This is a genomic window from Acinetobacter sp. WCHA55 (assembly GCF_002165305.2).
Classification (GTDB): Bacteria; Pseudomonadota; Gammaproteobacteria; order Pseudomonadales; family Moraxellaceae; genus Acinetobacter.
Genome location: NZ_CP032286.1, coordinates 3229607 through 3415345, shown reverse-complemented (window position 1 = coordinate 3415345; position 185739 = coordinate 3229607). Strand labels below are relative to the sequence as shown.

Annotated in this window: 175 protein-coding genes, 7 tRNA genes, 6 rRNA genes and 1 pseudogene (1 of these 189 running past the window's edge); 116 read left to right on the top strand and 73 right to left on the bottom strand. The window is 42.3% G+C overall.

All coding sequences use genetic code 11. The features are described 5' to 3' along the window. Positions 1-675 precede the first annotated feature (675 nt). The 5 genes from rpmH (at position 676) to mnmE (ending at position 4788) form a co-directional block, all read left to right on the top strand. A complete protein-coding gene (gene rpmH / locus CDG62_RS19250; RefSeq protein WP_000831329.1) occupies positions 676-810 on the top strand; it encodes a 50S ribosomal protein L34 in 135 nt (44 codons plus the stop codon). Between the two features lie 33 nt (positions 811-843). Beyond that, entirely contained in the window at positions 844-1233 is a 390-nt protein-coding gene (gene rnpA, locus CDG62_RS19245) for a ribonuclease P protein component (protein WP_039890852.1), read from the top strand. Between the two features lie 9 nt (positions 1234-1242). Beyond that, positions 1243-1563, top strand: coding sequence for a membrane protein insertion efficiency factor YidD (gene yidD, locus CDG62_RS19240; protein WP_004977726.1), 321 nt, complete (start codon positions 1243-1245; stop codon positions 1561-1563). A 5-nt stretch (positions 1564-1568) separates the two neighbouring features. Further along, a complete protein-coding gene (yidC, locus tag CDG62_RS19235) occupies positions 1569-3332 on the top strand; it encodes a membrane protein insertase YidC (protein ID WP_087528461.1) in 1764 nt (587 codons plus the stop codon). Between the two features lie 100 nt (positions 3333-3432). Beyond that, positions 3433-4788 carry a tRNA uridine-5-carboxymethylaminomethyl(34) synthesis GTPase MnmE gene (gene mnmE, locus CDG62_RS19230; protein ID WP_087528462.1) on the top strand — a complete coding sequence of 452 codons (1356 nt, stop codon included), beginning with the start codon at positions 3433-3435 and terminating at the stop codon, positions 4786-4788. 44 nt (positions 4789-4832) lie between these two features. On the opposite strand, the gene CDG62_RS19225 is transcribed toward mnmE, so the two are convergent. Further along, on the bottom strand, positions 4833-5978 hold the full coding sequence (locus tag CDG62_RS19225) for an MFS transporter (protein WP_087528478.1): 1146 nt from the start codon (positions 5976-5978) through the stop codon (positions 4833-4835). A gap of 166 nt (positions 5979-6144) precedes the next feature. Continuing rightward, on the bottom strand, positions 6145-6411 hold the full coding sequence (locus CDG62_RS19220; protein WP_087528480.1) for a metal/formaldehyde-sensitive transcriptional repressor: 267 nt from the start codon (positions 6409-6411) through the stop codon (positions 6145-6147). Between the two features lie 56 nt (positions 6412-6467). Here CDG62_RS19220 and dmeF point away from each other — a divergent pair, with 56 nt between their 5' ends. Together dmeF and CDG62_RS19210 are read left to right on the top strand one after the other, a co-directional pair. Next, complete coding sequence (dmeF, locus tag CDG62_RS19215) at positions 6468-7448, top strand: CDF family Co(II)/Ni(II) efflux transporter DmeF (RefSeq protein ID WP_087528463.1); 981 nt, start codon at positions 6468-6470, stop codon at positions 7446-7448. A gap of 109 nt (positions 7449-7557) precedes the next feature. Continuing rightward, positions 7558-8259, top strand: a complete 702-nt coding sequence (locus tag CDG62_RS19210) for a DsbC family protein (protein ID WP_087528464.1) — start codon at positions 7558-7560, stop codon at positions 8257-8259. Positions 8260-8308: 49 nt separating this feature from the next. On the opposite strand, the gene CDG62_RS19205 is transcribed toward CDG62_RS19210, so the two are convergent. The 3 genes from CDG62_RS19205 to guaD all read right to left on the bottom strand — a co-directional run bounded on the left by CDG62_RS19205 (position 8309) and on the right by guaD (position 10803). Then, positions 8309-8560: a GlsB/YeaQ/YmgE family stress response membrane protein gene (locus tag CDG62_RS19205; protein WP_087528465.1), complete on the bottom strand. Its 252-nt coding sequence runs from the start codon at positions 8558-8560 to the stop codon at positions 8309-8311. Positions 8561-8734: 174 nt separating this feature from the next. Continuing rightward, the gene (gene hpt, locus CDG62_RS19200; RefSeq protein ID WP_087528466.1) at positions 8735-9262 is read right to left on the bottom strand and encodes a hypoxanthine phosphoribosyltransferase; all 528 of its coding nucleotides are present in this window, start codon (positions 9260-9262) and stop codon (positions 8735-8737) included. Between the two features lie 224 nt (positions 9263-9486). Next, positions 9487-10803: a guanine deaminase gene (gene guaD / locus CDG62_RS19195; RefSeq protein WP_087528482.1), complete on the bottom strand. Its 1317-nt coding sequence runs from the start codon at positions 10801-10803 to the stop codon at positions 9487-9489. Between the two features lie 215 nt (positions 10804-11018). Here guaD and CDG62_RS19190 point away from each other — a divergent pair, with 215 nt between their 5' ends. Next, positions 11019-11492 (top strand): hypothetical protein, encoded by a 474-nt coding sequence (locus CDG62_RS19190; RefSeq protein WP_087528483.1) that lies wholly within the window; start codon positions 11019-11021, stop codon positions 11490-11492. Positions 11493-11873: 381 nt separating this feature from the next. On the opposite strand, the gene CDG62_RS19185 is transcribed toward CDG62_RS19190, so the two are convergent. The 3 genes from CDG62_RS19185 to CDG62_RS19175 all read right to left on the bottom strand — a co-directional run bounded on the left by CDG62_RS19185 (position 11874) and on the right by CDG62_RS19175 (position 14550). After that, positions 11874-13034, bottom strand: coding sequence for a glutathionylspermidine synthase family protein (locus CDG62_RS19185; protein ID WP_087528467.1), 1161 nt, complete (start codon positions 13032-13034; stop codon positions 11874-11876). Positions 13035-13037: 3 nt separating this feature from the next. Beyond that, positions 13038-13400: a hypothetical protein gene (locus CDG62_RS19180; protein WP_087528468.1), complete on the bottom strand. Its 363-nt coding sequence runs from the start codon at positions 13398-13400 to the stop codon at positions 13038-13040. A 184-nt stretch (positions 13401-13584) separates the two neighbouring features. After that, the gene (locus CDG62_RS19175; RefSeq protein ID WP_058952475.1) at positions 13585-14550 is read right to left on the bottom strand and encodes a TerC family protein; all 966 of its coding nucleotides are present in this window, start codon (positions 14548-14550) and stop codon (positions 13585-13587) included. A gap of 396 nt (positions 14551-14946) precedes the next feature. Here CDG62_RS19175 and CDG62_RS19170 point away from each other — a divergent pair, with 396 nt between their 5' ends. The 3 genes from CDG62_RS19170 to CDG62_RS19160 all read left to right on the top strand — a co-directional run bounded on the left by CDG62_RS19170 (position 14947) and on the right by CDG62_RS19160 (position 16026). Beyond that, the gene (locus tag CDG62_RS19170; protein ID WP_087528469.1) at positions 14947-15231 is read left to right on the top strand and encodes a GNAT family N-acetyltransferase; all 285 of its coding nucleotides are present in this window, start codon (positions 14947-14949) and stop codon (positions 15229-15231) included. 39 nt (positions 15232-15270) lie between these two features. Further along, positions 15271-15555, top strand: a complete 285-nt coding sequence (locus CDG62_RS19165) for a GNAT family N-acetyltransferase (protein ID WP_087528470.1) — start codon at positions 15271-15273, stop codon at positions 15553-15555. A 114-nt stretch (positions 15556-15669) separates the two neighbouring features. After that, positions 15670-16026, top strand: coding sequence for a hypothetical protein (locus tag CDG62_RS19160; protein ID WP_171327417.1), 357 nt, complete (start codon positions 15670-15672; stop codon positions 16024-16026). Between the two features lie 65 nt (positions 16027-16091). Here CDG62_RS19160 and mpl read toward each other — a convergent pair whose 3' ends face one another. After that, positions 16092-17459, bottom strand: a complete 1368-nt coding sequence (gene mpl / locus CDG62_RS19155; RefSeq protein WP_087528471.1) for a UDP-N-acetylmuramate:L-alanyl-gamma-D-glutamyl-meso-diaminopimelate ligase — start codon at positions 17457-17459, stop codon at positions 16092-16094. A gap of 255 nt (positions 17460-17714) precedes the next feature. Here mpl and CDG62_RS19150 point away from each other — a divergent pair, with 255 nt between their 5' ends. The 4 genes from CDG62_RS19150 (at position 17715) to CDG62_RS19135 (ending at position 21961) form a co-directional block, all read left to right on the top strand. Beyond that, positions 17715-18053: a DMT family protein gene (locus CDG62_RS19150; RefSeq protein ID WP_004977754.1), complete on the top strand. Its 339-nt coding sequence runs from the start codon at positions 17715-17717 to the stop codon at positions 18051-18053. 191 nt (positions 18054-18244) lie between these two features. Beyond that, positions 18245-18757 carry a 5-(carboxyamino)imidazole ribonucleotide mutase gene (gene purE, locus CDG62_RS19145; RefSeq protein ID WP_004697498.1) on the top strand — a complete coding sequence of 171 codons (513 nt, stop codon included), beginning with the start codon at positions 18245-18247 and terminating at the stop codon, positions 18755-18757. 15 nt (positions 18758-18772) lie between these two features. Then, entirely contained in the window at positions 18773-19894 is a 1122-nt protein-coding gene (locus CDG62_RS19140) for a 5-(carboxyamino)imidazole ribonucleotide synthase (protein ID WP_086210947.1), read from the top strand. A 783-nt stretch (positions 19895-20677) separates the two neighbouring features. Continuing rightward, positions 20678-21961: a lytic murein transglycosylase gene (locus CDG62_RS19135; protein WP_087528473.1), complete on the top strand. Its 1284-nt coding sequence runs from the start codon at positions 20678-20680 to the stop codon at positions 21959-21961. Positions 21962-22073: 112 nt separating this feature from the next. Here CDG62_RS19135 and CDG62_RS19130 read toward each other — a convergent pair whose 3' ends face one another. Then, the gene (locus CDG62_RS19130; protein ID WP_087528475.1) at positions 22074-23201 is read right to left on the bottom strand and encodes an anhydro-N-acetylmuramic acid kinase; all 1128 of its coding nucleotides are present in this window, start codon (positions 23199-23201) and stop codon (positions 22074-22076) included. A 63-nt stretch (positions 23202-23264) separates the two neighbouring features. On the opposite strand from CDG62_RS19130, the gene tyrS reads away from it, so the two are divergent. The 7 genes from tyrS (at position 23265) to CDG62_RS19095 (ending at position 32887) form a co-directional block, all read left to right on the top strand. Next, the gene (gene tyrS, locus CDG62_RS19125) at positions 23265-24497 is read left to right on the top strand and encodes a tyrosine--tRNA ligase (protein WP_087528476.1); all 1233 of its coding nucleotides are present in this window, start codon (positions 23265-23267) and stop codon (positions 24495-24497) included. Positions 24498-25782: 1285 nt separating this feature from the next. Beyond that, positions 25783-27320, top strand: a 16S ribosomal RNA gene (locus CDG62_RS19120). Positions 27321-27381: 61 nt separating this feature from the next. Then, positions 27382-27458: transfer RNA gene (locus tag CDG62_RS19115), tRNA-Ile, on the top strand. Between the two features lie 68 nt (positions 27459-27526). Next, a tRNA-Ala gene (locus CDG62_RS19110) sits at positions 27527-27602 on the top strand. Between the two features lie 349 nt (positions 27603-27951). After that, positions 27952-30845, top strand: a 23S ribosomal RNA gene (locus CDG62_RS19105). A gap of 200 nt (positions 30846-31045) precedes the next feature. Then, a 5S ribosomal RNA gene (rrf, locus tag CDG62_RS19100) occupies positions 31046-31160 on the top strand. The 16S, 23S and 5S rRNA genes sit together here with 2 tRNA genes alongside, the layout of an rRNA operon. Before the next feature lie 569 nt (positions 31161-31729). After that, positions 31730-32887 (top strand): PQQ-dependent sugar dehydrogenase, encoded by a 1158-nt coding sequence (locus CDG62_RS19095; protein ID WP_087527560.1) that lies wholly within the window; start codon positions 31730-31732, stop codon positions 32885-32887. 34 nt (positions 32888-32921) lie between these two features. Here CDG62_RS19095 and CDG62_RS19090 read toward each other — a convergent pair whose 3' ends face one another. Further along, positions 32922-33962: a TauD/TfdA family dioxygenase gene (locus CDG62_RS19090; RefSeq protein WP_087527561.1), complete on the bottom strand. Its 1041-nt coding sequence runs from the start codon at positions 33960-33962 to the stop codon at positions 32922-32924. 235 nt (positions 33963-34197) lie between these two features. On the opposite strand from CDG62_RS19090, the gene CDG62_RS19085 reads away from it, so the two are divergent. Next, a complete protein-coding gene (locus CDG62_RS19085) occupies positions 34198-34593 on the top strand; it encodes a tautomerase family protein (RefSeq protein ID WP_087527562.1) in 396 nt (131 codons plus the stop codon). A 235-nt stretch (positions 34594-34828) separates the two neighbouring features. Here CDG62_RS19085 and CDG62_RS19080 read toward each other — a convergent pair whose 3' ends face one another. From CDG62_RS19080 to ribF, 5 genes are all read right to left on the bottom strand, one after another. Beyond that, positions 34829-35371, bottom strand: a complete 543-nt coding sequence (locus tag CDG62_RS19080) for an NADPH-dependent FMN reductase (protein WP_087527563.1) — start codon at positions 35369-35371, stop codon at positions 34829-34831. Between the two features lie 154 nt (positions 35372-35525). Further along, positions 35526-36008 carry an FKBP-type peptidyl-prolyl cis-trans isomerase gene (locus CDG62_RS19075; RefSeq protein WP_004684162.1) on the bottom strand — a complete coding sequence of 161 codons (483 nt, stop codon included), beginning with the start codon at positions 36006-36008 and terminating at the stop codon, positions 35526-35528. Beyond that, positions 36001-36540 (bottom strand): signal peptidase II, encoded by a 540-nt coding sequence (lspA, locus tag CDG62_RS19070; RefSeq protein WP_005401585.1) that lies wholly within the window; start codon positions 36538-36540, stop codon positions 36001-36003. The genes CDG62_RS19075 and lspA overlap by 8 nt, the downstream gene beginning before the upstream one ends. Further along, a complete protein-coding gene (gene ileS, locus CDG62_RS19065) occupies positions 36533-39379 on the bottom strand; it encodes an isoleucine--tRNA ligase (protein ID WP_087527564.1) in 2847 nt (948 codons plus the stop codon). Before ileS ends, lspA begins: the two co-directional genes overlap by 8 nt. A gap of 64 nt (positions 39380-39443) precedes the next feature. Continuing rightward, on the bottom strand, positions 39444-40445 hold the full coding sequence (ribF, locus tag CDG62_RS19060) for a bifunctional riboflavin kinase/FAD synthetase (RefSeq protein WP_087527565.1): 1002 nt from the start codon (positions 40443-40445) through the stop codon (positions 39444-39446). Between the two features lie 206 nt (positions 40446-40651). On the opposite strand from ribF, the gene CDG62_RS19055 reads away from it, so the two are divergent. Both CDG62_RS19055 and CDG62_RS19050 read left to right on the top strand, forming a co-directional pair. Continuing rightward, complete coding sequence (locus CDG62_RS19055; RefSeq protein ID WP_087527566.1) at positions 40652-41788, top strand: TDT family transporter; 1137 nt, start codon at positions 40652-40654, stop codon at positions 41786-41788. A 132-nt stretch (positions 41789-41920) separates the two neighbouring features. Further along, complete coding sequence (locus CDG62_RS19050) at positions 41921-42481, top strand: 5'-nucleosidase (RefSeq protein WP_087527567.1); 561 nt, start codon at positions 41921-41923, stop codon at positions 42479-42481. A gap of 60 nt (positions 42482-42541) precedes the next feature. On the opposite strand, the gene CDG62_RS19045 is transcribed toward CDG62_RS19050, so the two are convergent. From CDG62_RS19045 to ubiG, 14 genes are all read right to left on the bottom strand, one after another. Next, entirely contained in the window at positions 42542-43180 is a 639-nt protein-coding gene (locus tag CDG62_RS19045) for a TetR/AcrR family transcriptional regulator (RefSeq protein ID WP_004684172.1), read from the bottom strand. Between the two features lie 357 nt (positions 43181-43537). After that, complete coding sequence (locus CDG62_RS19040; RefSeq protein ID WP_087527568.1) at positions 43538-44338, bottom strand: ABC transporter ATP-binding protein; 801 nt, start codon at positions 44336-44338, stop codon at positions 43538-43540. A 10-nt stretch (positions 44339-44348) separates the two neighbouring features. Further along, positions 44349-45164 carry an aliphatic sulfonate ABC transporter permease SsuC gene (gene ssuC, locus CDG62_RS19035; protein ID WP_063454421.1) on the bottom strand — a complete coding sequence of 272 codons (816 nt, stop codon included), beginning with the start codon at positions 45162-45164 and terminating at the stop codon, positions 44349-44351. After that, on the bottom strand, positions 45164-46339 hold the full coding sequence (ssuD, locus tag CDG62_RS19030) for an FMNH2-dependent alkanesulfonate monooxygenase (protein WP_087527569.1): 1176 nt from the start codon (positions 46337-46339) through the stop codon (positions 45164-45166). Before ssuD ends, ssuC begins: the two co-directional genes overlap by 1 nt. A gap of 26 nt (positions 46340-46365) precedes the next feature. Next, entirely contained in the window at positions 46366-47361 is a 996-nt protein-coding gene (locus CDG62_RS19025) for an aliphatic sulfonate ABC transporter substrate-binding protein (protein WP_087527570.1), read from the bottom strand. A gap of 17 nt (positions 47362-47378) precedes the next feature. Continuing rightward, a complete protein-coding gene (locus CDG62_RS19020) occupies positions 47379-48338 on the bottom strand; it encodes a sulfonate ABC transporter substrate-binding protein (protein WP_087527571.1) in 960 nt (319 codons plus the stop codon). A gap of 331 nt (positions 48339-48669) precedes the next feature. After that, entirely contained in the window at positions 48670-50022 is a 1353-nt protein-coding gene (gene argA, locus CDG62_RS19015; RefSeq protein ID WP_087527572.1) for an amino-acid N-acetyltransferase, read from the bottom strand. A 124-nt stretch (positions 50023-50146) separates the two neighbouring features. Then, complete coding sequence (locus CDG62_RS19010; RefSeq protein WP_087527573.1) at positions 50147-50503, bottom strand: RcnB family protein; 357 nt, start codon at positions 50501-50503, stop codon at positions 50147-50149. Between the two features lie 296 nt (positions 50504-50799). Beyond that, a complete protein-coding gene (locus CDG62_RS19005; RefSeq protein ID WP_004983820.1) occupies positions 50800-51183 on the bottom strand; it encodes an RcnB family protein in 384 nt (127 codons plus the stop codon). A gap of 246 nt (positions 51184-51429) precedes the next feature. Continuing rightward, positions 51430-51585 carry a hypothetical protein gene (locus CDG62_RS19405; RefSeq protein WP_162904051.1) on the bottom strand — a complete coding sequence of 52 codons (156 nt, stop codon included), beginning with the start codon at positions 51583-51585 and terminating at the stop codon, positions 51430-51432. A 150-nt stretch (positions 51586-51735) separates the two neighbouring features. Beyond that, positions 51736-52155: a hypothetical protein gene (locus CDG62_RS19000; protein ID WP_087527625.1), complete on the bottom strand. Its 420-nt coding sequence runs from the start codon at positions 52153-52155 to the stop codon at positions 51736-51738. A 153-nt stretch (positions 52156-52308) separates the two neighbouring features. After that, positions 52309-53055 carry a YciK family oxidoreductase gene (locus CDG62_RS18995; RefSeq protein ID WP_005401600.1) on the bottom strand — a complete coding sequence of 249 codons (747 nt, stop codon included), beginning with the start codon at positions 53053-53055 and terminating at the stop codon, positions 52309-52311. 36 nt (positions 53056-53091) lie between these two features. Then, positions 53092-53787 carry an HAD family hydrolase gene (locus tag CDG62_RS18990; RefSeq protein ID WP_087527574.1) on the bottom strand — a complete coding sequence of 232 codons (696 nt, stop codon included), beginning with the start codon at positions 53785-53787 and terminating at the stop codon, positions 53092-53094. Further along, positions 53784-54500: a bifunctional 2-polyprenyl-6-hydroxyphenol methylase/3-demethylubiquinol 3-O-methyltransferase UbiG gene (gene ubiG, locus CDG62_RS18985; protein WP_087527575.1), complete on the bottom strand. Its 717-nt coding sequence runs from the start codon at positions 54498-54500 to the stop codon at positions 53784-53786. The genes CDG62_RS18990 and ubiG overlap by 4 nt, the downstream gene beginning before the upstream one ends. Positions 54501-54680: 180 nt before the next feature. Between ubiG and CDG62_RS18980 the strand changes: the two genes are divergently transcribed. After that, positions 54681-55298, top strand: coding sequence for a thiol:disulfide interchange protein DsbA/DsbL (locus CDG62_RS18980; RefSeq protein ID WP_087527576.1), 618 nt, complete (start codon positions 54681-54683; stop codon positions 55296-55298). Positions 55299-55370: 72 nt separating this feature from the next. Here the strand turns inward: CDG62_RS18980 and CDG62_RS18975 are convergent, their stop codons facing one another. Continuing rightward, positions 55371-57005 carry an O-antigen ligase family protein gene (locus CDG62_RS18975; protein ID WP_087527577.1) on the bottom strand — a complete coding sequence of 545 codons (1635 nt, stop codon included), beginning with the start codon at positions 57003-57005 and terminating at the stop codon, positions 55371-55373. 109 nt (positions 57006-57114) lie between these two features. Next, entirely contained in the window at positions 57115-57792 is a 678-nt protein-coding gene (locus tag CDG62_RS18970; protein ID WP_087527578.1) for a TetR family transcriptional regulator, read from the bottom strand. A 161-nt stretch (positions 57793-57953) separates the two neighbouring features. Between CDG62_RS18970 and rph the strand changes: the two genes are divergently transcribed. Next, entirely contained in the window at positions 57954-58670 is a 717-nt protein-coding gene (gene rph, locus CDG62_RS18965) for a ribonuclease PH (protein WP_004684198.1), read from the top strand. Between the two features lie 73 nt (positions 58671-58743). On the opposite strand, the gene nadC is transcribed toward rph, so the two are convergent. Then, the gene (gene nadC / locus CDG62_RS18960; RefSeq protein ID WP_087527626.1) at positions 58744-59589 is read right to left on the bottom strand and encodes a carboxylating nicotinate-nucleotide diphosphorylase; all 846 of its coding nucleotides are present in this window, start codon (positions 59587-59589) and stop codon (positions 58744-58746) included. Between the two features lie 185 nt (positions 59590-59774). Between nadC and ampD the strand changes: the two genes are divergently transcribed. Together ampD and murJ are read left to right on the top strand one after the other, a co-directional pair. Continuing rightward, the gene (ampD, locus tag CDG62_RS18955) at positions 59775-60347 is read left to right on the top strand and encodes a 1,6-anhydro-N-acetylmuramyl-L-alanine amidase AmpD (protein ID WP_087527579.1); all 573 of its coding nucleotides are present in this window, start codon (positions 59775-59777) and stop codon (positions 60345-60347) included. Positions 60348-60424: 77 nt separating this feature from the next. Then, positions 60425-61981 (top strand): murein biosynthesis integral membrane protein MurJ, encoded by a 1557-nt coding sequence (murJ, locus tag CDG62_RS18950; protein WP_171405725.1) that lies wholly within the window; start codon positions 60425-60427, stop codon positions 61979-61981. A gap of 159 nt (positions 61982-62140) precedes the next feature. Here murJ and CDG62_RS18945 read toward each other — a convergent pair whose 3' ends face one another. The 5 genes from CDG62_RS18945 to CDG62_RS18925 form a co-directional block, all read right to left on the bottom strand. Beyond that, positions 62141-62833 carry an FKBP-type peptidyl-prolyl cis-trans isomerase gene (locus CDG62_RS18945; RefSeq protein ID WP_087527581.1) on the bottom strand — a complete coding sequence of 231 codons (693 nt, stop codon included), beginning with the start codon at positions 62831-62833 and terminating at the stop codon, positions 62141-62143. A gap of 54 nt (positions 62834-62887) precedes the next feature. Then, positions 62888-63592, bottom strand: a complete 705-nt coding sequence (locus tag CDG62_RS18940) for an FKBP-type peptidyl-prolyl cis-trans isomerase (protein WP_087527582.1) — start codon at positions 63590-63592, stop codon at positions 62888-62890. Between the two features lie 213 nt (positions 63593-63805). Then, a complete protein-coding gene (locus CDG62_RS18935) occupies positions 63806-65998 on the bottom strand; it encodes a polysaccharide biosynthesis tyrosine autokinase (RefSeq protein WP_087527583.1) in 2193 nt (730 codons plus the stop codon). 15 nt (positions 65999-66013) lie between these two features. Next, positions 66014-66442, bottom strand: a complete 429-nt coding sequence (locus tag CDG62_RS18930; RefSeq protein WP_087527584.1) for a low molecular weight protein-tyrosine-phosphatase — start codon at positions 66440-66442, stop codon at positions 66014-66016. Continuing rightward, positions 66442-67542, bottom strand: a complete 1101-nt coding sequence (locus CDG62_RS18925; protein WP_087527627.1) for a polysaccharide biosynthesis/export family protein — start codon at positions 67540-67542, stop codon at positions 66442-66444. The genes CDG62_RS18930 and CDG62_RS18925 overlap by 1 nt, the downstream gene beginning before the upstream one ends. Before the next feature lie 307 nt (positions 67543-67849). Between CDG62_RS18925 and tviB the strand changes: the two genes are divergently transcribed. The 16 genes from tviB to galE all read left to right on the top strand — a co-directional run bounded on the left by tviB (position 67850) and on the right by galE (position 86356). Next, positions 67850-69148, top strand: coding sequence for a Vi polysaccharide biosynthesis UDP-N-acetylglucosamine C-6 dehydrogenase TviB (gene tviB, locus CDG62_RS18920; protein ID WP_087527585.1), 1299 nt, complete (start codon positions 67850-67852; stop codon positions 69146-69148). Positions 69149-69174: 26 nt separating this feature from the next. Next, positions 69175-70122: a Gfo/Idh/MocA family protein gene (locus CDG62_RS18915; protein WP_087527586.1), complete on the top strand. Its 948-nt coding sequence runs from the start codon at positions 69175-69177 to the stop codon at positions 70120-70122. Further along, positions 70122-71021, top strand: coding sequence for a UDP-3-O-(3-hydroxymyristoyl)glucosamine N-acyltransferase (locus tag CDG62_RS18910; protein ID WP_087527587.1), 900 nt, complete (start codon positions 70122-70124; stop codon positions 71019-71021). Before CDG62_RS18915 ends, CDG62_RS18910 begins: the two co-directional genes overlap by 1 nt. After that, positions 71014-72099, top strand: coding sequence for a DegT/DnrJ/EryC1/StrS family aminotransferase (locus CDG62_RS18905; protein ID WP_087527588.1), 1086 nt, complete (start codon positions 71014-71016; stop codon positions 72097-72099). The genes CDG62_RS18910 and CDG62_RS18905 overlap by 8 nt, the downstream gene beginning before the upstream one ends. 3 nt (positions 72100-72102) lie before the next feature. Then, on the top strand, positions 72103-73389 hold the full coding sequence (locus CDG62_RS18900) for a lipopolysaccharide biosynthesis protein (RefSeq protein ID WP_087527589.1): 1287 nt from the start codon (positions 72103-72105) through the stop codon (positions 73387-73389). Continuing rightward, positions 73382-74671 carry an oligosaccharide repeat unit polymerase gene (locus tag CDG62_RS18895; RefSeq protein WP_087527590.1) on the top strand — a complete coding sequence of 430 codons (1290 nt, stop codon included), beginning with the start codon at positions 73382-73384 and terminating at the stop codon, positions 74669-74671. The genes CDG62_RS18900 and CDG62_RS18895 overlap by 8 nt, the downstream gene beginning before the upstream one ends. Beyond that, positions 74668-75780, top strand: coding sequence for a glycosyltransferase (locus tag CDG62_RS18890; protein WP_087527591.1), 1113 nt, complete (start codon positions 74668-74670; stop codon positions 75778-75780). The genes CDG62_RS18895 and CDG62_RS18890 overlap by 4 nt, the downstream gene beginning before the upstream one ends. Further along, positions 75780-77021 (top strand): glycosyltransferase family 4 protein, encoded by a 1242-nt coding sequence (locus tag CDG62_RS18885; RefSeq protein ID WP_228254416.1) that lies wholly within the window; start codon positions 75780-75782, stop codon positions 77019-77021. The genes CDG62_RS18890 and CDG62_RS18885 overlap by 1 nt, the downstream gene beginning before the upstream one ends. Then, a complete protein-coding gene (locus CDG62_RS18880; protein WP_087527593.1) occupies positions 77021-77626 on the top strand; it encodes a sugar transferase in 606 nt (201 codons plus the stop codon). The genes CDG62_RS18885 and CDG62_RS18880 overlap by 1 nt, the downstream gene beginning before the upstream one ends. Continuing rightward, entirely contained in the window at positions 77626-78279 is a 654-nt protein-coding gene (locus tag CDG62_RS18875) for an acetyltransferase (protein ID WP_087527594.1), read from the top strand. The genes CDG62_RS18880 and CDG62_RS18875 overlap by 1 nt, the downstream gene beginning before the upstream one ends. A 33-nt stretch (positions 78280-78312) precedes the next feature. After that, on the top strand, positions 78313-79482 hold the full coding sequence (locus CDG62_RS18870; protein WP_087527595.1) for a DegT/DnrJ/EryC1/StrS family aminotransferase: 1170 nt from the start codon (positions 78313-78315) through the stop codon (positions 79480-79482). Positions 79483-79611: 129 nt separating this feature from the next. Further along, positions 79612-81486, top strand: coding sequence for a polysaccharide biosynthesis protein (locus CDG62_RS18865; protein WP_087527596.1), 1875 nt, complete (start codon positions 79612-79614; stop codon positions 81484-81486). 39 nt (positions 81487-81525) lie between these two features. Continuing rightward, the gene (galU, locus tag CDG62_RS18860; protein ID WP_087527597.1) at positions 81526-82398 is read left to right on the top strand and encodes a UTP--glucose-1-phosphate uridylyltransferase GalU; all 873 of its coding nucleotides are present in this window, start codon (positions 81526-81528) and stop codon (positions 82396-82398) included. A 19-nt stretch (positions 82399-82417) separates the two neighbouring features. Further along, entirely contained in the window at positions 82418-83674 is a 1257-nt protein-coding gene (locus tag CDG62_RS18855; RefSeq protein ID WP_087527598.1) for a nucleotide sugar dehydrogenase, read from the top strand. Continuing rightward, positions 83671-85344, top strand: a complete 1674-nt coding sequence (pgi, locus tag CDG62_RS18850) for a glucose-6-phosphate isomerase (protein WP_087527599.1) — start codon at positions 83671-83673, stop codon at positions 85342-85344. The genes CDG62_RS18855 and pgi overlap by 4 nt, the downstream gene beginning before the upstream one ends. Further along, a complete protein-coding gene (gene galE / locus CDG62_RS18845; protein ID WP_087527600.1) occupies positions 85337-86356 on the top strand; it encodes a UDP-glucose 4-epimerase GalE in 1020 nt (339 codons plus the stop codon). Before pgi ends, galE begins: the two co-directional genes overlap by 8 nt. 72 nt (positions 86357-86428) lie before the next feature. Here the strand turns inward: galE and CDG62_RS18840 are convergent, their stop codons facing one another. Genes CDG62_RS18840 through ribBA form a run of 8 tightly spaced genes read right to left on the bottom strand, consistent with a single transcriptional unit; the run spans position 86429 to position 94589 of the window. Beyond that, positions 86429-87799, bottom strand: coding sequence for a phosphomannomutase (locus CDG62_RS18840; RefSeq protein WP_087527601.1), 1371 nt, complete (start codon positions 87797-87799; stop codon positions 86429-86431). 60 nt (positions 87800-87859) lie between these two features. After that, on the bottom strand, positions 87860-89698 hold the full coding sequence (gene glmS, locus CDG62_RS18835) for a glutamine--fructose-6-phosphate transaminase (isomerizing) (RefSeq protein ID WP_087527602.1): 1839 nt from the start codon (positions 89696-89698) through the stop codon (positions 87860-87862). Positions 89699-89710: 12 nt separating this feature from the next. After that, positions 89711-91075, bottom strand: coding sequence for a bifunctional UDP-N-acetylglucosamine diphosphorylase/glucosamine-1-phosphate N-acetyltransferase GlmU (glmU, locus tag CDG62_RS18830; protein WP_087527603.1), 1365 nt, complete (start codon positions 91073-91075; stop codon positions 89711-89713). Positions 91076-91095: 20 nt separating this feature from the next. Next, positions 91096-91617 (bottom strand): phosphatidylglycerophosphatase A, encoded by a 522-nt coding sequence (locus CDG62_RS18825; protein ID WP_087527604.1) that lies wholly within the window; start codon positions 91615-91617, stop codon positions 91096-91098. After that, complete coding sequence (gene thiL, locus CDG62_RS18820) at positions 91595-92512, bottom strand: thiamine-phosphate kinase (protein ID WP_087527605.1); 918 nt, start codon at positions 92510-92512, stop codon at positions 91595-91597. Before thiL ends, CDG62_RS18825 begins: the two co-directional genes overlap by 23 nt. Positions 92513-92524: 12 nt before the next feature. Then, on the bottom strand, positions 92525-92980 hold the full coding sequence (nusB, locus tag CDG62_RS18815; protein ID WP_058952409.1) for a transcription antitermination factor NusB: 456 nt from the start codon (positions 92978-92980) through the stop codon (positions 92525-92527). 4 nt (positions 92981-92984) lie between these two features. Further along, the gene (ribE, locus tag CDG62_RS18810) at positions 92985-93455 is read right to left on the bottom strand and encodes a 6,7-dimethyl-8-ribityllumazine synthase (RefSeq protein ID WP_004684294.1); all 471 of its coding nucleotides are present in this window, start codon (positions 93453-93455) and stop codon (positions 92985-92987) included. 18 nt (positions 93456-93473) lie between these two features. Beyond that, the gene (ribBA, locus tag CDG62_RS18805; protein WP_087527606.1) at positions 93474-94589 is read right to left on the bottom strand and encodes a bifunctional 3,4-dihydroxy-2-butanone-4-phosphate synthase/GTP cyclohydrolase II; all 1116 of its coding nucleotides are present in this window, start codon (positions 94587-94589) and stop codon (positions 93474-93476) included. A gap of 509 nt (positions 94590-95098) precedes the next feature. Here ribBA and CDG62_RS18800 point away from each other — a divergent pair. Beyond that, positions 95099-96493 (top strand): methylenetetrahydrofolate reductase C-terminal domain-containing protein, encoded by a 1395-nt coding sequence (locus CDG62_RS18800; RefSeq protein WP_087527607.1) that lies wholly within the window; start codon positions 95099-95101, stop codon positions 96491-96493. Between the two features lie 2 nt (positions 96494-96495). Here CDG62_RS18800 and CDG62_RS18795 read toward each other — a convergent pair whose 3' ends face one another. After that, on the bottom strand, positions 96496-97161 hold the full coding sequence (locus CDG62_RS18795; protein ID WP_087527608.1) for an epoxyqueuosine reductase QueH: 666 nt from the start codon (positions 97159-97161) through the stop codon (positions 96496-96498). Between the two features lie 375 nt (positions 97162-97536). On the opposite strand from CDG62_RS18795, the gene CDG62_RS19760 reads away from it, so the two are divergent. The 21 genes from CDG62_RS19760 (at position 97537) to CDG62_RS18695 (ending at position 116104) form a co-directional block, all read left to right on the top strand. Then, entirely contained in the window at positions 97537-97659 is a 123-nt protein-coding gene (locus CDG62_RS19760) for a hypothetical protein (protein WP_004684300.1), read from the top strand. A 683-nt stretch (positions 97660-98342) separates the two neighbouring features. After that, positions 98343-99260 carry a LysR family transcriptional regulator gene (locus CDG62_RS18790; protein WP_087527609.1) on the top strand — a complete coding sequence of 306 codons (918 nt, stop codon included), beginning with the start codon at positions 98343-98345 and terminating at the stop codon, positions 99258-99260. 144 nt (positions 99261-99404) lie between these two features. Further along, positions 99405-100025 (top strand): beta-ketoacyl synthase chain length factor, encoded by a 621-nt coding sequence (locus tag CDG62_RS18785; protein ID WP_087527628.1) that lies wholly within the window; start codon positions 99405-99407, stop codon positions 100023-100025. Then, on the top strand, positions 100019-100831 hold the full coding sequence (locus tag CDG62_RS18780; RefSeq protein ID WP_087527610.1) for a lysophospholipid acyltransferase family protein: 813 nt from the start codon (positions 100019-100021) through the stop codon (positions 100829-100831). Before CDG62_RS18785 ends, CDG62_RS18780 begins: the two co-directional genes overlap by 7 nt. Further along, positions 100815-101075, top strand: a complete 261-nt coding sequence (locus CDG62_RS18775) for a phosphopantetheine-binding protein (RefSeq protein ID WP_005012584.1) — start codon at positions 100815-100817, stop codon at positions 101073-101075. Before CDG62_RS18780 ends, CDG62_RS18775 begins: the two co-directional genes overlap by 17 nt. 9 nt (positions 101076-101084) lie before the next feature. Next, positions 101085-101333, top strand: a complete 249-nt coding sequence (locus tag CDG62_RS18770; protein ID WP_087527611.1) for an acyl carrier protein — start codon at positions 101085-101087, stop codon at positions 101331-101333. Continuing rightward, positions 101330-101884: a septation protein IspZ gene (locus CDG62_RS18765; RefSeq protein WP_087527612.1), complete on the top strand. Its 555-nt coding sequence runs from the start codon at positions 101330-101332 to the stop codon at positions 101882-101884. Before CDG62_RS18770 ends, CDG62_RS18765 begins: the two co-directional genes overlap by 4 nt. Positions 101885-101962: 78 nt before the next feature. Beyond that, entirely contained in the window at positions 101963-103624 is a 1662-nt protein-coding gene (locus tag CDG62_RS18760; protein WP_087527613.1) for an AMP-binding protein, read from the top strand. A 13-nt stretch (positions 103625-103637) separates the two neighbouring features. After that, positions 103638-104372 (top strand): glycosyltransferase family 2 protein, encoded by a 735-nt coding sequence (locus CDG62_RS18755; RefSeq protein WP_087527614.1) that lies wholly within the window; start codon positions 103638-103640, stop codon positions 104370-104372. A 17-nt stretch (positions 104373-104389) separates the two neighbouring features. Continuing rightward, positions 104390-105304, top strand: coding sequence for an acyltransferase (locus CDG62_RS18750; protein ID WP_087527615.1), 915 nt, complete (start codon positions 104390-104392; stop codon positions 105302-105304). A gap of 5 nt (positions 105305-105309) precedes the next feature. Beyond that, on the top strand, positions 105310-106842 hold the full coding sequence (locus CDG62_RS18745; protein ID WP_087527616.1) for an HAL/PAL/TAL family ammonia-lyase: 1533 nt from the start codon (positions 105310-105312) through the stop codon (positions 106840-106842). 9 nt (positions 106843-106851) lie between these two features. Then, a complete protein-coding gene (locus CDG62_RS18740) occupies positions 106852-107271 on the top strand; it encodes an acyl-CoA thioesterase (protein ID WP_004684321.1) in 420 nt (139 codons plus the stop codon). 61 nt (positions 107272-107332) lie between these two features. Beyond that, entirely contained in the window at positions 107333-107920 is a 588-nt protein-coding gene (locus tag CDG62_RS18735; RefSeq protein ID WP_228254452.1) for an outer membrane lipoprotein carrier protein LolA, read from the top strand. Next, a complete protein-coding gene (locus tag CDG62_RS18730) occupies positions 107895-110219 on the top strand; it encodes an MMPL family transporter (RefSeq protein WP_087527617.1) in 2325 nt (774 codons plus the stop codon). The genes CDG62_RS18735 and CDG62_RS18730 overlap by 26 nt, the downstream gene beginning before the upstream one ends. Positions 110220-110237: 18 nt before the next feature. After that, positions 110238-111539, top strand: a complete 1302-nt coding sequence (locus tag CDG62_RS18725) for an NAD(P)/FAD-dependent oxidoreductase (protein WP_087527618.1) — start codon at positions 110238-110240, stop codon at positions 111537-111539. Then, positions 111529-112086 (top strand): DUF3261 domain-containing protein, encoded by a 558-nt coding sequence (locus CDG62_RS18720; protein ID WP_087527619.1) that lies wholly within the window; start codon positions 111529-111531, stop codon positions 112084-112086. Before CDG62_RS18725 ends, CDG62_RS18720 begins: the two co-directional genes overlap by 11 nt. Beyond that, positions 112079-113275, top strand: a complete 1197-nt coding sequence (locus CDG62_RS18715; RefSeq protein ID WP_087527620.1) for a beta-ketoacyl-[acyl-carrier-protein] synthase family protein — start codon at positions 112079-112081, stop codon at positions 113273-113275. The genes CDG62_RS18720 and CDG62_RS18715 overlap by 8 nt, the downstream gene beginning before the upstream one ends. Continuing rightward, positions 113272-113709 (top strand): 3-hydroxylacyl-ACP dehydratase, encoded by a 438-nt coding sequence (locus CDG62_RS18710; RefSeq protein ID WP_087527621.1) that lies wholly within the window; start codon positions 113272-113274, stop codon positions 113707-113709. Before CDG62_RS18715 ends, CDG62_RS18710 begins: the two co-directional genes overlap by 4 nt. Then, a complete protein-coding gene (locus CDG62_RS18705; protein ID WP_087527622.1) occupies positions 113706-114431 on the top strand; it encodes a 3-ketoacyl-ACP reductase FabG2 in 726 nt (241 codons plus the stop codon). Before CDG62_RS18710 ends, CDG62_RS18705 begins: the two co-directional genes overlap by 4 nt. Then, on the top strand, positions 114431-115651 hold the full coding sequence (locus tag CDG62_RS18700) for a beta-ketoacyl-ACP synthase (RefSeq protein ID WP_087527623.1): 1221 nt from the start codon (positions 114431-114433) through the stop codon (positions 115649-115651). Before CDG62_RS18705 ends, CDG62_RS18700 begins: the two co-directional genes overlap by 1 nt. Positions 115652-115669: 18 nt before the next feature. Beyond that, a complete protein-coding gene (locus CDG62_RS18695; RefSeq protein ID WP_087527624.1) occupies positions 115670-116104 on the top strand; it encodes an excinuclease in 435 nt (144 codons plus the stop codon). A gap of 240 nt (positions 116105-116344) precedes the next feature. Here CDG62_RS18695 and CDG62_RS18690 read toward each other — a convergent pair. The 3 genes from CDG62_RS18690 to CDG62_RS18680 all read right to left on the bottom strand — a co-directional run bounded on the left by CDG62_RS18690 (position 116345) and on the right by CDG62_RS18680 (position 116652). Continuing rightward, a tRNA-Gly gene (locus tag CDG62_RS18690) sits at positions 116345-116420 on the bottom strand. Between the two features lie 40 nt (positions 116421-116460). Further along, a tRNA-Gly gene (locus CDG62_RS18685) sits at positions 116461-116536 on the bottom strand. 40 nt (positions 116537-116576) lie between these two features. Then, positions 116577-116652: transfer RNA gene (locus tag CDG62_RS18680), tRNA-Gly, on the bottom strand. A 221-nt stretch (positions 116653-116873) separates the two neighbouring features. Here CDG62_RS18680 and CDG62_RS18675 point away from each other — a divergent pair. From CDG62_RS18675 to CDG62_RS18655, 5 genes are all read left to right on the top strand, one after another. Beyond that, positions 116874-117182, top strand: coding sequence for a BolA family protein (locus CDG62_RS18675; RefSeq protein ID WP_005401913.1), 309 nt, complete (start codon positions 116874-116876; stop codon positions 117180-117182). 14 nt (positions 117183-117196) lie between these two features. Continuing rightward, positions 117197-117589, top strand: coding sequence for a SirB2 family protein (locus tag CDG62_RS18670; RefSeq protein WP_087528793.1), 393 nt, complete (start codon positions 117197-117199; stop codon positions 117587-117589). Positions 117590-117674: 85 nt separating this feature from the next. After that, positions 117675-118529 carry a ParA family protein gene (locus CDG62_RS18665; protein WP_087528794.1) on the top strand — a complete coding sequence of 285 codons (855 nt, stop codon included), beginning with the start codon at positions 117675-117677 and terminating at the stop codon, positions 118527-118529. Next, positions 118526-118915, top strand: coding sequence for a hypothetical protein (locus CDG62_RS18660; RefSeq protein WP_087528795.1), 390 nt, complete (start codon positions 118526-118528; stop codon positions 118913-118915). Before CDG62_RS18665 ends, CDG62_RS18660 begins: the two co-directional genes overlap by 4 nt. Positions 118916-119130: 215 nt before the next feature. Next, a complete protein-coding gene (locus CDG62_RS18655) occupies positions 119131-119724 on the top strand; it encodes a LysE family translocator (protein WP_005401909.1) in 594 nt (197 codons plus the stop codon). On the opposite strand, the gene CDG62_RS18650 is transcribed toward CDG62_RS18655, so the two are convergent. Next, positions 119721-120365, bottom strand: coding sequence for a DedA family protein (locus CDG62_RS18650; RefSeq protein ID WP_087528796.1), 645 nt, complete (start codon positions 120363-120365; stop codon positions 119721-119723). The two genes, CDG62_RS18655 and CDG62_RS18650, sit on opposite strands and share 4 nt — an antisense overlap. Positions 120366-120559: 194 nt before the next feature. Here CDG62_RS18650 and CDG62_RS18645 point away from each other — a divergent pair, with 194 nt between their 5' ends. From CDG62_RS18645 to CDG62_RS18610, 8 genes are all read left to right on the top strand, one after another. After that, positions 120560-120976: a DoxX family protein gene (locus CDG62_RS18645; RefSeq protein ID WP_087528797.1), complete on the top strand. Its 417-nt coding sequence runs from the start codon at positions 120560-120562 to the stop codon at positions 120974-120976. A gap of 121 nt (positions 120977-121097) precedes the next feature. Next, positions 121098-121463 carry a NirD/YgiW/YdeI family stress tolerance protein gene (locus CDG62_RS18640; protein WP_087528798.1) on the top strand — a complete coding sequence of 122 codons (366 nt, stop codon included), beginning with the start codon at positions 121098-121100 and terminating at the stop codon, positions 121461-121463. A 147-nt stretch (positions 121464-121610) separates the two neighbouring features. Continuing rightward, on the top strand, positions 121611-123179 hold the full coding sequence (gene guaA / locus CDG62_RS18635; RefSeq protein WP_087528799.1) for a glutamine-hydrolyzing GMP synthase: 1569 nt from the start codon (positions 121611-121613) through the stop codon (positions 123177-123179). Between the two features lie 196 nt (positions 123180-123375). Next, entirely contained in the window at positions 123376-124050 is a 675-nt protein-coding gene (locus CDG62_RS18630) for an HNH endonuclease (protein ID WP_087528800.1), read from the top strand. 261 nt (positions 124051-124311) lie between these two features. After that, positions 124312-125259: a pirin family protein gene (locus CDG62_RS18625; RefSeq protein ID WP_087528801.1), complete on the top strand. Its 948-nt coding sequence runs from the start codon at positions 124312-124314 to the stop codon at positions 125257-125259. 101 nt (positions 125260-125360) lie between these two features. Beyond that, positions 125361-125759, top strand: a complete 399-nt coding sequence (locus CDG62_RS18620) for an OsmC family protein (RefSeq protein WP_087528802.1) — start codon at positions 125361-125363, stop codon at positions 125757-125759. A 130-nt stretch (positions 125760-125889) separates the two neighbouring features. Further along, complete coding sequence (locus CDG62_RS18615) at positions 125890-126531, top strand: glutathione S-transferase family protein (protein ID WP_087528803.1); 642 nt, start codon at positions 125890-125892, stop codon at positions 126529-126531. Between the two features lie 14 nt (positions 126532-126545). Next, a complete protein-coding gene (locus CDG62_RS18610) occupies positions 126546-127148 on the top strand; it encodes an alpha/beta fold hydrolase (RefSeq protein ID WP_087528811.1) in 603 nt (200 codons plus the stop codon). A gap of 30 nt (positions 127149-127178) precedes the next feature. On the opposite strand, the gene CDG62_RS18605 is transcribed toward CDG62_RS18610, so the two are convergent. Continuing rightward, complete coding sequence (locus CDG62_RS18605) at positions 127179-127781, bottom strand: SPOR domain-containing protein (RefSeq protein WP_087528804.1); 603 nt, start codon at positions 127779-127781, stop codon at positions 127179-127181. 219 nt (positions 127782-128000) lie between these two features. Further along, positions 128001-129806 carry an arginine--tRNA ligase gene (argS, locus tag CDG62_RS18600; protein WP_087528805.1) on the bottom strand — a complete coding sequence of 602 codons (1806 nt, stop codon included), beginning with the start codon at positions 129804-129806 and terminating at the stop codon, positions 128001-128003. A 177-nt stretch (positions 129807-129983) separates the two neighbouring features. Here argS and CDG62_RS18595 point away from each other — a divergent pair, with 177 nt between their 5' ends. Next, positions 129984-130268 (top strand): DUF2798 domain-containing protein, encoded by a 285-nt coding sequence (locus CDG62_RS18595; protein ID WP_087528806.1) that lies wholly within the window; start codon positions 129984-129986, stop codon positions 130266-130268. A gap of 8 nt (positions 130269-130276) precedes the next feature. On the opposite strand, the gene CDG62_RS18590 is transcribed toward CDG62_RS18595, so the two are convergent. Beyond that, positions 130277-130879: a hypothetical protein gene (locus CDG62_RS18590; RefSeq protein WP_087528807.1), complete on the bottom strand. Its 603-nt coding sequence runs from the start codon at positions 130877-130879 to the stop codon at positions 130277-130279. 275 nt (positions 130880-131154) lie between these two features. On the opposite strand from CDG62_RS18590, the gene CDG62_RS18585 reads away from it, so the two are divergent. The 7 genes from CDG62_RS18585 to CDG62_RS18555 all read left to right on the top strand — a co-directional run bounded on the left by CDG62_RS18585 (position 131155) and on the right by CDG62_RS18555 (position 139353). After that, positions 131155-132855, top strand: a complete 1701-nt coding sequence (locus tag CDG62_RS18585) for an NAD-dependent malic enzyme (RefSeq protein WP_087528808.1) — start codon at positions 131155-131157, stop codon at positions 132853-132855. Positions 132856-133003: 148 nt separating this feature from the next. Continuing rightward, a complete protein-coding gene (locus CDG62_RS18580) occupies positions 133004-136309 on the top strand; it encodes a type VI secretion system Vgr family protein (protein WP_087528809.1) in 3306 nt (1101 codons plus the stop codon). Continuing rightward, on the top strand, positions 136299-136847 hold the full coding sequence (locus CDG62_RS18575) for a hypothetical protein (RefSeq protein WP_087528810.1): 549 nt from the start codon (positions 136299-136301) through the stop codon (positions 136845-136847). The genes CDG62_RS18580 and CDG62_RS18575 overlap by 11 nt, the downstream gene beginning before the upstream one ends. Next, positions 136847-137071 (top strand): hypothetical protein, encoded by a 225-nt coding sequence (locus CDG62_RS18570; RefSeq protein ID WP_213070685.1) that lies wholly within the window; start codon positions 136847-136849, stop codon positions 137069-137071. The genes CDG62_RS18575 and CDG62_RS18570 overlap by 1 nt, the downstream gene beginning before the upstream one ends. Continuing rightward, positions 137068-138000, top strand: a complete 933-nt coding sequence (locus CDG62_RS18565) for an IS5 family transposase (RefSeq protein ID WP_087528927.1) — start codon at positions 137068-137070, stop codon at positions 137998-138000. Before CDG62_RS18570 ends, CDG62_RS18565 begins: the two co-directional genes overlap by 4 nt. Then, positions 137990-138628, top strand: coding sequence for a hypothetical protein (locus tag CDG62_RS18560; protein WP_228254415.1), 639 nt, complete (start codon positions 137990-137992; stop codon positions 138626-138628). Before CDG62_RS18565 ends, CDG62_RS18560 begins: the two co-directional genes overlap by 11 nt. Next, positions 138625-139353, top strand: coding sequence for an SH3 domain-containing protein (locus CDG62_RS18555; protein ID WP_087528699.1), 729 nt, complete (start codon positions 138625-138627; stop codon positions 139351-139353). The genes CDG62_RS18560 and CDG62_RS18555 overlap by 4 nt, the downstream gene beginning before the upstream one ends. Positions 139354-139401: 48 nt before the next feature. Here the strand turns inward: CDG62_RS18555 and CDG62_RS18550 are convergent, their stop codons facing one another. After that, complete coding sequence (locus tag CDG62_RS18550; protein WP_087528698.1) at positions 139402-140322, bottom strand: Dyp-type peroxidase; 921 nt, start codon at positions 140320-140322, stop codon at positions 139402-139404. A gap of 161 nt (positions 140323-140483) precedes the next feature. Between CDG62_RS18550 and CDG62_RS18545 the strand changes: the two genes are divergently transcribed. Further along, the gene (locus CDG62_RS18545) at positions 140484-141104 is read left to right on the top strand and encodes a LysE family transporter (RefSeq protein WP_087528697.1); all 621 of its coding nucleotides are present in this window, start codon (positions 140484-140486) and stop codon (positions 141102-141104) included. Here the strand turns inward: CDG62_RS18545 and CDG62_RS18540 are convergent. The 4 genes and pseudogenes from CDG62_RS18540 to CDG62_RS18525 all read right to left on the bottom strand — a co-directional run bounded on the left by CDG62_RS18540 (position 141085) and on the right by CDG62_RS18525 (position 143653). Next, positions 141085-141583, bottom strand: a pseudogene (locus tag CDG62_RS18540) (DUF523 domain-containing protein). The gene CDG62_RS18545 and the pseudogene CDG62_RS18540 sit on opposite strands and share 20 nt — an antisense overlap. Positions 141584-141587: 4 nt before the next feature. After that, positions 141588-142388 carry a zinc ABC transporter permease subunit ZnuB gene (znuB, locus tag CDG62_RS18535; RefSeq protein ID WP_087528696.1) on the bottom strand — a complete coding sequence of 267 codons (801 nt, stop codon included), beginning with the start codon at positions 142386-142388 and terminating at the stop codon, positions 141588-141590. Positions 142389-142391: 3 nt separating this feature from the next. Further along, on the bottom strand, positions 142392-143174 hold the full coding sequence (gene znuC, locus CDG62_RS18530) for a zinc ABC transporter ATP-binding protein ZnuC (RefSeq protein WP_087528695.1): 783 nt from the start codon (positions 143172-143174) through the stop codon (positions 142392-142394). Beyond that, a complete protein-coding gene (locus tag CDG62_RS18525; RefSeq protein ID WP_004984035.1) occupies positions 143159-143653 on the bottom strand; it encodes a transcriptional repressor in 495 nt (164 codons plus the stop codon). Before CDG62_RS18525 ends, znuC begins: the two co-directional genes overlap by 16 nt. A gap of 141 nt (positions 143654-143794) precedes the next feature. Between CDG62_RS18525 and CDG62_RS18520 the strand changes: the two genes are divergently transcribed. The 11 genes from CDG62_RS18520 (at position 143795) to CDG62_RS18470 (ending at position 152663) form a co-directional block, all read left to right on the top strand. Continuing rightward, a complete protein-coding gene (locus tag CDG62_RS18520; RefSeq protein ID WP_087528694.1) occupies positions 143795-144634 on the top strand; it encodes a metal ABC transporter solute-binding protein, Zn/Mn family in 840 nt (279 codons plus the stop codon). A 171-nt stretch (positions 144635-144805) separates the two neighbouring features. After that, positions 144806-145204: an ATP synthase subunit I gene (locus CDG62_RS18515; protein ID WP_004684416.1), complete on the top strand. Its 399-nt coding sequence runs from the start codon at positions 144806-144808 to the stop codon at positions 145202-145204. Positions 145205-145311: 107 nt separating this feature from the next. Then, complete coding sequence (atpB, locus tag CDG62_RS18510) at positions 145312-146187, top strand: F0F1 ATP synthase subunit A (protein WP_087528693.1); 876 nt, start codon at positions 145312-145314, stop codon at positions 146185-146187. An 84-nt stretch (positions 146188-146271) separates the two neighbouring features. Then, complete coding sequence (gene atpE, locus CDG62_RS18505) at positions 146272-146517, top strand: F0F1 ATP synthase subunit C (protein ID WP_000424060.1); 246 nt, start codon at positions 146272-146274, stop codon at positions 146515-146517. 38 nt (positions 146518-146555) lie between these two features. After that, positions 146556-147026, top strand: coding sequence for a F0F1 ATP synthase subunit B (locus CDG62_RS18500; RefSeq protein ID WP_004684420.1), 471 nt, complete (start codon positions 146556-146558; stop codon positions 147024-147026). Positions 147027-147038: 12 nt separating this feature from the next. Next, entirely contained in the window at positions 147039-147575 is a 537-nt protein-coding gene (locus CDG62_RS18495) for a F0F1 ATP synthase subunit delta (RefSeq protein WP_004984037.1), read from the top strand. Positions 147576-147619: 44 nt separating this feature from the next. Next, positions 147620-149164: a F0F1 ATP synthase subunit alpha gene (gene atpA, locus CDG62_RS18490; protein WP_087528692.1), complete on the top strand. Its 1545-nt coding sequence runs from the start codon at positions 147620-147622 to the stop codon at positions 149162-149164. An 88-nt stretch (positions 149165-149252) separates the two neighbouring features. Next, positions 149253-150122: a F0F1 ATP synthase subunit gamma gene (gene atpG / locus CDG62_RS18485; RefSeq protein WP_087528691.1), complete on the top strand. Its 870-nt coding sequence runs from the start codon at positions 149253-149255 to the stop codon at positions 150120-150122. Positions 150123-150148: 26 nt separating this feature from the next. Beyond that, the gene (gene atpD / locus CDG62_RS18480; protein WP_004684425.1) at positions 150149-151543 is read left to right on the top strand and encodes a F0F1 ATP synthase subunit beta; all 1395 of its coding nucleotides are present in this window, start codon (positions 150149-150151) and stop codon (positions 151541-151543) included. Positions 151544-151569: 26 nt separating this feature from the next. Then, a complete protein-coding gene (locus CDG62_RS18475; protein ID WP_087528690.1) occupies positions 151570-151989 on the top strand; it encodes a F0F1 ATP synthase subunit epsilon in 420 nt (139 codons plus the stop codon). 353 nt (positions 151990-152342) lie between these two features. Further along, a complete protein-coding gene (locus tag CDG62_RS18470) occupies positions 152343-152663 on the top strand; it encodes a hypothetical protein (protein ID WP_087528689.1) in 321 nt (106 codons plus the stop codon). 25 nt (positions 152664-152688) lie between these two features. Here the strand turns inward: CDG62_RS18470 and CDG62_RS18465 are convergent, their stop codons facing one another. The 6 genes from CDG62_RS18465 to CDG62_RS18440 all read right to left on the bottom strand — a co-directional run bounded on the left by CDG62_RS18465 (position 152689) and on the right by CDG62_RS18440 (position 156783). After that, positions 152689-153633 carry a hypothetical protein gene (locus tag CDG62_RS18465; RefSeq protein ID WP_087528688.1) on the bottom strand — a complete coding sequence of 315 codons (945 nt, stop codon included), beginning with the start codon at positions 153631-153633 and terminating at the stop codon, positions 152689-152691. Positions 153634-153720: 87 nt separating this feature from the next. Then, positions 153721-154140, bottom strand: a complete 420-nt coding sequence (locus CDG62_RS18460) for an ATP-binding protein (RefSeq protein ID WP_228254414.1) — start codon at positions 154138-154140, stop codon at positions 153721-153723. A gap of 108 nt (positions 154141-154248) precedes the next feature. Further along, entirely contained in the window at positions 154249-154839 is a 591-nt protein-coding gene (locus tag CDG62_RS18455; RefSeq protein ID WP_087528687.1) for a hypothetical protein, read from the bottom strand. Between the two features lie 133 nt (positions 154840-154972). Beyond that, entirely contained in the window at positions 154973-155362 is a 390-nt protein-coding gene (locus CDG62_RS18450; RefSeq protein WP_087528686.1) for an RcnB family protein, read from the bottom strand. Between the two features lie 197 nt (positions 155363-155559). Further along, positions 155560-156105, bottom strand: coding sequence for a glutathione peroxidase (locus CDG62_RS18445; protein ID WP_087528685.1), 546 nt, complete (start codon positions 156103-156105; stop codon positions 155560-155562). 123 nt (positions 156106-156228) lie between these two features. Next, positions 156229-156783: a hypothetical protein gene (locus tag CDG62_RS18440; RefSeq protein WP_087528684.1), complete on the bottom strand. Its 555-nt coding sequence runs from the start codon at positions 156781-156783 to the stop codon at positions 156229-156231. A 338-nt stretch (positions 156784-157121) separates the two neighbouring features. Here CDG62_RS18440 and CDG62_RS18435 point away from each other — a divergent pair, with 338 nt between their 5' ends. Continuing rightward, complete coding sequence (locus CDG62_RS18435) at positions 157122-158042, top strand: DMT family transporter (RefSeq protein ID WP_087528683.1); 921 nt, start codon at positions 157122-157124, stop codon at positions 158040-158042. A 399-nt stretch (positions 158043-158441) separates the two neighbouring features. Here the strand turns inward: CDG62_RS18435 and CDG62_RS18430 are convergent, their stop codons facing one another. The 3 genes from CDG62_RS18430 to CDG62_RS18420 are packed head-to-tail and all read right to left on the bottom strand — an operon-like array spanning position 158442 to position 161367. Next, complete coding sequence (locus CDG62_RS18430; RefSeq protein WP_087528682.1) at positions 158442-159011, bottom strand: L-threonylcarbamoyladenylate synthase; 570 nt, start codon at positions 159009-159011, stop codon at positions 158442-158444. A 45-nt stretch (positions 159012-159056) separates the two neighbouring features. After that, positions 159057-160190 carry a DNA-processing protein DprA gene (dprA, locus tag CDG62_RS18425; RefSeq protein WP_087528681.1) on the bottom strand — a complete coding sequence of 378 codons (1134 nt, stop codon included), beginning with the start codon at positions 160188-160190 and terminating at the stop codon, positions 159057-159059. A gap of 22 nt (positions 160191-160212) precedes the next feature. Next, positions 160213-161367, bottom strand: coding sequence for a LysM peptidoglycan-binding domain-containing protein (locus CDG62_RS18420; RefSeq protein WP_087528680.1), 1155 nt, complete (start codon positions 161365-161367; stop codon positions 160213-160215). Between the two features lie 120 nt (positions 161368-161487). Here CDG62_RS18420 and def point away from each other — a divergent pair, with 120 nt between their 5' ends. From def to CDG62_RS18365, 10 genes are all read left to right on the top strand, one after another. After that, positions 161488-162018 (top strand): peptide deformylase, encoded by a 531-nt coding sequence (def, locus tag CDG62_RS18415; protein ID WP_087528679.1) that lies wholly within the window; start codon positions 161488-161490, stop codon positions 162016-162018. An 84-nt stretch (positions 162019-162102) separates the two neighbouring features. Then, positions 162103-162540 (top strand): DUF2946 family protein, encoded by a 438-nt coding sequence (locus CDG62_RS18410; protein WP_087528678.1) that lies wholly within the window; start codon positions 162103-162105, stop codon positions 162538-162540. A gap of 72 nt (positions 162541-162612) precedes the next feature. Then, complete coding sequence (locus CDG62_RS18405; protein ID WP_087528677.1) at positions 162613-164658, top strand: TonB-dependent copper receptor; 2046 nt, start codon at positions 162613-162615, stop codon at positions 164656-164658. Between the two features lie 703 nt (positions 164659-165361). Further along, positions 165362-166899, top strand: a 16S ribosomal RNA gene (locus tag CDG62_RS18395). Positions 166900-166960: 61 nt separating this feature from the next. After that, positions 166961-167037, top strand: a tRNA-Ile gene (locus CDG62_RS18390). Between the two features lie 68 nt (positions 167038-167105). Then, positions 167106-167181, top strand: a tRNA-Ala gene (locus tag CDG62_RS18385). Positions 167182-167530: 349 nt separating this feature from the next. Next, positions 167531-170424 (top strand): 23S ribosomal RNA (locus CDG62_RS18380). 200 nt (positions 170425-170624) lie between these two features. Next, positions 170625-170739 (top strand): 5S ribosomal RNA (gene rrf / locus CDG62_RS18375). A gap of 412 nt (positions 170740-171151) precedes the next feature. Further along, on the top strand, positions 171152-173557 hold the full coding sequence (locus CDG62_RS18370) for a YgiQ family radical SAM protein (RefSeq protein WP_087528394.1): 2406 nt from the start codon (positions 171152-171154) through the stop codon (positions 173555-173557). A gap of 381 nt (positions 173558-173938) precedes the next feature. After that, positions 173939-174481, top strand: coding sequence for a DUF2726 domain-containing protein (locus CDG62_RS18365; RefSeq protein ID WP_087528393.1), 543 nt, complete (start codon positions 173939-173941; stop codon positions 174479-174481). 62 nt (positions 174482-174543) lie between these two features. Here the strand turns inward: CDG62_RS18365 and CDG62_RS18360 are convergent, their stop codons facing one another. The 4 genes from CDG62_RS18360 to mdtD form a co-directional block, all read right to left on the bottom strand. Further along, positions 174544-174900 (bottom strand): RidA family protein, encoded by a 357-nt coding sequence (locus tag CDG62_RS18360; RefSeq protein ID WP_087528392.1) that lies wholly within the window; start codon positions 174898-174900, stop codon positions 174544-174546. A gap of 537 nt (positions 174901-175437) precedes the next feature. Next, entirely contained in the window at positions 175438-176499 is a 1062-nt protein-coding gene (dinB, locus tag CDG62_RS18350) for a DNA polymerase IV (protein WP_087528389.1), read from the bottom strand. Between the two features lie 134 nt (positions 176500-176633). Then, positions 176634-177419, bottom strand: coding sequence for a GH25 family lysozyme (locus CDG62_RS18345; RefSeq protein WP_416232147.1), 786 nt, complete (start codon positions 177417-177419; stop codon positions 176634-176636). A 98-nt stretch (positions 177420-177517) separates the two neighbouring features. After that, entirely contained in the window at positions 177518-178912 is a 1395-nt protein-coding gene (mdtD, locus tag CDG62_RS18340; protein WP_087528387.1) for a multidrug transporter subunit MdtD, read from the bottom strand. A 160-nt stretch (positions 178913-179072) separates the two neighbouring features. Between mdtD and CDG62_RS18335 the strand changes: the two genes are divergently transcribed. Both CDG62_RS18335 and CDG62_RS18330 read left to right on the top strand, forming a co-directional pair. After that, positions 179073-180980 (top strand): choice-of-anchor I family protein, encoded by a 1908-nt coding sequence (locus tag CDG62_RS18335; protein WP_087528386.1) that lies wholly within the window; start codon positions 179073-179075, stop codon positions 180978-180980. Positions 180981-181145: 165 nt separating this feature from the next. Then, positions 181146-182120: a hypothetical protein gene (locus tag CDG62_RS18330; RefSeq protein ID WP_087528384.1), complete on the top strand. Its 975-nt coding sequence runs from the start codon at positions 181146-181148 to the stop codon at positions 182118-182120. 71 nt (positions 182121-182191) lie between these two features. Here the strand turns inward: CDG62_RS18330 and CDG62_RS18325 are convergent, their stop codons facing one another. After that, complete coding sequence (locus tag CDG62_RS18325) at positions 182192-182812, bottom strand: TIGR00730 family Rossman fold protein (RefSeq protein WP_087528383.1); 621 nt, start codon at positions 182810-182812, stop codon at positions 182192-182194. A 335-nt stretch (positions 182813-183147) separates the two neighbouring features. Between CDG62_RS18325 and CDG62_RS18320 the strand changes: the two genes are divergently transcribed. The 3 genes from CDG62_RS18320 to CDG62_RS18310 all read left to right on the top strand — a co-directional run. After that, on the top strand, positions 183148-184728 hold the full coding sequence (locus CDG62_RS18320; protein WP_087528382.1) for a TerC family protein: 1581 nt from the start codon (positions 183148-183150) through the stop codon (positions 184726-184728). Between the two features lie 70 nt (positions 184729-184798). Continuing rightward, positions 184799-185266 carry a YchJ family protein gene (locus tag CDG62_RS18315; RefSeq protein ID WP_087528381.1) on the top strand — a complete coding sequence of 156 codons (468 nt, stop codon included), beginning with the start codon at positions 184799-184801 and terminating at the stop codon, positions 185264-185266. A gap of 59 nt (positions 185267-185325) precedes the next feature. Then, positions 185326-185739: the 5' portion of a trimeric intracellular cation channel family protein gene (locus CDG62_RS18310; protein WP_087528380.1), read on the top strand. The gene runs 231 nt beyond the window's last position; the window shows 414 of its 645 coding nt (coding positions 1-414); the start codon lies at positions 185326-185328; its stop codon lies off the right edge, out of view.

Sequence of the window (185739 nt, the reverse complement as noted above, 5' to 3'; positions counted from 1 at the left end):
GTGAAACCCCTATTCATTCCATCGATAATTTAATAAAAACACTATGTACCCACCGAAGCGGGTCGCCATTCTAACCAAGTTATCCACATCTGTCATGGAAAATTCTGCAGATATTGCTCAAAAAGCCTGCTTATGAAAATAAATTTAAATTCAAATACTGGTGTGGATAAGTTTATCCGCAAACTGTGGATAGAATATATCATAAAGTTATCCACAAACTATTAATTTTATAAAAACAATCTTATCCACACCATATTTTATTGTTTTATATTTAGAAAAGTGTCATTTCCACAGAAAAAAACAACCCTAATAGTAATAAATTTAAATTTATAAATTTGAATTTATTTATAAGAAGGCTGTTTTCTGGGGATAACTGGAGATGCGAAATGAATTTAAATTTAAAATCAGGGAAAAGGGGTGAATTTAAAAACCTGTGGATAACCATGTTGGTAATTCTGTTGGTAACTTATATCACTTTAATAAACAATAGTCTAGATTGTGTATAAGAAAAAAGTACTGTTGTTTAAAATATTGTCGAGAGAAGAGCAGGCTCAAATTGATGTTACAAATAAAAAGGGCTTAATTTCACAAGATAATCGGTTTTCCATTGACAGCTCAAGCAATGAACACTAAAATCGCGAACCTTCATTGAATGATCATTTTTGGAGTTTCGATATGAAACGTACATTCCAACCATCTGAATTAAAGCGTAAGCGCGTTCATGGTTTCCGTGCTCGTATGGCTACTAAAGCTGGTCGCCAAGTATTAGCTCGTCGTCGTGCAAAAGGTCGTCACAGCTTAACTGTTTAATTAATAGTTAACGCTTAAACGATTTTGGGTGTTATGACTACACTTTATGGCTTCAGCACAGAGGTTCGTATTCGCTGTGCTGCCGATTATAAAAGTGTCTTCGATGGTGCGCTTTTTAAAGTGCATCAGCCCCATTTCTTATTTCTAGCAAAACTGACCGAACAACCTCAAAGTCGTTTGGGTATTGTTGTTGCTAAAAAGAAAGTGCGTCGTGCACACGAAAGAAATAGAGTAAAACGTTTGGCTCGCGAAAGTTTTCGCTTGCATCAACAGCAATTAACTTTAGATATTGTGGTTATGCCTAAAATGGGGATAGAAACAGTGCCTAATGCAGAGTTGCACCAGCAATTACAATTTGCTTGGCAAAAATTACAACGTCTTGCCAAAAAGCATCAAAAAATAGCTCCCTCCCTGCAAAAGTAGAGATGGCCAATGGTACGCTTACTGCATTGGTTAATTCGATTTTATCAAATTGCGATTAGTCCTTTACTTGGGCCGCGTTGTCGTTATATCCCTACATGTTCTCAATATTCATTGGAAGCAGTCCATACACATGGTGCTGTGCGTGGTGTGTGGTTGGCTACTAAACGTATTTGCCGTTGTCATCCTTGGGGTGGATCGGGGTATGACCCTGTTCCAAACAAAAGGATTCGTTTTATCTCTTTTCAGCAAATAGATTCTCAAAAGCATCTGGTTGCTGTACCCTTTCGTGATTGTTTCTTGAACCAAAATCACTCTAACCACTTGGGGTAATCGATATGCAACAATGGGCCAGATTTGCCATTCTCGGGGCCATGTTTGTTGTCGCTTATTTGCTCATTTTGGCTTGGCAAAAAGATTATGGACATGCTGAGACTCAGCCACAGCCACAACAGGCTGCAGCAGTTTCGCATGAAGTATCTGCAGATTTGCCAAATGCTCAAACGGCTTCAGCAGCGTCTGATATGCCACAAGCAAATATCGCGACTCAGCAACCAGCTACAGAAGTAAAAACATCTGTAAATCAACAGCTTATTTCAGTACAAACTGACCTTTATCATCTTTGGATTAATCCTAAAGGTGGTGATATTGTTCGTATTGAATTGTTAAACCATGACAAGAGCAAAGACAGTAATGAAGCATTTGTCATGCTTGAAAGTGATGCAAAACGTACTTATGTGGCGCAGTCTGGTTTAATTGGTCTTAATGGTCCAGACAGTAACCGTAGTGGTCGTCCAATGTATGAGATTGAAAAATCTGCTTATACATTGAATGATGCCAAAGCGGTTCAAACTGAAGATGGAAAAAGCATCAAAGTGTTAACGGTACCGATGGTACTGAAAACAGCTGATGGTGTAGAAATCATTAAAACCTTTACCTTCAAGCAAGGTGAATATCCTGTTGTTGTGAACCATAAAGTGGTGAACCGCAGTGGTCAAAACTGGCAGGGTCAAATGTTTGGCCAACTCAAACGTGACAACTCTGACGATCCAGGCAAATCGGATCAAGGTATTTTCACGCTGGGCACTTTCTTAGGTGGTGCTTGGGGTTCGCCTGAAGAACATTATAACAAGCTTAAATTTGCTAACTTCAATGAAGAAAAATTGAATGTTGAAGCAAAAGGCGGCTGGGTTGCTATGGTTCAGCACTACTTTGTGAGTGCTTGGATTCCAGGTGACTTAAAATTGACGCAAGCCAATGGTCAACCTTATGTTGCGAAATTAGAGTCGCGTAAGTCAATGGATGATATGAATATCATTGGTTTTACTTCGCCGACGATTACTGTTCCTGCTGGTACAGTGGCTGAGATTGACGCGACCTTCTATTCAGGCCCTAAAGTTCAATCTGAGTTGAAAGAACTCGCAACTGGTTTAAACCAAACTGTTGATTATGGTTGGCTATGGCCAATTGCGAAATTATTGTTCTTGGGTCTTGAGTTCTTCCACGGTTTAGTGGGTAACTGGGGCTGGGCAATTATTTTGTTAACAGTCTTGGTGAAACTGATTCTTTGGCCATTGTCGTCTAAGAGCTATCGCTCAATGGCGAAAATGCGTGTGATTGCACCTGAAATGCAGCGTATGAAAGAAGAGTTCGGTGAAGACCGTATGCGCTTCTCTCAAGAAATGATGGCACTGTATAAACGTGAACAAGTCAATCCGCTTGCGGGTTGTTTGCCATTGTTATTACAAATGCCAATTTTCCTTGCGTTGTACTGGGTGTTGATGGAGTCTGTTGAGCTTCGTCATGCACCATGGTTACTTTGGATTCAAGATTTGTCAGCGATGGATCCGTGGTTTATTTTACCGCTGTTAATGGGCGCAACGATGTTCATTCAGCAGTCTTTAAACCCACAACCGGCTGATCCAATGCAAGCGAAAGTTTTCAAAATCATGCCGATTATTTTCACAGTCTTTATGTTGTTCTTCCCTGCGGGTCTTGTGTTGTACTGGATTGTCAACAACAGTATCACGATTATTCAGCAGACTTTGATCAACAAATCTGTTGAAAAAGACCGCTTGAATAAGGAAAGTGCGTCGAGTTAATCGAGGCAACTTTTCGCGAAAAGCTGAATAAATCCGCTTAAGATGGTAATCTTAGGCGGATTTTTCATTGTGTGACTTTTAAGATTTTTAGGTGAATGTTATGTACAACCGAACCACGATTGCTGCCATTGCAACACCACCTGGGCGTGGTGGTGTGGGAGTCATTCGCCTATCTGGTCCCAAGTCTTATGAGATTGCGCAGGCCTTGACCCAAAAAGACTTGCCGAAAGCGCGTTTTGCAGGTTTTCGCCAGTTTTATGATGCCTCTGGCGAAGTGATGGATGAGGGCTTAGCGATTTGTTTTCCGAACCCGAACTCGTTCACTGGTGAAGATGTGGTTGAGTTGCAAGGTCATGGTGGCCCTGTCATTCAAAATGCCTTACTGGGCCGTTTGTTGGAGCTCGGTGCGATTGCAGCAAAAGCCGGTGAGTTTTCCATGCGTGCTTTTGAAAATGGCAAACTGGATTTGGTTCAGGCTGAAGCGATCGCCGACTTGATAGACGCGACGTCTCAAGCGGCTGCTCGCTCTGCGGTACGTTCATTACAAGGCGCATTTTCAACTAAAGTAAATAGCGTGTTGGAGCAACTAATTCATCTACGTTTGCATGTGGAAGCTGCAATTGATTTTCCTGAAGAAGAAATTGATTTTCTCGCGGACGGGAAAATTTTAAATCTTTTAGATGGCGTTACATCTGCTGTGAACCAAGTGCAACAATCGGCTCGTCAAGGACAGTTGCTGCGTGAAGGTTTACAAGTGGTCATTGCAGGAAAACCGAATGCGGGTAAGTCATCGCTGCTCAATGCATTAGCAGGCATTGAACGCGCCATTGTGACGGATATTGCAGGTACGACGCGGGATGTCTTACATGAAAAAATTACCCTGAATGGTTTACCGATTACCTTAACCGATACCGCTGGTTTACGTGAAACAGGCGATATTGTAGAAAAAGAAGGGATCCGCCGTGCCATTAAAGAAATTGAGCAAGCTGATCTGTTACTCTTGGTCTATGACTTAAGTCAAGGCGAAGACCCACTCAAACTGGCGCAAGCATATTTTGCTGAGCATATTGAACCGAAACGTTTAATGCTGATTGGTAATAAGTGTGATTTGATGGAAACAACATCACATATCGAAGATTTTAACGGCTTCCGTCATATTATGGTTTCGGCCAAGCAAGAAACTGGCGTTCAAGCGCTCATAGAAGCGATTACAGCACATGCAGGCTTCCAGCCAGAAGAAGACACCTTTATTGCGCGTACACGCCATTTGGACGCAATGAAACGCACTCAGCTTTATCTTGCTGAAGCCCGTGAACAATTGGTGGTGTATAACGCAGGTGAGTTAGTCGCAGAGTCGCTACGTTTGGCGCAAAATGCCCTCGGTGAAATTACTGGGGACTTTAGTGCAGATGATTTACTTGGGAAAATTTTTGGATCGTTCTGTATTGGAAAGTAACGCCACTATTGATGAAAAAGCCCTCTGATCAGGGCTTTTGATTTTTAAGCCAGACGTATACTGCTCTTATGTCCAAACCACAGATAAAAACACAATAAAGCGATGGCAATGCAAAAGCTAATGACCCCGAAACTTAATCCAAAGTGATCTGCCAGATATCCGACGGCCACAATGGGCACAATCGTACCCAAATAACCAATAAAAAGATAAGTAGACATCACTGCAGCACGATTTTCTAGGGTGGTCATGGCATGAATGAGACCAAAGGAACCAATCAAGGTCAGGCCATGTCCGACACCAACGAGAAAATCACTAATAAAGAAAAATATACTCAGTTGAAATAGCATACACAGCGCCAAAAGGCCTAGGCTTGCAATCAAGGTGATTAAACCATAGTTGAGACTCTTATAAGCAGGAATGCTTCTGGCAAAATACTGCACCACGGCAGAGACAATGAGAATACTGGTAATGGCTGAACCGCTGATGAGAGGGCCGTGCCACGGCAAAATATCCCGCACAAATGAAGGGGATAAGGATGCAAATAAGCTAAACGCAGCAAAGGCACTAAATGCGGTAAATCCAACTATCAAAAACAACTGATGATATTGCACTTCTGGTCGGAGTAGCTTTGGGGCCATACTAAAGGGCTGTGCGGTAAATGTGGGAGACTCAACCCAAAATAAACCAAAGAAACACAGTACAGCGCCAAGAATAACGGGTAGATAAGGACTGACCAAAGGGTATTCTGAAAATTGAGCTATCAGGCCACCAATTAGTGGGCCTAAGCCAAAGCCTACTGCGGTAATAATTGAACTGAGTTGTGGTGCAATCTGTTGATGGCTTTTGGGCACGGTATACATCAGTCCCAGTAAGGCCGAAGTGGTCATCAAACCAGATGCAATACCAATAATAAAGCGCCCCAAAGATAAAATGAGAGCATCAGGAGCATAAGCGGAAATCACCAACCCGATGCTGATAAAAACCAACCCCACTTGTAAGGTGCGTAAATAGCCAATGCTATTACTGGTCCGACCAAGAAACAGTAAAGTTGCAAGACAACCAAACATATAAGCCACAAAAATATAGGTGATCTGACTCGGCACCAGATGCCATAAAGCTTGATACAGTGGGTAAAGTGGGCTGGCTAAGGCAGTCCCCATGGTTCCCATCATTAAGGCGAGGCTGACCATGAAAAATGGATGCCAAGAAGTGCTTGTTGTCATGCAAATGCCATGTGGCTCTCTCGTTCAAAACAATAATATTTTGATATACAGGAGAAAAAGGATAGAGCGCAACAGTGTATCGGTTTGTGGAAAAAATGGTCAACTAAAAACTTGAAAAAGAACGCAATGAAACTTAGCCATAGCGTTTCAGCAGTTTTAAGAACTCAGCCAGTTCTTCTTCATTGACCTGTTCAGCTTGTGCTAATACATGATGGCGTAAATGTGCTTCAACGAGTTCATTTATCAGTCCATTGACCGCACCTTTAATTGCAGCGACTTGTTGTAAAACATCGATACAACTTGCATCGGAATGTGTAATAGAGAGTTCAACGGCGTTGACCTGCCCTTGTAAGCGTTTCACACGGTTTAAAATTTTTTTATCTTCATGCAAATGACTCAACACATTGCTCCAAAAATAAATATACTAAGGGGGAGTATATTGATGAATGATTTAAAATGCAGAATACCCCATCACGTCAGCATACACATCATTTTGATGACGGTAATCCGCTGGCCCAAAAACGGATATTAATCGCAACTATTTTAACGGCAGTCATGATGTTATTAGAAGTGATTGGTGGATGGATTTTCCAATCAATGGCTTTACTGGCAGATGGTTGGCATATGAGTTCGCATATGCTGGCACTGGGTTTGGCGTATTTTGCCTATCGCGCTGCACGGCATTATGCCCATGATCAACGCTTTAGTTTCGGCACATGGAAAATTGAAATCCTTGCTGGTTATAGTAGTGCAATTTTGTTGATGGTGGTGGCGGGTTTTATGGCTTTTCATTCTGTTGAACGCCTATTTTCTCCTGTACAAATTCATTATAACGAAGCAATTCCAATTGCGATTTTAGGCTTATTGGTGAATTTAATCTGTGCATGGTTGCTGCACGATGGCGACCATCACCATCACCATCACCATCACCATCACCATCACCATCACGCTCATGATCATGCAGCAGAAGTACATACCCATCATCATGATTTAAATCAGAAAGCTGCATTTATGCATGTGGTGGCAGATGCTGTGACATCTATTTTTGCTATTATTGCTTTGATTTTTGGCAAGTATTTTGGTTGGGATTTTCTTGACGCTGCCCTTGGTATTGTGGGGTCAATATTGGTGGCAAAATGGGCATGGAGCTTAATGCAAGAAACCGGAAAAACCTTGTTAGATGCTGAAATGGACCATCATGTGGTGGAAGAAATTCGCGAGGTGGTGGCAGAACTACCACATACGACTTTGACCGATTTACATGTTTGGAAAGTAGGTAAAGGCAAGTTTTCATGTATTTTAGCTTTAGAAACAACATCGGATTATTGTGCAGATCAGGTGCGTGAGATGCTGTCGATTCATGAGGAAATTGTTCATGTTTCAGTCGAGATCAACTCTATTTTATTTGATGTTCCACGTGAAACTTTGGTCGGTTGATCGTTCTGTCATGTTGGGTTTCGGTAAAGCATAAGAAAAAATGATTCAATGCTTGAATAATACACTCTACACTAGCGCCGTGGTTCTCCGATTGAAAGAGCAAAAAGTGATGATAAAAAAACTGGGTTTGGCACTACTCACAAGTGCAATTGCAAGCATGAGTATGGCCAGCGTAGAAAGTGTTCAAGCCAACTTAAAAAAGAATTATCCAAATATTAATGTTCAAAATATTCAAAAAACAGAAATGTCGGGCATTTATAGCGGATCTTTAGATGGCGAAATTGTGTATTTAGGCGAAGCAGCTGAGCATGTGATTGCCGGTTCGATGGTACGCTTAAAAGATCAGAAAAATTTAAGTGCTGCCTTATATGTGCAACAAAATTCGCTCGATTGGAATAAGCTGCCGTTAAAAGACGCCATTAAAATGGTTAAAGGCAATGGGAAACGCCAATTGGCAGTTTTTTCAGACCCGAACTGTCCTTACTGTAAGCAGTTAGAGGCTGAGTTGAATAAGCTGAATGATGTGACCATCTACACTTTTATTTACCCCATCAAGGCACAATCAGTTGCACCATCGAAGCAAGTATTTTGTGAAGCAGACCCTGCCCTTGCGTGGAAAAATTTGATTGCGAAAGGAACTCAGCCGACATCGAAAAAACCGTGTGCTAATCCAATTGAACGTAACTTACAATTGGGACAAAGCTTAGGCTTACAAGGAACGCCTGTGGTTATTTTCTCAAATGGTTTTAAAGTGAATGGCGCTGTGCCTTCAACCACCATTGAAAATATGTGGCGTGAACTGGGTTTATAATAGTCCAAATATAAAAAGCACCTGAAAAGGTGCTTTTTTAATGGATGTTTTAGGCTTTTTTGGTAACTATGTTGTAGATGAATAAAATAATGATGGCCCCAATAACTGAAGCAATAAAGCCTGCTGCCGAGCCTTCACTATAGAGACCAAGTAAACGACCACCATAGGTAGCTAAGAGTGAACCTGCAATCCCCAGTAACGTGGTAACAATAAAGCCTGCTTTATCATCACCAGGATGAATGGCACGCGCGATGAGACCTGCAATAAAACCTACGACAATAGCAACAATAAGTGACCACATGAGCCAGCTCCTTTTTTTATCATGTCTTTGTTTTTACATCATGTGCAAAAATATCATTGGGCATAATGCTATTGTGCAGTAGAGCGAATATGCTAAAAACTGTATGTTTTATGTACTTGGTTAACAGTAAAAAATAAAAAAAGTGGCCTTCGGCCACTCTTTTGTCGATTGATCTTAAAGACCAATTTCACCAATAAATGGCAAATGACGGTACTTTTGGTCGTAGTCTAAGCCATAACCCACAATGAATCGATCTTCGACATTAAAGCCCAAAAACTTCACATCGAGTTCAATTTCACGGCGTGAAGGTTTGCTGACTAAAGTACATAGCTCAATTGAGTTGGGAGAGCGTGTTTCTAAAATTTCTAATACTTTGCTCAAGGTGTTGCCTGAGTCGATGATATCTTCAATCACCAAGACATCTTTACCGCGAATTTCGCCGTCTAAATCTTTTAAAATTTTTACATCACGTGAAGATACCGTACCGCCACCGTAGCTCGAAACCGTCATGAAATCGAGTTCATGCGGTTTTGCAATGGTACGACATAAGTCTGCCATGAAAATGACTGAACCACGTAATAAACCAATCAGTACGAGTTCCTTATCACTGTTTGCATAATGCGCATCGATTTGTGCACCAAGCTCTTTTACTTTCGCTTGAATCTCTTCAGTAGAAATCATTACGCTCATTTGAACGGTCATGGGTAGATACCTAAAAATTAAAAAAAATCAAAAATAAAAAAGGCGTTGACCTGCAACACCTATATATATGCATTAATTTTAATATATCTCTAAACGAGATGCACCCCTTTTGCCCGCTGAAAATGTAATCATTTCATTGCAGGTGAGGTGCAGCTTGGTTTAGAGGCGAAAATCAAAGTCGTTTCAAAACTCGATTAGCTACTTAAACTTGCGCTATTTGCTGATTAGTTTTGCACATAGGCTTTCTGACCAAAAATATAAGTCGCATGAATATTGCGGTCATCACCCATAGTCATCAGAGCAAATAAAGCATCTTCAATCCCTTTTGCACGTTGCTGACGTAATGCTTGCAATGCGGTTGCTTTGAGATCGAGCACCACAAAGTCGGCTTCTTTGCCTACATTAAAGTTACCGAGTTTATCATCCAAACTCAGTGCTTTGGCACCGCCCAGCGTAGCGTGGTAGAGCGACTCAAATGCGGACAATTTATCGCCCTGAAGTTGCTGCACTTTATAGGCTTCATTCAGTGTTTGTAGTTGGTTAAAAGAGGTTCCGGCACCAATGTCTGTACCGAGTCCAACTTTTACCTGCTTTTCCCAAGTCTTGTCCAATGGAAATAAACCGCTGCCTAAAAAGAGGTTGGAGGTCGGACAGAAAGCAATGGCTGAATCCGTCTGATGCATGCAGTCCCACTCAGCGTCCTCTAAATGCACGCAGTGGGCAAAGACTGAATGTGAACCGGTTAAGCCAAAATGATGATAAACATCGAGATAACCTTGCTGTTCTGGGAATAAGTCTTTCACCCAAGCAATTTCATTTTTATTTTCACTTAAATGCGTATGCACATATACATCTGGGTATTCAGCTTTGAGTTGACCTGCTTTAGCCAATTGCTCTGGTGTTGAGGTTGGAGCAAAACGTGGCGTAATTGCATATAGATTACGGCCCTTGCCATGCCATTTCTCAATCAGTGCTTTAGAGTCTGCATAAGCACTTTCAGGTGTGTCGCACAGACCTTCAGGTGCATGACGGTCCATCATAACTTTACCTGCAATCAGGCGCATCTGGTGCTGCCCTGCCGCTTCAAATAGTGCATCTACCGATTCGGTATGCACAGTACAGAAGACTAAGGCTGTGGTGGTGCCATTTTTCAGCAGTTCTTGCACAAAGAATTGGGCAATCTGGTCGGCATAGGCTTTATCTGAAAATTGTAATTCGGTGGGGAATGTATAGGTATTGAGCCATTCGAGTAGCTGTTCACCATAGGCCCCCACCATTTCTGTTTGCGGAAAATGAATGTGGGTGTCGATAAAACCGGGCACAATCAATTGTTCAGGATAGTGCTGAACTTCGACGCCAACAGGAAGGTGCTGTTGCCCCTCCTGCCAAGATCCAAACCATTGGATTTTGCCATTTTGGCTAATCAGTAAACCATCTTCTACGTAACGCACTTGGTCGTGAATTTCACGCGCTTGGGCAACCGTATTCTGAATATCTAGGAAGCGACCGCGAACCGCCGTCGTTGCAACTACAGAAGACATTTTAAACCTGCGTTTTGACTTTTTTTCGATTGATTGTACCGCAAACTGGATTTTTTTCACGGCTATTTACGGAAGTTTTTTTATGCTATGCATAAGCACTAGTTTTGAACTTAAATGATTCAATCTATTCGCAAAATTTTGCTGAGAAAGTCTTTATCTTTAAATGCTGAGTCAGTACAGTGTCGGCATTGATAAAATAAGAGACCATGATCGGCATGTATTTTTGGAATACCAAAGCATTAGCACATGAATTATCTAGCAATACCCTCGATAAAAAGCATTATAAAAATTATTACCTAGTCACCGCCTTACTGATTTCAGTGGTGTATTACTACGGTATGTATTCACCCTATGGTGATGTTCGTGTGATTGGTGTTGAGGGACTTTTGACTTTATTGATTATGTTTATTGGGATTCAAAGCGCTTATAAAGCCAATGGTGGCGATGATGGCGAGCATTTCTTAGGTCGAATAACAGCATTGTCTTTTCCCATTTTAGTACAAACCACTGTAGCTGGTGTTGTATTTGGTGCAGTGTTATTGGGGCTTTATTTTGCTTTTAATCTAGAAGGCACGGCGTTTGACGATTGGTATGAATGGACTATTTCGCTGTTTACCATCTTCCTGCAAATCTTGTTTTTCACGCGTTTGGTGTCTTATATGAAGCGGGTTAAAGCGCATACCATTTAAACTGGAAAAAAATATTGTCTTCGAATCTATGCCTGTCAGCTTTAGAGTTGACAGGCATTTTCTTTTTCAATTTAAACTTTATTGGATAGACGTAAATGTCATCCACAACCTGCGTAGTGTTTGGAATAGATTGTTTTTGCAACACAAATTTTTTAATTATAGAACGTGAGCAGGTTTTGCGGAGGAGAAATGCTTTCTTTACGAAATTTCGCTTCTCATTTGGCGAAACAAAAGAATAATTGAGCTCCCAATATCAAACTTGAAAAAGATAAGACTCCGCCGTGAATAACCTAAAAGTGATAGTGCTTCTACTAAAACGCCTGAAAAGACCCGCATTAATCTTTGGACATCTATTTTAAATAGCTGATTTAGAGCGCCACTTTATTCCACAAAATAATGCGCAGCAAAATGTGCATCATTGCCAATCACATCAAACACATCTTCACGCAGTGACATCCCAGCACATTCATCCCCGACCATCCAAAGTCCCAAGGTGGGAAGCATGCCTTCATGCAAAGGCGTTTTTACCCAGCGTTGCATGACATAGCCATATTTGTCGTAGTCATCGAAGTAAAAACTACCTGAAGCTGCGCCACAATCGACATTGTTTTGTAGGATATGAATATTTGCGCCTTCGCGCGCTAAGATGGGCTTACGCACCCATTTCCCTGCATAGTGAGCGTGTGCATCATAAGCATGGGTTTCTAACAACAATGGATGATTCGGAAAGCGTTTCCATAGCTCGATCAACAGGGCTTTATTGGAGAGTAGCATTTTCCAACACGGTTCAATCCATTCGGTTTCAGGTTTGAGAAACTGCGAAAAACTTTCTTCCCAAATCCATTCCCACGGATACAGCTTAAATAAATGCTGAATCTCTTGCTGATGCAAATCGACAAAGGCTGTGCCATTCCAACCGATGTTTTCCATCGACAGTTCGCTGACATTTAAGCCTGCCTGAAAAGCAGTATCCATGAGATATTCTAAATTGCCCCAATCTTCACGCCCTGCTTCTTGGCAGGCTGCAAAATGGACACGGCTACGCGCAGGATAGAGCTGTTTCCAACGCTCAATTAGCTTTTCATGAATGCTGTTGAATTGATCACGGTTTGCTATGTTTTCGACCTGTTCAATCCAATGCCACTGTGCAACAGAGGCTTCGAGTAAACCCGTTGGCGTATCGGCATTGTATTCCAGCATTTTGATGGCTTGACCATCATAGGCAAAATCGAAACGGCCATAGAGCATCGGCGCTTGGTTTTTCCATGAGTCCTCAATCAAAGGAATCGCTGCTGGTGGGATTTTAAAATATTCGGGATAATGACCGCGCTGAATCATATCCCCTGCCACTTCAAGGCACATCTGGTGTAATTCGTTCGAGGCATCTTCTAGCTGTTCAATTTGCTTGAGGCTAAACTCATAAGCCACCCCTTCTGACCAATACATTGAACCATCTCGGGATGGCAAGTTGTAGTAGTCAAAACCAATCTCTTGATGCGCCTGTTGCCAGTTTGCACGCTCAGGCAGTAGAACTCGTTTCATGTATTAACCTCCAAACGAGCCTCCGCCACGGCCGAAGCCTCCACGAATCGGCTGGGATTTGGCATGGCTAAAAACGTGAGTCGAGATTTTGGGTGCGCCTGTCGAATGTCGTCCACGTGCTTTTAAGACTTGGCCCATATAACGGACTTTACGGTTGTTTTTATAATATTGTGGGCCGATATAAACCCCAGTAGAGCCGCTATAGCTTGATTCGCCATTTTCGTTAGCAGGTTCGCACAGTTCAAAATGCCAGTCTTGGTAGCAGTTGTATTGGTTATTGTAAACATCCTGTTGTAGGGTTTTAGAACCGCTACATGCCGTGAGTAAAACGGGCACCACAACAAGAGTTAATTTTTTGGTACGCATGGATGAGCAACCTTCTGGTTGTTTTATTTTTACAGGTAAAACCAAGGGTTTTAAGCCCGCTTATCATAGGGAGCTGTTTGCATAAAGTACAGTGCATTTGCACCGAAAATCATAGGATTAAGTCTTGTGTATACTAAAATTTGGTCATAAAAAAGCCTTCACAGTGGAAGGCTTTTTTAAAACATTAGAGGGTGGTTTGATGATGTTTCTTACTGTATCGAATCGATAGGATCGCAGTGATGGTCAACACCAACACAATAAAGCCCAGTGAAATCCAAATTGGCATGTGGAACACATCGAGCATGAGCATCTTAAAGCCGATAAACACCAAGATAATACCTAAACCATACGGGAGATAATGCATCTTGGTTGCTGCACCAGACAACAAGAAGAACATCGCACGTAGACCCAAAATTGCCATTAAGTTTGCTGTTAACACAATAAATGGATCAGAGGTCACCGCGAAAATTGCAGGAATGGAATCCACCGCGAAAATTACATCCGACGCTTCAACTAAAATCAACACCAAGAACAGCGGCGTTGCCCACAACATCCCATTTTGACGGACGAAGAATTTATTGCCGTGCAATTGCGGGGTAATCCGCATATGTTTACGTAGCCATTTTAAGATCGCCATATCTTCGATATTGGTTTCTTCTTCGTTTTGTCCTTTGAAGAATTTGAAGCCCGTATACACCAAGAACGCACCGAAGATATACAGAATCCATGAGAACTCTTGCACAAACCACGCGCCAATAAAAATAAAGATGGTACGTAGAATAATCGCGCCCAAGACACCGTAAAGCAGTAATTGGCGTTGTAGTGCAGGTGGGATGGCAAAAGCAGCAAAGATCATCAGCCAGACAAAGACGTTATCAACGGCTAAAGATTTTTCAAGTAAATAACCTGCGAAGTACTCCATGACCTTGGTATTGGCCACAGTGACACCTGCAGTTTGTTGTAGATACAGCCAGAGACCTGCACCAAAGAGTGATGCGACGGAAACCCATGCAATACTCCATAACGCGGCTGTTTTGATTTTAACTTCTTGGCCTTCTTTTTGTTTAAAGCCTAAAAAGTCGATCAGTAGCATCACGGTAACAATGCCGAAAAAAGCAAGGTATAGCCATAAATTGCCGATAGATTCCATGAAATCCTCCACATCCAGCAATCGGCCACAAAAAAACCTTGACCTGCTGCCAGATGAAATAAAACATCTGTGACAACATGATCAAGGTCTTGCCTACATTTTAGCGTATGTCTTTTGTGCGCTAAAATGCTCAGATACCGACTTTTTGCAAAGTGTAATGACGATAATCTGACACGTGAAAGTGATGCATAGCATTGATTTTTCACGTTTGGAGGAGGCTACTCCCCTTGTTCAACATAAATTTGGTTTTGGATTTGATCCAAAAGTGGGCTAAGCATCGCATATTTTTATGGTTTGAGCAAATATTAAAGAAAATTGTAGATGAAATATAAATGAGACAAAATTTTGATTCAATTTATGGCAAGCTAAAAAACAGTAAACTAAAGAGGAATAATAATGAAAATTCAACATCAAGAAACAGGTAGTAAAGGCGAAGTTTTTGTTGAGCAAGAAAACGAACGTGTGGCGGAAATGACCTACAGTTGGGCTGGGGACGATAAATTTATCATTGACCACACTTGGGTCAGTGAGTTGCTCCGTGGGCAACATGTGGGTCGCCAGTTATTGGACGTTTTGGTTAACTTTGCTCGTGATAAGGGTGTGAAAATTTTACCTTTGTGTCCTTTTGCCAAATCGGTATTCGACAAAGATCCATCTATTCATGATGTTTTATTCCACTAAGATAGATAACCATAAATCAATCCATTCAACGAGTGTGCTATGCAATTTCAACATGTAGATCGTGATCAAAAAGGTGAGTTTTTTTTAAATAATGCAGACGGTCAGCGCATTGCTGAAATTAGCTATATTTGGCGAGATGACACAACCATTGATGCCAATCATACTTGGGTCGATGATTCACTGCGGGGGCAAGGCGTAGCACGTTTACTGTTAGATACTCTGGTTGATTTTTCACGTGAGAAAAACCTTAAAATTATCCCGACCTGTTCTTATGTCGATGTGATGTTTCGCCGTGAGAAAAGCTTTGAGGATGTTGCAGCTTAAGTGTTCATGGCATTCACTGCGGTTTTAAGCGTTAAGCTAAAATGAGATCAATATAGTTGCCATTGCATCTCTATTTTGTACTTTGTAGTGCTGAAGATAATGGAATTAAAGTATATGAAGACGCTTTTATCTATTGGTCTATTCAGTTTAGTTGCCCCCTTATTGCATGCTGAAGACTGTGTAAAATTTGAGGAAAAGGCCGAACAAAAAGAAGTCCAGATCATCCCACGTTGGGGTATGAAAGTGATTGTTCCAACCAGAGTGTATTTTCATTCAGCACCGAGCAATGCGTGTAAAATCAAAGATCTGTTTATGATTAAAAATGACCATATCACTGCTTATAGCACCTATGATGATGGCCAAGAACAGTGGGTTTCGATCATGTATTTCAGCAAGCGTTTGGGAGACACGGTTCAAGGTTGGGCAAAACTAAAAGACTTTGAATATACGGGCACGATGTCTGGTTTTTAATTGAATAAGCTTGTAAAAAAACCGCAGATTGAACTGCGGTTTTTTTTCGACTAAGAGAGAACAGTTTATTCTGCGTTTAAGGCGCTGATCAATTTCTGGTGTAAACCACCAAAGCCGCCATTAGACATGATCACGACCGCATCGCCCTCACCTGCATCACTGACAATGGTCTGGATAATGTCATCCAATGTACGTGCAACTACGGCCTTGTTCGGTGCAGCCGCAATGACAGGTTGTAAGTCCCAATCCAAACCTTCTGGTTGATACCAAATCACTTCATCGGCCAAACGTGCAGAGTGCGCAAGTCCATCTTTATGGCTTCCCATGCGCATGGTATTTGAACGTGGTTCAATAATCGCCCACAATTTACGCTCGCCTAAACGCTTACGTGCACCTTCTAGCGTAGTATCAATTGCGGTTGGGTGATGGGCAAAGTCATCATACACTTCAACGCCACGTACCGTGCCTAAAAGCTCCATACGGCGCTTCACACCACCAAAGTTAGACAGTGCTGTGCACGCTGTTTCAATGCTCACGCCCACATGTTCAGCCGCAGCGATAGTCGCCAATGCATTGGCCACGCTGTGCTGCCCTGTCATGTTCCATTGCACGATGCCTTTCACCACGCCGTGTTGGAGTACTTTAAAATGTGAACCATCCGCACTCAGTTGTTCGGCATACAATTCAGACTTGTCGTGAGCCTCTAAAGAGGTACGAACCACAGGTGTCCAACAGCCCTGTTCTAAAACTTCATCAATATTGCTTTCAGTAATCGGCGCAATGATACGACCTTCGCTAGGAATGGTACGAACCAAGTGATGGAATTGTTTTTGAATCGCTGCTAGATCATCAAAAATATCGGCATGGTCAAATTCAAGGTTATTTAAAATTGCTGTTTTGGGATGGTAATGCACGAACTTCGAACGTTTGTCGAAAAAGGCAGAATCATATTCATCAGCTTCGACACAGAAGTATTTGCCAGCACCTAAACGTGCACTTTCAGAGAAACCTAAAGGTACACCGCCAATGAGGAAACCTGGCTCTAAACCCGCCTGATCCAATACCCAAGCCAACATGGTGGTGGTGGTGGTTTTGCCATGCGTGCCTGCTACGCCAAGTACGTGTTTACCTTGAAGTACATGATCGGCCAAAAATTGCGGGCCTGAAATATAGGGCAAGCCTTCATTGAGCATGTATTCAACGGCATCAATCCCACGTTTCATCGCATTGCCCACGATGACCAAATCTGGATGAGGTTGTAAATGACTACGGTCATAACCTTGCATTAAGGTAATGCCTGCATTTTCGAGCTGGGTGGACATAGGAGGATAAACGTTCAGATCCGAACCTGTCACTGTATGGCCAAGATCACGTGCTAAAAGCGCTAAAGACCCCATAAAGGTGCCACAAATACCCAAAATATGCAGATGCATTCCGCCTCACTCCACTGCTTTTATAGACACATCACGTATTGTTGGTGCTGTTGTCGTGATTAATTCGATGTGAAAGCAACCATAGCAAGGCGCTTAGCGAAAAGATAGTGATTCTTGTATCTAATCGTTTAATTATTCTGCGGCTTGAACAGCGCTTATATTTTGTAAAAAAAACATCTGAAAAGTGCAATATTTGCTGAATTTTCTAGCAAAAAACGTACAATAAAATGCTCCTAAATTCGGCGATCTTGCTTCATGTCCCTGCCCTTTATTTTATTGATTATTGCCAATTGTTTTATGACACTTGCATGGTATGGACATTTAAAATTTTTACCGGGTGTGCCGCTTTGGCAAGCCATTTTATTTAGCTGGTTCATCGCGTTGGTGGAATATAGTTTTATGATTCCTGCGACCCGTATGTTGTCACAGCAAGGCTGGTCGATGGGCGAAATGAAAATTACCCAAGAAGTGGTGACGCTATTGGTTTTTGTCCCCTTTATGCTTTTCTTATTCAAACAGCCTTTTAAGCTCGATTATTTGTGGGCGGGACTGTGTTTATTCGGTTGTGTGTATTTTGTTTTTCGCAGCCAATAAGTCAAAAAATGAGCTACTGCCCTATTTTTATTTAAGTTTTATGCTACGCCATAAAAAAATAAGAAAAATCTGCATTTAGTTCTACGGTTAAATTTTGGAGAGCTGAAAAATCAGTCTATAATACGGGGCTCTTATTAAAGCTTGGCGCTAGTCGAGATTTATCTCTCTTAACTATCTCTGGAAACATTGCAATGAATGCGGCCGCTTCACAAGACACTCCTCTCGTTGGAATTATCATGGGTTCTCAATCAGATTGGGCCACTCTCGAACACACTGCCAATATGCTTAAGCAACTTGGCGTCCCATTTGAAGCGGAAGTTGTGTCTGCGCACCGTACGCCAGATCGTCTTTTTGAATATGCTGAACAAGCACGTGACCGTGGTATCCAAGTGATTATTGCAGGTGCAGGCGGTGCGGCGCATTTACCAGGAATGTGTGCGGCGAAAACTGATTTACCTGTACTTGGTGTACCAGTGAAGTCTTCGATTTTAAATGGTGTTGATTCACTGTTATCCATTGTACAAATGCCAGCAGGTATTGCAGTGGGCACCTTGGCGATTGGTCCAGCAGGCGCAACCAATGCCGCGATTATGGCAGCGCAAATTTTAGGTCTAACACGTCCTGAGATTGCAAAAAATGTAGCAGATTTCCGTGCTGCACAAACTGACAAAGTCGCAAGCAACAATATTCCAGGCCAAGCTTAATACGGGGCATTCCTCATGAATAAAACCATCGGTATTTTTGGTGGTGGGCAGCTGGGTCGCATGATGGCGCAAGCGGCTTTGCCACTAAATATTCAATGTACATTCTTTGATGTGAGTACAGACTGTCCTTCAGCGGCTTTAGGAACGGTGATTTCAAGCAAAACTGAAAACGGTTTACAAGATTTTATTGCCAGTGCAGATGTCTTTAGCCTTGAGTTTGAAAATACGCCTTTGTCTGATGTTGATGTTTTGACCAAGCAAAAAGATATGCATCCGCCACGTCAGGCTTTAGCCATTGCACAGCATCGCTTGTCTGAAAAAGCGTTATTTGATGCGCTTGAGATCCCTGTTGCACCTTATAAAGCGGTAGATTCACTAGAAAGCTTAAACGCTGCGGTTGCTGAGTTAGGTTTACCGATTGTGCTGAAGACAGCCACAGGCGGCTATGATGGCAAAGGTCAGTTCGTATTGCGTTCTGAACAGCAAATTGAACAAGCGTGGGCTGAATTGGGCCCTGCAGGCAGTTTAATTGCAGAAAGCTTTGTGACCTTCTCGCGTGAAGTCTCAATTATTGCGGTACGTGGTCAAAATGGCGATGTGAAAACGTGGCCATTGGCTGAAAACCATCACCATCATGGTATTTTGTCGCACTCGATTGTCCCTGCGCCGAATAGTGCGGACTTACAACCCGTTGCACAAGACTACATCACTCGCCTATTGAATCATTTGAATTATGTTGGTGTGTTGACCTTAGAACTGTTTGTTACAGACCAAGGTTTATATGCCAATGAGATGGCGCCACGTGTGCATAATTCAGGCCACTGGTCGATTGAAGGCGCAGTATGCTCTCAGTTTGAAAACCATATTCGTGCAGTCGCAGGCTTACCCTTGGGTTCAACTGAAGTGGTTCGCCCTACGGTCATGATCAATATTATTGGTCAGTATCCGCAGTCTGAACAAGTTTTGGCCTTAGAAGGTGTACATCTACATCTTTATAATAAGGAAGAACGTGAAGGTCGTAAGATTGGTCACCTGACTTTAATGCCGAATGACACCGCTCAACTCACGACGTTATGTCGTCAGTTGGCGAAAATTTTACCGAATCCATTGGCACTGAGCGAAGATATGACCATCTAAAGCTTCAGTTGTTGTTAAAAAAGGCGATCACAAGAGTGGTCGCTTTTTTATTTGGATTCATTCAGGCATGATTGCGCCTCTTCGAAAAAAGTGACCGTTAATCGGATCAAAATTAAAATAAATTGCGTGTTTTTTATCCGTTTAGATAAAATCAGGGCATCGAAAAATAAACGGAAAGCAAAATAAAGCGAGTTTTGTGCAGAGAAGCATGTTTAAAAAAACAGAGTCCATAATTGAATGTGACACTGATTTTCACCTAAAAAAGCTGAAACAGCAGAAATCTCAGTTAACTTGAGTCTGTGGATATCTTTTTAGGTGTGTTTTGAATTTAAAAAATAGAAGTAAAAAATTTGAATTCAAAAGTGCATTTTAAATTTAAATCGAATGTTTAAATTTAAAAGTCTAGATGCTGTTTGAATTTAAATTCAAAACAATAAATTTAAAGACTAGTGAATGAATTTGAAAGTTTGAATTTAAAAATATTGAGCTTGTTTTTTGATGGTTTATTCTTTTTATATTATTGATTATTAACATTAAAGATGGATTGTGGATAAATAAATTTAAATCAAGATGATTGAATTCAAAATACTTATTGGGTCGGAATTTGTTTTTGAATTCAAAGGTGAAGACTTGTGGTGCTGTGGATAAGTGAGTTTAAATTTAAAAGATGATTTTGAATTTAAACTAGAGTGAATATTCATTTACGTTTTGATTCAGAAAAGTGAAATTGAAAGTGTTAAGGTAAAACGCATAATTTAGAGATAAAGAATCATTAGGGATTTTATGCACCGTTTTGCTTTTCTTTTAGGTTCAATTTTTTTAGCGGTGACTCAGGCAAATGCTGAGCTCATTATTAATGGTCAAAAAGTTTCGGGCAGTTCAAATGTCGCAAGCTCCGATTATAGCCCTCAAAACTCATTTCAAAGCTGTATTGCCAACTTAAAAAGCCAAGCAATGGCGAATAGTGTGTATGCATCCACTTATGATCGCTACACGCAAAATTTAACGCCTGATTATTCTGTGATTGAAAAATTAAATTACCAACCTGAATTTTCCACGCCGATTTGGGATTATTTGTCAGGATTAGTCGATGATGAGCGTGTTGCGGTCGGTCAGCAAAAATTGGCGCAGCATCGGGAAGTGTTGAATCGTGTTGCGGCAGTGTATGGTGTACCTGCGGAGACAGTGGTTGCCGTGTGGGGTGTTGAAAGTAATTTTGGTGATATTTCAGGTAAATATCCATTATTACAAGCTCTGGGCACATTGAGCTGTGAGGGGCGCCGTCAAAGCTATTTCCGTGGTGAGTTTTTTGCCGCGATGCGTATTTTGCAGCGTGGCGATTTAACTGAGTCGCAACTGAAAGGTTCGTGGGCAGGTGCGTTTGGTCATACCCAGTTTATGCCATCGACGTATGAAGAACTGGCGGTCGATTTTGATGGTGATGGACGCCGTGATTTGGTGTCAAGTACCACAGATGCTTTGGCATCAACAGCCAATTTCCTCAAAAAACGCGGTTGGCAAACTGGGCAACCTTGGGGATTTGAAGTAAAAAATCCGCAAGCGATCTCTCTGAGTGGTGAAAGTCGTCGCAATAAGAAGTCCTTATCTTATTGGATGCAAAATGGCTTGGTGCGCGCAGATGGCTCGGCGTTAGTTCAAGGCAATTTATCCTCTAGTTCTCAAGCGGGGTTGATGGCACCCGCTGGTGAAAATGGTCCACTGTTTTTAGTCTTTAAAAACTTTGATGCAATTTATAGTTATAACGCAGCAGAAAGTTATGCATTGGCGATTGCGCATTTGTCAGACCGCTTACAAGGGCAAGGCGGTTTTGCTACAACTTGGCCAACTGATGATGCGGGCACTTCACGTTCTGAACGCCGTGAAATTCAGCAATTTTTACTAAATCGTGGCTATGATATTGGCGCGGTGGACGGTTTGATTGGCGATAAAACGCGCCAAGCGATTCGACAGGAGCAGATTCGTTTAGGCTTAAGTCCGACAGGACGGGCGGGGCAGCAAATTTTAAAAGCTTTTCGTCAGGAAAATGCCAAGTTGATGATGCGTTAACATTAAAAGTGAAAAAATTGTTGATGTAGATAAAAAGCCAGTCAAGTGAATAACTGACTGGCTTTTTTGATTTGCTCGGGTTGCGACTAAAAGGTCAGAAGCGCTTTGATGTTTAAACCGCGGTAATCGTCCCGAGAATACGATCACCCTGTGCGCCTGTGACTGCGGGTAAGTTGCCACTGCGTTGTTGAATAAAACGCATAGCCAACCAAGCAAAGGCAGTGGCTTCCACCCAAGTTGGAGCTAAGCCAATCGCGGAGGTCGTTTGTACAGACCAATTGTGCTTACGTAAGCGCCAGCGTAATTGTTCTAAAAGATGCGAGTTATAGGCACCACCACCACAGACGTAGACTTCACCAGTATCCATATCGGAGCGATAGATGGCTTTTTTAATGGCACGTGTGGTGAGCTTCATTAAGGTGGCTTGAACATTTTCAGGACTGTCTTCAAGCTCGTCATATTCAAGGTCATTGCGCCAGTCAGCAATTTGTTCATCTAACCATTCGAGGTTGAAGTCTTCACGGCCGGTACTTTTTGGCGGTTCTTTGGAAAAATATTCATGGGATTGTAGACGATCAAGCAGGCTGCGAATCGGATGGCCGTAAGCTGCCCAATTGCCATTTTCATCGTAAGGCTGCCCAGTAAAGCGTTCACACCAAGCGTCCATTAAAATGTTGGCTGGGCCTGTATCAAAACCGTAGACCTGATCAGGTTGGCCTGCGGGCAACATGCTGACATTGGCGATGCCACCTAGGTTTAAGATGACGCGATGAATGCTTTCATGTTGGAACATATCTTGGTGAAACGCAGGAACCAGCGGGGCACCTTGTCCACCTGCGGCCATATCACGACGTCGAAAGTCTGAAATCACCGGAATTTGGGTGATTTCAGTGATGATGTTTGGGTCACCAATTTGCAGGGTAAAGCCATGCTCTGGGCGGTGGCGAATGGTTTGTCCATGTGAGCCAACAGCTTTGATTTGACTACGATCTAAATGACTTTGTTCAATCAGTTGATTAATGCCTTCGCCAATCATCTTTGCTAAAGCCACATCTGCCTTACCCATACGGTCGATTTCGTTGTCACTAGGCAAAGTAAGTGCCATTAGTTCATCACGTAAATCGGAGTCGAAAGAAAGAGTGAGGGTGGCGTGAAGCTGCAATGGATCAAAAGAAGCAGCAACAATATCAACACCATCCATGCTGGTGCCAGTCATTACCCCAATATAGATCGCTGTCATGATTATTCTAAAGCCTGCAATGTGCTGAAAAAGTGTTAGTATATCGCACAAATTGAATAACTGATGTGTTTGGGTTTTGTGATGTCAAATTTCCTGCCGGCTGAAGAACAACTTGCTCTCATTCAACGAGGCACGCATGAAATTATTTCTGAAGAAGATCTTCTGAAGAAATTAAAAGAAAATCGTCCTTTAAAAATTAAAGCGGGCTTTGACCCGACTGCGCCTGACTTGCACTTGGGGCATACGGTTTTAATTAATAAACTGAAAACTTTCCAAGACTTGGGTCATGACGTGACCTTCCTGATTGGTGACTATACTGCGATGATTGGTGACCCGACGGGCAAAAGTGCAACACGACCACCATTGTCGCGTGAGCAAGTACTTGAAAATGCAAAAACGTATCAAGAACAGGTGTTTAAAATTCTTGATCCGAATAAAACCAAAGTGCGTTTTAACTCAGAATGGTTTGCAACCAAAACAGCGGCTGATTTAATTCAGTTGGCATCACAGCAAACGGTTGCGCGTATGCTTGAGCGTGATGACTTTACAAAGCGTTATAACAACCATCAACCGATTGCAATTCATGAGTTTTTGTATCCATTGGTTCAAGGCTATGACTCGATTGCCCTTGAGGCGGATGTTGAGTTAGGTGGTACAGACCAAACTTTTAACCTATTGATGGGGCGTACACTTCAGGGTCGTTATGACCAAGAGGCGCAAGTCTGCATTACGGTGCCAATCCTTGAAGGTTTAGACGGTGTGAACAAAATGTCTAAATCTTTGGGTAACTATATTGGGGTATTTGATGCACCAGGAGCGATGTATCAAAAAGTCCTTTCGATGCCAGATGCCTTAATTGAACGTTATTTCGATTTACTCAGCTTTAAATCCGTTGAAGAAATTAAAGTCCTACTAAACGAAATTGCTGAAGGGCGTAATCCACAAGAAGTGAAGAAAATTCTAGCCCTTGAGTTGGTAGAGCGTTTCCACGGTGCGGAAGCTGCGGAAAATGCACATAAAGGTGCAGGCAACCTGATTACTGAGGGTGAACTACCCGAAGGGACACCTGAAGTGATGATTTCACGTGCAGAATTCGGTGGAGAGTTATTTATTGCAACGATTCTTCGCGTAGCGGGCTTAAACCCAAATGCTGCAGCAGCAAAAGATGCTGTGGCTCGTGGTGCGGTCAAAGTCGATTGGAACGTAGTCGATATGAGTTTCTCGGTTAAAGAAAATGTCACTTTAATTATTCAGTCGGGTAAAAAAGCTATTGCAAAAGTCACTTTTACGGACTAATGCTATTCGTCTATAAATGTTAAGTTGTTGAAATAAAAGCAGGCTTCGGTCTGCTTTTTGTTTTTTTGTACGTTATAAAAAAATCAAATAACCAAATTCAAAAAAAACCTTATAAAAACAATGCTTAATTTTTTCCAAAAATCTTGCAATTTAAAATGAGTGTGTATAAGATTTTAATGTCTAGGTGGTGCTTTTAACATTGCTAGAAGGGTCACTAAGAATAACTCTCCACAGTTTTCGAGTCTCTTCCTCAAGGGACTTTTTTTAAGATAACTATAATAATGACATCTATGGATCAGATAACGATCTAACTCCGAGGAAGAGGTTTTGGGAGAGATCTCTTCCTTTTTTATTGGCAAAAATTTAGTTATTTAAAATCCTTGTCTTGCAGACAAATAACGAGCTGCCATAGAAAGTCAGGTTCAACAAGCTTTTAAGTAAAGATGGTCTTCACCCTTACATGTATATAGCGCTGTATTTTCTACTGATATCCAGATGCTTTGTATCATCAAGCTTTATCTTAGTTATTGTTTCAGCTCTGTCTTGAATTATTTTGACCTGATATAGATAGAAGAGGGCTTTGCTATTACGCGAATGAAATAAAAACAGACTAAGCATTCCATTTTTACTAAATATGTAGTGCTTTTATAGCGCTGTGAAGGTTTTTTAGCTTATACGCGTATTAACTATAAAAGAACTACCTCTTTAGAAAGATGATTTATCAAAAATACAGAGGTGAAAGAAATACAGAGTGGTTTTAAGTCTGAAAACGTGGCTAGAAGATTGGTAAGACTAGCACTAAAGAAAAAATAAATGCTCAGGTTGAAGTTTTAAGCTTAAAAAAGACTTTTAAAGATTGGAAATGAAATGCTCATGTTGAAAGAAATAAGAGAAAAAATTATAAATATGATCAAAAAATAGATGAAAAATACGGTTTTTCTTAATTTTTGTAGAAAAAAACAACGCCCGTTTCAAATAAGTGAATTTGGGGGTTGCAAAGCTTTAGAAATGGTCTAGAATGCACCCCATACCGACGAGATAGACAGAAACGAACGAAGCACGAAGTGCTGAGTTGTTGAGTATATTGAGTCCAGCTTCTATCACTGACGAGGTAATAGAAAGATCATTAAGAGATTATGAAGAACAACTTGTGTGGATTTTTACTGATTGATCGATCGAAAATATTTCATTGATTGAATGGTAGAAATTACTCGAAGTTTATTTGAGAAATTAATGTCAGAAAATTGATGAGCCAAGATTTGTAGCCATAAGCTACTAATGATTTTAACTGAAGAGTTTGATCATGGCTCAGATTGAACGCTGGCGGCAGGCTTAACACATGCAAGTCGAGCGGGGGATGTTGCTTCGGTAACTGACCTAGCGGCGGACGGGTGAGTAATGCTTAGGAATCTGCCTATTAGTGGGGGACAACATTCCGAAAGGAATGCTAATACCGCATACGCCCTACGGGGGAAAGCAGGGGATCTTCGGACCTTGCGCTAATAGATGAGCCTAAGTCAGATTAGCTAGTTGGTGGGGTAAAGGCCTACCAAGGCGACGATCTGTAGCGGGTCTGAGAGGATGATCCGCCACACTGGGACTGAGACACGGCCCAGACTCCTACGGGAGGCAGCAGTGGGGAATATTGGACAATGGGCGGAAGCCTGATCCAGCCATGCCGCGTGTGTGAAGAAGGCCTTTTGGTTGTAAAGCACTTTAAGCGAGGAGGAGGCTACTGAGACTAATACTCTTGGATAGTGGACGTTACTCGCAGAATAAGCACCGGCTAACTCTGTGCCAGCAGCCGCGGTAATACAGAGGGTGCGAGCGTTAATCGGATTTACTGGGCGTAAAGCGTGCGTAGGCGGCTTTTTAAGTCGGATGTGAAATCCCTGAGCTTAACTTAGGAATTGCATTCGATACTGGGAAGCTAGAGTATGGGAGAGGATGGTAGAATTCCAGGTGTAGCGGTGAAATGCGTAGAGATCTGGAGGAATACCGATGGCGAAGGCAGCCATCTGGCCTAATACTGACGCTGAGGTACGAAAGCATGGGGAGCAAACAGGATTAGATACCCTGGTAGTCCATGCCGTAAACGATGTCTACTAGCCGTTGGGGCCTTTGAGGCTTTAGTGGCGCAGCTAACGCGATAAGTAGACCGCCTGGGGAGTACGGTCGCAAGACTAAAACTCAAATGAATTGACGGGGGCCCGCACAAGCGGTGGAGCATGTGGTTTAATTCGATGCAACGCGAAGAACCTTACCTGGTCTTGACATAGTAAGAACTTTCCAGAGATGGATTGGTGCCTTCGGGAACTTACATACAGGTGCTGCATGGCTGTCGTCAGCTCGTGTCGTGAGATGTTGGGTTAAGTCCCGCAACGAGCGCAACCCTTTTCCTTATTTGCCATCGGGTTAAGCCGGGAACTTTAAGGATACTGCCAGTGACAAACTGGAGGAAGGCGGGGACGACGTCAAGTCATCATGGCCCTTACGACCAGGGCTACACACGTGCTACAATGGTCGGTACAAAGGGTTGCTACCTAGCGATAGGATGCTAATCTCAAAAAGCCGATCGTAGTCCGGATTGGAGTCTGCAACTCGACTCCATGAAGTCGGAATCGCTAGTAATCGCGGATCAGAATGCCGCGGTGAATACGTTCCCGGGCCTTGTACACACCGCCCGTCACACCATGGGAATTTGTTGCACCAGAAGTAGGTAGTCTAACCGCAAGGAGGACGCTTACCACGGTGTGGCCGATGACTGGGGTGAAGTCGTAACAAGGTAGCCGTAGGGGAACCTGCGGCTGGATCACCTCCTTAACGAAAGATTGACGATTGGTAAGAATCCACAACAAGTTGTTCTTCATGACGATGTATCTGAGGGTCTGTAGCTCAGTTGGTTAGAGCACACGCTTGATAAGCGTGGGGTCACAAGTTCAAGTCTTGTCAGACCCACCAAATCTGACTAACCGGTATTATTAAATGCTGAATACAGAAAAACAGAAACATTGACTTATTGATAAGCTGGGGACTTAGCTTAGTTGGTAGAGCGCCTGCTTTGCACGCAGGAGGTCAGGAGTTCGACTCTCCTAGTCTCCACCATAGATTATAGAATTTAGTAAGTTAAAGCTTATTAACTTCTGTGATTTATCACAGTTTCCTGACCTGACGAAGGCTGGAAAAATCATTAACAGAATATATTTGAGTTGAAATAATTTGTTCATACTCGTTTTAAAGATCGACATTAACAGTGATTTATTACTGATTGATGAAGGTTGGAGAAATGAGTTACTAGCGAAATTAACTGAATCAAGCGTTTTGGTATGTGAATTGAATTGAAGCTGTACAGTGTTTAAGTACACAGAGCAACAAACTGTAAGGAAGTGATGAGGAATCATCATAGACTGTCTTAATCCTACTTGTAGGGATTAACGACTGTTTGGGGTTGTATAGTCAAGTAATTAAGTGCATGTGGTGGATGCCTTGGCAGTCAGAGGCGATGAAAGACGTAATAGCCTGCGATAAGCTCCGGGGAGGCGGCAAATATCCTGTGATCCGGAGATTTCTGAATGGGGAAACCCACCTGTCATAAGGCAGGTATCGTATGATGAATACATAGTCATACGAGGCGAACGAGGGGAAGTGAAACATCTCAGTACCCTTAGGAAAAGAAATCAATTGAGATTCCCTCAGTAGCGGCGAGCGAACGGGGAAAAGCCCATTAAGTCATATAAGTTCTAGTGGAATGCTCTGGGAAGTGCAACCATAGTGGGTGATAGTCCTGTACACGAAAGGGCTTATATGATGATGTCGAGTAGGGCGGGGCACGTGAAACCTTGTCTGAATATGGGGGGACCATCCTCCAAGGCTAAATACTCCTGACTGACCGATAGTGAACCAGTACCGTGAGGGAAAGGCGAAAAGAACCCCTGTGAGGGGAGTGAAATAGATCCTGAAACCGCATGCATACAAGCAGTGGGAGCCGACTTGTTCGGTGACTGCGTACCTTTTGTATAATGGGTCAGCGACTTACATTCAGTAGCAAGGTTAACCGTATAGGGGAGCCGTAGAGAAATCGAGTCTTAATAGGGCGTTTAGTTGCTGGGTGTAGACCCGAAACCGGGTGATCTATCCATGAGCAGGTTGAAGGTTGGGTAACACTAACTGGAGGACCGAACCCACTGTCGTTGAAAAGCCAGGGGATGACTTGTGGATAGGGGTGAAAGGCTAATCAAACTCGGTGATAGCTGGTTCTCCCCGAAAGCTATTTAGGTAGCGCCTCGGACGAATACCATTGGGGGTAGAGCACTGTTTCGGCTAGGGGGTCATCCCGACTTACCAAACCGATGCAAACTCCGAATACCAATGAGTACTATCCGGGAGACAGACTGCGGGTGCTAACGTCCGTAGTCAAGAGGAAAACAATCCAGACCGCCAGCTAAGGCCCCAAAATTATAGTTAAGTGGGAAACGATGTGGGAAGGCATAGACAGCTAGGAGGTTGGCTTAGAAGCAGCCACCCTTTAAAGAAAGCGTAATAGCTCACTAGTCGAGTCGGCCTGCGCGGAAGATGTAACGGGGCTAAAACTATATGCCGAAGCTGCGGATTTGCAATTTATTGCAAGTGGTAGGGGAGCGTTCTGTAAGCCGATGAAGGTGTATTGAGAAGTATGCTGGAGGTATCAGAAGTGCGAATGCTGACGTGAGTAACGACAATGCGAGTGAAAAACTCGCACGCTGAAAGACCAAGGGTTCCAGTCCAACGTTAATCGGGGCTGGGTGAGTCGACCCCTAAGGCGAGGCCGAGAGGCGTAGTCGATGGGAAATTGGTTAATATTCCAATACTTCTATGTAATGCGATGAGAGGACGGAGAAGGTTAAGTCAGCCTGGCGTTGGTTGTCCAGGTGGAAGGTTGTAGGCATGTATCTTAGGCAAATCCGGGGTACTCTATGCTGAGAACTGATAGCAAGCTGTACTTGTACAGTGAAGTGGCTGATACCATGCTTCCAGGAAAAGTCTCTAAGCTTCAGTTACATAGGAATCGTACCCGAAACCGACACAGGTGGTCAGGTCGAGTAGACCAAAGCGCTTGAGAGAACTCTGCTGAAGGAACTAGGCAAAATGGTACCGTAACTTCGGGAGAAGGTACGCTGCCGACGGTGATAGGATTTACTCCTTGAGCTATTGGCAGCCACAGAAACCAGGCCCCTGCAACTGTTTATTAAAAACATAGCACTCTGCAAACACGAAAGTGGACGTATAGGGTGTGATGCCTGCCCGGTGCTGGAAGGTTAATTGATGGGGTTAGCGTAAGCGAAGCTCTTGATCGAAGCCCCAGTAAACGGCGGCCGTAACTATAACGGTCCTAAGGTAGCGAAATTCCTTGTCGGGTAAGTTCCGACCTGCACGAATGGCATAATGATGGGGGCGCTGTCTCCAGCAGAGACTCAGTGAAATCGAATTCGCCGTGAAGATGCGGTGTACCCGCGGCTAGACGGAAAGACCCCGTGAACCTTTACTGCAGCTTGACATTGAACTTTGATCTTACTTGTGTAGGATAGGTGGGAGGCTTTGAAACCGAGACGCTAGTTTCGGTGGAGCCAATCTTGAAATACCACCCTGGTAATATTGAGGTTCTAACTCTGTCCCGTTATCCGGGACGAGGACCATGTCTGGTGGGTAGTTTGACTGGGGCGGTCTCCTCCTAAAGAGTAACGGAGGAGTACGAAGGTGCGCTCAGCGTGGTCGGAAATCACGCGTAGAGTATAAAGGCAAAAGCGCGCTTAACTGCGAGACCCACAAGTCGAGCAGGTACGAAAGTAGGTCTTAGTGATCCGGTGGTTCTGTATGGAAGGGCCATCGCTCAACGGATAAAAGGTACTCTGGGGATAACAGGCTGATACCGCCCAAGAGTTCATATCGACGGCGGTGTTTGGCACCTCGATGTCGGCTCATCTCATCCTGGGGCTGAAGCAGGTCCCAAGGGTATGGCTGTTCGCCATTTAAAGAGGTACGCGAGCTGGGTTTAGAACGTCGTGAGACAGTTCGGTCCCTATCTACCGTGGGCGTTGGAAATTTGAGAGGATCTGCTCCTAGTACGAGAGGACCAGAGTGGACGAACCTCTGGTGTACCGGTTGTGACGCCAGTCGCATCGCCGGGTAGCTATGTTCGGAAGGGATAACCGCTGAAAGCATCTAAGCGGGAAGCCTACCTCAAGATAAGATTTCCCTAGGACTTTATGTCCTCTAAAGAGCCGTTGAAGACTACGACGTTGATAGGTTGGATGTGGAAGCATAGTGATATGTGAAGCTGACCAATACTAATTGCTCGTGAGGCTTGACTATACAACACCCAAACAGTTGGTGTTGTGGTTCAAATCACTGCAAACAACTTGATTTAGTTATAAAGCTAAGTAGAATGTGCAAATTAAATTAACTCAGATGTTCTGTTATGAACGATGTTCAAAGCACTGCTTTGAACGAGTGCAAGATTTGGTAGAAAGCGAGGCAATCATAAGACCTAGCGAGTATCCATAAACAGTTGTGCTGGCGACAATAGCAAGAGTGAACCACCTGATCCCTTCCCGAACTCAGAAGTGAAACCTCTTAGCGCTGATGGTAGTGTGGAGTTATCCATGTGAGAGTAAGTCATCGCCAGCTCATTAATTCAAAAACCCCCTCCGCTTAATGCAGAGGGGGTTTTTTTATCATGCGGTTAGCGAAATGGTGAATTTATTATCATTGATTTTTGATTGAAGACGGTTGATGAAATCGTTTAATCACACACCGTAAACGTCTAAGTACTTATAGTAAAAGAACATGAATTTGGCAGAACTTTGATCAAATTTTACATGATGCTCAGAATATAAAGTGGCATAGAATTGCCATAGAGATTATTCGGCAATATGAGAAGAAGAAATAAAATTCTTTTCCAAAAAAGAAACCCCGACATCCTGTCGAGGTTTCTTTGTATTTCAGTGCTTAGATACAACTCCTGTCATATCTCACATCCTGATGCTCAAACTAATTATTGTTGTTTTTCGTTTGGGAAACGTCCTGTCTCCTGATGTATTTAATATATGTTGTAAACTGTTTTAAGGCTAGTGGTCACTTTCTTCAGTATTTGTAAGCTTCAACTTACGCAGATTCATCTTGTTACCAAAGCAGATAACCTTGTACTGATGATTTCTCTACAATGAATGGTGATCGTGCATTTAATGGGAAAGGCAATGCTGAGAAAAAAAGCTTTTTGTTTGTTGATGACAGTGAGTGCATTTTTTGGATTAATGGCATGTCATGTACAAAGACCAGCGGAGTCGGCGGTACATGAACAACAGGACAGTTCTGCTTCTTTAGGCACATCTATGCAGCTAAAGCGTATCGCTGAATTTAATGAGCCATGGGCATTAGCGGTATTGCCCGATGGGCGATTATTAATTACAGAAAGATCGGGACAGTTGATTTTATTTAATCCTATAGATCAGAAAAAGACTTTTATTAAAAACCTACCCAAAGTGGCTTATGGTGGTCAGGGTGGATTCGGGGACATTGTTTTACATCCTAAGTTTGCACAAAACCATCAAATTTATCTCAGCTATGCAGAAGCAGGGCAAGGTGGCTATGGTGCAGTGGTGATTCGTGCAGATTTGAATTTAGATCAAGCACAGCCACAATTAGATAATATAACAACCATTTGGAAACAGGTACCTAAGGTTCGTGGGCAAGGGCATTATGCACATCGTGTACTGTTTGATGGTTCTGGAAAACTATGGATTAGCTCTGGTGAGAGACAGAAATTTGATCCTGCCCAAGACTTGACATCGAATCTTGGGAAAATCATTCGGATTAATGATGATGGCTCAGTGATAGTGGATAATACTTTTCAGTCGCAAGGTGAAGTAGCGAAACAAGTCTGGAGTTTGGGGCATCGTAATCCTTTAGGTATGGCTTCTGATGAACAAGGTCAACTTTGGGTGGTTGAAATGGGCCCGAAAGGTGGGGATGAGCTTAATTTAATTCAAAAGGCTAAAAACTATGGCTATCCAATCGTTTCGAATGGTGATCATTATAGTGGTTTGAATATCCCCGACCATGTTACGCGACCTGAGTTTGAAGCGCCAAAATTAGACTGGACACCCGTAATTTCTCCATCGAGTTTGATTTTTTATACGGGACAGATGTTTCCAAAGTGGCGGGATAAAGCCATCATTGGTGGGCTTTCATCTGAAGCATTAATTATTGTGGACATCACAGCACAGCCAGTAAAAGAAATCCAACGGATAGATATGAAAGAACGTATCCGTGGTTTACAACAAGCGAAAGATGGCAGTATTTGGGTGATTGAGGATGGGAAACATGCTGATTTAATTCAGCTGCTTTCACATTAATCACCCGAACAGAGTGTTGCTAGGGCAGGCTGTCTTAAAGTGCAGCATGTTGATTGGCATTGAAGACATTGGCTTGAATTTGAAGCAAGTGATGGTTTTCTTTCCAATCATTGATACGCCAATGTGCAATTTTAATATTATCGACTAAGGCGATATCTCCTTGTTGCCATTGAACTAAAAGTGCATCACGATAGAGTGCATCAAAGTATTGCTGTTTTTCTTGATGCGTCCACTCAATTTTTTCACCTGTGTGTGTGAAGAGTTCCCAAGATAATTGCATGTGATTCGCTGCAAAACCTGATTGAAGTGATCCGCGATGCTTACATATAGTTTGTGTCGTGTGATGTGCAAAGGTATGGGTATTATTGGCAAAGACCCATGGTTGGATCGCTAGTCTTTGAGTATCAGGATGGGTGATGACGAAGGGAGAGCGTTTTAAGGTGAGTTTGGCTCTTTTATTGGTTAGCTTGCTTAAATGAAATGGGCTGTTCTTTAATAGTAAACGGTCTAATATATTGAGTTTCCGGATTGAAATATAAGAAAAATGGCTCCACGCGCCTAAATATTTTTTTTGAATACTGGTTGGAAAGTGGTTCCAAATTTTTTCTAAGTCATTAAAACCTGTTTCAGCCAGATGAGTGGAAGTCCGTTGGCAAAACAGCGCAACATAACGTGATCGGGTTGAATGCATACTTCCTTGGATATGTAAGTTTTGAATGGCATTCTCACGAGGTTTCAATTGTACGATATTGTGATTGTGGTACAGCTTCTCATTATTTATACCGAAAAGTTTTTCACTGTGCTTACGCATAAGTGTGGCAAACCAGCCCTGCGTATTGGGAGTAATACTATTCCTTGGTTCAAGTTGTAAATGTTGTTCAATAAGTTCGTAGAATTCATAGCTGCGTTCTATCTTGAAACCGCGGAATAATAAAATCCCATGCTGATGGAGTTGTTGCATGATTTCAGTACGATGAACTCTACAATAGGCTGCTAAAGCATCTGCCTGCGTATATTCAGGGTCTGCGACATAGATTTTGCAATAATCAGTTAAATATGTAGTACTCAGTTGCATGAGGTGCTCTCTGTTCTTCTTGTTTTTAATTGATTTTATATAAAAACGTTTTGCGCAAAACTGCCCGACGTTCAGATGGGCAAAAGTATAGAACGTAGTGCGTTATATTGATGTAATATTTGGTTGCTATGCCTGATATAACGATAAACGGTCAGCTTAATCGCACTGTGGTTACGAATATCAAAAATGAAAAACTTTAATAATAATTTAATAATAAAAGAATAGAGGATGTGTGATGCCAAGTACCCAAATTCATGTTCGTAAAAACTATAGTCAGGATGAAGCGCGAGCGATAATTGAAGCAGTCCATACGGCATTATCTACTGCGTTTCAACTCCCCCAATATGATCGCAATATTCGTTTAGTTGAGCATGCACCTGAGCATTTTGCGTATCCACTTTATTTAACACAACCCGCTTCTTTTACTTGGATTGAAGTTGATTGCTTTGTTGGAAGATCGCTAGAGACTAAACGAAGACTGTATCAACTCCTAGTTCAGCATTTAGCAGAGTTAGGTATTCCACAAGACCATATTTCTATTTTAATTCGTGAGTCTAACTTAGAGAATTGGGGGATACGAGGTGGTCAAGCCGCATCTGATGTTAATTTAGGATTTGATGTGAATATTTAAAATATCAAACTAGAATTAAAAAGCCCCCAACATCCTGTCGGGGGCTTTTTAAATTCTTTCAAACGGTATAACTCCTGTCCTACCGATCAGCATCCTGCTGTATATTTTATTATTTTTGTTTTTAATTGAGACTTCCTGTCTCTGTATGGTTTAACTATAGCGTCGATACTGTTGATTGAAAAGCCGACAAATACTTAAGTTACTGTAAGCAATAGCGTACAGAAGAATCTCATGCTTATGCGCTGACATATTTAATGAGTTTATCAATTGCTGCTTTTAGATTTTTCTCATCAAAAGGATTTGGTTCAAAATCTTCGGTTTTATTGCGTGAAAAAATGTCCCGAATTTCAATCACGGCATTGGTATCGACTAGGCCGAGTTGAGTACCGACTTGGCGAATTTGGTCGATGGAGCGTGAGCCATTAGTCCCGCCATAACTGATATAGGCTGCAGGTTTGCCTTGCCATTCTTTGCCTAAGTAGTCCAATGCATTTTTGAGTGCTGGACTATAGCCATGATTGTATTCAGGACTAATAAAAATAAAGGCATCGCCTTGGACAATGTGATCGGCCCATGCTTGTTGTTTGGGTTGATCATAAATGCCCGTCATAGGGGGATTTGCACCTGAAAAAATTGGCAAATCCCACTCTTTTAAGTCGACTAGCTCGAGTTGGACCGTATTGAGCCCAAGTTGTTCAAAGCCTTTTTTCACCCATCGAGCAACTTTAATGGCAGTTCGACCTTCACGCACACTGCCTATAATGACCTGAATTTTCATGAAAATTCCTTGGGAAATAAATGTGATTACGATACGGTAGTATGAAAATTAGGCTTTGCATAGATTGAATATGTATCTGATCGACCAATGTTTGAGGCATTAAAAAAGCCCCCGAAGGAGCTTTGAATGGCATACAGACGGCTGATCTGTGGCTTTACATAATTTTGATGCCTTGTTGGCCAGCAGGCGTCACTTTGAAGATTTCCACTTCAAAGGTAATATCTTTACCTGCCAATGGATGGTTAAAGTCGACTTCAGTGATGTCATCACCTACAGTTTTCACTACGCCATACAGGCTTTGTTTGGCTTTGTCTTCAAATTCAATCATGTGCCCTTCAATAGGACGTTGTTCAAATTTGACCGTATCAAACTGTTGTACGTTTTCAGGGTTCCAAGGGCCAAAAGCATCTTCTGGTGGTAGGCTCACCGTACGGCGGTCACCAGCACGTAAACCGAACAGGGCTTTTTCAAAACCAGGGAGTAAGCTACCATCACCCATTACCAAGCTCACAGGCTCTTCGCGGCTACGTGTGTTATCAATTTCTACGCCATTTTCAATGCAAACAGAAAAATGTAACTCTACTTTTGAACCTTCGCTAACGCGAGTTTCTTCATTGGGATTAATAAAATCAGTCATGGTTTACTTCGGCACGTTGGATACGGTTTTTTTCGAGAAAAAAGGTATCGATCAACAAAAGGATTGTTCCTAGCGTAATCGCACTATCGGCAATATTAAACGCTGGGAAGTGGCTGTTTTGATAGTACACATGAATAAAATCAACCACGTAGCCTAAGGTTACACGGTCAATCAGATTCCCTATAGCACCACCTAAAATAAGAGCAATTGCGATGGGCAGCACTTTCACGGTTTTGGGCATACGCATTAACCAAAACAGGAAAATGACAGACACAATGCCTGCAAGAGAAGTAAAGAAATAACGCTGCCAGCCACCTGCATCGGACAAGAAACTAAAGGCTGCGCCATAGTTATGCAATAAAGTCCAATTTAAAAAGGGCAGGACTGGTACTGGATCTGCATAATTCAGATGGGTACTGGCAATCCATTTGGTCCATTGATCTAAGACAATAGCTAGAATCGCCAAACCTACCCACACCAAATTGTGTGGATAGAATTGGAATAAGCCCTTTTTCTGTTGAGGGTTAGGCATATTTTCTCTCTTCGCCTTGGCCTGTAGGAAGGTTGATAATACAACGTCCACATAAACCTGGATGTGTAACATGTGTATTCACATCTGGCAGCACATGCCAGCAGCGTACACATTTTTCACCATCAGCCGCTGAGACTTGTACATTCAGACCAGCTAGATCAGAGGTTTCGCCTTGAGTTGCATCGAATGCATTCACAAGTACTTGTGATGTAATCAGGACAAAGCGAAGTTCATCACCTAAACGATCTAGTACGTTTTTGAGTTCTGCATCTGCCCACAGTTCAACTTTGGCAGAGAGATTTGAACCCACGATTTTCGCGGTACGCGCAGTTTCGATGAACTTGTTCACCGCAGACTTCACTGCAATCAGCGTTTGCCAATCGGCTTCAGACAACAGGTTTGCTTTTGATGCCACAGGAATGTCATACCATTCCGTAGTGAATACGTATTTATCAGTTTGTTCTGGAATCAGTGGCCATGCTTCTTGCGCAGTAAAGCTTAAGATTGGCGACATCCAACGTACAAAAGCTTGTACCAAGTGATACAACGCAGTTTGCGCTGAATGACGGGCTTGCGAATCCGCTTTGGTGGTGTACTGACGGTCTTTGATGATGTCGAGGTAGAAACCACCTAAGTCATTAATACAGAAGTTGGTCAAGGCATTGGTGACGATATGGAAGTTCATATCTTCATAGGCTTGTTGAATGGTTTTCTGTACATCTGCTGCACGTTGCAAGATATATTGATCAAGTGCAATCAACTGGTCGACAGGCAGGGCATCAGTGGATGGTTTGAAACCATTGAGGTTCGCCAACAAGAAACGTAGCGTGTTACGAATACGACGATAGCCATCTGATGCACGGTTAAAGATTTCTTTACCTGCCGTCATTTCATAACGGTAATCTGCTGAGGCAATCCAGAAACGTAAGCCGTCGGCACCCATGTCTTTAATGATGTCTTGCGGAGTGATGATATTGCCCAAAGATTTTGACATCTTACGGCCTTTTTCATCCACAACAAAACCATGCGTCAGCAAGCCTTTATAAGGTGCGCGCTCGTTGATGGCAACAGAAGTTAATAAGGATGACTGGAACCAACCACGGTGTTGGTCCGAACCTTCAAGATATAAATCAGCAGGATCGGTGAGTTCTTCGCGTTCACGCAGCACGGCATAGTGCGTTGTGCCTGAGTCGAACCACACGTCTAAAGTGTCACGCACACAATTGTACTGTTCCGCTTCATCACCAATAAAGTCTTTAGCTTCACGGTTATACCAAGCGTCAATTCCTTCTTGTTCGATCAGTTTTGCCACTTCTTCGATCAGCTCTGCTGTGCGCGGATGTAGTTCGTTGGTATCTTTATGCACGAAGAATGGGATTGGCACACCCCAAGTACGTTGACGTGAAATACACCAGTCTGGACGACCTTCAATCATGGCTTGAATACGGTTTTTACCCCAATCTGGTACAAAACTGATCTCGTTTTCAATCGCATTTAAAGCATTGTTACGTAGACCTTTCGCATCCATGCTGATAAACCATTGTGGGGTCGCACGGAAGATGATTGGAGTTTTGTGACGCCAGCAGTGCGGGTAGCTGTGTTTGATTGGCTTGTGTGCCCACAATTTGTTCGCTTCGCTTAAAGCCGCGATGATTTGCGGATTGGCTTTGTAAATGTGTTCGCCAGCAAAAATTGGAGAGCTTGGTAAGTAGACACCGTTACCACCGACTGGGTTGTCGATGCTCAGGTTATAAGTTAGACCAACTTTATAGTCGTCTGCACCGTGTGCTGGTGCGGTATGAACGGCACCTGTACCGCTGTCTGCAGTGACGTGTTCACCTAAAATTACTGGTACTTGACGCTCAGCAATGAGTGGGTGTTGTAGGCTTAAATGTTCAAGTGTGTTACCCGTGAACTCGGCTAACACTTCAACACTGTTAAAACCATAACGTTCAGTTGCAGATTCAACTAAATTTTTCGCCAAGATAAAGTTTTGTGGCTCTTTTTCTTCGCCACGGGCTTTCACCAACTGATACTCAAGCTCGGCATGTAAGGTCACAGCTTGGTTGGCTGGTAAGGTCCAAGGCGTGGTCGTCCAGATCACGATGTCGGTGCGGTCAGCAACGGCTACGCCTAAACGAGCAGAAAGATCAGCTAAATCGACAACGCTAAAGCCAACATCGATGGCATCAGATTTTTTATCTTCATATTCCACTTCAGCTTCAGCAAGTGCTGAACCGCAGTCTAAACACCAGTTCACAGGTTTTAAACCCGGTTCGATATGTCCCGCTTTCGCAATTGCGCCTAAAGAACGTACGATGTCCGCTTCTTGTTTGAAGTTCATGGTGAGGTACGGATTGTCCCAGTCACCAAACACACCCATACGCACAAAGTCTTTCTTTTGCAGTTCGACTTGAGTGTAAGCATATTCACGACACGCTTTACGGAACGTTGAGGCATCGACTTTGACACCAACTTTACCGACTTTTTCTTCGACTTTCAGTTCAATTGGTAGACCGTGGCAGTCCCAACCTGGAACGTAAGGTGCATCAAAACCATCGAGGACACGACTTTTAATAATAATGTCTTTGAGTACTTTGTTGACGGCATGACCTAAGTGAATCTGACCGTTCGCATACGGAGGGCCATCATGCAGCACATATTTTTTCTTGCCAATACGCGATGCGCGAATCTGCTGATAAATGTTGTCGGCATACCACTCTTCTAACCATTTTGCTTCACGTACTGCCAGATTTGCTTTCATTGCAAATTCAGTACCTGGGAGGTTTAGTGTGGCTTTATAATCCACTGCATTTTCAGGAGTTTGCTTATCGCTCATGCAAGTTGTCTTCCAATTTAATCAGCTTTGAGTCTGACGCGTTTTACATTAAAAATTTTCGGGATTAAATGGGAAAAGTTGGGTTGTTGTGACGAAACTCAAGAAGTTTCTCCACATCATCATCAATTCCCGCTTTCAGTGCTTCCAGCGAAGGGTAGTTCTTTTCACCATGTAAATAGTTTAAGAAGGTGACCCGCATTAACAAGCCATACAGATTAGCAGAAACATCAGGGAAATGTACTTCTAATCGCCATTCTGGCTGTGCTTGTTTGATGGCAGGTCGCGTTCCGACATGACCCGCACCAAAAAGCGCTGAATGGTCATATCCTGCAATCCCTAATCGATCAGGGTGGTCTGCTTTCACTTTGTCGCGTAAAGATGTGGTTTCACATATCACATCTACACCAAAAATGCCGTTTAAGCAGGGTTTATGCCGGTTTAAACGTACATTAATGGTTGGAAAATCAAGAGTTCGGCCAATTTGGTCGCCATATTGTACGCGACCCGTAATGCTATAAGGGCGCCCTAATAACTGAGCAGCCAGCGCCAAGTTCCCTGCGGCCAGTGTTTGGCGAATCCGAGTTGAACTGACGCGTTCACCCTCTGAAAGGATGGTTTCTAGATTGTGGACTTGAAAACCATAATTTTCGAGAAATTCGCTGTTACCTTGGCGGTTTTTACCAAAGTGAAAGTCATCGCCTAAAACCAGACTTTGGGCATTGAGTTTTTCTTTTAAAATATCGGCAAATTGTTCTGCACTTAAACTTCGGAAGCTGTTGTCAAACTTCGCAACCGCAATATAGTCCACACCCAGCTCAGTTAAATATTCGACTTTCTCACGCAATGACGAAATACGCGGTGGAGCATCATAACCTTTAAAGAATTCAAGTGGTTGAGGCTCAAAAATCATCACTACTGTTTTTAGATTTTGTTGTTTTGCAACGGCTTTGAGCTGATGAATCATGGCTTGATGACCCAAATGCACCCCGTCAAAATTACCGATGGTGACAGCGGTTTTTTCTAATTGGGTATTTGAGGGCAAAGCATTTAGACGGAGCAGCTTCATGGGCAAATCAAGTGCTTGGAATTAAGAACGGCTTATATATTGCCATATTCTTGGGCATTCGTCTTGTGGTTGTTTTTTGACAACGCAAAATTTAGTGCAAAGTATATTTATATTAATTTTATTGATTTATTTAATATAAATTAATCAATTTTTCTTATTTATGGATTTGATTAGTATAAATGTAGATTTTAAATGAGGCCAAACTCATGCAAAAACCATTTACACAACTTGGACAATGCCACAATATCATTCGTCAATTCACCCCCAACTGGTTTACCGTCAGTATGGGAACAGGTGTCGTGGCGTTAATTGTATCAGAGTTTCCGATGTTCAAGGCACTCACATGGCAACTGGGCACAGGGCTGTGGTATTTCAATATTTTACTGTTCATCCTTTTTAGTGTGCTATATGGCTTACGTTGGGCATTTTATCCGCACGAAGCCAAACAGATTTTTCTGCATCCAAGCATGAGCCTATTTTTAGGGACGATCCCGATGGCGATGGCCACCATCCTCAATGGCTTTTTAAAGTATGGCCAGCCTATTTATGGCGACACAGCTATACAGATTGCGCAAACGCTTTGGTATGCAGATGTGGTCTTGGCGCTCTTGGTGGCGTGGGCAGTTCCTTTTGCCATGTATCGACATCAGGAGCATGCTTTACAGCAGATGACCGCGGTGTGGCTGTTACCGATCGTGGCCTGTGAAGTTGCGGCCAGCAGCGGTGGTTTATTGCTGGGGCATTTGGCAGCAGATACTCACACCGTTGCGATTTTATTGGGCAGTTATGTGTTGTGGGGTGTTTCAGTATTACCTGCCTTTGCTATTTTAACGATTTTAATGTTGCGATTGGTCTTACATAAACTGCCTGAAAAAGAGTTGGCGGTCAGCAGTTGGTTGGCTTTGGGGCCGATAGGGACTGCTGCTTTGGCGTTATTGGTTCTGGGGCATCAGGCACCAATGCTGATGGCAAGTTTAGGTTTAGCCCAACTGGGTCAGTTCTTTCAGCAGGCGGGTATTTTGACCAGTTTAATTCTGCTGGGTTTTGGGCTGTGGTGGTTGGGAATTGCGGTACTAACGACTTTGCACCATGCCAAACAGAACTTACCGTTTAATTTGGGTTGGTGGGGACTGACTTTCCCATTGGGCGTATATACGCTCGCAATCTTAAACTTAGCCCAACAACTCAATTTGGCTTTCCTGTACGCCGTTGGCTATGCTTTTGCAGCCATACTGATGTTGTTATGGAGTTTGGTTGCAACCAAGACGGCACAGGGTTTTTATCAAGGTCATTTGTTCTTTTCGCCGTGCTTAAAAACCTATTTAGAACAGCAATATAAATGAGGCCAGAAGTCGTTTCAGTTTAAAGCGCCATTTGATTTTATGTACATTGTTTGAGCAAAGACCAGAGGCGCTTTTCTTTCAGACTGATTTGTTTTCTAATGGCACGTATGAAGTCGGTTATTTGAGTATTTTATGTCGGATGTTGCACTGATCATGGCTTTGCCAAATGAGTCTAAAGGATTATTTGAGCAAGCAGGGATTGAAGTTCACTACAGCGGTATTGGAAAAGTCAACGCGGCCTATAAAGCCTTTGAAGTGATTCAAAAAACAGGCTGTAAAACCTTGATTAATTTAGGTACAGCAGGCAGTACTTATTTTGATAAGCACGAGTTAGTTGAAGTCTCCCAATTTGTACAACGCGACATGGATGTCTCCCCACTGGGTTTCGCTGTCGGTTTTACCCCATTTGACACCATGCATCCTGCAGAAATTCACTTAGAACCGTTTTTCCAACAACTCCGTACCGGCATCTGTGGAACAGGGGATAGCTTTGAAACGGGTGAATCTAAAGTGCCGTGTCATTTGGTTGATATGGAAGGATATGCACTGGCAAAAGTCTGTAAGAAATTGGGTGTTCGCCTGATTTCGGTCAAATATATTTCAGATGGTGCCAACGACACCGCGCATTTGGACTGGGAGGACAATTTGTTATTGGGAGCTCAGAAATTATTAGCATTATTTGAAAGTATCTGAGGCTTTGATTCTGTCTTTTGAAACTCGGCGACCATAGAATGCTATGGTCGTATGCCAAAATTACTCAGCTTTGAATAATTCAGACGGTGTTCGCGGGATCACGCCATACAGCATCATATGTACGGTATGTTGAATGACTCGTTGTTGCATACTGCGGTTACGTAGGGTTTTACCTGTCACCATTTCCATTTGTGTGGCAAAGTCAGCATAGTTTTGCGTCAAGGCCCAAATATTGAGGATTAATAGCTCAGGGTCAATTTCAGTTGAAATTTTACCTTGCTCTTGCCAATTGCTAATGACTTTGGCTTTACGTTTGACCAGCTTCTTTAAAGGCCCTTTAAGGATTTCCAAAATATGTGGCGCCCCTTGGATCACCTCTAAAGCAAATAAGCGAGATGCTTTCGGTTGAGTCCGAGAAACCTCAATCTTTTGCAATAAGTAGTTGGTGATCGCTTCTTCCGGCTCTAAGTCAGCTTCTAACATTTGTAGTGGGGCTAACCATTTTTGTAAAACCGTCGTTAAAACTTCAACGTACAAAGCTTCTTTATTTTCATAGTAATAGAAAATATTCGATTTGTGCATTTCAGCAATCTGTGCGATTTCATCTAAGCTTGCTCCATTAAACCCATAGAGCGAGAAGACGTCTAGTGCAGCATTCAGCAGCTGGTGGCGTTTTTGAGTACTCTTTTTCTGTTCCATTCTCTAATTTAAAAAACAATAAAAAGGGGGAAGGACAAATTGTACGGCAAATCATCAGATTTGTGCACAAAGTGGAAATTTAATTTTTTGAATAATGATCATTTATTCTGTAGATTGGCTCTTAAATTGCGATAAATTCTAAAAGTTGTCCAATAAAATATAATTATATAAAAACTATTTTGTCTAAACTATATGAAATGATTCCATGTGAAGTGGCATGTTTTGATAAAAATAACGTGAAATTTAATACATTGTTTAAAATAAAGTATGCTTAAGTCATATGACAGTCTTCTGTTTTTTTACTGAAATCCAGCATAAAAAATCCTTAGCTCCCCAAGCTAAGGATTTTTAGTCTACTTATGTGGCTAAAACTGCATTTAACACTTGTTGTTCAAGGGTATTGAACGGCATATTTTTGACGCGAGGGCGAGGCAGGTCGACTTGAAATTCTTTAGCAATATGGCCACGGTCTAGCAAAATAATCCGATCGGCCAGTTGAACAGCCTCACTGACATCATGGGTGACTAAAATGGCGGTAAAGCCTTGTTCTGTCCATAATTTTTCAATCAAATTCTGCATGTCTAAGCGGGTTAAGGCATCGAGTGCTCCCAAAGGTTCATCGAGTAATAAAATCCGCGGTTTATGTGATAAAGCCCGTGCTAAAGCGGTTCGTTGACGCTGTCCCCCAGAGAGCTGCGAAGGCCAAAGCCCCGCTTTTTCTTTGAGTCCGACTTTTTCTAGTAGACCCGAGGCAGTGGCATGTTGTTGTTTTGGCAGCCCCAATTGTACATTTTGTTCAATGGAGCGCCATGGTAGCAGTCGTGGATCTTGGAACATGACCCGTATATCGTCTGCAGTAATCCCTTCTCGGAGGTGTCGCGCGGATTTAAACTTAATTTCGCCGTAGCTTTGTTGTTCTAAGTTGGCAATCAGGCGCAGGAGAGTACTTTTACCACAACCACTGCGTCCGACAATGGCTAAAAACTCACCTGGTTGAATATGCAGGTCTAAGTCTTCAAGGACTTTAACTGAACCATAAAACTTATGCAGTTGCTCGATAATAATTTCGGCCCCAAGCACTGCTTGAGGGTTGATGTCTTGATTGCTATTTGGCTGCGATGTAATAGTGGCATGGCGACCAAGGCTTAAATCAGTCATCTCAGACTCCTTATTTTTGGTATCCTGCATGCCAACGCAGCAGGTATTTTTCTAATGTGACGGCCAGTACATCAGCCAGTTTTCCAAGTAGGGCATACAGTAAAATCCCCACCAAGACGATGTCAGTCTGTAAAAATTCACGCGCATTCATGGTCATATAACCAATGCCCGCTTGTGCCGAAATGGTTTCGGCAACGATCAGCAGAACCCAAACCAAACCCAGTGAAAAGCGCAGTCCGACTAAAATAGAGGGCATCGCACCCGGTAAAATAATTTCTTTGTACAATTGCCAACGGGTCAAACCATAGCTTTTCCCCATTTCAATTAGTTGTGGATCTACCGAACGTATGCCGTGATAGGTGTTGATGTAAATGGGAAAAAAGACCCCGACCGCAACCAAAAATAGCTTGGCGGTTTCATCAATCCCGAACCATAAGATCACCAACGGAATAAGTGCCAGTGCCGGAATATTTCGGATCATCTGTAGGGTGGTGTCGAGCAGAGTTGATGCTGTTTTTGATGAACCATTTAGCAAACCCAGAAATAGTCCTAAGCCTCCGCCCACCAATAAGCCGAGTAATGCACGACCTGCACTGACTTGCACATGCTTCCAAAGCTCTCCACTCAGTAACAGGTGCCAAAAAGCAGTAACTACCGCCGTTGGTGCAGGTAAAATCCGACTTTCTAAAAGTCCTGTGCTGGAGGCAATTTGCCAAAGCACAATCAAGCCGATAGGAAAGAGCCAAGGCAGCAATAGCTGCCCTAACTGAGTTCCACGTGAAACCTTTTCCTGCTGGAGGGTTTGCACTGAAACGATTTTGGACATTAGGCAGGCTCCTGAATCACTTTTGCTTTTTTGTTTTCATCAGGTGTGTAGTTGTTTGCCACAATCTCGCCAAAGGGGCCTGTTAAATTTGGCTGAGCCAACTTTGCTTGAGTTTCAAGCGGTAGGAGTGGAAACACCAATTCGGCAAAACGAATCGACTCTTCAAGATGTGGATAGCCTGAGAAAATAAAGGTGCTGATGCCCAAATCTGCATATTCTTGAATACGGGCTGCAACCGTTTCAGGATCGCCGACCAATGCCGTACCTGCCCCCCCACGAACCAGACCTACACCTGCCCAAAGGTTTGGGGACACTTCAAGTTTGCTACGGTCACCATTGTGTAGTTCGGCCATACGACGTTGACCGACCGAGTCCATGCTCTTAAATTTGGCCTGTGCTGCTGCAATGGTGGCATCATCGACATATTGAATGAGCTCTTCAGCCGCTTGCCAGGCTTGTTCATTGGTTTCACGTACAATCACATGCAGACGAATACCATAGTTGAGCGTACGGCCTTTGGCCTCGGCTTTGGCACGTACAGTGGCAATTTTTTCTTTAACCGCAGTAGGGGGTTCACCCCATGTGAGATATGTGTCGACCTGATCCGTCGCCAACTCGATGGCATCATCCGATGAGCCACCAAACCAAAGAGGAGGGTAGGGCTGTTGTACAGGTGGATACAGCAGTTTAGCATCATCTACGTTTAGACGTTCGCCGTGAAAGCTAAAGCTTTCACCTGTATGGGAGCGGGTTAAAATCTCACGCCAAATTTTGACGTATTCATTGGCTGTTTTATAGCGAGTGGAATGGTCTTCATAAACACCATCGCCTTGCAGTTCTTTTTCATCGCCACCTGTCACCAAGTTCAATAAAACTCGACCATTGGAGAGACGGTCAAAGGTGGCTGCCATCCGTGCAGCCAGTGCCGGAGTGGTCACGCCTGGACGTAATGCAACCAAGAATTTTAATTTTTTTGTGGCATCAATCAGACTGGCTGCGGTCAACCATGGATCTTCACATGAACGACCCGTTGGAATCAGTACACCTTCATAACCTAAATTATCCACGGCAACCGCAATCTGTTTCATATAAGCATGGTCCACTTGACGAGCACCTTTGCTGGTACCTAAGTAGCGACTGTCACCGTGAGTTGGGATAAACCAGAAAATTTTCATTTTTAAAAATCCTTAGATAGAGTCGTTTAAGGTTTGCTCGGTGCAACCCAAACGGTACTTTGAACTTGAATGTGTTTCGGAATGAGCTGGACTTGTTGGAACAAATCGGCAATCTGTTGTTGGGCTTGTACCACTTCAGGCGTCAGGGTTTGAATCGGAGACGGTTTCAGACGTTTGTCGATGACCCGTTGAGCAATAGAGGGCTGTAAACCCGTACTTTGGGTATAGACCGAAAGTGCTTGTACTTGGTTTTTCAGCACCCATTGATCGGCCTGATTCAAGCCGTGGATGAATTGAGCGGTCGCTTCAGGATAGGCCTGAATAAATTTTGGATTGCCAATATAAAAAGAATAGGTTTGTGGAAATGCTGTGCCATCAATCAAAACTTTGGCATGAGCATCTTGTTCTGCTGCACTGAGGTAGGGTTCCCAAATGGCCCATGCATCGATGGATTGTTTATCAAACGCGGCACGTGCATCCGCAGGGGGCAGCCAAATCGGTTGAATGTCCTGCCAACTGAGTCCTGCTTTTTGTAAGATTTTCGCCAACAACTCATGCGCGCTTGAACCACGCTGAACGGCAATGCGTTTGCCTTTTAAGGCTTGGATTGAACCAATGCTACTATTTTTAGGAATTAACAGGGCTTGAGAGTTAGCGGGTACTTGTTCGTAGCCGACATAACTGAGTGCTTTGTCAGCAGCTTGGGCAAAGATCGGTGGGGTATTGCCCACAGCACCAAAATCGACAGCACCAACGGATAATGCTTCTAACATTTGTGGACCAGCAGGAAATTCTTTCCATTCAATTTTGGCTTGAGGAAATTGCTGCTCAAATAACTTTTGCTCACGCGCGACCAATAGGTTCAAAGACGACTTTTGGTAGCCAATCGACAGTGTTTTAACTGGAGCTGCTGCCTGTTTTTCTGGCGTGTTCGGTACTGCTGTGTCTTGCTTTTGGCATGCCCCGAGTCCAAGACTCAAGCTGACGATGCCAATACTAGAAACTGTTTTCAGTGTTTTCATGATGATCTCGTTATTTTTTATTTAATAATGGCAGCGTCAATATTCAGCTTGTTTGGAATGAGTTTTTGTTGATAGAAAGCATCCGCAACGTACTGCTGTTTTTTTGCGACTTCCGCTGAAATGGGTTGAACGCCAAAGCCCATACGACCAATCGAGCTTTGTAAAATGTCTAAAGACAAGCCTGTCGGTTTTTCTAACAACTGGGCTGCTTGTTGTTGATTTTGTTTGACCCACTGTGTGGTGGTGTTGAGTTCATTGACGACCGTTTTTAAAACTTCTGGATGGGTTTGGGCAAATTTACGATCGGCCAAATAGAACTGATGATTACTGACTAAGTTTTCTCCCGTAGCAATCACACGTGCTGAGATTTGGTGTTCAGCGGCAGCAAAGAATGGATCCCAAATGACCCATGCATCGACTGCACCACGTTCAAATGCGGCACGTGCATCCGATGGGGGAAGATACACCGCTTCAATATCAGAAAGTTTCAGGTTATTCGCTTCTAATACTTTGAGTAGCAGGTAATGCACATTTGAACCTTTGTTGAGTGCAATCCGTTTGCCTTTTAAATCTTGAATGCTTTGAATCTTTGAGTCTTTTTGTACAATCAGTGCTTCTGCTTTAGGTGCAGCAGGTTGGTTGGCAATGTAAACCAAGTTCGAATTTGCAGCTTGTGCGAAAATTGGAGGCGCTTCCCCTGCTTCACCAAAGACCACACTGCCGACATTTAAGCCTTCGAGGAGCTGTGGACCTGCGGGAAACTCGACCCATTTCACTTGGACATTTTGTGCTTTAAGCGCCGTTTCTAAAGTGCCACGCTCTTTGACGATGGGCAAAATGCCATATTTTTGAAAGCCAATATTGAGTGTGATGGTTTCAGCTTCTTTTTTCCCACATCCAGATAACATCATGGCACCCACGACTGCTGCAGAAAGAACGCTTGTTTTGATCCAGAACTGTGCTTGAGAAGTGCTCATGTGTTTCATAACTCCAAATAAATAAGGTGAGTGAGTTGGTGAACACATACGCTAATGGGCATTTCTTTTCAGAAAAAATAAGAAATCGGGCTTTAGACATGAAAAAAAAAGATAAAAATAAAAGTGCAAAACTTATGCAAAAAACAGCAATATAAAAAACATAAAATATAAAATTTATTGATATTAACTTATTGATATTTATTATTTAAAAGGTATTTTTATTTTTGGAATAAGCTTAGTCTTTCACGCAATATAGATTTGAGCAATTTTTGCAGTATTTTCTAGATAAAGATATGAGAAATAAAGATATTCATAATTTTGCAAAAGCCACTTAAAGTGGCTTTTTAAAGACGAGCGAGTTGCGCTGATAGTTGTATAAGGCTTGGCGTGCATTCGGAAGTTCATCGACATTGGCCGTTTCAAAGCCATGTTCTAAGAACCAATGAGCAGTACGTGTGGTCAGTACAAACAACTGTTGAATGCCCATACTGCGGGCTTTACCTTCGAGATAATGCAAAATTTGGCTGCCGCGATTAGATTTTCGATAGCTAGGATCGACTGCGACACAGGCAATTTCAGCGCTACGGATTTCACCCTCTGCCGCTGGCAGTGGGTAGAGTGCGGCACAGGCCAAGATCATGCCGTCACGTTCAATCACCGCAAATTGGCCAATTTCGTTTTCGAGACGTTCACGTGAGCGATAAACCAAAATACCTTCTTCTTCAAGTGGGCGTAATAGGTTAATCAGTCCGCCGACATCTTGAATGTTGGCCATACGGACTTCTTCATAATGGGCATCGGTAATCATGGTGCCCGAACCATCGCGAGTGAAGAGCTCTTCAACCAAGGCACCATCATAAGCATAGGAAATCAGATGGACGCGATGGACGCCATGCGTGGAGGCCTTTTTGGCACCGCGTAAATGCACGGCAATGTCTGGATTCGAATCTTGGTATTTCTCAATTTGCGCATCGAGCTTGTGGGGCGAAATTTCGCGTTGCAACTGACCATGTTCATTGAGCAGACCATGTTGTTTGCCCAAGAAAATCAGTTTGTCCGCTTTAAGATGAATCGCTGTGCGGGTCGCCACTTCTTCAGCTAGCAGATTGAATACTTCGCCTGTGGTGGAATAGCCGGTTGGCCCGAGCAAAACAATATTGTGATTATCCAAATGGCGTTGGATGGCATCGGTGTCGACCGTACGGACTTCACCTGTTAACTGAAAATCGACCCCATCGCGAATGCCATAGGGCTTGGCTGTGACAAAATTCCCTGAAACCACATCAATGCGTGCGCCATACATCGGTGAGTTGGCCAGTCCCATCGACAGTAAGGCTTCAATTTGCAAACGAATCGAGCCCACCGCATTCATCACACAGCCCAACGATTCTCGGGTGGTGACGCGACAATACTGATGGAATGGCGTTTGTAGTTGACTTTGTTTTAAGTTGTGGTTGATTTGCGGTCGTGCGCCATGCACCAAGATCAGACGAATTCCGAGTGAATGCAGCAGGGCAATGTCGTGAATAATATGTTGAAAGTTATCATGCTGAACGGCTTCACCATCGAACATAATCACAAAGGTTTTATTACGGTGAGCATTGATATAAGGCGCAGAATGTCGAAACCAATGCACATACTGCAAAGTTGTACTGTGATGTGTTTCGATGGGATTCGCGTGCATGCCTGTCTCAAAATGAACTGCTTAGCATGATTTTAATCAAAAATTGCAGAAGAGGAAGTCTTAAATAGAAAAACACCTGATGCAACGTTCAGGTGTTTCATTGGTTATGCGACACAAACCAGAATTAGCCGATAATACGCAGGATACGGTTATTACGCTCATTGACTAAAACATAGTCACCATTGACCTTATACCACTGTTGGTAGCGTCCAGTGTTGGGTAGGCGACGTGCTTCTCGGTCACTGACGTGATAACGCGATGAGTCATAGCCTCGTGGTAAATATTGACCTGAGCGCCAGTCACGGCTTGGGTTGACACGTTTGTTTTGGTAGCGGTTGTCATTGTCCCAACGACGGTCATCGCGATGATCCCAGCGCGAGTCATGATCGTGCGAGCGGTCATAGTATTGTGGTGCTGCCATAGCAGATGTTGCCATGAGCGTGCCCAAAGAGAATGTGATTGCAGTCAGAATTTTTTTCATTGCCTTCATCCAGTATTAGTCTTGTTTCGATGATTCAAAATTAGCGAATAACTCTAGAGAAAGCGTGAGGGCTATTTAGGTGAATTGTGAAATGTATGAAGAGACTGAGGAGATTGTGGTTTTTCTGTAATGCTTGCAAACAAAAGTTTTGGCACATAAAAAACCTGAAACAACGCCTTACATGCTGTGCTGGACTGTGGTCTCTTGAGAGGAATACGTAGTCGCGCTAAAGCGAGTGAAAGTGTGCTGATTCAGGTTTCAATAATGTCGCTACGTTGTACAAAATGAAGCGCAGATTAAAGCCCCATAATCCGCAGAATATTGTTGCTGTCTGCGTCGACTAAGATGTAGTCATTATTGATTTTGTACCACTGCTGGTTTCGGTTTGGCTTTGGAAGATTATGGTCTTTATATTCGACTTTATAGCCATTACCACGGTAATGCTGTGGCATAACATAACCTTGTTGCCATTTATGCTGTTGTAAACGTTTGACACCGCGCTCTTCGCGCATACGTCGACGATCTTGCTGATCGTCATCATCAGAATCGCGAAAGTCACGTCCGCGTGGCTCATTGCCATAGCGTGGATGGTCGTGGTCAAACTGAGGGGCAGCAGTACTGAGACTGCTTGCCATCAAAGCACTGAAAGAGATTGCCAATACTGTCAAAATCTTTTTCATGTTGAATCCTCATTAAGGTAATTTCATTCTTTCCTATAATGTACGAAAAAAATGCAGAGAAACTGTGAAGATGAATTGGGTATTTATTAACAAATGCATAGATATTAAGAAGATTATGCCCAATTCTAAGCCTGAATTAAATCATCAATTGCGCCAAAGTCCAAAGCAAACAGCCTGTATCTTCTGATTTTTGACTCATTTTTATCGTTCTTCACTCCTTTTGTCAAAGAATGCATAGCACATGATTTAATTCCACTGCTGGGCCAGATGTTGTAATGAACGGATTGAATGAACTACTGATTCAGCTTGGCTGGCATCCTCCAAAGCACAAATCAGGCTTTCGGGTAGTTGTAAATTATGGATATGACGAATGGTGTCATGTTTACGTTGTAAATCAGCCATACTGCATCCTTATTTTCAATTCTTGATCAATCAGAATGATAAATAGGAAATTTAAATCTGAAAAACTGAATATTTTTATTAAAATGATTTAAAAATACGATTTAAAATATACAGCTAGCCAAGCTGAGTTTTCAACTTGGCTGATTCGGCTTAATAGGCGTAGTTGAGGTCGGTATAATCACTCAATGACTTCTGCACATGGGCTTGGATAAACTCACGTACATCTGCTGCGGTCATCGGTTCACCATTTTTACTGATGGCGTGCTCAATATCGGGCTGACCTTCAATTTTGATGCGATAGACAAAGCTTTTCTTGGCTTTGTATTGTTCATCATTCTTTGCAATGACGGTGACGTAGTGATAGCTATGTTCAAAGTTTAAGTCGGTATGAGCAAAAACAAACTGGTCGAAAAGTTTCAGTGTGGCGCCATTTTCCAGCGCTTGAAGTTCCTCCACAATACTGGCTTCAAACTTCATTCCATATTTCTCTGAAATCGGCTGTTGGTCAATCAATAAGCTGACCATACCATCTTCAGTGTGTTGTACAGTGATGTTGCTCAAGTCCGTCATGGCATATGCTTCAAAAATGGAGTTGGGCATCAGTATCCGCAAAAATTGAAAAAAGACAACCTCTTCTTGAATCTGAGATCATGCTGACGATGACAAAGTTCCAGTTTGATGCATAAAAAAAGGAAGCCGAAGCTTCCTTTTAAATGAATGATTTTAGTCTTGTGCATCAATGCTTTGACCATTCATATGTAAGCTGTCATCACCCATCAAGTACAAATAGGCAGGCATGATATTTTCAGGTGTTGGCAGTGTTTTTGGATCTTCATCAGGATAGGCTTTGGCACGCATTGCAGTGCGCGTCGCCCCTGGATTGATACAGTTAAAACGGATATTCGGAGAGGTATTTTCTTTGGCAAACAGTTGGCTGACCGCTTCAATTGCGATCTTAGACACGGAATATGCGCCCCAACGTTCACGCGTTTCACGCCCGACACCTGAGCTGGCAAAAACTACGGAGGCATGTTCAGATTTTTTCAGTAGGGGCATTAACTCTTGAGTCATAACGAATGGCGCACGCAAGTTGACGGCCATGACATCATCCCAGACATCGACAGGATAATTTTCCAGTTCGGTGCGCTCACCCAAAATGCCTGCATTATGTAAAATGCCATCTAGCCGCCCAAATTGGCGCTCTAAGGTGTCGACCAATAATTCATAATCACGAGGAGAGGCGCTCGATAGCTGCAAGGGTAAAATTGCAGGTTGTGGCGCACCTAAGCCTTCAATTTCATCATAAATGACTTCGAGCTTATTTAAGGTACGCCCATGCAGCACCACCGTTGCGCCGTGTAGGGCATAACTTAATGCAGCAGCACGACCAATACCATCGCCCGCACCTGTAATTAAGATGATGCGATCTTTGAGCAGATCGGGGCGAGGTTGATATTCTGAATATTTCATCATTACCTCCTCGTTATTTTGATTTTTTAATTGTGATCAAGTCAGTGAGTTGGACGGTGTAGTTTGACTCACGAGAGATTGAATAACATCGTCCAATTCAGCCACAGTCTTCACTATACAATCTGCTTGCCACGCTGTTAAGTCATCTTTGTGCGCGAATGGTAAATAACCATAAGCCGCCAAAATGGTATACATCTGTGCGTTTCGACCTGCATCGATATCACGCGGATGATCACCGACATAGATACAGTCTTCAGGCGCAATCGCAATCTGTTGGGCTGCCAAATACATTGGTTCAGGATCAGGCTTGGTTTTGCTGACATCTTCTGGACAGACCAAAACAGCGCAGCGTTCTGTCAAATCCAGTGCATCTAATAATGCTTCACTGAGCCAGCGGGGTTTGTTGGTGACAATGCCCCAAGGAATCTCTTGGGTTTCAAGTTTTTCAAGTAGCGGATACATGCCCGAAAATAGGTCGGTATCTACTGCAATATCCGCCCCATAGATGTCTAAAAAACGCTGACGATGTGCCAGAAAAATTGGGTCTTCGACTTCCAGTTCTGGATAAACCAATTTCACCATCGCCCGTGCACCTTCAGAGACTTGGCTACGGATCAGGTTTGCATCGACCACAGCAACACCTTTTTCACGGCACATGTCTTGAATAATACGAATAAAGTCGGCGGCAGTGTCGATTAGGGTGCCGTCAAGGTCGAATAAGACGGCTTTCATACAGCACCTTCTTTGACAGTGTAGACCATATAGTTGACGTCGACATTTGGTGCTAACCAATAGCGTTTGGTCAAGGGATTGTAATGTAAACCCGTCATGTCTTTCAGTTTGAGTCCAGCACCGCGAATATCATGTGCCAGTTCAGAGGGCTTAATGAATTTTTGATAATCGTGGGTGCCTTTGGCTAACATGCGCAGTACATATTCAGCACCAATAATGGCAAATAGATAGGCTTTAGGATTACGGTTGATGGTGGAGAAGAACACATGACCGCCTGGTTTCACCAGTTTATGGCAGGCTTCAATGATTGAGGCTGGATTGGGTACGTGCTCCAACATTTCCATGCAGGTCACAATATCGTATTGTCCAGCTTGTTCTTCTGCAAGCTGCTCCACTGGAATTTGGCGATATTCGATATGCTTAACACCTTCTTGTTCTGCATGTAAACGTGCCACATTCAGCGGGGCTTCGCCCATATCAATACCGAGCACATCTGCACCACGACGTGCCATACTTTCAGCTAAAATTCCGCCACCACAGCCGACATCAAGGACTTTTTTTCCGCTGAGTCCACCTGCATGTTCATCAATCCAGTTTAAGCGTAAAGGGTTGATCATGTGTAAAGGACGGAACTCCGAGTGCTGATCCCACCATATGGCAGCAAATGCTTCAAATTTGGCAATTTCTTGTGGATCAACATTCAGTTGCGACATCGTCGGCACCTCAATTTAAGTCATAATATTTAAAATGTTCAATAGAGCTTAGTGTAGCGTTTATTCTAGAAAAAGCGATAAAAGCCTGAAAAAAGTTCACAGAATGAAAACGAATTTGGCATATTTGATTTATAGTATTTGCATAAACTTATCATAATGATTTTGAGGACAATAAGTTCAATGAAAAAACTCCTTTTGAGTGGCTTAGCAACCGCAGTTTTCGCGATTTCAGGCAGTGCAATCGCTGCAAATTTTGTGGCAGGTAAAGATTATACGGTCGTACCGACCCCAGTTCAGGTGGAAGTGCCAGGAAAAATTGAAGTCCGTGAGTTCTTCTGGTATGGCTGCCCACACTGTTTCAAACTTGAACCACATATGCAGACTTGGTTGAAAAAGTTACCGAAAGATGTCCGTTTTGTGCGTACACCTGCAGCGATGAATCCGGTATGGGAACAAGGTGCGCGAGCTTATTATGTGTCTGAAGCTTTAGGCGTACGTAAGAAAACACATTTGATGTTATTGCATGCCATTCATGAGCAAAATCAACCGATTTTAGAACAACCGGCTTTCGCCAAATTCTATACTCAGTTTGGTATTCCTGAAGCGAAATTTAACAGCACTTATAAATCATTTGCGATCACTTCAAAAATCGCACAAGCACAAGATTTGGCCAAGCGTTATCAACTCAGTGGCGTACCTGCGGTGACAGTCAATGGTAAATATATTGTGCAAGGTGAAGACGAGAAAGTTGTTCAAGTGGTGGACTACTTAATTGAAAAAGAACGTGCTGCAAAATAAGCTGAATCTGTTTTAAGTCCTTGACCCATAAAAAAGCCTGCTGATGCAGGCTTTTTTATGGGTCAACGATGTTTATTGCGCAGCTGATGCTGGCTGCAATAAATCCTCATAACGCAGCTCAATTTTTCTTAAGGTTTTTAAGCGCCAAAGTTGATGACGGGCTTCAGCCTCATAACCATTGAAAGCCAAGAGTTTGGCAAACTTGGTTAAATCATAAGGAATCGGGTAGTTCAACACCATTTCCTCATAGTCATGAATTTGCTCAGGGCTGACTTTGCTATATGGATTTAACTGAATCCATTCAATGCGACGGTTAAACTCTGACAGCAGTAAAATGTGATCTTGATTGGTAAACTTTTCAGGGGTGTGCTCATAACGTGAAGCCTCATTCAGCTTTGGTACCATCAGCTCGTAGTCACGAATAATCAGTGCGGCCAAGACCACACAGACAGTAAATGTGATCGGCATGGCAAAGCTCGGTAAAGTCCACGTTTTCACTTTTTGCTGTGCTTGAATGATGCCTAGAATCAACCCGAGTGGTAGCAAGAAATAAGCGTAGAACAACGGAAATTCGAGCATACCGTGAATCAGCAAAGCGCCGACCATCAGGAGGCCAATCACAGATTCGAGCGATGTCGCATGCTTTTGCAGTTGATAGCCCCAATAGCTGAGATAAGCAAAAAATGGAATCGCAATTACCAATCCATTCCACACAATAAAGTCGAGAATGAAGTTGTGCGCACTTTTCACCCAAACTGGGCCTTGAAACTGATCACTGATGAGGGTGTAAGCCACACTGGTTTGATGCCAACCATAGCCAAACCAAGGTCGCTCAGCAATGGCATGGAGCATCTGTTGCCAAATGGCAAGACGTGACATATCACCCGTTGCCCGCGCAACTGCATCACGGGTTTGGGTCACTTCGACATTAGACAGTTGAGCCAACAGGTGATTGAGCTGTGGAATAAAGGCAGTAAATGCAATGAACAACGCAAACCATGCAAGGGCACTATACCACTTCAGTTCAACCACACCCTTGTACTGCTGATAGAGCAAATACAGCAGTACACAGATACTTGCGACCCATGATGTGCGAGACTGACTTAGGGCTACCGCAAATAACATCAATGCAGCACTTGTGCACAGTAGAATCGAGTTGAGTTTTTTCTTTTCAAATAGGTAAAGCGTGCCGAGTAAGGACAGAATGAGAAAGCTTGCCATATTGTTCGGCTGAGCAAAGTTGGCATAAGGACGATCGCCTTTTAAGGCGGTCATGCCAGGAATATACTGTTCAATATTGAGCCATTGGCAAGTGGCGATGAGCGCTGTCACCAGACCGACCGACCAAAATACACTACACAGACCACTAAATAATTGCTCACGTTCTAAGGGTTTTTGGCTCAGGTTAAACCCTAAAACGATACTCAGCCAGAATGCAAAGATATATAAGCCACACATCAGTGCTTTGCTGAAAAAGAACAGCTCGCCAAAACCGTACTGAATGAAGGGCACCAGACTCAATAGCAATAGTGGCAGACTCACTTTCGGGAGCAAGAGTTTTTCTTTTAAAAATAAGGCAGAGAGTGCAAATAAAGATAAAAATGCAAACAATTCACCTGTATAGGTGACCCAAGGTCGATAATGAATGGGCAATAGCCATGCCAAGGCAATACAGACACTCGCGACTAAAAAAAGAAAAAAACGCATAGGAGCTACAGATGAAAAAACTGGCTCTATGATAGTGAAAAAGCATCCAAGTTTGAGTAAAGCGCATTAAAAATTTTGTAATACAGCAAAAATTACGTCTGTGAGCGGCTTAATGTAAGGTCGGATTGGCGTGTTTGGTTTGAGCAGATGGTCGTTGCCAATTGGAGATTCCACGGAACATGAGTTGAATCTGCACGATGGTTTGCAGTTTAAATGCATCCTGTTGCTGTTGGAGTTTCTCGGGAGCTACATCTCGACCCAAACCAATCCAACGCATGGCCCAGTTAAAGGAGGCATCCATTAAAATATTGGCCAAAACCTTGAGGTCTTCGCTGTCATGGATATGTTGCATGCTTTCAATACGGGTTAATTCATGCGCGAAGTCATCGATTAAAAAGGCAATTTCTCGCTCAACGGCGGCACGGATCAAGGCAGAACCACCCCAACGTTCTCCAATCAAGAAAATCCACTGTTCAGGATGTTGCTCTACGGCATGAAAAAATAGGTCTAGACTATGCTCAATCGTGGCATGTGGGCCATAAACATAGCTTTGTCCCAGTTGCGTTAACATACTTTTGATGTGGAGCGCCGCTTGGTCGACCAGTTCAAGTCCCAGCTCATCCAAATCATTAAAGTGACGATAAAAAGCGGTCGGTACTAAACCCACTTGGCGAGTGACTTCACGGAGGCTAATGCGACCAAAGGAGCGTCCCGAGGTGCTGAGTTGTAATGCCGCATTCAGCAAAGCTTGGCGGCTTTGTTGTTTACGCTCTTCCCGAATAGACATAGATGATCGCCTCAGCCTCTTTTAAGCTTTAGTTTAACAAAGAATATGGACGGTTAGGGAAGCAGGCGATCAATTACAAATGCAATGCAGTCAGACAAATGCTTTGGGTCTGCTTCTGCTATACTATGCACCAACCTATTTAGTCAGATGAAGGGCGTATTATGCGTATCGACCAACGAACATTAGATCAATTACGTGATGTCACCATTACTCGTAACTACACACGTTATGCGGAAGGTTCGGTATTGGTTGAGTTTGGTCATACCAAAGTTCTTTGTACTGCAAGTATTGATAACTCAGTACCACGCTTTTTAAAAGGCAAGGGGCAGGGCTGGGTAACCGCTGAATATGGCATGCTGCCACGTTCGACGCATACTCGTAGTGACCGTGAGGCTGCACGTGGTAAGCAAAGTGGTCGTACTCAAGAAATCCAACGTTTGATTGGCCGTAGTCTACGTGCCATGGTGGATTTAAAAAAACTCGGTGAAAACACCATTACCATCGACTGTGATGTGATTCAGGCAGATGGCGGTACACGTACTGCTGCAATCACCGGTGCTGCGGTGGCTCTGATTGATGCGATGAATACGTTGCTTGAGAAAAAGAAAATTAAGCAAGATCCATTAAAAGGCTTAGTGGCTGCAATTTCAGTTGGTATTTTCCAAGACGAAGTGCTGTTAGACTTGTGCTATGAAGAAGACTCGAACTGCCAAACGGATTTAAACGTGGTCATGACTCAAGCTGGCGAATTCATTGAAATTCAAGGCACGGCAGAAGATAAACCGTTTACCCGTGTACAGTGTAATGCCATGTTAGAAATGGCTGAAAAGGGCATTCAAGAATTGGTAAAAAAACAGCAGCAAGCACTGGGCTGGTAAGTTTTAAGCCAATAAAAAACGCACTCTAGAGTGCGTTTTTTATTGCGTGTCGATTGAATACAGACTAGTGGAATTAAGCATTAAAACGCATAGAAAGGTCGACTGCTTTGACATCTTTGGTCAATACACCCATCGAAATATAATCCACGCCTGTGGTTGCGACTTCACGTAAGTTAGCAATGGTGATATTCCCTGACGCTTCTAATTTACAACGTCCTGCAACATGTTTGACCGCATCAATCATTTGTTGTTGGCTAAAGTTGTCTAACATCACGATATCGGCTTGGGCTTCTAATGCTTGCTCTAATTCAGCCCAGGTTTCGACTTCGACTTCGACAGGTTTGCCTGGGGCAATTTGATGTGCTTTGGCAATGGCTTGAGCGATGCCACCTGCCGCCATGATGTGATTTTCTTTAATTAAAAAAGCATCGAATAAACCTAAACGATGGTTTTGACCGCCACCGACCGCGACCGCATATTTCTGGGCAATACGTAGACCTGGTAGGGTTTTACGTGTATCGAGCAACTTGGTGTTTAAGCCATCTAGCTGTTTGACATATTCCGCCGTTTTGCTGGCCACAGCAGATAGCGTTTGTACAAAGTTGAGTGCAGGGCGTTCAACCGTAAGTAAGCTGCGTGCTGAACCCGCCAGTTTAAAAATGATTTCATTGGCACGAACCAGATCACCATCATTTTTTAGCCAAGTGATTTTGACACTTGGATCAAAAGCTGTAATTAATGCATTGACCCAAGGTTGACCTGCAAGAATCATGTCTTCACGGCTAATAATGGTCGCAGTCGCTTGTTCATCTTCAGGTGTTAAAAGCGCCGTAATGTCACCATCACCAATGTCTTCTTGTAATGCCTGTTGAATATTCAGTTGAATAGATTGTTCAAGCAGTTGCTGCGATATGCTCATCCGATTGTCCGTATCTTTTATAGAAGCCATGAAAATTGCGCAATATATTAGCATTTTTCCTGAAAAAGGCGTGAAAATTTCAGAATCAAACGCTGACCAATTTGAGAAATGACTGGGAAAGATTTAGCATGAGAGACATTAGAAAAGATTGCCCGAAGGGCGCAATGGGTTTAAGGAATAAAAATATGCAGGTCATTCCGCTGTTTGAAGTGCAAGCAGGACAACTGCTGGGAGCAAGACAAATTCCATCGCCTAATTTTAACGCACGTCCTGCTGCTACTGAAATTCAACTGATTGTCATCCATAATATTAGCTTGCCTCCCTCACAGTTTGGTGGCGGTTATATTGAACAGTTTTTCCAAAATCAATTGGATTGGTCCGTACATCCATATTTTAAAACCATTCAAGGCATGCAAGTCTCAGCGCATTTATTGATTTTAAGAAGTGGCGAAGTCTTACAATTTGTCAATTTTAACGACCGTGCGTGGCATGCAGGACGTTCAAGCTATTTGGCCAAGAAAGAGTGTAATGATTATTCGATTGGCATTGAGCTTGAGGGCAGTGATGACTTGCCATTTGAAGATGTCCAATATGAAACATTGGTACACGTGACGGCCTGTTTACAACAGGCCTATCCTCAAATTCAGCAGCATTTGGCAGGACATTCCGATATTGCGCCAGGACGTAAGACCGATCCAGGCGCATTTTTTGATTGGTTAGACTATCGAAATCGTTTGCAGCAGTTAAAAAGTCAATGAATTGAGAGTCGACAACAACATTAAACAATCAAATATTCGCTGAAGTTTCATTACAATAGCGGCAAATGAAAAACTAGGTGGATACGATGGCGCTGTGGCGGTCAACCGTAATTGTAAGTGCAATGACCATGCTTTCTCGGGTCTTGGGTTTGGTACGAGACATTGTCTTACTGAATGTCTTTGGTGCAGGGAAAGATTTCGATACTTTTGTAGTGGCCTTTCGTATCCCGAACTTCTTCCGTCGGCTGTTTGCTGAGGGAGCATTCTCACAGGCATTTATTCCAGTACTGACCGAATATAAAGCTGGGCGTACCCATGCGGAAGTTCAAATTCTGATTAGCCGTGTCTTTGGTTGTTTGATGACCGTTATGACGGCTTTAACCTTCCTCGCTATGGTCGCCGCCCCAGCAGTGCTATACATCTATGCACCAGGCTTCCATGCCGATCCAGAGAAGTTCGACCTCGCGGTTTCAATGTTCCGCCTCACTATTCCTTACTTATTGTTTATGTCGTTGACGGCATTTGCCAGCAGTATTTTAAACAGTTATGGTTCCTTTGCTTCGCCCGCCTTTTCACCAGTATTGCTGAATGTTGCAATGATTGCGGGGGCATGGTGGCTAACGCCGTATATGGCAGAACCGATTATGGCACTCGGTTGGGCGGTGATTGCTGCGGGCGTATTACAACTGGCGATCCAAATTCCTGAACTCTGGCAGAAAAAGTTACTGATTCCACCGAAAGTCGATTTTAAACATGAAGGTGTGGATCGCATCATGAAATTGATGCTGCCTGCGTTATTTGGTGTTTCTGTCACGCAAATCAACTTACTTTTGAACACCATTTGGGCTTCGTTTATGCAAGATGGTTCAGTGTCATGGTTATACAGTGCGGAACGTATGACTGAGTTGCCTTTGGGCTTGATTGGCGTAGCGATCGGCACGGTGATTTTACCTGCCTTGTCGACCCGTCATGCAGAGCAAGATATGTCGAAGTTCCGTGGCATGATGGATTGGGCTGCCAAGGTCATTGTTTTAGTGGGGGTACCTGCGAGTATTGCGTTGTTTATGTTATCGACTCCTATTATTCAGGCCTTGTTCCAACGTGGTCAATTCACTATTCAAGATACACAAATGACGGCTTTAGCGTTGCAATGTATGAGTGCTGGGGTGATTTCATTCATGTTGATTAAAGTCTTTGCACCTGGTTTTTATGCGCAACAAGACACCAAAACACCAGTCCGTGTGGGGTTAATGGCCGTTGCCGCAAATGCGATTTTAAACGTGGTGTTTATTGGCTTCTTTAAACTGATTGACTGGCAGGCAGAGCATATGGCGTTAGCTTTAGCCTCTTCGGGCTCTGCTCTGGTGAATGCGGGGATGCTGTATTTCTATTTACACAAGCGCGATATCTTCCGTTTTGGCGCACACTGGAAAAAACTATTTATCCAGTTTGGTATTGCTAACACCATGATGATTGCGGCATTGTGGTATGCATTGAGTTGGTATAATGGTGACCTGTCACAGTGGATTCGCGTTGTCGAAGTGGTCGGGTTGTGTGTAGTTGGCGTCGTGGCTTATGCGATAGGTTTGCTCCTTACAGGTTTTAGACCACGTCACCTCAAACATGAAGCATAAAACAAGGTAATGCTTTGTTTTATGCTGCAAGACCGACCAGCGAAGCGCGTAGCTTAAACAGCATGGCTTGGTTTGAAAATAGATTGAAATCAATAAAAAGCCTGATCACGAAGATCAGGCTTTTTATTTTGTGTGTAGTATTACTTTTGCATTGCTGCCTTATTTTGGCAACACTTCAATCAGTTCCACATCAAAAATTAAGGTACTGTTCGGTTCAATCACATCGCCTGAGCCAATTTGACCATAACCCAGTTTAGATGGAATAAAGAAACGGTATTTCGCCCCTTCTTTCATCAGTTGCAAACCTTCAGTCCAACCTTGAATCACTTGGCTGACTTGGAATTCTGCAGGTTGTTGGCGGGCAATCGAACTGTCAAAAACCGTTTGATCAATTAAACGTCCTTCATAATGGACTTTGACTCGACTGTTGGCCTTGGGTGACTTGCCTTGGCCTTGTTGTAAAACCATATATTGCAGGCCTGAAGCCGTGGTTTTCACCTCGGGTTTTTTCGCATTTTCAGCTAAAAAGGCTGCACCAATTTTGGCATTTTTATCAGCTAATTGTTTAACTTCTAATAACTGTTTTGCCTCTGCTTGGCGTTTATATTGGGTAAGTACTCGCGCCATGTCTTCATCACTTAATGAAGCAGCTTGACCTTTAGATGCTTCACGTAAGCCTTGCACAAAAGCATCGAGATCTAAATCTTGAATAGACTCGGCATTGCTCCGACCCATGAGGTATCCGAAGCTATAACCGACTTGTTGGTTGATGCTGCTTTTATTATTAATCGGTGCAGCAAAAACAGGTGTAGAAAGTAACAAGCCACAGAGTAATGTTGTTTGAATTTTCATATTGTATTCTCAATAAAAATAGGAGAGCAAAAGCTCTCCTTTGATTGACTTGTCTTATTTTACTTTGATCAGTTCAACATCAAAAATAAGCGTGCTGTTGGCTGGGATCATGCCAGGTACACCTTGTGGGCCGTAGCCTAAGTTAGAAGGGATGTAAAGTGTCGCTTTTCCACCTTCTTTCATGAGTTGTAGGCCTTCAGTCCAACCCGGAATCACTTGGTTTAAAGGAAACTCAATCGGTTCGCCACGTTCAAGCGAACTATCAAACACTTTACCATCGACTAGTTGACCTTTGTAATGTACGGTCACGACAGAGCTGGCAGAAGGTTGTTTGCCTGTGCCTTCTTGCGTAATTTTGTACTGTAAGCCTGATGCTGTGGTTTTCACCCCAGGTTTTTTCGCATTTTCAGTTAAGAAGCTGTCACTGGTTGTTTGTGCTTGCTTCGCATCATTAGCCTGCTTTTGCTGCATTTCTTGTTGGAACTGCTCATAGGCTTGTTTTAATTCTTCTTCAGTATAGGCGGGTTGGCTACGGGCATGACCTGCGCGAACACCGGTGACAAAACTGTTAATATCGAGTTCTGGTGGAGTTTGATGAGCAACTTCATAGCCCAGTGCATAGCTAATTTTTTCTACGGCAGATGCATTTTTTGAAACTTGGGCTTCGGCTGAAGCTGGGTGTTGAGATGCATAATAAACGGGAACAAGTGCAGCACCGCCTAGAATAACAGCTACAGCAATGGGTAAGGCTTTACTCATGTGAAATTTTTCCTAATTCTATTACATTCAGAAAGTTTTTTAGCATCTTAGCAGACTTCATGAATGACGTGTTTTGTACCGCCAGTACATTTTCAAATTAATATATGCCGAAGTCCTTAAAAAAACTATAAGGATTTGAATATATAAACGTTTGTCATACAAAATAAAAAGCCAGAAATCAAGTTCTGGCTTTTTATCGGTGAAAGGATGTATTTAGTCTGATTCTTTATTGGCTTTATAGGCATAAGCATAGTTATAGCCATAGCCATAGCCATAGCCTGCACTTGAACGCTGAATATCGTTTAGAATGAATCCATTGACTTTTACACCGGCTTGTTCGAAGCGATTGAGGGTCAATTCAAGCTCCTTCATCTGTGTTTTCGCATAACGGGCAATCACTAAGTTAACACCTGTGTATTGAGAAATAATGATGCCATCCGTCACAGCTAAGACTGGTGGAGTATCGATAATGACATGATCAAATTTCTCTGACATTTGCTCTAATAGATTTTTGAACTGGTTAGAGCTTAGTAGTTCAGAAGGATTCGCTGGACTTTTTCCGCGAGAAATTACACTTAAGCCTGGCACTTCTGTATGGCGAATAACCGTGTCTAAACTTTGTTGACCATTGAGTAACTCTGTTAAGCCGGGTTGTGTGTCGAGATTAAAATATTTGTGTAAATAACCACGACGTAAGTCTGCATCTATGATTAATACGCGTTTGTCACTTTGTGCCAAAATTGTGGCTAAGTTGGTTGAGATAAAGGATTTACCAACTTCAGGTGCTGGACCTGAAATCGTAATCAGATTATTTCGGGCAGAGCTTAGAGCGAAATGAATCGCTGTACGCATACTTCTTAAGCTCTCAATAGCAATATCATCACTATTTTTAACAGCCAGAATAGGAATATTCTTTTTCTTCTTTAAAATATTAATACGGCTTTCTTGCACAGGTGAACGAGGAACCGTTGCATACACGGGCAGATCCAACTCATTTTCAATTTGAGAGGAGTCTTTGATCCCTGAACGCATCATATTACGTAATAATGCCAAGAGTGTACCTAGGAAACCACCTAAGAAAATAGATAGAATTAAAATCTGTAATTTTTTCGGTGCAATTGGCTCAATCGGTTCCACAGCTGTATCGACAATACGCACATTCCCAATCTCGCCCGCTTTTGCAATTCGTAGCTGTTGATAAGAGTTAAGCAGGGCAGTATATAATTGCTGTTTGACTTCAACTTCACGGTATAGCTGTAAATAACGACGTTGTAAATCTGGCAGTTCTTTTAATGTCGCATTTAACTCACCAATTTTTTTATTAATAGCTCCTAGTTGCGCATTCATTTGCTGCATGACTGGATGTTCAGCAGTATATTTGGCACCAGCTTCAGCCACTTGTTGTTCAAGTTGTGCTTTTTGCGTCTCTAAGGTTACGCTTTGGGTTAAAAATAACTCAGATTCTTTCGTAACATCTACGGTGTTATATTGTTGGCGAAATTTATTGAATTCACGCTCAGCTACATCAAGTTGTTGTTTCAGCTCTGGTAGTTGTTCATCTAAGAATTTAAGTGTTTGCGCTGTTTCAGCTGAACGACGTTCAATGTTTTGTTGGCTATAAGAAACCAGAATAGCATTGAGTACTTGGGTAATGTGAGTTTTGTCTGTACCTTGATAATTGAGCCCAAGAATACCTGTTAACTTTCCTTTTTCTGCGACAGAATAATTTGTCAAGATATGATTGACTGCAGCAGGTAGAGATTGTTTTTGAATGAGATAAACATCATTTAGCTGGTCTTGTGTATAAATAGAAATATTCCACAAGCCATCGGCAGTTCGTAGAGTATTCGCTTGGTTCGTTTTGCCTGTTAAAATGACTTGTTCAGTTTGCGTATTCGTTAAGCTAAACTGACCATCTTTAAAGCGAAGTTCAAGACTTTTATCACGGAAGTTCGATGGAACATTAAACTGACGGATGTCAAAGGCTTCATCATCATCTTTAAACAGCACCGATTTCGGCTGGTACTCTGTTTGATAATGATGTGGAGACAAGAGGCGGTCAGTAAATGAATTTTCCGTGCCTGAAATTTTAAGATCTAAATTCAGATGTTGAATGACATTGCCTAAAACTAAACGCGATTTTAAAATTTCGATTTCTGCTTGAGCGGGTTGTTTTTGCTCAACCATGCTCGAGAGATCACCTAATAGAGCTGCGGAAGCACCTTTATTTTCTTCTACTTGTACCAAGGCATCGACCGAATAAGTATCTGGAGTTGCTCTTAAGTATAGTAGGGCGCAAATTAGACTCAAAAGGATACACAGCGCAATTAACTTCCATTGTGCGATCAATGAGAAAAATAATTCTTTTAAATCAATAGTGTCTTCTGTATTTGTAGTTTGGCTCATAATCGTACATCAAAGTTAAATATGTTTAGTCCAATCTGCTACACAGGCTTGTATAAGCAGGGAAGTTTCATCAAAAAAAGCTTGATCATGTTGATAGGGGTCAGGAATGTTTTTACCTTGCCAATGACCTAAGCGAAATGTTTTTCCTTTTGCAAATGGCCATGTTTGCTCAATATGTTTTTGTTGATTTTGGCTCATGACTAAAACCAGATCGGCTTGTTTAATGTGTTCTGCATTTAGCTTTTTAGCAATATGGGGCTGCATGTCAATGCCCACATGCTGCATACACCGTTGTGCTTTTTCATCGGCTGGATGGCCGACCACACCAGAAATACCCGCAGAATGAATATTTAATTGCGGATAATGCTGTTTGAGTAAGTACTCGGCCATTGGACTCCGGCAGATATTTCCCACACATACTATCAAAATATTTTTAAATTTCATTATTGCCCCACACGATCAATATTATAAATCACGTTTGAGAATGGAATGACTTGATTGATGACACGTTGCCAACGTGTTAAACCTGAGGCATCGATGTACACAATATCATTGCTTTGCATTTGAAATTTATTTGCCAGTCCAAAATCACCAATACTGGTTAAATCTAGGTGATAGACATCAGTGATCCCTGCATCACGATGACTACGCACCACATAAATTTTGCTTCGACTGCCTGAAAGTGGATTTAAACCGAGGCTTTCCCCAATGACATCACTTAAGCTAATACCCTGATCTCGCATCGGGATTGGTTTGTTTTGTCCTGATTCACCCATTACGTAAATTTTCTGATTTTCTTTTGAGTTTACATAAAGTGTATCGTTAGGCTGAATCAATAAATTGTGTAGTGAATAACCAGCCTTTTCAAGCGAAATGCTATTGAGATTATAAGTTCTACCTTGGCGGACAAGTGTAATAGAGGTGTTATCTCCTAACTGAGGATTGATACCGCCAGCTAAACCTAATGCAGTATAAACACTTGTGGGTTGGTCAGTTAAAGTAAACTGTCCACCTTTCATGACACTGCCTTGTACAGAGTAGCGTTGTCCTTGATACGATAGAACACGAGCAATGACGTCGGGTGTTTTTAAATAACGTGAAAGTTGGCTGCGTAATTCTTGGTTGACTTGTGTTAAAGACTTTCCTGCGGCTTTGTAGCGACCAATAATAGGAAACTGGATATAACCGCTTTGGTCAATTTGATAACCGTTCGATTTGATCGCTTCTTCATTACTGATGGTATTCGTTGGTGGGGTAATCTCAGGATAAGCCCAAAGATAAATGGAGAGAATATCTCCGGCACTGAGCTTGTAATTTTTTTGAGGAATATTGAACAAATGAGAAAAATATTCTTGATTGTATTGGGCAGGTTGGACAGCTGGTAATGATGTTTGGGTGAGTTTCACAACATTGACTTGTGTGCCTAACTCTGTCTGATACATACCTTCCGCAGGTAAATCATAAGTTTGTAGCCCAGATGTCAGAGCGCATCCAGTAGATGTCATGATAAAGGACAATAGAATTATAGATTTAAAATGTCGCACAAAAATTCCCATTTTAGATTTTTTAAAATCATTTCAATTAAACAGCATTTTACCGAACTTAGCTTTAGGGTATATAGCAAATTGTAATCAATTTTTATAGTAAGAATTTTTGTTGATTGCTATGGATACATATTTTGCGAATTTTACTATATTGAGCAAAATAGCAGGATCTATCTAGTCTCTAAGTTTAATCAAACAGGACCGAACTAAGAATTTGGTAAAAAATCATAACAGAAAGTTCATGTTTTTCTGATAGTATTTCTGCCGATTGATTCATATTCATAACAGAAATAAATAAGGCGTTAAAATGCTACAACTCTCTGATCTGAAAATAGCAGTGATTGGTTTAGGCTATGTTGGTTTGCCATTGGCAGTTGAATTTGGTAAAAAAGTGCCGGTTGTTGGGTTTGATATCCACACAACACGGATTGAAGAATTAAAAAGTGGGCAAGATCATACTTTAGAAGTATCTGCAGACGAGTTGAAAGAAGCAACTTATTTAAGTTATTCATCTGATTTGGCTGATTTACATAGTTGCAATTTTTTTATTGTGACCGTACCAACACCTGTTGATGAGGTGAATCGTCCAGATCTGACGCCTTTAAGGAAAGCGAGTGAAACATTAGGTAAGGTCATTAACAAAGGTGATATTGTTGTCTATGAGTCAACCGTCTATCCTGGTGCTACAGAAGAAGTATGTATTCCTGTGCTTGAGAAAATATCAGGCCTAAAATTCAATCAGGATTTCTTTGCTGGTTATAGTCCTGAGCGTATTAACCCTGGCGATAAGGTAAATACCTTAACCAAGATTAAGAAAATCACCAGTGGTAGCACGCCAGAAGTTGCTGATAAAGTAGATGCAGTCTATGCCAGCATTATTACTGCGGGTACCCATAAAGCTTCAAGTATCAAAGTTGCAGAAGCTGCTAAGGTAATTGAGAATACACAGCGTGACTTAAATATTGCTTTGGTGAATGAACTCTCAGTGATTTTTGATCGTTTAGGTATTGATACCATTGACGTACTTGAGGCCGCTGGCAGTAAGTGGAATTTCCTACCATTCCGCCCTGGTTTGGTTGGTGGGCATTGTATTGGTGTCGATCCTTACTACCTAACCCATAAAGCAGAAGAGGTCGGTTATCACCCACAAGTGATTTTGGCGGGCCGTCGTATTAATGACAATATGGCACGTTATGTGGCACGTAATACTATCAAGCGTATGTTACAAAATGGTATTGATGTGCCTCGCGCAAAAGTAGGGGTACTTGGCGTTACCTTTAAAGAAAACTGTCCCGATATCCGTAACAGTAAGGTTGCAGACTTAATTAAAGAGTTTGAGGCTTGGGGGGCTCAGGTGGTTGTGTTCGACCCTTGGGCAGATGCTGACGAAGTAAACCATGAGTATGGTATTGAGTTGGGGCTGATTGACGCTGAACACCCTGTCGATGCACTTGTTGTCGCTGTTGGACATAATGAATTCCGTAACTTGTCTGCTGCTGAGCTAAAAACATATGTGCGCAGCGATAAGCCTGTTCTTGCAGATGTCAAAGGTTTATTCGACCGTACAACTCTGGCTGAACAAGGTTTTACAGTATTCCGTCTCTAATTTAAAAATTGAAAAGAAGTGAAACGATGAAAAAATTTGCTCTTATTGGTGCGGCTGGATATATCGCACCACGCCATCTTAAAGCGATCAAAGAAACGGGTAATACTTTAGCTGTTGCCATGGATGTAAATGACTCTGTGGGGATTATGGACAGTCATTTTCCTGAAGCGGAATTCTTTACTGAATTTGAAGAGTTTGAAGCCTATGTAGAAGACCAGAAATTAAAAGGAGAAAAGCTGGATTACGTTGCAATCTGCTCACCGAACTATTTACATGCGCCGCACATGAAGTATGCGTTGAAAAATGGCATTGAAGTCATTTGTGAAAAACCATTGGTATTGAATTCAGAAGATTTAAACATGCTTTCTGAATATGAAAAACAATATGGTGCCAAGGTAAACTCAATTTTACAATTACGTTTACACCCATCTATTATTGCATTGCGTGATAAAGTACAAGCTGCGCCTGCAGATAAAGTATTTGATGTCGATTTAACTTATCTGACTTCACGTGGTAAATGGTATTTAAAGTCGTGGAAAGGCGTGGACAACAAATCTGGCGGTGTAGCAACTAATATTGGTGTACATTTCTACGATATGTTGCATTTTATTTTTGGAAAAATCGTTAAAAATGAAGTGCATTTCCGTGATGAAAAAACCTCTTCTGGTTATTTAGAATATGAGCGTGCACGTGTGCGTTGGTTCTTGTCAATTGACGCGAATAACCTTCCGGACAATGCGGTACAAGGTGAAAAACTGACTTATCGCAGTATTACCATTGAAAATGAAGAGCTTGAGTTTTCAGGTGGTTTTACAGATTTACATACGCAGAGTTACCAACGTATTTTGGAAGGCAAAGGCTACGGTGTGGAAGAAAACCGAGCAGCAATTGAAACAGTGGAAGTCATTCGTGTTGCTCCTATTGTAGAAAATCCTGCGAACCCTCATCCATTGTTATTTAAGGTCAAAGCATAATGAAAATTACAAATGACTTAGTTTATCAGGCAACCAATGTTGTATTGGAAAATGATTTTAACTATGACGGATTAGGCCTGTTGGTAACCTTTTCGAAAGGTAAATTACTGTCCTTTATTGAAAATCCAAAATATATTGTGCAATTAAACCAAAATTCTAGTATTCATGGTATTTTTTGTACAAAAGAACTCGCAGAGCTTAACGCATTTAGAAATGATATAGATGTAATCATTGTCGATGATCCCAAATGGTTCTTTTTTTCTTTAGTTGATTATTTAGCAAAAAATAAAAAAAGATTAGAGACGGCTATTCATGAAAGTGCTCAAATAAATTCTACAGCTTATATTAGTCCTCTTGGGGTTGTAATTGGTAAAAATTGTATTATCGAGCCTCATGTTACCATTCATTCAGATGTTACACTTGGTGATAATGTAATTGTGAGGGCTGGTACAGTATTGGGCGGTGAAGGGTTTGAGCATAAGAAAACTCTTAAAGGTATCTTGTCTGTTACTCATAATGGTGAAGTTATAATTAATAATAATGTCGAAATAGGTGTTAATTCACATGTTGCTAAGGGCTTCTCATACCGACCGACAGTTATTGGGGAAAGTACAAAATTAGATGCTTTTGTTCATTATGCTCATGGTGTGCAATGTGGAAAAGAGTGTCTAATTGTTGCACATGCAATGATTGGTGGTAATGTAGATATTGGTAACAATGTCTGGATTGGGCCTTCAGCAGTGATAACAAATCGTATCACTTTAGAGGATAATTGTTTCATTACTTTAGGGGCAGTTGTTACTAGAAGAGTGAAGAGTGGTGAAACGGTTTCTGGAAATTTTGCAATACCTCATCAAAAATTTTTAAATAACTTAAAAAGATCACTTGCTAATGATTGAATTTATTGATTTAAAAGCACAGCAAGCCCGTTTGAAAGATAAAATTAAAGCGGGTATTCAAAATGTTTTAACCCATGGTCAATATATTTTAGGCCCAGAAGTTGGAGAGTTAGAAGAAAAGCTTGCTGCTTATGTGGGTGCAAAATACTGTATTACATGTGCAAACGGTACAGATGCTTTGCAAATTGCTCAAATGGCTTTTGGTATTGGTCCGGGTGATGAAGTTATTACGCCTGGATTTACCTATATCGCAACGGCTGAAACAGTTGCAATATTAGGTGCAACGCCAGTATATGTAGATGTAAATCCAAAAACATATAATTTGGATATTGAACAATTAGAAGCAGCAATTACACCGCGTACTAGAGCAATTATTCCTGTTAGTCTATATGGTCAATGCGCAGATTTTGATGCGATTAACGCGGTTGCTGCAAAGCATGGCATTCCAGTAATAGAAGATGCAGCACAAAGCTTTGGTGCAACGTATAAAGGTCGTAAAAGTTGTAACCTGACCACTGTTGCTTGTACAAGTTTCTTCCCTAGTAAGCCTTTAGGTTGTTATGGGGACGGTGGTGCGATTTTTACCAATGATGATGAACTGGCAAAAGTGATTCGCCAAATTGCACGACATGGTCAAGACCGTCGTTATCATCATATTCGTGTAGGTATGAATAGTCGTTTGGATACATTGCAGGCTGCAATTCTTTTACCAAAATTAGAAATTCTGGATGAAGAAATGCAAGCACGTCAGCGTGTTGCAGAAACCTATACCAAACTGTTTAATGAAGCGGGTGTTGATACTACGCCATGTATTGAAGCGCATAATCAAAGTGCATGGGCGCAATATACCATTCAAGTTGAAAACCGTGATGAAGTACAAGCCAAGTTAAAAGAGCAAGGTATTCCTACAGCGGTACATTATCCAATTCCATTGAATAAGCAGCCAGCAGTAGCCAATGCGAATGTAAGCTTACCTGTTGGTGATGCAATTGCTGAGCGAGTAATGAGTTTACCAATGCATCCTTACTTGACTGTAGAAGCTCAAGAAAAGATTGTTGCGGTATTTTTGAGTAAATAAGTTGTGAAAAGCCTTCTTGAAAAAGTTAATGCAAAGTTAAATGCGCAAGGAGGCTTTTTAAAGTCTATTACGTTATTGGCTGGTGGTACAGCATTTGCTCATGCAATTACAATTTTAGCCTTACCATTTATTACAAGACTATATGCGCCGGAAGACTTTTCGCGACTCGCAATTTATACAAGTTTATTGAGTATACTTTCGGTAATAGCTTGTTTGCGATATGAAATTGCTATCCCATTACCAGAAAGTGATGCTGAAGCAGAAAGACTCCTTATAATATCCATTATAAATTGTCTTATATTCTCAATAATTTTATTTCTTTTTTTATGCTTTTATAATCAAAAGGTACAGACATGGCTTGATAGTAAATATTTTTCACAAATCACATGGTTATTACCTATAGGTGTGTTCTCTGCGAGTTTATACTCTGCATATAAGTTTTGGTGTACGCGGACTAAAAATTTTAAGGCTATAGCCAAGACCAAATTTGAGCAAGCGATCTCCTCCGTTATTTCCCAATTGAGCTTAGGGTGGCTGGGAATGACATCAATCGGTATGCTGGTGGGTCAGTTTTTTTATAATAGTGCTGGAGTGTTTAGTTTAATACGTAAAAAGAAAAAATTCTCAAGATATAGTTTAAAAGAAATAATTCAAACATATAAAAAATATAATAATTATCCTAAATACTCTGTAAGTGAAGCTCTATTTAATACAGCAAGTGTGCACTTACCTATGCTACTTATCGCTATTATAGCTGCATCGGAAGAGGCTGGATATTTATTGTTAGCTTCAAAAATTATGATAATACCAATGGTGCTAATAGGGACAGCTGTTTCACAAGTTTATTATGCTCATGCAAATGATGCAAAAAATAAAGGTGAATTAGAAGAATTCACCAAAAATTGTATGCTAAAACTACTAAAAATTGGTTTTATACCATTAATTGCTATTGGATTAATTGCACCTTGGGGATTTTCTTTAATTTTCGGTGAAGATTGGAAGCGGGCTGGCGAGTTGGTTGCATGGATGACTCCATGGTTTTTAATACAGTTTATAGTGTCGCCTGTCTCCATGGTTTTTCATGTTGCAATGAAACAGAGATTAGCCCTTATATTACAATTTATAGGTTTTTTTCTAAGGGTTGGCAGTATTTTTTTAGCACTTATTGTTTCTGAAGATTTAGTAAGTGAGTTTTATGCATTGAGTGGATTTATGTTTTATTTAATATATTTAATATTAATTCTATATATACTGAAAGATATTGATAATAAGAGATTTTTTGATGAATAAATTATTCTATTTTTTAGAAAGCAAATATGTATATTTGCTTTTCTCTATTATGTGGAAAATAATTTTAGATCTTTCTTATGTTTTGTATGTTGGAAAATATTTTGAATATGCAGGTTTTTTAAATAACTTTGACTATTCAACTTATATATTAAGTTGGATTTTATGTTTTATTGGATTGTTTTTTTCATCAAAAGTCATTAATAAACCATCAGATTTTTTCATTTGCTTTTTCTTGCATATTGCAATATTTCCTCTTTTAACATTTATATCATTTAATGCTATTTATAATTATTTAACGGTTGTTGTTGTTTTTCTTAGTTATATATTAGTTTATTTTTATTGTAATTATAAATTTTTTAAAGTAGCTAGAGTTGCTAATGTAAAAAATGGACCAATAATATTGAAATATATTTCATTTGCATTAATAGGTTATTTGATTTTTTGGTATCTTATTTCTGGTGCTGTGAATAATTTTAATTTAGATTTGAGTAAAGTGTATGAATTTAGGGAGATTAATGCTGAATTAACGAATGTTGGTTTCTTGGCATATTTAAACTCTTGGGTTTATCAAATTTTTACTGTTGCATTAATGTGTTATGCATTGCTCAAAAAAAATTATCTTTTTTTTGGTGTTTTATGTGTAATTCAAACTTTTTTCTTTGGGGTAAATGCACATAAATCTATTTTATTTGCTCCTTTAATGATTTACGTTATTTATTTTTATTTTTCAAGTACTAAGGCGCTTTCTATACTGCCTTTATTACTCTCTATAATGGTCGGTGGGATGTTGGTTTTATCTTTTTATAATCCAATTTCAATTTTACCATCTATGTTTATTCGACGTACTTTTTTTGTTCCTGCATTTTTAACATTTAATTATTTTGATTTTTTTTCAAATCATTCATTTAATTATTGGTCAAATTCAATTTTAAAAAGTTTTATTCCAGAAATATACCCCGAGGGCGTTTCAAAAGAGGTTGGTAATTATCTGGGATCAGGAACCAATGCAAATAATGGCTTTATAAGTAGTGGTTATGCTCAGTTTGGTTATGTTGGTGTTTTTATTTATGTTTTAATCTTCTCATATATTTTAAAGTTTTGTGATTATTTGTCTGCAAGAATTGGTAGTAATTGGTTTTGTATATGTTTACTTATTATACCAATTAGGAATGTTTTCTTATCATCGGATTTATTCACAACACTGTTAACTCATGGTTTATTAGTCTCTATATTTATTTTAATTTTAGTTCGCTCTCCAAATGATAATGGGTATCAGAAATGAAAAAAATTGCGCATCTTACATCCGTTCATCCAAGGTATGATGTCAGAATTTTTGTTAAAGAGTGCTCATCTTTAGCGAAAAAATATCAAGTTAATTTAATTGTTGCTGATGGTAACGGTGATGAAATAATCAATGATATTCAAATTCATGATGTTGGAAAATTCAATGGCCGTTTAAATCGTATGTTAAAAGCAACACAAGCTGTTTTTCAAAAGGCAAAATTTATTGATGCTGATATATATCACTTACATGATCCGGAGTTGATACCTATTGGCCTAAAATTAAAAAAACTTGGAAAGAAGGTCATTTTTGATGCTCATGAAGATTTACCTAACCAAATAAAGGCTAAGCACTACTTACATCCAGTTTTTAGATCTTTATTGTCAATGAGTGTTAAATATTATGAACAATATGCTTGTTCAAGATTAGATGGAATTATTGTTGCGGCTGAACCAATTATTAAAGATAAATTTTTAGCAATTAACCCTAAAACAGAAGATATTAATAATTATCCAAAGTTAGAGGAACTAGCAGATATATCTGAATCAAAAAGAATTAACAATCAAATATGTTATGTGGGTGGTATTACTCGAGTCCGTGGTATTATTGAAATGGTTAAGGCTATTCAACTAACTGAAGCTGATTGTCAATTAGTCATAGCAGGGAATTTCTCAGATAGTAGTTTAGAGGCTGAAGTAAAGTCTTTGCCAGGATGGAAGAGAGTAAAATTTTTAGGTTATGTTGACCGAGCTGGTATTAGAAACATAATGGAAACTTCATGTCTTGGCTTGGTTACGTTACACCCTACAGATAGCTACTTAAATTCTATGCCAATTAAAATGTTTGAATATATGTGCTCTGGTATGCCAGTAGTTTCATCTGACTTTCCTTTATGGCAAAAAATTATCAATGATTCTCAAAGTGGGAAATTTGTAGATCCATTAGACTCACTTCAAATTGCTAAAGCAATTGATTTCTACTTATTAGATAAGGAAGAGTCATTAAAAGCTGGTCAATTTGGTCGAGAGTTCGTTTTAAAAAAATATAATTGGGCCAATGAAGAAGAGAAATTATTTAACTTTTATGATGACATCCTCGGTAGAAAATAATGTTAGAAAGAAAAACTTTTTGGATTATTAATCAATATAGCTCTACTCCTGAAATAGCTATGGGGGGGAGACATTATTATATTGCTCAGGAATTGGCTAAGAAAGGACATAAAGTCTATGTTGTTGCTGGTTCTTATAGTCATTTACTAAGAAGCCCTAAGATATTTGATGAAGAGTTTCTCTTTGAAGAAAGAGAGCCTAATTTTACTTTTATATGGGTTAACTTGCCTAAATATTATGGTGCACACGATAAAAAAAGAATTATTAATGAATTTATTTTTTCATATAAAATTAAGAAATTAAAAAAAATTATTAAAGATAAACCAGATGTTATCTTACATTCCTCGCCTGCGCTTATTACTTATTTTGGTGCAAGTTATTTAGCTTCTTTTTTTAAAGTACCTTATATTTTTGAGGTTAGAGATCCTTGGCCACTTACATTAACGGAAATTGGTGGCTATTCCAAAAATCATCCATTTGTACTTTTTTTACAATGGATAGAAGACCGTGCATATCTAAGAGCGGATTTTGTTTTCTCTAATTTTTTTAATGCGATTGAGCATATGCAATCTAGAGGGTTGGATCGCACGAAATTTCATTGGGTTCCAAATGGAATTTCTTTACCAGAGGTTGAAAATAAGGAAGCTTTAGATATATCGGTATTAGAAAAAATACCAAAAGATAAGTTTATCATTGGCTACACCGGTACTATAGGAACTGCAAATGCAATGAATTACCTTATTGATGCAGCCGAATACCTAGTAAATAATTCTTCCATACATTTTGTTTTGGTAGGAGATGGAAAGGAAAAAGTTAATCTAGAAAAACGTGTGGTTGAAAATAATTTGACCAATGTGACTTTTATTTCATCTATACCAAAAAAACAAATTCAAAGTATGCTTGAAGTTTTTAATGCTTGTTATATAGGTTGGCTTGATCATAAGATGTACAGGTTGGGAATTGCTGCTAATAAATTACCTGAATACTTATATTCAGGAAGACCTGTCATACACTCTTATTCTGGAGCTGGTGATTTTGTTCAACAAGCAAATGCTGGGATAAGCATCGAAGCAGAAAAACCTAATTTAATTGTTGACTCTATTTTAGAATTATACAGGTTACCTATTGAAGAGAGAACAAGTATGGGTGCGCGAGGGAAACAATTTGTTATTGAGAATTTAAGTTATATGAACATAGCTGCCAAACTTGAAAGTATTGTTTTCCAAAGTGATTCCAATTAATGAAAAGATTGCTTGATATTATTATTGCCTCTATTGCGCTTATTCTCCTTTCTCCCTTATATGCATTTGTTGCTTATAAAGTGAAAAAGAATCTAGGTTCGCCGGTATTATTTCGTCAAGTGCGCCCAGGTTTAAATGGTAAGCCATTTGAAATGATTAAATTTCGCACCATGAAGGATGCGGTGGATGCTGAAGGCAATCCTCTACCAGATAGTGAGCGTTTGACGCCATTTGGTAAAATGCTGCGTTCAACGAGTTTGGATGAAATGCCTGAGCTTTGGAATGTCATAAAAGGTGATATGAGTGTGGTTGGCCCACGTCCGTTACTTATGGAATATTTACCTTTATATAATGAAGAACAGGCAAAGCGCCATAATGTGCGTCCAGGTATGACTGGTCATGCACAGGTGAATGGACGTAATGCCATTAGTTGGGAAGAAAAATTCAAATTAGACACATGGTATGTCGAAAACCAGTCAACAGTATTAGATTTTAAAATCATGTTTAAGACTGTGCAAAAAGTCATTGCAAAAGATGATATTAGTGCGGAAGGTGAGGCGACAATGACTCGCTTTACAGGATCAAACAATAAGGATGAAGAATAATGTCGGATAAATTGATCGGTGTTTACGGTGCAAGCGGATTTGGCAAAGAGGTCATGCCGCTGGTACGTGCACAATTTATTGAGTTAAGTAAAGAAAATTTTGTATTTATTGATGACGGTCAGACAAATACAGATTTAAACGGATATCAAGTACTAAGCTACACTGATTTTATTAATGATTTTAAAACCGATAAACGTGTGACAATTGCAATCGCAAATAGCCAAGTACGTGAAAAATTGGTGGCTCGTTTAAATCAGGACAATGTTCAACATTTAGAAATTCAAGCAGCGAATACAGTTATTTTAGATGAAGTAGAAATGGGTGAAGGGAGTTTACTTTGTCCATTCACTTGTTTGACTTCAAATATTAAAATTGGCAAGTTTTTCCACGCTAATATCTATAGTTACGTTGCTCATGACTGTGTGATTGGTGACTACGTGACCTTTGCTCCAGGTGTGAAATGTAATGGCAATATTCATATAGAAGATCATGCCTATATCGGTACTGGTGCTGTGATCAAACAAGGTACACCAGATAAACCATTGGTGATTGGTAAAGGTGCGATCATTGGGATGGGTGCAGTAGTAACCAAAAGTGTTCCCGCAGGTGTTACCGTCGTAGGTAATCCAGCCCGAATTTTAGAGAAAAAATAAAGATTTTTGTAAGAATTTAACTAGGAAAAAAATATGTTAAACACTGCATTTGAACCATGGCCAAGCTTTACGCAAGAAGAAGCAGATGCTGTATCTAAAGTACTGTTGTCGAATAAGGTAAACTATTGGACGGGTCAAGAATGCCGTGAATTTGAAAAAGAATTTGCAACATTTGCAGGAACACAATATGCAGTGGCTTTAGCAAATGGGACAGTAGCGCTTGATGTTGCATTAAAGGCTTTAAATATTGGTGCTGGCGATGATGTTATTGTTACTTCGCGGACTTTCCTCGCTTCAGCAAGCTCGATTGTAACGGCTGGCGCTAATCCTATATTCGCAGATGTTGAATTAGATTCACAAAATATCTCGGCTCGGACAATTGAAGCTGTACTAACGCCAAATACTAAAGCGATTATTTGTGTTCATTTGGCAGGTTGGATGTGTGATATGGATCCAATCATGCAACTTGCAGCTGAGCGTGGTTTGTATGTGATTGAAGATTGTGCGCAAGCACATGGCGCAGAATATAAGGGCAAACCTGCGGGTTCTATTGGGCATATTTCTGCCTGGTCTTTCTGCCAAGATAAAATTATGACTACTGGCGGTGAAGGCGGTATGGTCACCACCAATGATGAAGCATTGTGGAAAAAAATGTGGTCTTATAAAGATCATGGCAAAAACTTTGATAGTATTTATAACAAGCAGCATCCACCAGGTTTTCGTTGGCTACATGACTCTTTTGGTACCAACTGGCGTATGATGGAAATGCAAGCGGTCATTGGTCGTATTCAATTGAAAAAAATGGCTGAATGGACTGAAATTCGTAATCATAATATGCAGCGCATTTATTCAGCATTTGAAAAGACCCCATATATAACCGTTTTTCAGCCTTCGAATGATTATGTACATGCCGCTTATAAGTGTTATGTTCAAGTACATGTAGATCAATTACCGGAAGGGTGGTCTCGTGATCGTATTATGAATGAAATTGCTGAATTAGGTGTTCCTTGCTTTAGTGGTTCTTGTTCAGAAGTGTATTTAGAGCATGCTTTTGACAATACGCCTTGGCGTCCTGCACAACGACTTCAGAATGCACAAAAACTAGGTGAAAGTAGTTTAATGTTTTTAGTTCATCCAACTTTGAGTGAAGATAGTATTAATCGAACTATTTCTGCTATTGAACAAGTACTTACTAGAATTTAAAGGTTCTGATGTAAAGTGGATGTTTCGGTTTTGCATTCACTTTACATTTTTACATTTGTTTGTGGGTATTAAATAACTTAAAAACACATTTAGTTTACTTATATAAATAGCATAGAGAAGACTCACCCTGTGAAATCAGTCATTCTGCCTTTGGTTACATCGCCACGATATGCCAAACAATTATTTTTAATCCTTTTGGATTTTTTAGTTTTTCCTGTCTTGATTTGGTTGAGCTACGCATTACGTGAATTTAACCTAGGGGCAGAAGTTGTTCCTAATATCTCATTTGGGTCACTCTGGGTAAGTGTTTTAGCAATCACTATGTTATTGATTTGTGGAACATATCATTTTATTGTTCGTACATTCAATGAGGTGTTCTTTACACGCTTAGCGATTGCAACAGGGTTAACTGTTCTTGGGCTTTTTGGGCTAGCCTATTGTACAGAGGCTTTTATTCCGACATCAATTCCTTTGATGTTTGGCTTCTTTATGTTTTCCTGGGTTTGGTTCAGCCGTGGTGCTATTCGATTTATTGTGCGGGCATGTTTGCAAACGGATATTCCAAAAAGAAAAATCGTGATTTATGGGGCTGGATATGCAGGCCAACAAATTGCAGCAATGTTGAATCGTTCTGATGCCCATTTTCCTTTATTTTTTATTGATGATGATCATTCTTTATCAGGTCAAATTATTGGTGGTTTGAAAGTTTATAATGCTGAACATGCGCTTAAACGTCTGGAAAAAGAAACAGTTGATGAAATATTGATTGCTTTACCTTCTGTGGGGCGTATGCGCAAAAGTGAAATTGTTCAATTTCTTGAACCTGTACATATTAAAATTACAGAAATTCCGGGTTTAACCAAACTGGTTGATGGGGATATTAAAGTCTCAGATATCCGAGAAGTGGATATTATCGATTTACTTGGACGTGACCCTGTTCCGCCGATCCCAGAATTATTGGCCAAAAATATTCATCATAAAGTGGTCATGGTGACTGGTGCAGGCGGTTCGATTGGTTCAGAACTGTGTCGACAAATTATTAAGAATGATCCGCAGAAATTAGTTATTTATGAGCTTAGTGAATTTGCACTGTATAGTATTGATAAAGAGTTACGTCTTAAGTCACAAGTAGAAATTATTCCGATTTTAGGAACGGTACTGGATGAAGCTAAGTTAGAACGTGTCATTGAACAATACGGTGTTCAGACGGTATACCATGCGGCGGCTTATAAGCATGTTCCATTGGTCGAGTGTAATCCCATTGCAGGACTAAAAAATAACTCTATTGGTACGGCCTTTAGTGTGAATGCGGCGATTAAAAAAGGTGTAGAGACTTTTGTACTGATTTCAACAGATAAAGCCGTCCGTCCGACCAATGTAATGGGGGCATCTAAGCGAATGGCTGAGCTTTACTGTCAAGCGATGGCAGAAGCACAGCAGCAAACTCAAATTAGTATTGTTCGTTTTGGGAATGTATTAGGTTCTTCAGGCTCAGTGGTTCCTCTGTTCAAACAACAGATAGCAAAAGGTGGCCCAATTACGGTGACGCACCCAGAAGTGACGCGTTATTTTATGACGATTCCAGAAGCATCACAATTGGTCATTCAGGCTGGTGCTCTAGGTGCTGGTGGAGATGTTTTCTTATTGGACATGGGAGAGCCTGTTCGTATTCAAGATTTAGCACGTCAAATGATTGCACTCAGTGGCTTGAAAGTCCGTGAAGAAGGCGCAGATATTGGTGATATTGCGATTGAGTATGCTGGACTCCGCCCAGGCGAAAAGCTGTATGAAGAACTGCTGATAGATCATGAGGATACTGAGTTAACTCAGCATAGCCGAATTTTACGTTCTTTTGAAAAACATTATCCTTTAGATGAATTGTCTGTGCTTTTTGAGCGGCTTTATAGTTTAACTGCTGTTGATCAAGATATTGACTGGGCACTTACTCAGTTAGAACATTATGTTGATGGCTATCACCGAAGTCGAGAAGTTAAGGTAAACTAAGCTTTAATGGCTTAATGAGCACAAATTTTTGGATCAGTGATGACAATTAAAAAGGCAATTCTTCCTGTAGCAGGTCTAGGAACCCGCTTTCTACCTGCAAGTAAATCTATTCCAAAGGAAATGGTGACTGTTGTTGATCGCCCAGCGATTGAGTACGTTGTAAAAGAGGCTGTTGCGGCGGGTATTGAGCAGATCATTTTAGTCACACATTCATCTAAAGCATCGATTGAAAACTATTTTGATCGTAACTTTGAGCTTGAAACAACGCTTGAGCAGAAGCAAAAATTTGATTTACTCAAAGAGATTAAGGATATTCTGCCCGCACATGTCAGCGTAGTCAGTGTGCGCCAGCCGCAACCCTTAGGACTTGGGCATGCAGTTTTATGTGCAAAGTCGATTGTGGGAAATGATGATTTTGCTGTGCTGTTACCTGATGTACTAGTTAAAAATGCTGATCCAACGAATGATTTGAGTTTAATGATTCATCGTTTCAATGAAACACATGCTTCGCAAATTATGGTGGAAGCAGTGCCCGATCAGCTAGTCGATCAATATGGGATTGTTGACGTAGCTTCTGTACCTAATGAAGGTCAAAGTATAGTGATGCAAGGTATTGTTGAAAAACCAGCAGTGGGTTCAGCACCTTCTAATTTATCTGTGGTCGGACGCTATGTTTTGCCCGCTCAGATTATGCAACTTTTGGAACAAACACCGAAAGGTGCAGGCAACGAAATTCAATTAACCGATGCAATTGCCATGCTACAACAGACCAATACGGTTGAAGCCTATCGTATGAAAGGTCAAACTTTTGATTGTGGCAGTAAACTGGGTTATTTAAAAGCCGTTCTACATTATGGGGTTGATCACCCGACGTTGGGTGAGGCATTTAAAGTGCTTATCCAAGAGCTTTAATGATCGGCGGGAAACTCTTATGAAAATTGCAGTATTTGGACAAACCCTCTACTCAGGTGTTATGGCGGCATTGCTAGCTGAATGTGGACATCAGGTCTTTTGGTGCGATATCTTAAAAAGGTCGGCTTCAGAGCAAGCCTATACCCAAGATGATGCTGTGATTAATCTACTCCATAAGCAAGAAAAAAGTGGATTTCTGCAATACTGCAATTTTAATGCGATTCCTCTTGATATCGATGCTTACTTTTTTAGTCTGAGTCCGACAGAAGAATCACAAGGCATCGAAATTTTAAAAGAACTCAAACAGCGCCCTATTATTCATCCTAAATTGATGATCAATGCATCGACTTTAGGGTTACATGGCACTGAAAAATTTGAAAAAATTTTATCGGACGATGATTGGGTGTATTTGCCTGACGTCATCCAAGAAGGTAATGCTTTACAAAGCCTAGTGCAGGCAAAACAACTGACAGTGGGCTGTTCAAGTGAAACGAGTCAAATCAAAATTCGAGAGTTACTTCGTCCTTTATTTCCAAGAGAACAACAATATTTGTTTATGCCTGTTTTAGATGCCGAGTTTACTAAACTCAGTGTTTCAGGCATGTTGGCAACCCGCATCAGTTATATTAACGATTTGGCCGTGGTGGCTGAAAAGCTAGGGATCGATATTGAGCATGTACGTCAAGGCTTGGCGGCGGATAGTCGAATCGGGGCTTCATATCTTTATCCGGGAGCTGGCTTTGGCGGTGAAAACTTCTCTCATGATGTCTTAACATTGGCAAATACTGTTTCAGGGACTGGAGCGAAGAGCCAATTATTGGCACAAGTTTGGGATATCAATGAACAGCAAAAAGAAATTCTCTTCCGTAAATTATGGAATTATTATCATGGGGATTTAGCGGGTAAGGTGATTGCGATTTGGGGTGCATCATTTAAAGAAAATACGTCTCGCATTCAGCAATCTCCAATTCATGCCATGTTAAAAGCACTTTGGGCACAAAATATGGTGGTCAAATTGCATGATCCTCAGGCCTTAGCCGAAATTGAGAAACATTATGGGCATCGAGATGATTTGATTTACTGTACCGATCAATATGAGGCCGTTGAGGGAGCACATGCTTTGTGCTTATTAACCGCTTGGAAGCAGTATTGGAGCCCTAATTATCCAGAACTACTTAAAAAAATGCAGCACCCATTGATTCTAGATGGTCGCAATATTTATGATCCATGCTATGTCAAAGCCCAAGGCTTTGCCTATCAGGGAGTAGGGCGATGAAGCATCAAAATAAACCATATCCCGTTGAAGATATTAATACAGCCATTGCCCGACTGCAGGGCTTGAAAGCTCATTTTGAACAGCATCATCTGAAAGATCTTTTTGCAGATGATTCGACTCGTTTTGAGCAGCTTTCTGTCGTATTAGAGCCGATTATTTTTGATTTTAGTAAACATCGTATTGATCGAAGTGTAATTGATTCTTTAGTACAGTGGGCGCAAACACGAGATTTAAGCAATTGGATTAAAACCTTATTTTCAAGTACAGCAATTAACTATACTGAACAGCGCTCAGCTATGCATTGGGCGTTACGTTTACCAAAATGTGATCAACAGCATCAGGCTATTGCTGATCAGGTTCATGAACAACTGCAAAAAATGTATGCATTGGTCAACAAAATTCACGAGGGCCAATACCGTGGCGCGACTGGTGAAGTAATTCAAGATGTGGTCAATATTGGTGTAGGGGGGTCTGACTTAGGGCCGCTGATGGTTAGCCATGCTTTATCTGATTTTAAAAAATCGACACAAAAGCCTTTAAACCTACATTTTGTTTCAACAATAGATGGTAGTCAGCTTTCAGAACTTCTGCATAAGCTTCGTCCAGAAACCACATTATTTATTATCTCGTCAAAGTCATTTGGTACGATTGATACACTCTCCAATGCTCAAACAGTACGTCTGTGGCTTGAAAAAGCATTAGGTCAAGAGGCTCAAACCTTAAAGCACCATTTTATTGGTGTATCGACCAAGCCTGAAAAAATGACTGCTTGGGGTATCACGCCAGAGAATCAATTTTTATTGTGGGATTGGGTGGGTGGTCGTTATTCTTTATGGTCGTGTATTGGACTTCCAATTGCTTTAACTATTGGAGTGAATGGATTTAAGCAGTTTTTAGCGGGTGCTTATACCATTGACCAGCATTTTCAAAATGCACCATTTGAGCAGAATATTCCTGTCTTGATGGGGCTTTTAGGGGCTTGGAATAATAATTTCTTAGACATTCAAACCCATGCTGTTTTACCTTATGACGGTCGCCTCAAGTACTTTGCATCCTATCTACAGCAGCTTGAGATGGAATCGAATGGTAAGTCGATCCAACGCAATGGTGAAAAAGTTGAATGGGATACCTGTCCGATTGTATGGGGCGAGGTGGGACCCAATGCGCAGCATGCATTTTATCAACTGTTGCATCAAGGGACACATTCGGTGAGTTGTGACTTCATTGCACCAATACAACGTTATAACGCAAATCAGTTTACCTATGTGGATAATGCTGAGGCATTAATTGAGCAACATCATTTGGCACTTTCAAATTGTTTAGCACAGTCACGTCTATTGGCATTTGGTAATCAAGCACTAGATCAGAGTGAATTGGTCTCTTTGCCTGAATATAAAAAATATGAGGGTAACCAGCCAAGTACAACCATTTTAATGCAAGAGCTTAATCCTTATAGTTTAGGTATGCTCATCGCAATGTATGAGCATAAGGTATTTGTACAATCCGTACTATGGAATATTAATCCTTTCGATCAATGGGGCGTTGAAAAAGGCAAGGAAATTGCCAACCAGTTACTGCCCATTTTAAATGGTCAACAACAGGATCTATCTACTTTAGATGTTTCGACTCAGGGTTTATTAAAAATTTTGTTAGGAAAAATAGATGGCTAATATTTTAGTGACTGGTGGGGCGGGTTATATAGGTTCACATACCTGTGTTGAACTCCTTGAAGCTGGACATGATGTGATTGTGCTCGACAACCTTTCTAATAGTTCGGAAGAGTCGTTAAAACGCGTTCAAGAGTTAACTGGGAAAACGCTTAAGTTTATTCAGGGCGATATTCGTAATCAAAGTGATTTAGATCAAGCTTTTTCTTCCAATCACATTGATGCAGTGATTCATTTTGCAGGGTTAAAAGCAGTAGGTGAAAGCCAGCAAATACCACTGACTTATTTTGATCATAATATTTCAGGTTCAATTCAGTTAGTGCAAGCGATGGAGCGTGCACACGTTTTTAACTTGGTGTTTAGTTCATCTGCAACCGTTTATGGAGAAGAAAACTCACCGCCATATCAAGAAAATATGGTTTTGGGGATGCCAAACAACAATTACGGCTATACCAAATTGATTGTAGAGCAGTTATTAGAAAAACTGTCGAAGGCAAATGATGATTGGTCAATTGCTTTGCTACGATATTTTAATCCAGTGGGTGCACATAAAAGTGCTCAAATTGGTGAAGATCCTCAAGGAATTCCAAACAATTTAATGCCTTATTTGACACAGGTTGCAGTAGGATACAGAGAAAAACTGTCTATTTTTGGACAAGATTACCCAACTGATGATGGGACCTGTCAAAGAGACTTTATTCATGTGGTTGATTTGGCAAAGGCACATGTTTTAGCTGTTGAGAATAGACTGAAGCATAAAGGTTGTCGTGCGTGGAATATTGGGACAGGCATTCCAATTTCAGTATTAAAAATTAAAGAGACTTTTGAAAAAGTGAATGGTGTTATTGTTAATTCCGAGTTTGTGGAGCGAAGAGCTGGTGATTTAGCATGCTTCTATGCAGATGCTTCAAGGGCCAATCGTGAATTAAACTGGACAGCGGAATTGACATTAGAAGATATGTTAGCAGACAGTTGGAATTGGCAAAAGCAGAATCCAACAGGCTACAAAGCATAGTTTCTATAATATTTTTCCGCATAATAAAAATAGGCACTTAAAGTGCCTATTTTTATATTTAAAACCGAGAAATTAATTTTGAATTAATCGTGTCAGTTCATCCACATAATCTTGCATTGGCTTTGGATGTTGGTCTAAACGACTTTCAATATTTAAACGTAATAAAGGCTCTGTGTTTGAAGCACGTACGTTGAAGCGCCAAGCACCAAAATCTAAACTTACGCCATCTGTTTGGTCAATACTTGGATTCTGATCTGCAAAATGGTCAAATAGTTTTTGAATCGTGGCTTGAGTATCTGCGACTTTGAAATTGATTTCCCCTGAGCAAGGAAATTTAATGATCATTTCTTCAACCAATGAGGACAAAGATTGTCCCGTTTCAGACAGTACAGAAACAACCAACAACCATGGAATCATTCCACTATCGCAATAAGAAAAATCGCGGAAATAATGGTGTGCAGACATTTCGCCGCCATAAACGGCATTGTGCTCACGCATGGTGTCTTTAATAAAGGAATGCCCTGATTTCGACTGAATAGGGGTGCCTTGATATTTCTCTACGACATCAAAAGTATTCCAAATCAGACGCGGGTCATGGACAATTTTCTCGCCTGATTGTTTCAGTAAGAAGGCTTGTGCTAAAAGACCAACAATATAATAGCCTTCAATAAACTGTCCTTTTTCATCAAACAAGAAGCAGCGGTCGAAATCGCCATCCCATGCAATGCCCATATCTGCACGATGTTCAAGCACTGCATGACGTGTGCTATCGCGATTTTCAACTAAAATTGGGTTAGGAATGCCATTCGGGAAATGACCATTGGCTTCATGGTGAATTTTGATAAATTCAACAGGGATATTTAATGCTTTAAATTTTTCTTCGATCGCATCAATGACATGACCTGCTGCACCATTTCCTGCATTCACGACCAATTTTAATGGGCGGATTTTAGCAGGGGTAATATACCCCATGAGATGTTCAATAAATTCAGGCAGAATATTATAAGGTGTGGTTGAACCTTTTTGCGTGACTTCCGTAAATGCTCCCGATTCTGCCAAGGCTTGGATTTCCGCCAGACCGCTATCTGCGCCAATAGGGCGCGCTTGTTCACGAACCAGTTTCATCCCATTGTAATCCATGGGGTTGTGGCTCGCCGTAATCTCAATACCGCCTTGAACATCGAGATGAAATGCGCCAAAGTAAACCTCTTCGGTACCTGTCATACCAAGATCAAGGACATTCACCCCAGCATCATTTAAGCCCTGAATAGTGGCTTGTTTGAGACTTTCACTGGTCAGACGGATATCGCAACCGATAACTACAGTTTGGGGTTGATAAATTTGCCCATATGCACGGCCAATTTTATAGGCAATTTCTTCATTTAGCTCTGTCCCGAGCTTGCCACGAATATCATAGGCTTTAAAGCAGGTAAGTTGCGACATATCCAATTCTCTATTTTGATAAAGAATAAAGGCTGGATACCCAGCCTTTATTTAAATTAATTATTCTACAGTGACCGATTTAGCGAGGTTTCGAGGTTGATCGACATCCGTACCACGAAGGACTGCAACATGATAAGACAGCAGTTGTACCGGCACGCTATAAACAATAGGTGCCAGTATTGGGCTAATGCTTGGTACATAAACCACATGCTGACGGTCTTTGGCTTTAATACCGCTATTTTCATCGGCAAAGACAAAGAGTTCACCACCACGGGCTTGAACCTCTTCCATATTGGATTTGAGTTTATCGAGCATGTCATCTTTCGGTGCGAGAATCACCACAGGCATGTCATTGTCCACTAAAGCGAGCGGACCATGTTTAAGTTCACCTGCGGCATAGCCTTCAGCATGGATATATGAAATCTCTTTGAGTTTCAATGCGCCTTCAAGTGCGATTGGGAAATTTGTGCCACGACCTAAGAATAAGCAGTGCTGCTTCTCTACGAAAAGTTCAGATAAACGTAAAATTTCAGGGTCATTACGTAAGGTATCTAAAATTACTTTAGGGGTATGCCAGAGTTCAGCCGTAATCTCCGCCACATGCTGTACAGAAATGCTTTTCTTAACTGTACCGATTTTGAGTACCAATAACATCAGTGCTGCAAGCTGCGTGGTAAACGCTTTGGTCGATGCTACACCAATTTCAGGACCTGCCAGCGTAAGCAAGCTATGATTGGTTTCACGTACCATAGACGATGTTGCGACATTACAAATAGTCATGGTGGTGATGTTGGCACCTTTTACTGCAGCACGCTTTTGGGTATCACGTAGTGCGGCTAAAGTATCAGCGGTTTCACCAGATTGTGAAATGCAGACATAAAGTGTGTGATTGACAATGACAGGGCTACGATAGCGGAATTCGCTGGCAATTTCCACTTGGCATGGTAAATCAATCAGTTGTTCAAACCAATATTTGGCAATCATTCCTGCATGGTAGCTGGTCCCACAGGCAATGATTTGGATTTGATGAATTTTTTGGAAATCCACGACTGCTTTGGAAAGAAAATCTTCCCGCAGTGCATTGCCATCTAGGGCTTGAGAAATGGTTTGTTGAATCGCTTCGGGTTGCTCATAAATTTCTTTGAGCATGTAATGTTTATATTCACCTTTAGATGCATTACTGACGGCAGCATCTAATTCTTTGATTGGGCGCTCGACCCGTTGACCAGCGACAAAAACTTCAATGCTATTGCGAGTTAAACGAGCAATATCACCTTCTTCAAGGTAAATAAAACGATTGGTAATCGGTAGTAAAGCCAATTGATCTGAACTGATAAAGTTTTCACCAATGCCGACGCCAATGACTAAAGGTGAACCTTCACGCACGGTAATTAATTCATCTGGATGGTCCGTATGTACGATACCCAGTGCATAAGCTCCTTTAAGCTGAGGCACGACTTGTTGCACAGCTTCCAGTAAGCTTGGAGTAGACTTTAAGGCATCCTTCACTAAGTGAGCGACCACTTCGGTATCGGTTTGTGAGGTAAAGACATAGCCTAGAGCTTCAAGATCATCTTTGAGTTCTTGGTAGTTTTCAATAATACCGTTATGGACTACAGCAACATCGCCTGAAATGTGCGGATGTGCATTATCTTCAGTGGGTTTACCATGGGTTGCCCAACGGGTATGTGCAATACCCAGAGAACCGAGAATACCCGATTGACTAACAGCTTCTTCTAAATTTGAAACTTTACCGACACGTCTTTCACGTAAAACTTGACCTTGATTGACCAGCGCTAAACCCGCAGAGTCATAGCCACGATATTCAAGGCGCTTTAAACCTTCAATTAAAATATTGGTAATACTACGTTCTGCAACGCCACCGACAATACCGCACATAAACTAATCCTCTTATTTCTTCATCTTTTGTGGACGTTGATAGTTTTCTTTTTCAACTTGCTTAGAGCGTTCTACCGCTAAACTATTCTCTGCAACATCACGGGTAATGGTTGAACCTGCGCCGACGGTTGCCCCATTGCCAATCGTGACAGGTGCAACCAATGAGCTGTTGGAGCCAATAAATGCAGCATCACCAATGATGGTTTTAAATTTATTTGCACCATCATAATTACAGGTAATAGTCCCAGCACCAATGTTCGAGCCTGCACCAATTTCAGCATCACCTAAATAGGTAAAGTGGTTAGCTTTTGAACCGAAGCCAATGCTGGTGTTTTTGACTTCAACGAAGTTACCAATATGCACTTCAGCTGCCAGTTTTGCACCTGGTCGTAAACGAGCAAAAGGACCAATCTGCGCATCTTCACCAACCATTGCATTATCAAAAATACTATACGGCTGAACTTTTGTACCTGCTGCGATCTTGGCGTTTTTGATGATACAACCTGCACCAATTTCTACGTGGTCACCGAATTCACATTCGCCTTCAATAATCACATTGATGTCAATGCGTACGTCCTGTCCAACGGTTAAATTTCCACGAAGGTCAAAGCGACTTGGGTCAATCAGATGGACACCTTGCTGCATCAGCTTTTTGGCTTGATCTGTTTGAAATTGACGTTCTAATGCAGCGAGTTGGATACGATCATTGACCCCTTCAACTTCGAAGGCTTGTTTAGGCTCAACCGATGCCACTTGCATCCCATCAGCCAAGGCCATTGCAACGATATCCGTGAGGTAATATTCACCTTGTGCATTATTATTGCTTAAGCGTGGTAACCACTCATGTAGTTTGGCATTGCTGACACAGTAGATACCCGTATTAATTTCTTTAATCTGATGCTGCTCTGTAGTCGCATCTTTATGTTCAACAATCGCTTGAATTTGACCATTCTCACGCACAATACGGCCATAACCTGTTGCATCGGCTAAAGTTAAAGTCACTAGACCAATGCCTGTCTCGGCTGTTGCATTGAGTAATTTTTGTAGCGTATTTTGAGAGATACAAGGTACATCGCCTGATAAAATCAGTGAGCTGCCTTCCTGTGGAAGGACAGGGAGTGTCATTTGCACCGCATGGCCAGTTCCGAGTTGCTCTGCTTGTTTCACCCATTCAATCTTTTCATGAGTAAACGTTTCTTGAACTCGCGCACCGCCGTGTCCATAAATCGTAATAATATTGGCTGCATTTAATTTTTTTGCAGTGTCGATGACATGACCAAGTAAAGGACGTCCTGCAAGTGGTTGTAGTACTTTGGGTAAAGAAGAACGCATACGTGTTCCTTTACCTGCAGCAAGAATAATAACAGTCGTTGACATGTTCTAATCCTAAAAATGGCCTAGGCCACAGTGAAATAAAAATAAAGCCCAATACAAAGCGCAGCCCATAGCCCTGCAATCAGGTCATCGAGCATAATGCCAAAACCACCCTCGACTTTTTGGTCAATGACGCGAATCGGCCACGGTTTCCACACATCAAAAATACGAAATAAAATAAAACCCAGCAGTAGCCAGAGCCAATTCATTTGCCCTAAATACAGGACAGGCAAAAAGGTGATGGATTGGCCAGCAAACTCATCCCATACAATACGTCCATCATCATGTACGCCCATCACTTTGGCAGTATGCCCACAGATATAAATGCCAATCAGAGACATCAGGATGATGGCAATAATGGTGCTGGATAAGCCAATTGCAAGCCAAATCGGGACAAACAGCAACGCGAATGCAGAACCAAACGTTCCTGGTGCTTTGGGGGCTAGCCCTGAGCCAAACCCTACACCGCAAAACACGATGAAACGGTCATACCAAGACATCTGGCGAAAGAGAATCGGGGGCTTATGCAAAGTGTTGATATCCAGTAAATTGCAAGGAATGGTCTAAGCCATTTTGTTGAAAACGCAGACCACTTTCGGCATCAATTTTTCCAATGACTTTGATGCTGGTATGGTTTTGTTGTTGCAAAAGTTTTTCATAATTCTGCGGACTTATTGTAAAGCATAATTCATAGTCATCGCCACCCGCCAAAGCATATTGCCATTGTTGTTCTCGTGTTAAATCTTGTAGCGTGGAGTTGATGGGCAATTGATCAAGCTGTAGGGTCGCGCCCACATGGGATGCTTTTAAGATATGACTTAAGTCTTGTGCTAAGCCATCGGACACATCAATCATACTATGCGCCAAACCTTTGAGTGCTTGACCCAGTTCACAGCGTGGGGTGGGGTAGTCTAAACGTCGTTGCAGAGGATGGCCCAAGTGTTGCAAGGCAAAAGCAGCATCTCCTACAGTGCCACTGACACAAATCAAATCACCCACTTGAGCGGTAGCGCGAGTGACTGCTTGACCAATATCGACCCAACCCAGTGCAGTCACTGAAATGGTGAGATGTGGACTTTGGGTGGTGTCTCCACCAATTAAACTCACGCCAAATTGATCACAGCAATCATATAAACCCTGACTAAAGCCTTTGAGCCAGTCATGATCAATTTGGGGTAAGCTCAAGGCCAGTAAAATACTCTGAGGTTTCGCGCCCATTGCGGCGATATCAGATAAATTGACTGCGACAGATTTCCAGCCAATCGCATGGGGGCTGGTATTAAGAGGGAAGTGACGTCCAGCAACCAAGGTATCGGCACAAATGACCAATTGTTGCTGCGGTGGTGGGGTGAGCAAGGCTGAGTCGTCACCGACGCCTAAATCGACAGAATGAGAACTCTTACGATTAAAATAGGTATCAATGATCGAAAACTCAGCCATACAACAAATCTACTACTGTGAGTTCGCTTGTTGTTTTTCTGCTGCACGTAAAGTTGTTGCTAAACGATCTAATACACCATTGATGTATTTATGGCTGTCTGCACCGCCAAAATGTTTAGCAAGCTCGATCGCTTCGTCTAAAACCACACGATATGGAATTTCAAGATGTTCCTTGAGTTCATATGCGCCTAAACGAAGGGTCGCAAGTTCAACGCCGTCAAGCGCAGAAACGTCGCGATCAAGTACAGGGATTAAGAGCGCATCCAATGCTTCATGATTGGCAACCACTTGGGTTAACAATTCATGATAATAGCTCAGATCCACTTTGTGCATGGCATTTTCCACACGTGTACGTGCTTCAATCTCATGGACTGGATTGTGGCTCATTTGCCATTCGTAAATTCCTTGTACAGCAAAGCGACGTGCTTTACGTTTTGCTGCATAAGTTGCTTGCAATGTTTGCGACATAGCGTTAAATAGCCTTTAACAAGTTAACCATTTCAATTGCAGTAAGAGCAGCTTCACCGCCTTTATTACCTGCTTTTGTACCCGAGCGTTCAATCGCTTGTTCAATACTATCCGTAGTCAATACACCATTAATCACTGGAAGACCAGATTCTAGACCAACCACGCCTAAACCTTTGGCACATTCACCTGCAACAAAGTCGAAGTGAGGTGTGCTACCACGAATCACAGCACCCAGTGCAATGATGGCATCGAAGCGTTCAGACGCTACTAATTTCTTAGCCACGACAGGAAGTTCCCACGCGCCTGGTGCATGAACAACAGTGATATTATCCTCTGATACACCATGACGTTTCAATGTATCAATTGCACCTTCTAATAGATGTTCGACAACAAAACTATTAAAACGACCCACTAAAATCGCATAACGGCCTTCGCTAGCGAGATGTAACATACCTTCAATACGGCGAATTGCCATAGCAACCTCGATGATTTTTTAAGTTGTGTGATGTGCGGTGATATATTCCACCACTTCTAAGTTAAACCCAGAGAGTGCATTAAAGCGTAAAGGTGAGCTTAAAAGCTTCATCTTTTCTACGCCTAAATCACGTAAAATTTGTGCGCCAACCCCAATGGTTTGGTACTGCTGAGATAAAGCAGCATTGGATTTGGTTGGTTTTGGTGCTGTCAGGCTGTCTAAGGCTGGGCCTAGGTCTTGTAAGTGACGTTGACCAATCCAAACCAAAACACCCCGATCGCTACTTGCGATTTCTTGCAGCGCTTTGTCGAGATTCCATGCTGGCTCGCCGTCCTTTTTATTGAATTTAAGCAAGTCACGAACAGGGTTGAAACCATGAACACGAACGGTGGTTACTCCTTCTTTTGGTTCACCTTTCACCAAAGCCAAGTGAATATCTGGGTTGCCCAATTCGCGGTAACGATATAAGTCAAAAGTCCCATATTCGGTATCAATGCTTTGCTGATCAATCCGTTCAACCGTTTGCTCGTTGGTCATACGGTAGTGAATCAGATCCGCGATGGTGCCAATTTTTAAACCATGCTTTTCAGCAAAAATTTCAAGATCGGCACGACGCGCCATTGTGCCATCTTCATTGATGATTTCACAGATGACTGATGCAGGCTCTAAACCCGCTAGGCGAGATAAATCACAACCTGCTTCGGTATGCCCAGCACGGTGCAGTACACCGCCAGGCTGCGCCATCAATGGGAAAATATGACCCGGTTGAACGATGTCTGATGGTTTGGCATGTGCCGCTACAGCCGTTTGAATGGTATGCGCACGTTCTGCAGGTGAAATCCCTGTAGAAATACCTTCTGCCGCTTCAATTGAAAGCGTGAAGTTGGTGCCATGTTGTGCGCCATTGGCATCGACCATCAATGGAAGATTCAATTGTTTACAGCGATCACGGCTGAGCGTTAAGCACACCAAACCACGTGCGTGGGTGATCATAAAGTTGATGTCTTCTGCGCGAACATGTGTCGCTGCGATAACTAAATCACCTTCATTTTCACGATCTTCGTCATCCATCAGGATGACCATTTTACCTGCACGGATATCTGCAACTAGCTCTTCTACAGTATTGAGCGGCATCAACCTTCACCTTCATTGTTGTCGTCATGGACGACGTATCATTTGTTTTCATTGGCACATAGTTTAAGCTTTTTTCAGGCTTTTGCCTATGCGCGAATCATTTCCCTGAGTTGTCCATTGTTATACACAGTCAATCTCAGCTTGAAAAGAGACCTTTATTTTAAAAAGTCGAAAAGTGCTTAGTCTTTAAACAATTGAAAAGCATAAAAAAGAACAATCTTATCGAAAATAAGTCAATCGGCGTAGTAGATAAAGGGTCTAGACAAATGTTGTGTTATTGGTGGTGTGTCGTTGAGCGCTCAAGTCATTCTTTTTTGCATTTGAGCATCAGGTTTAATGCGAGATGGACACGGCAATTGAGTAATCAGAGCAGGGGGGTACTCATCGGGTAGAGGGTGAGTTAACGAAATATTAAATGTGCCGTAGTGAATAATCAGACGATTCGTCATCTCTTTTTGATTTGTACTATAATTCTTCTTTTTTTAATCCTCTGGATTATTTCTCCTGTGATGTCTTTACTTGCTCAATATTTTGCACAGCAACAATTTTGCGTATTGGTTGAATACTTAAGCGCACAGCAAGCCCAGTGGCCTGTCAAAACTCAATTTGCAGGTTTTCCTGTGGCTATGACGCTGGCCGATCGGGTACATGCGGATGACGATGAAGCGCCTTTAATGGTTGCCAAGCAGTATCCACAAGAGATTGAAAAAGTCATTCACTTTTCGGGGAAAGCGCGAGATATACAGGACTTTGAGCAGTTTTTGCAGGATGCAAAAACACAAGGTCAAAAGAACCTGCTGCTCTTAACGGGTGATAAATTAAAACAGCACCACTACAGCCATGACGTAGAGCCACGGACACGTTATTTGGAGTCTGTGAATGCTGTCATGGAAGCCAAACGCCAAGGCGGTTTTCATATCGGTGTGGCGTTTAACCCGTTTAAATATGCGGAAGCGGAAAAAGAGGCACAATATCTGAAACTGCATAAAAAGATGAAAGCAGGGGCGGATTATGTGATTACCCAATTGGGCTATGACATGGCTGCTTTACAGGATGCACATGTATTTTTAGCGCAACATCAGTATGCGCAGAAAATTTTAGCCTGCGTTATGCCACTGACCTTGACGCGGGCTAAGTTTATGCTGAAGCATAAAGTGGCTGGCATTGTGATAACCCCGCATATGTTGCAGGTGTTGCAACAGGAAAAAGAACAGGGTTTAAGTGATCGCGTCTATGCGCGCTGCGCATTACAAATTCTAATGTGTCGACATTTAGGCTTTGCGGGGGTGCATTTATCGGCTTGCCATCAGCCTGAAGAACAAATGTTGTTGGAAAGCTATATTGAAGAATATTGGCACTTGAGTTCTGCTGAGTGTGAACGACTTTGGAATACGCTTTGGCAGGTGCAAACAGGTACAGAATTTCATCCGAAGCTGACTTATTATTCACGGCCTGCGACCTCAAGTCAGATCATTAAATACCAACATCTGCATCTGATGCATGATGCTTTATTTGAATCTAAACTGGCCAAAGGAGTAGGGCGGTTTATTTTTAATTTTAATGTTTGGGATCGAACTAAAGCCAACAATGCATTACTGAAAACAGAACATTTGAGTAAGCATGCGGTGGTGGGCTGTGAGAGTTGTGGTCAATGCCGTTTAGGTGAGACCCTGTATATTTGTCCAGAAACCTGTCCTAAAGGCTTGGCTAATGGGCCTTGTGGTGGAACCAGCTTAGACCGCTGTGAATTTGGTGACCGTGAATGCATTCATTCCGTCAAAGCACGCTTAGCTAAAGCGGTTGGACAAACAGCGATTTTAAAAGAAAAGCTGATTCCGACCGTGTCGATTGCGGTACGTGGAACCAGCTCTTGGAAAAATTGGTATGCGGAGTCTGCAGACTAAAATCAGTTGTCCGGATCCATAGCATTGGAATAGAACTTTTCTCCGAGTTTGATGCGCTCACGGCCTTGGCTCATGCGCCAGCGGTTGCTATCCCGCAGTGAATACACGCAACCACAGTATTCTTGTTGATAAAATTCTTCACGTTTGCTGATGTCTAGCATGCGTACCGCACCGCCATGTTTGCGCCAGTTATAGTCCCAGTACTGAATGCCTGCATAATGTGAAGCAGAACGGTGTCCGCATTCATTGATCTGTTGCATATTCTTCCAACGGGAAATGCCGAGAGAGCTACTGATTAGGCTAAAGCCATGTTCTGCCGCATATAACGCCGTTCGTTCAAACCGCATATCAAAACACATGGTACAACGAATGCCTTTCTCTGGCTCATTTTCCATCCCTTTGGCACGTGCAAACCAGTTGTCTATATCGTAATCACAGTCAATAAATGGAATATGATGTTTTTCTGCAAAGCGAATATTTTCTTCTTTACGAATTAGATATTCCTTCACGGGATGAATATTGGGATTGTAAAAAAAGATGGAAAAATTGATACCTGATTCAATCAGGGTTTCCATGACTTCACCTGAACAAGGTGCGCAGCAGGAATGCAAGAGTAGTTTGTCATGGCCTGTGGGGAGACTAAGTTTTTGACGTTCGAGCTTCGACATATTGGCTAGGTTTTATATATTTAAACCTCACAGTTTAAAACGTCTAACGAGCTGATTAACGGCGATTGGATGAAGAATTCTCAGGATAAGCTGATGAATTCTCATGATTAAAATCGACTTTGGCCGATGATTAAGACCTGTATGAGCGTTGAAGATGGGTAGCGAGAGAACATTTGAGAGGCCCAAACTTGCATAATTGAGCGAGATTCGTCATCATTTACACAAAGGGTGTTTAACAGTTGTGTTAGATAGGTATTCGTTGAAGGCGGGCCACTTCAACAGCAAGAAAGAGAGTATCTAGCTGTGCTTCATTTTTTTACTACGCCTTCCAATAAGGAATTGGAGTGTCGTCATAACTTTCAGTATGAGACCGATATGCGTTTGATCCAACGCTGCAAATTCCTTGAAGATCAAGATGAGAAAAAAGCCATTCAACATCTTCTAAAAGAACGGGGTTATACCAAAGCTGAGATTTTAAAGCTCACGATTGATGGTTAAATCTTAGATTTAAAAAAGCTTCCTATTTTGGAAGCTTTTTTGTTTTACAAGTTCTGCTTTGAATCTCATCAGTTTGAGAGACAAGCGACTTTGATTCGATATTTGCTAATGCTTCACGTGGAACATAAAAAATCCCGAAGACTAGGGTGGTGAGAAGTTCTGCTGTCAGCACGTTTTGCTTTTTCAGCGCTTTAGCCTGCTCAATGTGGATAGCAGATGAGAATCATCAGTTCTCAATATTTGAGCTGAATTTAACTCAGCTACTAGAGCATGTTGCTTGCTGTCAAATGATTGCGTTGTATCAAAGTAGAGATATCACGACAATTCGAGGTGTGGTACGAGTTAAATAGGATAGTTGGTGGGCTAGATTTGATGGTTATGCATTTCAAAAAATTGAATAAATCATGCTTTAACTTAGGCATGACTAAGAGAAAGATTCACATTTACCCGCAGTTATAAAATAAACCCTTACTTCAATTGCTAATCATGCGCGGATCATGAATTTGGATGTTTAAATTTTTCATTCTCCGTGAGATGGGGCGAATATTGCTGTTGTAGCTCATAGATTTTAAGATGAGTTAAATTAATTAATTTTACATTAAAGTGAAAAATAATAATTTAATTTGGCTTTTATAGGTTAAGCTATGTTGCATTCATCAAAATTAAAAATTGGGCCGTGTCAGATGTTAGAACTTCGCCATTTAAAAACCTTAACCGCTTTAAGAGAGCATGGCTCATTGGTGGCGGCTGCAGGAGATTTATGTTTAACGCCTTCAGCTTTGTCACACCAGTTGCGTGAGTTAGACCAGTGGTTTGGCGTAGAGATAGTGAACCGTCGTAGCCGCCCTGTTAGTTTTTCTAATGTTGGACAGCGTTTATTAAAACTGGCTGATGAAGTATTGCCGCAGGTACAAATTGCACAAAGCGATATTACCCGTATTGTGCATGGTCAAACTGGACGCATTACTTTTTCCTCAGAGTGTCATAGCTGTTTCGATTGGTTAATGCCGTTGTTAAATCAATATCGCCAACAGTATCCAGATGTTGATCTGGATTTCGCTTCAGGTTTTGAGGCCAATCCGCATGAGTTATTGCAGACAGGTGAATTTGATTTATTGATTACGGCCGACCCAATTGCGTTAAAAGGGGTGGAGTATTTCCCTATTTTTGAGTATGAATCTCGTTTAGTTTTATCCAATACCCATCCTTTGGTTCGTGCCAAAGATATTACGGTGCAAGAACTTGCAGAAGAAACTTTGGTAACCTATCCAGTGGATAAGCACCGTTTAGACATTATGTCGCGTCTGTTTATTCCGGCCAATATTCTGCCGAAGCAGATCCGGACCACAGATTTAACCCAAATGTTGATTCAACTGGTGGCAAGTGGGCGTGGCATTGGGGCATTACCCGATTGGGTGGTGAACGAATATGAACAAAAGGGTTGGGTGACTTCGCGTCGTTTGGACTGCGTAGCCCCTGAAGGTTTGCGTCGTACTCTTTATGCAGGCTATCGCACTGAGGAAAAAGAGAAGGATTATTTCGAAGGTTTTTTAAAGCAACTGGATAAATTTGCCAAGAAAAGAACGCAATACTACATCTAGTCGCGCTTGTTTCAAGGAGGAGGAGCAGCGTTGCTGCATCCCCCTTTTTTGAATCTATCTGCGCTTGTTATTTTTTGTGAAAAATGTGGCTCAGTGCTATAATTGCGCGCCTGATAATTTGTCAACTTTTAAACACTGATCATGATGATGCAACTCCACGTATCCCGCTTGAATATGAGCTTGGTTGATCAAGAATTATCAGCTATAGAACACATTCCTGCCATGCAACGCCGGCGCTTATCGCGGCTAGCAAAGCTGGCTTTGAATAGTGCAAAGCAGACTTTAAATACCCACAAAGTCGATTATATTGTGTGGGTGTCGCAATATGGCGATGAATCAAAAACACTAAATATTTTAGAAGATGTGTTAAACGAGCAAACGCCTTCACCAACGCAGTTTTCAACGTCGGTCCATAATGCAATTTCCGGACTTTATTCCATTTTATGTCAGGATGCGACGCCTGCAACCAGTTTGGCGGGTTCGTGGAATGATGGATTGATTGAAGCCTATGCATGGTTAAAAACAAGGCCAGAAGCTGGTCAGGTTCTGCTGGTGTACTATGATGAAGCCCTGCCAGACATTTATATCGAGCATCAGCCATTTGCTGCTTTTGCAATGGCTGCGATGATTTCATTAGCGCCTGCAAATTTGATCTTGACACCAAAACATACAGATTCAACGCCAGCCTATCAGCAGGCTTTGGCATTTAATGCATTTTGGAATAATCCTGAGCAAACTGAATCAGAAGCGTGGACGAAATGCTGAAATTAAATCGAATCAAGCAAAAAGCCAACTATGCGTGGCGCGTAGGCGCGACAGGGTTTAGTTTTGCCAGCTTTGGCTTAGGCGGCGTGGCGATTGGCGGTTTGGTTGCGCCACTGGTCAAGCTCAGTTCAGCCGACCTTGAGCTTCGAAAGCAGCGTACTCAAAAGGTGATTAAACACAGCTTTAAAGGTTTTACCGAAATGATGGTGAAACTGGGCATTATGACCTATACGGTTGAAGGCTTAGATAAACTACAGCACAGTCAACAAGAGCTGGTGATTGCCAATCATCCGACACTAATTGACGTGGTGGTTTTAATTGGTTTAATGGAACAAGCAAACTGCGTGGTCAAGCAGGCGCTGTGGTCGAATCCATTTACCAAAGGCCCTGTGCAAAGCGCAGGCTATATTTTAAATGCAGGTTCTGAACAGTTTATTCAGGACTGTGTACACAAATTACAGCAGGATCATGCAGCGTCCTTGTTGATCTTTCCTGAGGGGACGCGAACAGCAAAAGGCGAGCAACTGAATGACTTTCAGCGTGGTGCGGCCAATATTGCCCTGCGTGCAGGTGTGCCGATTCGTCCTGTGCTGATTAGCTGCACGCCATCGACCCTGACCAAAAATGAAAAGTGGTATCACATTCCAGAACAGCCTTTTCATATCCATGTGAAAGTGCTGGATGCGATCCGAGTGGAAGACGTATTGGATGACGTAACGGTCAATCCAAAAAATGTACGTCAATTAAATCAACAATTACAGTGGTTTTTTAACCAAGAGTTATCCCTAAATGAGCAATCTTGCTGATGAATTAAAGCAAATGATTATTGATGTCCTTGCCCTTGAAGACATCCGTATTGAAGATATTGATACAGACGCACCTTTGTTTGGTGATGGTCTGGGTTTGGACTCGATTGATGCTTTAGAACTGGGTTTGGCATTGAAAAAGCGTTATGGCATTCATCTAAATGCAGAGTCTGCAGAAACCAAAGAACATTTTAAATCAATTCAAAGCTTAGTGGCTTTGGTTGAAGCACAGAAAACAGCATAAGAGGTTGCTATGCTTACACAAGAAACCGTGTTAGAAAAATTACGTGAGTGGATGGAAGAGCTGTTTGAAATTGCGCCTGAAGATGTGCAGTTAGAATCAAACTTAGCTTCAGACCTCGATGTTGACAGTATTGATGCCATTGATTTGGTGGTAAAAATTAAAGAGTTGACAGGCAAGCAAGTCAATCCTGAAGACTTTAAAAACGTGCGTACCGTACAAGATGTGGTGCTCGTGATTCAGAATATGTCGGCTGCATGAACAACATTTTAAAAGGGATAGCAGGGGTCGGATTGCTCCTCTATCCTTTTTTTGTGGCTTATGCTTTAGCGCATGGACAGTATGTCTGGGTCAGTGCAGTACTGATTGCACTGGGTATCCTGCGTTTATTGAGTAAGGGTAATACTTTGCTGTGGCCATTGACGGGTTTTGCAATTTTATGTGGCGGGTTGAGTTTGATTTTAAAAGATCATGCGTGGCTTAAACTCTATCCTGTCTTTATGAGTCTCGGTGCGCTGTTTATTTTTGCCAGCACTTTGATTCGACCGCCTTCAATGATTGAACGTTTTGCACGTTTGGCAGAGCCTAATCTGCCCGAAGAAGGAGTAGAATGGACCCGTCAAGTGACCAAAGTTTGGTGTGGTTTTTTTTGCATCAATGCGGTCATTGCCCTGATCACTGTTTTCTTTGCACCGATGAAGATTTGGGTGCTGTATAACGGTTTGATCTCTTATATCTTGATGGGTGGACTGTTACTGGGTGAGTTTGTGTTGCGTAAACGCCAGCAACGACTGCATCAGGCACAGAAATAACAGCATTTCCGTCAGGGCAACTCAAACAGTGGCCTCGAACTATAGCGATTAGAAATACGGTTTTTAAAAACAAATTTTATGTCTTGTCATTTTCAATACCATCTCCATTCATTGCGTCCCTTGTGTATTCAGGCGGACTCAGGTTTTGTGTCCTTTCACACTTTTTGGTTGGATGTAGCTGTGCAGGCTACGCAAATTCAGCAGTTGGAACAGCCGGTATGGGCGCTTTGGCAAGAAGACAGTTATGAGTTTTTGGTATTGTTGTTTGCAGCCTTGCAAGCAGGTAAGCAAGTGCTGTTGCCGCCGCATCGGGTCAGCGACTTAGAAAAAGAATTGGCTGAACAGCAGATTTATTTTTTAAAACGTTTGCCGTCGACAGCCGCGTCAACCTTTGAGCTTCAATTTGATGCTGCCTTTCTCAATCAGGCACAGCTGTATTTCTATACTTCGGGCTCAACAGGGCAGCCGAAAAAGATTCCGCGCACCTTGCAACAATTGTTCAATGAAGTCTGTGGTTTGGAAGCCAGTTTTGATTTGCCTGAGCGGGCAGTTGCGATTGCCACGGTGAGTCATCAGCATATTTATGGTTTGTTGTTTAAGCTGTTGTGGCCCTTAGCCAGTGGACGTAGTTTCTACCAAAAACAACAGGCCTTCCCTGAAGATGTGGTCGATCTTCAAAAGAAAATTTCCCATTTGCAACTGCCCAATTACCTGATTTCAAGTCCTGCATTGTTGAAGCGCTGGACCACAGATGTGGTGTTGCAAGACTGCCATCGGGTCTATTCCTCTGGTGGAAAGTTGGATGCAGGTGTGCGTCCTTTGCTGAACCGTCCCATTACTGAAGTGTTTGGTAGTTCTGAAACAGGCGGGATTGCTCACCGTCAGGCGGATGATGCACTATGGACTCCCTTTGCGAATGTCGAAATTAACTGCGCCGAGCAACAAGAGTTAGCCGTTAAAACCAATCATGCTTTTAGTACGGATTGGATTTTGACTGGAGATAAAGTGCAGGTCGTGGATGCAGATAATTCCAAAAGTCCATTCCAGTTATTGGGGCGTTTAGACCGCATTGTCAAACTTGAAGAAAAGCGGTTAAGTCTCGATACGATTGAAATAAAAATCGCTGAATTGGTCGAAATACAGCAGTGCCATGTTTTAATTCATGAAAAAGAACAGCGTCAGATGTTAGCGGTGGTGGCTGTGCTGACCGAAGAAGCTCGGGCACTGCTTATTGAACAGGGCAAAGCCGTACTCACCGCACAACTGAAAAAACGCTTACAACTGAAATTGGAAAGTATCGCAATTCCACGGCAATGGCGCTTCTTAACGCAAATGCCACAAAATGCACAATCGAAGCTAAACAAACAGTATTTAAAATCACTCTTTCAGCCGATGACCTTACCTGTAGTATTGGCACAGCAGTCTCAGGATATGCAGATCAGTTATGCTTTAGAGTTTGTGCCTGAGTTGGAATGCTTTAAAGGGCATTTTCCGAACTTCCCGATTTATCCAGGCGTAGGGCAAATTGGATTTATTCAACATTTTGCCAAACAAAACTGGGCAGATTTACTGTGGTGCAATGGTTTTGAGCAGTTAAAATTTCAAGGACTAATCCAACCCTATCAAACGGTGGAACTGCTACTCAGCCGTAAAGCGCATAAGATCAGTTTTGAGCTGAAAAATCATGACAAAATATTGGCATCAGGACGTTTGCTGTTTGCTGTCCCTGTAGACGTTTAAGCCGAGAGAAAAAATGAAACACTGCTTTGTGATTCCTGTGTATAACCATCCGCATTATTTGGCTGCGTTACTGTCACATTTAAGTGCTTTTGAGTTACCCATCATTATGGTGAATGATGGCAGTGATGCCGCTTGTACCGCAGTGTTACATCAGCTTGCGCAGGACTACCCAAGGGTCGATTTGGTTGAACATACCCACAATCAAGGGAAGGGGCAGGCGGTGATCACGGGTCTCAAGCATGCCTTTCAATGTGGCTATAGCCATGCTTTGCAACTGGATGCGGATGGACAACATGATTGGCAGGATGTGCAACGCTTTTTAGACACCTCTATCCAGCATCCCAAAGCCATGATTATTGGTCAGCCGATCTTTGATGCGACTGTTCCAAAAAAACGTCTCTATGGCCGTTATGCAACCCATATTTGGGTGTGGATTAACAGTCTGTCTTTTGACATTAAAGACAGCATGTGTGGCTTTCGTGTTTATCCTTTGGCGCAGACGGTGAACATTCTAAATACAGCCAAGTTTCAACCGCGGATGGGCTTTGACTCGGAAATTTTGGTGCGTTTGAAATGGGACAATGTGCCGTTTATCAATTTGCCCACGCATGTGATTTACCCTGAAGGTGGCATTTCACATTTTGATGTGTGGCGTGACAATTTGGGCATGGCGCGCGCGCATAGTCGCTTGTTAGGTGGCATGCTGCTGCGGTTCCCCAAACTGATTTATCAGAAAGTTAAAGGCTAAGGCGGTCAGAGAAGCATATGCAGAAATGGAGCGCCGTGAAAGAGCGGGGCGGGATGTTGCCGCTGATGCTGATGCTGGGTTTCTACCGTTTAGGTGGGCGCTGGCTGTGCCGAGTCATCTTGTACTTTGTGATTTTATGGTACTGGCTCTTTTCCAATACCGCGCGTCAGGCTTCTCTGTTGTACTTAAAAAAACTGCATCATTTTACAGGTGCACAGTCTCCGTTTCAGACTGAGCCGCAGCTGTGGCACAGCTATACGCATTTGATGCAATTTGGCGAATGTATTTTAGATAAAATTGAAGGTTGGCTTGGGCATATTCCTGAACAGAACTTAAAGCTACATGGTCATGCGCACTTTCGCTCGCACTATCAAAAAGGTGCGGTGATTGTGGTATCGCATTTTGGCAATATTGAATTGCTGCGCGCCGTCAAAGCAGAGCATCCGCAGAAAATTAATGTGTTGGTCTATCAAAAACATGCCACCAAGTTCAATGCATTTTTAAAAAAGCTGAATGAACATGCCGATGTCAATTTGGTTTCGGTGGATGAGTTGGGAATTGAAACAGCACTGATTTTACAGGATAAATTGGATCAGGGTGAATGGGTGATTGTGGCGGCAGACCGCGTACCTGTGCAGTCAGATCGGGTACAATCGATTGCGTTTTTAGGTGAGCAGGCGCTGTGGCCGCAAGGCGCTTGGATCTTGGCCAGTTTGCTGAAAGCTCCTGTGCTGGCAGTGTTCTGCTATCGAGTCGATACACATTTTGAAGTGCATATTCATCAAGTCGCGGAGCAGTTAAACTGGCCACGTAAAGAGCGTTTACAAGCCATGCAACAGACCACACGACAGTATGTGGCACTGTTGGAACAGCATTGCATACGCGCGCCCTATCAATGGTTTAATTTTTATAATTTTTGGAATAAAGGATAAGTCTTGTGTTAATTGTTGGGGAAACTCCGCTCAGTATTGAAGATGTTGTGGCTGTAGCGCGTAAGGAAAAACAGGTGGCATTGCCTGCCTCTGCTGAATGGACAGCATTGATTCAACGTGGCGCAGATTTCCTCGATCAGCTGTTGCAAGACGAAGGCGTCATTTATGGTGTGACCACGGGCTATGGCGATTCGTGCTTAGTCGAAATTCCAGCCCATCAAGTGCATGAGCTACCACTACATTTATCGCGTTTTCATGGCTGTGGCATGGGACAAAACTTAGACTTAATTACCGCACGTGCTGTCGTGGTGGTGCGTTTATGTTCTTTGGCGCGCGGCTATTCGGGTGTTTCGCATGCCTTGTTACAGCGTTTGGTCTGGATGCTGAATGAAGATGTCATTCCTGTGATTCCCTCAGAAGGTTCGGTGGGTGCCAGTGGGGACTTGACGCCTTTGTCTTATATCGCTGGGGCCTTGGTCGGTGAGCGTGATGTGTACTATCAAGACCAGATCGTACCGATTGCACAAGTGTATGCCGAAAAAGGTTTGGAGCCTTTGGTGATGCGCCCTAAAGAAGGCTTAGCCCTGATGAATGGTACAGCGGTTATGACCGCGATTGCCTGCCTGAATTATAAAAAAGCCGAACAGATTTCTTTTGCCAGTACTTTGATTACTGCCCTGAATGTCTTGGCTTTAGAAGGGAATCCAAGCCATTTTGATGAAGTCTTGTTTGCGCAGAAACCACATCCGGGACAGCAACATATTGCAGCTCAGTTACGTGACTGGTTAAACAGTGAAGTGCAGACCGAGCACCAAAGTTCGCGCCTGCAAGACCGTTATTCACTGCGCTGTGCACCGCATGTGATTGGGGTGTTTGAAGATTCTAAAGTCTGGTTGCGTCAGTTTATTGAAAATGAGCTGAATTCAAGTAACGACAACCCATTGATTGACCCAGTGAACCTGCGGGTACTGCATGGTGGACATTTCTATGGCGGACATATTGCCCAAGCCATGGACAGCCTGAAAATTATGATCGCGAATATTGCCGACTTGATGGATCGTCAGTTGGCACAGTTGGTCGACTATAAAATGAACAATGGTTTGCCGCGCAATTTAACCGGTTCAAGCCCTGAGCGTTTGCCGTTGAATCATGGCTTTAAAGCGGTGCAAATTGGGGTTTCGGCATGGACAGCAGAAGCCTTGAAACAAACCCTCGCTGCGTCGATTTTCTCACGCTCAACCGAATGTCATAATCAAGACAAAGTCAGTATGGGTACCATTGCTGCGCGTGATGCCAGTCGAGTGATTACCCTGACTGAACAAGTGATTGCGGCACTCAGCTGTGCAGCGGTTCAGGCGGTCAAACTCAAAGGGGTAGATACAGAACTCAGCCCTGTTTTAACAGCATTTCAACACTGGGTGCTTCAGAGCTTCACCTATGTAGTGGAAGATCGTCCTTTGCAACAAGAGCTTCAGGCATTGGTTCATCGCTTTGAGGATTTAGAACTGTTAGACAGCATTGCTGTTCAATATTCATAGGAAATGAGCATGCATGCTGATGTAATCATTGAAGTGCCTTTTCATGATGTCGACACCATGAATGTGGTGTGGCACGGGCATTATTTAAAATATTTTGAAATTGCGCGCTGCAAATTGCTGGATCAATTTCACTATAACTATAACCAGATGCGTGACTCGGGCTATGCATGGCCGGTGATTGAAAGTCATGTGCGCTATGTACAAGGCATCGAGTTTGAGCAAAAAATTCGTGTGCGTGCCATTTTAAAAGAATGGGAAAATCGCTTAAAAATCGAATATCTGATTTTCGATGCAGTTTCAGGCAGAAAGTTGACCAAGGGCTATACCTCACAAGTGGCGGTACACATTGAAAAACGTGAAATGTGCTTCCAGTCGCCACAGGTGTTGCTGGACTGTTTAAATGCATGGCCTGAATTTAAAGCGGAGTAATGCAAGCATGATTCGATACAATTTTTTTAAGTTGATTTTGGTTGCGTGTACAGCTAGCGTGATGACACTGCTTGCTCCTACAGTGAATGCACAAAATACTGAATTGAAGCAGGTGTTTGCTCAGCTCGGTGCAACGCCTGTGGTGCGTGCCCAATTTGAGCAACAGAAGAAACTGGCCACTTTGAATAAAACCTATGTGTCCAAAGGCACGGTACTGTTCAGCAAAAACCAAGGCGTGCTGTGGCAGATTCAAAGTCCAGTCAAAGCCGATTTGGTGGTGACACCGCGTAAGCTGGTACAAAAGACACAGCGCACGTCCAGTCAAATTGAAGTCGATAAAACCCCGTATGGCTCTGTAGCGACGATGTTTTTACAGTTGATGTCGGGCAATGAAGCGGCACTCGCTAAAAACTTTAATGTGGTGTCTGCCAATTACAGTCCGACGCAGTGGAATGTCAGCTTAACGCCGAAAAGCAGTCTATTTAAAAAGCTTTTTGTCCAAGTCGATGCGCAAGGTCAGCGTTATGTGGACCGTATTACCATTTTGGAACAAGCCAATAATCGCACCATCATTCGTTTTAGCCAGCAAACGACTCAACCTCAAACTTTAACGGCTGCGGAAAATGCGCTTTTCCAATTGGCAAAATAAATTTAGCGGCCTGTGGTTGTTGCTGTTGTGTGTCATTGCTTTGGCACTGGGTGTGGCTTGGCTGAATAAAGGCATTAAGATTGAGACCAATATTTTTGCTTTGTTGCCTGAGGCCCATCAAGATGCTCATCTGGAACAAGCACAGCAATATGTCAGTCAGCAGTTAAATGACAAAGTTTTTGTGGTGTTGGATGCCAAAACAGATCTGCAATTAGAACAGGCAACGCAAGCACTCAAAACCCAAGCCGATCACAGTCAGCTGTTTTTACCCGTTCGTCCGCAGCTTGATCCTGATCAATTTGCCCAAGCGCTGTATCTACACAAAGCGGGGTTATTATCCAAGACTGATCAGCAGATTGTGCAAGGGCAGGATCATACCGCACTGATAGAGCAGGGCTTATTGCAACTGATGAGTCCGGGCATGCCAATCACGGCTGAAATGCTCAAGCAAGATCCCTTGTTGCTATTCCCGCGTTATGCAGTGGGTTTAAGCGCTCTACAAAGTAATGCCGATGTCAATTTAGAGCAGGGCTTTGCGACCATTCGTGATGAGCAAGGTATCTCGCGCCTGATGGTACTTCAGCTCAACAACAGCCCTTATAACATTGCCTACCAAGAGCAGACTGCTGCTTTTATTCAAAATATCAATCAGCAGCTTAGCCAGTTGCAGGTTAAACCGCACTGGACAGGCACGCTGCTGTTTGCACAGTTCGGCACCAATTCTGCCAAAGAGGAAATCTCGACTATTGGCGTGGGTTCGACCATCGGAATATTACTACTGGTCTGGTTTGGCTTCCGTTCGATACGCCCGATGCTGACGGAAATGGTCGCGGTCGGTACAGGCAGTCTGGTGGCCTTTGCGGTGACGTATTGGGTTTTCGGTGAAATTCACCTGATGACACTGGTCTTTGGCGCCAGTCTGATAGGGGTTTGTGTCGATTTTTCATTTTACTTTATGGCCATGCAGTCTCAGCACCGACAGGTGGATGGATTTGCAGTTTTAAAACCATTATTGCCAAGCCTATTTGTGGGTTTGATGACTACATTGTTGGCTTATGTAGTGCTGAGTTTTACCCCATTTCCGGGTTTTAAGCAGATTGCGGTCTTTTCCATGGTTGGACTGAGCGCCGCATGGGTGACCAGTATTTTATTGTTGCCACGTTTGCCTGCGCTGAATGCGGAACCTGCGATACGTGCTTTGGGCTTTATTGGCAAAGCACGCAGTTATGTGCAGAGTCGAAATACGCTGCGTTATGGCATGATTGCACTGATTCTACTGGTGATGGGTAGTAGTCTCGCCTTGCTGAGAAGCAATGATGACATCCGTAATTTACAAAGTATGGATGCCACCTTAAAGCAGGAAGATCAATATATTCGTTCGCGTTTTATGCAACAGCAAAGCAGTGAATACTTTGTGGTACAGGGCAGAACCCCAGCAGAGTTGGAGCAGCGCGAACAGCAACTACTGGCAGAGCTTGCGCCCTTGCAACAGGCTGGCAAGTTGGATGCTGTACAAGCTTTAGGGCAGTGGATTCCATCACTTGAGCAGCAAAAACACAATATTGCAATGTTGCAGGCGATTCCCCAGCCCGCTTTGGTGGAATATGCGCAAGCGTTACAGCTCAACGCAGCCGATGTTTTAAACTGGCAAGCGCATTTAAAAGACCAGCCGTTGCTGACCGAAGCCGTCTTTAAAGATCATCCTCTGTATTTTTTGCAGATGAGTCCGACACAACGTTTGGTGATGCTGCAAAATGTGCATGATGTCAAAGCTGTACAACAGCTTGAAAATGCTGATGTACAACTGTTACGTCCCGTTCATCAACTGTCTGAATTGTTTAAACAGCACCGTGAGCAGGCACAGTGGTTATTACTCAGCGCTTTGGTGATTTTAGCCATTGGCTTAGGGGCACTATATGGCAAAAAATCAATTCTACCGTTGGTGTTGCCTGTCAGCATGGCCTTAATGACCACGTTTGCGATTCAAGCATGGCTGGGGGTCGAGATTAATTTATTCAGCATTATGGGTACCTTCCTAATCATTGGGATTGGGGTGGACTATGCGATTTTCTACCGCCACGGACATGATCATCCGCAGGTGGTGGGGATGGCTTTATTCCTGTGCATGATGTCGACGTTCTTTAGTTTTGGTTTGCTGTCCTTTAGTCATACCTATGCCATTCACAGTTTTGGCTTAACAGTGTTGCTGGGCGTTATTTTTTCATTTATTTATGCCACACTTTTTACATCCTCCGATGCAAAACATGTGGTGGTTCAACAATATCAGCCAAAGAGCTGAGTCAAAGGGTACAGTGCTATGAGCACCATGCAACAAACAGATGTTTTAATTATTGGGGCGGGACCATCAGGCAGCTCAGCCGCAGCTTTGTTGCGCCAAAAAGGTTACCAAGTCACGGTGATTGAAAAGCAATATTTTCCGCGTTTTTCCATCGGTGAGTCTTTATTGCCACAGTGTATGGTGTTTTTAGAAGAAGCGGGATTGTTGGAGACAGTGCGTGCCCATGCCGACGAATATGCTTTTCAGTTTAAAAATGGCGCGGCTTTTTTAAGAGGCACACAGCGTAGTTTTTATGATTTTACTCAAAAGTTTAGTGAAGGCCCAGGCACCACATGGCAGGTACGACGTGCCAACTTTGACCAGCTTTTGGCAGTGCAAGCCGAAAAAATGGGCGCGGATATCCGTTTTGGTCATGAAGTTTTGGCGGTCGATGTCGCAACCACACAGCCGATTTTGACGGTCAAAGATGCGCAAGGCGACAGCTACCAAATTCAAGGCAAGTTCCTCTTAGATGCCAGCGGTTTTGGCCGTATTTTGCCGAAGTTTCTCGACTTAGAAAGCCCGTCGGACTTTCCTGTGCGCCGTGCAGTCTTTACCCATATCGAAGATGGTTTGTTGGATGACCCTGAGTTTGATCGTGAGAAAATTTTAATTACCGTACATGAAAAAGATCATCGTGCGTGGTATTGGCTGATTCCCTTTGCCGATGGGCGCTCTTCATTTGGCATCGTGGCGGAGCAAGATTTCTTTGAAAAATATGGTTATGACGGCAGTGCAGATTATGACCTAGAAGCTTTGCAAAAACGTATTTTGGCCGATGATGTTAGCTTATCGCATGTATTACGCCATGCCAAACATGATACTCCTGTGCGTACTTTGGTGGGCTATTCTGCCGATGTGAAACATTTGGCATCAAACAATTATGCGCTACTGGGTAATGCGGGCGAGTTCCTCGATCCTGTCTTTTCTTCGGGGGTAACCATTGCCTTAAAATCGTCCAGTCTAGCCGTACCATTGGTCGAGCAAGTGCTGCAGGGTCAGGCAGTAGATTGGATGGAGCAATATGAAAAGCCACTACGTAAAGGCATTCAGGTATTCCGTGCCTATGTCGAGTCATGGTATTCAGGTGAATTTCAGGATGTGGTGTTCTCCACTCATCAGGATGAAAAAATCCGCCGTATGATTGCTTCCTTACTGGCAGGTTATGCGTGGGATGCAACTAACCCGATTCATCGTAATGCCAAGCAACGTCTGAGCACTTTGGCCGAATATTGCCGAGAAGAACAACCGCAAAAAGAGTCGCTGACCGATGAAACTTAAGCTACGTTTGAAAACTGTCAGTTGGCTTTTAGCCAGTGCTCTGCTCTGTAGTGCCTGCCAAAGCTGGATCCCCAAGGCGCAGGGACTCGTGACCCCGCAGTGGGCTGCGCAAAATTATCAACGTCAAGATCAAATTGAAGTGCAGTGGAAAACCCAGAGTTTCAGCTTTTTACTGTATCAGCAACAACGGGGGCAGTCACTTGATATGTTAGCGCTCAGCCTCACAGGGCAACAGTTGTTTAAGCTCAGTTTTGATGGTCAAAAGGTCGAAGTTGAACAGCGGATTGATCCAATGAAACGGTTGCCTTTTGATTATGTGGTGCGTGATATTCTGTATGCCACGTATCCAAATTTTGCTACCTTACATACTGCTCAAAATACGGTCGTGCAGAAAGACGATACCATTTATATACAGCAGCAACCCGTGTTGAAAATTCAGCAAAATGAAGGAGCAATTGAACTGAATAATTTGCAAGTGCCTTATCAAATGGTGATCAGCACGGTGAGCAATACTTTAGAAGATGATCAAGGTGACCATCATGACTAAAAATCTACAGCAGGTTTCAGCCGTGGGTATTCAGTTCAGTGTGGCGCTGTCGGCTTTGGGGCAAAATGCCACTGAGCTTCAGCATGCCTTAACCAATACTGAAAATACTTTGTCGCAACGAGAGGATTTGATCGCGGGGCGTTCGGTCTGGGTCGGTGCATCTGATCAAACCTTAGTTCAAGCTGTGCCTGAAAGCTTGAGCGGTGCAGATTCACGGAATCTACGCTTTGCCCTGACAGCTTTGGCGCACATTGAAACTGAAATTCATGCTTATACAGAACCGTTTGCTAAACAACGTCTTGCTGTGATTATCGGCACGTCAACCTCAGGCATCGCGGATAATGAGCCTGTCTTAAAAGTCCAGTTTCAACAGTCTGTACCGCAGTCTGTACAGCACCAAAAGCAAGAAATGGGCAGTTTAGCGAAAGCCTTACAACAGTATTTGGGCTGGGAAGGGCCTGCCTATACCATTTCTACCGCTTGTTCCTCAGCAGCCAAAGCGCTGGCGGCGGGGCAACGTTTGCTGAATGCCGATCTGGCCGATGCTGTCTTAGTCGGTGGAGTCGACACCCTATGCAAACTGACCTTAAATGGTTTTGATAGTTTAGAAAGCTTATCGAGCGGAATTTGTCAGCCCTGTGGTGCCAACCGTGACGGGATCAATATTGGTGAAGCCGCAGGACTGTTTTTACTTTCCAAAGCGCCCGCTCCTGTGATGTTACTGTCGAGCGGTGAGTCAATGGATGCATGGCATATTTCAGCACCGCATCCAGAAGGGCAAGGGGCTGCGGAGGCGATGCAAAAAGCTTTAGATATGGCACAGCTTGAAGCAGGCGATATTGGGTATTTGAACTTACATGGGACTTCTACACCGCAAAATGATGCGATGGAGATTAAGGCGGTACAGACTGTTTTCTCAGATGCAGCTGTGGCTTTGAGCAGTACCAAACATAAAACAGGGCATTGTCTGGGGGCAGCAGGTGCAATCGAAGCCTTTATTTGCCAGCAGGTTTTATTGGACCAATCCTGGTTGCCACTGCATCATGCAGGTGAATTGGACGATGCTTTGGCTGGGCAAAATTATGTGCTTACGCCGCATTTGAATATACCCATTCGCTATGCGATGAGTAATTCTTTTGCTTTTGGCGGCAGCAATATCAGTTTAATTTTCGGGACAGCTTTGCCATGATGGATGCAGTACAGTTTATTCCGCATGCGAAACCGATGGTTTTTGTGAGTCATTTGATTGAAGCCAATGATACGTTTGCGATTGCAGAACTTCACATCACACCTGATTTGATGTTTTGTGGGCCAGATGGCTTACCCACATGGAGCAGTATTGAGCTGATGGCGCAGACCATTAGTGCCTATGCAGGCTATAAAGGGCAAACCAAAGGATTGCCACCGAAAATTGGCTTTTTATTGGGAACGCGTAAAATGCAGTTACCCTGTGCCTATTTTAGTTTGGGTACAACCGTGCAGATTCGGGTCGAACAAAGTTATCTGCACGAAGGTTTGGGGCAGTTTAATTGTGAAATTGAATATCAAGAACATCGGTTCAGCGCTATGTTGAGCGTATTTGAGCCTGAAAATATGAATGAAATCATTGGAAAATTAGTGTGAACAGAAGAGTTTTAGTCACGGGTTCGAGTCGTGGAATAGGTAAAGCGATTGCTTTAGAGTTGGCAAAGGCAGGCTTTGATGTCACGGTCCATGCCCGCTCAAGACAGTCTGAGGCCGAAGCAGTGGCTCAGGAGATTCAAGCGCTTGGACAGGCGAGTCATGTACTGATGTTCGATGTGAATGAGCGTGAAAAGATTGCTGACATTTTGGAGCAAGATATAGCACAGCATGGTGCTTTTTACGGTGCGGTGTTGAATGCAGGACTAACCCGTGATGGTGCTTTCCCCGCATTGACCGATGAAGACTGGGATGATGTGGTCTCGACCTCTCTGAACGGTTTTTATAATGTGCTGAAACCCCTGATGATGCCGATGATTCGCTTGAAAAAGGGCGGACGTATTGTGACTTTGTCTTCAGTGTCGGGAATCATGGGCAACCGTGGTCAGGTGAACTATAGTGCTGCTAAAGCAGGCCTGATTGGTGCGACCAAAGCATTGGCACTGGAATTGGCCAAACGCAAAATTACGGTGAACTGTGTGGCTCCGGGCTTGATTGAAACCGAAATGGTCACGGAAGAAGTGAAAGAACACGCTTTGAAAATGATCCCGATGCAGCGCATGGGGCAGGTGGAAGAAGTCGCCAAAGCAGTGAAGTTTTTATGTAGTGATGATGCCAGTTATATCACCCGCCAAGTGATTTCAGTCAATGGAGGCTTAATCTAATGAAACGTGTTGTTGTGACAGGCATGTCAGGGATTACCTCTTTGGGTGAAACCGCAGAGCAAATTTTTGAGCAATTTGCACAAGGCAAAAGCGGTATTCGCTATATGTCTGACTGGGAAATTTATCCTGATTTACGCAGTAAATTGGCAGGCCCCGTAGAGTCCTTTACCGTACCCAAGCATTTTAATCGTAAAGTGACCCGTGGCATGGGGCGCGTTGCTTTGATGTCTGTGGTTTGCGCAGAAAAAGCATTGGAAGATGCGGGCTTGTTGCATGCCGATATTTTAAAAAGTGGCGATGCAGGTGTGGCCTTTGGTTCCTCTGCGGGCAGTGTGGATGCTGTACGTGAGTTTGGTGCAATGTTGATTGAGCACAATATGAGCCAACTGAATGCGACAACCTACATTCGTATGATGTCGCATACCAGTGCAGTCAATATGACGGTGTATTTTGGCTTAAAAGGTTTAACCTTACCGACTTCGAGTGCGTGTACTTCAGGTTCTATGGCGATTGGTCAAGCTTATGAAGCGATCAAATATGGTAAGCAAACCGTGATGATTGCAGGCGGGGCAGAAGAGCTCAGTGCAGCGGGTTCAGCCGTGTTCGATGTCCTATTGGCGACCAGTGTGCAAAATGACCATCCAGAGAAAACCCCACGTCCATTTGATGCAAGCCGAGATGGTTTGGTGGTGGGTGAAGGTGCAGGTTGTTTGATTTTAGAAGAGTATGAACATGCGCAAGCACGTGGGGCGACCATTTATGCCGAGATTGTGGGGTATGGCAGCAATACCGATGGTCAGCATGTGACCCGACCTGATTCTGAAATGATGGGCCGTTGTATGCAGTTGGCACTCAAAGATGCACAGCTTACAGCCGAAGATATTGATTATGTTAATGCGCATGGTACCTCGACCGATCAGGGGGATATTGCTGAATCACAAGCGACTGCGCGGATCTTAGGCAAAAAACCGATTAGCTCATTAAAAAGTTATTTTGGGCATACGCTTGGGGCGTGTGGCGCCATTGAAGCATGGCTCAGTATTGAAATGATGCGACGCAATCAGTTGGTGCCGACTTTAAATTTAGATCAGATTGACAGCGCCTGCGGTGATCTGGATTATGTGGTATCGGGCATGCGTTCAGCAGAAACGCAAACCATGATGAGCAATAATTTTGCTTTTGGAGGGATTAATACCTCCTTAATTTTTAAACGTATTTAAATAGATAAGGGTAGAGCGATGTTATTCAAAAATACTTGTGCAGTTGCTGTGTTGTCTTTCGGTGCAATCGCATCGGCTCAAGCGGCAGACAAAATGTATGATTTTAAATTTCAAGATGCAGTGAACCGTGCTGTTGCAGATGGCGTGCTAGATGGCTCGGTAAAATTTTATTTGGCGGGAACCAAATCAGGTGGCAAGGTGATTGAAAAAGGCTTAGTGACCAATAAAAAGACCAATGGTTTTGCCAAATCTGCGGAAAGTTCATGTGACCATGTACTTCGTTCAGCATTGATTCAATTCCAAAATACAGCCAAAGCCAATGGTGCAAATGCTGTGACCAATCTGGTAAGTTTCTATAAGTCGAATGAAACCCGCAGCACGACAACCTACCAATGCGCGAAAGGCACTGCGATGGCGGGTGTGGCATTGAAAGGAGATTTGGTGAAGTTTTAATGTGTTTGAATGCGTAAGATGAATTTCCAAATAAGAACAATCTAATTCCAAGTTCATTGTATAGCAGCAGTATTAGGATGGATTCTTACAACGAGGGATGCTCTATTTTTAAACATCCCTCGTTGGTTCGATGTCTTAATTCAGCATTTTTTGATTGTCAGATTTAGTATTGCTAATTTGAGTAAGGTTCAGAAATACATAAAAAAGCCCCCATCTTTCGATGAGGGCTTTTTTGAATTTTGGAGCGGGAAACGAGACTCGAACTCGCGACCCCAACCTTGGCAAGGTTGTGCTCTACCAACTGAGCTATTCCCGCATGTTGAGCAGTTTTTATAAAAACTTACACTGAAAAAATTTGGAGCGGGAAACGAGACTCGAACTCGCGACCCCAACCTTGGCAAGGTTGTGCTCTACCAACTGAGCTATTCCCGCGTATTGAGCAGTTTTTATAAAAACTTACACTGAAAAAATTTGGAGCGGGAAACGAGACTCGAACTCGCGACCCCAACCTTGGCAAGGTTGTGCTCTACCAACTGAGCTATTCCCGCATAGCGCTGTATGATACAGCATGCAAGTTCAGGGTCAATAGCTTTATGAAAAAGCTGAGTTTAATTGCATAAAATAAAGCCAGTTTTAGACTGTGCTTTGAGCTTTTTTTAACTTTTACTCGCGAAACGTTGTGCCTCATGCTAGTGAAAAGAGTTTTACGCATTCAACATCTCGAAGGAACAGGTATACTCTGAACGAATCATTATTTTTGGAGACAGGTATGAGCTTGGAGCAGCAATTGATTGAACGCTTACAACAGCTTTCCCCATCACATTTGGAAGTCGTGAATGAATCTTCTGGTCATGGCGGCTATTTTCCGGGTAAAGAGTCACATTTTAAAGTGATCGTGGTGAGTGATATTTTTGCAGGATTACGTTTAGTTCAGCGCCATCAAAAAATATATGCAGTAGCAGGAGATTTACTTAGTCCAGGTAAAATTCATGCTTTGGCTATTCATGCCTTTTTACCCGAAGAATGGCAAGGGCAAGACACTTCTAGTCCGAATTGCGCACATGCCCCGAAAAGCTAAGCAGAGATTCAGTCATGGAAACACAATTATTGATTAAGATCGTACATATGAGTGCGGTAAGCTTGGCATGTATAGTAATTTTGGCACGTGCCATGACGTTATTTAAAGGCGTCCAAGGCAATCAGCCCAATCCGGCAGGTCGAACAGCTTTTGTAGCCCTTCAGCACTTAAGTATGTTGGTGATTGTACTGACGGGGATTGCACTTTTGGTCATGAAAAACTTTGATGTGCAAACATGGTTTTATGCCAAAGTGGTTTTATTTTTAGTGATGTTGTCCTCTTTGTCGAAAGCTTATAAAAAAGAAGACAGCATTTTACTTGCGCAACGCCGAGCGGGATTATTCTTGGCCGTGGTAGCGATGATTTCCATTTTAGGTTTAGTCATGATTAAACCAAACTTTGGCTAATTGTTAGACATAATCATCGGCACAGCGATTGTTCTGCGCTACACTGCTATCTATAGCGGAAAAATAACAAGAGGGAGGGGATTTCATGCATACACGTGTGGTATTTAATCAAAAAGGTGGTGTTGGAAAGTCCAGTATTGCAGTGAATTTGGCGGCAATTAGTGCACATCAAGGCTTAAAAACCTTACTGATTGATCTCGATCCGCAAGCGAACTCGAGTCAGTATGTGCTGGGCGATGACGCAACGTACTCGGCAGACAAGCCAGCTTTAGAACCTAATATTGAAAACTATTTTGAAGAAGTTTTGGGTGCTACACAAAATAAAAGCTTGCTCGGTAATGCGATTGGTTCAATTCTCAAAGGACGTGCTAAAGGCTTAGAAAGTTATGTGCATCAATCCCCTTTTAAAAATTTGGATGTGATTCCAGCCAGCCCAAGCCTCGGGGCATTGGCTTATGCTTTAGAGTCAAAACATAAAATTTATAAACTGCGCGATGCATTACAACAGCTTGCTGGAAAATATGATCGTGTTTATATCGATACACCACCAGCCTTTAACTTCTTTACTTTGTCGGCATTGATCGCAGCCAATAAAGTCCTGATTCCGTTTGATTGTGATGTCTTTTCTAAACGCGCACTGCAAACTTTGATCGAAAATGTGCTCGAAACCCAAGATGATCATAATGATCATTTGGAAATTGAAGGCATTGTGGTGAATCAGTTCCAAGCGCAGGCCAAACTTCCGCGTGAAGTGGTGCAACAGCTGAAGGATGAAGGTCTTCCAGTACTAGAAAGTATGTTACCCCCATCGGTGTTGATGAAAGAATCGCACCACAAAAATTTACCGTTAATTCATTTGGCACACGATCATAAATTGACGCAGGCCTATCAATCATTGTTCAATGAGATTGAGAATAATAAATTGCGAGATTCAGCATGAAAAAGATCACAATTGCTTTTTTAGTGGGCAGTACGCTGTTATTGAGCGCCTGTGCTACAACTGTTAAACCGACTTATGTCTCTCCAACACAGTATCAAGCTTTGAACTGCCAACAGTTACAAGCGGAGTATAATCGGATTCAACAACATTTAGATGAAGGTGTACCTACTGCGAAACGCACTGGTATGGGAGTCGATGTAGGGCTGGGTGGTGGTTGGAGTCATGGTGGCGGTTGGGGCTTTGGTCCAAGCGTTTCACTGAATATGGGACAATCATCGAACACCAAAAGAACTGAAATTTCACGACTTTTGGGTCAGCAAGAGGCGATTGTACAGGCTGCAAAATTCAAAGGCTGTGCGATTACCGTGCAAAATAAGACGAGTTAATGCTGAATTTATTCATTCTGCTGAAGGGGTCAACCTTTCAGCAGGCATTAAAATATTAGCAAAATGTTTCTAAAATATTTTATATAAAACAAAATATTATAGTTTTATAATGCACTTTTCTACCTCATGGGTTCTGTATTTTTTTCGGCTTTGACTTGAGGAAACCGTTCTTTTTCGGCTAAATTGCGCATCTTTAATGCTGTTGTTGGATGTCTATGATTGAGAGTTGGCTGTTTGTATTGGCAATGATTGCTGTCTTGATGATTCCGGGACCAACCAATGCTTTACTTGCAAGCTCTGCACATCAGCAAGGTCTGGCGAAGACCAGTTTACTTGTACCAGCAGAACTGTTTGGGTATTTCTATGCCATCAATTTATGGGCACTCCTGATTCATCTCAGCACACCGACTTGGCCCTATCTGATAGATCTTTTACATGCACTGAGTGCAGTCTATGTGTTTTGGCTGGCTTTTCATTTATGGAAAAGCTCGCACTTAGAAAAACATAATCAACGTTTTACCTCGATTCGACCTAAGCAATTGTTTTTTTCGACTTTGAAAAATCCGAAAGCGGTCTTGTTCGCTGCAGGTATTTTTCCCTATGAAGCTTGGGATAATCCTACCAATTTCTTTTTGGTGTTTGCGGTGTTTAGTCTGGTGTTACTGCCAACGGCACTGTTCTGGATGTCTTTTGGCCGTGCCATTTTATCGGGCGAGTCGAAACAAATAAAAGCCGATCTCTTATATAAAGGATCGGCCATGTTGTTGGTGGTGTGTATGTTTCCTGTGATTCTACGTTTTTTTGCTTAAGCTTCTGTGGTTGATTTTTTCTTTAATTTTGCACGAATAAAACCAATAATCCCCGGCAAGACACTAATAATAATAATGCCGAAAATCAGATGTGTGAAATTGTCTTTGACGACAGGCACATTACCAAAAATATAGCCTAAAGTAATGAATGAACCAATCCAGCAGAATGCTCCAATCAGGTTATAAGACAGGAAAAATTTGTAGTCCATTTTTCCTGCACCTGCTACAAAAGGTGCAAAGGTACGTGCAAAAGGAATAAAACGCGCAAAAATAATAGTTTTACCACCATGTTTTTCAAAGAATTTTTGTGTATTAATCAGGTGTTTTTTATTGATGAAGCGTGACTCAATTTCAAAAACACGCGGTCCAATATAACGACCAATGTGATAATTCAGGGTATCACCCAGTACGGCTGCGACAAAAAGTAAAACACCAAGGAGCCACGGATTCATTGCACCTGTGGATGCTGCTAAGGCACCTGCAGCAAACAATAAGCTGTCGCCGGGTAGAAACGGCATGACCACCAAGCCTGTTTCCACAAAGATGATGAGAAACAAAATTGCATAAATCCAAACCCCATAGTTGGTGATAAACTCAAGCAGATGGTCATCGACATGTAATATAAAATCAATCAGTTCCATGGGGCACAAATAAGCAAAAGAGTGCGGAAATCCTAGCAGTCTCATTGTCAGAAGTCAGTATTAAAACGTAAATAAATTTAGCCATCAATGTTCTTATTTTGAAACGATGCATAATGTAAATGCATATTTATTCTAAAAATAGAGATTATTAAGATAGCTACAACTTCAAATAAAACGTATTTAAAGGTGTAAAAATGTTTAATCCAAATGTTGTGGTCAAAAATATTGTCAATCAACCTAATACCGATGCAGTTTTAGCTTTAATTGCACGCGTACTGATGGCTTATATTTTCCTTGTCGCAGGTTGGGGGAAAATTACAGCTTATAGTGCAACTGTAGGGTATATGGAGTCTATGGGTGTTCCTGGAGCGCTATTACCATTAACTATTTTGGTTGAGTTTGGAGGTGGTTTAGCGTTGCTGTTTGGACTCCAAGCGCGTTTTGCTGCGTTTGGTTTGGGTCTATTTAGTGTGATTACCGCGTTTATCTTTCATGATGGCACACAAGACAGTATTAACTTTATGAAAAACTTTGCCATGGCAGGAGGTTTGTTTTTTCTGATGCTGCATGGTGCAGGAAAAATGAGCCTAGATCATCTGATGGAAAAATAATTCAAAATGAAAAGCAGCATTCACCATGCTGCTTTTCAAATTCGAAGATTTACAAAAAAGTACGGTGTAGACTTTCATTTTTTGTTTTGATGAATAGCAATAAGACATGAGGAAAAATAATATGAAAAATCTTCTAAAAATTGCGCTTTGTGTGAGCAGTTTAAGTCTAGCCGTAGGCGCATGGGCAAATGATGACCATATCATTTTACAAGAAGCAGCAAAGAATCATGTCACTGTTGCAGCCATTGCAAAGCTCAAAGATGAAACGGCGGTCACCTTAAAAGGCACGCTGCTGAAACATCTCAATGAAGACCACTACGAGTTCAGCGATGGTACAGGGGTTATTTTGCTGGATATTGATGACGATCTATGGAAAGCATCTAATATTAAAGCAGGCGATAAAGTGCAGGTTGTAGGTGAGGTGGATACACATCGTTATAAACCGACGGATATTGAAGTCGTTAAAATAGAAAAAGTTTTGAAATAAACAACAGGCACGCGAAAGCGTGCTTTTTGATATAAAAACCATTAGGTTTTAAGCATTGTATAAAGCTTGTCCGAATTATGTGCGTTATGCGCGGAAAAATGCTAGAATACGGCGCTTATATTCGTTTGCCTTTCATAGTTGTTTGTCATGACTACCAATACTCAAATTACTGAAGATCGTATCCTTATTTTGGATTTCGGTTCTCAATATAGCCAGCTTATTGCACGCCGCGTACGTGAAGCTGGCGTATATTCTGAAATGTATGCCTATGACATGTCTGAAGAAGACATTCGTGCATTTAATCCAAACGGTATCATCTTATCAGGTGGTCCTGAGAGCGTACACGAAGAAGGCAGCCCACGTGCGCCAGAAGTTGTGTTCAACTTAGGTGTACCCGTTTTGGGTATTTGCTATGGCTTACAAACCATGTCTGCACAGCTTGGCGGTAAAGTTGAGCCGGGTACTGTGCATGAGTTTGGTTATGCCGAAGTCAACATCCAAGTCCGTGACAAGTTGATTGGTGATCTTGAAGACACCAAAGACCAACTTAAAGTTTGGATGAGCCATGGCGATAAAGTGACTGCGATTCCTGAAGGTTTCCAAATCACTGCAAGCACACCAAGCTGTCCAGTGGCGATGGTTTCTGATGAAACACGTCGTTTCTATGGTATTCAGTTCCACCCAGAAGTGACGCACACTGCAAAAGGTGCAGAGTTATTATCGAACTTTGTACATAGCATTTGTGGCTGTCGTAGCCTGTGGAACTCTGAAAACATCATCGACCTACGTGTTGAACAATTACGTGAGCAAATTGGTGATCAAAAAGTTCTTTTAGGTCTGTCTGGTGGTGTGGATTCATCCGTTGTTGCGGCGCTTTTACACCGTGCGATTGGCGATCAATTAACTTGCGTATTTGTAGACAACGGTCTGCTTCGTTTGAACGAAGGCGAGCAAGTGATGGACATGTTTGCGAAAAACATGGGTATCCGTGTGATTCGTGCCGATGCTGAAAATCGTTTCTTGACTGCACTTGCTGGTGAAGTTGATCCTGAGAAAAAACGTAAAATTATCGGTCGTGAGTTCATTGAAGTTTTTGCTGAAGAAGCGCGTAAACTGGATGGCGTAAACTTCCTTGCTCAAGGGACGATTTACCCAGACGTGATCGAATCTGCTGCAACCAAAAATGGTAAAGCGCATGTGATTAAATCTCATCACAATGTGGGCGGTTTACCAGATGACTTAGCGTTTGAATTGGTTGAGCCAATCCGTGATTTGTTTAAAGATGAAGTGCGTCGTTTAGGCACAACTTTAGGTTTACCGTTTGAAATGCTATATCGTCATCCATTCCCAGGTCCAGGTTTGGGCGTGCGTATTTTGGGTGAAGTGAAGAAAGAATATGCAGACATTTTACGTCTTGCAGATGATATCTTCATGCAAGAGCTTCGTGCCAGCGGTTGGTATGATAAAACTGCGCAAGCCTTTGCTGTATTCCAACCGGTGAAATCTGTTGGCGTCGTAGGTGATGGTCGTCGTTATGCATGGGTGATTGCGCTTCGTGCTGTTGAAACGGTTGATTTCATGACAGCGCGTTTCGCACATCTTCCTTATGATCTTGTAGATAAAATCTCTACACGCATCATGAACGAAATCAAAGATGTTTCTCGTGTTGTGTATGACGTGTCGTCTAAGCCACCAGCAACGATTGAATGGGAGTAAAATCGGGGTTTTAAAATGCGACGCATTTTACCGATTTTACGCCAAAGGCTACGCCTGCGGCAGTGAGGGCTTTCAAGAAGCGAAGCTTCTTGCCTAAATTACGCCAAGCGCTTTGCACGCGGCAGTGAATGAGAAATTACTCTTTGAAAAGGACGCTTAGGCGTCCTTTTTTATATAACGAGGTAGGGAGAGAGGGATGAATTTTTATCATTGGTTAATACAGAATAAGAATCTTTCAAAGGCTACGGCTTTAAAATATGATTTAGTTATAAAAAATAGAATTAATGAGTGGTTACCTAGTTATGAGTTACCTCAAAACAGCATTGAGTTTGAAGCATTAAAGCAGACAATTTTTACTTTAGATATCTATCAAGATAGAAACCGAGTGGGGAATAATATGTATTCTTCTGCATTGAAGCATTATGGTGACTTCTTAAAAGAAATTGATGTTAATGATGAGTCAATATTCACAGAAAAACAAATATTTACAACAGATGCTGAGCGTTTAGTTAAAGTCAGACTGATTCAAAATAAGTTCAGGAAAAAGCTTTTTGATTTTTATCCCTATTGTGCAGTCACAGGCTTTAGTCATAGTAGATTGTTAATTGCATCCCATATTAAGCCTTGGGCAAAGTGTGATGGAAATGAAAAAGTAGATGTTTATAATGGATTCTTATTGTCCCCTAATTTTGATCGTCTATTTGATCAAGGGTTTATTACTTTTCTTGACACGGGGATAATTCAACTTTCGAAAAAGCTCAATGAGTTTGATAAAGAGTTCTTTTCTATTCCAACACATTTAAAATTGCACTTGGATGTAAAACATCTTCCTTATCTACACTATCATCAGAATGAAATTTATATGGGATAGGCATGAAAATTGAGAAATCTGTATATTTCATTTATCAAAAGTGCTTACACAATAATATTTTTCTTATTTTCAGTTGGTCGTAATCTTGAAAAAAATAAAGATGTAACAACATTTTTACATCCACTCATTGCCTTGTAGTTAAGTTTTGAAAACACAAGATATTGTCCCAAGTTTAAGAATCAGCATTCTATTTTTAGGGATGTGCAGTTGGGAATCTGCTTGTTATGATCTAGGACATATGGATCTGTAATGAGTAAGCACATGACGAATAATAACTATACTGAACTTTCACATTCGGATGACTGTGAAAAATACGTAAATCAATTCATTCAAGAGTTTCCACTGAGAAGTGCGGAAATAGGCCAAGGGACGGTCATCAAGCGTGCACTACCAAGTCGCCATAAACGAATGATTGGCGCATGGTGTTTCTTAGATCACGCAGGTCCTGTAACTTTCCCACAAGGGGACGGTTTAGATGTTGGCCCACATCCACATATTGGTTTGCAAACTTTTACATGGATGATCGAAGGCACCATGATGCATACCGACAGTTTGGGCAGCAAACAACTGATTCGTCCAAAACAGGTCAACCTCATGACGGCAGGACATGGGATTTCCCATACGGAAGTCGCACCAGATACAGAAACCAAAATGCATGCGGCACAGTTGTGGATTGCATTGCCCGATGCACAAATTGCTGTTGAACCCCGTTTTGAGCATTATCCAGAGCTGCCTGTGGTGGAAAAAGATGGGGTAGCATTTACCGTTTTGGTCGGAGAGTTTTTAAATACCACCTCACCTGTGAGTGTTTATACCGAGCTGTTAGGGGTGGACTTAAGCGCAGCAGAAAGTACCAAAACCCGTTTAACACTCAATCCAAACTTTGAATATGGATTTATGGCTTTAGAAGGAACGGCTACGGTCAATGGGCACGAACTGACTGAAGACAATATGGTGGTGCTCGAGCAGGGTGTAAGCGCGATTGAAATTGAAATTCATGCGGGTAGTCGCTTGTTACTGTTAGGTGGTGAGCCGTTTGAAAGTCCAATTCTACTGTGGTGGAATTTTGTTGGACGTACTCAAGAAGAATTGAAAATTGCACGTGATCAGTGGATTGCACAAGATGAACGTTTTGGTTCAATTCCTGACTATGAAGGCCCGCGTTTAGAAGCACCAGCATTTCCAGACCAAATGCGCGCTTCAAAATAAAGGGAATACTGCGAAAAATCGTTCATCAATAAAATAGGTGGACAGTCTCATTACTTGAAACCTATTCAAAAAAGATAAATGAAAAATAGGATAATAAAAAAATGGCAATCATTGCGAATGCAGAAGTGAAAACATGCGTCGAAGCATGGTCTGGTGAAGTAGGTAGTGGGCGACATCAATTCATTACCGATAAACCAGCGTCTTTTGGCGGTCAGGACAAAGGCCCTGCACCTTATGACTTTATTTGTACAGGCTTGATTTCCTGTACCATGATTACCCTACGGATGTATGCGCAGCATAAAGGGATCGAGTGGGGCTCTTTTAGCGTCGAAGCAGACTTTAATGCCAATAAAGAAGGTCGAGAATGGATTAGTCGTCGTTTGTCGTTTGAGCAAACATTGACAGAAGAAGCACGCCAAAAAATTTTAGATATCTGTCAAAAAACACCAGTCACTAAAACTTTATTACGTTCTGTTGAGATTGAAACCTCAATCGTTTAAGTCACTGGGCTGTTTTTAGAGGCGGTAAAGGATTTTGTACGACTAGAGATTCATGTATATCTACAGGTGCAAAATCCAAATTTTCGCGTAAAGTGGGTGCTAGATTTCAATTAAAACAAAAGGCAAAACAATGATCACTCTGCACCATTTGGAACATTCACGTTCTTTACGCATTTTATGGGCTTTGGAAGAGTTAGGGTTGGAGTACGAGGTGAAGTTTTATAAACGGCTACCGACCTATGCTGCGCCACCTGAGTTAAAAGACATTCATCCCTTAGGCAAAGCCCCCGTTTTGACTGATGGTGATTTAGTGATTGCAGAATCTGCGGTGATTTTAGAATATCTGCAAGCCACTTATGATACGGCGCATAAGTTTAAACCGCAAAATCCAAAGGACTTAATGCAATATAATTACTGGATGCATTATGCCGAAGGGTCGTTGATGCCCTATTTGGTCATGACCTTGGTGATGACCAATGTACCGAAACATGTTCCCTTTCTAATTAAGCCGATTGCCAATAAAATTTGTGATGGGGTGAAAGGCGGTTTTATTAATCCACGCTTGAAAGAGCACAGTGCATATTTGGAACATTATTTATCTCAACATGAATATTTTGCAGGTGATTTTTCCTTTGCCGATATTCAAATGAGCTTTCCTGTGGTGGCGATGCAAGAGCGAGTCAAAGCCCATAATCCTCAAATGGTTGCTTATGCACAGCGTATTCAGCAACGCCCAGCCTTTAAAAAAGCCAAAGAACTTAGTGGATTCTAGTGGATGGTGATGGTTTGAACCTGATTTTTTTGCCCGGTGCATCGGGCAATACGGCATTTTGGCAACCTGTTATCCAGTGTCTTCCACAGGATGATTCAAGCATGGTCGTCGCTTATCCGAGCTTTGGTGGCTATCCTGATGATGTGAATGTGCAGAGTTTTGAGAGCTTACAAGATGATGTATTGAATCAAATCAAACAGCCTTCTGTGGTCATTGCACAATCCATGGGTGGCATTTTTGCAGTGCAAGCTGCCCTACAAAAACCTGAGCAGGTGCAGGCCTTGGTGCTTGTGGCAACCTCAGGCGGTATTGATTTAAGTCCTTTTCAGGTGGCGGATTGGAGAGAGGATTATCAACAGACCTTTACGGTTCCCGATTGGTTTGTTCAGCATCAGTCTGATTTAACGGGCAGTCTGGAGCGTATCTGTTGTCCTGTTTTGCTGATTTGGGGTGATGCAGACCCGATTAGTCCTGTTGCGGTGGGGCAGGCCTTACACCGTCAAATACCACATGCTGAATTGCACATCGTGTCACAGGGACAACATGATTTGGCTTATGTGCATGCAGAGCATGTTGCGCAATTGATTCAAAATTTTCTCGTCAAACTCAGAGTATAAAAAAGGATGCCGGGGCATCCTTTTATTTTTTTAGCGTTTGACCACAATTGAGTCAATGCCACTATGTTGTAGGGTTTGTTGTGCAATCACCGCAGCTTCTTGCGAGTCATACGGCCCTGAAATCACGCGATACCATGTTTGGCCACTTTCAACGGTTTTGACTACATCGGCAGAGAGACCATTTAAGATAATTTCTGCACGACGTGCATCGGCACTGTCTGGGTCAGGGTAGCTACGCACTTGCAAAATAAAGCTTGGTGCTTGCGGTGTTGGTGCTGCTTCGGTTAAACCCGGTTCAGCAGGGGTGCTTTCTTCGGCAGCAGGTGCTTCCACTATCACGACTGTGCTTGGATTGTCTTTAGTTTCAGGAATGGCTTGATCTGGAATCGGCGTCACTTGCTGCTGTGGCAGTAAGTCGTAGAAACGGTAGTCTTTATTGGTTTCTTCTTGATAATGTTCCGAGGTGATTTGACCTTTCGGCTTCACTGGCGCCCAAGGCTTCCACAGTAACAGTGCCACAGCAAAACAGAGCACGATTAAAATGACCACAAGTGTACCGAGCCAAGCTGGAATCAGTGGCTTTTTGGGTTTGTTCGGTCTTTCAGATACACCGCGCTGCGTTTTTCCAAACACGTGGAAACCTCTTTTCTTCTAATCAATATGAAGGACTGGCCCATTCATTTCTTTATTTTAATACTTGGCCTCAAGGGATTAAAAGAGGCGTCATCGTAAAATAAAGAATCGCTTTGCAAAATTCAAGTTTCGCAAAGCGAACAATACATCAGGGGTAATATCGCTACTTCGGGCATAGCCCTTAGTCTTGCGACGATGTGCAAAGCGTTGCTTTGCTATTTACATCGTCTCAGGTGCAGACACACCTAGTAACTCTAAACCATTACGCAAAACTTGTTGTACGTTTATTGAAAGTAATAAACGGGCTTGCGAAAGGGCAATATTCTGTTCGTCGATAATTCTTGTATTATCCAAGTTATACCAACCATGGAATAATGCTGCGAGTTCTTTCAAATAGTTGCCTACTTGGTGTGGTTCATAGCTATTTGCAGCACGAAGCACAATTTCAGGATAGGCTGCAAGTTTGGCAAGAATTTCAGTTTCAGCATCAAGCGTTAATAAGGTCGCATCGTAATCAGCTGCTTTGCTCCGATCAAAAGGAATGCCTTTTTCAGGGGCTTTCACATCGATCATGCGGTTGACACGTGCATGCGCATATTGGATGTAGTACACCGCATTGTCTTTGCTCTGTGAAACCGCAAGGTCTAAGTCAAAGTCAATGTGTTGCTCAGACTTACGCATCACGTAGTAGAAACGCGCGGCATCGTTGCCCACTTCTTTACGTAGGTCACGTAAAGTCACGAACTGACCAGAACGAGATGACATTTGTACCATTTCACCACCACGCCATAGGCTGACGAACTGAACCAATAGAACGGTGAGTTTTTTCGAGTCATAGCCCATTGCATCAATCGCGGCTTTAACCCGTGAAATATAGCCGTGGTGATCTGAACCCCAAATATCAATCAGGTCGGTATAGCCACGTTGTAATTTGTTGAGGTGATAAGCGATGTCAGAAGCAAAGTAAGTGGTTTGTCCATTACGACGCTTCACAACACGGTCTTTTTCATCGCCAAATTCAGTTGATTTGAACCAAATATTGCCGTCTTTTTCGTATAAGAAACCACGTTGTTCTAAAGTGGCTAACGCTTCATCAATTTTATCCGTGAGTGATGCTTCGCTGAACCATTGGTTAAATGTTACGCCAAACTCGCCTAAGTCATCTTTAATGTCATCTAAGATCGCGTTAAGCGCCGCTTGGTGGAATACGCGGTAAGCTTCACCGATTAAGCTTTGTGAATTATGAATTAAACCATCAATGTGCTTTTCTTTGTCGCCTGAAAGGACAACTTTATTACCTTCTGCATCGAGTTCTTCTGCATATTGCACATCTTCAGGGACATCGTTATAGACGTCGGCTACAGGGCGAACGTAGGCATCACCATCAGCATCGATAATACTTTGCGCGATTTCTTTAACATAATCGCCTTGATAGGCATTTTTTGGGAAAACCAGTTCCTGACCTGTTAATTCGAGGTAGCGTAAATAGGTGGATGTTGCAAGGATGTCCATTTGACGGCCTGCATCATTCACATAATATTCACGGTCTACCGTTGCACCTGTTGCTTCAAGCAGGGTTGCAACGGTCATTCCATACGCTGCGCCACGGCCATGACCAACGTGTAAGCTAGACGTTGGGTTGGCAGAAACGAATTCTACTTGGATTTTTTTCGCAGCATTGGCTTGAGTGCGACCAAATTGCTTGCCTTGCGCTTGAATTTGCTCAAGCACAGCAAAACGCTGGTCAGCATTTAAAAAGAAGTTAATAAAGCCAGGGCCTGCGATTTCTGCTTTGCTGATGTCTGCCACTTCAGGCAGTGCAGCAAGAATTTTTTCGGCTAAATCACGTGGCTTCATCCCTGCAGCTTTAGAGGCAATCATCGCGATATTAGACGCGAAGTCACCGTGGCTTCGGTCTTTGGTACGCGTCAAATTGCTGCTGTTGTTCCAGTCTGCTGGAAGGATGCCTTCAGCTTGAAGGTTTTGCACTGCGTGCTCGAGAGCTGCTTGGATTGCCGTGTTCATATTCAGTCGAAAATTTAATGTCGCAGAAAAACGCTAAATATAGCAAATTTCCACGTCTTTAGGTGAATCCATTTTCATAGAATAAAAAATGTTCGAAAACTGCTAACGATTGCGCTGCAATAAACATGAAAAGCGCAGTATGATGAAAATCAAAACGCATACTTTTAAGGATAAAACGTGTCTGAACAGCGACCGATGATCATTGGGAATATTCCCAAGTTACCCGCAAAATATGCCATGTTTATTTTGCCATTTTTTATCTCATTTTTTATGAGTGGTATTATCTCAATGATCAATCTTTGGCGCAATTTGGGTTGGGTAGACAATTTCCTACAGGTTTGGCTGTCCGCATGGATGATGTCTTGGGCGGTGGCTTATCCTGTAGTGCTCATTGTACTGCCGATTGTGCGCCGTTTGACTGGTGTATTTGTCGATATGTCACATTTGAACCCACCCAAATAAGCCCTATTTTAGCTATGTTCACGGCATGAGACAGGTTTGCTAAGTAGTTCTGCATTTTGGTTTTGAAAACGATACAGTTTGCCTGCATGAAAGAGCTTAATCACTTGGGCACTGGCAAGCTGTTGTTGAAAATGACTTAGGGTTTGACGTTGAAATGGATCAAAGGGATTGCCATAGTTTTTGTTGTCGAGTAAAAACTGAATCTGTCCTGCTTCTTTATCATAACCATATAAAATACGTTTGCCGTGCGCATCTTGAAGCTCAAACGCAGGCGGATGACTGCTGATTTTACAATTCAAACGCATTGAGAGCACAAAGCCTTCGGTTGATTTGTTTTGTAGCTGATAAATCCCTTGTTTTTCATTCTCCAGATAGACCCATTGGTTCAACGGTAAATTTGCACTGAGTTGCTCATATTGCTCGATTGTGGCTTTACTGATATCGACAATACCTTTGGAGTCGATTTCAGGCAGTTTTTCGTGATGACCAAATAGTCCTGTAATTTTATTACTCACGGTATTTTGAGCCTTAGAGACAGATTGGCAAGCGGTCAGTTGAGCGGTAACAACGCTTATGAGGCTCAACAAGAGCATTAATTTTTTTATTGTCATTTTTTTGTGGATAGAGAACTACGAAAGGCGCTAGCTTAGCTTGTGTAATAGTGAAGTTCAATTTTTATCCATTTTGAATTTTGCGAAAAGTCTGCTTCAGTCCGTATTTTTAGTTGTATGACTCAGTATTTTTATTTTCAGACTAAATCGCTTTGATAATTGCATCACGCTTATAAATATCAAAAGACGAGCAAATGGCGCTAAGCTAGTACCTGAATTAGATGCATAGATTCTCCCCATAGGTTCATCTAAATCTATGTATAACGAGATAGGTAATGACGACAGAATATTTAAAGACAAAACAACCCTTATACATCCCTTATGCGGGCAATACCTTACTTGAGTTGCCGTTGCTAAATAAAGGATCCGCGTTTACGGAAGAGGAGCGCACTCGCTTCAACTTGCATGGTTTAATTCCGCATGTTGAAGAAAGCATTGAAGAACAAAGTCAGCGTTCTTATCAACAGTACTGTGCTTTTAATGATGCGATTAATAAACACATTTACTTGCGTAACATTCAAGACACCAACGAAACATTGTTTTATCACCTCATTGAAAACCATTTAAGTGAGATGATGCCGATCATCTATACTCCAACGGTGGGTGAAGCTTGTCAGCGTTTCTCGGATATTTATCGTCGCCATCGTGGCACATTTATTTCTTATCCAGACCGTGCGCATATTGATGACATCTTGCATAACATCAACAAGAAAAATGTCAAAGTTATTGTGATTACTGACGGCGAGCGTATTTTAGGCTTGGGCGATCAGGGTATTGGCGGGATAGGTATTCCGATTGGAAAATTGTCGCTATATACCGCTTGTGGTGGTATTAGCCCAGCCTACACCTTACCAATTACTCTCGATGTTGGCACCAATAATCAGCAGTTACTCAATGACCCGATTTATATGGGTTGGAATCAACCACGCATCAGTGGTGATGAGTACTATGCTTTTGTCGATGAAGTGATTGCGGCGATCAAGCGCCGTTGGCCGAAAGCCTTAATTCAATTTGAAGACTTCGCGCAAAATAATGCCATGCCTTTATTGAATAAGTACCGTGATGAAATCTGTTGTTTTAATGATGATATTCAAGGTACAGCAGCCGTTTCTGTGGGCAGTTTGATTGCTGCATCACGTGCGGCAGGTAAACAGCTCAAAGATCAAACTGTTGCCTTCTTAGGTGCGGGTTCAGCAGGCTGTGGTATTGCTGAGCAAATTGTTGCGCAGATGAAAGTTGAAGGTTTAACTGATGCTGAAGCGCGTGCACGCGTATATATGGTCGATCGTTTTGGTTTAATCACTGAAAATCAGCCTAACTTACTTGATTTCCAACGTAAATTGGCACAAAAGCCAGACGTGATTGCGCAATGGGGCAATGCCGAAGAGGTGATTTCACTGCTCGATGTTGTGAAAAATGCCAAACCTACCGTGTTGATTGGGGTGTCGGGTCAGCCAGGCTTATTCACTGAAGAAGTAATTCGTACTTTGGCTTCGAACTGTGAGCGTCCGATTGTGCTGCCCCTATCGAATCCAACGTCGCGTGTCGAAGCTGTACCAGCAGATATTATTCACTGGACGGATGGCAAGGCTTTGATTGCGACAGGCAGTCCTTTTGCTCCAGTCAACTATCAAGGCAAAATTTATAATATTTCGCAGTGCAATAACTCGTATATCTTCCCAGGCATTGGGTTGGGCGTGATTGCAGCCAATGCAACTCGTGTGACTGACTCTATGCTGATTGCATCGAGTAATGCTTTGGCAGATTGCTCACCGATGTTGGTTAATCCTGAAGCAGACTTGTTGCCTGAAATTGATGAAATTCAGAAAGTCTCTCAGTTAATTGCCTTTAAAGTCGCGAAAGCAGCAATGGATGCAGGTGTAGCCCCGATTGTTAGTGATGAGCAATTGCAACATGCAATTGAAAAGAACTTCTGGAAGCCAGAGTACCGTCACTATAAACGTGTCGCCTTCTAAAGTTGAAATGAGATCGAACAAAAAGGAGCAGATTGCTCCTTTTTGTTTTGAGAGCTATGTCTTCATTAACATTATTTTACTAGATTAAAAAAAAGACATTTTGTACACTCCGCGCACAAGTATAAAAACCAATAACTTAACAATGATCATGTTCAATTCTATTTATAAAATGCTGGAATCCTTTGGATTTGGTTCGCAAAAACGTGCTGTGCATATTCATTTTTCTAATCCAGCTTTGAATACACAGGTGTTTATTCAACGCATTGAGGGTGAACATCGCATTAATCAGGGCCTAAAAGCTGAAATTCTATGTCTATCGACCAATGCTTATTTGCCTTTAAAACAGTTCATTGGTGGGCGAGTCGCGGTTGATCAGGTCACAGATGTGGGACAGCTTTCTCGTCTGACGGGCGTGATTACCAGTGCCAGTCAGGGGCAAAATGATGGCGCGCTAACTGTTTATAAACTGACGATTGAAGATGCAACTGCGCTGTGGCATAAGCGCAGAAACAGTCGTGTGTTTATGAGTAAAAGTGTTCGTGAAATCACTGAAACTCTGTTTAGCGAATGGCAAAGTCACAGTGCATTATTTGCAGCCAGCTTAAGCCTGAACTTAGACGGTTTGAGTCGTGATTATGATGTACGTCCCTTTGTCATGCAGTCCAATGAAACCGACGCTGAGTTTCTCACTCGACTATGGCGGAGTGAAGGGATTAATTGGTTGATCGATGAACAAGCTCTGGTGGTGCTCAGTTCGTCCGAGCCGATTCAGGCACAGCAACTTCGGTTGATTGATGATAATCAAGCTTTTAGAGCGCTGGGCCGCCGAAAGATTCGTTTCCACCGCAGCCATGCCACCGAGCCTTTTGATAGTATCACCAGTTTTATTGCTGAACGTTACTTACAGTCCACCACGGTACAGACGCAGCGTTGGCAAGCGCAACATTTAGCTCAAGATCAGAGTCAGCCTGTATCGAGTGCGCATCAGCACAGTGATCAACAAGACAATGAAAGTTTGGGTCTGGAACAAGTTTGGTGTGTCAGTCCGGCATGGGAAGGTGATTTACAGGGTGAGGATCAGGCCACACCTGCCAATAGCAGTCAACTAGATCGTCTCAACCAACAACTGAACCAATATCACGAGCTTCAGGCCAAATATTTCATGGCAAAAAGTAGCGTTCGAGATGCGCAAATCGGCTATTGGTTTGAAATGGTGGATCATCCTGAAATAGACCAGCATGTGTCCGCAGAGCGTGAATTTCTCATTTTAGGTAAAGTCTTTTATAACCAAAATAATTTACCCAAAGAGTTATTGCAGCAAATCAATCTGTTACTAAAAGGAAGTTGCTGGCAAGGTCTGAGTGAGGAACGACAGGCCAATGAGCTCTTTGTCGTACGCCGTGAGGTCAAAATTGTTCCTGAATATCAAGCGTGGATCCATCGTCCAGTAGCCTATCCTTTACGGGCCAAAGTCGTCGGGCCTGAAGGGGAAGAAATTTATGTGGATGCCTGGGGACGGATTAAAGTTCGCTTCATGTTTACGCGTAGTGATGACCATGCTCATGATGGTGGTGCGGGTGCAAATGATAATGACACGGACTCGGCTTGGGTCGATGTATTGACCCCATGGGCAGGCGAGGGATATGGCGCACGTTTTCATCCGCGTGTCGGAGAAATTGTGGTCATCGACTTTTTTGAGGGGGATGTCGATCGACCCTTTGTCGTAGGGCGAATTCATGAAGCCGAGCGTCACCAAACCATGTTTGATGTGAAAGGGGCATTGCCTGCGACGAAAAAGCTCAGCGGAATCCGTTCACAAGAGGTTGCAGGGCAAGGCTTTAACCAACTGCGTTTTGATGATACGACTGGACAAATTAGTGTGCAGCTCCACAGTAGTCATGGAGCGAGTCAGCTCAACCTTGGTAACCTGAGTCATCCAAAAGAAACTGAAAACAGTGATGGGCGTGGTGAGGGGTTTGAGCTAAGAACGGATCAATGGGGAGCAATGCGTGCAGGAAAGGGTCTCTTAATTAGTACCTATGCTCAGGATCAAGCGGTCGCAGATCATTTGGCTGCATCAGAAGCTCAGTCCATCTTGCAGCAAGGTCATGACAGTATGCACATGCTGAGTACTTTGGCTGTCAAACAACAGACTGATGCACTGAATGTCGTCAATCGTCTGCCTAAGTTGATTCAATCTTTAGAGTTAAAAGGAGCCAATCAAGCACTCCAAGCAACTGTTGGTTTATTTAAAACGGCAGTTAGTCAAGATCCGATTTCGGCACTAAAAAGCTGTGGTGGCTTCATTGAGGATATTCAAAAATTTGGTCAAGACACAGACAATTTGATCAATGAATTTAAAGACTTCTTTCAAGACGCGAATAACTCAATTGAAAACTTAAAAGCCTTTATTGATAATCTCGAAGAACACGGCTCAGATGCTTTGAAAAGTCAGTTGCAAAGTGTCAAAGAAAAATTGAATGCGGATCCCTTCTCCGCTTTAAAAGATGTTGGCAAAGTGATTGCTAATGTCGAGATGAATGACTTTGATTTGACCAGTGTTTGCGGAAGCTTTAATAAAGGCAGCAAACTGAATGTTAATCCCATGCAGGCATTGGGCTCCATGCAAGGCTTTATGGAGACATATGCTCAAGAGGCAGAGCAAACGCAGGATACTCAGAATCAAGCTCAAGCGAAGATTTTTCGTCAGGCTTTAATGTTGCTGGCTTCTCCCAATGGTATTGCCCTCACGACGCCTGAAGATATTGTTTTACAAGCTACTCAAGACATCGCTGAAAGCGCACAAGGCTCCATTAATTTAAGTGCTCAGAAGAATATTATTGCTCATGCACTGGATAAGGTGAGCTTATTTTCTGCACAAAAAGGGTTAAAGGCATTTGCTGCAAAAGGAAAAGTTGAATTACAGGCGCAAGATGATGCGATAGAGGCGATTGCGCGTAAGGTGATTAAGCTCATCTCAACTGAAGATAAAATAGAAATAACCAGTCCAAAAGAAATTGTGCTCACTGCTGGTGGTTCGCAGCTCAAAATCAACGGCGATGGGATTTTTACGACAACAGGTGGAAAGTTTGAAAGTAAGGCGGGTCAGCATCGTTTTGTGGGTGGGGCTACAGTAAATGCTGAATTACCTAATTTACCAAGTATGTTTTATGGAAATTTTCTTGTTAGGGATCAGCAAAATAATCCAGTAAAAGGACAAAAATATAAATTAACCTTACCATCTGGACAACAAATTTTAGGAGCGACAGACGATAATGGTATGACAGTAACTGGATATTCCTCATCAAGTGATGAAAATTTGAATTTGGAAATTATTGAAGAAGTAACCCAAGACATTTGGTTCCAACCACAAACAACGTATGAGTATGAACAGCTTAATCATATAGATTCTCCGCTAATTGATGAAGATAATGGTGAAATAAATGAAGAATAACTTTTTGGTTATTTTCTTGATATCGATAGTGGTTTATGGGTGTAACTCTTCTGATTTATCAGATGGAGGGAGTTTAAATTATAAAATATATGAATCAAAAGAAATAAAATGTGGGAAGAAAAGAGTTAAAATTCTTTCCAGTTGTTATGATTCTGAGGAGGGGCTTGTTGATAGAGGTAGTGGAGGAATCGTTAGACAATGTAGAAGTAGTAAATTGTTAATTGATGAAAAAACCGTAATTAACCTACCAATAATAGATAAAATAAATAATAAAGAAAAAATAATCTTAGAAGAAGGATATTTAAGCCCTATTAGTTTTTCATGTATAGAACATGAAAGAAATAGTTTTGTTCTACTAAATCAAGGTGTTTCAAATAACATCAATGCAATGACTGTTGAAGAGGCTAATGAATTTAGAAAGCCAGTTATTTTAAATTTAAATGGAGTTATTACTTCAAAAAAAGACGCTAAAAAAATTATAGATAATATTAAAAAAATAAAAGTTATATCTGCTAATGCGGTTTATGGGGAAGAATAATGTCTAATATATATGAGATATTGCGTCCAAAAAAAGGCTATGCTTATACAGATGAGCAAATTGTAGATTACTCTTTGATCGGTATTCCTATACCAACCAATAAAAAAATTAAAGGAAATTCTAGAATATATGGTGATATTGAAGAGGCTAACTTTAAGAATATAGTGGCTTTGTTGCACAAAGCTGTTCTTAAGGGCTTCTTCAGCAATATAATTTCCAAATGAAGAAGCCTACACACAAAATCTACCGCACAACCAATTGGCCCGCATATAACCGAGCTCTCATTAATCGTGGGAATATTGCCATTTGGTTCGATCCAAAAACACAATGGTATGCAGAACCTCAAGGCAAACAAGGTCGAAGTCAAACCTACTCCGACATAGCGATTCAATGCTGTTTGATGATCAAATCTCTATTTAGACTTACTTTACGCATGGTCACTGGCTTTGTTCAAAGCTTAATTAAACTTTGTGGATTAGATTGGACAGCACCAGATTACAGTACGCTTTGTAGAAGACAAAAGCATATTGATATTGCAATTAGTTATCAGAAAAACAGTGATGGGCTTCATCTACTCGTAGACTCTACTGGCTTAAAGTTTTTGGGCGAAGGTGAATGGAAACGTAAAAAGCATCAGTCTGAATATCGTCGCCAATGGTGTAAACTTCATATTGGTATAGATGCTAGAACCCTGCAAATACGAGCCGTTCAGCTCACGACCAACAATGTAAGTGATTCACAGGTGCTTGGGGATTTACTCAATCAGATTCCATTGGATGAGCAGATTGACTCCGTATATACCGATGGCGCTTATGACACCAAGCAATGCCGACAGGTCATTGCAGATCGGCAAGCACATGCAGTGATTCCACCTAGAAAAAATGCCAAGCCTTGGAAAGATAAAAAAGTTCATTCGCTAGAGCGAAATGAATTACTTCGCACTGTTAAACGTTTAGGCAGGACACTATGGAAAAAATGGTCGGGCTACCATCAGCGAAGTCTGGTTGAAACCAAGATGCACTGCATCAAATTATTAGGCGATAAACTCAGTGCTAGGAACTTTCAAAGCCAAGTCAACGAGGTACATGCTCGTATAGCCATTTTAAATAGATTTACAGAATTAGGCCGACCTCATACCCAAGTTGTCACTTAAATTTGAGCAACTTAGGAAAGCTCTATCTTTAAGGGCTTTATGCAACAAAGCCACTCCAGTAGCAAAAGAAGCGATTAATAATCAAAAGGTAAAAGAGCCTCCAAAAATTGATAAAAATAAAACGCAATTGAATGGGAATACAAAGGATGTGAAAGTGAAAATATCTGATGGGATGGCTGTTATTTATACATTTCAAGATATGGATTATGGCCCGTTTGAAGAGCCCAAAGATGGATATACTGTTTTCTATGATCATTTAGGTAACAAGATTTTTAGTTTCAAATCAGGAAGTAGAGTGTCTAGTAAAGCTAAAAGTAATGCTGATGGGACGTTCACTGGATTTTATACAATTATTTCTGGTGGCACTAGGACAAGTCAATTGGGGGCAGCATATGGAACTACAAAAATTCGTAGTACAGATACAAGGGCTCGTTGGGTTCATGGAGGAGGCTCTGGCTTAAAAGATCCTTATGCTGAAAAGCAGGGTTGGCGGGTTACAATGGGTTGTACTCGTGCGCAGAATAAGGATGTTGAAAATTTGGCAGAAAAAATCATAAGCTTTCAGCGTCAATATCCTAATATAAAAATTAAATACATTCGCGATAAAAAAGGAACTTACCCTAAATGAGCAAAAATAAAATGAATTATGTCTTTTTTCCTTTTTTAATGACAATTAGTAGTTGTATTTATGCTGATTTCGGATTAATTCAAGATAAGGATGGCTATGTTAATGTTCGTGAATTGGCAGATTTGAGCTCTAAGGTTATATCTAAACAGAAGAATGGAGAAATAGTTTCATGTGTAGATGATATTGTGAATAATTTTTGTTTTATTAACTCATCGTCTGGTGTGAATGGTTATATTTATAATAATAGAATTAATAGATTCGATGGTTATAACAAAATAAAATTAAAAAAATATGATGTTAGAACTGCTTTATATAGGAGTTCTTTATATACAGTTGAGATCTCATCGAAGGATGCAGATTTGAATTCAAAAAATTATTCCAAAAGTTTAAAGGGGAGGGAGTTATATAGTTTGTATAAAGGGAAGGCTTTTTATGGTACGGATGGTGACCTCCCTACTGCAAATTTTCTTCAGTTGAATAGAATAGTAGTTAAAATACAAGAGCAAAAAATTATTATTAATTCAGATCAATTGGAAAACTATTTTTTTCCAAAAGATGGGCTCAGTAGTAAGAATGAACTTGCTGATTTTCAGATTTATGAGAAAAATAATGATTTATACATAATCAACTCATTAAGTAGTGGTGGGGCTGCTCAATATAATATTGCATTACATATTAAAGATGGGAAGTTGGTGAAAAATAAAGTATGGAAGACAGAATTGTAAAAATTAGCTTAACTACAGTAGACTCTTACTGTAGTTAAGCATTAAAAATCACCCTTCCAAAACTTCTTCCAGCAACTCCTCACTCGGTGCAAAATAATAAGCACCATCAACAGGAGTCACAAAATGAAGCATGCGGTCATGAATTCCATCACCGCTGGTGCCAAACATACGCAATAACATCGCATCAATAATGCTTAAATCTTTCGTATAGGCAATAAAAAATAAGCCTTGCTCACCTTTACCATCGCCATAAGGAAGAGAGTGACGTAGGATTTCCATTTCCTCGCCCTCATCGTCTTCAACCACGACACGTGCAACGTGAGAATTTTCAGGTTTAACGTCATCATCTAGTTCAATACTTTCAAGTTTTGTCCGTCCAAAGACTTGTTCTTGAGCATCAACTTTTAGCTTTTTCCACTTTTCCAAATCATGGCAATAGCGCTGTGCAAAGATAAAAGAACCGTCTGCGAATACTCCGGAATTTTCACCTAATAATGCTGTTTCAGCACGATCATCGGGGAACTGCGGGTTTTCAGTACCATCAATAAACCCAGTCAAATCTCGACCATCAAAATTGCGGAAACAGACTCGTTCATCTAAAACATCCACTTTATCTTGGATGCCTTCAAAGAACGATTGGCTAAGGGCAAAACAAATATCGGTACGTTGAGCCGCAATATGAATTAAAACATCCGCAGGTGCGACAGGCATATTAAAAGAACCGTAAATGGGCTCTAGCTGTTTAAACCCTGCAGGCGCTGTAGGATGAAGTTGTGCCCAAAGTTCAGGGCCAAAAGCAACCGCTGTTTTAATTTGAGCATGTGGATGTTGAGTAATAAGACGATCACGGGTTGAAAATAAATCTTCTAATTTTTCTTTAAGTTCTTCAATACTTAAATCTTTTAAACGTAAAACAATAAAACGGGCATGATCTGAAGGTAATGGTAGGATTACAGATTGGGCGGTCATTCATGGCTCCTAAAAAAATTGTTATTTCTATTGGCTACACTTATTGTGCCTTATGCCGTTTCAGCTTCATAGCCTTAAGTGTTAAATTCATTGATGAATAACAAACCCTAAAAGCATGAAAGATCATATAATTGAGTGGTCATTTTCTCTCAATATCTTTTATGTCATTTCAAATTTGGCTAGGCTTTGTACTCGCATGTTGGATCATTAGTCTTTCTCCAGGGGCAGGGGCCATTGCGTCAATGTCAAGTGGCCTTAACTACGGTTTTCGGCATGGTTATTGGAATGCGCTCGGTTTACAACTCGCCTTGTTGGTACAAATCGGTATAGTGGCGGCTGGGGTAGGGGTGCTCTTCGCGACAACGCCTTGGGCATTTTGGGCCGTGAAGTGGTTTGGTGTGGCTTATTTGTTGTATTTGGCTTATTTACAATGGGTGGCACCCATCCAATCGATTGACATTCAACAAGAACAACCGACTAAGTCACGCTCCAAATTGGTGATGTATGGATTTTTAATCAATATGAGCAATCCCAAAGCAATCGTCTTTTTATTGGCAGTTTTACCGCAATTTTTGGATTTGTCTAAACCACAGTGGAGTCAATATGCGGTGATGGCCGCCACGATGGTCACGATTGATTTGATTGTGATGGCAGGATATACAGGGTTAGCAGCGAAAGTTTTAAAACTCTTAAAATCCCCGCGACAGCAAAAATATCTTAATCGTACTTTTGCCGTGTTGTTCAGTTGTGCGGCGGGATTGCTTAGTTTAGTGTATCAGTAAGTTTAGTCTGCGTCAGTTCTGCTAAAAATTGTTGCTCGGTAACCACATGTATACCGTGCTGACGAAATAGGGCGGCAGTGACTCCTTCTCCCGCAATTTTTTGCCCTGTAAATGAACCATCATAAATACCATCGCTACCACAGGATGGGCTATTGGCTTTGAGCACGGCATGAGTGACATGATTGGCTTGTGCCAATGCTAAAGCTTTGTAGGCACCTTGAATAAAGACATCGCTAATCTGATAGCCATCTTCGGAAAAAACTTGTGCGTGACCGAATAAAACATCAGCACCTGACCCGTGGCGAATTTCTGCTGCGGGACGCGGGGGTTGGAAGTCCTGCACTGACTTCAGGACATAAGCTGACATAATTTTTATCGATCAAAGCTTGAACTAACTGAGAGACTACGCAGTCTTTGCCGTCATAACGGACTTTTTGTCCGAGTAGACATGCGCTGATAAAATAACGTTTATGGCTCATTTAGTTATGTCAGTTTTTTAAACTTCTGTGCGATAAAAATCAGTGCAAATAGAATCGACATAGTTAAGACAATACTAAGCCCTGTAGAAGTATTCAGCCCCGCACTGGACCATAAACCAACCGTCACCCCAATTTGCGCAATCACAAAGGCCCAAATCACCATTTGTTTTGGAGAGTGAGCAAGCAGTCGAGCGGTAAGTGCTGGAATGACAAGCAAGGCCCCCATCAGTAAAGAACCCACTGCACGAAGCGCTAAAATAGTAAATAAAGCCAGTAGCAACATAAAAATCAAGCGTTGCCATTTCGCACTGACGCCTTCACTAACAGCCATATCAGGATCGATCGCGATTTGAATTTGAGCCTGCCAACTTTTATAAAGCACTGTCAATGCAATAACAATAACAGTGGCAAAAACGGGCAGGTCTGCCCATGTAATTGTGAGCAAATCACCAAATAAATAGCTGAGTAACTCAGGTCTTAAACTTGGAATGTGTTGAATAAACATCAGACCCGAGCAGAGTAAGGTCGCAGAACAGAGTGCGAGTAAGGCATCATTCGGTAAACGTGGATCATGTAAAACCCAAAGGATCGCCACCAACAAGCCCGCAATAAAAGCCACACCCATCCACAGGGGTAATGCCATTGCTCCTGCAATCGCGACACCCAGTAGTGTGCCATGAGCCATGGTGTCGGCAAAGAATGACATACGACGCCATAGCATCAAACAGCCCAGCGGTGCAGTCAAAAAGACCAGCAGCGTGCCCATAATCCATGCAGGTAACAGCAGTTGTAACCATTCCATCATGACTTAAGCTTCCGGTTCAGGGTGAATGTGTGGGCGAGCGTCATGTTGACAAGGCGTTGCACTATCACCATGCGCACAGTGATCATGATGATGTTGATAGAACACGCGGTTGGTACCAAAAATAGCTTGGTACTCAGGGTGTTGTTGCACGTTTTCAGGTAGGCCACTACAGCAAATGTGTTTATTCAAACACACCACTCGATGCGTCCCTTGCATGACCCACTGCAAATCATGTGAAACCATGAGTACAGCACAACCATATTTGGCGGGTAAGCTGCGCACATAGTCGTATAGCTCAGCCTCAGACTGAATGTCTAAGCCCTGCATTGGTTCATCGAGAACTAAAATATCGGGTTGACGTAATAGTGCACGCGCCAGCAAAACACGTTGTCGTTCTCCGCCTGAAAGTTGCTGCACTTTGGCGTTTTCAAGTTTGCTGATTCCAGTATCGCAGGTAATTTCTTGCTTGATTGTAGGATCACATTTTTCCAAAGCCAAGAGGTCTTTCACTCTAAGCGGTAGGCTATGTGAGGGATTAAACTTTTGTGGCACATAGGAAAATTTGAGGGACTTTGTCGTTTTAATTTTGCCAGCATTAGGATGCACAATACCCAACAGCACTTTAATAAGCGTGGATTTTCCAGCACCATTTGGGCCAATCAGAGTCACAATTTCCCGTTCATGTAAGACAAAATCGACATGCTTTAAAATGTCGCGCTCATCGATACGAACACTAATTTGGGAGAGTTCGACCAGAACAGGATCGAGGCTTATTTGTGGCGACACTGCTGACAAATTCCTGAAATTTCGATAATGCTATGTTGTGCCGTAAAACCATCGGCTGCGGAAAGTGCATCGAGTTGTTGTAATAATCCTTGAGCAGAGGCCTCTGTCACTGATTTGCAATCAGTACAAATGAGAAAGGCTGCTTGATGGCCTTCACGGGGATGGCAACACGGAATATAGGCATTAATCGAGGTGAGTCGGTGAATGAGGCCTTTTTCTAATAGAAAGTCTAAGGTACGGTACACCGTCGGTGGGGCAGCAGGGCGGTCCGCATTGCTTTTAATTTTAGCCAACAAATCATACGCACCCATCGGGCCTGTTGCATTCAGGATTAGTGCCAAGACTTCTTTTCTCAAGGGGGTTAGGCGCGCACCAGTTGTTGCGCACAAGACTTCTGCTTCAGCCAAACGCGTCTCAACGTTGTGATGACCATGCACATCATGTAAAGCATGGTGGTGTTCGTGAGAACAAGCGCTCATAACAAACCTCAAGTGCAAAATTTATAAAAGAAAAACGACATTAAATCTTAACATGAAGTGCAGAGAGTTTCGATTAGGCATAGGTATTTTTGTCGATTTGTTATATTATAACACTAATTGTATTTCTAGTGATTGCTCCCCATGTCCCGTTTCTTGGCTTTTTTTGCGTTTGCGCTGTTTAGTAGTGTTGCTTGGACGCAAGACTTGGTTGTTTCTACACAGCCGATTTACTTGATTGCACAGGAAGTGACGAAAGGCATTGAAAAACCAACCTTATTGTTGGCAGATCAATCTGGACATGATGTGAGTTTGACCCCAATGCATCGTAAAATCATTCAGGATGCAGGCCTGGTTATTTGGTTGGGGCGAGCACATGAAGCACCGCTGGATAAACTCCTGACCCCCAATGATAAAGCAGTTTCTATTTTAGGTTCAGGCATTATCAATGCCTTACCACTACGCAATACCCGTGGTGATGCCTTAAAAAACACCATTGATACTCATGTTTGGCTTGACCCAAACAATGCGGTACGCATCGGTTTCTTTATTGCAGGCTTGCGTTCACAGCAAATGCCTGAGTATAAGGAGCGCTACTGGAACAATGCCAAAATCTTTGCTCAGAAAATGTTGCAAGCCTCGGCTATATATAGTCAAAGTACCCAAGCTCGCCCATATTGGTCTTTTCATGATGCCTATCAATATCTGGAGCGACCTTTAAACTTACGCTTTGCAGGTGCTTTGACAGATGACCCGCATATTGCGCCTACGGTTGCACAAATCAAATACTTAAATGACAGCCGTCCTTATTCAAAGATGTGTCTTTTGGCCGAAGTGCATGCCAGTCAAGCACAATATCAAAAGTTGAACCCATTGGTTTTTCAAGCTGTTGACGAAAGCATGACTAGGGCAGGGGATTTTGTCAGCGCGTGGAAGCAATTGGCCGATCATGTGCATAAATGTGTGCTAAATGCGCGAAAGTAACCCAAAAATTAAACAATAATTGATTAGTTTAAAAGCAATTTAAACATAGAAAAAAACTCGACTTAGGTCGGGAAAAGATTGCATGTTCAGGGGTGTAACTCTATAATGCCTGCGATTAAAAATAATCATCAGCTAAACTTGTCAAGCATGATTGTTGTGAGTGAATAAATAATGAGCCGAACTAGTCGCTTGATTGACCGACGATTAGCGAAAGCTTTAGTCCTCTTACAAGCATGTATGATTCCTGTTTCAGCCTTGATCGGCTGGGTCGTGAAAGACTCAACCGCAGCCCTGAGTGCAGCATTAGGTGCGCTCGTGTGTTGGCTTGCGACTTGCTATTTTTCATGGCAGTCGTTTCGAGCAGCAGGAGCTCGCGCTTCTAAACAAGTTCTTGCGAACATGTATAAAGGCATGATGGGTAAGTTTGCAATTGTGATTGTTGGTTTCATTTTAATTTTAAGCAATGTCAAACCGTTGTCAGCGGTGGCGTTGTTTTGTGGTTTTATGCTCGTTCAAACCATGACGTGGGTTGCTCCATTTTGGGTGTCGCGTCAACAAAAACGAGTTTAATAAGCACTACAAAAAATTGAAAAGTTTTTTAGGAGATGAACGAGATATCAAGCAGCACGCGATGTTCGTTCTCTCTATTTGTATTTGACATTGACCAGGTGTGATTTATGGCTGCTGAAGAACATGCCCTTACTTCGACCGAGTATATCAAGCATCACTTGACCAATATGACGTATGGCAAAATGCCAGACGGTTCATGGAAGTTGGCTGAGACTGCTGAAGAAGCTCAACAGATGGGGTTCACTGCTATTCACTTGGATTCAATGGGTTGGTCTATCACTCTTGGTGTGATTTTCTGTTTGTTGTTCTGGTGCGTAGCGAAAGCTGCAAACTCTGGTGTTCCAACCAAGTTCCAGTCTGCAATTGAAATGATCATTGAGTTTGTGGACTCAAGTGTTCGCGACACTTTCCATGGCAAATCACGCTTAATTGCGCCACTTGCATTGACCATTTTCGTGTGGATTTTCCTCATGAACGCAATGGACTTAATCCCTGTTGACTGGATTCCATTCTTAGCTCAACAAATTGGTGCAAGTGTATTTGGTATGGATCCTCATCACGTTTACTTCAAGGTTGTACCTTCTACAGATCCAAACATTACCCTAGGTATGTCTTTATCTGTATTTGTATTGATCTTGTTCTACAGTATTCGCGAAAAGGGGATTGGTGGTTTCGTTGGCGAATTAGCACTTAACCCATTTAATCCAAGTAACCCAGTTGCAAAAGCGTTATTGATTCCAGTGAACTTAATTCTTGAATTAGTAACATTCCTTGCACGTCCAGTTTCATTGGCTCTGCGACTTTTCGGTAACATGTATGCAGGTGAGTTAATCTTCATCCTTATCGCATTATTACCGTTCTGGATCCAATGGGCGTTGTCTGTGCCTTGGGCGATCTTCCACATTCTTGTTATCACGCTACAAGCATTCATTTTCATGATGCTGACTATCGTATACTTGAGCATGGCAAGCGAAAAGCATTAATGGTAATGCCTAACTATCACTGGATGGTTGGGCGCACAATTTTTTAATTTAATTTGGTATAAACCTAACCTCTGAGGAATTATCATGGAACTCACTTTAGGTCTAGTTGCAATTGCATCTGCTATCTTGATCGCTTTTGGTGCTTTAGGTACTGCGATTGGTTTTGGTCTTTTAGGCGGTCGCTTCCTTGAAGCTGTTGCACGTCAACCAGAATTGGCTCCACAACTTCAAACTCGTATGTTCTTAATCGCGGGTCTTCTTGATGCTGTGCCTATGATCGGTGTTGGTATTGGCTTGTTCTTCATCTTTGCTAATCCATTTGTAGGTTAATCAGCTTAATTCCTAAATTAAACTATTGAGGAATAGCAATGAATATCAACCTCACATTGATTGGCCAAGCGATTGCATTTGCGATGTTTGTCGCATTCTGCATGAAATTTGTATGGCCACCACTAATCAATGCGATTAGTGAGCGTCAGCGTAAAATCGCTGATGGCTTAAACGCTGCTGAAAAAGCAAAAGCTGATCTTGCGGATGCGCAAGCTCAAGTGAAAGCTGAATTAGATGCAGCGAAAGCGCAAGCGGCTCAATTGATCGAACAAGCGAACCGTCGCGGTGCACAATTGGTAGAAGAAGCTCGTACTCAAGCGTCAGCTGAAGGTGAGCGTATTCGTCAACAAGCAAAAGAAGCTGTTGATACAGAAATCAATTCTGCTCGTGAAGAATTACGTCAACAAGTTGCTGATCTTGCAGTAACAGGTGCTGAGAAAATTCTTAGCCAAAAAGTTGATGCTGAAGCTCACAATGCCATGCTGACTCAGCTGGCTGCTAAACTTTAAGAGAGGCGGATTATGGCTGAACTCTTGACGTTGGCACGCCCGTACGCTAAAGCAGCATTTGCTTACGCTTCTGAGCAAAATGCAACTGACTCTTGGTCATCTGCATTGAACTTGCTCAGTGCTGCGGTGCAAGACGAAGCATTTTCAGCTTTCTTAACTCGCCCTGAGCTTACTCCTGCTGAGCAGGTAAGTCTTTTTGCAAAAGTATTAGGCGAAGACCAAACTGCAGCAGTGTCAAACTTTTTGACATTGCTTGCTGAAAACAACCGTTTGGCGCTTCTTCCTGAAATTTCTGCTGAATACGAGCAGCTCAAATCACAGAATAACAATACTGTGGATGTAGTCATTGAATCTGCATTCCCATTGACTTCTGTACAAGAACAATTACTTGCACATGCTTTAGAGAAAAAATTCGAAGCTGCGGTAAATGTTTCTGTAGAAGTTAAACCAGAGCTTATTGCTGGTGTTGTTATTCGTGCAGGCGACCAAGTGATAGATGATTCTGCGCTTAACAAGCTAGAAAAAATGCGGACTCGTCTTCTTGCTTAATTGCATATGAAGACTGAACTTTAAAAAGATTGAGGTATAGCGCAATGCAACAACTGAATCCATCCGAGATCAGTGCGCTCATTAAACAGCGTATCGGCGATCTGGACACCAGCGCGACCGCTAAAAACGAAGGAACCATTGTTATGGTTTCCGACGGTATTGTGCGTATTCACGGCCTTGCTGATGCAATGTACGGTGAAATGATCGAATTCGACGGCGGCTTATACGGTATGGCACTGAACCTAGAACAGGATTCAGTGGGCGTCGTTGTTTTAGGTAACTACTTAAGCCTTCAAGAAGGTCAAAAAGCGCGTTGCACAGGTCGTGTATTAGAAGTTCCGGTTGGTCCAGAACTTTTAGGCCGTGTCGTAGACGCTTTGGGTAACCCAATTGATGGTAAAGGCCCAATTGATGCAAAATTAACTGATGCTGTTGAAAAAGTAGCACCAGGTGTAATTTGGCGTCAATCAGTGGATCAACCTGTACAAACTGGTTATAAATCAGTAGATACAATGATCCCTGTAGGCCGTGGTCAGCGTGAGTTGATCATTGGTGACCGTCAAACTGGTAAAACAGCTATGGCGATCGATGCGATCATCGCTCAGAAAAACTCTGGCATTAAATGTGTATACGTAGCTATTGGTCAAAAACAATCGACTATTGCTAACGTTGTACGCAAGCTAGAAGAAACTGGCGCTATGGCGTATACCACTGTTGTAGCAGCAGCTGCAGCCGATCCAGCAGCAATGTTGTACTTGGCTCCATACTCTGGCTGTACAATGGGTGAATACTTCCGTGACCGCGGTGAAGATGCACTAATTATTTATGATGATTTGTCTAAGCAAGCTGTTGCTTACCGTCAAATTTCATTGTTATTACGTCGTCCACCAGGTCGTGAAGCGTATCCAGGTGACGTATTCTATCTTCACTCTCGTCTTCTTGAGCGTGCTTCGCGCGTTTCTGCTGACTATGTTGAGCAATTCACGAATGGTGAAGTTAAAGGCCAAACTGGTTCATTAACTGCATTACCAATCATTGAAACTCAAGCGGGTGACGTATCTGCATTCGTACCAACGAACGTAATTTCGATCACTGATGGTCAGATTTTCCTTGAAACATCATTATTCAACGCAGGTATTCGTCCTGCTGTGAACGCGGGTATCTCTGTATCTCGTGTTGGTGGTTCAGCGCAGACTAAGATCATCAAAAAATTGTCTGGTGGTATCCGTACTGCTTTGGCGCAATACCGTGAATTGGCAGCGTTTGCTCAGTTCGCTTCTGATCTTGATGAAGCAACTCGTAAGCAACTTGAACATGGTCAACGTGTAACTGAATTAATGAAGCAAAAACAATATGCTCCATATTCAATTGCTGACCAAGCTGTTTCAATTTATGCATCTAACGAAGGCTACATGGCTGACGTTGAAGTGAAGAAAATCGTAGACTTTGATGCTGCGTTAATCTCTTACTTCCGTTCAGAAAATGCTGCGTTAATGCAAAACATCGATGAAACTGGTGATTACAACAAAGACATCGAAGCTGCAATCAAAGCAGGTATTGAAAGCTTTAAAGCGACTCAAACTTACTAATTTCAACTTCAGTTGGATTTAGTTTTGGTTTGGTTCACGGATCAACCTTCGAGGGCTCGAAAGGGCCTTCGAATACTAGGTTAAGCGTATGGCAAATTTAAAAGAAATTCGCGCCAAAGTAGCTAGTATCAAAAGCACGCAGAAAATTACTCGCGCGATGCAGATGGTAGCAGCTTCTAAGATGCGTCGTGCGCAAGAGCGCATGGCTCAAGGCCGTCCGTATGCCGAAAATATGCACCGTGTAATTGCTCACTTGGTTCAAGCGAATCCTGAATACAAACACCGTTATATGGTTGAACGCCCTGTGAAGCGCGTTGGCTATATCATTGTGTCTTCAGATCGTGGCCTTGCTGGTGGTTTGAACATTAACTTGTTCAAAAAAGTGGTTAAACACGTACAACAGCAACAAGAGCAGTCAATTGAAGTTCAATTTGCTTTAATTGGTCAAAAAGCGGTTTCGTTTTTTAAAAACTACGGCGGTAAAGTGCTGGGTGCTACGACAAATGTCGGTGATACACCAAGCCTTGAACAGTTATCTGGTTCTGTACAGGTGATGTTAGACGCATTTGATAAAGGCGAGTTAGATCGTATTTATCTTGTGTCAAACGGCTTTGTCAATGCCATGACTCAAGATCAAAAAATCGAACAACTTGTTCCTTTAGCAACTGCTGAAGAAAACAAGACACTTAACCGTCAATACGGTTGGGATTATATCTATGAGCCTGAAGCTGAAGAGCTTTTAAATGGCTTATTGGTTCGTTATATCGAGTCTGTGGTATATCAAGGCGTGATCGAAAACATCGCGTGTGAGCAGTCAGCTCGTATGGTTGCAATGAAAGCTGCAACGGACAACGCAGGTGATTTGATCAAGAGCCTACAACTTATTTATAACAAGCTGCGTCAAGCCGCGATTACTCAGGAAATTTCTGAGATCGTTGGTGGTGCCGCTGCCGTTTAACATTATTTTGAATTGAGGAGACAGCAATGAGTAGCGGTCGTATCATTCAGATCATCGGCGCGGTTATCGACGTCGAGTTTGAACGTAACAGCGTTCCTAAGATCTATGACGCTCTCCACGTTGATGGCACTGAAACTACATTAGAAGTTCAGCAACAACTTGGTGATGGCGTAGTTCGTACTATTGCAATGGGTTCTACTGAAGGCCTTAAGCGTGGTTTGAACGTAACGAATACTAACGCTCCAATCTCTGTACCAGTGGGTACAGCGACTTTGGGTCGTATCATGGACGTTCTTGGTCGCCCAATCGACGAAGCTGGTCCAGTTGCGACTGAAGCGCGTTTGCCGATTCACCGTCAAGCACCTTCTTATGCTGAACAAGCAGCTTCTACTGACCTTTTAGAAACTGGTATTAAAGTCATCGACTTACTATGCCCGTTTGCTAAAGGTGGTAAAGTTGGTCTGTTCGGTGGTGCCGGTGTTGGTAAAACTGTAAACATGATGGAGTTGATCAACAACATCGCTAAAGCGCACTCAGGTTTATCTGTGTTTGCTGGTGTTGGTGAGCGTACTCGTGAAGGTAACGACTTCTATCACGAGATGAAAGACTCAAACGTTCTAGACAAAGTAGCAATGGTCTACGGTCAGATGAACGAGCCACCGGGTAACCGTTTACGCGTAGCGTTGACTGGTTTGACCATGGCTGAGTATTTCCGTGACGAGAAAGACGAAAACGGTAAAGGCCGTGACGTACTATTGTTCGTAGACAACATCTACCGTTATACACTAGCAGGTACTGAAGTATCAGCACTTCTAGGTCGTATGCCATCTGCAGTAGGTTACCAACCGACACTTGCAGAAGAGATGGGTGTTCTTCAAGAACGTATTACATCGACTAAGTCTGGTTCGATTACGTCAATCCAAGCGGTATACGTACCTGCCGATGACTTAACAGATCCATCGCCAGCAACTACGTTTGCTCACTTAGACGCAACTGTAGTATTGAGCCGTGACATCGCATCTTCTGGTATTTACCCAGCGATCGATCCACTTGACTCAACTTCACGTCAGTTAGATCCACTTGTAGTGGGTGCTGAGCATTACGAGATCGCTCGTTCAGTTCAAAACGTTCTTCAACGTTATAAAGAATTGAAAGACATCATCGCGATTCTTGGTATGGACGAACTTGCAGAAGAAGATAAGTTGACTGTTTACCGTGCGCGTAAAATCCAACGTTTCTTCTCTCAACCGTTCCACGTAGCTGAAGTGTTTACTGGTGCTCCTGGTAAACTAGTACCACTTAAAGAAACGATTCGTGGCTTTAAAGGTCTTTTAGCTGGTGAATACGATCACATCCCAGAACAAGCGTTCTACATGGTTGGTGGTATTGACGAAGTAATTGCTAAAGCTGAGAAACTTTAATTAGTTACCTAATTTAGGAGATTCTCATGGCGACTATGCAGTGTGATGTTGTTAGTGTTCAAGAGTCGTTGTACTCGGGCACTATAACGATGCTAATTGCTAAAGGTGCTGGTGGTGAGTTAGGTATTATGCCTGGCCACGCGCCGCTAGTAACTTTACTTCAACCGGGTGCAATCCGCGTTCTGTTGGAAAACGGTACAGAAGAGTTGATCTATGTATCTGGTGGTGTTCTAGAAGTTCAACCGCATGTTGTTACGGTACTTGCAGATACTGCAGTCCGTGCAGAAAACTTAGATGAAGCAGCAATTCTTGAAGCGCGTAAACACGCTGAACAATTGCTTGCAAATCAAAAGAGCGACTTGGACTCGGCTGCTGCTTTGGCTGCTCTTGCAGAAACTGCTGCGCAGTTGGAAACCATCCGCAAAATCAAAAACCGCGCTCAGTAAGAGACGGTTTGAGATTAAAAAAGCCACCCGAAAGGGTGGCTTTTTTATGTCTATATAAAATTGTGTCAATTGCTTGTTTCATATAGATTTAATGATTTTGGGTTGAAGTCGTTCAAATGGATTGGATCGGTCTCTTGCATAGGCACAATCTTTGTTTTGCATGATAGTGCTTCGTCTTTTAACTGTACGCTGGCTTCTAAAATATTTTGAATACTTAATTTTTGAACCTCAGCTGAACCATCGTTCCTATGCTTGATTTATTTCGTTAAGCAGGGGCACGGTTATCTAAAGTTGCATATCTTTTATTCAATAGAAGTTATATTTTGAAAGCTTCTCTGTGAGGGTAGGTGAAGATGAACCTGATTGCGCATGAATCCCACTTTTGGGAACTTTACCAAGATTTTGAGCATTATTATCTGAGTATCGCAGTCGATATGAGTTCAGTGGTGTCGTGTTGGGACTTGGTGCTAACTTCAGAAGAAATATTACAATATGAACATCGGGGTCGCGCGAGCATTCAGGAGCTGACCAAAGCCATAATTGAAGCAGCTTACAAAGGTGATTTCTCAATGATGGAAGCACGTTTAGCCAAGCCATATGAGCGTCACGCTATGCAAAAGGCTTTTAAAGATTGGTTAGCGCAGAGCAAAACTCAGGAACAGTCTTCGTATTAATGAGGTATGAACTCAAAGCATTGTTTTAAATATCTTTCAAAAAGCTTTGACGCAATTGGCTGAACATCATGCGGCTAACGGTATCGTGCTGCGTCTCAATCAGCTTTTTGATTTGTTCAACCTGAGGCTCATCTTCAGGAATCACAATCTCTGGATCGATTTCGATATCCGAATTTGACATGGTGTTGGACGGTTGTACCTGCAAATTTGAAGATGGGTGTTCGGCATGCCAAAGCTGTGTTTCAAGTGACATGATGTACTTATATTCATCAGTATTTGGGTTAAACCGTTTATAAAGTCTTAAGTCTTGCATTGCATCTTGACGGCTTCGTCGACGAGGCATATCCGTTTCGACTTCTAACCATTCAGAGATAACTGGATGGATTTCATGTTGCATCAGTTGGTAATAAAGCCAATCACTGAGTAGGCTATGATCGATGTCAGACAGATATGGGCTGTCTTGTTGCAGCAATTGTTGTAAGTGTTCGAGAACCAGAACTTCTTGCTTTTGTAAGGCATAGCGCGCTTCAGCATCAAATTGTTGGTATTCTTCAACTGGAATTTCGGTGAAATGTTGCTGTTCTACGAAAGCATCTACAATATGCGTTTGAAATAAGGTATTCCATTGCTCTAGCGCATGAATTTCGAGCTGTTGTAGCTCTTTAAACGCTTTGCTCTGATAGTGGCTGAGCTGCAGGCGCTGAATATTTTGCTGGTTGAGCTCAATTTTTTGTTTGATGTATTCAGCATAAGCGCCTTGTTGTTTTGGGCTGACAGGGCTTGTAACATCGACCAAAAGTAACTGCTGCTGTTGTTTGTATTTGAGCCAATCCTGAATACGTTGAACTTCTTTATGCTCTTTAGAAAAAAACTGGGTTAAGTGTGGCGTGGTTTTTTCAGGCATTAAAAAGTGCATCCCGCCAAAGACGATGATTGCTAAACAGGCGATCACAAGAATGACTTTTTTCATTATAAAAATGTTTTTCTGTGTTTCTTATTTGTACATGTTAGCTTAAAAATGAGAAATAGTTAATGTTTTTTCATCAAAGCTTCAAATCTATATGGATGAAATTGAAAATTCACCTTGCCCGAGAATACGAACTTTATACAGTGCATCAAAGCCTTCAGTGTAGTGTGCTGGTTCAAATTTTTGAGCGGTGGCTCTGATCTTGACTTCAGGAATGCAGGCTTTCCCTTCACGTAAGTGGTTGCGTAATAGTGCATCTTTGAGCTCAGTCTCAAAGAAATAGCCAACAACTTCAAAACCCGCAGCCTGAGTACTCGCAATATAAAGCGCCCGATCGGCTAACGTAGGGTTGGTATTATCAATCGCCATTTTGGTTTTTGAGGCTAGCCCTGCTTCAAAAATAATTTTTTCACAATGCAGTGTTCTCAGCATATCGAGGTTGATGCGCAAATGGCCATGTGCCAAATTCAACAGATAATAGCTCGATTTTCCTGAAGCTTGGATGCCCATAAAAATAATCAGCTACATGTGAGAAATCGTGCCTCAATCAAATTAGGAGAAAACGGTTGTAGTCATTTTCTCCTACTTTATCGCTGAAAACACCAATATCTAAATGTTTTAAGATTGGTCTGCGTTTGAGCTATCATTCTCAGCTTGTTGCGGAATCATCATTGAAGCCAATTTCAACATTTCAGATTGAATCGTGCCCATTTGCTGTTGCATCTTTTTAAAGTCGACTTGGCTAAAATCCACCTGCCCATTTAAAAAAGGCGAAGCTAAAACTTGTTGGTTGGCAGACAGTAGTTTTTCACGGATATCATTGATTTCTTGGGTTTTAAGATTTAGGCCGTTTAAGGCACTATTGAAACCTGTGAGCTGTTGTTGTAAAGCTGTCGCGGCGTGTTGCAACTGTTGCTGATCGTGCTGTTCAACTGCGGCCTGCAAATCACTTTGGGTTTCTTGCAGTTGAGTGACGTATTCACCTGCTTTTAATTGCATATCTGCCACATCACGCACGATATAGAGCATGTTGCCACTTTTCAATTCAGCTTTGTCAGGGCTTTGTGTAATCGTAGATTGGCTTTGCTCAGTGGACTCAGTCTGGGTGTCTTGCTGATTCGGCTCTGTTGCTTGCTCACAGCCAATGAGAAGAATGCCTGAACTAAACAGTGCAAAAGGAAGAACTAAGTTTTGTAAAAGCTTTTTCATCATCAAATCAATATTGGGCTATGTATTTTTTAATATAAGGGCAAAATGTGTAGATAAAATGCTGGGTTTCAAAGTCATAACAAAACTTTTTAAAATAAAAAAGAGTGCCTGAGCACTCTTCATTTACAGTAGTTTAACCAGCAATGATTTTAATAATGGAATGATTACGAATGTCTGTCAGTACATAGTCGCCATTCACTTTAATCCACTGTTGGTTTTTACCTGGTTTGCTGAGTTTTTTGTATTTTTGGTGATCTGCTTTATAGGCATTGTTATGGTAAGCGCTTGGGAGTTTTTGACCTACTTTCCAATCTTGAGATGGACGGTTGGATTTTTTGACAGTGGCTTGCTTTACAGTGGTTTGAGTTGGCTGTTGATGTCCATTCGATGTGTGTTTTTGCGCATGCCCATGAGACTGAGCAGCTTGATGTTGCTGATGTTGTTCTTGTGGTGCTGCTAGTGCAGGAAGGGCAATCAATGCCGTTGAGATAGATAAAATGGCTGCTTTTATAAAGGTATTCATGAGCTTCACTTCGGATTGTCTTGAGTGGATAGGTACATCATAGAGTGAAGTGTTTGATTGATCGTGAAGGAAGTGTTGTAAAATCATAAAAATAAAGAACAAATCATGAAGATTCAACCGATTTGAATGTCATTACCTATTTAAAAAAGAAAATATAAGCAGCCGTTAAATTCGACTGCTTATAAACAGCTCTGGGCTTATTTGGCCAATTCAGCATTGATGGCATCGACAATACGAGGATCATTGGCCGTAATGTCTGGTGCAAAACGTGCAACCACTTTACCATTTTTATTGATTAAGAATTTTTCAAAGTTCCACAGTACCTCAGGTGGTTCGTTCGGTGTTAAACCATAGTCCACCAAGTCTTTCCACCAAGGGCCTTCACCGATACGTTCAGGCACCGCTTGAGTGAGTGTTTCATATAAAGGATGCTTATCATCCCCTGCAACCGAGATTTTTGAAAACAGCGGGAAATCCACTTGATAGTTTAAAGAGCAGAATTCTTGAATTTCAGCATCTGAACCCGGTTCTTGTGCCAAGAAATTGTTGGCAGGAAAACCTAAAATCTCTAAACCCTGTGATTTTTTGTCTTGATAGAGTTTTTCTAAACCTTCGTACTGAGGTGTGAGGCCACATTTAGATGCCACATTCACCACCAAGAGAACTTTACCTTGGTATTGGTTTAAGTTGATGTCTTCGCCCTGAATGGTTTTGACTGGAATGTTATAAATCGAAGTGCTCATTTGCGTGTCCTTATACGATGTGCATTTTATTGTGTTGGAAGCGTTTGACAAAGTCACGCCTATTTACGGATTGATCGCAACAAAAAAGCAAGCCAAGGCTTGCTTTAAAGGGTGGGGAAGTCATTAAGATGCTGGAGCCGCTTTGACTTTTGCTTCCAAAGCCGTTACGTCAGCAATGATCGATTTCTGTAATTCAGTTGCTTTGGTTTGTAGTTCGGTGATTTTCGCGCTATCTGGTGTTGTTTTTGTACTTTCTTTGGTGAGCTCTACCCCCAGATCATTGGCGTCCTGCATTTTTTCACGTAAAGCATCTACTTCAGCACTTTTTAAGGTTAAGGCATCTAATTCATCATTAAATTGCTTCACATAGATTTCTGTTTTTTCAACCATATTTTTAATTTGAGCGGGATCCTTTTTCTCTAAGGTTGCACTCACCTCTTTTTGAAACGTAGCGGCTTCTTGAGCTTTGGCATTCGATAGCGTTTGTACGGCTAACAAATCTGCTTGAATATCGGTAATATTGTTATTGCTGTGATTAGCAACGATAGTGGTTGCTTCGGTTGAGGTCGCTTCAGATGCAGACGTCGTTTGTTCAACGGCTGGCTCAGTTCCTTTTTTTTCGCACGCAGCCAATGTAAGTGTGGCCATACAAACTGTGGTTAAAAGTAACTTTTTCATAACGACATCCTTCTATCGGGAAATATGTTGTTGTAGGCCAGAGTCTAAGAGCAATGACCGATCAATTAAAAAAAAATACGTTCGCTAGAACAGCACCAATACGATGCAGAGATCGTTGATATTGTTCTATGGTGTTTTTGTAGAGTGAAGCTACTGAAATACATTAATTTATTGAAAAGTAGAGTTTAATATTGGTTTAAAATTTTGTTTTTTATAAATTTTTCATTTTAAAATAAATGTATAAATTATGTGTGATACCCAAATGATATTCGAATAAATCATAAAAATGTTTTACCATTCATTTAAATTTTGCAAACAAAAGCTAAACGGGAAAAAGCATGAGTACCACACCACAACGTATGTATTGGGCTTTGAGTCTCCCTATCATTGCTGTACTCATTTGGTCGATCAATATTGTCGTCACGCGTTATGTGGCAGATTTCATTTCGCCAGTCAGTATTAGTTTTTATCGTTGGTTCTTTGCCTTTATTCTGTTAACACCTTTTGTTGTGCGCTCTTTATGTCGGCAACGGGCATTAATCCGAGCGCATTTGGGTCAGTTGGCCGTGCTAAGTGCATTTGGTCTGGTGTTGTATCAGGGCTTAGCCTATACCGCAGCGCACTATACGACTGCGACTAATATGGGATTGATTAATGCTTTTATTCCGATCTTCACTATTTTTGTTTCACTATTGATTTTAAAAGATATTCCAAATCGTTTTGCGATGATCGGTAGTATTTTATCCTTTGCGGGTTTGGTTTATATCATTGGTCAGGGCAATCTTTCAGGCTTAGTCCAATCGGGTGGGCATTTGGGTGATGTTCTGATGGTGGTTGCGGTATTCTTTTATGCCTTTTATGGGGTGTTTTTGAAAAAGTGGCAATTGCAAATTCCCTTGATGTTGAGCCTCTATGTGCAGATCTTTTTTGCACTGCTTTACCATTTACCTTTTATTGCCTATTTCGGTCTCGATACTATCAATAGTCAAAATGCAGCAAGTGTCATGTATGCCAGCATTTTCCCTTCTTTGGTTGCGCCTTTACTGTGGATGTTGGCCATTACCCATTTAGGGCCGAATCGAACCAGTATTTTCATGAACTTGATGCCTGTCTTTACTGCAGTGATTGCCTATGTTTGGTTGAAAGAGGCGTGGACGGTTTATCATACGGTCGGTGGTGTGGTCATTATCTCTGGTATTTTACTCGCACAGCGTAAAACAGCCTTAAAAACGGCACCTTTAGCAAATTCGATGGATTGATATTGATTAAAATACGATCATTTAAATTACTTTTTTAATAGAATAATTCATTAATAAGTTGATTTATTAATGCTATTTTAGATTGTTAATGTATTTAATGTGTGCAAAAGCTGATTAAAAATAGGTAGATAATTTGAATGATATTTTAATTATCTCCATTAATCAGCGTTTTAACGAAGTTTTTAATATAAAAAATCTATTTGTTTAGAAAAGCAATTTGCTACATAATACGCGCACTGCAAACTTAGGCCAATGTCAAAACGGGTATTAAGTGTTTGCTCATCAGTTTTCAGACCCTCTGGATGTGATTACACATCCTTTTTTATGCTCAGCCATCCCTATATGGCTGAGCTTTTTTTTGTCTATGTTTCAGTAAAAATCCTGAGAAATAGCATGTTTTTAGGCACGAACCACTGCACCAGTTTCGGCATCGAGTATGCGGCTCGGTTCTTGGCTCAAGCCTAGGTCACCATTCAGATAATTGACCTGTTGCGAAAAGTAGTGGTTGGCATCTTGTAGTGAACGGGCAGGTGGCAATCCAGCAGGGTTGGCACTGGTGGAGACAATAAAGCCTTGAAAGGCATTACAAAGCGCCACACAAATCGGATGCGTGGTTACCCGTACAGCAACTTTGGGATGATTGCCTTTAATCCATGTGGGAATATGTTCATTTGCAGGTAGTAACCACGTGGTTGCACGTTCTGATGGACTACGATCACTCCAGCTGTCGATCACTTGTTGGCGGATGTCGGGATCTAAATGTTCTAAAAGTGGTTCAACTTGAGCAAGTTGCCCAGCCAGTAAAATCACGCCTTTTTCGATCGGGCGTTGCTTAATCTGCAAAATATCTAGAAAGGCCTGTTCGTTATACGGATCGCAGCCTAAACCCCATACTGCTTCTGTTGGATATGCTAAAACTTGACCTTGTTTTAAACATTGCGCCGCTTCAGTCACAGAGGTGGTAATCATTACACTTTGTACCTTTTATTGATTCATAAAGGGTTATTGTGAACCTTATTGGCTGGAACGGCAACGCAGATAATTGCCAGCCTGTTGTTGTGCGAGGCCCAAAATCTCCAGTTCCATTAATTGGCTGGTAAGTGTGGCAATATCGGTGTTGAGTTTGAAATTAAGTTGATCCATATTTTGCCCGACCCAATCCAGTTGATTATAAAGTTCGAGTAAATCAGATGGGATCTCAAAACTCGCGCTTGGGATAGTTTCTTGCGACTGGGATTGGCTATGCCATTGGGTGGGGAGTGCCAAGTCTTCAATGATTTGCTCAGGATGATCGACCAAAATTGCCCCTTCTCGGATCAGTTGATGACAACCTTGATGGTGCTCACTGTAAATATGACCAGGGATCGCAAAAATTGTCTTGCCTTGATCAGCAGCAGATTTAGCTGTGCCAAGAGAGCCACTTTTGATTGCTGCCTCTGCAACTACAACCCCTAAACTCAATGCACTGACGATGCGGTTCCGCCGTGGAAAATTATGTTGTAAAGGTGGTGTATGCGGTAAAAATTCAGTAATAATACAGCCATTATTTTCCAATATTTTCGTACGCAGGGCTTGATGTTGGGGCGGGTAGGTGAGATCTAAGCCTGTGCCCATCACCGCAATGGTACGCTGATGTTTTAAGCCACCCTGATGCGCTGCTGCATCAATACCTTCAGCTAAACCACTGCAAATATAAAAGCCTTTTTCGGCGAGGTAAAAAGCAAAGTCATAAGCCACTTGTTTGCCGTGCGGGCTGGGTTTCCGACTACCGACGATAGCAACTTGAGGTTGGAGTAAACTTTGTGGATTGCCCTGACCAAATAAAATGGGTGGTCGGTCAGAATAGGGTAGCAGCTGCGAGGGATAATGACTTTCTGTATCAAGCAAAATAAAATCACAACTGGCTTGGACGTCATGCAGTAAAGTTTGTAATTTGATTTGGCCAGCAGGTGTTTGAATTTCTGCGGCACGTTGTAGGTGACTTTTGTGTAAGCCTAGATTTGACCAGATCTGAAGATTGGAAGCAGCAACGGCTTTTGTGCTTGTGCCAAAATGCTGCTGTAGTTTTTGAAAGCTCGATAAAGAATGCTGAACTAAATACCACAGGGTGATTGTTGCAATCTGTTCATGTGATAAAGAGTTCAGCATATATACACCTTAAGGCAACGGATTATTCATCCACAACAGAGGGAGAAAGTTTCGCGCCCAAGTTTACTGGTAGTTCGCTGTCGAGCACATAAGCATAGCTGACACGGTCAAAGGTTTTAAATACCATGATGTTACCGATACGCTCCGTTGGAAGGGTCAGTTTTTCATTGGTTTTCGGATCACGAATTTCTTGACCTTTTTGACTAACTGAGAACACATAACCTGATTGAACGCCATCCACTGTGCCACGGTCAATGGTTACAACCGAATGCTTCGCAGCTAGACCAATCGAACCTTGAACACGAATCACTTGTCCTCCATCAGTCACATCTTGTGCATGTGTTGGATAGAACAAGGTTGGAAGCATGGCGTCGTATTCAGGCAGTACGCGGTAACCACGACGTACTTCAGAATTATACGAATCTGTGATTTCTAAAGTGGACATGTCATTTTCACCACGAATGGCAATGGCTGAGCCAACCTGAGTCAATTCTAGACCTAGATTTTGTTTTTTGCCCTCTGCATCCGTCACAATGTACGGTTCGCCTTCACGGTAAATCGCGTAGCGTTGACCGACTTCAATGCCTTGGCCACGTGCATAAACGGTTTGACCTTTACCCGCAATCACCCGTTGATCAGCAGCACCGACGATATACGGTGTACCTTCCAAAGATTCCTCTGAAAGAATAGTGCTGTGTTCAAGCCAGTTTTTAATGTATTCCAGTGGAATGACAGGAATAGCGTTGTTTAAGGATTCAACACGTGCTTGAGGTTGAAGTTTAGCGCCACCTGTATAGCGACGAATAATCCCTTCACAGCCATCGCCCTCGTCTTTACCAATAATTGGACGGCCGTCATGAGTACACATCAGTAAGCGGTCACCTGGGAAAATCCAATGCGGATTTTTGACGTGTCTATTGCTGGCCCAAATTTCAGGCCAACGCACAGGATTATTTAGGAAACGTTTAGAGATATCCCACAATGTATCGCCTTTTTTCACCACATAAACATTCGGTGCATTGGCTTTTAAAGCAGGTGGATTGTAATTTCGTGTAGGCGCAGCTTGAGCTGTTGAAATGACGCCTGTGCCAACACTTACGCAAACCGCAAGTGCTAACATGTGTTGCTTAAACCCCAAGGCACTAAAAGATGGCATGCCCATAAAAACCTTTTTCATTATCATAATTCCTAAAATTATGTATGTAGTTGCGTTATAATAACGATATTACACACATTTTTTTGATCAAGCATTCCCTTCATTTGGTTTTTTGATCAATGGCATAATTGAGGACGCAGTATGGCCTTATTACCTATTTTAAGTTTTCCTGATCCCCGTCTTCGTACCATTGCAGAACCCGTCGAAGAAGTTACTGATGAAATTCGTCAGCTGGCTGCAGATATGTTTGAAACCATGTATGAAGCGCCAGGCATTGGACTTGCCGCGACACAAGTTGATCGTCATATTCAGCTGATTGTCATGGACTTATCTGAACATAAAGATCAACCTTTGGTATTCATTAACCCCAAAGTCACCCCATTGACTGAAGAAACGCAGCCCTATGAAGAAGGCTGCCTATCAGTTCCTCAAATATACGACAAAGTTGAGCGCCCGTCACGCGTAAAGATCGAAGCAATTAACCTTGAAGGTCAAGCATTTGAGATCGAAGCTGACGAACTTCTCGCTGTTTGCATTCAACATGAAATGGATCACTTAAATGGCAAATTGTTCGTCGACTATTTGTCGCCATTGAAGCGTCAACGCGCACGTGAGAAAGTGGAAAAACTGACCCGTCAGCGCCAAAAAGAAAAAGTAGCTGTAAAACGTTAATTTTTCCTAAATCTCATAAACAAAGCCCAATTTTAATTGGGCTTTGTTATATACTTCCCGCGTCCTCAACTCAGGTGGAATGGATTGTTCTTTAGAGCTGCGTTGCTACTGTCTTGTGTAGCCGTGTTTTTACAGATTGCTGTTTTTTTACAGCCTTTGCTTCCGACGCAATATCAAATTGCGCCGGTCTGTGAAACCATTACGCGTGCGCTTTTACTCAAGCCAGTTGAACATCTCAGTTCTCATGCTGAAAAGCATTCCACGCATCATCATGATATGCAGACTCAGCATGAGCTCAGCTCACAACCTGCTGAGCACAATCATCATGATGCAAGTCATCAATGCCAATACTGTACAGTATATGGCAATCTCGTGTTGCCGCCTGATTTAGAGTTAAAAGCGGTACTGGACCGTATTCAAGTCCGTTTAATTGCATTCCAAAAAGCCTTTGCGCATGTTTGGTTTGCACTGCAACAACTCTTTTTACTGCCGCAAGGGCGAGCACCGCCACTGTTTGTATAAACCTAGACATTTATTTTTCGGGTCTTAACGGACTCTAGCCTAGTTGTATTTATAGATTTAGTGAGAATAAAAATGGCTCAGCCTACATTCTTTTTACAGCCTCTTGCGGCTGCGATTTCTCTTGCTTGTTTTTCAAGTGTCGTATTTGCCACAGAGACAGACAGTGCGCATATTTTAGCGCCGATTGTGGTGACGGCTCAGCAGGGCAATGATGCTCATGGTCTGATTGTACATGCCAATCCGAAACAACCCACGCAGCCAATTCCTGCGGTTGATGGGGCGGCCTACTTACAAAGTATTGTAGGCTTTAATCAAATCAAAAATGGCGGTGCGAATGGCGATGTGACCTTCCGTGGCATGTTTGGTTCCCGTATTAAAATCCTCACCGATGGTACGGAAAACCTAGGCGCATGCCCAAGCCGTATGGATAATCCAGCGTCGTATGTTTCTCCTGAAAGCTACGACAAAATCACCGTCGTAAAAGGGCCGCAAACTGTTCAGTATGCGCATACTGGTTCAGCCGCAACCGTTATTTTTGAACGTGAACCTGAACAGCTCACTTCGGCGAAACCTTATCGTGGACAAGCCAGTGTCATGTTTGGCTCTTATGGTCGTTTGGATCAGAATGTTGAAGCTGCTGTTGGTGATGAAAAGAAATATGCACGTTTAAATGCTAATCGTTCGATTGCAGGCAGTTATCAAGATGGAGCGGGCGATACGGTTCCGTCCGATTGGGAAAAATGGAATGCAGATCTTGCATTAGGCTGGACTCCGGATGAAGACACATGGATAGAGCTAAAAGGTGGTAAAAGTGATGGTGAGGCTGTTTATGCTGGACGTAGCATGGATGGCTCTAAATTTGCCCGTGAAAGCCTAGGCTTACATATAGAAAAGAAAAACATTGGTGAGGTGATCAAAAAGGTCGAAGCGCAAGTTGACTATAGCTATAACGATCATGTCATGGATAATTTTCGCTTAAGAACGCCGCCCACAACGACTATGACGATGCATGGTATGCAGATGACTGTGCCGAATAAGATGGAAATGGAAGTAACGCGTCGTACTTTGAACGCACGTGCTGCAATGACTTCTGAATGGGACAAAGTCAGCTTGATGACAGGAATAGACTCGCAACGCAATAAGCATGGTGGAAATATGATCATGTATGCTATGCCGAGTATGAACTCCCCCTTTAAAACCAATATGGAATTTGAGTCTTATGGGGCTTTCGGTGAGCTGAGTTATGCATTCAATGATCAGCATAAACTGGTAACAGGTGCACGTGTCGATCAAGCGAAGATTGATAACTTAGCCAGTGATACAGAGCGTAAAGAAACTTTGCCAAGTGGTTTTATTCGAATTGAAAGTGAACTTGCGGAACATGTTAAAACTTACGCAGGTTTGGGTTATGTAGAGCGTGTGCCTGATTATTGGGAGTTGTTTAGTACCAAATACCATCAAAGCACAGGTACGACTTTTGCTGATCTAGAGAATGAAAAAACCGCGCAGTTTGATGCAGGTTATCAATATGAACAGGGTGCATTTAAATCATGGGCTTCAGTTTATGCAGGTTTGATTCAAGACTATATTTTAGTGGCATATACCCCGACAGGTTCAATGGGGCGGTTGGAAGCCAAAAGCCGAAATGTCGATGCAACCATTGCGGGTGCTGAAGCAGGGATAGGCTACCAATTTACCGATCAGATTCAAGCAGACATCAGTGCCATGTATGCGTGGGGTGACAATACAACGGATCATACCGCTTTACCGCAAATTGCACCATTAGAAGGGCGTTTTAATCTACGCTATGTGCAAGAAAAATATAACCTTGGTTTATTATGGCGTGTGGTTGCAGCACAAGATCGTACTAGCTACCGAGAAGGCAATATCATTGGATACGATTTAGAAGACAGTAAAGGTTTTGGAACGCTGTCTTTAAATGGGACTTATAATATCCAAAAAAATCTAGACCTTTCAGTCGGAATAGATAATGTGTTGAATAAAAACTATGCCGAGCACTTGAATAAACTTGGAAGTTCCGGTTTTGGTTATGCTGCGACCGAACAATTTAATAATATAGGGCGTAATTATTGGGCACGTATCAGTATGAAGTTCTAAAAAATATAGAGTAATCATTGCAACAGCCTGTCTAGAAATAGATAGGCTGTTTTGCTTTTAAGTTAAAAAAATGTTTGATAAAACAGCATGCTGCACAAAGATTCAGCAGAAAGTGGATGAGGAAACAGCAGTTTAAAGATAGCAATTGAGTTGGTTTTTAAAATATATAAGATAAAACAATATGTTAGGGTGTAAAATGTATACCGCACAGGTTAAATTTAAGTGGTTATGAAAATGAGTTAAAATTTATAAAATAACTTTATTATAAATAACAATAGCTTAAATTTATGTGAGTTTGAAAAGTAAACATGTGAAAATATTTATTCAGAATAAGTGTTGCAAGCAGTTAGAAATGCTGTAGAATGCACATCCATCGGCGGTGATGAAGATTAAAACTTCTGATAAAACAGTAGCTTAGTTAGAATTGATTGAGTTGGGTTTTAGAAAGAGAGTTTAAAATAATTTGAATTACCAGTTGACTTCTTCTTGAAAGAGAGTAGTATAGCCGACCTAGCTTGCTGATGACGAATCAGTAAGAAGATCATTAAGAGATTATGAAGAACAACTTGTGTGGATTTTTACTGATTGATCGATCGAAGATATTTCATTGATTGAATGGTAGAAATTACTCGAAGTTTATTTGAGAAATTAATGTCAGAAAATTGATGAGCCAAGATTTGTAGCCATAAGCTACTAATGATTTTAACTGAAGAGTTTGATCATGGCTCAGATTGAACGCTGGCGGCAGGCTTAACACATGCAAGTCGAGCGGGGGATGTTGCTTCGGTAACTGACCTAGCGGCGGACGGGTGAGTAATGCTTAGGAATCTGCCTATTAGTGGGGGACAACATTCCGAAAGGAATGCTAATACCGCATACGCCCTACGGGGGAAAGCAGGGGATCTTCGGACCTTGCGCTAATAGATGAGCCTAAGTCAGATTAGCTAGTTGGTGGGGTAAAGGCCTACCAAGGCGACGATCTGTAGCGGGTCTGAGAGGATGATCCGCCACACTGGGACTGAGACACGGCCCAGACTCCTACGGGAGGCAGCAGTGGGGAATATTGGACAATGGGCGGAAGCCTGATCCAGCCATGCCGCGTGTGTGAAGAAGGCCTTTTGGTTGTAAAGCACTTTAAGCGAGGAGGAGGCTACTGAGACTAATACTCTTGGATAGTGGACGTTACTCGCAGAATAAGCACCGGCTAACTCTGTGCCAGCAGCCGCGGTAATACAGAGGGTGCGAGCGTTAATCGGATTTACTGGGCGTAAAGCGTGCGTAGGCGGCTTTTTAAGTCGGATGTGAAATCCCTGAGCTTAACTTAGGAATTGCATTCGATACTGGGAAGCTAGAGTATGGGAGAGGATGGTAGAATTCCAGGTGTAGCGGTGAAATGCGTAGAGATCTGGAGGAATACCGATGGCGAAGGCAGCCATCTGGCCTAATACTGACGCTGAGGTACGAAAGCATGGGGAGCAAACAGGATTAGATACCCTGGTAGTCCATGCCGTAAACGATGTCTACTAGCCGTTGGGGCCTTTGAGGCTTTAGTGGCGCAGCTAACGCGATAAGTAGACCGCCTGGGGAGTACGGTCGCAAGACTAAAACTCAAATGAATTGACGGGGGCCCGCACAAGCGGTGGAGCATGTGGTTTAATTCGATGCAACGCGAAGAACCTTACCTGGTCTTGACATAGTAAGAACTTTCCAGAGATGGATTGGTGCCTTCGGGAACTTACATACAGGTGCTGCATGGCTGTCGTCAGCTCGTGTCGTGAGATGTTGGGTTAAGTCCCGCAACGAGCGCAACCCTTTTCCTTATTTGCCATCGGGTTAAGCCGGGAACTTTAAGGATACTGCCAGTGACAAACTGGAGGAAGGCGGGGACGACGTCAAGTCATCATGGCCCTTACGACCAGGGCTACACACGTGCTACAATGGTCGGTACAAAGGGTTGCTACCTAGCGATAGGATGCTAATCTCAAAAAGCCGATCGTAGTCCGGATTGGAGTCTGCAACTCGACTCCATGAAGTCGGAATCGCTAGTAATCGCGGATCAGAATGCCGCGGTGAATACGTTCCCGGGCCTTGTACACACCGCCCGTCACACCATGGGAATTTGTTGCACCAGAAGTAGGTAGTCTAACCGCAAGGAGGACGCTTACCACGGTGTGGCCGATGACTGGGGTGAAGTCGTAACAAGGTAGCCGTAGGGGAACCTGCGGCTGGATCACCTCCTTAACGAAAGATTGACGATTGGTAAGAATCCACAACAAGTTGTTCTTCATGACGATGTATCTGAGGGTCTGTAGCTCAGTTGGTTAGAGCACACGCTTGATAAGCGTGGGGTCACAAGTTCAAGTCTTGTCAGACCCACCAAATCTGACTAACCGGTATTATTAAATGCTGAATACAGAAAAACAGAAACATTGACTTATTGATAAGCTGGGGACTTAGCTTAGTTGGTAGAGCGCCTGCTTTGCACGCAGGAGGTCAGGAGTTCGACTCTCCTAGTCTCCACCATAGATTATAGAATTTAGTAAGTTAAAGCTTATTAACTTCTGTGATTTATCACAGTTTCCTGACCTGACGAAGGCTGGAAAAATCATTAACAGAATATATTTGAGTTGAAATAATTTGTTCATACTCGTTTTAAAGATCGACATTAACAGTGATTTATTACTGATTGATGAAGGTTGGAGAAATGAGTTACTAGCGAAATTAACTGAATCAAGCGTTTTGGTATGTGAATTGAATTGAAGCTGTACAGTGTTTAAGTACACAGAGCAACAAACTGTAAGGAAGTGATGAGGAATCATCATAGACTGTCTTAATCCTACTTGTAGGGATTAACGACTGTTTGGGGTTGTATAGTCAAGTAATTAAGTGCATGTGGTGGATGCCTTGGCAGTCAGAGGCGATGAAAGACGTAATAGCCTGCGATAAGCTCCGGGGAGGCGGCAAATATCCTGTGATCCGGAGATTTCTGAATGGGGAAACCCACCTGTCATAAGGCAGGTATCGTATGATGAATACATAGTCATACGAGGCGAACGAGGGGAAGTGAAACATCTCAGTACCCTTAGGAAAAGAAATCAATTGAGATTCCCTCAGTAGCGGCGAGCGAACGGGGAAAAGCCCATTAAGTCATATAAGTTCTAGTGGAATGCTCTGGGAAGTGCAACCATAGTGGGTGATAGTCCTGTACACGAAAGGGCTTATATGATGATGTCGAGTAGGGCGGGGCACGTGAAACCTTGTCTGAATATGGGGGGACCATCCTCCAAGGCTAAATACTCCTGACTGACCGATAGTGAACCAGTACCGTGAGGGAAAGGCGAAAAGAACCCCTGTGAGGGGAGTGAAATAGATCCTGAAACCGCATGCATACAAGCAGTGGGAGCCGACTTGTTCGGTGACTGCGTACCTTTTGTATAATGGGTCAGCGACTTACATTCAGTAGCAAGGTTAACCGTATAGGGGAGCCGTAGAGAAATCGAGTCTTAATAGGGCGTTTAGTTGCTGGGTGTAGACCCGAAACCGGGTGATCTATCCATGAGCAGGTTGAAGGTTGGGTAACACTAACTGGAGGACCGAACCCACTGTCGTTGAAAAGCCAGGGGATGACTTGTGGATAGGGGTGAAAGGCTAATCAAACTCGGTGATAGCTGGTTCTCCCCGAAAGCTATTTAGGTAGCGCCTCGGACGAATACCATTGGGGGTAGAGCACTGTTTCGGCTAGGGGGTCATCCCGACTTACCAAACCGATGCAAACTCCGAATACCAATGAGTACTATCCGGGAGACAGACTGCGGGTGCTAACGTCCGTAGTCAAGAGGAAAACAATCCAGACCGCCAGCTAAGGCCCCAAAATTATAGTTAAGTGGGAAACGATGTGGGAAGGCATAGACAGCTAGGAGGTTGGCTTAGAAGCAGCCACCCTTTAAAGAAAGCGTAATAGCTCACTAGTCGAGTCGGCCTGCGCGGAAGATGTAACGGGGCTAAAACTATATGCCGAAGCTGCGGATTTGCAATTTATTGCAAGTGGTAGGGGAGCGTTCTGTAAGCCGATGAAGGTGTATTGAGAAGTATGCTGGAGGTATCAGAAGTGCGAATGCTGACGTGAGTAACGACAATGCGAGTGAAAAACTCGCACGCTGAAAGACCAAGGGTTCCAGTCCAACGTTAATCGGGGCTGGGTGAGTCGACCCCTAAGGCGAGGCCGAGAGGCGTAGTCGATGGGAAATTGGTTAATATTCCAATACTTCTATGTAATGCGATGAGAGGACGGAGAAGGTTAAGTCAGCCTGGCGTTGGTTGTCCAGGTGGAAGGTTGTAGGCATGTATCTTAGGCAAATCCGGGGTACTCTATGCTGAGAACTGATAGCAAGCTGTACTTGTACAGTGAAGTGGCTGATACCATGCTTCCAGGAAAAGTCTCTAAGCTTCAGTTACATAGGAATCGTACCCGAAACCGACACAGGTGGTCAGGTCGAGTAGACCAAAGCGCTTGAGAGAACTCTGCTGAAGGAACTAGGCAAAATGGTACCGTAACTTCGGGAGAAGGTACGCTGCCGACGGTGATAGGATTTACTCCTTGAGCTATTGGCAGCCACAGAAACCAGGCCCCTGCAACTGTTTATTAAAAACATAGCACTCTGCAAACACGAAAGTGGACGTATAGGGTGTGATGCCTGCCCGGTGCTGGAAGGTTAATTGATGGGGTTAGCGTAAGCGAAGCTCTTGATCGAAGCCCCAGTAAACGGCGGCCGTAACTATAACGGTCCTAAGGTAGCGAAATTCCTTGTCGGGTAAGTTCCGACCTGCACGAATGGCATAATGATGGGGGCGCTGTCTCCAGCAGAGACTCAGTGAAATCGAATTCGCCGTGAAGATGCGGTGTACCCGCGGCTAGACGGAAAGACCCCGTGAACCTTTACTGCAGCTTGACATTGAACTTTGATCTTACTTGTGTAGGATAGGTGGGAGGCTTTGAAACCGAGACGCTAGTTTCGGTGGAGCCAATCTTGAAATACCACCCTGGTAATATTGAGGTTCTAACTCTGTCCCGTTATCCGGGACGAGGACCATGTCTGGTGGGTAGTTTGACTGGGGCGGTCTCCTCCTAAAGAGTAACGGAGGAGTACGAAGGTGCGCTCAGCGTGGTCGGAAATCACGCGTAGAGTATAAAGGCAAAAGCGCGCTTAACTGCGAGACCCACAAGTCGAGCAGGTACGAAAGTAGGTCTTAGTGATCCGGTGGTTCTGTATGGAAGGGCCATCGCTCAACGGATAAAAGGTACTCTGGGGATAACAGGCTGATACCGCCCAAGAGTTCATATCGACGGCGGTGTTTGGCACCTCGATGTCGGCTCATCTCATCCTGGGGCTGAAGCAGGTCCCAAGGGTATGGCTGTTCGCCATTTAAAGAGGTACGCGAGCTGGGTTTAGAACGTCGTGAGACAGTTCGGTCCCTATCTACCGTGGGCGTTGGAAATTTGAGAGGATCTGCTCCTAGTACGAGAGGACCAGAGTGGACGAACCTCTGGTGTACCGGTTGTGACGCCAGTCGCATCGCCGGGTAGCTATGTTCGGAAGGGATAACCGCTGAAAGCATCTAAGCGGGAAGCCTACCTCAAGATAAGATTTCCCTAGGACTTTATGTCCTCTAAAGAGCCGTTGAAGACTACGACGTTGATAGGTTGGATGTGGAAGCATAGTGATATGTGAAGCTGACCAATACTAATTGCTCGTGAGGCTTGACTATACAACACCCAAACAGTTGGTGTTGTGGTTCAAATCACTGCAAACAACTTGATTTAGTTATAAAGCTAAGTAGAATGTGCAAATTAAATTAACTCAGATGTTCTGTTATGAACGATGTTCAAAGCACTGCTTTGAACGAGTGCAAGATTTGGTAGAAAGCGAGGCAATCATAAGACCTAGCGAGTATCCATAAACAGTTGTGCTGGCGACAATAGCAAGAGTGAACCACCTGATCCCTTCCCGAACTCAGAAGTGAAACCTCTTAGCGCTGATGGTAGTGTGGAGTTATCCATGTGAGAGTAAGTCATCGCCAGCTCATTAATTCAAAAACCCCCTCCGCTTAATGCAGAGGGGGTTTTTTTATCATGCGGTTAGCGAAATGGTGAATCGGTAAGAAGAGAACAGAAACTATATAGTATAATAAATTTATATTCATGCATGATCATGTGGTCCCATATCTTTGTCTGCATTCTGCTTAGTCTGAAAGTTTAGAACAGCTGTCTTTATCTATATATTTCATTTATTAAGCGTTTTATCTGTTTTTATTGTGGTTTTCATTAAAGAGATAGGTTTCCTTGGAAAAACTCTTCTAATAAGTTGATTATGAATTAAGCTGGGTTGCATAAATTATAATCAAGCAAGGTGAATGTAATTCATGGTAAAATGATCGGCTTTCATCTTTGATCTCTATTTGAGATCTTTCATCTGCCAGCCGAGAATTGCTAGCCATGTCTACTGCTTATACTATGCAGACCGCGCCTAAAGCGTTGTTTGATTACGACAAATATTGGGCGTCATGTTTTGAACCTGCGCCATTTTTGCCGATGTCGCGCGAGGAAATGGACCAACTCGGTTGGGATAGTTGTGACTTTATTTTGGTCTGTGGTGATGCGTATATCGATCATCCATCATTTTGTTCGGGCATTATTGGCCGTACGTTAGAAGCGCAAGGTTTCCGTGTCGGGATTATTGCACAACCTGATTGGACTAATGTTGAAGCATTCCGGGTTTTGGGTAAGCCAAATATTGCTTGGGGTGTGACTGCTGGGAACATGGATTCCATGATTAACCGTTATACGGCTGATCGTAAAATTCGTTCTGATGATGCCTATTCGCCAGATAATCTACCCAATAAACGTCCAGACCGTGCAGCGACAGTCTATTGCCAACGTGTGCGTGAAGCATTTCCAGATGTACCTGTATTGTTAGGTGGAATAGAAGCGTCTTTACGTCGTATTGCACATTATGACTATTGGTCAGACAAAGTTCGTCGTTCAGTGTTGATGGACTCAAAAGCCGATCTTTTGATGTATGGTAATGGTGAGCGTTCAATCACTGAGGTAATGCATCGCTTAGCCAAAGGTGAAAAAATTCACGAAATTACTGATGTTCGTGGCACGGCATTTATCGTGAATAAATTAAACCGTCCATCTAAAGCTAAATTTGTTGAAATCGCATCCAATGATGTGGATACCATTGGCCGCGTTGATCCGATCATTAATCCTTATGTGATGACTGAAGATTTAGATGGCTGTGAAATTGAAAAAGATAAGGGTAATTCTTTAACCCAATACCAAAATTTCCAAAAAGAAATTGTGACAAATCAAATTGTTCGTGAAGGGGATCAACTTGATCCTGATACACAAATTGTGCAATTACAGCCGTCTTCAAAGGCAATTAAACATAAATTACCGCCACGTGAACTGGCTGTGATTCGTTTGCCTGCATTTGAAGCAGTGGCAGATGATCCAGTTTTATATGCACATGCCAACCGTATTTTACATCTTGAAACCAATCCAGGAAATGCACGTGCTTTGGTACAAAAGCATGGTGAGCGTGATGTTTGGTTAAATGCGCCACCGATTCCGTTAACCACGGAAGAAATGGACTATGTGTTTGATTTACCGTATGCACGTCTACCCCATCCTGTGTATGGGGATGCGCGTTTCCCTGCATTTGATATGATTAAGTTCTCTGTGAACATCATGCGTGGCTGTTTTGGTGGCTGTACCTTCTGTTCGATTACAGAACATGAAGGGCGTATTATTCAAAACCGTTCAGAAGAATCAATTTTGCGTGAAGTGGAAAAGATTCGTGATACCGCACCAGGTTTTACTGGCATCATTTCTGACTTGGGTGGACCTACAGCAAACATGTATCGTTTACACTGTAAAGACCCTGAAATTGAAAAGAACTGTCGTAAACCATCGTGTGTTTATCCAGGGGTGTGTCAAAACTTACATACCGATCATGCACCTTTAACGCAGCTGTATCGTAAAGCACGCGCCATTAAAGGTATCAAAAAAATTCTGATTGGTTCGGGGTTGCGTTATGACTTAGCAGTGTTAAACCCTGAATATGTCAAAGAGTTGGTACAGCATCATGTCGGTGGTTATTTAAAAATTGCCCCTGAGCATACCGAAAAAGGTCCATTGTCTAAGATGATGAAACCGGGCATCGGTACCTATGATCGTTTCAAACAAATGTTTGATCGTTTCAGTAAAGAAGCAGGAAAAGAGCAGTATCTCATTCCGTACTTTATTGCGGCGCACCCGGGTACGACCGAATATGACATGATGAATTTGGCGATTTGGTTGAAGAAAAATGGTTTCCGTGCCGATCAGGTACAGACTTTCTATCCATCGCCAATGGCAACAGCGACCACCATGTATCACACGGGTAAGAACCCATTAGCCAAAGTGGCGCGATATACCGAAGATGTGGATATTGTGAAAGGTGAGAAGCGTCGTCGTCTGCACAAAGCATTCTTACGTTATCATGATCCAAACAACTGGCCTTTATTGCGTGATGCTTTAAAAGAGATGGGCCGCCAAGACTTGATTGGTAACTCGAAACAGCATTTGATTCCAACCTATCAACCGCAAGGGACAGAAGGTCAGTATCAGTCTGCTCGGAAGAAAAACTCAACCGTGGATGGTGATTCGCAAAAACGTAATGGTGAGAGCCGTAACCAACAAGCGAAAAATCAATCGCGTCCATCGAATACCAAAAAGCGTCCTGATCGTGGTCAGATTTTAACGCAACATACAGGTTTACCACCGCGTGAAACAGGTGATGCCAAGAAGCCATTTGGACATTCAAAATCAAAACCGAAGTCTAAGTCACGTGCTTAATCGCAACTGAATATAAAAAAGGATGCTACGGCATCCTTTTTTAGGATCGATCTTTTTTATTGTGTTTGAAAAATAGCTCAGAGATTGGCTTTTCTGCCATCCGTCGGGAAAATTGAGTCAATCCGAAGAATCATATTGCACGTGAATGAACCACTCTATTACAGTGTAGATAGGCTAAAGAGCCAAAATATCATTCGATTAAAACAAAACGTGTTACAACGAATGACATTGCAAAAAATTGTTTAGTTTTATCAGCGTTTGTTTGATTTTAGCTTTAGTTTTTTTATTGCGTGGTTTGGGTAAATGGTCAGTAGGTTATACTGATCGGATAAAAATCGGTGTGATACCGAAAATTATAATAAAGATGAAAAGGATACAAATATGACAACTTATATGGTAGTTGGTAGCGTGTTGTTGATACTGGTTATGATTTTAGCGAGTAAAGCGTTGATCCCTAAGACCAAGCAGCAAGATAGTGCATTAAGACAACGTGCTATTTTTAGTATGCATGAGCAACTGACTTATACTCGTTTAAAAGAAATTTTACCGCATCATACTGTGTTGGCACATGTGTCTTATGATGCCTTACTCACTACAAAATTTTCGCGTACGCGAAACAAATACCGCAATTTGGTGGCTGATTTTGTGATTGTGGATAGTGCACAACAAGTTTTGGCAGTGGTTGCTTTAGAAGATCCGCTTTCATTGAAACGTCCACAAAAGGCACAGTTTCAGGATGCGATCCTCGATATGGCTGGCTATAAAGTGATTCGTTATGAAGAAGTGCCTGACTATCATCAATTACGTGAAGATTTTTATGGCGATCTCTATGCTTCGTCGCGTTCGACTCAGGATACGCGTGTGGCCAAAAAATATGATTACTATAATGCAGCACAAACTCGAAAATTACGTCTGATCGGCTAACTGAATCTCAGCATTCATCATAAAAATCATGAATCTTCATGATTTTTATGATGGGGGTATTTTTAAGCAGGTTTCACTGCAACAACGGTTAACTCGACCAACACTCGTGGATCATAAAGTTTAGCTTCAACACAGGTACGTGGTAATGCATCAATATCGGCAACCCAAGCATCCCAAACCTCATTGAACGCCGCATAGTCATTTTCAATGTCTTTTAAATAAATCGTCACCGATAAAATCTGGCTTTTATCTGTGCCTGCATCAGCTAAAAATTGGTCGATCATGTCGAATGTTTGTTGGCTTTGACCTTTAATATCGAGATCAAAGTCAGACGCCAGTTGACCTGCCAAATGAACGAGGTTGCCAGCAATCGCAACTTCAGAAAAACGATTTGAGACATGCAAACGTTGAACCGTCATGATGTATGCATCCTGTGTGATGAGTATAAAAATAGAACATAAAAAGTAGTTCAATAGCCTACCACAAACTCATGTATGACAGATGGCTACGATATTGGCTTTCAATCAGGTGTAGAATTTTACAGCGTGAAGGATCAAATCTATTTCTGTAGGTAAAGTGAACAGAGGGAGATAAATGGATAATTGATATCAATATATCGATGTGGAAATTACAAAAGTTGAAGGAACTGAATCAATAGGGAAATCTTATACAGGCTTTATAAAAGTATTTTTTTTAGGAGTAAATTGTTGTGATGGTAGAGTGCTACTCTGCAATATAGGGGAATACCATGATAAATATCAGAGATGCCCTGTAATCTTCGGATTTGATCGTCACGCCAATCACAGGACTTATGCTAAAAGTAAAGGTAAGTTTTAGCATCTCAGCGGTTACATGGATAAATGCAGCGCGCTATTAGATTACTCTAAAAACACAGTTTGTGAATACTAAATTGCATTATTTTTGTTCTTTTGGTTAAAAAATGACTGATTGAGCAATCAGTCCGACCATAAAGAGAGCTGGGGTAAAGGCTCTTGAGTCGAAAGCGCATAGACCCCGACACCGATAAGACGAAATTGTTGATCTGGCGTAATTTGCATTTCTTTGAGTAATATATCTAAGGTCATTTGCAGTTCAGTTTGATGCTTTAATGGCATTTTGAAGCTTTTACTGTGCTGTAGGGTTTGAAAGTTTTTTAGTTTCAGTTTGATGGTGACACCACGGGCATACAGTTGCTTTTTCTCCAAGCTTTGCCAGACTTGTGCAATCAACTTGGGCCAAAATGGGAGACATTGTTCAATGGTTAAATCATTATCAAAAGTGGTTTCTTTTGAAATTTGCTGACGTTCTCGTTCCGCTTGTACCGGACGCTCATCAATCCCTTGTGCATATAGATACAGCTGCTTACCATACTTGCCAAAATGATGAATCAGGACATTTTCATCCATATGCTGTAAATCACCTAAAGTTTCAAGTTTGAGCGCATGTAATTTTTCTTGCATAACTTTACCCACCCCAGGAATTTTTTTAAGCGGCAAGTGCTGAATAAACTGCTGAACGTGTGAGGGCTTAATCACACAGATACCATTCGGTTTATTCCAGTCCGACGCAACTTTGGCTAGAAACTTATTGGGCGCAACACCCGCAGAGGCGGTCAGTCCTGTGCTCTGAAAAATATCAGCACGGATGCGTTCAGCGACTTCTGTGGCGCTGGCCAGTTGTTGTAAATTTTCCGTCACATCTAAATAAGCTTCATCTAAGGAAAGCGGTTCAATGAGTGTGGTATAACGCTGAAAAATTGCATGAATTTGCTCTGAGACCGCACGATATTTAGAAAAATTAGGTTCAATCACCACCACTTGAGGACAGCGTTTTTTAGCTTGAGTCATCGACATGGCAGAGCGGAGTCCGTAGCGACGTGCAGGGTAGGATGCAGCTGCAATAACGGCACGAGGATGGTGTGAAGAAATCACCACAGGTAAATGCTTTAAGTCGGGACGATCAAGTAACTCCACTGAGGCATAGAAGGCATCCATGTCGATGTGAATGATTTTTCGCATGCTGAATTTTAATATTGAAACCTAAGTCAGTATTGCACTATTCAGATCGATTGCGTAGTCCTACATGCGGCATAAGCGACATAGTTTGACTGGGTATTTTAGTATTTGAACTTCAATGCTGAGCTTGGAACTGCTTACTTGATTGGTAAGTTTTGTGGCAGTTGATAAAGCCCTTGGCGCTCTAAAAAGCTGATCCAATCCTGTTCTGAGCCTTGAAATACATTGAGATCCACCAAGGTCGGTATACCTTTAATTTGACCTTGGCTGGTGTGTTGCCAAAAGGTCCATTTTGGATTGCCTTTGAGCTCAGGTTGGCCTTGATATTCACGAATCCACAGGGGAGTTTTTTTAAACTCATCGACCAAAACAATATTATAAAATGCTTTGGAGGTATAAAAAATAGGTTGCAAACCATAGTGTTGATAGAGTTGGTCATGCATGACCTGAATTTCTTTGAGCAGTTGTTCTCTGGTATAGGTATTGATACAGCTGCTGTCATATTCCAAATCAATCACAGGCGGCAAACTATCAGTTTTCTTCGGCACAGTTTTGATAAAGTTCTGAGCCTGAATGTGGCCATCACGGCATAAACGATAAAAATGATAGGCTCCGACTAAAAAGCCTTGTTCACGGGCTTTGAGCCAGTTGTCCTGAAATTTACGGTCTTTGAAATCGCCACCTTCGGTAGCTTTTAAATAAACGAATTTAAACTCTTGAGGAGAAATGGATTGCCATTGGATGTCGCCCTGATGATGAGACACATCAAAGCCTTTTACTGGATACTCTTGAGCAGATGCGACATTGTTTTGTAAGAAAAAATAGGTGATTCCGAGACCGATACAGAGCACTATTACACAGGCGGCTGCGTAATAGGCTAATGATGTTTTTCGAGAAGAGGCGGCTTTTTTTCTTGCAGGCATGCTTTTGCAGGTGTTGATTTTTAGCTCATCATCATAGCTTGAATTTACTGAACTGACCATGATGATTATGGTCAGTGAAAGGCTGTACTTTGTATCTGTTATTCATCTACGGTATCTTTGGGGATATGCCAAAAAATAGCAGCAGTAATCAGGTTAATACAGCCCAATACAATCAAGGTATTATGGAATGCCATGACGATATGCTCTGTGCCCAAATACGCCGTAAAGACATTGACCAAAGTACCCGCCAAAGCCACACCAATACTCATCGACACCATCATAATCATCGACAAGAAACTGTTGCCACTGCTGGCATCTTGTTGCGGCAGATCTTTCAGCGTGAGGGTATTCATAGACACAAATTGCAGTGAATTCAGCATGCCAAAAACAAAGAAATGTAGCGCACGCAGCCAAGTTGGGGTATCTGCGGTATTGAGGGCAAAACTGGCGATACATGCACCGACCAACAAAGTGTTAACCAAAAGCACGTGGCGATAACCGAAGTGCTGAATCAAGTGACGAATGATGGGTTTGGATGCCAATGAACCTAGCACTGTGGGAATCATCAAGAGTCCCGTCACAAAGGGTTCAAAACCGAAAGCCACTTGGAGCATAAGTGGCATCAAAAAAGGCATGGCATTGCCACCGAGGCGAGCAAAGAAGTTACCTAAAATACCCACGGCATAAATGCGATTACGAAACAGCTTACTGCGAAATAGTGCATTTTGATGTGCATGTGCATGATAGGCATACCAAAGAGCAGTCGCTAAGCTCACTACAATCAGCCCCATACTCCACCATAAAGTTAGGTGTGGGCTGGCAAAATTTTCAATCCCTAAAGATAGTCCTGCCATGGTGATCACCAACAGGATAAAACCCCAAAAGTCAAAACTTGGCACATTCTGCTCAGTGACATTCGGCATGGCTTTAAAGCTAATCAAGACTCCTAATAGCCCCATGGGGAGGTTAATCAGGAAAATCCAATGCCATGTACTGACTTCGACCAACCAGCCCCCGAGTGTTGGACCAATCAGAGGGCCAATTAGTCCCGCAAGACTCATTAAACTCATGGCCGATAAGAACTGTGTCCGCGGAATGACCTTGAGCATGGCTAAACGACCAACAGGGAGCAATAATGCACCACCTATGCCTTGGAGTACACGGTAGAACAATAACTCATTTAAGCTTTCAGAAAAGCCACAGCCCAGTGATGCAAGGGTAAAAATGATTATGGCGCTGAAATAGGTATTGCGCACCCCAAAACGGTCGGCGAGCCAACCACTCAAGGGAATACAGGTAGCAACGGCAAGCACATAGGCCACGACCACACTATGCATTTGGAGCGGGTCTTCATTCAGACTGGCTGCCATAGCGGGTAGAGCGGTATTCACAATGGTGGTATCTAAGCCTTGCATAAAAAAGCCAATCGAAACCAGAAGCACCAAAAGACGGTATTCAGGAGCGAGTGCTTGATGGGTCGGCGTTTGATTCATAGACACAACAAAGTGAAAATTTTAAATAGTTTAGCTCAATTTATATAGAACTGATGTTGTGAAAGTGCATTTATCACCTGCCATCAAATTGACATCTCTACGTCATGTGTTTGCAACCCTTGCGTCATACATTGGTTGAATTTGAACCGACATTTAGATCATGATGAATAAAACATATAGTGCTGTCTTTTTAGCATGCATGGGGTTGGGATTAGCGGGGTGTAATGACAGTGATGATGCACAAACCATCACACCACCACCAATGGTAGAGGAAGCCACGCCGAATAGTATTGAACTGGTTCATCTTGCAAGTTATGAGTCGGGGATATTTGGACAGAGTGCGGCTGAAATTCCCGCCTATGATACTGCGAGTAAGCGTCTGTTCGTGGTGAATGCACAAAAAGGCATGGTCGATGTTCTAGATTTCTCCCAACCAGCGCAACCGATATATATCCAATCTTTGGATGCCAAAACTTATTTAGCCAATTCCGAAGTGAATAGTGTCGCGGTACATAATGGCATCGTGGCACTGGCGGTTCAGGCTGAGGATAAAACTCAAGCAGGTATTGTGGCTTTCTTTAAAGCACAGGATCTCTCTTTTATCAGTCAAGTCAAGGTTGGTGCTTTACCCGATATGCTAACCTTCACACCTGATGGTCGAAAGGTGTTGGTCGCCAATGAGGCGGAACCGAATGAGGGTTATCAAATTGATCCTGAGGGTTCGGTTAGTATTATTGATGTTTCTGACATTCAAAAACCAACAGCAAGCATTGCGGGCTTCCAAGCATGGAATGACCGTAAACAAGAATTATTGGATGCAGGGATTCGTATTTTTGGTCCAGACATCAGCCAATACTCAAATGTCGCGACCGTAGGTATTCAAACCACCTCTGTAGCACAGGATTTGGAGCCTGAGTACATCGCAGTCAGTGCTGATGGAAAAAAGGCGTGGGTCAGTTTACAGGAAAACAATGCGATTGGGGTTTTAGACTTAGAAACAAATCAATTTGTTGATCTTTTTCCTATGGGCTACAAAGACCATAGCTTGCCTGAAAATGCCTTAGATGGCAGTGACCGTGACTGTGCTATTGGTCAAGACTCGTCGGGGCGTAGTATTGCGGAATGTGCAAAAGATGCAGGCATGATCAATATTCGCTCTTGGCCGGGGCTATATGGTATGTATATGCCCGATGCCATTGCACAATATCAAGCCAAGGGTAAAACCTATTTGGTCACGGCCAATGAAGGGGATGCCCGTGAATGGCTAAGGGATGAAGCCAAATACTTTGAAAGCGGGGATCTAAGTGCAGGTTATGCAGAAGAGATACGTATCAAACATTTGTTTAAAAAAGCAGGCTTTGATGCCAAAGGCGATTATGCAGCACATTTACGTCAGCTTGCACCAGGTGTGAAAGGGGCAAAATTAAACCCCGAGGTGTTTAAACCTTGTCAAACGGTTGAGGCCAGCGAAGTTTGTGCGGACAATTTAATTAAGGATTCACACATTGGACGTTTGACTATTAGTTGGACTCAAGGTTATCAAAAAGACCCACTGACAGGTTTGCCGAAGTTGGATGAAAATGGTCGTCTGACATATGACAAATTATATGCTTATGGTGGTCGTTCGGTGAGTATTGTTGACCCTGAAACCAAGCAGATTGTATGGGACTCTGGGAGTGAGTTTGAGCGAAAAATTGCAGAGCTTTTCCCAGAGCAATTTAATAGCAATCATGAAGCATTTAAATTTGATGACCGCAGTGACAATAAAGGTCCTGAACCCGAAGGGGTAACACTGGGTAAAATTGGTGAAAAGACCTTTGCCTTTATTGGACTTGAGCGTGCCAGTGGCATCATGGTGTATGACATTAGCAACCCGAATCAGGCTGAATTTGTTCAGTATCTGAACCGTCGCAACACCACTGAAACAGAAGTCACGAAACAAGGTGACTTAGGCCCAGAAGGTTTGATTTTCATCGCGGCGAAGAATTCACCAAATGGTCGTCCGCTTTTGGTTGTGGGGAATGAAGTTAGTGGGAGTACGGCGGTTTATGAAGTCAAACTTCATTAAGAAAACTGAGTTTTGAACTTAAAAAAGAGCACTGTGGTGCTCTTTTTTATGGCGCTACAAAAAATATATGACAAGGATGTCATGAAAATGAAATAAAACCGTCATAATCTTTGGCAAACGTCCAAAGGCATTGTCTTGGAATAAATTATTCAAAAGGTTGGTTTTATGACAATCGAAATTTTGATGGTGATAGGCTTCTGTTTAGCCGCTTATTCTATCGTCGGAAATGATGTGCCACAGACATTAGGTACGTTTATTTCATCCAATGCACATCGTCCGTGGTGGGTACTCTGGCTCTTTATCAGCAGCATTTTGGTGGTGGTGTTGATTTATGGTTGGTATGCATCCGGTGTGGGGGATGCATCATATGGCCGTTTAGAAACGATCCCTTTTCCTGAGGGTGGGGTCACGTGGCTATATATTGTGCCACCAATTTTACTGTTATTTTTAACCAAATACGGAATTCCCGTCAGTACCACTTTCTTGGTTTTAACCATTTTCTCGCCTGCAAGTTTAGGCTCGATGATGGTGAAATCGATGATGGGCTATGCGGTGGCCTTTGTGGTTGCAATTATTGTCTATCGTTTTGTGATGCGACAAGTTGCAAAGTATTTTGCGAAAACGCGTAACCAAGAACCGTCACATATCTGGATTGGGCTACAGTGGGTCTCTACCGCCTTTCTGTGGAGTCAGTGGCTGATTCAAGATTTGGCCAATATTTTCGTCTATGTACCCCGTCAAGTGCCATTTTCATTTTTACTGTTTGCCATCACAGTCTTTGTGGTGTTGTTGGCGGTGATTTTGTACCAACGTGGTGGTGCGATTCAGAAGATTGTCGATACTAAAACAGGTGTCACCGATATTCGCGCAGCGACCATTATTGACTTTATGTATGCTCTGATTTTGTTGGTCTTCAAAGAGTGGAGCAATATTCCAATGAGTACCACATGGGTATTTTTAGGTTTACTTGCCGGTCGTGAGTTTGCTATGTCGATGATTTTTGATGAGGTGAATAAGCACCGTACTTCGCGTAACGTTAGTAAAGATGCCATGAAGTTGATGTTTGGTTTAGCCATGTCAGTGCTTTTGGCGACCACACTGCCGTGGTTTTACAACTTTGTCACAAATTATGGTCAATAAACGAAGCTGTTAAAAAGCGAGCCTTGAGCTCGCTTTTTGTATATGGAGTGTTTTGAGGTGTTTAAACAGCTTTAAACCACAAAGTGCTTCGGGCTACCCAAGTTTGCAATTGCTGAATAAATCTGTTCAGCATGGTTACAGACAATCAGTTTGGCACGGTGCTGTGGCGGCAAAAAACCTTCTTCTACGGCATGATCCAACTGTGTAATCAATGCATCATAGAAGCCATTGACGTTATAAATCATCATCGGTTTTTGATGTTGGTTCAGTTGCCCCCAGGTGGCTACTTCTAAAATTTCTTCAAAAGTGCCTAAACCACCAGGTAGTGCGACAAAGGCGCTTGCACGTTCAGCCATTAAGGCTTTGCGTTCATGCATGGTTTGTACAATATGTAACTCAGTCAATTGGTTGTGTGCAATTTCATAATCCAGCATAAACTCAGGGATAACACCAACTGCTTCACCGCCGTGGCTAATCATGGCATCGGCCACTTGTCCCATGAGACCGATGCTGGCTCCCCCATAAACTAGGCCAAAACCCTGTTTAGCTAAACCTTGTGCCAGTGCAATCGCTTTTTCTTGATAAATTGGTTTGTTGCCTGAACGAGAACCGCAGTAAAGTGCGATCAGCGGTTGAGTGGTTTGAACGTTTGCATCAGTATTGAGAGAGGATATTTTTAATTCACTATTCATGGCGTATGTTTTTACCTTTTGCTTTATCTACTTTTTCTCTCTTAGTTTAAGCAAGAAATGTGACAGCAAGCTGTATTTAATCTAACAATCGGGTAATAATTTGTTAAATCTTTTAAAACCGTGCACTTTTGAAAAAAAGATGAATTTCATGTAGATCTTGCCTATACTGATTTCCTGTTTTACAACACAAGAACGAACATGGGTAGTGGTAGTTGTCACTCAAGACATCTTCAGTTTTCCGAAAAAAAATTACAGCCATTGGTGCTGAATCTTCCTTTTCATCAGCTTAAGTTGCGTTATGCACCGTATATTTCCCCTCGACAGGAGCAGATCACATGATATTTGAATGGATGTCTGATCCTTCTGCGTGGGTAGGATTACTCACCTTGGTGGTGCTGGAAATTGTGCTCGGGATTGATAACTTGGTTTTTATTGCGATTTTGGCAGAGAAACTTCCACCAGAACAACGTAATACGGCCCGTGTTGTTGGTTTGATCCTTGCACTCTTGATGCGTTTGGTGTTGTTGGCCTCAATTGCTTGGGTGGTGACACTGACCGAGCCACTGTTCCATATCTTCGACCATCCTTTCTCAGGACGGGATTTGATTCTTCTGTTTGGCGGGGTGTTTTTACTGTTTAAAGGCACCATGGAACTGCATGAACGCATTGATGCCAAAGTGGTTCAGAAAGAAGATAGTCCAGCCAATGCTGTGTTTTGGATGGTGATTGTCCAAATTGTGGTTTTGGATGCTGTGTTTTCCTTAGACTCGGTGATTACCGCGGTCGGTATGGTTAAACACCTGTCTGTGATGATGATTGCGGTGATTATCGCCGTGGGCATTATGCTGTGGGCATCGAAAGCCTTGATGGAATTCGTCAACAAACATCCGACCGTAGTGATTTTATGTCTCGGCTTCCTGATGATGATCGGTTTCTCTTTGATTGTAGAAGGCTTTGGTTTCCATATTCCAAAAGGTTATTTATATGCCGCGATTGGTTTCTCAGTGATTGTTGAATTTATCAACCAAACCATGCGCCGTAATCAAGAAAAAATGGTCACCACCACAGACCTTCGCTATAAAACTGCGTCTGCGGTGCTGCGGATGTTGGGAGGTAAAGGTAATGACCATACCTCTGAACCTGAAGATGTACTGGCAACGCGTGCTTATGCAGATGAAGTGTTTGATCCAGAAAATGGGGTCTACCATAGTGTCTTGGTGCAAGGTGTATTGGGGTTGTCTGAGCGTCCTGTGAAGTCCGTGATGACACCACGTCCAGAGTTGGAATGGATTGATTTAGAGGATGATGAAGACTCGATCAAATCACAATTGCTCAGTATTACGCACTCACGTTTAATCGTGGCACGGGGCGAGCTAGACAACATTGCAGGTGTGGTGCTGACCCATAAAGTTTTAAATGAATACATCGAAACGGGCGTACTCGATTTTGATAAACATTTACGTGAACCTGTGATTGTGCATGAAAATGCGCAAGTCCTGATGGTGATGGAGCAACTGCGTCAAGCCCCACTACAAATGGCTTTGGTCTTAAATGAATACGGTTCAATTGAAGGAATTGCTACGCCGATTGATGTGCTAGAGGCGATTGCAGGGGAGTTCCCCGATGAAGATGCTGAAGACAATGTGGCTGAAAGTTTAGAAGATGGTAGCTTGATGCTCGATGGCTCAACCGATATTCGCCATGTGTCGTTATTGTTGGATCGTGATTTGGTTGATGAGTCCGAGCAATACTCAACCTTGTCAGGCTATATCTTATTTCATTTAGGCCGTTTACCTGAGAATGGCTCTAGCCTTGAAGCCGATGGTTGTATTTTTGAAGTGGTGACAATGGATGGGCACAAAATTGAAAAAGTACATGTGATTCCACAGTCGGATCTGCACAAGGAATCATCTTAAAATAAACCTTAATCTGGTTTGAACAGGTTAAAATAGCTCGCAATGTCGAGCTATTTTTTATGGAAAAATCATGAGTATTGTTGAGTGTCCGTGTGGACAGGGCGAATATAAGCAGTGCTGTCAGCCTTTGCACTTGGGACAAAGTCATGCACAGAGCGCGGCTCAACTTATGCGCTCACGTTATAGTGCTTTTGCCAAACAGCAAATTGATTACATTGTGCAAACCACAGCATTGGGGCAGCAACAGGCTCTAGATGTTGCAGCCATTGCAGAGTGGAGCCGAAGCAACCAATGGTTGAAGTTAGACGTCGTACAGGCCAATGAAAAACTCGATAAAAACCATGCCATGGTCGAGTTCAAAGCCCATTATCATGATGGCACATCGCCACAGATACATCATGAAATTTCACATTTTGTGAAACATGCCGAGGCGTGGTATTTTTTAGATCCAACCACTGAAATGCAAATCACCATGAAACAAGCGTGCATCTGTGGTTCTGGGAAAAAATTTAAACAATGTTGTGCACAATTTTTATAATTCTAAGCAAATTTGGCTTAGAATAGCGCGCATCAATTAGCCTATATGGAATCCAGGCGATGTTACTCACTATTATTTATATTATAGCGATCACAGCAGAGGCAATGACAGGTGCACTGTCGGCGGGTCGGCGTAGTATGGATTGGTTTGGTGTGGTGATTATTGCCTGTGTCACAGCACTGGGCGGAGGTTCCGTCCGCGATGTACTGTTAGGGCATTATCCGCTGACGTGGGTCAAGCATCCTGAATATTTGATGCTGACGTGTTTTGCCGCTTTTATGACGATTTTGATTGCCAAGTGGATGCGTCATTTACGCAATATTTTCTTGGTGCTCGATGCCTTAGGCCTGATTGGTTTTACCATCATCGGCTGTCAAATTGCCTTAGAAATGGGACATGGTTTTGTGGTGTCTGCGGTTGCTGGAGTCCTTACAGGAGTCTCGGGCGGTATCTTGCGTGATATTTTGTGTAAT

Bases quoted from the DNA above. Each gene is read 5' to 3' on its own strand.
- CDG62_RS19405 (WP_162904051.1), bottom strand. From the start codon at position 51,585: ATGGCTGATTTACAACGTAAACATGACACCATTCGTCATATCCATAAT.
- CDG62_RS18500 (WP_004684420.1), top strand. From the start codon at position 146,556: ATGAATATCAACCTCACATTGATTGGCCAAGCGATTGCATTTGCGATG.
- CDG62_RS18775 (WP_005012584.1), top strand. From the start codon at position 100,815: ATGAGCAATCTTGCTGATGAATTAAAGCAAATGATTATTGATGTCCTT.
- hpt (WP_087528466.1), bottom strand. From the start codon at position 9,262: ATGACCGTTCAAATGAGCGTAATGATTTCTACTGAAGAGATTCAAGCG.
- atpA (WP_087528692.1), top strand. From the start codon at position 147,620: ATGCAACAACTGAATCCATCCGAGATCAGTGCGCTCATTAAACAGCGT.
- CDG62_RS19085 (WP_087527562.1), top strand. From the start codon at position 34,198: ATGCCAAGTACCCAAATTCATGTTCGTAAAAACTATAGTCAGGATGAA.
- CDG62_RS19005 (WP_004983820.1), bottom strand. From the start codon at position 51,183: ATGAAAAAGATTTTGACAGTATTGGCAATCTCTTTCAGTGCTTTGATG.
- CDG62_RS18665 (WP_087528794.1), top strand. From the start codon at position 117,675: ATGCATACACGTGTGGTATTTAATCAAAAAGGTGGTGTTGGAAAGTCC.
- CDG62_RS18520 (WP_087528694.1), top strand. From the start codon at position 143,795: ATGTCCCGTTTCTTGGCTTTTTTTGCGTTTGCGCTGTTTAGTAGTGTT.
- mpl (WP_087528471.1), bottom strand. From the start codon at position 17,459: ATGCATCTGCATATTTTGGGTATTTGTGGCACCTTTATGGGGTCTTTA.
- CDG62_RS19025 (WP_087527570.1), bottom strand. From the start codon at position 47,361: ATGAAAACACTGAAAACAGTTTCTAGTATTGGCATCGTCAGCTTGAGT.
- CDG62_RS18585 (WP_087528808.1), top strand. From the start codon at position 131,155: ATGACGACAGAATATTTAAAGACAAAACAACCCTTATACATCCCTTAT.
- CDG62_RS18740 (WP_004684321.1), top strand. From the start codon at position 106,852: ATGCATGCTGATGTAATCATTGAAGTGCCTTTTCATGATGTCGACACC.
- rpmH (WP_000831329.1), top strand. From the start codon at position 676: ATGAAACGTACATTCCAACCATCTGAATTAAAGCGTAAGCGCGTTCAT.
- CDG62_RS18435 (WP_087528683.1), top strand. From the start codon at position 157,122: ATGAGTACCACACCACAACGTATGTATTGGGCTTTGAGTCTCCCTATC.
- ribE (WP_004684294.1), bottom strand. From the start codon at position 93,455: ATGGCAATTCGCCGTATTGAAGGTATGTTACATCTCGCTAGCGAAGGC.
- dinB (WP_087528389.1), bottom strand. From the start codon at position 176,499: ATGCGAAAAATCATTCACATCGACATGGATGCCTTCTATGCCTCAGTG.
- CDG62_RS18430 (WP_087528682.1), bottom strand. From the start codon at position 159,011: ATGATTACCACCTCTGTGACTGAAGCGGCGCAATGTTTAAAACAAGGT.
- CDG62_RS18445 (WP_087528685.1), bottom strand. From the start codon at position 156,105: ATGAGCACTTCGATTTATAACATTCCAGTCAAAACCATTCAGGGCGAA.
- CDG62_RS18590 (WP_087528807.1), bottom strand. From the start codon at position 130,879: ATGACAATAAAAAAATTAATGCTCTTGTTGAGCCTCATAAGCGTTGTT.
- CDG62_RS18655 (WP_005401909.1), top strand. From the start codon at position 119,131: ATGATTGAGAGTTGGCTGTTTGTATTGGCAATGATTGCTGTCTTGATG.
- CDG62_RS19040 (WP_087527568.1), bottom strand. From the start codon at position 44,338: ATGACTGATTTAAGCCTTGGTCGCCATGCCACTATTACATCGCAGCCA.
- CDG62_RS18945 (WP_087527581.1), bottom strand. From the start codon at position 62,833: ATGAAAATTCAAACAACATTACTCTGTGGCTTGTTACTTTCTACACCT.
- CDG62_RS18660 (WP_087528795.1), top strand. From the start codon at position 118,526: ATGAAAAAGATCACAATTGCTTTTTTAGTGGGCAGTACGCTGTTATTG.
- CDG62_RS18455 (WP_087528687.1), bottom strand. From the start codon at position 154,839: ATGAAAAAGCTTTTACAAAACTTAGTTCTTCCTTTTGCACTGTTTAGT.
- CDG62_RS19205 (WP_087528465.1), bottom strand. From the start codon at position 8,560: ATGTGGTCACTTATTGTTGCTATTGTCGTAGGTTTTATTGCAGGTCTC.
- CDG62_RS19150 (WP_004977754.1), top strand. From the start codon at position 17,715: ATGTCCCTGCCCTTTATTTTATTGATTATTGCCAATTGTTTTATGACA.
- CDG62_RS18975 (WP_087527577.1), bottom strand. From the start codon at position 57,005: ATGCGTTTTTTTCTTTTTTTAGTCGCGAGTGTCTGTATTGCCTTGGCA.
- CDG62_RS18565 (WP_087528927.1), top strand. From the start codon at position 137,068: ATGAAGAAGCCTACACACAAAATCTACCGCACAACCAATTGGCCCGCA.
- CDG62_RS18495 (WP_004984037.1), top strand. From the start codon at position 147,039: ATGGCTGAACTCTTGACGTTGGCACGCCCGTACGCTAAAGCAGCATTT.
- CDG62_RS18580 (WP_087528809.1), top strand. From the start codon at position 133,004: ATGTTCAATTCTATTTATAAAATGCTGGAATCCTTTGGATTTGGTTCG.
- atpB (WP_087528693.1), top strand. From the start codon at position 145,312: ATGGCTGCTGAAGAACATGCCCTTACTTCGACCGAGTATATCAAGCAT.
- CDG62_RS18575 (WP_087528810.1), top strand. From the start codon at position 136,299: ATGAAGAATAACTTTTTGGTTATTTTCTTGATATCGATAGTGGTTTAT.
- ribF (WP_087527565.1), bottom strand. From the start codon at position 40,445: ATGAAGCTGCTCCGTCTAAATGCTTTGCCCTCAAATACCCAATTAGAA.
- CDG62_RS18475 (WP_087528690.1), top strand. From the start codon at position 151,570: ATGGCGACTATGCAGTGTGATGTTGTTAGTGTTCAAGAGTCGTTGTAC.
- CDG62_RS18800 (WP_087527607.1), top strand. From the start codon at position 95,099: ATGTCTTTACTTGCTCAATATTTTGCACAGCAACAATTTTGCGTATTG.
- pgi (WP_087527599.1), top strand. From the start codon at position 83,671: ATGAAGCATCAAAATAAACCATATCCCGTTGAAGATATTAATACAGCC.
- CDG62_RS19225 (WP_087528478.1), bottom strand. From the start codon at position 5,978: ATGGTCAGCCTCGCCTTAATGATGGGAACCATGGGGACTGCCTTAGCC.
- CDG62_RS18525 (WP_004984035.1), bottom strand. From the start codon at position 143,653: ATGAGCGCTTGTTCTCACGAACACCACCATGCTTTACATGATGTGCAT.
- CDG62_RS18550 (WP_087528698.1), bottom strand. From the start codon at position 140,322: ATGACCGCCCAATCTGTAATCCTACCATTACCTTCAGATCATGCCCGT.
- CDG62_RS19170 (WP_087528469.1), top strand. From the start codon at position 14,947: ATGAAAATTCAACATCAAGAAACAGGTAGTAAAGGCGAAGTTTTTGTT.
- tyrS (WP_087528476.1), top strand. From the start codon at position 23,265: ATGTGTTTGGGTTTTGTGATGTCAAATTTCCTGCCGGCTGAAGAACAA.
- CDG62_RS19140 (WP_086210947.1), top strand. From the start codon at position 18,773: ATGAATAAAACCATCGGTATTTTTGGTGGTGGGCAGCTGGGTCGCATG.
- atpD (WP_004684425.1), top strand. From the start codon at position 150,149: ATGAGTAGCGGTCGTATCATTCAGATCATCGGCGCGGTTATCGACGTC.
- rph (WP_004684198.1), top strand. From the start codon at position 57,954: ATGCGTATCGACCAACGAACATTAGATCAATTACGTGATGTCACCATT.
- CDG62_RS19130 (WP_087528475.1), bottom strand. From the start codon at position 23,201: ATGACAGCGATCTATATTGGGGTAATGACTGGCACCAGCATGGATGGT.
- CDG62_RS18465 (WP_087528688.1), bottom strand. From the start codon at position 153,633: ATGAAAAAAGTCATTCTTGTGATCGCCTGTTTAGCAATCATCGTCTTT.
- CDG62_RS18440 (WP_087528684.1), bottom strand. From the start codon at position 156,783: ATGAAAAAGTTACTTTTAACCACAGTTTGTATGGCCACACTTACATTG.
- CDG62_RS19050 (WP_087527567.1), top strand. From the start codon at position 41,921: ATGTCGGATGTTGCACTGATCATGGCTTTGCCAAATGAGTCTAAAGGA.
- nadC (WP_087527626.1), bottom strand. From the start codon at position 59,589: ATGAGCATATCGCAGCAACTGCTTGAACAATCTATTCAACTGAATATT.
- atpE (WP_000424060.1), top strand. From the start codon at position 146,272: ATGGAACTCACTTTAGGTCTAGTTGCAATTGCATCTGCTATCTTGATC.
- ampD (WP_087527579.1), top strand. From the start codon at position 59,775: ATGCAGGTCATTCCGCTGTTTGAAGTGCAAGCAGGACAACTGCTGGGA.
- CDG62_RS19020 (WP_087527571.1), bottom strand. From the start codon at position 48,338: ATGAGCACTTCTCAAGCACAGTTCTGGATCAAAACAAGCGTTCTTTCT.
- CDG62_RS18650 (WP_087528796.1), bottom strand. From the start codon at position 120,365: ATGGAACTGATTGATTTTATATTACATGTCGATGACCATCTGCTTGAG.
- CDG62_RS18555 (WP_087528699.1), top strand. From the start codon at position 138,625: ATGAGCAAAAATAAAATGAATTATGTCTTTTTTCCTTTTTTAATGACA.
- glmS (WP_087527602.1), bottom strand. From the start codon at position 89,698: ATGTGCGGTATTGTCGGTGGCGTTGCAGAACGTAGTATTACCAATATT.
- CDG62_RS19010 (WP_087527573.1), bottom strand. From the start codon at position 50,503: ATGAAAAAAATTCTGACTGCAATCACATTCTCTTTGGGCACGCTCATG.
- purE (WP_004697498.1), top strand. From the start codon at position 18,245: ATGAATGCGGCCGCTTCACAAGACACTCCTCTCGTTGGAATTATCATG.
- CDG62_RS18515 (WP_004684416.1), top strand. From the start codon at position 144,806: ATGAGCCGAACTAGTCGCTTGATTGACCGACGATTAGCGAAAGCTTTA.
- CDG62_RS18875 (WP_087527594.1), top strand. From the start codon at position 77,626: ATGTCGGATAAATTGATCGGTGTTTACGGTGCAAGCGGATTTGGCAAA.
- CDG62_RS18345 (WP_416232147.1), bottom strand. From the start codon at position 177,419: ATGCCTGCAAGAAAAAAAGCCGCCTCTTCTCGAAAAACATCATTAGCC.
- def (WP_087528679.1), top strand. From the start codon at position 161,488: ATGGCCTTATTACCTATTTTAAGTTTTCCTGATCCCCGTCTTCGTACC.
- CDG62_RS19760 (WP_004684300.1), top strand. From the start codon at position 97,537: ATGCGTTTGATCCAACGCTGCAAATTCCTTGAAGATCAAGATGAGAAA.
- CDG62_RS18330 (WP_087528384.1), top strand. From the start codon at position 181,146: ATGACAATCGAAATTTTGATGGTGATAGGCTTCTGTTTAGCCGCTTAT.
- CDG62_RS18790 (WP_087527609.1), top strand. From the start codon at position 98,343: ATGTTAGAACTTCGCCATTTAAAAACCTTAACCGCTTTAAGAGAGCAT.
- argA (WP_087527572.1), bottom strand. From the start codon at position 50,022: ATGCACGCGAATCCCATCGAAACACATCACAGTACAACTTTGCAGTAT.
- guaA (WP_087528799.1), top strand. From the start codon at position 121,611: ATGACTACCAATACTCAAATTACTGAAGATCGTATCCTTATTTTGGAT.
- CDG62_RS18730 (WP_087527617.1), top strand. From the start codon at position 107,895: ATGCGCTTTTCCAATTGGCAAAATAAATTTAGCGGCCTGTGGTTGTTG.
- CDG62_RS18840 (WP_087527601.1), bottom strand. From the start codon at position 87,799: ATGTCGCAACTTACCTGCTTTAAAGCCTATGATATTCGTGGCAAGCTC.
- znuB (WP_087528696.1), bottom strand. From the start codon at position 142,388: ATGATGGAATGGTTACAACTGCTGTTACCTGCATGGATTATGGGCACG.
- CDG62_RS18930 (WP_087527584.1), bottom strand. From the start codon at position 66,442: ATGAAATTTAAAAATATTTTGATAGTATGTGTGGGAAATATCTGCCGG.
- CDG62_RS18315 (WP_087528381.1), top strand. From the start codon at position 184,799: ATGAGTATTGTTGAGTGTCCGTGTGGACAGGGCGAATATAAGCAGTGC.
- yidC (WP_087528461.1), top strand. From the start codon at position 1,569: ATGCAACAATGGGCCAGATTTGCCATTCTCGGGGCCATGTTTGTTGTC.
- yidD (WP_004977726.1), top strand. From the start codon at position 1,243: ATGGTACGCTTACTGCATTGGTTAATTCGATTTTATCAAATTGCGATT.
- CDG62_RS18700 (WP_087527623.1), top strand. From the start codon at position 114,431: ATGAAACGTGTTGTTGTGACAGGCATGTCAGGGATTACCTCTTTGGGT.
- CDG62_RS18890 (WP_087527591.1), top strand. From the start codon at position 74,668: ATGAAAAAAATTGCGCATCTTACATCCGTTCATCCAAGGTATGATGTC.
- galE (WP_087527600.1), top strand. From the start codon at position 85,337: ATGGCTAATATTTTAGTGACTGGTGGGGCGGGTTATATAGGTTCACAT.
- CDG62_RS19180 (WP_087528468.1), bottom strand. From the start codon at position 13,400: ATGCGTACCAAAAAATTAACTCTTGTTGTGGTGCCCGTTTTACTCACG.
- CDG62_RS18615 (WP_087528803.1), top strand. From the start codon at position 125,890: ATGATCACTCTGCACCATTTGGAACATTCACGTTCTTTACGCATTTTA.
- CDG62_RS19095 (WP_087527560.1), top strand. From the start codon at position 31,730: ATGCTGAGAAAAAAAGCTTTTTGTTTGTTGATGACAGTGAGTGCATTT.
- CDG62_RS19160 (WP_171327417.1), top strand. From the start codon at position 15,670: ATGAAGACGCTTTTATCTATTGGTCTATTCAGTTTAGTTGCCCCCTTA.
- ubiG (WP_087527575.1), bottom strand. From the start codon at position 54,500: ATGTCGCAACTGAATGTTGATCCACAAGAAATTGCCAAATTTGAAGCA.
- CDG62_RS18405 (WP_087528677.1), top strand. From the start codon at position 162,613: ATGGCTCAGCCTACATTCTTTTTACAGCCTCTTGCGGCTGCGATTTCT.
- ssuD (WP_087527569.1), bottom strand. From the start codon at position 46,339: ATGAAAATTTTCTGGTTTATCCCAACTCACGGTGACAGTCGCTACTTA.
- CDG62_RS18320 (WP_087528382.1), top strand. From the start codon at position 183,148: ATGATATTTGAATGGATGTCTGATCCTTCTGCGTGGGTAGGATTACTC.
- guaD (WP_087528482.1), bottom strand. From the start codon at position 10,803: ATGTCTTCTGTAGTTGCAACGACGGCGGTTCGCGGTCGCTTCCTAGAT.
- rnpA (WP_039890852.1), top strand. From the start codon at position 844: ATGACTACACTTTATGGCTTCAGCACAGAGGTTCGTATTCGCTGTGCT.
- CDG62_RS18470 (WP_087528689.1), top strand. From the start codon at position 152,343: ATGAACCTGATTGCGCATGAATCCCACTTTTGGGAACTTTACCAAGAT.
- CDG62_RS18980 (WP_087527576.1), top strand. From the start codon at position 54,681: ATGAAAAAACTCCTTTTGAGTGGCTTAGCAACCGCAGTTTTCGCGATT.
- CDG62_RS19080 (WP_087527563.1), bottom strand. From the start codon at position 35,371: ATGAAAATTCAGGTCATTATAGGCAGTGTGCGTGAAGGTCGAACTGCC.
- glmU (WP_087527603.1), bottom strand. From the start codon at position 91,075: ATGTCAACGACTGTTATTATTCTTGCTGCAGGTAAAGGAACACGTATG.
- CDG62_RS18670 (WP_087528793.1), top strand. From the start codon at position 117,197: ATGGAAACACAATTATTGATTAAGATCGTACATATGAGTGCGGTAAGC.
- CDG62_RS18885 (WP_228254416.1), top strand. From the start codon at position 75,780: ATGTTAGAAAGAAAAACTTTTTGGATTATTAATCAATATAGCTCTACT.
- CDG62_RS18675 (WP_005401913.1), top strand. From the start codon at position 116,874: ATGAGCTTGGAGCAGCAATTGATTGAACGCTTACAACAGCTTTCCCCA.
- CDG62_RS18770 (WP_087527611.1), top strand. From the start codon at position 101,085: ATGCTTACACAAGAAACCGTGTTAGAAAAATTACGTGAGTGGATGGAA.
- CDG62_RS19165 (WP_087528470.1), top strand. From the start codon at position 15,271: ATGCAATTTCAACATGTAGATCGTGATCAAAAAGGTGAGTTTTTTTTA.
- CDG62_RS18995 (WP_005401600.1), bottom strand. From the start codon at position 53,055: ATGAAATATTCAGAATATCAACCTCGCCCCGATCTGCTCAAAGATCGC.
- mnmE (WP_087528462.1), top strand. From the start codon at position 3,433: ATGTACAACCGAACCACGATTGCTGCCATTGCAACACCACCTGGGCGT.
- dprA (WP_087528681.1), bottom strand. From the start codon at position 160,190: ATGCTGAACTCTTTATCACATGAACAGATTGCAACAATCACCCTGTGG.
- CDG62_RS19000 (WP_087527625.1), bottom strand. From the start codon at position 52,155: ATGACGGACTTGAGCAACATCACTGTACAACACACTGAAGATGGTATG.
- atpG (WP_087528691.1), top strand. From the start codon at position 149,253: ATGGCAAATTTAAAAGAAATTCGCGCCAAAGTAGCTAGTATCAAAAGC.
- CDG62_RS19055 (WP_087527566.1), top strand. From the start codon at position 40,652: ATGCAAAAACCATTTACACAACTTGGACAATGCCACAATATCATTCGT.
- CDG62_RS18870 (WP_087527595.1), top strand. From the start codon at position 78,313: ATGTTAAACACTGCATTTGAACCATGGCCAAGCTTTACGCAAGAAGAA.
- CDG62_RS19185 (WP_087528467.1), bottom strand. From the start codon at position 13,034: ATGAAACGAGTTCTACTGCCTGAGCGTGCAAACTGGCAACAGGCGCAT.
- dmeF (WP_087528463.1), top strand. From the start codon at position 6,468: ATGCAGAATACCCCATCACGTCAGCATACACATCATTTTGATGACGGT.
- CDG62_RS18855 (WP_087527598.1), top strand. From the start codon at position 82,418: ATGAAAATTGCAGTATTTGGACAAACCCTCTACTCAGGTGTTATGGCG.
- CDG62_RS18620 (WP_087528802.1), top strand. From the start codon at position 125,361: ATGGCAATCATTGCGAATGCAGAAGTGAAAACATGCGTCGAAGCATGG.
- CDG62_RS18760 (WP_087527613.1), top strand. From the start codon at position 101,963: ATGTCTTGTCATTTTCAATACCATCTCCATTCATTGCGTCCCTTGTGT.
- CDG62_RS19045 (WP_004684172.1), bottom strand. From the start codon at position 43,180: ATGGAACAGAAAAAGAGTACTCAAAAACGCCACCAGCTGCTGAATGCT.
- CDG62_RS18695 (WP_087527624.1), top strand. From the start codon at position 115,670: ATGTTATTCAAAAATACTTGTGCAGTTGCTGTGTTGTCTTTCGGTGCA.
- CDG62_RS18715 (WP_087527620.1), top strand. From the start codon at position 112,079: ATGACTAAAAATCTACAGCAGGTTTCAGCCGTGGGTATTCAGTTCAGT.
- CDG62_RS19210 (WP_087528464.1), top strand. From the start codon at position 7,558: ATGATAAAAAAACTGGGTTTGGCACTACTCACAAGTGCAATTGCAAGC.
- lspA (WP_005401585.1), bottom strand. From the start codon at position 36,540: ATGCCTAACCCTCAACAGAAAAAGGGCTTATTCCAATTCTATCCACAC.
- CDG62_RS19175 (WP_058952475.1), bottom strand. From the start codon at position 14,550: ATGGAATCTATCGGCAATTTATGGCTATACCTTGCTTTTTTCGGCATT.
- CDG62_RS18915 (WP_087527586.1), top strand. From the start codon at position 69,175: ATGAAAAAATTTGCTCTTATTGGTGCGGCTGGATATATCGCACCACGC.
- ileS (WP_087527564.1), bottom strand. From the start codon at position 39,379: ATGAGCGATAAGCAAACTCCTGAAAATGCAGTGGATTATAAAGCCACA.
- CDG62_RS19135 (WP_087528473.1), top strand. From the start codon at position 20,678: ATGCACCGTTTTGCTTTTCTTTTAGGTTCAATTTTTTTAGCGGTGACT.
- CDG62_RS19190 (WP_087528483.1), top strand. From the start codon at position 11,019: ATGTATTTTTGGAATACCAAAGCATTAGCACATGAATTATCTAGCAAT.
- CDG62_RS18970 (WP_087527578.1), bottom strand. From the start codon at position 57,792: ATGTCTATTCGGGAAGAGCGTAAACAACAAAGCCGCCAAGCTTTGCTG.
- mdtD (WP_087528387.1), bottom strand. From the start codon at position 178,912: ATGAATCAAACGCCGACCCATCAAGCACTCGCTCCTGAATACCGTCTT.
- CDG62_RS18785 (WP_087527628.1), top strand. From the start codon at position 99,405: ATGATGCAACTCCACGTATCCCGCTTGAATATGAGCTTGGTTGATCAA.
- CDG62_RS18645 (WP_087528797.1), top strand. From the start codon at position 120,560: ATGTTTAATCCAAATGTTGTGGTCAAAAATATTGTCAATCAACCTAAT.
- CDG62_RS18710 (WP_087527621.1), top strand. From the start codon at position 113,272: ATGATGGATGCAGTACAGTTTATTCCGCATGCGAAACCGATGGTTTTT.
- CDG62_RS18545 (WP_087528697.1), top strand. From the start codon at position 140,484: ATGTCATTTCAAATTTGGCTAGGCTTTGTACTCGCATGTTGGATCATT.
- CDG62_RS18795 (WP_087527608.1), bottom strand. From the start codon at position 97,161: ATGTCGAAGCTCGAACGTCAAAAACTTAGTCTCCCCACAGGCCATGAC.
- CDG62_RS18325 (WP_087528383.1), bottom strand. From the start codon at position 182,812: ATGAATAGTGAATTAAAAATATCCTCTCTCAATACTGATGCAAACGTT.
- CDG62_RS18990 (WP_087527574.1), bottom strand. From the start codon at position 53,787: ATGAAAGCCGTCTTATTCGACCTTGACGGCACCCTAATCGACACTGCC.
- ssuC (WP_063454421.1), bottom strand. From the start codon at position 45,164: ATGTCCAAAATCGTTTCAGTGCAAACCCTCCAGCAGGAAAAGGTTTCA.
- CDG62_RS18335 (WP_087528386.1), top strand. From the start codon at position 179,073: ATGATGAATAAAACATATAGTGCTGTCTTTTTAGCATGCATGGGGTTG.
- CDG62_RS18630 (WP_087528800.1), top strand. From the start codon at position 123,376: ATGAATTTTTATCATTGGTTAATACAGAATAAGAATCTTTCAAAGGCT.
- argS (WP_087528805.1), bottom strand. From the start codon at position 129,806: ATGAACACGGCAATCCAAGCAGCTCTCGAGCACGCAGTGCAAAACCTT.
- CDG62_RS18755 (WP_087527614.1), top strand. From the start codon at position 103,638: ATGAAACACTGCTTTGTGATTCCTGTGTATAACCATCCGCATTATTTG.
- CDG62_RS18365 (WP_087528393.1), top strand. From the start codon at position 173,939: ATGACAACTTATATGGTAGTTGGTAGCGTGTTGTTGATACTGGTTATG.
- CDG62_RS18735 (WP_228254452.1), top strand. From the start codon at position 107,333: ATGACACTGCTTGCTCCTACAGTGAATGCACAAAATACTGAATTGAAG.
- ribBA (WP_087527606.1), bottom strand. From the start codon at position 94,589: ATGCCGCTCAATACTGTAGAAGAGCTAGTTGCAGATATCCGTGCAGGT.
- CDG62_RS18625 (WP_087528801.1), top strand. From the start codon at position 124,312: ATGACGAATAATAACTATACTGAACTTTCACATTCGGATGACTGTGAA.
- CDG62_RS18940 (WP_087527582.1), bottom strand. From the start codon at position 63,592: ATGAGTAAAGCCTTACCCATTGCTGTAGCTGTTATTCTAGGCGGTGCT.
- CDG62_RS18420 (WP_087528680.1), bottom strand. From the start codon at position 161,367: ATGAAAAAGGTTTTTATGGGCATGCCATCTTTTAGTGCCTTGGGGTTT.
- CDG62_RS18750 (WP_087527615.1), top strand. From the start codon at position 104,390: ATGCAGAAATGGAGCGCCGTGAAAGAGCGGGGCGGGATGTTGCCGCTG.
- galU (WP_087527597.1), top strand. From the start codon at position 81,526: ATGACAATTAAAAAGGCAATTCTTCCTGTAGCAGGTCTAGGAACCCGC.
- tviB (WP_087527585.1), top strand. From the start codon at position 67,850: ATGCTACAACTCTCTGATCTGAAAATAGCAGTGATTGGTTTAGGCTAT.
- CDG62_RS18765 (WP_087527612.1), top strand. From the start codon at position 101,330: ATGAACAACATTTTAAAAGGGATAGCAGGGGTCGGATTGCTCCTCTAT.
- CDG62_RS18360 (WP_087528392.1), bottom strand. From the start codon at position 174,900: ATGACGGTTCAACGTTTGCATGTCTCAAATCGTTTTTCTGAAGTTGCG.
- CDG62_RS18460 (WP_228254414.1), bottom strand. From the start codon at position 154,140: ATGGGCATCCAAGCTTCAGGAAAATCGAGCTATTATCTGTTGAATTTG.
- CDG62_RS18880 (WP_087527593.1), top strand. From the start codon at position 77,021: ATGAAAAGATTGCTTGATATTATTATTGCCTCTATTGCGCTTATTCTC.
- CDG62_RS18725 (WP_087527618.1), top strand. From the start codon at position 110,238: ATGAGCACCATGCAACAAACAGATGTTTTAATTATTGGGGCGGGACCA.
- CDG62_RS18935 (WP_087527583.1), bottom strand. From the start codon at position 65,998: ATGAGCCAAACTACAAATACAGAAGACACTATTGATTTAAAAGAATTA.
- CDG62_RS19090 (WP_087527561.1), bottom strand. From the start codon at position 33,962: ATGCAACTGAGTACTACATATTTAACTGATTATTGCAAAATCTATGTC.
- CDG62_RS18450 (WP_087528686.1), bottom strand. From the start codon at position 155,362: ATGAATACCTTTATAAAAGCAGCCATTTTATCTATCTCAACGGCATTG.
- CDG62_RS18780 (WP_087527610.1), top strand. From the start codon at position 100,019: ATGCTGAAATTAAATCGAATCAAGCAAAAAGCCAACTATGCGTGGCGC.
- CDG62_RS18640 (WP_087528798.1), top strand. From the start codon at position 121,098: ATGAAAAATCTTCTAAAAATTGCGCTTTGTGTGAGCAGTTTAAGTCTA.
- CDG62_RS18720 (WP_087527619.1), top strand. From the start codon at position 111,529: ATGAAACTTAAGCTACGTTTGAAAACTGTCAGTTGGCTTTTAGCCAGT.
- CDG62_RS18910 (WP_087527587.1), top strand. From the start codon at position 70,122: ATGAAAATTACAAATGACTTAGTTTATCAGGCAACCAATGTTGTATTG.
- CDG62_RS19075 (WP_004684162.1), bottom strand. From the start codon at position 36,008: ATGACTGATTTTATTAATCCCAATGAAGAAACTCGCGTTAGCGAAGGT.
- CDG62_RS18905 (WP_087527588.1), top strand. From the start codon at position 71,014: ATGATTGAATTTATTGATTTAAAAGCACAGCAAGCCCGTTTGAAAGAT.
- CDG62_RS18570 (WP_213070685.1), top strand. From the start codon at position 136,847: ATGTCTAATATATATGAGATATTGCGTCCAAAAAAAGGCTATGCTTAT.
- nusB (WP_058952409.1), bottom strand. From the start codon at position 92,980: ATGTCGCAAACATTGCAAGCAACTTATGCAGCAAAACGTAAAGCACGT.
- CDG62_RS18370 (WP_087528394.1), top strand. From the start codon at position 171,152: ATGTCTACTGCTTATACTATGCAGACCGCGCCTAAAGCGTTGTTTGAT.
- CDG62_RS18895 (WP_087527590.1), top strand. From the start codon at position 73,382: ATGAATAAATTATTCTATTTTTTAGAAAGCAAATATGTATATTTGCTT.
- thiL (WP_087527605.1), bottom strand. From the start codon at position 92,512: ATGGCTGAGTTTTCGATCATTGATACCTATTTTAATCGTAAGAGTTCT.